Raw genomic sequence first — 191305 nt, forward strand, 5'->3', positions numbered from 1 at the left:
GGATCACCCCGGCCGTGCTCGACGAGCTGAAGCTCAACATGGAGGCCGAACTCGACTACCGGGCCGAGGCGGCGACGCAGAGCGAGATCGCGCACCTCTACCGCGACCACCCGTTCATCTTCGTTCCGTCGGCCGTGCCCGAGTTGTCGACCACCCGGGTGCTGGTGAGCGAGTTCGTCGAGGGTGCCGGTTTCGACGAGATGCGCACGTTGCCCGACGCCGAGCGCAACCGGATCGGCGAGATCGTCTACCGCTTCTACGTGGGTTCGCTGTTCACGTTCAACGAGTTCTGCGGCGACCCGCATCCGGGCAATGTGCTGCTCGCGCCCGACGGCCGGGTGGCGTTCCTCGATTTCGGCCTGTTCAACCGGATGGACCCGAAACTGGTGCACTTCGAGAAACTGTGCCTGCGCGCGGCCGCCGAGGAGCGTTCGGAAGACCTGCGCCAGTTGATGATCGATCGCGGCGTGATCGACTCGCCCGACGAGATCGGCGCCGAGGAGTGTCTCGAATACGTGCTCGCCGCCTCCGAGTGGTGTCTTGTCGACGAGGTCCTCACCATCACCCCGGAGCTGGCCAGCGGCGCGTTCCTGCTCGCCGTCGACCCGAGGGCCAGCGAGTTCACCGGGATGAAGCAGCAGAATCTGCCGCCCGAGCACCTTTTCTCCCGCCGCGCCGACTTCCTCACCTTCGGCATGCTCGGCCAGCTCGACGCGACCAACAACTGGCATTCGATCGCCCGCGAATGGCTCTACGACGAGCCGCCGGTCACCGAATTGGGCATCGCCCATCATGATTGGCTGCGCACCCACCCACCGAAACCGGTGAAGAAGACGCGCCCCCGCAAGGCAACCACCCGATGAAAGGCTCCTCCGTGCCGCAAGACCGCGAGTTCGACCTGATCCTGTTCGGCGCCACGGGCTTCGTCGGCAAGCTCACCGCCGAGTACCTGCTCACCGCCGCCCCCGCCACCGCGAAGATCGCGCTGGCGGGCCGTTCGCGCGACAAGCTCGCCGCCGTGCGCGAGGAACTCGGCCCCGCCGCCGCGTCGTGGGATCTGGTGGTCGCCGATTCGACCGACGCGGCCTCGCTCGCGGCGATGGCCGAGCGCACCAAGGTCGTGGTCACCACGGTCGGCCCGTACCTGCGCTACGGTCTGCCGCTGCTCGGCGCGTGCGCCGCGGCGGGCACCCATTACGCCGACCTCACCGGTGAACCGCTGTTCATCCACGACGCGATCGAGCAGTTCGAGCAGACCGCCGTCGACTCGGGCGCCAAGATCGTGAACTCCTGTGGTTACGACTCGATTCCGTCGGACCTGAGCGTGTACGAGATCTACCGCGCCTCCGTCGCCGACAACACCGGCGAGCTGGAGGACACCACGCTGGTCGCCTACCTCAAGGGTGGGATGAGTGGCGGGACCATCGACTCCGGGCGCGCCATGATGGAGGACATCGCCGCCGATTCCGGGCGCGCGAAGATCCTGGCGCACCCGTACTCGCTGAGCCCCGATCGCAGCATGGATCCCGATGTCGGCAGGCAGACCGACCAGGCCCTGGCCCGCGCCGACAGCATCGATCCGAGCCTGCACGGCTGGGTCACCACGTTCATCATGGCCTCGCACAACACCAAGGTGGTACGCCGCAGCAACGGCCTGCTCGGCTGGCCCTACGGCAAGCAGTTCCGCTACCGCGAGGTGATGAACGCGGGTACCTCGGCCACCGCACCGCTGGTCGCGGCGGGTATCGCGGGCGGCATCGTGGCCGGGATGACCTCGGGCGCGGTGCTGTCGCGGGTGTCGCTCGGCCGCAAACTGCTCGACCGTATCCTGCCCAAGCCCGGCACCGGCCCGGACGAAAAGGCCCGCCGCAGCGGCTGGTTCACCATGAAGGCCTTCGCCCGCACCAGTTCCGGCGCCAAGTACCAGGCGACGTTCTCCGGCACCGGCGACCCCGGCTACCAGGCCACCGCCGTGCTGCTCGGCCAAAGTGGTCTGTGCCTGGCGTTCGACGAATTGCCCGAGCGCGCGGGCATTCTCACCCCCGCGTCGGCCATGGGCGAGGCGCTCACCGAGCGGCTGCGCGCGGCGGGCATGACCATCGAGGTCGCACGGCAGTGAACCTGGCCCGCAAAGCCATGAACGCGCCCGCGCTCGCGGCGATCTACGAGCACGCCTGGCGTCCCACCCTGTTCTACCTGGCCAGCGGCCGCACCACGGGCGACGACCGTCGCGACGCGGTGCGCTCGCTGCGCCTGGGCGGACCTGAGAAGGTGCTCGATCTGGCCTGCGGCCCCGGCAATTTCACGCGTTACCTGAGCGAACACCTCAGCGGCGACGGCTTCGTCACCGGTCTGGACTACTCCGCGCCGATGCTGGCACGCGCCGCCGCCGACAACGCGGGACCGCGCGTCGGCTACGTGCGCGGCGACGCCCGCACCCTGCCCTTCGCCGACGAAACCTTCGATGCCGTCTGCTGTTTCGGTGCCCTCTACCTGATCCCCGACCCGATCGCCGCCGCTCGCGAGATGATCCGCGTCCTCGCGCCGGGCGGTCGCATCGCCATCACCACCAGTTACCGCGACGACAACCTCTTCGGCAAGGCAAGCACCCTGGCCGCGGGCGTGAGCGGTCTTCGCCTGTTCGACCGCGACACCTTCCCCACCCTGTTCGCCACCTCCGGGCTCACCGAAATCACCCAGCGCGTGCACCGTTTCATGCAATACGTCGAGGCGACCCGCCCCGCCTGAGCCGACACGCGGTAGCCCGGCGGTAGCCTGCCGGGCATGGACACGCTGAATTCGGTGATCGTCGACATCAACAACGTGTTCTGGAACTGGTTGCTGATCCCACTGGTGATCGTGGCCGGGGTGTACTTCACCGCGCGCACCGGCATCGTGCAGTTGCGGTTCCTGCCGGAGATGTTCCGGGTGGTCGCCGAGAAGGGCACCCCCGCCGCGGATGGCAAGCGGTCGGTGTCGGCGTTCGGCGCGTTCAGCATCTCGGCGGCGGCGCGGGTCGGCACCGGCAATATCGCGGGCGTCGCGACCGCCATCAGTGTCGGCGGGCCGGGCGCGGTGTTCTGGATGTGGGCGATGGCCACCCTCGGTGCCGCCTCGGCATTCGTGGAATCCACGCTGGCCCAGCTCTACAAGCGACCCGAACACGAACCCGGCACATTCCGTGGCGGCCCGGCCTACTACATGCAGCACGGTCTCGGCCGGCGCTGGCAGGGCCTGATCTTCGCGGTGGTCATCACGGTGACCTTCGGTTTCGTCTTCAACGCCGTGCAGGCCAACACCATCGTCGCCACCAGTCGCGCCTCGCTCGCGGTGATCGACGGCGACTGGTTCGCGCCGCTGGTCGGGCTGGCACTGGTCGGGCTGCTCGGCCTGGTGATCTTCGGTGGGGTGCGCCGCATCAGCCGCATCACCGAGGTGCTGGTCCCGGTGATGGCCATGGTGTATCTGCTGCTCGGCATCGCCGTGGTCGCGCTGAATCTCGACGACCTGCCACGGGTGTTCGCCGATATCGTCGGCGGGGCGTTCGGATTGCGGGAGGTGGTCGGCGGCGGTATCGGTATGGCCATCACCCAGGGCATCCGGCGCGGCATGTTCTCCAACGAGGCCGGTCTCGGTTCCTCCCCGAATGCCGCTGCGGCAGCGGATGTCTCGCATCCGGTGAAGCAGGGTCTCGTGCAGTCGCTCGGCGTCTACTTCGACACGCTGCTCGTCTGCTCCATCACCGCGTTCATCATCCTGACCAGTGACCCGGATCTGTCCGAGCGGCACAGCGCCGACCTCACCCAGACCGCGCTGCACACCACCCTCGGCAGCTGGGCCGGGCACGTGCTCACCGCGGTGGTGTTCATGCTCGCGTTCAGCTCGATGATCGGGAACTTCTACTACGGCCGCGCCAATATCGAGTTCATCACCGACCATCCGCGCCTGCTCACCGTGTTCCGGGTGCTGGTGCTGGTCGCGGTGTTCGGTGGCGCGCTCGGCTCGGTGGCGCTGATCTGGAACCTGGCCGACGTGTTCATGGGCGTGATGGCCCTGGTCAACCTCACCGCGATCCTGCCGCTGGGCGCGGTGGCGTTCCGGCTGCTCGCCGACTACCGCGCCCAGCGCCGCGCCGGTAAGGACCCGGTGTACGTGCACCGGGCCGAGATCGCCGACCCCGCCGGGGTGGCGTGCTGGCAGACGCGCCGCGACTAGTGGTAGGCATGCCTGATGGCGAAACTGTGGACCGAGCCCGTCACCACCGCCCTGCGCGCCGACGGGCTGCGCGTCGCCGATATCGACACCTCGGCGACGCCCGGTTTCCTCGGCGGCAAGCAGCTGGGCAAGTCGATGTTGCCCGAACGCGGCGAGGTGCTGTCGGTGTTGCAGGAGAAGTTGTTCGCGCACGGACGCACCGGTGGTAACCGCCGGGTGCTGCTGATCCTGCAGGGCATGGACACCGCCGGTAAGGGCGGCATCGTGCGGCACGTGATCGGTTCGGTCGACCCGCAGGGCGTCGACCACGCCTCCTTCGGGGTGCCGACCGAGGAGGAGCGGGCGCACGATTTCCTGTGGCGCATCCGCAAGCGCCTGCCCACTGCCGGCCAGCTCGGCGTCTTCGACCGCTCCCACTACGAGGACGTGCTGGTGGTTCGGGTACACGGCCTGGTACCGCAGTCGGAATGGGAGCAGCGCTACGACCTGATCAACGCGTTCGAGAAAGAGGTCGCCGACTCCGGGACGACCATCGTCAAGGTCGCCATGTTCGTCTCCCTCGACGAGCAGAAGCGCAGGCTGCGCGCCCGCCTGGAACGGCCGGACAAGTACTGGAAGTTCAACCCGGCCGACATCACCGAACGCGCCTTCTGGCCCGAATACCAGAAGGCCTACCAGGCCGTTCTCGATCGCACGAATACCGATTACGCTCCGTGGTACGTGCTGCCAGCCGATCAGAAATGGTATTCGCGGCTGGCTGTCACCGAACTACTGATCGACGCGCTCACCGGCCTGAACTTGGACTGGCCCGGCGCGAATTTCGACGTGGCCGAACAGCTGCGCCTGCTCGATCAGTCCTGACCCTGTCTTTGAACAAACTCTCAGGTTCGGCCCGCATGATGTCGTGGAGCAGACGAGCGAAAGGCGTGTGACAACGGTGAGCACGGGCAGCAAGAATCCGCTTGCGGCGGCGGAGGCCGCCGACAAGAAGCGCAAGCTGGCGATCCAGGTCGGTGTCGCAGCGGTGTTGGTGGCGCTGGTCGCGGCGATCGGTATCGGTATCGCGATGAACCGATCCGATTCCGACACCAGTACCGGCAGCGGTACCACGGGGGCCGAGGGACTGCCAACGCTGCCCGCGACCGTCGGCACGGTCACCCCGTCGGGCAGCGTGCTGATCGGCAACCCCGACGCCAAAGTGAAGGTGCGCGTCGTCGCCGACCTGCAGTGCCCGGCCTGCAAGCAGTTCGAGACCGCCAACGGCCTCGCCCTGGCCAAGGCCGCGGCCGACGGCACCGCGTCGGTCGAGTACCAGATCATCTCCTTCCTGGACAAGGCCTCGACGAACCAGTACTCCTCGCGCGCGGGCAACGCCGCCTACTGCGTGGCCCGCTCGGACGCGAACAAATTCCCGAACTGGCTGCAGCTGATGTTCCACCGTCAGCCCGCCGAGGGCGGCGCCGGCCTGAGCAACGAACAGCTCGTGGCCATCGCGAACGAGACCGGGTACACCGATCCGGCCGTGGCCACCTGCATCAACGACAAGGCCATGGCCGACCCGCTCGCCAAGACGACCCAGACCCTGCTGACCAGCGGGCTCAAGGGCACACCGTCGATCTTCGTCGACGGCGAGCTGATCGAGAGCAACGCCGTCTACACCGAAGACGGCCTGGCGTCCGTGATCGCCGACGCGGCCAAGTGATCACCGCGTCGGCTCGCTCGGCCTGGCTGCTGCTGATCGCGGGGCTGGCCGGGTGGCTGGCGTCGTGCACGCTCACCGTCGAACGGTTCAAGCTGTTCACCGATCCCACCTACATGGCCTCGTGCAATTTCGACTCGGTGCTGTCGTGCGGGTCGATCATGCAGACCCAGCAGGCCGCCGTATTCGGCTTCCCGAACCCGATCATCGGCATCGTCGGGTTCTCGGTGGTGGTGACCCTCGGCGTGCTCTCGGTGATCGGGGTGGGTTTCCCGCGCTGGATCTGGGGTTCGCTCTGGGTCGGCACGGTCCTCGGCGTCGCCGCGATCTGCTGGCTGATCTTCCAGAGCCTGTACCGCATCAACGCGCTGTGCCCGTATTGCATGGTGGTGTGGGTGGCGGTGCCGGTGCTGTTCGCGGTGGCCACCCAGGAGACCTGGGGTGGCTCGCGCGGGCCGATGGGAATCCTGGCCGAGTGGCGTTGGACGCTCGTCGTCGTGTTCTACGCCGTGGTGCTGCTGCTGATGTTCCTGAAGTTCCAGGACTACTGGCTGAGCAAGGTCTAGTTGGGCGTGCCCTCGGCGAGCACCACGTCGACGACGCGGATGCTGCCGTCGGGCGCGGTGACGTCGAGGCGCACCACATCACCGGGTTTGCGCCTGCTGATGGCCGCGCTCAGCGCCCGCGCGGTGGTGATCGACTCGCCGTCGACGGCGGTGACGACGTCACCGTCGGTGATCCCGGCGGCGCGGGCCGGTTGCCCGAAGAAGGCCCAGTCGACCCGCGCGCCCGCCGGTTTCGCGTCGACGATCTGCACGCCGAGGGTGGCGGTCGGCCCGATGTGCACGGTATCGGTCGGCGTGCCCGAGCGGATCTGGGCGACGATCCGCATGGCCGTGTCGATGGGCACCGCGTAACCGTGCGCGGGTTTGGGCTGGCGGTCCTGCGTGCCGCGATCACCGGAGGCCGCGGTGATGACGCCGACCACCGCGCCCGTGCCATCGGCCAGCGCCCCACCGGACTGCCCACCCACCACCGGTGCCGCGATCTCCACCATCCCGCGCAACGATTTGCGGCTCAGGTCCGCGGAGTTCATCGCGACGATGCTGGCGTCCAGGTCGGTGATCGGCCCGGCCACCGAGGTCTGCTCACCACCGTCGCCGCCCGCGTCGCCGATGGCGAGCAGATCCTGACGTAATCGCAGCCCGGCCGAGGAACCGATCCGCGCGGTCGGCAAGCCGGCGGCGCCTGCCAGCGCCAGCAGGGCGACGTCGGCGCTCGAGTCGTAACCGAGCACGGTGGCCGGGTAGCGCAGCCCGGTCCCCACGTCGGTGATCGACACATCCTCGGCGCCCTTGATGACGTGGTGGCTGGTGAGGATCTGCCCGTCGCCGGTGAGCACGATGCCCGACCCGGCGGCCGCGGTTCCGAACCGGCTCGCGTCGACCGAGATATTGACCAGCGCGGGCTGCACCTGCGCGGCGACCAGGCCCGGATCCAGCGGCACGGGCGCGGGCGTCGCCGCGACGAATTCCTGCGGCGCGGCCCGCTCGAACCCCAGCTCACCGCGATATCCGAGGACACCGCCGAGGGCGAGCAGCGCGACGACCAGCGCCATGAGCACCCGTGATCCACGTTGCACGCGCACGTCCTCTCTCGCGGGCCGACCCTTTCCATTGTCACCCGGCTCGGGTCCGGCTTGATCGACATCCGCCACCCGGCGGTTGGCAAACCTCGTATGCAGCGGTAGGCATATACCCATGAGCACCGCTGCCGCCTATGCCCTGCCGTCCGCCGACGGTTCCTTCGAGAAGGTCGCGATCGAACGCCGTGCGCTCGGACCCGACGATGTCGCGATCGACATCAAATTCGCGGGCATCTGCCACTCCGACATCCACACCGCCCGCGACGAATGGGGTGGTGCGCGGTACCCCTGCGTGCCGGGGCACGAGATCGCGGGCATCGTCAGCGCGGTCGGGTCGTCGGTGCGCAAGTACCAGGTGGGCGACCGCGTAGGGGTGGGCTGTCTGGTGAATTCGTGCGGCAAGTGCGCACCGTGCCTGGCCGGTGAGGAACAGTACTGCGCCAAGGGCGCCACCTGGACCTACAACAACCCCGTCCCCGAGGACATCCAGCCCGGCGGCTACACCATGGGCGGGTACTCCACCCACATCGTCGTCGACGAGAAGTTCGTCGTCGGCATTCCCGAGGGCATCGGCCTCGACGTCGCCGCACCGCTGCTGTGCGCGGGCATCACCCTGTACTCGCCGTTACGCCACTGGGGCGCGGGCCCCGGCAAGAAGGTCGCGATCATCGGCATGGGCGGGCTCGGGCACGTCGGGGTGAAGATCGCCGCCGCGCTCGGCGCCGAGGTGACGGTGTTGAGTCAGTCGCTGCGCAAACGCGACGACGGCCTGCGCATGGGAGCGACCAACTACTACGCCACCAGCGACAAGGAGACCTTCCGCAGGCTGCGCGGCGAGTTCGACCTCATCATCAACACCGTCTCGGCCGATCTACCCATCGACAACTACCTGCGGCTGCTCGCCCTCGACGGCACCCTGGTGATCCTCGGCCTGCCCGAGAAGCCGATGAGCGTCACCGGCCGCAATCTGGCCGGCTTCCGGCGCTCCCTGTCGGGTTCGATGATCGGCGGTCTCGCGCAGACCCAGGAGATGCTGAATTTCTGTGCCGCGCACGGCATCGGCGCCGAGATCGAGCTCATCTCCGCCGACGACATCGATTCCGCCTACGACCGGGTCGTCGCCAGCGATGTGCAGTACCGCTTCGTGATCGACACCGCGTCCATCTGAGCCGGTCCGGCGCCCACCGCCGGGTACCGTGACGTCGTGGCCGACGACGATACGCGCCCGGACACACCGACCGCGGTGGGCGCCATGCCGATCACCTGGACGGTGCGGACCCCGCCCAGCTGGTTCCCGCGCGCCCTGCTCTACACCGCCCTGGCCCTCGTCATCCTGATCGCGGGCTTCTGGGTGCTCGGCAAACTGCAGGGCCTGCTGACCATCCTGCTGGTGTCGCTGTTCCTGGCCTTCGCCATCGAACCGGCGGTGAATTGGCTTGCCCGGCACGGCATTCCGCGTGGCGCCGGCACCGGTGCGGTGTTCCTCGTCCTACTGGTGGTGATGGTCGCGTTCTTCGGGACGCTCGGCGCCCTGCTCATCGACCAGGTCACCATGCTCGTGCAGGACGCACCCGGCTACATCCAGGACGTGGTCGACTGGATCAACCGCACCTTCGACCAGAACCTGTCCGGCGCCGACCTCACCAAATACGCCACCGAGTGGAGCTCGACCATCGAGGGCTATCTCGTGGGTCTGGCCGGAAACGTCTGGGGCATCGGCACAGTCGCGATCGGTGCGCTGTTCCAGCTGCTCGGGGTGCTGCTGTTCACGTTCTATTTCGCCGCCGACGGTCCGCGCTTCCGCACCTGGGTGTGTTCGCTGCTCCCGCCGCGCCAGCAGAAACATGTGTTGCGCGCCTGGGATATCGCGGTGGAGAAGACCGGCGGCTACATCTACTCGCGCGCGCTGCTCGCGCTGTGCTCGGCGATCGCACACTATGTGGCGCTGCGGGTGTTCGATGTGCCGTCGGCGTTCGCGCTGGCGCTGTGGGTGGGTGTGGTCTCGCAGTTCATCCCGACCGTCGGTACCTATCTCGCCGGTGCCCTTCCGGTGCTGGTAGCCCTGGTGCACGACCCGATCACCGCGCTGTGGATCCTGCTGTTCATCGTGGCGTACCAGCAGTTCGAGAACTATGTGCTGCAGCCACGGATCACCGCGACTACCCTCGATATGCATCCGGCGGTGGCGTTCGGGGCGGTGATCGCGGGTGCGGCGCTGCTCGGCCCGACCGGTGCGCTGCTCGCCATCCCGGTCACCGCGACGCTGCAAGGTTTCGCCGGGGCCTACGTCCGGCGGTATCGGGTGACCGAGGAGGCCGGGCCACCGCCGAAGCAGAAGCGCCGGTGGTTGTCCAGGTCCCGGACGAAGACACCCGTCGAGCCCGACCGAACCGTCGACGAATAGGCCCGCACCATGGCGATTCTGTTGTCTGTGGTCTCCATGCTGTCCACCCTGTTCGGTGGTTTCGTCGCCATGCGCATCGGCGACCGCAAGCACCTGGTCCTCGGTCTCGCGGCCGGGGTGATGCTCGGCCTGGTCGCCTTCGACCTGATCCCCGAGGCCCTCGAGCAGTCACCCGACGAGGCGTTCGGTGTGCCGGTGGCGCTGATCGCGGCGGTTGTCGGGTTCATGAGCCTGCACATCATCGAACGCGCGGTCGCCATCCACACCGGCCACGAGGACGAATTCGGTTCGCACCACCACGGTTTCGAATCGATCGGCCTGCTCGCCGCGATGGGCCTGATCTTCCACAGCACCCTCGACGGTTTCGGCATCGGCATCGGCTACCAGGCGGGCGCCACCGTCGGCCTGTCGGTAGCCATCGCGGTCATCTGCCACGACTTCGCCGACGGCTTCAACACCTTCACCATCCCCACCCTCTACGGCCACGCCCGCAAACGCGCCATCACCCTCCTGGCCCTCGACGCCCTGGCCCCGGTAGTAGGCGCCATCCTCGGCACCCTCATCCACGTCCCCGAACAATGGATCGGCCTCTACCTCGGCTACTTCGCCGGCTTCCTCCTCTACCTCGCCACCGCCGACATCCTCCCCGAAGCCCACGCCGAACACCCCTCCCGCCTGACCCTCTTCCTCACCCTTCTCGGTCTCGGCGCCATGTTCGTGGTGTCGGCAATGAGCCACTGACTCGAGCTAGAGTTGTTCGCGGGTGCGACGGGCCCGCTCGAGCACGTCCGTTTCGGTCGGTGGACTCGGCGGGTGATGACTCAAACACATTGGCGTGGCAAGCTTTCGGAACGCCTTACCCCCGGTGGCTCCGTAGAACTGCCCCGCGTCCAGGTGGCCGATGTCGTCAAGGTCCCCGCCCCAGGAGGCCGCAATACCTCTGGCTGCTTGGATCTGGACGCCCGTGACGAGCTTGCCGAAGAACTGGGTTGCCGTATTGCCGACCACCTTGTTGTGCAATCCTTTCGGCGCTTGCGTGGCATACGCGATGCCGAGACCGTACTTGCGAGCCTGAGCGGCGAGGGTCAGGGTGCTGGCGGTGGCTGGAGTGTCCTTGCCTGCAGGCGCGTATTCCTGCGCTTCGTCGAGTACGAGCAACCCGCCGAGCGGACGCTCACGGGCCGGGTTGGTTTTGAAGAAGGTGAACAAGGCCACCTGAAGCTGGCTCACGAAGGTGGCCCGCTGTACCGCACCAGGGAGCCCGATGCAGCTGATCACCGAGACCCGGGCCTTCTTGCCCGGCTCCGGGGCGAGTAGTACTCCTGGGTCGAGCGGTTCACCTTCACCGCCGAACAGCGGATCATTGATCATGGAAACCTGTAGACCATCCGCCATTTCGACTGCGAGCGGCCGGGCATTGCGTACCTTGCTTACACCGTTGGGCAGATCGGCGAGAAGCGTGACAAGGCCGGACAATTTCGTCTCACCAGTGCCGGCGAAGTGCAGCAGCGTCTCCCGGAGCACCGCCCGCGCCCGATCGAACTTGGCGCCCTTGATGCCGGTGCGCGTGATCAAGTTGCCCACCGCCATTTCCACCGCAGTCCACAGTTCGTCGGGATCGTCACGGACCGCAGCGAAATCGGGAAGCGGATTCAACACCAGCGGGCGGCCGACCTGCCGGCCCGGCGTCCACACGACCACGTCGGTGTCGGCCAGATACTGTGCGGCCCTATCCGCGTCACCCGGACGCCAGGCCGATGGCGGCTGCTGCCAGGCATCACCGAGGCGGGACAGGTCGTTGTTCACATCGATCACGATCGACGAAACCCCATGCAGCGCCAACTCTTCGACGAGCCGTCGCAACAGCACAGTTTTGCCGGAGCCGCTGCCTGCGAACAGGGCCACGTGCTTGCGCAGCATGTCCACTGGCACTCGGAATTCGATGTCATCGGTAAGGCCGTAACCGAGCACCACTGTCGGTGTGGTCTGCGAACCGTTGCCGCCGATCGCCGGATGCCGGCTCACAGATGCATTCGCAGCCGCGGCCCCATTCACAGTCGCGGCTGTAATCGGTGCGGCGGCGTTCGGAGCGGTTACCGCATTCGGAGCTGTGGACGCAATCGCGGGCGCGAGCACATTCGCGGGAGTGGGAGCAGGCATCAATTTCACTGCAGGCGGGGGCAACTCGCCGAAGACCCGACGGAACAGCTGAGTACTACCGGCAGGCTCACGCAGCGCCAGCCACACATCGAACCCCGGCTTCGGCTCGGCGATCATTTCTCGGAGTGCGGTGAAGGTCCGCAGATCGTCGTGGGTGATGGCCAGCGTAGAACCGTTCGCGGCACGCAGATCATCCAGCATCTCGAGGGTTCTCGGCCCGTTCGAGAAGGCCGTGTTCCGTAGAATCGTCAGGTGACGCTTGTCGTTGGCCTCCTCGATGCCGGATTCGATCACCGCCGAGCGCATTCGCGATAGCACCGCCACAGGATGCGGGTGCGCGATCGCCCGGAAGCTCCAGTGCTCCTGTTCCTCGAGAACCGGGTCGATAGTGCGGCGCAGGCGCGCGTGCACAGCGCGGCCGGTGGAGGTCGCGTCGTCGATTTTCAAGTCGTCACGTTCGGGGCGTTCGAGTACGAAGCACCGCAGAGCGGCGTTGAACAGACCTACCATGACCTCGTTTTCTCTGGCAGGGTCGAGCGGGGAGGTGATATCGGCGGCGGCACGCAGAGTAGCGAACTGTACGTCGAACGGCGCCGGATCGAGTTGTGCTGCAAGGTCTTTCATATTTCCGCTTGCACCGATCGCACCGAAATCCTCGAGTTCGTGAATCTCACCGCTGACGAGGCACTCCTGTATATGCTCGGCGACCAGTTGTAGCAATCTGCGGGGGGTGTACCTGGCCACCTCGGGTGCCTCGAAGGCCTTGGTGGCGATCGGCCAGGTGGGGTAGGGCGGGACGAAGTCGACCTCGTCGTACTGTGCGGCCAGGTGCGCGGCCACCACGGCCGCGGCCACCTCGGCGCCAGGCAGCGCTGTTTCCAGGTCGACCACTGTGAACCGGTCTGCCGAGGAGCTGAGCCCTTCTCTCTGCAACCGGTGCCAGGTCGAGGGGATGCAGGCGACGGTGATGATCGTCCGCACCGTCTCCTCCCGCAGCTTCATCAAACTGTCCGCGTGATTTGCTGCCCGCGCGCCGCCGCCGGTCGCCGACTCCGCCAGCACGGCATCGATCTGGTCGAGTGCCACCACCACCGGTCCAGACGCCGCGAACAGCCGGATGAGATCGTGAAAAATCAGCTGCGCGTTGCGTTCTCCGCGGCGGAACCCCCACTTCAGGGCGATGTCGGGGTCGAGTTGCTCGCGCAATACGAGGAAGCTGTCGGCGATATCGCGCAGGTCTCCGTCGGCCCGGAACAGCACGAGTGCGCGCAGCGTATCTCTGCATTCGTAGCCCAGTTGTGGTTCGCGAGCGTTCAAGTCGCGCAGGAATTGCTTGATGTCTTCGGGTTTGGGGAGCATAGGTCCCGCGATGCGGGCCACGCGTTCGGCATCGCAACCGGCCCGCTTGGCCAGGGTGACCAGCAGCCGCCGTAACTGGCCGTTGTCGGCGTCGGTGAGCCGGTTGATCACCCCGTGTACCGCGCCGTCCCAGAACGATGCGCCATCAATCAACTTGGGCATGAAGAAGAATCCGCCGCGCGCCTGCACAGACTCGCGAATCCAGCCCAGCAGATGGGTTTTCCCGACGCCGGGATCGCCCCGGAGGATGAACCCCGTCGGCGCGGTGTCCGGCCGATCCTCGGCCACCTCGATCGCCCTGGCGATCTGGGCCGAGGCTCGGCGGTGCAGGTCTTCGACGTGATAGGTCTGGGGCCGCCAGATCGAATCGGGGACGAGTGCGGTGCTGAACTGTACCCGCGCAAGTGCGCGCCGCTGCTGCTCGTTCAACGCCCCGCCTCGACGGTGAGCAGATGGCGCGCGGTGCCGCCCAGGGTTACCGCGGCCGCGTGGTCGTCGTCGGTCAAGGTTTTGCGGTCGGCCTCGGCGCGCACGTGCACGCCGTCATGGTCGGCGAGGGTGATCACCGCGACCGCGAAGTCCGAGGGCGGGATATGCGGCAACCGGCCGCGCAGCTCGGCCAGGCGAACCTGGTCCGGCTTGCCCTTGGTGATCTCGGCGTATTTCCGCAGGATCTGACCCGGCACATCCGGCTGGAAGATGTCGCTGAGCACCTGGCCACTGGACACGAGGTGCCGGTGCAGCCCGGCCAGGACCACATACAGGGCCCCGCCGAAGGACCCCGATTTGGCTGGCCGGGGACGGGTGAATTCCTCGATGCACCACTTGGCGCCGCGCTCGGTGAGTTCGTGCACGAAGCCGCGACCGACCCGTTCGCTGACGACCAGCCCCAGTTTGTTGAGCTTGAGCCGAGGCTTGCCGTCCAGCGTCACCCCGGCCACCGCGAATAGCTCGGCGTTCGTGAGCTCGCGCGCTTCGGCCATCAGCGCCAGCAAAGCGGCGCATTCCCTGGGGCTCATCTGATCAGACACTGTTCGATCCGTTCTCTCACGATCCGTCGCCCTCTACGACAGCGAATCCGTTTTCGGACACCTCTAGGTCACGTTTGCCGTCGTAGCTGCCGGTGGCACGTACCTGGGCGCCGGAACTGTGCGCGGCCAGCGCCACCGCATACTCGTCCGCGTTGCGTAGGCGCACGGTGATGCGGCGCTGCCGCCCGGTGCTGGTATCGCCCACCCAGAGCAGACCGCGCACAATGGCTTTCGGACCCCCGTCGTTGTCCAGTCCGACGACTGCCCCTTCGACCGTCGAGAGAGGCGTCTCACCGGAGGACAACTCGAGCATGTCGAGACCGCCGTGCAACTCGCGCCGCTCGGAGTGCGATGGAGGCAGATCGACGGCTGTATCGCGCAGCTCCGGGAGCCGGGACACTGCTGAGTGCGTGAACTCGACCGCGACATCGGGCCGCGGGACCTGTCGTGACCAATGGAAGCTCAACTCGAACTGCGTCGGGTTCCGATCAGCCGACCCGAGCGCACCGAATGCCTCGATGGTTTCGTAGCGGATCTCACGCACCAACCCGAAAGCCATATCTGAGTCCAAACTCGCCACTTCCCCGACGAGGGCAGCCACATCGAGCAGACGGACCGCAGAACTGCGACCTAGCCGTGAACCTGGGCCGCCGCTGAGAAAGATGTCGAAACCGAATGGGCCGTCACGTGGCATCAACCTAGTTGCCGCGAGCAGCTGACTCACCGCCTCGCCGCGCAGTGTTCGAGTCGAGATCTCTCTTACCGCAGCCTGATTCGCACAGGCCGTCAGCAATGATCGCAACGCGGTCAATGCGGCGGCACCCATGTCGAGCGAGAACTCGTCGCCCGCGCGATAACCGATCACATCCACACCGCCGGAGACGATATCGCGCGCCACTATCTCCATGGTGCGTTGCTCGGCATCGGCGACACACCGCACCAGCGCCCGCATCCGCGCCTCGAAGTCGGCCACTTCGGCCCCGGGCACCAGCACGTCGAATTCACCGTGTGACCAGACGTGCCCGTTGCGCCAATCCTCGCGAGGTTGCCAGCCCTGGGCCTGGAGATATCCGATCACGTCTGCGCGCCGGAGCATGGCCGCCATGGCTCTCAACGCGGCGATCCAGCGACGAGCGCGCGCAGCGCCGGGACATCGAGGATATTGCTGAGCGGGATATGAACCGACACTTTGCGTTTAGCGTCGTCGGCAGGGAAACGGGTGCGGTCGCGCAGCGAGAGAAAGTACCCGCAGTGCCGCAGCAGCAGCGCCCCCGTGACCGTGTCCGCGAACTGGGTCGCGACAGCGGGCACATGCACCGCGAAAAGGTAACGAGGAATGGCGAAGTCGGACCCCGCGAGCTGGTTGAACTGAGTGTGACTCAGCCCGGGAAACACCAGCTGCCCCTGCCGGTATCGCGGGCGCGACACGGTCTTTATCTGGACCTCGATCTGCGGCGAGATCCCGAACCGTGTGCGCCCCGGCTGCTTGATACAAAGGTCGACACCGTCGACGTCCACATCGTCGGTAGACCACACCAGCCCCGCCGCCGAAGCCAGCACCCGCACGTAGTCGTGCCCGAATTTCCCCTGATGATGATTGGGATCGAGCACCGCGCCCCTCCTGGCCCCCACCCGACACTATCGAGAGCGAACTGTAGCCTGTGCCGACGAGACACGCTGAGGTTCAGCATTTTTCACGCCGACGGTCGGCATGTCACGGTACGGGCGCACCGGGATCCGGCGCGCCCGTGGAGTGCCCTGCCTATTCCGTGGCGGAGGCGGCCACCTCTGCTTCGGCTGCCAGTGCCCGCCGGCGCACCCGCCGGGCCGCAGCTACCATATTGCGCAGCGACGGATCCAGCTGCCAGTAGTGGCGGGTTTTCAGACCACCGTCTGGGTTGGCCCACAACCGTTGTGGGGTAACCGCTTTGGCTGCCTGGGTGAGGAGTTCGTCGAGTTCGTCGATGTCGGGGATGCGGGCCGAGCGGCTTTCGTAGACGCCGGGGCCGACGCCGTGGCTGAGGCCGTGGCCGGTGGCGGCGTCCTCGGTGAGGGCCTGCATGACCCATTCGATCGAGCGGGTCGCGACGATCGCGGTGACGTCGGCGTCGAGTTGTTCGATCGCGTCCACCACCTCGGTGCGGCCGGAATAGCCGATGTGGGTGTGGATCTGGGTGTCGGGGCGCACGCCGGAGGTGGCGAGTTTGAACGCGCCGACCGCCCAGCGCAGGTACTCTTCGCGACCCTGTGGGCGCGCGGGGAGCAGCTCTCGGATGGCCGGTTCGTCGACCTGGATGATGGCGATGCCCGCCTTCTCCAGATCCACCACCTCGTCGCGGATCGCCAGCGCCACCTGGTCGGCCGTCTCGTAGAGCGGCTGATCCTGGCGGACGAACGAGCGCGCCAGCATGGTGACCGGCCCGGTGACCATGCCCTTCACCGGCTTGTCGGTGAGCGACTGGGCGTAGGTTGTCCAGTCCACCGACATGGGCGCGGGCCGGGCCACGTCGCCGTAGATGATCGGCGGCCGCACGCAGCGCGAACCGTAGACCTGCACCCAGCCGAAGCGGGTGGTCGCCATGCCGTCGAGCTGTTCGGCGAAGAACTGGATCATGTCGTTGCGTTCGTGCTCACCGTGGACGAACACGTCGAGACCGATGTCCTCCTGCAACCGGATCGTCGCCTCGATCTCGGCTTCGACCTGCTTGCGGTAGTCCTGCTCGGACAACCGGCCCGCGGCGACTTCGTGACGCGCCTGCCGCAACCGGCTGCTCTGCGGGAACGACCCGAGCGTGGTGGCCGGGACCAAGGGCAGGTTCAGGCGTTCCTGCTGGGCGGCGGCCCGCTCGGCATAGGGCACCCGTTCGCGCATGTCCGGCGTGATCGCGTACACCCGCTGCCGCACGGCGTGCTTCTGCTTGAAGTGCACCGAGGTGGGCCGCTTACGCCACTTCTCCGACGGGCCCTCGGTGAGCGCCTTCGCCAGCGAGACGACCTCGCCGACCTTCTGTTTCGCGAAGGCGAGCCGGTCGGCGACATTGCCCTCGATGTCGTATTCGGCGAGCACGTCGTAGGGCACGTGCAGCAGGGTGGTGCCGGTCGACACCACCAGATCGGGGCACACCTCGGCGAGGGAGTTCAGGTAGTTCAGCGTCACGTAACGATCGGCGCGCCACACATTGGTGCCGCTGATGACGCCGGCGTAGATCCGCTTGCGGCGGATGCCGGGGATCTCGGCGAGCTCCTCGGGCGTCATCCGGTAGGACGCCAGGTCCAGCCCGATGGCCTCCACATTGCTGGCCGCCAGGATTCGCAGCGCCTCACCGAAGTCGCCGTACTGGCCGGTGACCAGGATGCGCGGGCGCAGCGGCGCCTTCGACAACCGCTGATACGTCTTCTCGAACGCCGCGAGCGCCGCGTCGGACTGCTCCCCCGTGAAACACGGTTCGTCGAGCTGCACACAGGTCGACCCGCGCTTGGCGAGCAGTTCGAACAGTTCCTCGTAGAACGGCAGCAGCTTGTCGAGCAGGCTCAGCGTGTCGAACTCCGCTTCGCCGGGCACCTGCCCCGCCTTGGACAGCAGCAGCAACGACACCGGCCCGAGCACCACCGGGCGCAGTTCGATCCCGCGCGCCATCGCCCGGTCCCACTCGTCGAGCAGGGCCTCGGGGTGCAGCGAGAACGTGGAGTCGGCGTCGAGTTCGGGCTGCCGGTAGTGGTAGTTGGTGCCGAAGAAGCGCACCAGCTCCAGCGGCGGCAGATCCGGGTTACCCCGCGCCATCAGGAAGTAGAAGTCCAGCGGATGCAGGCCCTCCTGATGCGGCTTGAACCGCGACGGCACCGCACCGAACAGCAGCGCGTTGTCGAGGATGTGGTCGTAGAAGGAGAAGGTGTTGCCCGGCACCTGGGTGAGCCCGGTGGCGGCCAGCTCGTCGAACTGACGCTCCTGGATGTCCCGGCCTACCGCGAGCAGCTCCTCCCGCTCGAGCGACCCACGCCAGTACGACTCCAGCGCGCGCTTGAGTTCCCGGTGCGGACCGATCCGCGGATATCCGAGAACGCTCGACCCGAATCCATCGGTGACGTTGACCATGAACGGGACATCCCTTTCCATCACCTGCGTGGTCGCCCGGCAACCGGGCGCCGCGCAATTACTGCGCTCGACGAGTAGCCGGTTCGCGCGTGCACGAACGGCCTACAGCAGCTTAAGCCGAGCGGTCGGCAGTGTGCCGTTCCCCCTGCAAACACCCCCGGAAACACCGACGGCCACCTTCGTCTCGTCGGGGAGGAAGGCGGCCGTCGGTGCGTGGAACCTAGTTTCCGTACTGGTAGAAACCGGCGCCGGTCTTCTTACCGAGCAAACCGGCTTCCACCATGCGCATGAGCAGCGGCGGCGCGGAGTACAGCGGCTCCTTGAACTCGGCGTACATCGAGTCCGCGATCGACTTCACCGTGTCGAGCCCGACGAGGTCGGTCAGCGCCAGCGGCCCCATCGGATGCGCACACCCGAGCACCATGGCCTTGTCGACGTCTTCCTTGGTGGCGAACCCCGACTCGACCATGCGGATGGCCGAGAGCAGGTACGGAACCAGCAGCGCGTTGACGACGAACCCGGACCGGTCGGCCGACCGGACGACCTGCTTGCCGAGGATGTCGGCGGCGAACGCCTCGGCCCGCTTGGCAACAGGCTCACTGGTCTTGAGCGTGGTGACCAGCTCCACCAGCGGCAGCACCGGCACCGGGTTGAAGAAGTGCAGACCGACCACGCGCTCGGGATTGGCGGTGGCGACGGCGATCTTCATGATCGGGATGGAGGAGGTGTTGGAGGCGAGCACGGCGTCGGGGTCGGTGACGACCTTGTCCAGCTCGCTGAAGATGGCCGTCTTGACCTCTTCGTTCTCGACAACGGCCTCGACGACCAGCTGACGGTCGGCGAAGTCACTGAGGTCGGAGGTGAAGCGCAACCGCCAGGCGGCCTGCTCGCGCTCGCGCTCGGTGATCTTGCCGCTGCTGACGCCACGATCGAGCGAACGCAGGATGCGCGCACGACCGGCGGCGGCCAGTTCACGGGTGGTTTCGTAGACGAGGACGTCGACGTGCGCGCGTGCGCACACTTCCGCGATACCCGCGCCCATCTGTCCGGCGCCGATAATGCCGACGCGCTGAATCTTGTCGCTCACGGTCCCGCTCCTGGGGTAGTTGGCGGCTGGCGCCGCGGATTTCGGCCCGGTTCGGGTCACAGACCTCCGCGGTTCGCGACCCACGATATAGGGATGCCCTCCCCTGCCGGGGCTGATCGGCAGGGGAGGGCGTACACCCCTACTGGTGTAGAGGAAATCCGTTGCTAGTCAAAGCAACTCAGTGGAACTGACCCTCTTCGGTCGAGCCCTTGAGGGCTGCGGTCGAGGTGTTGGGGTCAACGGTGGTGGCGATGGTGTCGAAGTAGCCGGCACCGACCTCACGCTGGTGCTTGATGGCGGTGAAGCCACGCTCGGCGGCGGCCTTGAACTCGCGCTCCTGCAGGTCGACGAACGCGGTCATGCCCTCGCGAGCGTAGCCGTGCGCCAGGTCGAACATGCCGTAGTTGAGCGAGTGGAAGCCGGCCAGGGTGATGAACTGGAACTTGAAGCCCATCGCGCCGAGCTCACGCTGGAACTTCGCGATGGTCGCGTCGTCCAGGTGCGCCTTCCAGTTGAACGAAGGCGAGCAGTTGTAGGCCAGCAGCTGGTCCGGGAACTCGCTGCGAACCGACTCGGCGAACTTGCGCGCGACCTCGAGGTCCGGCACGCCGGTCTCCATCCAGATGAGGTCGGCGTAGGGGGCGTAGGCCTTGGCACGCGCGATGCAGGGCTCGATGCCGTTCTTCACACCGAAGAAGCCCTCGGCGGTACGGGTGCCGTCCAGGAACTCGCGGTCGCGCTCGTCCACATCGGAGGTGATGAGGGTGGCGGCCTCGGCGTCGGTGCGGGCGATGATCACCGACGGCACGTCGGCCACATCTGCTGCGAGGCGCGCAGACGTCAGTGTACGGATGTGCTGCTGGGTGGGGATCAGCACCTTGCCACCGAGGTGGCCGCACTTCTTCTCCGAGGCGAGCTGGTCTTCCCAGTGCACGCCCGCGGCGCCGGCCGCGATCATGGCCTTCTGCAGCTCGTAGGCGTTCAGGGCGCCACCGAAGCCGGCCTCGGCGTCGGCGACGATCGGGGCCAGCCAGTTCTTGACCGAGGTGTCACCCTCGACCTTGGCGATCTCGTCGGCGCGCAGCAGCGCGTTGTTGATGCGACGGACCACCGAGGGGACCGAGTTCGCCGGGTACAGCGACTGGTCGGGGTAGGTGTGGCCGGACAGGTTCGCGTCACCGGCGACCTGCCAACCCGACAGGTAGATGGCCTTCAGGCCGGCGCGAACCTGCTGCACGGCCTGGTTGCCGGTGAGGGCGCCGAGGGAGTTGATGTAGTCCTCGTTGTTCACGAGGTCCCACAGGATCTCCGAACCACGACGCGCGAGGGTGTGCTCCTCGACGACAGTGCCCTGCAGCTTGGAAACCTGCTCGGCGGTGTAGTTGCGGGTAATGCCCTTCCAGCGCGGGTTGGTGTCCCAATCCTGCTGGATTTCCGCAGCGGTCTTCGGGGTGCCGGCAGTCGACATCTCTGACTCCACTTCCTCGGTGTGGTCGGTGCTCCGCGCTGTCCGGCCGTTCAAACAACCGGCGGCTGAACGCTTTCGGTTGCACGGGTCGTACTGCTGAAGCAATTTGCAGGCTTGCTAGGACTAGCTAGGGCCTGAGGGGTGTACTTCCAAACAATGGCATACCCGGAAATAGCCGTCTACCTGTTGGTTGTGTGAATCTCAGCTAGGTTTGCCGCCGCTGTTGCTAACTTTGCGAAATTTGCCCTGTGATTGCAAGCACTGCGGCTACCGATGGGTAGTGCTGACCAGGAGTTTTAGCATAACGCCCGTACTGTTAGCGATCTTCGGTCGGGTGGGTGCCGATGCTCTCGAGCCTTCCAGGCTGTGAGTCGTTTCACACACCACGCCGGGCGTCGATCATGTGCGTGTCGTCACTCCGCAACGCCCGCCCGGCGTGTCACCCCTGTGGCGCACGGGGCAGAATCGGACTGTCCGACGAAGGGAAGAGGGACCGTGCGCAAGTCGAGGATGCTGACGATCGCGGCGATGGCCGCGCTGACCGTGCTGCCGGTCGTTCCGGCGCACGCCGGACCCACCGGCGGGCAGGTTGTCTCGGTAGAGGCCCTGTCGGCCGCGGCGACACTGCCGGGTTCGGCCCGCGCCGAGCGGTTGATCTACCGCTCGACCACCGCGGGCGACCAGCCGACCACCACCGGTGCCGCCGTGTACTTCCCGCCGGGCGAAGCGCCCGCGGGCGGCTGGCCGGTGATTGCCTGGGCCCACGGCACCGTCGGGCTCGGCGACGACTGCGCCTACAGCGTGGCCGGTCCGGCCGCCGTCGAACGCGACTGGGCTTACCTCGGCACCTGGCTGAAGCAGGGCTACGCCGTCGTCGCGGCCGACTACGCCGGTCTCGGCGGTCCGGGCGAGCACCCGTATCTGAACGGCGTCGTGGAGGCGCGCAATGTGGTCGACGCCGTGCGCGCCGCGACCGCGCAATACCCGTCGCTGTCGAACAAGTGGGCCGTGGTCGGCCAGTCGCAGGGCGGCGGCGCCGCGGTGTTCACCGCCCGCTACGCCACCGAGTTCGGCGGCCCCGAACTCGACTACCGCGGTGCCGTCGGCACGGGCGTGCCCGCCTACATCGAGGACGTCATCGGCCTCGTCGGCCCGGGTGTGCCCCCGATCGCCCTGAGCTCGCACCTGACCGCCTACGTCCTGTACATCCTCAGCGGCCTGCGCACCACCTACCCCGACCTCGACATCGACGGTCTGCTCACCGACACCGGCCGCACCTGGCTCGAGCGCGCCCAGACCGCCTGCATCGGCCCCCTCGGCGACGAACTCGCCGCCGCCAAGCCGTCGGTGGGAAGCATGTTCGCCCGCCCGCTGTCGTCCATCCCGAACCTGCGCGGCCTGCTCGGCGAGTACATGGGCCTGCCCGAATCCGGCTACGACCGCCCGCTGCTGCTGGCTCAGGGCCTGCGCGACACCGACGTGGTCACCCCCGCGACCCTGCGCTACTTCGCGGTGCTCGAGGCCAACCGCCAGCCGGTGACCACCCGCACCTACCCCACCGACCACGACGGCACGGTCAACGCCTCACTGGTCGACTCGCTCCCGTTCGTCCGGGACCTGTTCGCCTGATCCGGCCGGATGCGTCGTTCGCCAGTGCTCGGCAATGTCGATGCGGCGCGTGATCCACACGTCCTCGTGGCATTGCACGTGGTCGAGGAAGCGTTCCAGGGCCGCGGTGCGGGCGGGTCGGCCCGCGATGCGGCAGTGCAGGCCGATCGAGAGCATCTTCGGGCTGCCCTCGGTCCCTTCGCGGTACAGCACGTCGAAGGCGTCGCGCAGGTGGGCGTAGAACTCCTCGCCGGTGGCGAAGCCGGCGGGCGAGCAGTAGCGCATGTCGTTGGTGTCGAGGGTGTACGGGACCACGAGGTGCTGCTGCCCGCGCACCGTGGTCCAGTAGGGCAGGTCGTCGGCGTAGGAGTCGGCGTCGTAGACGAAACCGCCGTGCTCGACGACCAATTCGCGGGTGTTGGGTGAGTCGCGGCCGGTGTACCAGCCGCGTGGCGGCTCACCGGTGAGGTCGGTGAGGATGCGCACGGCCTCGGCCATGTCGGCGCGTTCGGTCTCGCGATCCACGAGCTGATACGACTGCCAGCGCAGACCGTGACACGCTATTTCGTGGCCGAGCTCCAGAAAAGCCGCGACCGCTTCGGGATTGCGTTGCATCGCGCGGGCGACCGCGAAAACGGTGAGCGGGATACCGCGCCGTTCGAAGGCGCGCAGTATCCGCCACAGGCCGGCGCGTGAACCGTATTCGTAGAGCGATTCCATGCTCATGTGCCGGTTCGGGAAGGCTTCGGCCGGTGTCATCTCGGACAGGAAGGTTTCCGAATGCGGTGATCCGTCGAGGACGTTGTTCTCCCCGCCCTCTTCGTAATTCAGCACGAATTGCACCGCGATCCGGGCTCCGCCGGGCCATTTCGGGTCCGGCGGAGTGGGACCGTAGCCGATGAAGTCGCGTGGCCCGGTCATGCGGACAGCTCGCCGTAGAGCCGCAGGCGCGCCAGGCCGCCGTCGGGATAGATGTCGAGGCGAACCTCTTCGACCGACGCACCGGCGGGCGTGAGGGCGAACCGGTGGCGGGTGTCGGGGAGCAGGTCGGTGCGCGGCATGATCTCGACTTCGGTTCCGTCGCTGGTGAAGCCGGTGAGGGAGGCGGCACCGGGGCTGTTGCCGAGGAAGCAGGAGGTGTCGATCTCGGCGAGCCGGATGGCGCCGGGGCCCGCGAGTTTGATACGCACCCAGTCGTTTCCGTCGTCGCGGCGCCGCGCGGTTTCCCAGCCGTCGCCCATGACGCGCGCCTGGCCGGGGTAGAGCAGTTGGTTGGGTGAGCTGTAGAAGCGGTTGGAGCAGTCCAGGACCAGGGCGCCGTTCTCGAGGGCGGCCAGGTCGAGTGGGCCGAGGCCGAGCAGGGCCGGGTCGGGCCTGCCCTCGCCGTGGACCCGCAACCGGGCGACGCCGCCGTCGGGGTGCATGGTGAGTTTGACGTGGGTCCACCGGTTTTCGTCGTCGACGGTGAACGGGGTCCGGCAGTCGCCCGCGACCTTCACGCGGTCGAGCAGCGGCACCCAGTCGGTGCGTTCGGCGATCTGCTCGGCGGTGGGGTAACCGTCGATCGCCAGCGCCGAGACCGACACCTCGGGCGGATAGTTGCCCGTGAACCAGGCGGTGTCCACCACGATGCCGCGGATCACGCCCGGCACGCCGAGGCGGACGATGGCCGCGTCGTCACCGGGCTTGCCGCGGTGGCGGCGGGTTTCCCAACCGTCGTAGATCTGCCCTTTGTGCCCGAATGTCGCGGGCCGGTATTCGGCCGGGCCGGGGTTGACGAGGTTTTCCTTCTCGGCGAAGAACTCGTCGTTCGCCCAGATCACCGACCCGCCGAGCGGCCGGACCGCCAGGTCGGGCAGGTGGGTGAAGTCGTCTGTCATCGGGTCTCCCGTGCTTCGGTACTTTCTCGGCTCGACCACCGGCGGGTCATCAGGTCGACGAGTGTCTGCTCGGTGAGTTCCGGTGCACGGGCGAGCAACTCGTCATCGCTGACGGCACCGCAGCGCAGGGCACGCACCACCGTGGTCGACAGGGCTTCGGCGGTGGCCGGCTCGTCGACCACACCTTCCTGGCCGCGACCGAGGTAGGCCTGTAGGCGTGGGACGGCCACATCGGTGGCGGTACGGAAGAAGTTGTGGGTGGCCAGCCAGCGGGTGACCAGGTGGCCGGGATGCATGTCCCAGCCCTGGTAGTAGCCGCGGCGCAGGGCACGTTCCACCAGGCGGTAGTGGTTGGTGAAAGCGAATTCGGGGTCGCTGCCCGGCACTATCTGGGTGGAGCCGTCGCAGATCCACACGCCGGTCTGGGCGGCGGCGACCTGCATCACCGTTTTGGCGTGGTCCGCGGCCGGATGGTCGAGCGCCTGGTCGGTGGCGGCGATTCCACAGGCGGCGGTGTAGTCGTAGGTGCCGAAATGCAGTGCACTGCAGCGATTGTCGGACATAGCGAGCATGCGGGCGATGGGGGCCGTGCCGTCGGGCGCGATGATCGCCTGCGGGCTTTCGATCTGCAGTTCGAAGCGCAAAGTGTGGTCGGGAAGTCCGTGGGCGCGTTCGATGCCGGAGCAGATGTCGACAATGGCCGAGACCTGTTCGGCCGCCCGGATTTTCGGAACGGTGAAGAGGAACCCGGGTAATACGTCGGCGACGCCGTCGAGCACCAATTCCAGTGTTCGCAGCGCTCGCCTGCGTTCGTCCTTGGCCAGCCCCTTGATCCGGATCCCGAACGAACCGGGTGCGCCCGGCTTTTCGGCCATCAATGCCAAGGTCTTTCCCGCTGCTGTCGCGGCGGCGTCTTCCACATCGTCGGCGCGGAAACCGTATCCGTCCTCGAAATCTATCCGCAGGTCCTGCACCGGTCGAGCGGACAGGCCGACCCGGACCGCGGGAAGGGAATCGGTGGTGTCGAGACCGGCGAGGAAGCCTGCATGGCGGTCCAGCAGTTCCAGCGCGGTGGCACCCCATTCCACCGGGGTGTCTGCGGTAGCACGGTCGGCGGGGACATACACCGTGTGCACCGGTTGCATCCGCGGCCCCTGGCCGGGATAGCGCAGCCGCAGCTCCGCGTCGACGGAATCGAGGACTGCGTCGACGCGTGCCCGGATGTGTTCGGGCAGTCGGGTATTCACTCGGCCGTTCCTTTCCTCGCGAGCCGCCAGATCCGGTCGGCGGTCATCGGCAATCGGTCGGGTCTGACATCGATGGCGTCGCGGATCGCGTTCGCCAGGGCCGGGGCAACCGGGTTGTAGGGTGACTCACTCATCGATTTGGCACCGAGCGGGCCGAGCGCGTCACTGGTTTCGGCGAAATACACCTCCGTGCGTGGCAGGTCCGCGAATTGCGGTACGTGGTAGTGCCGCAGGGTGCGGGTGGTCACCACACCCGCGTCGGTGCGCATGTCCTCGTAGAGCGCGGTCCCGATGGCCTGCGCGACACCACCTTCCACCTGACCGCGCAACTGCACCGGGTTCAGCACGGTGCCCGCGTCGGCCACCTGGATCGACTGGAGAATCCGCACCTCACCCGTCACGGGACGCACGGCTACCCGGAACGCGTGCACGTTGAAACTCACCGAACGCGGTGTGCCCGAATGGGTCCCATGGGCTATGAGGTCTCCGTCGGCGAGGAGTTGTGCGGCGGTGACGAGTTCGTCCCCGCAGCGCACACCACCCGCCTCCAGCACGCAATCCCGTTCGGGATGGCCGCTCACCTTGGCCGCGCGCGCCAGCATCATCGCGTGCAGTTCCAGTGCGGCGGCATAGGACGCCTTGCCCGCGACCATGGTGCCGGTCGAACCGAAAGCGCCGGTGTCGTGCCCGATCAGGTCGGTGTCGGATTGGCGGATCACGATCCGGTCGGCGGATGTCGCCAGGGCTGTCGCGGCGAGCTGGGCGTGGACGGTTGTGGTTCCATTACCGAATTCCGCTGTGCCCACGTTTATCTCGTAGCGCCCGTCGACGAGCAGGCGCGCCGTCGCGTCGGCGTGATGGCCGCGTGGTGGAACGGTCGCGATCATCGCCACGGCCATTCCTTCTCCCACCCGCCAGTCCGGGCCGGGCGCTTTGGCACCGTTGCCGCGATGCAGCGCTCGCTGGGCGGTGTCGAGGCACTGATCCAGGCCGTAACTGCCGAAGGTGAGGTCGCTTTCGTCGACTTCGGCGCCGGTGAACCGGTCGCCTGGAACGACCACATTGCGCCTGCGGAAATCGAACGGGTCGATGCCGATTCGGCGGGCCAGTTCGTCGATGGCGGATTCCACGCCGAAGATCACCTGACCGAGCCCGTAACCACGGAAGGCGCCGGAGGGAATGTTGTTGGTGTACACCGCTTGCGCGTCGACCTTCTTGTTCGGGCACCGGTAGACGGCCACCGATTCGCCGACGGAATGGAACAGCACACCCGCACTGTGGTTCCCGTAGGCACCCGCGTCGGCGAGCACGTCGACCGACAATGCGGTGAGCAGCCCATTCCTGTCGGCGGCGGCAGTGACCTCCACCCGCATCGGGTGACGGCAAGTGGCAGAGGTGAATTCGTCGGTCCGCGTGAATTCGTATTGCACCGGATGCCCGGTGCGCAGGACGGCGAGCGCGATGAGGTCTTCGACCAGCATTTCCTGTTTGGCGCCGAACCCGCCGCCCACCCGAGCCGCGAATACCCGCACCCGGTCACGGTCGAGGCGGAACAGGTGGCACAGTTCGTCGCGAACCAGGAACGGGACCTGGGTGCTGGTGCGTAGTACCAGCCTGCCTTTGTCGTCGAGCCAGCCGATTCCGCCGTGCGTTTCCAGGTGCACGTGCTGCACGCGCGGCGAATGCCAGACACCACGGACAACATGCGCCGCTTCTTCGATACCACGATCGAAATCACCGACACCACCGTGTATTTCCGCGATCACGTTGCGTTGCGGGTCGGCGATACGCGCGGTATCCGGCTTGTCCCCATGCAATTTCGGCGCCTCGTCTCCGAGCGCCTCCGCCGGCTCGAACACAGCGGGCAGAACCTCGTACTCCACCCGCAACGCCCGCACCCCCGCCCGCGCCGCATCGAGAGTCTCCCCCACCACCGCCGCGACGCGCTGCCCGACGAAACGCACCGTGCGATCGAGGACGAAGGTGTCGTCGGGATCGTCCTCCCGGAATTCGTGCCGTGCCGTGGAAAACGCCACCCCCGGCGCGTCTGCCGCCGTCAGCACCGCCCGGACGCCGGGCACGGCCGCCGCCTCCGCGATGTCTATCGACACCACCCGCGCATGCGCGTGCGGGCTGCTCAACACGGCGATATGCCAAGGCGCCACCCCCGGCCCCCGCTCGTCCCCCACCCCGACATCGAACGTGAAAGCCTCGCCGCCCCGCACCACCCGCTCCCCAGCGGGCGCTCCGAAACCCTTTCCGACCTGCCCCGGCCCGAACTCCTCGCCCCGCACCCGCTCTGCGACCGCGCTCACCTCGCGGCGCGCCACCGCAGGACCCTCCCCCGCGGACGCCGTCGTCACACCTTCGGCACTCCGCCGATGCCCATCGTGCGGGCGCAGGGAGGAGGCATCGGCAGGTACTCCAACTCGTGCCTCCATACCGGGGGGCTGTTCAAGGGGGGCATCGCCAGGCACTCCGACTCGTGCTTCCACACCGGGAGGCGGTTCAGGGGTGGCCTCACGAGTTGTGCACAGTGGTGCACACGCGGTGAGGGCGTCGGTAATGGCGCGGTAACCCGTGCAGCGGCACAGGTTTCCTTTCATCAACTCCGCGCGCTCATCCTCGGTGATTTCCGAATCGGTGCGGTTGCGGAGTAATCCGGTGGCGGTGACGACCATTCCGGCGGTGCAGTAGCCGCATTGGAACGCGGCATTGTCGACAAAACTGCGCTGCACAGTATTCGGTCCGGCTTCGCCGGCGAGACCGGCGGCGGTGGTGACGGTTCTGTCAGCGGCGCGGTGGGCGGGGATGAGGCAGGAGTGGACCGGGGCGCCGTCGAGCAGGACCGAGCAGGCCCCGCAGTCGCCGGAATCGCAGCCCTTCTTCACCGCGAGAGTGCCCTGCTCCCGCAGGAGGGTCCGCAGGCACTGGCCCGGCCTGGGCGCCGTTTCGACGACGCGGCCGTCGACTTCTAGCCGCACGGTCCACCTCCCTCGTACCGAATCGCTGGCTCGGGGACGCCATCGACGCTTGTCGCCGGGTTCACGACCGACCCTCCGCCAGTTCTGCGGCAACCTCGGTCCCCAGCAGGTGGGTGACGTGCCTGCGCCAGTCCGGTGCGCCGTGTGGATCGTCGAACCAGATGTTCGGTGGGATCTCGGCGAGCGCGGAGGTCAGCTCGTCCACGCTCGGCGGTCCGTCGAAATCCAGGACGACAGGTCGGGTCGTCGCCGCCGTGATCGTCAGAGCGCAGTCATCCGCTGTCCGCCTGCCCATCACAACGGAACCGGAACGCCCGAGCGGAGCCAACGCGATCTTCCGAAAGCTGGTGTGCGCGTGAAGGTTACGCAGCGGAACGACAAAGGAGCGGATCACCGATCCCGGCGGCAACACATTCATTCCAGGACCGGTTACGAAGTCTCGCAACGCGATTCGCTGTTCACCACCACCATGCGGCCACACCACCGCGTCGGCGTCGAGGGCGACCAGCGCACCGAGTACGGCACCGGCGGGCAGGGAAAGGCATACGTTTCCGCCGACCGTGGCCGTGCGCCAGATCTTGTGCGAGGCGAGCAGAGCGCGGCACGCCTGCGCGAACAACTCCGTCCCTGGCCAATCCGGCCGCAGGGTCTTCGACCCGAGTTCACGACCGGGACGCGCACCGGCGAATTCGGCGAGCGTGCAGGTCGCGGCGATTTCCAGGCCCTCGCTGGTCTCTACGAGCGACGGCCAGCCCAACGTGGTGATGTCGATCAGCCGGTCGAGGTGATCGTGGGGTTCGGAGTAGAGGAAGGTCCCGCCGGCCAGCACCGCGCTCCCCGCACCGACCTGCGCCAAATCGGCGCGCCGGCGAGCGAGCACCACCTCCCGCACGGTATCCAGATCCACTTCCACCTCGCTTACCTCACCAGCCACACTAGGGGCGGCGAGTTGCCACGATGTTGCGCGACACCCACTCGAGATTGCGCCGCGGTAAACCCGATATCCACCCTCCAGTGTGCCCCTCCAGCCGCGTTCCGTACCTGGTCACCCCGATCACCACGCCGTGGTGGCGGCATCGGCCGAGTAGGTCCCGCCACCACAGCGTGGTGATCTTGATCGGGTGTACCGGGGGTCAGGCTCCTGCGAGGAGAGTGGCCTGGGCCTGGGCGACATCGGCGCCGACGGCCGCTTCGTCGACCGTGGTGACCACACCGTCGCGGACCACCTCGCGACCGTTCACGAACAGGGCCGCCAGTGGCGGTGCGGAGCCGAGGATCAGGGCGACGACCGGGTCTTCGATGCCCGCGTGGGCGGGGGTGTCGAGGCGCCAGAGGGCGAGGTCGGCGAGCTTTCCGGGTTGGATCGAGCCGATGTCGTCGGCCCGGCCGAGGACACGGGCACCGCCCATGGTGGCGAGTTCGAGTGCCCCACGCACCGTCATGGCCTGCGGGCCGCCGACGGCTCGGGCGTAGAGGAGGGCGTTGCGTGGCTCCTCGATCAGCGAGCTCGACTCGTTGCTGGCCGCGCCGTCGACGCCGAGCCCGACCGGGATACCCGCCGCGACCAGGTCGGCGGTGCGGGCGATGCCCGCGCCGAGGCGGCCGTTGGAAGTCGGGCAGTGGGCGATGCCGGTGCCGGTGCGAGCCATCGCCGAGATCGCGTGGTCGTCGAGGTGCACGCCGTGGGCGTACCAGACGTCGTCGCCTAGCCAGCCGAGCCGTTCCATGTACTCGGTGGGCGTGCAGTCGAAGTTCTCGCGGCAGAAGTCCAGCTCGTCGACGGTTTCGGCGAGGTGGGTGTGCAACCGCACCCCGGCCGAGCGCGCCAGGGCGGCCGATTCGCGCATCAGGTCGGCGGTCACCGAGAACGGGGAACAGGGGGCGAGGCCGATGCGCACCATGGCGTCGGGCGAGGGGTCGTGCCACTGCTCGATCGCGGTGGTGCTCGCGGCGAGGATGTCATCGATGGACTCGACCACATCGTCGGGCGGGAGCCCACCCTTGCTCTGCCCGAGGTCCATCGACCCGCGCGTGGGGTGGAAGCGCAACCCCACCTCGGCGGCGGCCGCGATCTCGGCGGCGAGCAGGTCACCACCACCGTGCGGGAACAGGTAGTGGTGGTCGGCGGACGTGGTGCACCCGGTACGGGCCAGCGACACCAGCGCGCCGGTCGCGGCCACCCGCACCGACTTCTCGTCGATCCGCGCCCACACCGGGTACAGGGTTTTCAGCCATTCGAACAGGGTGCTGTCGGCGGCGAGCCCACGGGTGATCCACTGGTAGAGATGGTGGTGGGTGTTCACCAATCCTGGCGTGAGCAAGCAACCCCGCCCGTCGATCCGCGCGGTCTCCGCCCCGAACGCCGGCGCCCTGCCTTCCCCGAGCGCTTCGATCCTGTTGCCACGCACCGAGACCCACCCGCGCCGATACTCGGTCCCGGACGCATCGACAGTGACGACCGCACACCCGTCGACCACCAGATCCGGCGCGCTCACCGCGACCACCTCGCCCCACTACACATCGCATGCGCGACCGTCCCGGGACCCGCCGCGCCGTCGACGGCGACCACACCCGGCCCGCTCATGCCGACCACGCCGTTCCGGCATCGGGTGCGTCCGCACGCTGCAAGGTCGCGTGAATCGAACCGTAGGGGCGGTCGGCGGCCCAGAACACTTCACCCTTGTTCTCGATATCGAAGCGGTCGAGGTCGTAGTCGAAGTGGTGTTTGTTCGGGGCCGAGAGTCGAATCTCGGCCAGCACCGGGAAACGCTCCAGCACAGCGCTTCCCATCGCGTAGAGGGTCTGCTGCAGTGCGCGGGAATAGGTGGTGGCGAACAGTTCCAGCAGGGTGGCGCGAATCCCGGCGAACACCTCGTCCCAGTCGATGCCGTCGATTTCGCCGAATCGCCAGTGCACGTCGAGGGAAGTGGCCAGGACGCGATCGTTCGTAGGCGCCAATGTGGTGTATTCGTCGACGAGGAAGTCGGCAAATTCCGAACCGGTCGACTTGAGCAGCACGAGATCCTTGATTCCGCCGATCAGCCAGGTTCCGGCATCGGCGGCCGTCACGGCGACGGTGCGCACCTCAGGCCCCTGTCGCACCCAGGTGTGATCGTGTTCGGCACCATTGATCGAAACCCGCTGCCAGCCATACGATTCGACATCCACGCGAGCACTGCTCACCGGCTCGACGGTCTCGTGGAAATGCCTCGCCAACGCGATCGCGTAATCCTCGACGGTGTCGAGACCGACCTTCTTCGCGAAGGCGAACGCCGTGTTCTTCTGCGTATCGGTCGGCAACACCTGCCGCTGATCGCCCTCGGTATAGGCCGCCTCGAAGTCGCCCCGCAGTGTGGTCGTGACATTCACATCGCGGATCTCGTGGCGCGCGTTCTCCTTGTAGAACCGCACCACCCGGTTCTCGGCCTTGCCGTATCGGTTGTCGGTCAACATGATCGGGCCTGTCAGTGCCACGGCTCAACTCCCTCGGTAGGTCGAATAGGCGAACGGCGAAAGCAGCAGCGGCACATGCAGATGCGCTTGCTCGCCGACGGTGAAAGCGATACAGACCTCCGGGTAGAACGTCTCGACGCCCTGAGCCGCGAAGTAACTGCCGGTATCGAAGTACAACTGGTATTCGCCCGGATTAAGCCCGGCGGCAAGCTCTTTCACTCGCCCGTCGGCATCGGTCAATGCCTCGGTGAGCCGCAACTCACCACGCATCAACCACACGGCGACCCCCTCGGCGGGGACTCCGCGTACGGCATCGAGCACATGCGTGCTCAGCCCGGTCATGACGCCACCAGCTGTGTCAGGCGCAGCCGATTGATCTTCGCCAATTCGTCTCGCATAACCCGCCTTTCGGTCGTCGGATCGTTGTCCAGTCGCGCCCGCAGTACGGCGAGCAGTTCCTCGCCGCTACGGCCTGCCGCGCACACCAGGTAGATGTGCCCGAACTTTTCCTCGTAGGCCCGGTTGCCCTCGGCCAACCGGGCCCGCACGTCGTCGCCGGAGACACCGGACTGTTCGTGCGCGGCCGCGCCGGTGGCGCGCTCACCGATGCGTGGATGCCCGGCGAGCGCGGCGTCGATATCGGCCTCGTCGAGCGCGTCGAGGGCCGCGTCGGCGGCATCGAGCAACGACACCGCGTTGACATAGGGCCGGGCGGCCGCGATGGCCCTCGCCCAGCGCGGCGACGAGCAACAGGCAAGCAATGCCTGCTCAGCGGCGTCGGCGGGCAACGAGTTGAAGCCCGCGAGTCCGATCGCTTCCCTAGTCATCGATCCAGCATCTCCCCAATACCGGCGGCCCGCCACTCGAGCCGACCGCCGACGTACCCGTGTCGTCGCCCGCGCGCTCCCCGGCCGTAATCGACCGGCAACATTGCGCCATTACCTTCACCTGCATGCCCCGGATCGAAGCGCTCACGCACGACTCGTGCGCGGGCATCGTCCTCGCGGCGGGCGCCGGAACCCGCTACGGCAAACCCAAGGCACTCGCCGAAAACGGCGCCTGGCTCACTGCCGCGATCACCGCCTTGCGCGACGGCGGCTGCGACCCGGTGATCGTGCTGCTCGGCGCCACCGGCCCCGACCCGGCGGCGCTGAACCTGCCACCCGGCACTCGGTGGCACTGGGTCGCCGACTGGGCCACCGGGCTATCGGCGACGGTGCGCGCGGGGTTGGCCGAGGCGGCGCGGGCGGGTACCCGATATGTGGCCTTCCGCCCCGTCGACACTCCCGATATCGGTGCCGAAGTGGTGGCCCGAGTGCTCGCCGCGGCCCGCGCGAGCGAGAGTGGATTGGCTCGTAGTGTGTTCCACGACACTCCGGGTCATCCAGTTGTGATAGAGAACAAGCACTGGGAAGCCATTTACGCTGCCGCCGTTGGGGATGCGGGTGCAGGTTCCTATTTGGGTACCCGACAGGATATGGTGTGCGTCACGTGCGACGACTTGGCGACAGGGACCGATCGCGATTTCCCGGAAGTCGGCGCACGGTGATCGGAGATTTGAGATATGCGCGATATCGTCGATGACCTTCTGCGAGTGTGGCATTCGGGCGCTACCGGTGGCCTGGCAACGGTAGTCCGCACGATCGGAACGAGCGCTCTGCCGATCGGATCGGCAATGCTGGTCACCCCTAATGGCGGCGTCTTCGGATCCATCGCATCGGGCAGGCTGGAAGAAACCGTGTACGAGGCGGCGATGGAAGCCGCGCGCACCGGCATCCGGCAACTACGCCGCTACAGCATGCTCACCGGGCTGGAATCGTCCTCCGACGACGGCACCCTCGTCGACATTTTCGTCGAACCGTTCTCCTGCCGCGATTTCCCCGAATTCCCCACCGTCGCCGCCGACATTCAGGCCCATCGCCGGGTCACCGTGTTCACCGTGGTGTGGAACCAGGATCCCGATGTCATCGGCCAGCACCTGATCACCGACCGTAAACACGCCACCGAGCTGGTCGCCCTGCCCGAGTCGGACCTGTTCGTCGCCTCCTACTGCCCGCCGCCGCGCCTGCTCATCTTCGGCGCCAACGCCTACGCCGCCACCCTGTCCGCCCAGGCGCGGATGATCGGCTACCGGGTGAGCATCTGTGATTCGCGCCCCGAGTTCGCCGACCCGGCGTCGTTCCCCGGCGCCGAGGTGGTCGTCGACTGGCCGCACCGCTACCTGAACACGCTGTCCGCCGCAGGCGAAATCGACAGCAGCACAGGCATCGTCGTGCTCGCCAACGAGCCGCGCTTCGAGATTCCCCTGCTCACCGTGGCCCTTCGCCTGCCCGAACTCGGCTACCTCGCGGCCCTCGGCACCCCCGCCGATCAGGCCCGTCGCCTCGACGATCTGCGCGCGGGCGGCTTCGACGAGCCAACCCTGTCCCGGCTGCACGTCCCCGCCGGACTGGAAGCGGGCCCACGCACCCCCGCCGAAACCGCCGTCTTCATCACCGCCGACTTCCTCGCCTCGCGCGCAGGCCTGCGCCTGGCCGCCCACCGAGACTTCGGCAACTCCACCTCGGTGGGCATGGCTATATAGATTGCGGCCGGCGATCTATTTGAGGGAGGGGTTCTCCGCGTAGATCTCGCGGAGGATCGACAGGTCGAAGAGCTGGTCTGCCTTGATGTCGATCTCGGCGGTGCGCAGGGCGGCGATGTTCTGTTCGATCAGGGCGTCGGACATGGTGAGCAGGCCGTCGGTGCGGGTGGCGGCCGAGACGACCAAATCGTTCTGGGCGGTGGCCTCCTTGATCTGCTCGTCGAGGGAGAGCTCGAGGTCCTTGCCGTAGACCTCGACCGCCAGGCGGGCCGACTCGGCGGGGTCGGCGACGGCATCCTTCCAGCCCTTGATCTGGGCGGTGAGGAAGGCTTTGAGCTTGTCGCGTTCGTTGTCGATGGTCGACTGGGCGACGGTCAGGGTCTCGGCCACCAGCGGTAGGCCGAAGTCGGCGAAGAGGAAGTGGTCGTTGGCAAAACCCTTGGCGGCCAAGGTGATCGGCTCGTTGGTCACGTAGCTCACCCAGCCGTCCACCTCGCCGTTGGCCAGTGGGGTCGGGTCGAACTGGGCGGGCACTACGGTCACCTCGCCGGGGGCGATGCCGTTGGCGGCCAGCAAGGCGCTGAAGATCAGCTGGTTGGTGTCCTGCACACCGATCTTGCGGCCCTTCATCTCGGCCGGGGATTTGATCGGTTTACCCGCCGCGCTGACGATCGCGAAGGGGTTCTTCTGGTAAGTCGCGCCGACGATCTTGGCGGGCAAACCCTCCAGCACGGCGGGCGCGGTGGTCTGCGGTGCGGACAGCCCGATCCACACCTTCCCGGTGTCGAGACCGGCCTCGACGGAGGTACTCGCCGCACCACCCGCGATGAGATCTACCGTTCCGAATCCCGCTTCCTTGAAATACCCGCGCGAATCGGCGAAATACTCGCCCGCGAATTCGATGTTCTTGATCCAGGACAACTGCACCGCGACCTTGCCGTATTTCGAGCCGTCGTCGGTGGAACCGGAAGTCGCCGAACCGCCCCCGCATGCGGCGAGCACGCTCGCACCGCCGATTGCGGCGCCGGTGAGCGCGGAAAAGCGGAGGAAACTACGGCGGTCGATACTGTTCATACGCAGACGCTAGATTCGCCGCGTTTCGTTTTCTTTGCCGCCAGGTTCCGCGACTATTCTTTCCGCCTTACCCCGAATCGGGCGAGCACCAGGTTCTCGATCACCCCGACCAGCGCGTACAGCAGCACCGACACCACGGTGACGACCACGATCGACGCCCACAGCCGGTTGTACTGGAACATCGGAATGGCACGAACCAGAGCGGCACCCAAACCTGTTCCGCTGCCGAGCCATTCACCGAGCAGCGCACCGATGAGGGCGCCGGGCACCGATACTCGCGCGGCGGTGAAGATCGACGGCAGCGCGGCGGGCACCGCGACAATCCGCAGCCCGGTCCACCGCGAGCCGCCGTATACCCTCACCAATTCCATTGCCTGCCTCGGTGCTTCACGCAGGCCGGTCATGATCATCACCAGCGCGGGGAAGAACACGACGATGGCCGTCAGCACCGTCACGCCCGTCGTCCCGCGGCCGAACACCAGCACCACGATGGGGCTCAGTGCCACCAACGGCACCGACCGCAGCAGCATCGCCACCGGCATGAAGGTCTGTCGCACAGCCGAATACAGCACGAACAGCGCCGCGACTCCCATCGCACCGACCATGCCGACGGTGAACCCGACCGCGGCGTCGGCCAGGGTGATCGCGAGATCGTCGAGGATCGCCTGCCGGGCCGCCGGCGCACCCGGCGAGGTGACCAGGTAGGCCCAGATGTCCGAGGGCGTCTTGCCGACCCGCGGGCCGATCTGCGGGAACGCCCGAAGGAACAACGTCCAGATCACGAGCAGCAGAAGCAGCGAGGTGACCAGCGGGAACAGGAACCGCCCGAGTCCGCGCAGCGCCGTCATCGTTTCTCCTCCGCACTCGTCCACGGTGCGACCACCCGGGCCAGCAGCGCGATCAGCACATAGCCGAGCCCGGCCAGAGCCGCCGCGGCCAAGGCCATCCCCCAGGTGCGCGGCACGTTGTAGGCGGTCTGCGCCGCGGTGAGCGCCACCCCGATCCCGCTGTCCACGCCGCCGAGGTACTCACCGATGATCGCGCCGAGCACCGCCGACGGCGCCGCGATCTTCAACGCGGCGAACGTATTCGGCAGTGCCGCAACGACTTGCACGCGATAGAGCTGCTGCCATCGACCGCCGCCGTAGGCGCGCACCAGGTCCAGGCTCGCCAGGTCGGCCGAGCGCAACCCGCTCACCGCGCCGACCATCGTGGTGAAGAAGCAGTACATGGCGGCCAGGAACACCGTCGGCGTGCGCCCGCCGAACACCACGAGGATGATCGGACCGAGCGCGACCAGCGGCGTGCAGTAACTCAGAATGGCGAGCTGGGTGGCCAGCGGTTCGACGCGCGGCACCAGCATGATCGCCACCGCGATGCCGATCGCGAGGGCGTTGCCCCAGAGGAAGCCGCGCAGCGCACCACCCGCGGTGACCTGGAAGTTCGGCCCGTACAACGCCCACCCGTCCGACCACATGGTGGAGAGCACCTGCCACGGCGTCGGCACCGTTCCCCCCGCGACGCCCGCGGCGGCGAGCACCCACCAGCACACGATCAACGCCGTCACACCGAGCGCCCCGGCGAATCGCGCACCACCGATCAACAGGCGCCCACCCAGCGCCGAGCGCACGCCGGTAACCGAGGTCGTCATGCCACGCCCGCCCGCCCGAACAGCAGCTCCGAGAGGTAGTCGTGCAGCTTGTGGAATTCGGGCGTGCGCATCATCTCCGGCGTGCGTGGCCGCGGTAGGTCGATCTCGACCAGTTCGAGCACCCGTCCCGGTCGCGGGCTCAGCACCGCGACCACATCGGACAGGAACACCGCCTCGCCGATGCCGTGGGTCACCATCAGCGTCGTCGCGGGCTTCTCGGTCCAGATCCGCAGCAGTTCCAGGTTCAGCCGCTGTCGGGTCATGTCGTCCAGCGCGCCGAACGGTTCGTCGAGCAGCAGCACCGATGGTTCGACCACCAGCGCCCGCGCGATGGATACCCGCTGACGCATCCCACCCGACAACTGCGCGGGCTTGGCCTTCTCGAACCCCTCCAGCCCGACCAGCGCGACCAGTTCCGCGATCCGCTCCCGGTCCACGGGCAGCCCCGCCACCTGCAAGGGCAGCGCGATATTCGACACGACACTGCGCCACGGCAGCAGCGCCGAATCCTGGAACGCGATCCCAAGCTCGTGTGAACCACGCAACTGCGCCGGAGTGTGCCCGTTGATCCGCGCGATACCCGCGCTCGGTTCGTCGAGGCCGGCCAGGATCCGCAGCACGGTCGACTTCCCGCAGCCCGACGGCCCGAGCAACGACAGGAACGCGCCGTCGGCGGTGTGCAGGTCGACCGAATCCAAGGCGTGCACGGTGTCGCGCCCCACCCGGAACGACTTGGATAATCCGCTGACCTCTATACCCATGGCGTCACCCTAAGAGCGCCCGGTTTCCCCGATATTTCCGATTCACCGGCGGTTATTGCGCGACCGTTAAGTCCACAGATTGGGACTCGTAACAGTTTCACTCTCGGGGAGGACATAAGATACCGGAGGATCTGACAGCCTCGTCGCCACCGGGCGTATACCCGGTGCGCGGGGACCAACTGCGATGACGGCGCCGACACGGCCCGTGGACTGGAACCGACTGTTCGATGAAACTTTCTGCACTACGAAATGTCGCCGCGCTGCGCACGACGGCCGTGGCCCTGACCGCCGCCATGTCGGTGGCGGCGCTCGCCGGTGGCGCCTCGGCCGAGCCGGAGAAGGCATCCTCGGTGACCTCGGTCGTCAAGGAAGGACGCACCTGGCACCTGAAGGTGTACTCGGCGGCGATGAAGAAAGACATCACCATCGACGTGCAGCGCCCCGTCGACGAGTCGCAGCCCGCGCCCAACTTCTACATGCTCAACGGCCTCGACGCCGGTGAGGGCACCGCGAGCTGGGCCGCGCAGACCAACGCGCTCGGATTCCTCGCCGACAAGCAGGTCAATGTCATCCAGCCCATCGGTGGTCGCGGCAGCTACTACACCGACTGGAAGCAGGAAGACCCCAAGCTGGGTCTGAACAAGTGGAAGACCTTCTTCACCGAAGAGCTCCCGCCGCTGCTCGACAGCACTCTCAACTCGACCGGCCTGAACGCGCTGGCCGGCCTGTCCACCTCCGGCACCTCGGTGCTGCAGCTGGCCGAGGCCAAGCCGGGCCTGTTCAAGTCGGTGGCCGCCTACAGCGGTTGCGCGCAGATCGCCGACCCGCTGGGCAAGCAGGCCGTCAAGTTCTCGGTGGAGACCTGGGCGGGCGGCAAGACCGCCAACATGTACGGCGCCGACAACGATCCGGCCTGGGTGGAGAACGACCCGGTCATCAACGCCGAGAAGCTGCGTGGCACCAACCTCTACATCTCCAGCGGTAGCGGCATGCCGTCCAACGCCGATGTCGAGTACTACCTCAGCAACGCGCCCGGCCCGATGGGTGCGATCAACCTCGGCCTCGGTGTCGGCATCGAGGCGGCGACCAACGCCTGCAGCCAGAACCTGAAGGCCAAGCTGGATTCGCTGAACATCCCGGCGACCTACCAGTTCACCCCGATGGGCACCCACTACTGGCCCTACTGGGAGCAGGCGCTGCACGATTCGTGGCCGCTGCTCGCCCAGGGTATGGGTATCTGATTCGCGGTAAGCATCGAAACGGGAGGCGTCTTTCGGGCGCCTCCCGTTCTCGTTTCTCAGGCCGTGCGCGCGGGCAGGCCGGAACGGATGAAGTAGGCGATCTGGTCGCAGATCTCGTCGACCGAGATCGCGTCGCCCGGCACGGTGGCGTGCACCATTTCCTGGGCAAGCGAGGTGACCGCGCCGATCAGCGCGAGGGTGAACAGGTGAAAACTGCGCGAGGGCGCCTCACCGCGTTCGGCGGCGCGTTGCGCCTCGCGGGTGAGCAGCGCCGAAATCGAACGCCGCTGCGCGCGCCGCCATTCCTCCACCGCCGGGCTCACCCCGACGATCTCCACATAGAAAACCCGTGCGGCCCGCCGGTCCCGGCAGGTCACCGAGAGAAACGCACGGAAACTCTCCACGACGCGCACCACGAGCGGCTGTTCACGGGTGCGGTCGAGGGCTTCGTCGAGTCGTTGCAGCGCGGCGGAATTGAGCCGGTCGACCAGCGCGATCAGCAGCGCTTCGCGGCTGCCGATGTCTTCGTAGAAACTGCGCGTCGACACATTCGCAGTGGCACACAATCGTTCGATGGAGGTCGACGAATAACCACGGGTTCCGAACAATTCCAGCGCCGCGTCGGTCAAACGGCTCCGGCGTAGGGCAATTCGCTGCTCGCGCGACAATCCACCATAACTTCGACCACTCTCGACTTCTGCCGCACGCCGTACCACCCGTGCATGCTAGCGCGCGAACGGCACGAATCCGGTGGAATCGTCAGCCACCAATTCTATTGGCACACCGCGAATTACTCGGAGTCGTCGATCGGTTCGGCCAACGGCCAACCACCGGCCGCCAGGTGCGAAGCCACCCGCGACACGTCCTCGGCGGCGGGCTGCTGTTTCGCGAAATCGGCGACAGCCGCCGCGATCTCGGCATGGCTGATGGATTCGCGGTTCGGATTGGCCGCGATCAGCTGTTCGCCGATGGCCACCACCTCGTAATCGGTGAGGTTGCGGTGCAGCACCGCGAACAGCGCGACATAGTCCGATTGCGGAATGCCCTGCGGGTAGCCGGCGCGCAGCCAGCCGAGTACCCGCGACATCAGGCCGGGCCGTACCGGTGGGGTGGGTGACGAGTCGGTCATTGGTCCTCGCTCAGGATTGTCCGAACAGGTGGATGCCGAACTGGTGCGCGATGAAAGCCTTTGCCGTGAACAGGATTCCGCAGATCACCAGCACGACGATGAGAACGACGCAGATCAGTGCGCCCGCCAGGGCGAGATGGTTGCGCCGTACCCGCCCGTCGGCGTCGACGGTTTCGCCGTTGGCCCACCAGCGCACCGCGAACGCGAAGACGGCGGGCACGCCCGCGCCGAGGACGAGTGCGGCGATCAGCACATCCCACAGTTCACGCAGATTCAGCCAGAGTGTGTGCATCCCGGTGTCCTCCTATTCCGGCCGCGGGTGGTCGGGTTCGGCCGAGGTCCATTCCTCGTTGACGTTGTGGTGGTCGACCGGGTCGCGGCGCGAGCGCAGGTAGATCGCCAGCGCTCCGAAGACCAGTATCGCGAACACCACGAGCACTCCGGCCAGCCCGCCGATCAGATGCGCCACCAGCCAGCAGATCGCACCGACCACGCCCGCCGCGGGCAGAGTGAGCATCCATGCGACAACCATGCGGCCCATCACCCCCCAGCGCACCTCGGCGCCCTTACCGATGCCGGTGCCGAGGATGGCGCCGGTCGCGGTCTGCGTGGTCGACAGCGGCAGCCCGAAGTGCGCGGAGGTGAGGATGATCGCCGCCGAGGTGGATTCGGCCGCGAGGCCCTGCGGCGACTCGATCTCGACGAGGCCCTTGCCGAGGGTCCGGATGATGCGCCACCCGCCGAGGTAGGTGCCCAGCGCGATGGCGAAGGCACAGGAGGCCATCACCCACAGCGGCATGTGGTCATCGGCGTCGATCGAGCCGTAGGCCACCAGCGCGAGGAAGATGACGCCCATCGTCTTCTGCGCGTCGTTGGTGCCGTGGGCGAGCGAGACCAGCGACGCCGACCCGATCTGGCCCCACCGGAAGCCCTCGTCGGTCTTGTCCCGGCTCACCCCACGGGTGATGCGGTACACCAGGTAGGTGCCGATCGCGGCGACCAGCGCGGCGACCACCGGCGCGAGCACCGCGGGCAGCACGATCTTCACCAGCACGCCCTCGGTACCCGACACCCAGATGACACCGCTCCAGCCGAGCGCGGCGAGCGTGGCGCCGATCAGCCCGCCGAACAGGGCGTGCGAGGAACTCGACGGCAGACCGAGCAACCAGGTGAACAGATTCCACAGGATGCCGCCGACGAGCCCCGCGAACACGATCACCAGCAGATCCTGGCCCTGCACCTCGTCGAGCCGCACGATTCCCTTGGCGACGGTCGCGGCGACGGCCACCGAGAGGAACGCGCCGATCAGGTTCAGCGCACCCGAGATCGCCACGGCCGTCTTCGGCTTCAACGCACCGGTGGCGATGGAGGTCGCCATGGCGTTGGCCGTGTCGTGGAAACCGTTGGTGAAGTCGAAGACGAGAGCTGTGACGATGACGATCAACAGGACCACAAGTTCGGCGCTCACCCGAACAGTGTGTCGTATGGCCGTCACGGATTGCCGCAGTGTTGCCCCGAAAGTCGTGGCGGGTCAGCGTCCGCCCAGCGCACGCACGGTTTCGATGGTGTCCGCCTGGGCGGGTTCCTTGTCCGGGCGGTATCGAAGCACCCGGGCGAAACGCAAGGCGACGCCGCCGGGGTACCGGGTGCTGGTCTGCACGCCGTCGAGCGCGATCTCGACCACCAGGTCCGGGCGCAGGTACACCGTCTGGGCGTCGCGGTGGGTGGCGTGCCGGGGGAATTCCTCGGTCTGCCAGCGCAGCAGTTCGTCGGTCAGGCCCTTGAAGGTCTTGCCGACCATCACCGGTTCGCCGGTGTCCGGATCGAGCGCGGCCAGGTGCAGGTTCGACAGGAATCCGGTGCGGCGGCCGTAACCCCATTCGGCACCGATGACCAGCAGGTCGAGGGTGTGCGCGGGTTTGACCTTCTGCCAGGCCTTGCCGCGCCTGCCCGCCGCGTACGGCGCTTCGAGCGACTTGACCATCACGCCCTCGTTGCCGACGGCGAGCGCGTCGTCGTAGCACTCGGCGGCCGCCTCGGCGTCGGGCGCGACCAGTGCCGGGATGGCGTGTGATCCGGCCACCCGGTCCAGTGCCCGGCGGCGCACCCGCAGGGGTTCGTCGAGCAGGTCTTCGCCGTCCAGGTGCAGGCAGTCGAAGAAGTACGGGTGCAGCAGCAGTTCGCGCGTGTCGCCGATGGTGGCGAAGCGGCTCATCGTCTCCTGGAACGGGCGCGGGCGACCGGCGTCGGTGAGCGCGAGGGTCTCGCCGTCGAGCACCACGCTCGTGCAGTCCAGGCCACGAACCAGTTCGACCAGTTCGGGAACGCCCGCGGTGATGTCGCGCAGGGTGCGGGTGAACACCCACACCTGCTCCCCCGCCCGGTGCACCTGGATGCGGGCGCCGTCGAGTTTGTGTTCGACGCTCACCTGCGGGCCGAGTTCGGCCAGCGCCTCGTCCAGCGAGCCGCCGGGAGAGGCGAGCATCGGCGCGACCGGCCTGCCGACCTCGAGCCGGAACTCCCGCAGCGCGTCCTCGCCGCCGGTGATCGCGGCGACCGCGGTGGCGGGCAGGTTCCCGGACAGCATGTGCGCGCGGCGGATCACGTCGACACCGATGCCGGTGGATCGGGCCAGGCCCTCCACCACCTGCGCGGTGAGCGCACCCTGGCGCAGTTCGCCGGTGAGCAGCCGGATCAGGAAAGACTGTTCCTCTTCGGTCGCGGCTGTGAAAAGCTCGGTGAGTATTTCGCGGCGGCTGTTGGTGGAACTCACGCCCTTCAGCCGGGTGAAGTAGTCGTCGACCTGTTCGACCGTGAGTCGGTTCCGATCGCTCGCCGCCGCGCCCAGCCCGGTGACCGTTCGCCACCCCACGCCGATCCGGCCCTGGGTGAGTTCACCCGACAACCAGGCGACCACAGTGCCGATCTCCGCCGGGCCCGCGGCCGAGAGCAACGCGGCGAGGGCGGCGGTCTTCTCCTTGCGCGACCGGGTGGCCCGAACCTGCTCCGAGGTCGCGACGACATCGCTGAACAGCACCGTTCGACCGTAGCGTGCCGGTGTGACACATCGCTCAGCACACGCTGCTAAGAACCGGTTGGCAACCCTGCGAAACCGCCCATAAACTGGACATATGGCCAAAACCTATGTCGGTGCGCGGCTGCGCCAGCTGCGTACCGAGCGTGGGCTGAGCCAGGTGACGCTGGCCCAGAAACTGGAGATCTCGGCCAGCTACCTCAACCAGATCGAGCACGATGTGCGGCCGCTGACGGTCCCGGTGCTCACCCGCATCAACGAGGTCTTCGGCGTCGATCCGACCTTCTTCTCCGCCCAGGACGACACCCGGCTCATCGCCGAACTCCAGGAAGTCGTGATGGATGCCGAGCTGGGCATCGAGGCCGACACCAAGGAGATCGCCGACATGGTGTCGGCGCACCCGTCGATGGCGCGGGCCCTGGTCGCCATGCACAACAGGTACCGCAACACCAGCGCCCAGCTGGCCGCCGCCACCGAGGACCGTTTCGCCGACGGCTCCGGCAGTGCCGCGATCAGCAAACCGCACGAGGAAGTGCGCGACTACTTCTATCAGCGCCAGAACTACATCCACGAGCTGGACACCGCCGCAGAGGATCTCACCGCCCGCATCCGCTTCCACGGCGGCGAGGTGAGCACCGAAATCGCCCGGCTGCTTCGCTCGCACGGTGTGCGGATCAGCGAGCGCATCGACCTCGGCGAGGGCGTGCTGCACACCTACGACCCGCAGACCAAGCAGCTCGAGATCTCCCCGCACCTGTCCGGCGGGCAGCGCACCTTCAAATTGGCCGCCGAACTTGCCTACCTGGAATGCGGCGGCCTGCTCGAAAAGCTGGTCGAGGAGGGCAATTTCGCCTCCGACGCGTCACGCAAGCTGGCCATGCTCGGCCTCGCCAACTACTTCGCCGCGGCAACCGTGTTGCCCTACACCCACTTTCACGAAGTGGCCGAGGACTTCCGGTACGACATCGAACGGTTGTCGGCGTTCTTCTCGCAGAGTTACGAAACCATCTGCCACCGCCTGTCCACCCTGCAACGCCCGTCGCTGCGCGGTGTGCCGTTCTCCTTCGTCCGAGTGGACCGCGCGGGCAACATGTCGAAACGCCAGTCCGCCACGGGTTTCCACTTCTCCGCCAGCGGCGGCACCTGCCCGCTGTGGAACGTCTACGAGACCTTCGCCTACCCGGGCAAGATCATGACCCAGATCGCCCAGATGCCCGACGGCCGCAAATACCTCTGGGTCGCGCGCACCGTGGAACGCCGCGCCACCCGCTACGGCCAGCCGAGCAAGACCTTCGCCATCGGCCTCGGCTGCGAACTCCGCCACGCCTCCCGCGTCGTCTACGCCGACGGCATCGACCTCGGCGAGGCCACCGCCACCCCCATCGGCGCGGGCTGCCGAGTCTGCGTCCGCTCCAACTGCCCCCAACGCGCCTTCCCCCCACTGGGCAAGTCCCTCGACATCAGCGAACACCGCAGCTCCGTCTCCCCCTACCTCATCAAGTAGCGCTCAGAAGGCTTCTTCCGGGATGGCCATGATGTCGGTGTCGAGGGTCGCCAGGACGGAGCGGGTTGCGGTGAGTTCGGGAAGGACGTTCTTGGCGAAGAAGGAGGCTACGGCTACTTTGCCCTGGTAGAAGGGGCGGTCCTTGGCGGAGGATTCGCCGGTGAGGGCGGCGGCGGCGATTTCGGCCTGGGCGAGCAGGCGCCAGCCGATGAGCAGGTCGCCGACGGCCATCAGGAAGCGGACCGAGCCCAGGCCGACCTTGTAGAGCTCGGCCGGGTCCTGTTGGCCGGCCATGGCGTAGCCGGTGAGGGTGGCGGCCATGGCGGCGACGTCGGACTGGGCGGTGCGCAGCAGGGCGCGTTCGGTGGCGAAGCGGCCGGAATCGTTGGCCAGGAACGCGGTGATCTGGGCGTTGAGGTGGCCCATCGCGGCGCCGCCATCGCGAATGATCTTGCGGAAGAAGAAGTCCTGGGCCTGGATGGCGGTGGTGCCCTCGTACAGCGAGTCGATCTTCGCGTCGCGAATGTACTGCTCGATCGGATAGTCCTGCAGATACCCGGACCCGCCGAAGGTCTGCAGCGATTCGGTGAGCAGCTGATACGCCCGCTCGGACCCGACACCCTTGACGATCGGCAGCAGCAGATCGTCGATCCGGTGCGCCATCTCCGGGTCGGCACCCGAAACCAGCTGCGCCACATCCACATTCTGATGCGCGGCCGTGTAGAGGTACACCGCCCGCAACCCCTCCGCGTACGCCTTCTGCATGGCCAGCGACCGGCGCACATCGGGATGGTGGGTGATGGTCACGCGCGGCGCCGTCTTGTCGGTCATCTGCGTGAGATCCGCGCCCTGCACCCGCGTCTTGGCGTATTCGAGCGCGTTGAGATACCCGGTCGACAACGTGCCCGACGACTTCACCCCGACGGTCATGCGCGCGTTCTCGATCACCTTGAACATCTGCGCGATCCCGTTGTGCACCTCACCGACCAGCCACCCCCTGGCGGGCACACCGGTGGCACCGAAGGTGAGTTCGCAGGTGGGCGAGGATTTGATACCCATCTTGTGCTCGAGCCCGGTGACGTACACGCCGTTGCGGTCACCGATCTCCATGGTGTCGGGGTCGAAGAGGAACTTCGGCACATAGAACAGCGACAGTCCCTTGGTACCCGGTCCCGCGCCTTCGGGCCGGGCCAGCACCAGGTGGAAGATGTTCTCGGCCGCCTCGCCCACATCGCCACCGGAGATGAACCGCTTCACCCCTTCGATATGCCACGACCCGTCGGGCTGCGGGATGGCCTTGGTGCGGCCCGCGCCGACGTCGGAGCCCGCGTCCGGTTCGGTGAGCACCATCGTGCCCTGCCAGCCGCGCTCGAAACCCCCACGCGCCCAGCGCTTCTGCTCCTCGGTACCGATCTCGTAGAGCACCGAGCCCATGAGTGGGCCCATGTTGAAGAAGCTGGCCGAGGGGTTGGCGCAGATGATGAGCTCGTTGATGGCCCACAGCAGCACGTTGGGCGCGGGCGTGCCGTCCATACCCTCGGGCATGCCGAGCCGGTACCACTGCGCCTCGTGCACGGCGGCCACGGTCTTGCGCAGCGGCTCGGGCACGGTGATGTCGAAGGTGTCGGGGTTGTAGGTGACCGGGTTGCGGTCGGCCTCGGCGAAGGTCTCCGCGATCGGCCCCTCGGCCAGCCTGCGCACCTCGTCGAGGATGTGACGCACCGTGTCGGAGTCCAGGTCGCCGTAGGCGCCGGTGTCGAGGAGTTTGTCGAGCCCGAGTACCTCGAAGAGATTGAATTCGATGTCACGCACGTTGGCCTTGTAGTGCCCCACTGGGCTCCTCCTCGACTGACCACCCCGCGGCCCGAGCGCCGCGAGATTCCGGCTGTTCGACGTCGTACGAATCGCCAGCGTGCCGCACGGGCGCGTGGCTACGCAACCGTAGCCACGCCGTAGCTCCCCGCCGAACAATTCACACGGACGAAACAGACGAAACGGGCACGTGATCGGGAGATATTCCGCTGCAACATGTTCCATCTACTGTTCCGCTCACGAATACAGCCGCTGTATACAACCCGGTGTACAGCCAGGCAGCGGTGTGTTCGTTGTGGCGCGCGTGCGCCGCCGTTACACCTGATGAGGAGAACGCCCCATGTCTGATTCCCGTGTGCTCAGGGCACTGGCCGTCCCCACGGCGGTAGCCCTGGCCGGCCTGTTGCTCACCGGCTGCGGCGCCCGCGACGACGCCTCGACCGGTTCCACCGCGGCGTCCTGCGTCGACACAACCAAAGACACCATCAAGGTCGGTTCGCTGCACTCGCTCTCGGGCACGATGGCGATTTCCGAAGTCACCGTTGCCAATTCGACCAAGCTGGCGGTCGACCAGATCAACGCGGCGGGCGGGGTGCTCGGCAAGAAGATCGAGATCGTCCCCGAGGACGGCGCCTCCGACCCGAAGACCTTCGCCGAGAAGGCCGAGAAACTCATCAGCTCCGACTGTGTCGCCGCGGTGTTCGGCGGCTGGACCTCGTCGAGCCGCAAGGCCATGAAGCCCAAGTTCGAGAGCCTGAACTCGCTGCTCTACTACCCGGTGCAGTACGAGGGTCTGGAAGATTCCAAGAACATCTTCTACACCGGCGCCACCACCAATCAGCAGATCGTCCCGGCCCTGGACTACCTGAAGCAGAAGGGCATCACCTCCCTCTACCTGGTCGGTTCGGACTACGTCTTCCCGCAGACCGCCAACCGCGAGATCAGGGCCTACGCCGCCGCCAACGGCATCGAGATCAAGGGCGAGGACTACACCCCGCTCGGTTCCACCGACTTCTCCACCATCGTCAACAAGGTGCGCACCGCCAAGGCGGGCGCGGTGTTCAACACCCTCAACGGCGACTCCAACGTGGCGTTCTTCCGTGAGTACTCCAACGCGGGCCTGAAGGCCGCCGAGATGCCGGTGGTCTCGGTGTCGATCGCCGAGGAAGAGGTCGTGGGTATCGGCGCGGATCGCCTCGCCGGCCAGCTGACCGCCTGGAACTACTACCAGACCGTCGATTCCCCGGCGAACAAGAAGTTCGTCGCCGACTACAAGGCCGCCTTCGGCGCCGACAAGCCCACCTCCGATCCGATGGAAGCCGCGTACGCCTCGGTGTTCCTGTGGAAGAACACGGTGGAGAAGGCGAAGTCGTTCGCGGTGGCCGACATCCAGGCCGCGGCCGACGGCGTGAGCTTCGAGGCGCCCGAGGGCACCGTCACCATCGACGGCTCCAACCACCACGTCACCAAGGTCGCCCGCATCGGTGAGATCCGCCCCGACGGCCTGATCTACACGGTGTGGGACTCCGGCAAGGCGATCACGCCCGACCCGTACCTGAAGTCCTACGAGTGGGCCAAGGGCCTGAAGTAAGTCGCCCGGCAGGTGTGGGGCGCGCCGCGCCCCACACCGTTTCTCTAGGAGTCCACCACCATGGACGTGCTGATCGGCCAGCTCTTCACAGGGTTGAGCCTGGGATCCATTCTTCTGCTCGCCGCGCTCGGTTTGTCGCTGACCTTCGGTCAGATGGGCGTCATCAATATGGCACACGGCGAGTTCATCATGGCCGGCTGCTACACCACTTATGTTGTGCAGCAGGTCTTCTCCTCGGCCGGTGTGTCGCTGGCCGTCTCGCTGCTCGCCGGTTTCCTGATCGGTGGCCTGCTCGGTGCCGTCCTGGAAATGGGGCTCATCCGCTACATGTACGACCGCCCGCTCGACACCCTGCTCGTCACCTTCGGTGTCGGCCTGGTGTTGCAACAGGCCGCGCGTGACATCTTCGGCGCGCCCGCCAAGAACGTGCTGGTGCCCGAATGGCTCAGTGGCGGAATCACCATCGCCGGTGCGGTGGTGCCCAAGACACGCATTTTCATTCTCGTGCTCGCGATCGTCGCGGTGACCGCGCTGGCCGCCGTCCTCAAGACGACCCCGATGGGCCGCCGCATCCGCGCGGTCGTGCAGAACCGTGGTCTCGCCGAAACCAGCGGTATATCCAGCAGATTCACCGATATCAGCACGTTCTTCATCGGCTCGGGCCTGGCGGGTGTGGCCGGTGTCGCGCTCACGCTCATCGGTTCGACCAGCCCGACCATCGGGCAGAGCTATCTGATCGACGCCTTCCTCGTGGTGGTGATCGGTGGGCTCGGGCAGGTCAAGGGCACGGTGATCGCGGCGTTCGCGCTCGGTCTGCTCAACTCCTTCATCGAATACTCCACCACCGCGTCGATTGCGAAGGTGATCGTGTTCGTGCTGATCGTCATCTTCCTGCAGGTCCGCCCGCAGGGTCTGTTCACCGTGCGGACGAGGAGCCTGGCATGAACGCACTGACTGAACGCCTACGCGCCTATCCCCGGCTCACCCCGCTGGCCGGGTTCGCGGTCGCGGCGATAATCCTGTTCGCCGTCGCCCCGGCGGTGCTGAGCGACTTCCGGCTGAACCTGCTCGCCAAGTTCCTCTGCTTCGCCATCGTGGCCGCGGGCATCGGCTTGGCTTGGGGCCGTGGCGGGATGCTCACCCTCGGCCAGGGTGTGTTCTTCGGTATCGGCGCCTACATCATGGCCATGCACATGCAGCTCGCCGACGCCGCGCGCCTGGGCAACGAGGTGCCCGAGTTCATGGAGATCTCCGGAATCAGCGAACTGCCGGGTTTCTGGCAGCCGTTCGAATCCGCGTCGGTCGCGATCCTGGCCATCCTCGTGCTGCCCGCGCTGGTCGCGGCTGTGCTCGGGTACGGCGTGTTCAAGCGGCGAGTGCGCGGTGCGTACTTCGCCATTCTGAGCCAGGCGCTCGCGGCGGCGCTGGCGATTCTGCTGACCGGTCAGCAGGCCATCGGCGGCTTCACCGGGCTGTCGGACTTCCGGGCGTTCTTCGGGTTCCGTCTCTCGGACCCGGCCAACCGGCAGATGCTGTTCTTCATCGCGGCGGGCACGCTGCTCGTGGTGGTCGCGCTGATCCGTCAGCTCAACCGCAGCCGCTACGGCGAGCTGCTGATCGCGGTGCGTGACGCCGAGGAGCGGGTGCGCTTCCTCGGGTACGATCCCGCGAATATCAAGATCGTCGCGTACGTGGTCGCGGCGTTCCTCGCCGGTATCGCCGGTGCGCTGTTCACGCCGATCGTCGGCATCATCTCGCCCGCCGATATCGGTGTTGTCCCGTCGATCGCGTTCCTGATCGGGGTCGCCATCGGTGGCCGCACCACCCTGCTCGGTCCGGTACTCGGCGCGATCGGTGTCGCCTGGGCGCAGACCTCGCTGTCGGAGTCGTTCCCGTCGGGCTGGACCTACCTGCAGGGCGTGCTGTTCATCGTGGTCGTCGGGTTCATCCCCGCCGGTCTCGCCGGACTGTGGCCGATGGTCAAGGGATGGCGCGCGAGCCGCGAACCGGAAACACCCGCCGTGGTCACCGAGGAGAAGGTGCTGGCCCGATGACTTCACACGAACCCAAGCCCGGCGGCAATGCGGGCATGAACAGCGACTACCTCGAAATCCGTGGTCTCTCGGTGAGTTTCGACGGTTTCAAGGCGGTCACCGACGTGGACTTGACGGTGCTGCAGGGCGACCTGCGGTTCCTCATCGGTCCCAACGGTGCGGGCAAGACGACGCTGATCGACGCCATCACCGGCTTGGTCCCGGCCACCGGGTCGGCGCAGAAGTCGGGTATCGAACTGCTCGGCAAGAAGGTGCACCAGATCGCCCGGCTCGGTGTGGGGCGCACCTTCCAGACGGCGAGTGTGTTCGAGCAGCTCACGGTGCTGCAGAACCTCGACATCGCGGCAGGTGCGGGCCGCTCGGCGCTGTCGCTGCTGCGTGCGCGCAAATCCGTGCTGCCCGCCATCGAAGAGGCCTTGGAGACAACGGGTCTCACCGCACTGCGCGACAAGCCGGCCGGTGTGCTCGCGCACGGGCAGAAGCAGTGGCTCGAGATCGGCATGCTGCTGGTGCAGAACGCCTCGGTGCTGCTGCTCGACGAACCCGTCGCGGGCATGAGCGCCGAGGAACGCGAGGAGACCGGAAACCTGTTGCGCCGCATCGGCGGTGACCGTGTGGTCCTGGTCGTGGAGCACGACATGGACTTCATGCGGTCCTTCGCCACCTCGGTGACGGTGCTCGCGGGCGGCAAGGTGCTCAGCGAGGGCAGCGTGGAACAGGTGCAGGCCGACCCACGCGTGCAGGAGGTCTACCTCGGCACCGCGGCCATGGCAACCACAGACAAGGAAGCCGCCGATGCTTGAACTAGACGAGGTCCGGTCGGGATACGGGCGCACCGAAGTGGTCCACGGCGTGAGCCTGACCGTCCCCGACGACAGCGTGGTCGCGATCATGGGCCACAACGGCGCGGGCAAGACCACCCTGCTGCGCACCGCCGTCGGACTGCTGCCGACCAAGTCGGGCACCATCACCTTCGACGGCGAGAAGATCAGCAAGCTCTCGCCGTCGCAACGGGTGAAGCGGGGCATCGCCTATGTTCCGCAGGGTCAGCAGAGTTTTCCCCAGCTGTCCACAGCCGAGAACCTGCAAGTGGTGGCCGATGGTCGCAAGCGCGGCAAAGCGCTGATCGACGAATCGCTGGATCTGTTCCCCGCCCTGCGCGAGCTGCTCACCCGCAAGGCGGGCTTGCTCTCGGGTGGTCAGCGACAGCAACTCGCCATCGCCCGCGCCCTCATCACCGAACCGAAACTGCTCATCCTCGACGAGCCGACCGAGGGCATCCAGCCCTCGGTCGTCGCCGAGATCGAGCGGACCATCATCGAATTGACGCAGCGCGGCGGGCTGAGCGTGCTGCTGGTGGAGCAACACATCGGTTTCGCGTTGCAGGCCGCCCAGCAGTACTACGTACTGCACTCGGGGCACGTCGGTTCCACCGGACCGGGCGGAGCGGGCGCGGAATCGGCTGTGCGCGCGGCGATGGCGATCTGAACGCAGGTCGCGTCATGGGCAGGGGTGGGCGGGTTTCGCTGGCCGAGCGCGTGTACGAATCGCTGCGTGACGACCTGGCGACCGGTCGGCTCGCACCGGCCGAACGGTTGCGCGCCGAACGGCTGGCCCGGCGCTACGGCGTCTCGCGCACGCCGGTGCGCGAGGCGCTGGCCCGGTTGCAGGCCGACGGGCTGGTGCAGCGTCATCCGGAGGGGCTGTACCTGTACCGGCCACGGCTGGCGGAACTCGACGAGTTGTTCGAGTTGCGAATGGTACTGGAGACACGCGGTTTTCAACGTTTGGTGCTTGGTTCGGCGGCGGCCCCGGCCGGACACGATCTGGCCGCCGTTCGCACGGAACTTACGCGCTGGCAGGAATTCAGGGACACGCCGCCTCGCCCGGGCCCCGAGTTGGTCGCCGCCGATGAGCGGTTCCACATCGAACTGCTTCGGGCAGCGGGCAATTCGGCCCTGGCCGAAGCGCTGAGTGCCGTCTACATCCGGGTGCGCCCGGTGCGCACGATGGATGTGCCGACCGCCGATCGGGTCGCGGCGATGACCACCGAGCACATCGCCATCGCCGAGCACGTGCTGGCCGGACGCCGCGAGCATGCCATGCACACCCTCGTCACCCACATCTCCGCATCCTGCGTGCATGTGCGGGCGCGGGCCGAGCAGGCTATCGCCTTCACGAAACTCGGTGGGACTGTGCGTGATTGATCGCGATGTCGATGCCAGCCGGGCAGGTCGTAGCTCGGCCCGAGCCACGATGGTGCGGCGGCGTCGGATGGGAGTCAGCAGTCGGACTGGAACGGCCAGCAGTGCGCGGGACGATGGGTGACAGTGACCGGGGCGGGGGTGGTCGACTCGGTGATGTCGGAGACCGTTCGTGGAGACGGTGAGTCGGTGAGCAGAGCGAGGATCACCATCACCAGCACGATCAGCATGCCGAGCACAGCCAGTCCGAACACGATCAAACCTGCCAGTTTGCCCTCCTTGGCCGGTTCGGTCGGCGGGGCGGGCGGTTCGACACGGCGGGGGCGTGGGGCGCGCGGTGCCGGGTCGGGGCGTTTGGCCGGGAAGCCGTCGTCGGTGAGTTCGGTACGGGTGGGGGCGAGGTCGGCCAGGCCGAGGGCGGCGCAGGTGTTGAGCACCCGCTCGACGGTCCATTCGCGCGGGCCGACCGAGAAGTTCTCCAGGTAGACGCGTAGTTCGTGCGCGTCGACGGTGTTGGCGACCAGCACGTCGAGGCCCGGACGTAAGGCGGTGCGCGCCGGTCGAACCACCACACCCCGGTACGGCACGAGCACCACCGCGCCGCACACATGCCTGCTCTCCTGCAGCGCGTGTTCCAGCGCCACCCGCACCGCGTGCACACCGTGTTCGAGCCGGTCGGTCAGCCCGCTCGACGGTCCGGCCTCCAACTCCAGCGGACTGTCACTGATCGTCCACGCCCCCGTGCGCGACATGGCGAGCAACCCGCTCTGCCGTCGCCGGAATCCCAACACGTCGAACACCGTGATCCCCCGTGGCGTCACCACCACCGCGTCCAGGCGCCGATCCCCCACCTGTGGGTCGATCAGGGCGAGCCCCGGGCTCGAATAGGCGCTCAGGCATTCGACGAACTCCCGCTCGGCGCCGGTGAGTTCCGCGCCCGGCCTGATCCGAACCAGCATTGCGATGTTCCCCTACCACTGCTGCGACCTCACCGCCGCTGCGCGCTGCGGTACCCAAATCATGACGCGCAACTGTTCCGAAAACCACTGGAAACCAAAGAAAAACCGACTCGCCACCGTGCGCGCGTACCGCCGAGTACGCTGTCGATTCCGACGGAACCGAGCGATAAGACGAGGTGGACGACGATGGCCGCAACGCCCCTACCACGCATTTCCCCCGGCCGGTTGGGTGAACTCGGACCGATCAACTGGGTTGTCTGGCAGGTACTTTCTCGCGCGGCTGGCACGGCGGACGCCCACCTTTTCAGCACACTCGGTCGCACGCGTGGACTGTTCCGGGGTTGGCTGCATTTCTCCGGCAAGCTCATGCCCGGTGGGCGATTGCCGCGCGCGGAGGCCGAATTGGTGATTCTGCGGGTGGCGCATCTGCGCGACTGCGGTTACGAGGCCGACCATCATCGCAGGCTCGGGCGCAAGGCCGGACTCACGGCGGTCGAGGTGGACCGGGTGGCGGCGGGGCCGGAGGCGGAGGGGTGGACGCCGCGTCAGCGGGCGCTGCTCACCGCGACCGACCGGCTGGTGACCACCCGCGATATCGACGACGCTGCGTGGGCGGAGCTGGCCGCGCACTACGACGAGCGGTTGCTCATCGAGATCGTGTTGCTCGTCAACCAGTACGAGGGCCTGGCGTCGACCATCACCACGCTGCGGATCGAACGCGACACCTTCAAGGTGTGATCCAGCTCATAGAGCGGTTGGTGGTCATTCTTCGCAGACTAAAAGCGTACAAAGTACGGAGTAACGTCATCGAGGAGAGTTCATGCAGATCACCGCTTCCGCCGTCTCGCTCAATGTGGACGACCCGCAGGCGTCGGCCCAGTTCCTCATCGACCACCTCGGTTTCACCGAGAACATGGCCGCCGACGGGTTCGTCAGTGTCGGGCGGCCCGACGCGGGCATGGACGTCATCTACCTGCGCACCGGCTTGAAGTCGTTCAAGCCGGCGCGGATCGCGGGTAGTGCGGGCGAGGGCGTGCTCGTGGTCTTCGTGGTCGACGACATCGACAGCGAATACGAGCGATTGCGCGGCGCGGGCGTCCCGATCGAGACGCCCATCGAAACCGAGGAATGGGGCGAGCGCTACTTCCAGATGACCGACCCCAACGGGGTGGTCATCCAGCTCGTGCAGTGGGTGTGATCAGCGGCGCGCGACCCGCAACGCGGCCACGATCAGCGGAATCTGCAGCGGCAACCGCGCGATCACCCCGGCCTTGAAAGCGGGCGACGACTTGGGATTGCCCAGCACGTCGACGGTCATCTGCACATTGGCGGGGAAGACGGCGACGAACAGGCCCGCGGCCAGCCACCCGCCGAAACGCCTGGTCCTCGGCACCGCCAGCGCCGTCGCCACCCCGAGCTCGGCGACCCCGGAGCCATAGGTGTAGGCCCGGGGTTCGCCGGGCAACTGCTTGGGAACGATGCCGTCGAACAGCTTCGGCGCGACGAAATGCAGGACACCGACCACGAACAACAAACCGCTCAGGTAGGTGTGCGCGCGTCGACGGGGAGTTTCATGAGCCACGCTCCGCACTGTAGCGGTGCGGACCGGGGTCGTCACCGGGCACTTGGGTGGGCCCACCTTCTAAACGGTCCCCGTCGGCACTCAGATTGCCGGACGGGGTCCGCTCAGGATCCGGTCGAAGCCGACGGAACCTCCGAGACCGGGGGCTCAGGCGGGCGCGAGGACCGAAGCTGCCGGGGTGGCCGGGCGGCCGAGGAGCTTGGTGAGGTCGCCGGTGCGCACCTCGAGGAAGCCCTTGGCGATGCCCGCGTCCGAGTCGGCGAGGACCGTGGCGAACTGCTCGTCCACGCCCGCGGCGTGCAGTGTGGCCGCGTATTCGCTGGTCGCCAGGTTCTCGTAGCGCACCGTCGCGCCGGTGGCGGCACCGATCGCGGCGGCCAGGTCGGGGCCGGACATGGCCTCGTCGCCACCCAGCTCGTAGACGCGGCCCGCGTGCCCGTCGCCGGTGAGGACACGTGCGGCCGCCTCGGCGTAGTCGGCCCGGGCCGCACCCGAGACGCGACCCTCGCCCATCGCGCCGTGCAGCACGCCGGTCTGCGCGGCGAGAGCCGCGGCCTGGCGGTAGTTCTCCCAGTACCAGCTGTTGCGCAGCAGCACCGTCGGCACCGACGCACCCGCGAGCACCTCTTCGGTGCCGCGATGTTCGGCGGCCAGGATCATCGGGTTCACCTCGGCCTGCGGAATGCTCGTGTAGGCCAGCAGCTCGACGCCCGCGCGTTCGGCCGCTCGAATCACAGTGGTGTGCTGGGCGACTCGCGCGCCGAACTCGTTGCCCGAGATGAGCAGCAACCGGTCGACACCGACCAACGCGGCATCGAGTGCCGCCGCGTCGTCATAGGACGCCCGGCGTACTTCGACATCGAGATCGGCCACCTTCGACGGATCCCGCACGATCGCCACCGGCCGCTCACCCGCCGCCACCAACGCCTCGACGACGAGCCTGCCCAGCTGTCCACTCGCTCCGGCCACCGCAACAGTCATGACTTCCTCCGAACTGATCGACATGTACTAACTATTAGTAAGCACTATGCATTTAGTAGGCGCTGTCGTCAAGGAGGGTAAGATCACGGGTATGAGTGAGCAGCACCTCGACGACGATCAGACGCTGGAAGCCGACGTCTTCGCGCGCGACTGCGCCTCCAGGTCGGTGCTGCAGAACGTCGCGAGCCGGTGGGGTGTGCTCGCCCTGGTGGCGCTGCGGGAGGGCCCGTTCCGGTTCAGTGCGCTACGCAGGCGGGTCGACGGGGTGAGCGAGCGCATGCTGTCGCAGACCCTGCAGGCCCTCGAGCGCGACGGCATGGTGCACCGCGAAGTGCTCGAGGCCATTCCGCCGCGGGTGGAATACACCCTCACCGAGCTGGGCGCACAGGTGGCCGACCGGCTGCACGCGCTGATCGAGGTCCTCGAGACCAATATCGACACGGTGCGGGCGGCACGCTCCGGCTACCGCGGCAACGGCTAGTTCTTCGCCAGCAGTTCGGAGACGGTGGCGAACCGGTATCCCTGTGCGCGCAAGCCGGTGACGATGCCCGGCAGGGCAGCCGCCGATTCGGTGCCGTGCATGACGTGCAGCAGCACGATGGAGCCGGGCCGGGTCTGTTCGAGGGTCGTGGTGAGCACGGTGTCACGGTCGACGCCGCCCGCGGAATCGGGTTCGACATCCCAGGTCACCGTGGTGCGGTCGTGGTCGGCGAGGTATTTCGGCAGCCCGTAGAGCTTCTTGCCGTAGGGCGGGCGGAAGGTGATCGGTCCCTGATAGCCGGTGCGGCGGATCTCGGTGTCGGTGCGTTCGATTTCGTCACGCACGGTGTCGCCCGAAACCAGCACCATGCGGCGATGGGTGTAGGTGTGATTGCCGATTTCGTGCCCCGCCGCCGCGATCGCCTGCCCCCATTCGGGGCGCGCGGCGAGATCGTCACCGACGAGATAGAACGTGGCGGGCACCTGCAATTCGGCCAGCGTGCGCAGGATTTCCGGCGTGCGTTCGGTCGGTCCGTCGTCGAAGGTGAGCGCGACGACCTTGTCCTGGGTTTCGACGCGGTTCACGAGTTCGCCGGTGAGCTGGTAGGTGCGCGAATTCATCAGCACATAAAGACCCGCCACCACCGCGACCACAACGACAAGCACCGCGGCCGCACCCGTCAACCATTTCCGCACCGCCCTTCCGCGCATTTTGGCCCGACTGGAGGACGGGGCGGATGGGGTCGGCGGCCGACGGAAACTCACCGGGTCAGGTTAGCCCGTACCCGGTGAGTTGCCCATGTTCGTGCGTTGGTCAGGGGATTACTTGCGTGATGTCGCCGGGGTTCAAGTAGTCGAAGAAGCGGTGGGCACCGTCTTCGGTCATGCGGACGCAACCGTGGGACTTCGAGGTGACCGGGCCGACGTGGAATGCCATGTCACCGTTGAAGAATGTCGCCCACCGCATCGGTGCGTCGTGCATGGTGCTCCAGTGGAATTCCCGCTTGAAGGAAATGCGGGTCACCGCGGGCGGAGTTTCGAAGCCCGCCATTCCGTGCGAGATCGGTGTCGGCCCGAAGACCACCCGCCCGTTGTCGACCAGCCATGCCTCGTTCGTCGACAGCCGCATGCACGCCCTCGCCTCGACCACCGGGCAGGGCGACGCCGTCGGAATCACGGAGGGGACACCCGGAATATCGGGTCCACCAGGGAAAAGAGGTTCCGCCGCTGCGGGAGCCACGGCAACCGATCCAGCCGCCGCGACCAGAGCCGCCACACGTGCCATCCATCCGAGAATGCGCTTGCTCATGGGTTCTCAGTTGCCTCTCAACCGTGCCCGCCACCCGCGAGTCGACCGGGGCGAGGGGACCATCTCATGGAACACGAACAGTTCGAACACGAGCCAGGAACAACCACCAGAAGGTGCTAACGCATCATCGACCACAAAAGAAGATTCACCAAATCAAACTCCGCGATTTGGCCGAAAAGAAATAGAAACCCGGTAGTTCCGGGCATGAGCGAGGGGCGGCCGCTGCGCGAACCGCCCCTCGGTATCTGCTACTCAGAAGTTGATCATGTGGCCGGCGAGGCCATGGATCGCTTCCTGCAACGCCTCACTGAGCGTCGGGTGGGTGTGCACGTTGCGGGCCAGCTCGTTGACCGTGAGGTCCCACTTCTGGGCCAGCGTGAGCTCCGGCAGCAGCTCGGACACATCGGGGCCGATGAGATGGCCACCGATGAGTTCGCCGTGGGTGTTGTCCGCGATCAGCTTCACGAAACCCGTCGGATCGCCGAGGCCGTGCGCCTTGCCGTTGGCGGTGAACGGGAAGGTAGCCACCTTCACGTCGTAGCCTTCGTCGCGGGCCTGCTGCTCGGTGAGGCCGAAACTGGCGACCTGCGGCTGGCAGAAGGTGGCGCGCGGCATCATCCGGTAGTCGCCCAGCGGCATCGTCTCGGCGCCGCCGATGGTCTCGGCCGCGACCACGCCCTGCGCCTCGGCCACGTGGGCCAGCTGCAGCTTGGCGGTGACGTCACCGATGGCGTAGATGTGCGGCACGTTGGTGCGCATGTAGTCGTCGATCGCGATGGCGCCGCGGTCGGTGAGCTGCACGCCGGTGGTCCCGAGGCCGTAGCCCTCCACGCGCGGCGCGAAGCCGACGGCCTGCAGCACCTTGTCGACGGTGACGGTCTCAACGTTGCCGGACTTGTTGTCCTTGATCTGGACGGTGACCTTGGACCCGTCGTCGTCGATCGACTGCACGGCCGCACCGGTGGTGATGGTGATGCCGAGCTTCTTGTACTGCTTGGTGATCTCCTTGGACACGTCGACGTCCTCGTTGGGCAGGGCCCGATCGAGGAATTCGACGATCCGCACGTCGACGCCGTAGTTCTTCAGGACGTAGGCGAACTCCATGCCGATGGCGCCCGCGCCGACGATGAGGATCGAACCCGGCAGGTCGCGGGTGAGGATCTGCTCCTCGTAGGTGACCACGTTGTCCGACAGCTGGGTGCCGGGCAGCAGCTTGGTCGTGGTGCCGGTGGCGATGATGACGTTGTCGAAGCTGATCGACTCGTTGCCGCCCTTGGTGAGGGCGACGTCGAGGGAGTTCGGGCCGGTGAAGGTGCCGAGACCGTCGAACTCGTCGATCTTGTTCTTCTTCATCAGGAAGTGCACGCCCTTGACGCGACCGTCGGCCACCTTGCGGCTGCGGTCGAAGGCGGCGCCGAAGTCGAAGCTGACCTCACCGGAGATGCCGAAGGTCTTGGCTTCCTTGTGGAAAATGTGGGCCAGTTCGGCGTTGCGCAGCAGTGCCTTGGACGGGATGCAGCCCACGTTCAGGCACACGCCACCCCAGTATTTCTGCTCGACAATCGCTGTTCGCAGGCCGAGTTGAGCGGCACGGATCGCGGCGACATATCCGCCGGGACCAGCGCCGAGAACGACGACATCGTAGTGGGAAGTCACGTCACCGAGCCTAACTCTGTTTCGGGGAGTTCACCCACCCGTCCCCCACTTCGCCTGAGATGCGCTCGCCCGACCTCGACCGAGGCGGACCGAACGGTACTGTCGGCGGGGTGAGCGGCGCGGGATCAGGGGGCCGAGCGGAGATCGGCAGCCGGGTCGACGGCACCGTTTCGGTCCATCTGGTGCGTCTGCTGGTTCAGTCGGCGCGGCGGTTCGGGGTGGCCGAGGAACAGCTGGCGCGCGTACCGGGCACCGACGACATGGTGCTGCGTGGTGAGCTGAACCGGCTGCCGATGAGTTCGCTGCTCAGGTTGTGGGAGTTGATCGCGCGGCCAGGCGCGGGCGTCGCGGTAGCCGAGGCCGCACCGCTCGGCACCTTGAACACCTGGGACTACCTGGTGACAACCGGCGCGACACTGGCGGATTCCTTGCGCGCCGCCCAGCCGTACCACCGTCTGGTCACCGCGGCCGCCGAGGGTTTCGATCTGTCCGGCGAGGCCGATCTCACCATCGGCTATCGCACGTCGGCGAGCGACCCGACGGTCGCGTCGACGGTCAACGAGTACGTGCTGGCTTACTACCTGCGCCGCGCCCGCGAGGCGACCGGCCGCCCACTGGTTCCGACGAAGGTGACCTTCGGGCATCCGGCGCCACCGGACTACCACCACCTGATCGACGTATTCGGCACGCGAACCATCGAATTCGGTGCCGAGGCCGACTCGATCACGTTCCGCGCCGACGATGCCAACGCCCCGCTCCCCCGCGCCGACCCGATGCTCGCCGACCTGATGCGCAGCCACGCCGACCTCGTCCTCGCGTCCGCACGCACCGTCGCCGACCCCCTCGACGCGTTCCGCATCGCCCTCGCCTCCGCCCTCGACGCCGCCGACCCCACCCTCGCCCGCGTCGCGAAGGCCCTGGCCATGAGCGAACGCTCCCTGCAACGCCACCTCGCCGAACAGGGCACCACTTGGCGCGAGGAACTGGACCGCCTGCGCTACGAGCGCGCGAAAACCCTGCTCGCCCAGGGCCTCACCACCTCAACCATCGCGCGCCATTTGGCCTTCACCGACGACCGTGCCCTCCGCAAGGCCTTCCACCGCTGGACCGGAACCCCGCCCACCCTCGCGCGCTGACGCCCCCGGCCGCAACGTCTTCCCGATCTCGTCGGCGAGCAAAAAGCCGGCCAGACCGTGTGCGTGCTTCTCCCGGCGCACGAGGGAAATGATGTTGAGGCTGAAGGCGTCTCGGACTTGACGGAAGAGCAACCGCCCATCGCGGAGTTCTTCGGCGATGTCGAATTCGCTGAGGAAGGCGATGGCGTCTCCGGACATGGCGAGCCGCTTCATCGTTTCGATGGAATTGGTGTGGAAGGCCGGCTGGATATCGAGTCCCGCATTGGTGAAGGCTTCGGCGACGATGCCGTGGATCACCATGGACCGGTCGGCGAAGATCAGCGGAAACGGCGTGCATTGGGCGAGCGGAACGGTGTCCATCGGTGCGAGCGGATGATGCGGTGAGACAACAACTCCCAGCCGGGTGTTCATCTGCCAGCAGACTTCCAGCTGGGCCGAGGCCGGGATATTGAAGCCGAGGCCGAGGTCGGCTTCGCTGTTCTCGATGGCCCCCACGATGTCGAGGGTCGACATGGTGCGGATCGAGATCCGGATCTGCGGATGCCGAGCCCGGAAGCTCGCGGCGGCGGTGGCGACGACGCTGCTGGCCAGACCCGTCATGGTGGCGATGACCACCTCGCCGCTGCCGAGGGCGCGCAGGTCCCGGATATCGGCGACCGTTTCCCGGTATTGGCGCAGCGTCTGCCGGATATGGGCGACCAGCGCCTCGCCGGCCGGGGTGAGGCGCATACCGCGAGGCAACCGCTCGAACAGCGGCTGTTCCAGCTCCGCCTCGAGCAGCAGGATCTGCCGGTTGATCGCCGAGGGCGCGACATGCAGCCGGGCGCCTGCCGCACGAATCGACCCGAGCCGAGCCACCTCGTCGATGTAGTGCAGCAATCGTGAATGGAGCATCACGCACCTCCTCGGCAGAGTGTACGAGAATTGAGTACACCTCGTGCGAAAACGAATGCTTGTGGGCAACAGTGCCGGTCGCGTCCAATCAATACAGGCACACATATCGAGATGAGGACGCCGATGCCCCAATCGAATTCGACAACCGACTCCTTCGCCGGATCCGCCGCGGTCGCCGATCAGGAAAACCATGTCCGGACGATTTTCGACATCCTGGAGGGCAGGCGGGAAGCCGACCTGCTGCTCCACAATCTGCACATACTCGACGTACACAGCGAAACCGTTTATCCCGGTTCCCTGCTGGTGCACGGCGAACGCATCATCGCGCTGAATCCCGACGACACCATTCGGTACCGCGAATCCTTCGACGGTGGTGGGCTTTACGCGATTCCCGGACTGATCGATGTGCATCTGCACTTCGAGTCCCAGCTCGCACATCCGGCGGCGTTCGGCGAGGCGATCGTGCCGAGCGGAACCACGACGGTTTTCGGGGAGACGCTCGACTTCGCCAGTGCGGCCGGCAAGGAGGCCGTCGACGCGGCACGGGCACTGTTCGCCGACCACGACAAGCTCCCGTACCGGCTCTACGCGTTCGCACCGGGGAAGAAGACCCCACCGGAAGTCACCGAGGCGATGCTGGAGATGGATCCGGTCATCGGCCTGGGTGAACTCGCCCACCTGTCGTATATGACCGGCAATGCCGAGGACTTCCGCAAGTCCGCACTCGGCCGGGCCAACGCGGGATTCGTGAACTGCCACTGGGGCGTGACGGCGCTGTCGGACACCCTGCTGAATTACATGCCCGCCATCGGCGTCGACAACAACCACGATGTGTGGAACGAAGACGATATCGAGAAGAGCATCCGCTACGGCCTGAACACCCAGATCAAATTCGGGGTCGGCAGTCCAGAGGTGATTCGAACCATGTTGCGCGCCATCGTCAAACGGCGCTGGCCCGCCGAGAATTTCCAGCTCTGCGCCGACAATATCTCGGTGGACCGGGTGTTGCGGCAGGGCCATATCGACTGGGTGATCTCGCTGGCCGTCGAAATGGGGATGCCGCCGATTCAGGCGATCAAGATGGGCACCCTGTATGCCGCGCGCTCCTTCCACAAGGATCGCGATCTCGGTTCGCTGAGTCCGGGACGGTTCGCCGACATCGTGCTCACCGACAGCCTTTCGCGCATCAATCCGCGCTATGTCTTCAAGGGCGGCAAGCTGATGGCGAAGGACCGCCGGCTGCTCGATCCGGTCCGCATCGACTATTCGGTGCTGGCCAAACAACCGCGTCCCGGTCTCGACGACCTGCGTCCCGAGCAGCTCGACCTCACACCGCTCGAGGTCTCCGACGACGGCACGCGGGCGAAAGTCCTGCTCTTCGACGTCTACGGGCGCGGGCACCTCAAGTTCGCCCAGGAAGTCTGGGTTCCCGTGCGCGACGGTTCGATCGTGCCCGAGCACGAGGGTGCGCGGCTCAACCGGATCTCCGTCGTGCAGCGCTATGCCAACGGGGAGCGGCACATCGTGAACGGTTTGTTCAAAGGCGTCTCGATCGAGGGCGGCGCGGTCGCCACGTTCTGGCCCGCACCGAAGGCCTATTTCGTGGTCGTCGGTACCGACAGCACCGAGATGTGCGGCAGCCTCGGACACCTGGACGGTCTCGTCGGCGGTTGCGTCGTCACCGAGGGCGGCGCGGTGAAAGCCGTTCTGCCACTCGAGTTCTACGGCGTGATGGCCGATATGGATCTCGCCGAACTCGTCGAAGCCACCCGCACGATCGACAACGCCTTGGCCGTTCTGGGCAACAAGAACGAAGGTGAACCGGTGGTCAACAAACTGCTGACGCTGTTCATTTCGCTCGACCGCTTCGGCTTCATGAAATAGCCTCGGCTACCGCAGAGCAAGGGATCCACCGTTATGCAACACGACAAAGACGCGGCAGTCATCGACAACGGGAACAAGGTGCGCCGCTGGATCACCTACGTGGCCGGGATATACATCCTCACCCTCGGTCTCAGCCTGGCCATCAGGGCAGCGATCGGCATTTCCCCGCAGAGCAGCCTCACCCGCACCATGACGCTGGTCTTCACACCGCTGAGTCAGGGCAATTACAACCTCATCCTCGAAGTCATCATGCTCGTGCTGACCTTCCTGGTCCGCCCGAAGGCCTTCAAGGCGAGCTATCTGCTCTCGATGATCCCGGCGCTGGTCCTGGCCCTGCTCCTCGATCTCAATCTGTGGCTCACCGAATGGATCCATCTCGAGCCGTACACGGCCAACCTGGTCCTGCTGGTCTTCGCCGATGCGATGCTGGCGCTCGGTCTGTTCCTGATGATCCGCGCGAATCTGATCCTGATGCCGATCGATCTGTTCGTGAACACCATCCAGCAGATGACCGGCCGGAAATGGGGCAATATCAAGACGGTCTTCGACTGCACCCTGCTCGCGCTTTCGGCGGGCATCGGGCTCGTGTTCCTCGGCGCACCGCATTTCATTCGCGAAGGGACGATCATCAACGCGATTCTCGTGGGGCAATACGTGAAGGGATACTTCTTCCTGTACGAGAAGTTCGCGGCGCGAAAGCGGCCCGCGCAGTTCGTGCCCGCGCCCGTGACCGACTAGCCCGAATCGCCACCGCCCGGTCCTGTCGCGCAGGGGCCGGGCAGTGGTCGTTCAGCGGCGGACCTTGTAGCTCAGATGGGTGGCGCGGCGGCCCGGGACGACGACCGGGTCGTCGAGCAGCAGGTGACCTTTCGCGAGCTTCCCGAAGTAGGAGACGCCCTCGCCGAACAGCACCGGCACGAGGCTCACGCACACCTCATCGACCAGGCCGAGGTCGAGGGCCTGCTGGATGATTGTCGAGCTGGCGATGGTGACGTTCTTGTCGCCCGCGATCCGCTTGGCCTCGGTGACGGCGGCGGCCACATCGCCGACGAATGTGGTGTTCGGCCAGCGCTGCGCGGCATCCTCCGGGGCGTGATGGGTGACGACGACAACGGGCGCGCCCACCGGGTGCTTGTCGCCCCAACCGTTGGTCATGTCGAACAGACGGCGGCCCGCGATGAGGGCGCCCGTGTTGTCGATCCACTCGTGCAGCACCTGTGCGCCCGCCTCGTCGACCTGCAGCGACCGCTCGCTGCTCGCGCTCGGCACGGTCACCTCACCGCCCTCGTACCACTCGAACAGTTCGCCGATCCCGTCGTCGGGGTCGGCGACGAATCCGTCCAGCGACATCGTCATATGCGTGAATACTTTGCCCATGCTCGCGCCTCCTGGCGAAACGGTTGTCATCGATATAGACGCACCGTGCGCACGGAACTCATCGGTGCCAAATCCTTTCGCTCGCCCGGTGTGGCGACCATGGCACGCGGCCTGTCGGGCCCTGGCGCGTAAGGACCGGGTGGTGGCGTGTGCGGACCTGGGAACGGCGACCGGACCGCCATAACGTGGTCTTCACCGGTCAGAAAACACCGGCTGACCTCGAAAGAAGGCTAGATCATGACCATTCCGACGCATACCCGCGAAATCCACCTCGCCGCCCGCCCGAACGGTGCACCGGTCGCCACCGATTTCGCCCTCGTGGAGCGGGAGCTGCCCGAACTCGCCGACGGCCAGATCCTGGTGCGCAACACCTGGATGTCGGTCGACCCGTACATGCGCGGCCGGATGGACGACAAGCCGTCCTACATCGCGCCGTTCGAAATCGGTGCGGCACTGGAAGGTTCGGCGATCGGTGAGGTGATCGCGTCGAAAGCGGATATCGCGGTCGGCACCACGGTGACGCACTTCGCCGGATGGCGCGAACACTCCGTCATCGATGCGGCATCGGCCACTCCCGTCGACCCCGAACTCGCTGCGCCACAGCACTTCCTGGGCGCTCTCGGCACCACCGGCCTCACCGCCTACGCCGCCCTGACCGAGGTGGCGAAGGTGGAGCCGGGCGACACGGTGTTCATCTCGGCGGCCGCGGGCGCGGTCGGCAGTGTGGCGGGCCAGATCGCCAAGGCCCTCGGTGCCAAACGGGTGATCGGTTCCGCGGGCGGCCCGGTCAAGACGCGAAAGGTGCTCGAGGAGTTCGGTTTCGACGCGGCGATCGACTACCGCGCCGGTGACCTCGCCGGACAGCTCGCCGAAGCCGCACCGGACGGCATCGACGTGTACCTCGACAGCGTGGGTGGTGAACACCTGAAGGTCGCGATCGAGGCCCTCAACCAGCACGGCCGCATCGCCCTGGTCGGCGCCATCAGCGGCTACAACGGCGCGACCACCCATTCCACCCCCGACCTCTACCTCGCGGCAACCAAGGAACTCACCCTGCGCGGCATGCTCGTGACCAGCTACCTCCCCCTCTTCGCCGACTACATCCCGAAGGCCGCCACCTGGCTCGCCGACGGCACCCTCCACACCGCCGAAACCACCTACGAGGGCCTCGACCAGGCCCCCGCCGCCCTCCTCGGCGTCCTCACCGGCGCCAACACCGGCAAAATGCTCGTCCGTCTCACGTGAGGACCAAGATCACCACGCTCTAGTGGCGGCATCGGCCGAGTGCCGTCCGCCACCAGAGCGTGGCGATCGACTGTCCACGTCAGCGCCAGACCTGGGTGGCTACGCGGGTGAAGTCCGCGAAGAAGGCGCCGGGCGGCTCGAGGTTTGTCGGGTTCCCCGACCGGCTATATCGTGCTGCGAGACGTCGGACGGGGAGGGGAAATGGCCGGATACTTCCAGGTGCATATCGACGTGCACGCGAGCACGGTGCAGTCACTGAAGAGCTCCGAACAAGTACTCGGTGATGCACTGAAAGCATTGCAGAGCCAGGGCGACGGCGATATCGGCACCACCGGCCTGAACGACGCCGCCGCGAATCTTCAGCGCAGCTGGGAATTCGGCATCGAACGAAACATCGAGGCCGCGATCACCACGGCGAGCCTCGAATTCGTAGCCTCCTCGACGACCCCGAGTCTCGACCTGTGAACCGGCCACCCGCCGTGGACGTTCCACCGCCGCCCGGACCGGCTCGGAAGTTTCCACCGACCAGGCGAGGGTTGCGCCACAACTGGTGGATTCGGTGGCCGTTGCTACTCACCGCACTGGCCAGCGGACCACTGACCGTCGTATTGATCAACGAAGGTATGGATGCGGCGGCCTTGGTCGGGCAGTACTTCATCATCGGGACGATGTTCGGTGGGTGCTTCGTGTGGATCAATCGACGCCGCCGCAAGGCCCTGCGGCACCCGTGGACTGTGTGGCGGATCCGGTACCTGTCCGGTACCCGCTACGAGTGGGTGGACCTGCTCGGCCCGCACGGCGAAACAGTGAGCACCCTCCTGCTCAGCACGTGGGCGTGGGATCGGGGCAAACTGGTCAACCACGGCACTAGCGAGATCTGGTTCGCCGGTGATCCGGCCAAGTATGGAGTCGTGTCCCGTCCGGGCGGACGAGATATGCGCTACGCGTATGTATCCCGCATCTACAAGCCCCCACGCTTGACCTTTCGTGAACCCGCTACACCGCCCGTCCCTGGCGGGGGTCGACACTCCACAGACTGACCGCGGACTCCGCACGACTCGGCGGACGTGGTGGTGGGTTGTGTTCGAGCGTTCGGCGCCCGGGTCGCCACGCTCGGCGACGATGCCGGTCAGCGCCAGACCTGGGTGGCTACGCGGGTGAAGTTGCCGCTGAAGAGGGCGGCGCGTTCGGTGGGGGTGAAGCCACGGTCGGTGAGGAGGTCGTCGAGGCTGGGGATGCCGGGGGTTTCGCCGAGGAGGTCTTCGGGTGGGGTCCACTGCAAGGGGCCCCAGGCGGTGTAGTCCGCGGAGAAGGCGGCGGGGTTCTCGTGAATCTCGGCGTTGAACTGGTCGCCGTCGAAGGAGTAGTCGGAGCCGATGCCGATGTGATCGATGCCGACCAGGTCGACGCCGTAGCGGATGTGGTCTGCCATGGCGGCGAGGCGTTCGGCCCGCGCTTCGGGGGCGTTCTCACCGAGGAAGATGCCGACACCGTTGATGCCGATCACCCCGCCCGTCGCGGCACAGGCGCGCGCCTGGTCGGCGGTGATATTGCGCGGATGTGCCCACAGGGCGGCGAAATTGGAGTGGGAGTAGATCATGGGGGCGGCGGTGTGGGTGGCCAGGTCGAGGCCGGTGCGGCGGGAGCAGTGCGAGCCGTCGACGAACATGCCGACCTCGTTGAGCTTGCGCACCAGGTCTTTTCCGTACGCGGTGAGGCCGGTGTCGACAGTGTCGAGGCAGCCGCAGCCTGCCGCGTTGGCGTGGTTGTAGGTGGGCAGCAGGGAGCGCACGCCGAGTTCGTAGAAGAGCGCGACGTTGTCGAGGTCACCGTCGAGCGGTGCGGAATCCTCCAGGTCGAAGGCCAGTGAAATCACCTCGGGGGCACCGATATCACTCACCCGATCGACCAGCCGGAACCGTGGGTCGGCGGCGGCCTGCTCACGGAACAACCGCAGCAGGGCGAGCGAGTCGGCCTTGGTCTCCCCCGAGTACCCGACATTCACCGACAGATACGACCCGAGCGGGTAGCGCGCCAGATCCGCGACCCGCGCCGTCGGCAACAACGGCAGACAGCAATGCTGCTCCCAGAGCATGGACACACCTCCCCATCGTTATCCGTGACCTGCGATCCTACGTTTCGCAACGCTATCGGCACCGGACCGACGCTAACGCGATGTCTGATTCGTCCGATTAATCAATACTGCGTCCCCCTGCCCGAAGGCGGTGCGACATGCGTCGCTTCCTCGTCCTGCTCGCTTGTCTCGCGGCGGCTGTCGGCCTGTCGACACTGCCCGCCGCGGCGACCCCCTCCTACTGCGGACTCGCGTGGGGCTCGCTGGACAAGTCGAGTCCGAACTACTCGTCGGGTGTCGTGCGCGATGTGCGCGCGGGCCGACACGATTGCTACGACCGTCTCGTTATCGACCTCAGCGGACCGCAGGCCGGTTACCGGGTGGGCTACGTCGGCACCGTCACCCAGGACGGCTCCGGGGCGGGCGTCCCGCTGCGCGGCGGTGCGTTCCTACAGGTCACCGTGCTGGCACCCGCACACGACGACGCGGGCGCGAGCACCTACCTGCCGGGTAGCCGCAGCGACCTGGTGAACGTGAACGGCTACCAGACCTTCCGTCAGGTCGCCTGGGCCGGCTCGTTCGAGGGCCAGACCACCCTCGGGCTCGGCGTGCGCGCCCGGCTGCCGTTCCGGGTGTTCACCCTCGAAGGTCCGGCACGCGTGGTGATAGACGTCGCGCACTATTGGTGAGTCACGTCGGCAACAATGTGGGGATGAGCGGCGTTGAGCAGAATGTGACCGATCCCTACCTCTGGCTCGAAGACGTGACCGCCGAACCGGCGCTGGACTGGGCCCGTGCCCGCAACGAGGTGGTCGCGGACCGATTCGCGAACACCGAACGGTTCGCCGACCTCGAGCAGCGCATCCTCGCGATGCTCGACGACGACACCAAGATCGCCTATCCCGCGCGGCGCGGACCGTGGCTGTACAACTTCTGGCGCGACGCCGAGCATCCGCGCGGGCTGTGGCGGCGGACGACGTTCGAGTCGTATGCCACCGAGAATCCCGAGTGGGATGTGCTGATCGATGTCGACGCGCTCGCCGAGGCCGATGGGGAGAACTGGGTGTGGGGTGGGGCCGCGGTGCTTCGGCCGTCGCAGGAACGCGCCATCATCCACCTGTCGCGGGGTGGTGCCGATGCCACGGTCGAACGCGAATTCGACATGACCACACGAGAATTCGTCGCCCCCGAGGACGGCGGGTTCTTCCTGCCCGAGGCCAAGTCACGGGTCGGCTGGATCGACGCCGACACCGTATACGTGGGGACGGATTTCGGACCGGGGTCACTCACCGATTCGGGCTACCCCCGCGTCGCGAAGCGCTGGCGGCGTGGCACCGAACTAGCCGCCGCCGAAACGGTTTTCGAGGGCAAGCCGAGTGATGTGTCGATCGGCGCCGGATACGACAGGCACCCCGGTTACGAACGGCACTATCTGCATCGATCGACGGACTTCTTCAATTCCGAGGTCTCCCTGCTCATCGACGGCGAATGGCGGCTGGTGGAAACGCCGACCGACGCCGACGTCGACTGGTACCGCGACTGGCTGCTGGTGCGGTTGAAGACCGAGTGGGCCCCCGCCGACACCACCTTCCCGGCGGGCAGCTTGCTGGTCACCGATATCAATGACTTCCTCGCGGGTGAAAGGCAATTCGAGGTACTGTTCGCCCCCGATCCGCACACCTCGCTGGAATCGTGGGGGTGGACCGAGAACCACCTGATCCTCACCACCCTGCGCGATGTGCAGACCGGCCTGCGCGTCCTCACCCCCGGCCCCGACGGGTGGGCGAGCGCGGACCTCTCCGACACCCCCGCGATGTCGAGCACGTCGGTGAGCAATCTCGACCCACTCGAGGGCGGCGACGAATTCATGCTCACCACAACCGGTTTCACCACACCCACCACCCTGCTGAGCACCGCTGTCGGCGAGACGACCACCCTGCTGAAGCAAGCCCCTACCTACTTCGACGCCACCGGCATCGAGGCGGAGCAGTTCTTCGCCACCTCCGATGACGGAACAGCCGTGCCCTACTTCGTGATCCGCCACCGCGACCGCAGGGGCACGCCCGGCCCGACCATCATGGACGGCTACGGCGGATTCGAAATCTCGCGGACCCCGGCGTATCTGGGCGCGGCCGGAATGGGCTGGCTGGAGCAGGGCGGCACCTTCGTGATGGCCAATATCCGCGGCGGCGGCGAGTACGGGCCCGAATGGCACACGGCCGCACTGAAAGAGCACCGGGACCGTGCCTTCGAGGACTTCGCCGCAGTCGCCCGGGACCTGGTTGACCGCGGGATCACCACCCCGGACCGGCTCGGCGCCAAGGGCGGCAGCAACGGCGGTCTGCTGATGGGCGTGATGCTCACCCGCTACCCGGAGCTGTTCGGCGCCATCGTGTGCCAGGTGCCACTGCTGGACATGAAGCGCTACCACCTGCTGCTGGCAGGCGCCTCCTGGATCGCGGAGTACGGCGACCCGGACAAGCCCGAGGAGTGGGCGTTCATCAGTGAGTACTCGCCGTATCAGAACACCGACCCCGGCAAGCAGTACCCGCCGATCCTGCTCGCCACCTCCACCCGCGACGACCGGGTCCACCCTGGTCACGCGCGAAAGATGGCCGCACTGCTGGAATCCCAGGACCGCACCGTCTGGTACTACGAGAACATCGAGGGCGGGCACGGTGGCGCGGCCGACAACAAGCAGTCGGCGTACCTGTCGGCGCTGGTGTACGAGTTCTTCACGCAGATGCTGATGGAGGGTCGCGGGCGCTAGATAGGTACTATGGTTGTCGTAGGTTCGAGCGGAAGGAGTGCATCGTGGCCGATGCCGATGGTCATCCCGATATCGAGGAGTTCGACCTGTCGACCGTGCTCGCCGCTCTCGCCGACGACAACCGGCGCAGCGTGATCGCCCAGCTCTACGCCGAGCCCGAGGGCGCCGAACAGTTCTGCAGCGTGTTCGGGATGCCCTGGGCGCCGTCCACCCGCACCCATCATTTCCGGGTGCTGCGCAAGGCCGGGCTGATCTGGCAGCGCGATGTGGGCAACGGCCGGATGACGAAGCTGCGGCGCGACGACATGGAAACCGCGTTTCCGGGTCTGCTCGCCGCGATCCTCGCAGCCGACCGCGTCCGCCATCCGGCCGCCCCGGCTACCAGCTGACCGGCAGCGACACCGGCCGGTGCACGAGAACCCCTGTCTCCCAGACTATCTCGTGTTCCGACACGGCCAGCCGGAGAGTGGGGAACTCGGTGACGAGCCGCCGGATCACCTCGACGATCTCCATCCGGGCCAGTGCCGCACCCATGCAGTGATGCATGCCGTACCCGAATTGCAGGTGCCGCTTCCCGTCGCGGCCGAGGTCGAGCACCGACGGGTCCGGGTACACGTCGGGGTCGCGGTTGGCCGAGTGTGCGTCGGCGTACACGATGTCCCCGGGGTGCAGCACGCCCTGTGACAGCGTGATCTCCCTGGTGGTGACCCGGGGGAAGGTGGAGATGCGCCCCAGTGGCAGCAGTCGCAGGAATTCCTCGATCGCCGTGGGGATGGTGTCGGGGTTGCGCACCAGGTGGTCCCACAGTTCGGGCCGGGCCAGGGCCACGTAGGCGATCTTGGTGATGACGGACAGGATGTTCTGATCGCCGCCGACGATCGAGCCGAGCAGGATCGCCGCGTACTCGGCGTCGGTGACCGGGGGTGAGACCGAGTCGCGGGCGTCGAGCAGGTCGAGGATGAGGCCCGGTTCGAGGTCGCGGCGCCGGGCGACCAAATCTTCGATGTAGTGGTAGAGGGTCCAGAAGTCGGCGAGCAGGGCGGGCACGTCGGTGTCGTGGGCCAGCTGCATCTGCCGCGAGAGGTGCCGGAAGTAGGCGATGTCGGTGGTCGGGATGCCGAGGTAGTCCACGTTCACGCCGATGGTCACCGGGTCGAGCAGCGTCTGCACGAGATCGGCCGTGCCACCGGCATTCCGGGCCCGCAATTCCGCGACGGTTCCGTCGAGGACACGCTGCACAGCGGGTGCGCGGCGGGCGATCGTCGCGGCACTGTAGGCCGAGGCGACGAAACCCTTGAGCCTGCCGTGCCCGGGGTGATCGAGGTTGAGCAGCATCTCCGTCGGCATGATCGTCGGCAGGAAGGTCGGCCCGTCCTCGACGTTGGTCTCCGCGCGGGCGAAGCTGAGGTCGGTGAGCACCGCGTGCACGTCGCGGTAGCTGGTCAGGTGGACGACAGTGTGGCCGCTGGGCAGCACGACCTGCGGTAACCCGCCGCGCGAGCGCTCGGCCACCGGCTCGATCATGGTCGGTGGACTGATGTTCGCGATGCCGTCGAGATCGATCCGGACGGCGTCGATGGCGTGTGTCATGAGGTGACTCCTTCCGGGCGCGCCTGTCGGCGGACCACGATGATGGCGAGGGTGAGGGCGACGAGCAGAGCGATGAGCACGCCGACGGTGGTGGTGAACGCGGTGCGGTAGACGTCGGGGTGACCGAACTGGCCCGCGGCGGTGTCGTGCGCGGCGGCTCCGCTGAGCTGCCTGCCGACCACCGCGGACAGCACGATCGCGTAGCCCGCGACGAACACGGCCTCGCTCCCGATGCGGAAGAAGTTCAGGACACCGGCCGCCGTCCCACCGCGTTCGGGGGGAACGACCGACAGCGCGTGCCCGTCGACGAGACCGATGGGCAGCCCGAAACCGAGGCCGAGCAGCACCATCGGGACGACGATCCACAGCACCGAGCGGCCCTCGTCCAACGCGAGCACGCCGATATTGCCGAGAATCAGCGCCGCGAGGCTGAGGTAGACGACCCGGCCGATGGTGAGGGCGGGGAACCGGGTGACCAGATGACCGATGGCCACCGGCGCGATGAACACGGGAATGGTCATCGCGAGCATCAGCAGCCCGGACGTCCCGGGCGAGAGGTCGGTGATGCCGCTCAGCGCCGAGGGCAGGTAGGTGAGCAGGGTGACGAAACCGATCGACCCGGCCACCGGAACCAGGCACATCGCCAGGAATTCGCGGTTGCGCAGGAGTCCGAGGTCCAGGATCGGGCCGTGTTCGGCGGTGCCGGGTTCGGCGGCGGGTAGCAGGCGCGTCCCGAGGCCCGCGGCCGCGAGGATCACCGCGTGCACCACGAACACTCCGCGCCAATCGACCACCGCGATGAGCAGGCCGGAGATGGTGGGCCCGAGGGCGAGGCCGAGCCCGTTGACCGTCCCGAAGATGGCGAACGCCTTTGTGCGGCGCGCACCTTCGTAAGCACTGGACAGCAGTGCGGTGGAGCCGGTGAGGATGGCCGCCGCACCGACGCCGGCGATCACCCGGGCGAGGTCGAGCACGATCAGCGCGGGCGCGACGACGCTGCCGACACTGCCGACGACCACCAGCGCGGTGCCGATGCCGAAGGTGCGGCGGTGCCCGATTCGGTCGCTGACCGCACCCCACAGCAGGGTGGTGAGCGCGAAGGCGATGTTGAACCCGTTGACAACCCATTGCAGCGCAGTGGGATTCGAGCCGAGATCACGGGAGATGAGCGGTAGCGCGATGGCGGTGCCCGCGATCGCCATCGGGGTGACGAACTGCGCGGCCAGGACCACGGGCAGCGTGGCGGAACTGGGTGGAGCTTGGGTTTCGGTTGCGGTCGACATGGATCTCCCTCGGTGGGCTCCGGTACGCGAATTAGGTACTACCCGATCGGTAGGTACGATGATATTAGTAGCTACGACAGTTCTCGTACAACCGGAAGTCGCGGACGCGGCTTACCCGCCCCAGGAGCAGCCGATGAGCACCGAACCGCACGCGATCGAGACCGATGTCCTGGTGGTCGGCGGCGGTCCGGTGGGCATGCTCGTCGCCGCGGAGCTGGCATTGCAGCAGGTCGACGTGGTTGTCGTGGAGTCGCGCACGGAGCTCGACCTGCGTCCGCGCGCCGGGACCGTGCACGCCCGCACACTGTCGCTGCTGGCCCGGCGCGGGTACATCCCGTCGGTCCCGCCCGAGGCCATCGCCCGGAATCCGGTCGGCGTGCATCGCAGCCCCTTCCAGTTCGCGGCGCAACCGGTGCTCACGCTCAGCGCGCCGAGCGTGGAGCCCGCGCCGATCGCGGGAATCCCGCAGGCCCGGCTTGAGGCGGCGTTCGAGGATCGAGCGCTGTCGCTGGGCGCCCGAATCCTGCGGGGGCACAGCGTTATCCGGTTGGATGCCGGAGACCATGCGGTCACGGCTCAGGTCGCCGCACATCTCGGCGAACGAGCGGCAGCCGCGGGCGGCAGCGCCCGGACCACGACCGAAAGCAACGCGCGGCGTGATGTGCACGAGGGCAGCGCCGGGGACGTCGGGATGCGGATTCGGGCGAAGTACGTGGTGGGAGCGGACGGCGCACGCAGTCTTGTCGCACGCACGGGGAACTTCCCCGCCGAGGTGTACCCGGCGACGATGAATGCCATTGCCGGACTCGCGGTTTCGGATGCGCCCGGCGAGATCCCGCCGGGCTGGAACTCGACACCGACCGGCTGGACCATGCACAACCCGAACCCCGGCGGCCAGGCGCGCATCATCGCGATGGACTTCAGCGGTCCCCTCGAGCACCGCCCCGAACCGACCGAAGCCGAGTACCGGGAACGCCTCGCCTACGTGCTGGGTGCAGAGCCCGCGCTGAGCCGGGTCAGCCACCTCACCCGGTTCAGCGACCACGGCCGCTACCGCACCAGCATGTGGGACGGGCGGTTGCTGCTGGCAGGCGACGCCGCCCACAGCCACTATCCGCTCGGCGGACAAGGACTCAACTCCGGGATGCAGGACGCCTTCGCCCTCGGCTGGCGGCTCGCCCGCGTCCTCACCGGACGCGAGCGACCCACCGTCCTGGCCGACTACTCCCGCGAACGCGTCGCCCACGCCGCCGCGATCGTCGGCAACACCGTGCTGCAATCCCGGATGATGGATCCCGCGAACCCGCAAGTCCGCGACGCCGTGCTGGCCATGCTCGCCGTGCCCGCTGTGCACGACGGGATCGCCCACCTCATCAGCGGCCAGTTCCAGCCCGGATTCCAGCACGACCTCGTCCTCACCGAAAACGACGGGCGGGTGAGCACTCTCGCGGAACTGCTGCAGGCAGGCCGGTTCGTCGCGATCCGGCCCGACGAACACACCCCCATCCCCGATGCGCCCGACGATGCACTGGTCATCACCACCAAGGTGACTCCGGATCAACCTTGGACCTCGGCGGTGATCCGACCCGACGGCTACCTCGCGGCCGCCCTGTGAGCGGCGCGTCGGGGCGCAGCCGACCGGTCCGAACGCGCCATGTGTGTCATCCCGCCGGAACAACCCCCCACCTGGGCCGATAGCGTCTTTGTCGCTCACGCGCACGATCGGATCGAGGGCCGAGGTGGTGGCGGTCCGGCGGGGTTGCGGTGGCATCATCGGAACTCGCGTAAGGCCGTACGCACGTCGGCGATGGCTTGGTCGGCGTCGCGGTACTGCACAGCGGTCCACCCGGCTTCCCTTGCCGCCGCGCAGTTTTCGGCGAGGTCGTCGACGAGCAGGCTGTCCTGCGGCGAGACACCGGCGGTCTCCGCGGCGAGGGCGAAGATCTCAGGGTCGGGTTTGCGGAAGCCGACCTTGCACGAATCGATCAGGACGCTGAGGTGGTCGTCGAGGTCGATCATGGTGCGCCAGTAGGGCTCCCATTCGACGACGTTGTTGCTCAGCACGCCGACGCGGACTCCGTCGCCCGCCAGCTCGATGGCGAAATCGCGGACGGCGTGGTTCACCTCGTGCCCGGCGAACCACTGCCTGCCGAAATCCGGTTCACTGCGCGACAAGTCGAGCTCGGGTGCCTTGGCCCGGAGCACCGCGTGCAGCTTCGCCACCCAGGTGCGTTCGTCGAGCAGGGCCAGTTCGATCGGGGCAAGGGGTGCCAGCCCGTACTGGGCGCCCACCTCGGCGATCGCGTATTTGAACAGGTCGACGGGGATGCCCGCCACCTGTTCGTAGCGCTGGAACAGCTCGTCGAGCGGTGGGGAGAGCACGCCGCCGAAATCGAACCAGACGAACGGCGCGCTCACTGGACCATCGTCCTGATGTCGGCGGGACGGAACCGCAGTTCCACGTCACCGGCGGCGATCACATCGGCGCCCTGGGTGAGGCTGACGCGGGCGCGGGCGCCGTCGGTGTCACCGGTGACGGTGGCGCGGGCGATCGTATCCCGTTCGAATTCCCCGAATTTGGTGAATTCGATGCCGAGCCGGTGCATCACCATGCGGCTGGTGTCCAGGCCGAGAACGGCGTTGGCGGCCGCCATCGCCACTTGCCGGGCCGCCTCGAACTGCAGCATGCCGGGCACATGGTCGAGGGCGTGGTCGAACAGCGACGGATGGTCGGTGTCGATGATGGTGAGCGCGGTCAGCTCTTCCCCGGTGAGCACCGGGTTGGCGAGGATGGCGTTGCGCGGGTTGTGCCTGCCCACCGAGCCCGGGCGCATCCGGGCGACCGGCGGCTGGGGCGGAATGCTCGGCGCGGCGGGCAGGCCGAGCGATTCGCGCCCACGCACGCGGATCCGGTTCCACACCGGCGCGGGCATCCACTGGTAGACCATGATCTCCCTGGCCGCCTCGTGGCCCTCGATCTCGGCGACCATTTCCAGGGTGAGCCCGATGACCTGGTCGTCGCGTCGTTTGTCGGCGATCACGCGCGCCTCGATGACGCAGTGTCCGGGGCACTGGCCGATGCGCAGGGTGTCGGCGTCGGAGATGGTGAAATCGGCGGACCCGAAGATGAATTTCTCCGAGCGGGCGACGCCGATGAACGAATGCGCGTAATAGATGGCGACCTGCCGGAACACCTCGATCAGCAGCAGCGGGTCATAGGTGGTGGCGGTGCCGCGATGATCGCTGAAATAGGAATGGTTGCGCGGTAGCTGGGCGGCGAATATCGCGCCGTCCGGGGTGGGTTGGGCGTCGGTGAGGAATACCTCGGCGATGGATTCGCGGTGCACGAGTCCGCGCGGGATATTGCGGTCGAAGGTGAGGGTGGGGGTGGCGACGGTCATGATCGAGCCTTCCGGGAGGAGGATGCTGGTCAGCGGACGGCGATGTCGTAGGCCCAGCCGTTGACGCTGTTGCGAGGGGCATCGAACAGCGAGGTCGGGTTGTGCACGGTCGCGTCGGCGGCGACGCTGTTGCGGTCGGTGTAGAGGGGGATCGCGACGGCATTGTCGAGAAGGTGGGCGGTGATGCGGTTGAACAGTTGTTTGCGCTGTTCGCGATCGGTGGCTTTGGTCGCGTCGACGAGCCACCGGTCCACCTGCGGGTCGGCCAGTTTCGAGCCGCCGACGATGGAGCCGATGGTGATGCCGTCGATCTGTCCGTATTTCAGGTCGGGAGTGGTCGACCCGTAGGCGCGGTTGAACTGCAGTGACAGGTCGAGGCCGCCGACCTGACGGGGGAAGGCCTCGTAGTCGTTGCGGGCCAGCAGGTCGTAGATCTGGGCATTGTCGACGAATTGCAGTTCCACCTGAATGCCGAGGTTCTGGCGCAATTCGGCCTGCCAGGCCTTCAGGAAATCGTCCTCGGGGTAGGTGGGGTTCGTGGCGACCAGCCGAACGGTCAACCGCTTGCCGGTGCTGTCGGTGCGGTAACCCTCGGCATCGGCGTCGGTCCAACCGGCTTCCGCGAGAAGCGCTTTCGCGGCGTCCAGGTCGGGGCCGCTCTTGTTCTCGAACTTCGGGTCGTAGTAGGCGCTGTCCGGAGAGATGAGGCTCCACGCGCGCTGCTGGGTGTCCTTGGTGAGGCTCTTGGTGACAGCGGCGATGTCGACACCCTTGGCGATGGCGCGACGCACGCGCACATCGGTGGTGGCGCCGTGGGTGAGGTTGAGCATGATGACCCACGGCGAGGCGGCCGAACCGATCTGCTCGTACTGGAATCCGCCGACACCGTCGAACAAGCCGATATCGGTGGCCTTCACGGTGCCGATGGCGTTCACCTCACCACTGCGCAGCAGTCCGGCGCGGGTGGCGGCCTCGGGGATGAACTTCACGACCAGTTCGTCGACGTAGGCGGCCCCCTGGTGTTTCGCGGTGGCGGGAGCCCAGTTGTAGGCGGGGTTCTTCCGGTAACGCAGTTCCTGACCCTGCACCACTTTGTCGAGCACGAACGGGCCGGAACCGACGAAGCCCGCACCGCTGGTCAGCGCCTGTTTGTCGGCCTTCAGACTGCTCGGGGCGACGATGGCGCCGCTGAGTCCGCCGAGGGTGGACAGGAAGTCGGCGCGCGGGGTGCTCAGGGTGATGCGCACCTTGTACGGGTCGAGCACGTCTACCGCGCTCACACTGGAGTACTGCAACAGACCGAGGACCGTCCAGGACGGGTAGTCGGGGTTGCGCAAGGCGTCGATATTCGCCTTCACCGCCGCGGCGTCGAACTTTTCGCCGTTGTGGAAGGTGACGTCCTTGCGCAGGGCGAATTCGTAGACCAGGCCGTCCGGCGAGATGGTCCATTCGGTGGCCAGCCAGGGGTGGAACTGTTCGTCACGGTCCTCGGCGATCAGGCTGTCGAAGCTGTTGCGCAGCACCTGGGAGGCGTCGAAGGCCGCGCCGTAGTGCGGGCTGAGGCCGCGCGACGGATAGGCGGGCAAGGCGATGGTGAAGGTGCCGCCTGCCTGCGGCGGGGTGGTCGGGCCACCACCGCCGCCGCCGGGTTCGGGGTCGGCGGCGCAGGCGCTCGCGGCCAGCGCGGTGGCCAGCAGCAGCGCGGTGAACAGTCGGGTGAGGCGATTACGCACGCGAGGAGCTTTCTGTGGGAGCCGGGACCGCCAGTCGCGGGACGGCATCGAGCAGGGCTTGGGTGTAGGGCGAGGACGGGTGGTGGAATACGTCGTCGGCCGTGCCTGATTCGACGACCACGCCGTGATTCAGGACGAGCACGCGGTGACAGATCTGCCGGATGACGGCCAGATCGTGCGAGATGAATACGATCGCCACGTCTTCGGTGGCGGCGAGTTCGGCGACGAGGTCGAGGATTTGGGCCTGCACCGAGATGTCGAGCGCCGACACCGGTTCGTCACAGACGATCAGGCGCGGGCGGTCACCGAGCGCGCGGGCGATATTGACCCGCTGACGTTGCCCGCCGGACAGTTCGCGTGGGTGGCGATCGATGGTGTCGGCGGGCAGGTGCACGGCGTCGAGTAAGCGCAGCACCTCGGCTCGACGTTCGGCGCGCGGCACCCGCAGCGCGACACTCTCGGCGATGATCTCGCCGACCCGGTAGCGCGGGTCGAAGGAACCGACCGAGTCCTGCGCGACCAGTCCCAGCTCACCCGGCTTGCGGGTCTTGCGCGTCAAAGGCTCGGTACCGAAACGCATTTCGCCGCAGTCTGGCTCGATCAGCCCCGTGACGATCTTGGCCACGGTCGACTTACCCGACCCGGATTCACCCACCACGCCGAGCACTTCGCCCGCACCGACTTCGAAGGAGACATCGGAGATCGCCCGAACTCCCCGGTACGACTTCGTGAGCCCCGCCGCGGTGAAAACCGGCTCGGTGGCCCGCGCACGGGCACTGCCGTGCGGTACGGCCGCGAGCAGCGCGCGGGTGTACTCGTGCCGGGGTCGCTCGATGACCTCGCGGGTGGGCCCCGCCTCGACGACCTCGCCTGCCCGCATCACCAGGACGCGATCCGCGATCGAGGCGACGACGGCCAGGTCGTGGCTGACCAGGATCATGGCCCGACCACCCGCGACCTGTTCGGCCAGCAGCTCGAGCACCTGCTTCTGGACCGTCACGTCGAGGGCGGTGGTCGGTTCGTCGGCGATGATCACGTCCGGGCCCGCCGCGAGCGCCGACGCGATCAGTGCGCGCTGACGTTGTCCACCGGAGAGTTGAAACGGCCGCTGCCGCTTGCGGACCTGCGGGTCGGCGATGCCGACGGAACGCAGCAGTCCGTCGATGCGGTCGTTGCGCTCGTTGCGCGGGACCGCGCTCAGCGACTCACCGATCTCGTCGGCGATGGTGCGCAACGGATCCAGCGCGACCAGGGCGTCCTGGAACACCAAACTGACCCGGGCGCCGCGTATTCCACGCCACTGCCGTTCGGAGAGGTCGAGGGCCGAGGCGCCGAAGAGGTCGAGCCGGTCGGCGCTGACCCGGCCACCCGCGAGACCGACGAGACTGCGGGTGGTCACCGACTTTCCGGACCCGGATTCACCGACGATGGCCAGGATTTCGCCGCGGCGCAGCTCGAGATCGACGCCGCGCACCTCCGCACGCCCGTCGAATTCGACGCGCAGGTTCCGGACCTGGATCAGGGTGTCGGTCACAGCTGCGCCCTTCGCTCGAAACGGTGGCCGGCGTAGCGGCCGAGGACGGTCGTCGCCAGGACGACGACGGTGACGGCGGCACCGGGGAAGACCACCGACCACCAGGCGATCCGCAGATCACCGTGCGCTTCGGCCAGCATCGAACCCCATTCCGGCACGGGCGGTTTCGGGCCGAAGCCGAGGAAGCTCAGCGCGGCGGCGCCGAGAATGCTCGTGCCGAGCCCGAGGGTGACCACCACCGGCAGCGAGCGCAGCGCGTTGGGCAGGATGTGACGGACCACGATCCGCGCACGCGACCGCGTGAGCAGTCCCGCCTGCGCCACGAACTCGCTGCCACGCACCGCCCGGGTCTCGGCCCGCATCACCCGCGCGAACCGAGGGGCGGCGGCGATACCGATCGCGAGGATGAGGTTGGCGGCGCCGGTACCGGTGAATGTGATGAGCACCAGGGCGAGCAGGATCTCCGGAAACGCCCCGAGCAGGTCGAACGCCCGCGACGCGACAGCATCGACGAGCCGATTACCGATACCGGCGATCAATCCGAGCGTCACCCCGATGGCCACCGCCAACACCGTCGCGGTCACCCCGATGAACAGTGACAGCCGAGCGCCGTGCACGACGCGGGTGAGCACGTCACGGCCGAGCTGGTCGGTGCCGAACGGGTGCGCAAGGGAAGGTGATTCGTGGGCGGCGAGCAGATCGGTGTGCAGTGGGTCGCTGCCCGACAGCAAGTCCGGTGCGAGTGCGGCGATGGCGGCCGACGCGAGCACAGCGGCCGAAACAGTCACGCCGAACGGCCATTTCGAGGCGACTGCGACCAACCGATGCAGGGCATGCACCTTTCCGCGCGTCTCCTTCTGGCCCACCGAAGTCCGCGACTTCGATGTCGACCCGTTGGTGGATCGCTCGGAGACGCCTCGAGGCACGTCGGCTGCCTCGACCGCGCTGTCCTGCGCATCGAACGGACCACCGGCGGTCGGGGCGACGCCGCCGGTCGGGACAGGTACCTTCGCGGCTTTCAGTTGGGTGGATGCGGTGTCGGTCATGCGGTCGGCTCCTGGAGACGGGGGTCGATCCACAGGTAGGCGAGGTCTACGAGGACCGTGACGGTGAGGTAGATGGCGGCGGTGAGCAGGGCGACGCCGAGGACTACCGGCACATCCGAATGGGTGACGGCGGCGATGGTCTCCCGGCCGATACCGGCCCGCCCGAAGACCTCCTCGATCACGACCGTCCCGGTGAGCAGCCCGCTCACCGCCCAGCCCGCCAGCGTTGCGGCGGGAATCAGCGAATGCCGCAGCCCGTGCCGCAGCCGCAACTGCGTGGCGCTGATCCCGCGCGACCGGGCGGTGAGGGCGAACGGCTGTTCCAGCGCGCGCTCGATCCCCTCCCGCATCACCTGCGCGAGCACAGCGGCGATCGGCAGAGCCAGGGTGACGGCGGGCAGGATCAGCCGCTGGAATTCGTTGCCTGCAGTAACCGGAAGAACTTTCAGCGTGAACGCGAACACCCAGATCAGCACCAGACCGGTCCAGAACGGGGGCGCCGAGGCGACGATCACCTCCAGCGTCGCGGTCGCCCGGCTGAACACATCACGCCGACCTGCGGTGAGCACGGCGAGCAACGGCGCGAGCACCACCGCGATCAGGAGCGCGAACCCGGCGAGCTGCGCACTGGTCACCAACTGCTCGCCGAACAGGATGTCGGCCACGGGTTCACCGCGCACATACGAATAGCCGAGATCACCGTGCAACAACCGGCCCAGATGCAGGCCGTACTGCGCGATCAGCGGACGATCCAGCCCCCAGTCCCGCTCGATCCGCTCCCGCAGGGCCGGATCACTGGACTCGCCCATGATGGCGGTCACCGGATCACCCGGTGCGGCATGCACCGCCAGGAACGCCAAAGTGACTGCTGCCCACATCATTCCGGCGGCCGACAGGAACACCCCGGCTATGCGCCGAGCCACGATCTGCGATCTGTTCGCCGGGCCGCGGTTCTTACGCGAGGTGAAAACCGCACGTCTTTGCGCGGCGGCCCCGTTGGTCGGCATCGCATCCTGGCGATTCGACGTGGAATCCGGAGAACTCGGCACGACCCGCATCGACTCTGTTCCGGACCCGGTGGTGCCCGCTGCCTGTGGGGCTGCGACTACCGGTGCTGCCGTCGCATCCTCGGGGGCGCGAGGTGTCACCGTCTGTGAAACCGTGTTTCCCCGCAATGAATCGGTGTTCGATGGTGTCGTCATGAGGTCAGCTCCCCGGCGTCGGCAGGGTTGTGCACCGGGGCACCGACGAGGCTGCCCCATTCGGTCCAAGAGCCGTCGTAGACGCGGATGCGGTGGTCACCGAGGAGGTCGGTGAAGACCAACCAGCCGAGTGCGGCTCGGTGGGAGAGCCGGCAGTAGGCGATGATGTCGTCGGCGTCGGCGATGCCGAGTTCGGCTATGCGCGCCGTGATTTCGTCGGTCGGCCGGAGCAGGCCCGCGGGGTCGAGCAGGTCTTGGGCGGGCAGGTTCAACGCTCCGGGGACGTGCCCGTGCCGCTCGGCGCCGTGGTCGACCGGCTCCGACGACGGTGAAACACGGAGTCCCGCAAACTCTTCGGGAGAGCGCAGGTCCAGCAGCACGGTTGGCGAGTCGATCGCGGCGCGAACCTGCTCCCTGCCCACGACCACCTCGGCGAACCGCGGCGACGCCAGGGGAAGCGGTGTGCGCGAAACGTCGGCCGTTCGAGAAGCATTTTCCTCGCTCGCAACGTCCAGCGCCCACCGCTGACCGGCGGCATCGGCACCCACTCGGTTGCCGCTACCAGCGCCGACAGACCGATAAAGGCCGATCACCGGCCCGTCGTGCGGCCACGCGGCAGTGCCTCCATCGAGGTAGCGCAGGTCGCCTTCGATCCCGACGGCGGTGGCGACCCAGAGTGCGTAAGCCGCGAATTGCGGTGGGTCCCCGGCGAAGACGAGCGGGGCGTCGGCGTGGGCGCCTAGTGAGTGAAGACGGTCGGCCAGCTCGCGGGCGGTAGGGAACTCTCGACGGGACCGGTCCCAGAGGAGGTCTTTCCAGTAGACCGAGCGGGCACCGGGGATGGAGGCAGGCCCGCGAGCATTGGTCACCTCGATGACGACGGCGTCCGCGCGGCGATCCCGCACCCACTGCACGTCGACGATCCGGCTCGTCATGGCCGACCTCCCATCTCCCGGGTTCCGACGACCCGGCGGGAGAAACATAAGTCGGCCAAACACCCACGGGAACACAAAAAGTCAGGCGGACTCCAAATATGTGTTCATACCCTCGGACTACATATTCTCGGCCGGTCGAACACACCGAAATCGGCGAAAGGATCCCGATGCCCGGCGACCGTGCCGCCCACCTCGTCTCCGCGGCCGACCTGCGCGACGCCCCGCCCGCGCGGCTCGTGCTGCTCGACGTCCGCACGGCCGGGGAGCGCGCGAACTACCAGCGCGAACACCTCCCCGGCGCACAGTTCGCCGATGTCGACGCCGATCTGTCCGGTACCCCGACCGCCGACTCCGGCGCCCGCCCCTTACCCGACGCGGAGGCCCTCACCGAAGCACTGCGCCGCTGGGGAATTCACGACGACAGCACGGTGGTGGTCTACGACGACGCCCGCTCGGTGGCCGCCGCCCGCGCCTGGTGGGTGTTGCGCTGGGCCGGCCTGACCGACGTCCGCATCCTCGACGGTGGACGACGCGCCTGGCAGGCAGCGGGCGGCCGGCTCACCTCGGATCGGCCCGAGGAGCCGCCACGCACGGGTGACGACCAGACCGACACTCGCGGGAACGATGACGCCCACGAACCCGACACGTCCGGGACGTTTGACGCACCAAGTCCATCCGGCACGTCTGATGCATCAGATGCATCCGGCACACCCGTCAGGTCAGGTCACTCGGACACTGTCATCGCACGGTCAGGGTCGCTACCAACGGTCGAAACCTCCACTGTCGCCCGACTTCCCAGTTGCGGCATACTCCTCGACGCGCGTCCCCCGACCCATTTTCACGGCGGGGGCGAGTATCCGGGCCATATCCCCGGCGCCATCAGCGCCCCGGTCTTCGACGACTTCGACGACGAGGGACTGCTTCTCGACGAGGCAACGCTGCGCGCCCGCTACCACCGCCTCGGTGTCGACGCCGGAACCCCGGCTGCCAGCTATTGCGGCAGTGCGATGGCAGCGGCTCTACAGGTGTTCGTGTTGGCGACGCTCGGCATCGAGATCGCCCTCTATCCCGGCTCCCTGTCGCAGTGGGTCGCCGATCCCGCCCGTCCGCTCGCAACGGAACCCTCTGTCGCCCTGACGAATTTCTAGGATCCCTCATGCCGAGACATGTCATTCTCAACGCGAATCTCATTCCCGGCGGCGCCATCGGCAGCCCGTGGCGGCGCGCACCGGAACCAGCGGCCCATTTCATCGAGATCGAGCACTACCTCGACGTGGCGCGCACCGCCGAGCGCGGCCTCCTCGACGCGGTGTTCCTCGCCGATTCCCCCGATATCCAGGCCAAGGACTGGACCGCGCCGAGCCGCCTGCTCGAACCGTTCGTCGCCCATGCCGTGCTCGCCGCGCACACCAGCCACATCGGGGTGATCGTCACCGCCACGACCTCCTACAACGATCCCTACAACCTGGCCCGTTCGTTCGCCGCGCTCTCGTCGGTGTCGGGCGGGCGGGTCGGCTGGAATTTCGTGGTCACCGGTGGCGACAACGCGGCCCGCAACTACTCCCTCGACCAAGCGCTGCCGAAGGCCGAAAGGTATGCCAGGGCCGCCGAATTCCTCGAGGTGGTGACGGCACTGTGGGATTCGGTTCCGGCCAGTGCGCTCGTGGGCGACAAGGCGACCGGACATTACCTCGATCCCCAGGTGGTCCGTCCGATCGAGCATGTGGGCAAGTTCTTCCGGGTGGCCGGCCCGTTGAAAGCCCCGCCGCTGGGCCACGGCAAGCCGGTGCTGATCCAGGCGGGCGCGTCGAGCCACGGCGTCGAGCTCGGCGCCAGGACCGCCGACGCGATCTACTCCGCACACGTCGACCCCGTGTCCGCCGCCGCGCGCCGAACCGAACTGCGACAGCACGCCGCAGCAGCCGGTCGCGACCCGGACAGCGTGAAGCTACTGCCGGGCCTGATCATCGTTCTCGCCGACACCGAAACCGCCGCGCAGCAGCGTGAACGAGACCTCATCGACCTGATCCCCGACGAAGTGCAGCTGACCAATCTGGCCGATCGTCTCGGCCTCTCCCCCGACGACCTCGACCTGAGCGCCCCGTTTCCCTGGTACAAGATCCCCGACGAGAACAGCGACGCGGGTTCCCGCGGACAACGCGCGGTGCTGCTCGACAACGTGCGCGCGTCCGGCGCCGACACTCGCGGCGCGGCACGGCTTCTCGCCTCCGGCAGCGTGCACGCGAAGGTCGTCGGCACACCGGAGCAGGCAGCCGACTTCATCACCGAGTGGTTCACCCGGGGAGCGAGCGACGGGTTCAACATCATGCTCGACGAATTACCCAGCGGGCTCGATCTTTTCGTCGACCAGGTGGTGCCGATCCTGCAATCGCGCGGGCTCTTTCGCACGGAGTACGAAACCACCACGTTGAGAGGGCATTACGGTCTGTGAATCGCGCACTGTTCGTACAATTGCGGAGTGGGCCACCGGCTGCCGAGGTCTATCGGCGGACCATCGAGATCACGGTGCGCGCCGAACAACTCGGTTTCGGCACCGTCTGGTTCGCCGCCCGGCACTTCGAGGCGCATCACGCGGCGCTACCGTCGGTTTTCCCGTTCGTGGCCGCCGCAGCTCAGCACACGCGGCACATCCGGCTCGGAACCGGCGTGGTGACAGTGCCTTTCGAGCATCCCGTGCGACTGGCCGAAGACGCGGCGGTCACCGACGCGCTCAGCGATGGACGCCTCGAACTCGGGCTCGGAAAAGGCCTGGGTTTCGGACATTCGGCCACCAGCTACGCGGGCTTCGGCGTGTCCGACGCGGAACGGGAGACGATCTACACCCAGCGAGTAGGCGAGATACACCGGATCCTCGAAAGCGGCCGGGTCGGCGACGAGGTCGCCCTCTACCCACCGCCCGGTGGCCTCCGCTCGCGCATCTGGCAGTCGACCGGAAACATCGACACGGCTCGCCGAATCGCCCGAGCAGGTGATGGCCTGCTGCCACACGGTAATTCGCAGGCTCGAGCCGGCGGAAGTGTCACCGAACTGGTCGACGCCTATCTGGCCGAGTGCCGGACGACGCCGCGAATCGGGGTGAGTGTGGCAGTACTCCCCGGTGACAGCGAACGTGATTCCCTCGCGCTCCTCGAAACCGATATCGCGCAGAGTCCGCGCTATTACTCCGAGCCGGTCGATCTACCGAAATACTTGGTAGACAACAGGATCAGTATCGGCAATGTCGACCAGATCGCCTCCCGACTCGCAGAGGATCCAGACCGGCCCGCCGCCACCGACGTGCTCTACTACGTCCCGCTCGCCGTCCACCACCCCCGCTACCTCGACGTGCTGGCACGCGTCGCGACCCTGTCATCGAGCGAGACGTTCACGACAGCCTGAGACGGGGCGATCCGTGAGCCCTCGGTGTCGCGATCGTGCGTGATCGGTGCTTGTTGTCCCGCCGGTCCTCCCGTGCCAGCCCCTGCATGCCGCCGCGGGACTGCATGACGGCGGATTTTCAGGCCGTCCGCGCGCCCATCTGCACAGGTCAGTCGAGGAATTCGCGGTGGGTCGATGCCGCCGCGTCCGCCAGCAGCGCTGCCAGTTCGGCGAGCCGTCGCGGGTCGTCGGGCAGTTGGGGAACGGCCACCCGGATAGCAGCGCGCGCCGCCCCGACATGCGATCGTGCCGCCGATCCGACGACGACCCCATGCCGTGCGCACCGCAGCAACGCACCCTGTTCGTCGGCCACCTCGACCCACACCACCAGGCTGTTCGTCCCGGCCTCGGCCGCCACGCCGTGTTTCCGCAGGGCGGCGACCAAACCCGCACGCCGGGCCGCGTAACGCTCACGGGCGGTGTCGATCAGGGCAGCCGTCCCGGGATCACCGATCAAGTGCGCCAAGGCGTTCTGCAGGATGCGGCTGTTCGCGGCGATCCCGTGCACCCTGGCCCGAATGGCGCGCTCGACCAGTTCGGCACTGCCACCGATCACGCAGGTGCGGATATCCATGCCGAAAGCCTTGCAGTAGCTGCGCACTCGTACACAGCGCTCGGGGTACCAGCTCCCCAGGGAGGGCGCCTGCGCCACGGCGAGCGGTCCCACTGCGTCGTCCTCGACGATCCACGGCTCCACCTCCGCCGCCGCGAACACCTCGGCCAGTTCCCCGGCCCGATTCGGCGAGAGCACACCGCCGGTCGCGTACGCGCCTTCGGGCTGCAACACCACCACCGCCGGATTCCGGCGCAATGCCTCGGCCAGCGAATCCGGCAGCGCCCCTTGCTGGTCGGCGGCGATCCCGATCACCCGATACCCGACCTCGGTGAGCGTATCCAGGAAACCCGGCATCACCGGTTCCTCCACCGCGACGAGCGCGCCGTCCGGGGCCGCCGCGTCCACGGCGAGAAACAAACCCTCCGAGCCGCCACCCGCCGCGACGAACGCCTCGGCGGGGAAGGGCCAGCCGTCACATACCGCCGTGCGCAAACGGTCGGTGATGTAGTCGCGGCCGGGGCGGTTCAGGTCGTCGGTGTGCAGCCCGGCGAGCATCGCGGGCGCCAGGTCGGGCTGCAGGGCGTAGTCGGGGCTGCCCGTGAGCAGATCACGCTCGGCGAGCGGGCGCCCCAGCGGGACTCCCCCGGCCGCGGCCACCACGGTGCCGCCCCGGCGATTGGTGGCGATGAGCCCCTCTTTGCGCAGCTCACCCCAGGCGGCGACGACCGTACGGGTACTCAGACCGCAGTGCTGGGCCAGTTCCCGGATGGTCGGCAACCGGATCCCCTCGGCGAGGGAACCGTCGCGGATGAGCCGCGCCGTCACCGCCCGCACCGATTCGGATGTGTGCGAGGCGTCGGCCGCCAGCGCACGCACGAGCACCGCCGAACCCGGGTCGGTCACCGATTCTCCATTCGTCGCATTTGGACCAGTATGACGAATATATGTATTCAGCGAACCGGTTTTGTTCCCGCGCGATTCGATCGTCTGTGTCCGCGTCTCAGCGGTCGCGCAGCCACTTCTCGACGGCGTCGACGGTCGAGTCCGGGTTGGTGATCCAGCCGTTGTGGCCCAGCGGTTCCGGCTCGAACCGGCGGGTGATCTCGGCGGCGGGCATCTTGCTCAGCAGATGGTCGGCGGAGGTCTGCGGGGTCATCTCGTCGCCCTCGATGGTGATCGACAGCACCGGGAACTTCAGCCGCGCGACGCGTTCCTCGTAATCGATATCGGCGCCGACCGGAACGAAGCGGCCGGTCCGGGCCAGGCGGGCCCAGTCCGACATGAGCACCTTGGACTGGCGGCCGTATGCCCGTTTGCCCAGCATGTCACCCGGCCAGAAGCCGGCGAGATTCGACGCGACCGCCACCGCGGCCGTACCGACGAGCATCCCCGGGCCGAGCACGCCCCGGTAGCCACGGTAATACGGTGTGCCGGAGGCGACCAGGATCAGTCCGCCGAGCCTGCCGCGCACCCGGGCCGCGTACAGCACCGACAGCTGGCCGCCCATGCTGTGCCCGAGCAGGTACGGGGTGCTGCTGGGGAAACGGTGACGCACCACCTGCAGCATCGCCGGAAAATCCACGGCGACCAATTCGTGGTAACCGTAGGTACTTTCGGCACCGGGACGATGAGTACTACCGCCCTGACCACGCAATTCGCCGATGGCCACATCGAATCCGCGCCCGGCCAGCTGGTGGGCGAAGTATTCGTAGAACTCACCGGGCACGGCGAGGCCGGGCACGATCACGACCACCGGACGCGGGGCGTCGGGGGTCACCGGATGGCGGTGCGGCCCGCGCGCCGGAATCAGCCGCACGGGCAGGGTGGTGCCGTCGGGCACCTGGATCGGGACGGTCTCGACCCGCGCCATCAAGCCCCGACCGCGCCGAGAATCACCCGGCTCAGCACCTGGATCACATCGTCGAGCGGCGGACGCGGATCGGCACCGCTCCAGCCGTCGACCACATAGTTCACCGCGCCGATGATGGCGAGCACCCGCAATTCGTAGTCGCCCGGGGGGATTTCGCCGTGCATGGCCGCATCCTCGGCGGCGCCTGCCAGCAGCGAACCCCACACCCGGCGTAGCTCGAGGCGGAACTTCTCGACCTTGGGTCCGGCGCCGACCACCTCGACCAGCGCCACCCGCGCCTTGCGCGGATCGGTGCCGATGGTCTCGACGTAAGCGCGCACGGCCGCGTCGATCTGGTCGATCGCGCTGGCGTCGCTCTTCGCCGCGAGGGCGGTAGCCACCGCCTCGCGGGATTCGCGGTCGATCTGCTCGTACAGCTCGAGTAGCAGCGATTCGCGGCCGGTGAACTCCTCGTAGAACTGCCGCGACGACAGTCCGGCGTCCTTACAGATGGCACCGACCGAACTGTTGGCGTACCCGTCGCGCGCGAAGACCGTCAGGCCTGACTCCAGAAAACGCGCACGCCGCTGGCGTTGCCGGTCCTCTACGGGCTGCCCGGCATACATTCGTCCCGTATTCGCATCCTGTGACATTGTCGCTGACAATACCGAAGGGCCCGATCCCCTCGTCATGGATCGGGCCCAACGGCAGCCCTTCCGGCTTACCGCGCGTTAGCCGGAAGTTTGCTTCAGATGCGCTCAGTTACCGGAGGTCTGGGCCGAACCGGTGCTCATCGAGCTGGTGAGCAGACTCATCAGCAGGGCGAGGATGCCGCCGTCGCCGCTGCTGCCGGAGTTGGACTCGGTGATGTTGTAAAGCATGGTGCACTCCAAGTTGACACTCTGTGACCTTCTGTCACTGGCGATTTGCCGTCTGGGACGATACCGAAGGCGAATGTGAATAGGAGGTGTTTTAAAGGAATTTCCCCCACTTTTCTGTGAGAACCCACAAGCCCCCGAAAACCAGGGCGGCAGACAACTCGTCGACCGGGCTCGAACCGGCGTCCACGCGGTGTGGGCTGTCGCGGCAAAATCCGACTGTGGGCGGAGGGCTCAGACGGGTGGCGACCTTATGCTCGGTGTGACCGTACGTCACGCACACCCCGGAGGCACCGTTGCCGAACAATCTCGAAGCAAGTATCGACATCGCCGCATCGCCGGAGAAGGTCTGGTCGATTCTCGCGGACCTGAACCGGATGTCGGAGTTCAGCCCGACCACGGTCAAGATGCTGGCGATCGGTGGGGTTCGCGAAGGGGCGCGCACCATCAACTTCAACCGCGACGGCTGGAAGGTCTGGCCGACCAGCTCGCGCATCGTGCGGTTCGTCCCCAACACCGCGCTGGCGTTCCGGATGAACGAGAACCACACCGTGTGGAGCTACGAGCTCGCGCCGACCGCCGCGGGCACCCGCCTCGTCGAGCGACGCACCCTCGACCCCAAGGGAATTCCCGGCTGGATGGGCCCGGTGATCAAGCTCGCCGGCGGCGAGGAGAAGTTCGAGGCCGATCTCGTCTCGGGCATGCACGAGACGCTGCGCAAGATCAAGGCCGCGGCCGAACGCTGACCCGCTCGACCAGAAGAGCCCGCCGGATCCCTCCGGCGGGCTCTTCGCGTTTGCTACGGAAGATCCTGGCGGACTTCCTCGAAAGCCTGTGCCGTGCGGGTCAGCAGTGCGGTCAGCGTGGCGAACTCCTCGGCGGTGAAGTGGGCGGCCGCGGCGCGTTCCACCGCGATCGCGCGCGCGTCGGCCGCCTCGGTGACCTCTCGGCCCGCCTCGGTCAGCCGCGTCTCGAGGACGTTCCGGTGCCACTCGTGCGGTGAGCGTTCGACCAGGCCACGGTCGACCAGATTGGTCAGGACGGTGTTCATCGTCGGCGGCGTCACCCCTGCCAGCCGGGCAAGAGCGGCAGCGGAGATGCCGGGGTTCTCGGCGAGGTACATCAGTGCGCTGAACTGCGGAACCGTCAGCCCGGCCGGTTTGAGCGCGGCTGTTTTCGCCGCGATCATGGCTTGCTCGGCACGCTTGAGAAACGTGCCCAGCCTCTCGGTCGAGGGCATGGACGTCATGGCTGCATGGTATCCGCCCATTTCGAAGTATCACCCTTGACGATCATTAGAACTCTAATCTAAATTTCTGCTCGTTCTATGATGTGTTGTATTACATGAACGAGAGGCATAATCATGATCAGGACCCTCGCGATGGCCGCCACTTGCCTCGCGCTCACCGCCTGCGGTACCGACGATCCGGCCCCGTCACCGGTCCTGAGCACCGCATATGGACTGCCGGGCGCGGCTGTCTACCCCGAGGGCATCGCGCTCGATCCACGCACCGGAACCAGCTATGTCGGCTCCTACGCCGACGGCACCGTCTTCCGCGCGGGAGCGGACGCGGCGACGGCCGAGGTGTTCCTCCCAGCAGGCGCCGACGGCCGTAAGACAACCAACGGACTACGGGTGGACCGCGACGGCAGGCTGTGGGTGATCGACTCGACCGCGGGAGTCATGGTGTACGACACCGGTTCTCGCGCCCTGCTCGCCCGGTTCGACGTCCCGGACGACCGTCCGCGCTTCGTCAACGACCTCGCCTTCGGCGCCGACGGCAGCGCCTACCTCACCGACAGCATCCGCAATGTCGTCTACCGCGCCACCCTCGCGAACGCCACGGAAGGCCGGGGCGAGCTCACCGTCGCCGCCGACCTCGCACCGGTCCTCGGACCACGCGACCCGAAGACCTTCGAGCTCAACGGGATCGTCGCCGACGAGGCGGGCACCTACCTGCTCGTCGTCGCGATGTCGGCGGGCGAGCTGTACCGGATCGACCTCACCGGCGCCGAGCCGATCCGCGAGGTGACACTGACCGGCGGCACCGTACGCAACGGCGACGGCCTGGAACTGCGCGGCGACACGCTGTGGGTGGTGCACAACACCGACAACACCATCAGCCGCTGGACCGTCACCGACCGCGGCGGCGCGGCCACGCGGGAACGCGAATTCCACGATCCGGCACTGAGCATCCCCACCACGATGGTGCACTCCGGGGACCGGGCGCTGATCGTGTCGTCGCAATTCGACAAGGGCGGACCGATGGGCAACGACGAGAAGCCGGGGCCGTTCGTGGTGTCAGCGATCGACGGGTTCTGACCGCACGAATTCCTCCAGCACAGTGACGAATTCGTCGGGCTGTTCGACCTGTGGGGAATGCCCGGCGTGCTCGACCAGATGCGTGCGCGCCCCGGCGGCGGCGAACCGGGCGAGGGTGGCGGTGGCGTCGTAGAGATGATCGTGGCGACCGTGCACGGCGAGCACCGGTACATCCAGCGCCGCCACCCTGGCATCGAGCGGCCGGGCGGCGAAGTCGTCGGCGCGGGCACCGACGGCATAGGCCAGTCCCGTCGGCGCCGCCGACCGGAAGTCGCGCACGACCGCCTCCGCGAGACCGGGCACCGACGCGTAGCGGAACCGCGGCGCGAACAACGTCCGATTACCTTGGCGGATCACGAAACCCGGCGTCCACCGTTGCGCGAGCCGCACCGACCACGGGCGGACCACCCACCGGGCGAACCCCGGAATCCGCGCGGCCGTGTAGTCCGGGCTCTGCCCGACCACCACGGCCCGTGTCACACGGGGCAGCGTTGCCAGCTCGAGGGCGATCTCCGCGCCGAACGAATGGCCGACCACCGTCACATCGGACAGGTCTAGCTCCGCGAGCAGGGCCGCGATGGGCGCCGATCTGGCCGGGGCGGCGAAATCCGCCGGCGCGGGGCGAAGGTCCACCCGGATCACCCGGAAACGGGGAGTCAGCCGCTCGGCGGCCGCGCCGAACCAGTCGACCGAACCCGGGATCCCGTGCACGCACACGATCGCCGGGCCCGCGCCTTCGTCGAGAAACTCCACCACTCGAGCCTAGCGCGGCCATTCGATAGCGTATGGCTGTGAAGTCACCCTCCGCTCGCAGGCTCAGTGCCGACGACTGGGTCGCCGCCGCGATCGTCGCCCTCGGCGAGAACGGTCTGGCCGGTGTGGCCGTCGAGCCGCTCGCCAAACATCTCGGCGCCACCAAGGGCAGCTTCTACTGGCATTTCAAGGACCGCCCGGCCCTCGTCGACGCCGTCCTCGCGCATTGGGAACGCGAGGGCACCGACGCGGTGATCGCCGCGCTGGACAAGCTCGCCGACCCGGCGCAGCGGCTACGGGTGCTGTTCACCGATGTCATCGACTACGCCACCGAGGGCCGTGAGGAACTGGCGTTGCTGGCCGCCATCGACCAGCCCGCGGTCGCCGCTGCCATGCGACGGGTCGCGGCGCGGCGGATCGAGTACGTGGCCGCGCAATTGCGACTGCTCGGAGTGGCCGCGGAGCAGGCGGATACGCGCGCGGCGGTGGCCGTCGGTATCTATCACGGGATCAATCAGCTGGCGCGGGTGTCGCCTGAAAGCTTGCCCGCCACCAGCGAATTGGTCGATTCGATTCTCGAACGGCTGGTGTAATCAGTCGAGGCCGAGCTTGACGAAAGTCCAGTAGAGCAGCCGGGCGCGCAGCGGCCATCGGTACGGTGCGGGCGTGGCGCCGACGGCGGTTTCGGCGTTGTCCAGCAGTTCCTCGAGCAAGGCGTCGTGCAGTGGTCGGATGGCGAGGTGCCAGCCCAGGAATCCGGATACGCCTCGGGTTTCGGCCGAGATCACATGGCGCAGGGCGCTTGACGTGCCTTTGCCGATCACCTCGAAGGTGTGGGTGCCCTCGAGCATGAAACCGGGCGTGAAGGTGAACTCGACGAATTCACCTGGGCGGTAGGCGGTGCAGGTGTAGAGAGTGGAACCGTGGCCGCCTGTCGCGCCTTCGGCCAGTGGGCCGTCCAGCTCCAGCGGTGGCCATTTCTCGGTGGGCCACAACGGGTTTCCCGCAATCGCCACTTTGTCGAGCAGTTCGCCGACCTGTGCGGCCGGTGCCTGAATTGTTCGCTCGTGAATGTTGCGGATCATTCATCCAACCTCTCAGCGGTGCCCCCTGCGCAAACCATACGCATGCGTATGGAGCGTGTCCAGGCCGGTCGTAGGCGGATTCCGAGCGCCCCACAGGTGGCGTTATCTGCGCCGGTCGAATACGCTTCGCCGCGGATGAAACGCCTCATGGAGGGACAAGTGATCACTCCGAACAGGCCGGAGACCGTAGCCGAGGCTCGCCACCCCGTGCCGCTGACCCAGCTGATACACCTCATGGCGGAGTACCAGCAGCTCGGTGCGCACCGCGACACCTTCCTGGCCACTCCGGCCGACGACACCTTCGTGCGCGGATGCGGCATCGTCGCGGGCTGCATCGCGTTCATCGGGGTGATCTGCCTGATCGTCGGCGCGTGGCCCGGTGCCGTCGCGCTGCTCATGATCGCGGCGGTCCCGGTGATGCTCGCCTTCCGGCGCGGAATCATCAACCGGCAGAACCGCGCCGCCCGCATCGACCTGTTCGAATACGGGGTCACGGTGTACCACTCGGGTCAGCGCGTCGCCGGATTCCGGTGGGACACCACCGAGGTGCGGCAGGAGGAAATCCCCTTCCACGACACGGTTCCCGTCGTCTACCGACTCGAACTCACCGGTCCCGCGGGCCGCGCCGAAATCGATGAAGAGGGATTCGCCCGCGCCCGCGAATGGGCACGCGCCATCCAATCCGCCGTCACCGCAACCCAACTCCCCCTCGCCGTCGCCGCCATCGACAACGGCGGAACCGTGAACTTCGGCGACCTCGGCCTCTCCCTCGACGCCCTCACCTACAAGGGCGAACCCTTCCCCTGGACCAACATCCAACTCATCGACGCCCGCAGCGGCCACATCCGCCTCAAAGTCGCAGGCATGTGGATGTCCCTGGCCCCCGTCAACACCATCCCCAACTTCTACATCTTCAACGAACTAGCCGAACGCCTCCGCCTGACGCCTGTCGGCTGATCAGCGAAAGGCACTGCGAGCACTACCTTCGCCGATCCGTCTGTTTTGGATGACCCGTGCCGGCATGGGTGATCCACAACGTCTGCCGCTCGTCATCGACGGCGTACCAGATCCGGCCCCCGCCCGTGACCTCGAATTGCCACTGTTCGCAGACCACTCCGTCGACCTTCACCCGACTCAGGTCGTACTTGAGCGGGTGCTGGCGAGATGGATCGTCGCGACAACGCGGGTCGGAGGTGATCGCCACCCAAGCCCGGTCGGCGCTGGACGGCGCCTGACTCACCAGCTGTCCCCAGCCCTTGGCTGCCCTCAGGTCGACCACACGAACGACCCACCCTGTCGGACGCCGGATCTCGTCGCCACGCCGCAGCGGTTCAGGCATCGGCATCACCCGGTCGATGCACTACCGCCGAGTCCTCGGTGTCGAACGGACCCTGGAGACGCCGGGCAAGCTCCGGGTCGGAATAGATCTCGGCCGTCGATTGCCATTCCTTCAGCGCCCGGGAAAAGGGGAGTAAGAGCCCTGTTTCGGCGCCCGCCAACAGGTTGTCGAGGAGTTCGCGGACGCATTCGGGACGGGCTTCTGCGGGTAGCCAGGTCAGCCAGGGAAGCTCTTCGGCGAAGACCTCTTCCGCGAGCGAACGATTCGCCTTCGCGATTATTGCCAGGGAGCGCGCAGCGAGGCCGAGTCCTTTCACCATTGCTTCGAATCGCTCCGAGCGCATCAACACCAGGTTCTCGGCGTCCCGGCGCTCCAGGATCACGTCCGCGTCGGCCAGAGCAGGGAATACGCTGGTCTGCTTGTTGATCAGCGTGGAGAACGGAAAGGTGCGGGTAGCCATACCCCCAAGAGTACACACCAAGTTCGAAACTAGTTCAGTAGTTATGAGGTGTCCGGGTGATACACAGACGAAGGCCGGTCCACCGTGTGGTGGACCGGCCTTCGAGCCTTGCGAGGATCAGCTGATCAGGGGATCAGAAGTCCATGCCGCCCATGCCGCCGGTGGGGTCGGCCGCGGGGGCCGCCTTTTCCGGCTTGTCGGCGACGACGGCCTCGGTGGTGAGGAACAGGGCCGCGATGGAGGCCGCGTTCTGCAGGGCCGAACGGGTGACCTTGACCGGGTCGGCGACGCCGGCGGCCAGCAGGTCCTCGTACTCGCCGGAGTCGGCGTTCAGGCCGGAACCCGCGGGCAGGTTCGAGACCTTCTCGGCGACCACGCCGGGCTCGAGGCCGGCGTTGAAGGCGATCTGCTTCAGCGGGGCCGACAGCGCGACGCGCACGATGTTGGCACCGGTGGCTTCGTCACCGGTCAGCTTCAGGTCGTCCAGTGCGGGCGCCGACTGCAGCAGGGCCACGCCACCACCGGCGACGATGCCCTCTTCGACGGCGGCCTTGGCGTTGCGCACGGCATCTTCGATGCGGTGCTTGCGCTCCTTGAGCTCGACCTCGGTGGCGGCACCGGCCTTGATCACCGCGACGCCGCCGGCCAGCTTGGCCAGACGTTCCTGCAGCTTCTCACGGTCGTAGTCCGAGTCCGAGTTCTCGATCTCGGTGCGGATCTGCGCCACGCGGCCCTTGATGGCCTCCGCGTCGCCCGCGCCCTCGACGATGGTGGTCTCGTCCTTGGTGACGACGACCTTGCGCGCCTGGCCGAGCAGCTCGAGACCGGCGGTCTCCAGCGACAGGCCGACCTCTTCGCTGATGACCTCGCCACCGGTGAGGATGGCGATGTCGGCCAGCTGGGCCTTACGACGGTCACCGAAGCCGGGCGCCTTGACGGCGACGGACTTGAAGGTGCCACGGATCTTGTTCACGACCAGGGTCGACAGGGCCTCGCCCTCGACGTCCTCGGCGATGATCAGCAGCGGCTTGCCGGCCTGGATGACCTTCTCCAGCAGCGGCAGCAGGTCCTTGACGGTCGAGATCTTCGACGACACGAGCAGGATGTACGGGTCCTCGAGGACCGCTTCCTGACGCTCGGGGTCGGTGACGAAGTAACCGGAGATGTAGCCCTTGTCGAAGCGCATACCCTCGGTGAGCTCCAGCTGGAGCCCGAAGGTGTTGCTCTCCTCGACGGTGATGACACCTTCCTTGCCGACCTTGTCCATCGCCTCGGCGATGAGCTGGCCGATGGCCGGGTCACCGGCGGAGATACCCGCGGTGGCGGCGATCTGCTCCTTGGTGTCGATCTCCTTGGCGGAGTCGAGCAGCTTGGCGGTGACGGCCTCGACGGCCTTCTCGATGCCGCGCTTCAGGCCCAGCGGGTTCGCGCCGGCCGCGACGTTGCGCAGACCTTCACGCACGAGCGCCTGGGCGAGCACGGTAGCGGTGGTCGTACCGTCGCCGGCGACGTCGTCCGTCTTCTTGGCGACTTCCTTGACCAGCTCGGCGCCGATCTTCTCGTACGGGTCCTCGAGGTCGATCTCCTTGGCGATGGACACACCATCGTTGGTGATCGTGGGGGCGCCCCACTTCTTCTCGAGCACGACGTTGCGACCCTTCGGGCCCAGCGTCACCTTGACAGCGTCGGCGAGGGCGTTCAGACCCCGCTCGAGACCGCGACGGGCCTCTTCGTCGTACGCAATTGTCTTGGCCATTGCGTTGAGATCCTCCACATGTCTATGGCTGACACACGAGACGACCACAGGTTGGATCGTCCCCAAGTACGCTGGCCAGGTGCGGTGCCCGCGACGGACGACCGAGGGTGTCGATGGAACCCGATCTCACCGTCCCGACCTGGCACTCAACAGACGTGAGTGCCAAGGCCATTTTTAGCACTCGAGTGACGAGAGTGCAAGGTCGCCTCCGGCACGAACCGCCGCGCCGGAGGCGACGGGATCAGGATTCTTCCTGCGCGGCGAGGAACTGGCTCAGCAGTTCGACGAGTTCGGCTTCTACAACAGCCTTGTCCAGGCCGAGGTCACTGAGCACACCCGAGCCGTTCTCGTGCTCGAGCAGCGCGAGCAGGATGTGCTCGGTGCCGATGTAGTTGTGGCCGAGGCGAAGTGCCTCGCGAAACGTCAGTTCCAGCACCTTCTTGGTTTCCCCGTCGAACGGGATGAGCGCGGGCACCTCGTCGGCGGCACCGGGTAGCCCCGCGGTGGCCGCCGCGCGAACAGCGTCGAGTTCGACCCCCCTGGCCTCGATTTCCTTGGCCGCGAGACCTTCTCGCTGACCGATCAGGGCCAGGATCAGATGGCCGAGAGTGATCTGGTCGTTGTTCGCCGCCCGCGCCGACTCCTGCGCATCGACGACGACCTGCCGCGCACGCGGGGTGAACTTCGCGAACCCGGCCTGCGGGTCCATGGCGGCGGCGTCGCCGGGCTGCTTGGGGACGAACCGCTTCTGCGCGGCCTGCTTGCTGACGCCCATGCTGGCGCCGATCTCGGTCCAGGAGGCGCCGGAGCGGCGAGCCTGGTCGACGAAGTGGCCGATGAGGTGGTCGGCGACCTCGCCCATGTGATCGCCGACGACGACGGCGTCGGTGAGCTGTTCGAGGACGTTGTCGGGGCGGGCCTTCTTGATGCCGTCGATCAGATCGTCGAGGCGGATGTTCGGTGTGCTCATGCGTCAACTCTAAGTTGACGACATCGACTTCGTCAACCTCTGGTTGACGATCCGTTGATGGCAGAGTGGGCGGTATGGGGAGAATTTCGGGGTGGTTCCTGCGGGTCGCAGGAATAGTGGTGACCGCGTGTTGCCTGATCGCGGCGGGACGTTTCCTGCTGCCACAGCCAGGAGCCGGGGAAATACCGGGCTCCACGGAACGGCAATTGTCGTTTCTGCGCGCGGCCCTGGACGACGGCGCCGATACGGCAGCGCAGCAACAGTTTCCGGAGGGGCATCTGTTCTCCAATGCGCTCTACGGACTGGCCTGGGTGCAGGCTGCGCACGCCGAGCCCGGACTGCGTTCGCAGGCCGTGCGCGAATCGCGGTGGGCGCTGGCGCGACTGGAGTCCGAGGAGGGGCGGGCGGTGTTCAGTCCGCAATTGCAGCCCGCCTACGGGATCTTCTGGGCGGGGTGGACGAACTGGTTACGCGGGGCGATCCTGTCGCTCGACTCGTCCGACTCCGCTCAGATTCAACGATTTTCCGAGCACAGCCAGGAGATCGCGGAGGCGTTCGCGGCATCCGACACTCCGTTTCTGCAGGCCTATCGAGGGCAGGCGTGGCCGGTGGACTCCACGGTCGCGATCGCCTCACTTCGGCTGCACGACAAGCTGTTCGGTGCGCGCCATTCGGCGGTGATCGAGCGGTGGCTGGATCAGGCCCGATCACGCCTCGACCCTTCCACAGGCCTGCTCCCCCACCAGGTTTCCGCTGTGGACGGCTCGATGAGCACGGGCTCGAGGGCGACCTCCCAGGCGGTGATTCATCGGTTCCTGCCGGAGATCGATCCGGAATTCGCGCGAGCACAGTACTCGCTGTTCCGCAACCGATTCCTCTCGCACCCTGGCGGTTTCGGGCCCGCGATACGCGAATATCCACACGGCGTGGACGGCAGCGGTGATGTGGACTCGGGGCCTTTGATCGCGGGCATCAGCCTGTCGGCCACGGTGGTTGCCCAGGGCGCCGCCCGCGTCAACGGGGACGACGCCCTGGCTCGAGCCCTCGCCGCCGAAGGCGAACTACTCGGCCTACCGATCGACCTGCCCAGCTCGAAACGTTATGCGTTCGGCCTGGTCCCGATCGGTGACGCCTTCGTCGCCTGGTCGTCCACCGCCCGACCCATCGTCACCGAACCACCCTCCGCCACTTACGAATTGCGCTGGTGGTGGCGCCTGCCGTGGCTCGCGCTACTGACCCTGATCGCCCTCGCCCCGTGGGCCTGGCGGATCACCGCCGTGGCGCGAAGTGCCGTGCGCGCCGACTCCCGAGCCGGCAGGACCTCAGCGTCGAGCATCTGACATGGCGATGGTTGCGGCTGTCAGCGCAGGCCGACCGCCATTCCGGCACCGCGCACGATCAGTTCCTTCACCACCGCACCGGTGCGGCCCCGGATCACGCGCGCTCCGGGAGTGTCGTCGGCATTGAGCACCTGGATGACGGCATCGCGGCGGCCGAGACTGAGGCATTGGAGCTGGTAGCGGAAGTTCATCGGCTCCGGCTCGACACCCTTGGCACGGGCGACAATTGCCCGGGCCACGTAACCACCTGCGGGAATAGCCGTGGCACAAGCCATTCGGAGCGGACGATCGCCCGGCCCTGCGATCAGTGCCGCATCGCCGGCGGCGTAGATGTCGGGGTGGGAGATAGAGCGCAGGGTCACGTCGGTCCGGATGCGGCCGTGCTCGTCGACCGCGAGGCCGGCGCTCCGGGCCAGATCGGGAACGGTGAAACCCGCTGTCCAGACCACTGATTCGGCTTCGATGACGGTGCCGTCGGCGAGCCGCACACCCGTGGGCAGCACCTCGACGACCTTCGCCGACGACCGGATCTCCACCCCGAGCCGGGTGAGCGTGGCGCGAATGCTCTCGACGGCCCGCGCCGACAGCCAGGCGCCCGGCTCGTCGGCGCCGAGCAGCGTCACCGCCGAATAGCGTTGCGATTCGGCGAGTTCCGCCGCCAGTTCGATGCCCGTCGACCCGGAGCCGACCACAACGACCCGCCCCTCGGGCAGGGCACGCACATCCTCGGGCGTCGCGACAGACCGCGCGTATTCGGCCACGCCCGGCGCGCCCGACCGATCGGCCGCGCTACCGAGCGCGTAGACCAACGTGTCGTATGCGAGTGACCATTCACCGATGTTCGAGGCTTGCCGACGACCAGCGCCTTCCGGCGCGCCGTCGCCCGACCACTGATCGGACCGGCGAGCCTGCCCCGCCGAGGTGCCGCGGTCGAGCAGCCCCCCTGGTGAGCCGGCAAGCTCCTCGAGGTGAACCTGCTTGGTCACCGGGTCGAGACCCGAGATTCTCGCCTGAACGAACTCTGCCCCCTTGCGCTCCAACAACTTCCGCAGCTCCCAGCGCTTGATTCGCTGCCCCGCCGCCTCCTGGTGCAACCGCACACGCTCGACGAACTCGGCGCGGGAATCGACCACGGTGATCCTCGTGTCACGCGATGTGCGGGCCAGACGGCGGGCCGCCGCGAGACCCGCGTACCCCGCGCCGAGAACGACGATCCGATGCTGACCGGTCATGGTGTGGCTCCTCTCGATGTGCCGACACCCTCCAGACCGGGCAGCCCCCGTTTTCCTGACAGGTCGCGCCGGTGATCCGGCTCACACCGCGAATCGGTCCAGTTTGTCCGGGTTCACCACGATGAGCACCTCGTCGACCAGGCCCGCGTCGTCGATCTCGAAGAACATGACAGAACTGGCCTGCACGCCGTCGGCCCGCACGATCAACGCCAGCTCGCCGTTCACCTCGTCGAAGGCGAAAGTCGTTGCCGGGGTGAGGAACTTGGTGAGCCCGACGAGGTAACGCGACACCTGGTCGGCGCCGGTGACCGGGCGGCGGGCGGCGGTCACCTTGCCGCCGCCGTCGGCCATGCTCACCACATCGGCGGCGAGCATGGCGCGCAGACCGGCGACATCACCGGTGGCGGCGGCCGACATGAATCGCTCGAACAGGGCACGCACCTGCTCGTTCGGCGCCGGGTAGCGCCGCTTCCCGCCGCGCACCCGGGTGGTTGCCCGGTGCAGGATCTGCTGCGAGTTGGCCTCGGTGAGGTCGAGCATCGCCGCGATCTCGGCGTGCGGGTAGCCGAACGCCTCGCGAAGCACGAACACCGCACGCTCCACCGGGTTGAGCCGTTCCATCGCGGTGAGCAGCGCCAGCGATACCGATTCGCGTTCCTCGACGGTTTCCAGCGGACCGAATTCCCCCGAAGGCACCGGCTCGGGCAACCACGGGCCGACGTAGGTTTCGCGCCGGGCACGCGCCGACACCAGCTCGGTGCGGCACAGATTCACAGTGACGGTGGTGAGCCAAGCTTCGGGATTGTCGATGGCGGACCGGTCGGCGGCGGCCCAGCGCAGGTAGGCCTCCTGCACCACGTCCTCGGCGTCACTCGCGGCACCGAACATGCGGTAGGCCAGCGCGAACAACCTCGGCCGATGCCGCGAGAACACGGCAATATCGGCGGCTGGCGCCGCCCGGTTTTCGGCCCTGTGAGCCTCGAATCCGAGGGGCGATACTGCGCCTTCGGCGTTCCGTCTCGCCCCTCGGATCCGAGGCGGCCGAAAACCAGGGTTGTCGGCTTCCATGACGGAACCTCCAGTCTGCGGAGCGAGATACCTGTTCAGCCGTCGTCGCGCGGACGACGTAACCGCAACCGCGCCGACCCGCGAATCGCCGGACGACGGATCTGCGGCATCCGCCGCTGCGCGCGCCGCTGGGCCCGCCGCTCGGCGGGTTTGTGCTGCCAGGTCTCCGGTCGCGCCGCCACCCAGCGCGCCGAGCGCCAGGCGAAGGGGATGTGACCGAGGTACAGCGCGACGAGGATCAGCAGCAGCACGATCGGGTAGGTCACCAGCAGCGCGGCCGCGACGGCGACGAGCACCAGCAGACCGGCGGCGGCCTGCGGTGCCACCGACACCGACTTCATGGCGAGCGTCGGGATGGTGCTCACACACAGCAGCGCGGCGAAGGTGGTCCACACGGCGACGAAGGTGAAGCTGTCCCACCAGCCGTCGCCGAACTGCACCTTCAGCGCGATCGGGACCAGCGCGATCAGGGCGCCCGCGGGCGCGGGCACACCGGTGAAGTACTCACGTGCCCAGTTCGGGCGGGAATCGTCGTCGAGCAGGGTGTTGAACCTGGCCAGGCGAAGCACCAGGCTCACCGCGTACATCAGGGCGATGATCCAGCCCGCGCTGTACCCGTCGAGGAGCGTGACGTAGAGGACGAGCGCGGGCGCGACGCCGAAGGAAATGGCGTCGGAGAGCGAGTCGAGTTCGGCGCCCATCTTGGAGGTGGCGTCGAGCATGCGCGCCAAGCGGCCGTCGAGGGTGTCGAGCACGGCGGCGGCACCGACCATGGCCAGCGCGATGCCGAGTTCACCGTCGAGCCCGAACTTCACCGCCGACAACCCCGAGCACAGCGCGAGGATGGTGACGATGCTCGGCAGCAACCGGACCGAACGCGGCCGACGGCGGCGAGCCGAATGCGCCTGTTCGATCATCCCAGCACAGCCAGCACGGTTTCGGCTCCGATCGTGCGCTGACCGGGGGTCACCAGCAGTTCGGTGCCCGCCGGGAAGTAGGTGTCCACACGGGAACCGAAACGGATGAGTCCGTAGGTGTCACCGATGGTGAGCTGATCGCCGACGCGAGCGTCGCAGACGATGCGGCGCGCGAGCAGCCCCGCGATCTGCACGACCACGACCTGCTTGCCCTCGGCCGTCTCGATGAGCATGCTGTTGCGCTCGTTGGCGTCGGAGGCCTCGGCCAGGTCGGCGGAGAGGAATTTGCCCGGCTGGTGCAGCACCTCGCGCACCGTGCCGGACACGGGCACGCGCTGCACGTGCACGTCGAGCACGGACAGGAAGATGCTCACCCGCGGCAACGGCTGCTCACCCAGGCCGAGCTCGGCGGGCGGCACAGCTGTGTCGACGAGGGCGATCTCGCCGTCGGCAGGTGCGACGACGATGCCCGCGCGGTTGGGCGGCACCCGGTGCGGGTGCCGGAAGAAGGCTGCGCAGGCCGCCGCGGCGGCTAAACCGGCCCGCCGAACCCACTTGTTGCGTCCGCCGACGACCGCCACCGCCAGCGGCGCCGCCACGAACGGCAGGCCTGCGGGGTGCAGCGGAGGTACAGCGGCCCGGACCAGGTCGACGACATGGCCGACGCCGGTGGTCTCGGGCGTGCCGGGCGGGGTGGGGCGGCGTGCCACGGGCTCCCTCTTTCGTGTGATGACAACAGCGATCACACCTTACGGGAAGCCCGTCGCCCGCAGTGGCCGTCAGTGCACTGATCTGCGCCCGGTGAAGAGTCCGACCAGGAACAACAGCAGGCAGGCACCGGCCAGACAGGTGATGAAGCTGAAGATCCAGCCCGCGCCCTCGACGTCGACGCCGAACAGCTTCAGGATGAAGCCGCCGAGCAGACCGCCGACGATACCGACGACGATGTTGAGCAGGATGCCCTGCTGGGCGTCGGTCTTCATGAACTTGCTGGCTATCCATCCGGCGAGTCCGCCGATGATGATCCAACCAATGATCCCGAGTCCGAGCATTGTGTACCTCGTTCCCTCGAAGGGTCGGCTAGCTATCGCCTCGTCTCACAGTTATACCCCTCGCCTCTTGTGACAATCGACACTCTTCGGACAGATTTTCGCGCTAATATGAGGACGCCTCATGTCTACGCGTTCACATGTTGTCCACGTAGGGGTCACGGGCGATGAGGGACAGATTTCGATGCTTCAGGTACACCCAGCGGTGCAACCCGCAGGTTGCCAGGTACAGAGGAGATACGCATGGCTGCTCGAATCGCCCAGACGACTGGCGCGGAGCACACCGCGATCCTCGGGCTGGGCGTGTACCGCCCCGCCCGGGTGGTCACCAACGACGAGGTCGCGGGCCCGATCAACTCGAGCGACGAGTGGATCCAGACCCGATCCGGCATCAAGACCCGCCGCTTCGCCTCGGACTCCGAGACCGTGCAGTCCATGAGCGTTGCCGCCGCGCGTGACGCGATGGCCGCCGCGGGTGTCGCCGCCGATCAGGTCGACTGCGTCATCGTCGCGACGTCCACCCACCTGCTGCTCACCCCGGCCATCGGGCCGCGCATCGCCACCGACCTGGACATGACCGGCGCCGCCGCCTTCGACATCTCCGCGGGCTGTGCCGGTTTCTGCCACGCCGTCGGCATGGCCTCGGACCTCGTGCGCGCGGGCACCTCCCAGCACGTGCTGGTGATCGGCGTCGAAAAGCTCACCGACACCATCGATTTCATTGACCGTTCCACCGCCTTCCTGTTCGCCGACGGCGCCGGCGCGGTGATCGTCGGGCCCGCGCCGGAGCAGGGCATCGGCCCGACGGTGTGGGGTTCGGACGGCACCCAGCACCACGCCATCCGCCAGAGCAAGGACTGGATGGAGTTCTTCGCCGAGATCGAGGAGAAGGGCGTCGAGGCGGTGCGGCCCTACCTCACGATGGAGGGCACGGCGGTGTTCCGCTGGGCGGCGCACTCGCTGGAGAAGGTGTGCCGGGAGGCGATCGATCGCGCGGGCCTGACCACCGACGAACTCGACGCGATGATCCCGCACCAGGCCAACGGCCGCATCATCGAGATCATGGCCCGGGTGCTGAAGCTGCCGGAGAGCTGCGCGCTGGCCAACGACATCGAGGAAGCGGGCAACACCTCGGCAGCCTCGATCCCGCTGGCCATGGAGGCGTTACTGCGCAAGGGCGAATCGAAGCCGGGCGACACGGCCCTGCTCATCGCCTTCGGCGCCGGGTTGTCCTATGCCGCACAGGTGATCACCATGCCCGCCTGGAAGTCCTGACTCGGCAAATCCCACCACGACGGCGGTGACCTGCACCGAAGCAGGTCACCGACCGGCCCTTCGGCCGTGTCCACCCCGTCCCGCTTGCACCGACTCGGACATGCTGGCAAACTCTTCGCTAATCGAAGTAGCTGATCGAAGAGGCTCAGCCGCCCGGCATACCCGTCGTCGACCCCGAGGTGATCGGCCGTGAAACTGCGCTCACTCCTGCCACGCAGGCACATCAACGAGGTTCCGCTGCTCCCCACCATCGAGCCGGACGACAGCTTCGCCCTGCGCAGCGCCTTCACCCGCCGCAAACGCGACGAACGCCTCGAACGCCTGCTCACCCCGAGCGAGCTCGACTTGGTACTGCAGCGCCAGCTCTGATTCCGCGCACGGGGGATACTTGCGGGGTGAGCAATCCCGCCATGACCAAACCGGCCATTCTGAGCGTCGACGACGATCCCGGCGTTTCGCGGGCGGTGGTGCGCGACCTGCGCCGCCGCTTCGGCGCCGACTACCGCATTCTGCGCGCCGAATCGGGTCCGCAGGCCCTCGAGGCCCTGCGTGAGATGAAGCTGCGCGGTCAGCCGGTGGCCGTGCTGATCGCCGACTACCGCATGCCGGGTATGGACGGCATCGAATTCCTCGAGCAGGCGATGGACCTGCATCCCTACGCACGCCGCGTATTGCTCACCGCCTACGCCGACACCGATGCGGCGATCAACGCGATCAACGTCGTCGACCTCGACCACTACCTGCTCAAGCCGTGGGATCCGCCGGAGGAGAAGCTGTATCCGGTGATCGACGGCCTCCTCGACGCCTGGCGCAGTGCCGAACAGCGGCCCGTCTACGAGACCAAGGTGGTCGGTGACCGCTGGTCGCCGCGATCCTCACAGGTGCGAGAGTTCCTGGCGCGCAACCAGTTGCCGTACCGCTGGTACCCGCGCGACGAACCCGAGGGCGCCCGGCTGCTCGAGGCGGCGGGTGCCGACCCGCAGTCGTGTCCGGTGGTCATCACCCAGGCGGGCGAGGCATTGATCCAGCCGACCGACAGCGAACTCGCCGAAAGCTGCGGTCTCACCGTGCAAGCCAGCGACGAGTTCTACGACCTGATCGTCGTCGGCGGTGGTCCGGCCGGGCTCGGCGCCGCCGTCTACGGCGCGTCCGAGGGTTTGCGCACCGTGCTGGTGGAACGCACCGCGACCGGTGGGCAGGCCGGGCAGAGCTCACGCATCGAGAACTATCTCGGTTTCCCCGACGGGCTTTCGGGCGCGCAACTGGCCGACCGCGCACGCAGGCAGGCCGCGAAGTTCGGTGCCGAGATCGTCACCACCCGCGAGGTCGTCGGCCTGGAGGTGAACGGTTCGGCACGGACTGTGCGCTTCGCCGACGGCGGATCACTGTGCGCGCACACGGTTCTCATCGCCACCGGCGTGGACTACCGACGTCATCCGGCGCCGGGTGTCGACGAATTCACCGGGCGCGGCGTGTATTACGGCTCGGCGATGACCGAGGCCACCGAATGCGCCGAGCAAGAGGTGTACATCGTCGGTGGCGCGAACTCCGCCGGGCAGGCCGCGGTGTTCCTGTCGCGGCACGCGCGTGGCGTGCACCTGGTGGTGCGTGGCGACTCGCTGGAGAAGTCGATGTCGCACTACCTGATTCAGCAGATCGCGCAGATCCCGAACATCACCGTGCACACCGAAACCGAGGTGGCCGGCGCCGACGGCGACCAGCACCTGGAACGGATCATCCTGCGCGACAACCGCAACGGCACCGAGGACAAGGTCGACGCGCAACGATTGTTCCTGTTCATCGGCGCCGCACCGCAGACCGGCTGGCTCGACGGTGTCGTCGCCCGCGACGACGCCGGCTACGTGCTGGCGGGCCCCGACCTGCTCGTCGACGGCGCGCGCCCGGCAGGCTGGGAGCTGCCGCGACCACCGCACCACCTCGAAACCAGCGTGCCCGGGGTGTTCGTGGCCGGTGACGTGCACGCCGAGTCGGCCAAGCGGGTCGCCTCGGCGGTCGGCGAAGGCGCCATGGCCGTGATGTTCGTGCACCGGTACCTGTCGTAGGAGGCGTGATGTCGGTCTGTGATCCCGAAGAACTGCGAACTCTGTTCCTGTTCGAAAAGCTCGACGACGCACAGCTTTCCGAGCTGTGCGCGGCCGGTCGCATCGAATACGTCGACCCGGGGCCGGTGTTCCTCGAGGGCCAACCCGCGACCTGCTTCTACGTGCTCATCGACGGCGAGGTGAAGCTGACCAAGCTCTCGGGCGGGGTGGAGGTGGAAACCAACCGCACCGACCAGCGCGGTGTGTACGCGGGCGCGTGGACGGCGTACCTGGGCGACAAGGCCGAGCCGAACTACAACGGGTCGATGTATGTGCTGCGCCGGTCCCGGTTCCTTGTGCTCGACGCGGCCGACTTCTCCCGGATGATGCACGCGTGGTTCCCGATGGCGGTGCACCTGCTCGAGGGCGCGTTCTTCGGTGGGCGGCGGTCCAATCAGCGCATCGCCGAGCGTGAGCGGCTCGTCGCGCTCGGTTCGCTGTCGGCGGGGCTCACCCACGAGCTCAACAATCCCGCCGCCGCTGCCGTGCGGGCCACCGCCGGGTTGCGTGAGCGGGTGGCCGGAATGCGGCACAAGCTCAAGATGATGGCCGAGGGCAAGTTCCCCACCGAGGCCCTCGTGCACCTGGTGGAGCTGCAGGAACAGGCCGCCGAGCAGGTGGCCAAGGCGCCGGATCTGTCGCCGCTCGAGGCGGCCGACCGCGAGGACGCCCTCGCCGACTGGTTCACCGACGAGGGCATCGCCGACGGCTGGAACCTGGCGCCCACCTTCGTGCAGGCCGGTCTCGACGTCGACTGGCTCGAAGGGGTGAAGGCGACCCTGCAGGCCTGCCATGCCGACGTGTTCGAGGGCGCGGTGCGCTGGCTGAACTACACCATCGAGACCGAGCTGCTGCTGAACGAGATCGTCGACTCCACCGGCCGCATCTCCACTCTCGTCGGCGCGGCCAAGCAGTACTCACAGATGGACCGGGCGCCGTACCAGGTCGTCGACCTGCACGAACTGCTCGATTCCACCCTGGTGATGCTCAACCGCAAGCTCGGTGACGGTGTGCGGGTGGTCAAGGACTACGACCGCGCCCTCCCGCCGGTGCCGTGCTTCGCCGCCGAACTCAACCAGGTGTGGACGAATCTGATCGACAACGCGGTCTACGCGATGGGCGGCGAGGGCACCCTCACCGTGCGCACCTATCGTGAGAACGATTGTGTGGCAGTCGAAATCGGCGATACGGGTCCCGGTATTCCCGAGGAGTCGCGCAACCGCATCTTCGAACCGTTCTTCACGACCAAACCGGTCGGTGAGGGCACCGGTCTCGGCCTGGACATCTCGTTCCGCATCGTGGTGAACAAGCACGACGGTGACATCCGCGTCGATTCCGTTCCCGGCGACACGCGGTTCACCGTGCGCCTGCCCCTGCAACCCGCACAGCAGGCACCCGCCGGGTCGTAGGGTTCCAAGCACGCCGAGAACCCCCGCGGCGCCAGCCGCCTGGAAACGGAGGTCAGCGAATGCCAGAAGGAATCGATCCAACGGTGCCGCCCAGTGGGCCGGGGTGTGCCGAGTGCACCGAGGCCGGTGGCTGGTGGGTGCACCTGCGCCGGTGCGCGCAGTGCGGGCACATCGGCTGCTGTGACAGCTCCCCCAGCCAGCACGCCACCCGGCACTACGGCAGCACCGGTCACCCGTTCATGCAGAGCTACGAGCCCGGCGAGGACTGGTTCTGGAACTTCGCGACCAACGAGATGTACGAGGGCGGACCCGAACTCGCGGCGCCGACCAGTCATCCCTCTGATCAGCCCGCCCCCGGTCCGGCGGGCCGGGTTCCCGAGAACTGGCAGTCACTGATCCACTGAGGTCAGGGCGTCATCCCGGCGGCCTCGGCCACCGTCTTGTCTGCATTGCCCGGTGCCAGGCACACCAGTTTGGCGGTGCCGAGCGCTACGTTCGGGCTGCCCTCGAACGGGCCGCCGGGGTTGTCGGCCAGGATCTGCTCGATGACCCGCGTCTGCGCGTCGTTGTCGAGTGACTTGAATTCCGAGCAGGTGACCTGCGAACCGCTCGCGGCCGCCTTGGACGTGGTCGTGGCCGGTGCGGTGGTGCTCGCGGGCGTGCCCTTGCGCAGGCCGGAGGCGTCGGTGGCTTCGTCGGCGGAACCGCAGCCTGCCAGGATCAGGGTGAGTGCCCCGGCAGTCGCGACGACGGAAGAGATTCGGTTCATCTGCTGGTTTCCCCGGTGGATCGCGGCGCCGGCACGTCCGGCGCGTCGGGTGCAGCGTACAGACTCCGACCTTGGGATGAGCCAATCGATCGCTGATCGTCCACAGCGCTCGGTCCGGGCAGCGGGCAGAATGGCACGGTGGCTGAACTTTCGCTGACCGCTCGTCTCAATCCCTCGGCCGCCGACGCCCGTCGCGGGGTGGTTCGTCTGCATCCGGAGACGCTCACGGCGCTCGGCCTGCGGGAATGGGACGGTATCGCGCTGATCGGCGCGCGGCGCACGGCCGCGGTGGTGGCCAAGGCGCCCGCGGGCAACCCGCCCGGCGTCGCGCTGCTCGACGACGTGACCCTGTCGAATGTCGGGCTGCGGGAGAACGCGGCGGTGACCGTCGCCCCGGTGACGGTGTTCGGCGCCAAACAGATCTCGCTGAGCGGTTCGGCGCAGGCGATGGCGAGCATTCCCGCCGCGACGCTGCGCCAGGCCCTGCTCGGCAAGGTGGTGACCGTCGGCGACACGGTGTCGCTGCTGCCACGCGATCTCGGTCCCGATATCAGCTCAGCGGCGACCACTCAGGCGCTGGCGCGCACATTCGGGATCGCCTGGACCACCGAGCTGCTCACGGTCACCGCGATCGACCCGCGGCCGGGTCCGGTGAGTGTGCAACCGAATTCGGCGGTCGGCTGGGGCAGCGGCGCGGCGGCGGTGCAGCACGCGCTGGAGCGCGACGGTAGCGCCATCGACACCCCGCTCGAGGCACCGGCGGTGACTGCGGTCAGCGAGCCGGTGCCGGTGGAGGATCTGGCGGGCGTGCAGAGCCAGGCTGCCAAGCTCGCCGAATGGCTGAGTCTGGCGCTCGACGAACCGGAACTGCTGAAAGTCCTCGGCGCACCGGCACATCTGGGCGTGCTCATCACCGGTCCGGCGGGCGTGGGCAAGGCGACCCTCGCCGAAGCGGTCGCCGCGCCACGCCGGGTTGTCGTGCTCGACGGGCCGAGCGTCGGGGCGAGCGAGAGCGGCGCGCGGTTGCGTGAGGTCGCCGCGGCGGTCGCCGATATCGCCACCGACAAGGGCGGGGTGCTGATCGTCACCGATATCGACGCGCTGCTGCCGGTGGAGGCGGAACCTGTCGCCACTCTCATCCTCGACCAGTTGCGAGCCGCCGTCCGCGCGCCACGCGTCGCGCTGCTGGCCACCACCGCGCATCCGGCACAGGTGGATTCACGGCTGCGGGCACCCGATCTGTGCGACCGCGAGCTGGCCCTGCCGCTGCCGACCGCACTCGTGCGCCGCGCGCTACTGGAACAGCTGCTGCGCAAGGTGCCGTCGGGCAAGCTCGATCTCGACGTGATCGCCTCGCGCACACCGGGTTTCGTCGTCGCTGACCTGGCTGCGGTGTGCCGGGAGGCAGCAGTGCGCGCTGCGGGTCGGGCCAGCCGGGAACAGGCCGACCCCGAACTCACCCAGGACGACCTCATCGGCGCGCTCGACGTCATCCGGCCGCTGTCCCGTTCCGGCACCGAGGAATTGGCCATCGGCTCCCTCGATCTCGACGACGTCGGCGACATGGTGGAAACCAAACAGGCACTCACCGAAGCTGTGCTGTGGCCGCTGCGCCACCCCGACTCGTTCGCCCGGCTCGGCATCGAGCCGCCGCGCGGCGTGCTGCTCTACGGGCCGCCCGGTTGCGGCAAAACCTTCCTGGTCCGTGCCTTGGCCGGGACCGGACAGCTCAGCGTTCACGCGGTGAAAGGTGCTGAGCTGATGGACAAGTGGGTCGGTTCGTCGGAGCGCGCGGTGCGCGAACTGTTCCAGCGGGCCCGCGATTCGGCGCCGTCGCTGATCTTCCTCGACGAGGTCGACGCGCTCGCCCCACGCCGGGGACAGAGCAGCGATTCGGGAGTGTCGGACCGGGTGGTCGCCGCCCTGCTCACCGAACTCGACGGGGTGGAGCCGCTGCGCGATGTGGTGGTGCTCGGGGCGACCAACCGGCCCGAACTCATCGACCCGGCTCTGCTGCGCCCGGGCAGGCTGGAACGGCTGGTGTTCGTCCCGCCGCCCGATGCGGCCGCGCGCCTCGACATCCTGCGCACCGCCGGTCGCTCGGTGCCGCTGGCCGACGACGTCGACCTGGCCGCCCTCGCCGGCGACCTCGACGGCTACTCCGCGGCCGACTGCGCCGCCCTGCTGCGCGAGGCCGCCCTCACGGCGCTGCGCCGCGACATGGCCGCCGCCGATGTCACCGCCGAGGACGTGGCGACCGCCCGCCGCACCGTACGTCCCTCGCTCGACCCCGCACAGGTCGAATCGTTGCGGGAGTACGCGCGCAACCGGGGATGAACCGCCCCCGGGGGCTGATTTCCCAGGTGGTGCGTGTTTCGCCGGTATCGTCGGAACCGTGCCCAGGATCGGTGATGGTCTGGATGCGGTGACAGCGTTCGCGGGTGCCGCGGTCGCGGGCATGGCGCTGTTCCTGCCGTTCACGTTCCGCACCACCGCCGCCTCGGCGCTCGATTCGCCGTACCGGGTCACCAGCCTGGTCAACAGCGTCCCCCGGGCCGCCGCGCTCGGGCTCATCGTCGCCGTGGTCGTCGCGGTGCTCGTCCGCCCGCTCACCCGGCCGGGGCTGGTGTGGCTCACCGCCACCTGCGCGACGGCGGCACTGGCCGTGAACTACTACATCGGCACCCTGATGACCTCGGCCGATGTGCTGACCACCCAGAACTACATCGACAGCATCTGCGGCGGCGCGGCCTACGGCGCGCTCGGGATCTGCTCGTTGCGGATGCGCTGGCCCGCGGTCGGTTTCGCGGTCGGAACGATCGTGGTGTTCGTGTACGGCGAGGTGGTCGCGATCTTCACCTCGAATTCGACCCAGGCCGACAAGTCCGCGCACAGCCCCACCTGGCTGGTGCTGTTCGCCCTGGTCCTGCTCGCGGTGAACACCGCACGGCACCAGCACGGCGTCATCCTCGGCGCCCCGCCCCGGCTGGCCGCCGACCTGCCGATCTCCCCGATCATCGCGACCACCCTGCTCGCACTGACCCTGCTGCTCACCACCGAATGGCTCTCGGGCGAATTCGACGGACGACGCGCCAGCACCGCACAGGTGGGTCTCGCGGTGGTCCTCACCGTCACCGCGGCCTTCGTCACCGCCCTGCTGCTGCCCGATCGTGACGGCGCCGCCGTGCTGCTCGCGGTCAGCCTGGCCGCCGTGGCCGATTCGCTCGGTGACGCGCCGAGCCTCGGCTGGAACCTGCTTGTCGTGATCGCGGTGGTCGTGATCACCGTGCTGGCCGGGCTGGCGCGGCCGTCGCCGTGGCCGGTGCTGCTCGGTGCGGCCGCGATCGCGGTCTTCTCGCTGTTCACCGACAATTTCGGCTGGACTGTCACCTGGATGATCGGCACCGGGTTGCTCGCCGCCGTCGCCGGGTACGGCTTCGCCTCGGTGCGGGTGAGTTATCTGCCGAGCGCGGTACTGGCCCTCGGGGCGCTGTATCTACCGTCGATCCTGTGGGCCATCCCCACCCGCCTGCGCAACTGGCCCGCGGGCGGGGTGAACGCCGACGACCAGGTCCCCGGGTTCACGGCGCTGGCCATCACGATCGGCGCCGCGGTCGCGCTGGCGCTGTTCTATTGGATCAGGCCCGCCGAACCGGCACCCAGGTCATAGCCACACCGGTGCCGACATGGCCGACGCGACAGCCTCGGTGCCGACGCGCATCGTCTCCGCGCCCGTAGGATCGGGGCTCGCCACACGCTAGGAGACCCGGAGGCGCGGTTGCTCGCTGTCCTGCTCGCTCACGCAATGGCCGCGCTCGCGGCCCCGCTGTGCGTGCGAGCACTGGGCCGCAACGCTTTCTACCTGCTGGCGCTGGTTCCGCTCGGCAGCCTCGGGTGGGTGATCGCGCACTGGGGCGTCACCGTCACCAGCCGGGTGCGGTGGGCGCCGCAGATCTCGATGGACATCGACCTGCGCTTCGATTCACTCGCCGCCGTGATGTGTGTGCTCGTCCTCGGCATCGGCGCGCTGATCCTGGCCTATTGCGGGCGCTATTTCGACCGTGACGAGGCGCGGCTCGGGATATTCGCGGCCGAGCTGGTCGGCTTCTCCGGTGCCATGTTCGGCCTGGTGACCAGCGACAACATGCTGTTGCTCTACGTGTTCTGGGAAATCACCACGGTGCTGTCGTTCCTGCTTGTCGGCCACTACGCCGAGCAGGCCGCGAGTCGCCGCGCCGCGATCCAGGCGCTGCTGGTCACGGCGGCGGGTGGGCTGGCGATGCTGGTCGGCATCGTCATCCTCGGATTGCGCTACGACAGTTTCCTGCTGTCGGACGTGCTGGCCCGCGACTCTCCACCCGGCGGGATCGCGGTGTCGGTGGCGGTGGTGCTCGTGCTCGTCGGCGCGCTGAGCAAGTCGGCGATCGTGCCACTGCACTTCTGGTTGCCCGGTGCGATGGCCGCGCCGACTCCCGTGAGCGCGTATCTACACGCCGCCGCGATGGTGAAAGCGGGCATCTACCTGGTCGCCCGCCTGGCACCCGCCCTTTCCCAGACCCCACCGTGGCATGCGCTCGTGCTGCCGCTGGGGATCGCGTCGATGCTGCTGGCCGGCTGGCGGGCCATGCAGGTGCACGACCTGAAACTGGTACTGGCGTTCGGCACGGTGAGCCAGCTCGGACTGCTCATCACCATGATGGCCATCGGCACCCCGGATGCCGCGCTCGCCGGGCTGGCGCTGCTGGTAGCGCACGGCTTGTTCAAGGCGTGCCTGTTCATGGTGGTCGGCATCATCGATCACGGCACGGGGACTCGCGATCTGCGCCGGTTGTCGGGGCTCGGGCGGCGCGCGCCGGTGCTGTGCGCGGTGGCGGCGACCGCGGCGATCAGCATGGCGGGGTTGCCGCCGATGCTCGGGTTCGTCGGCAAGGAATCCGCCTTGAGCGCGGTGTGGGCGGCGCAGGTGTTCAGCCCGCTGGTGCGGGTGCTGCTGCTGATCGGTATCGCCGTCGGCTCGGCCCTCACCGTGGCCTACAGCGCGCGGTTCCTGTGGGCCGCGTTCGGCACGAGCCCCGGCGTCACGACAACCTGGCACGCGCCGGGACCGCTGCTGGTCGGCCCGCCTGCCGTGCTCGCGGTGGCCGGGCTGGCGGGCGGGTTCGGCGCCGGGGTCGTCGACGAGTGGCTGAGCCCGTACGCGAAGACCCTGCCGGGCGTCCTCGACGGGGCGCTCGCGCTGTGGCACGGCTTCACGCCCGCCCTCGCGCTCACCGCCGTCATCGTGCTGGTCGGTTTCGCATTGTTCTTGGTGCGCAACAGGATTCACGAACCTGCGCGCCCGCGACTCGGCAATGCCGATCGGGGTTACGACGCCGCGCTGCGAGCGATGGACCGGCTCTCGCTTCGCCTCACCGGCACAGTGCAGTCCGGTTCGCTGCCCGTCAGCCAGGCCTTCATCCTCTGCACGCTCATCGTGCTGCCCGCCGTGATGCTCGCGACCGGCACCCGCACGGGCATCACCCTGCACCTGTGGGATTCACCGTTGCAGGCGGTGATCGGCGCGATCATGATCGCCATGGCCCTCGCGGCGACGGTGCTGCGCAACAGGTTGGCCAGTGTGCTCGTGGTCGGTGTCACCGGATACGGCTGCGGCGTGATCTTCGCGCTGCACGGCGCACCGGACCTCGCGCTGACCCAATTCCTGGTCGAGACACTGACTCTGGTGATCTTCGTGCTGGTATTGCGCGGATTCCCGGCCGAGATCGCCGACGGCTATGCCGCCGCGTTCAAGGTCCGTCGCGCGCTGCTCGCCATCGCGGTCGGCGTCACCGTGACGGTACTCGCCGCGTTCGCCTCCGCCGCCCGGCACAGCGAACCGATCTGGCGCACCATCCCCGACGCCGCCTACCGGGTGGGTGGCGGCAAGAACGCGGTGAACGTGCTGCTCGTCGACATCCGCGCCTGGGACACCCTCGGCGAGATCTCGGTCCTCGTCGTCGCCGCCACCGGCGTGGCCTCGCTGGTGTTCCGCAGCCGCCGCTTCGGCAGCGCCCCCCGCGCCGCCGACGCACCGAACTACAACCCCGACGCGGTGAGCTGGCTGCCCGCCGCCCGGCTGCTCGACCGGCGCGAACGGTCGATGGTCCTGCAGATCACCACCCGGCTGCTGTTCCCGACCATCATGGTCCTGTCGGTGTACTTCTTCTTCTCCGGCCACAACGCGCCCGGCGGCGGCTTCGCCGGTGGCCTGCTCGCCGGGCTCGCCCTCACCCTGCGCTACCTGGCGGGAGGGCGCTACGAACTCGGCGAGGCCCTGCCGGTCGACGCCGGACACCTCCTCGGCGCGGGCCTGATCCTCGCCGCCGGGACGGCCACCACCTCGCTGCTGCTCGGGGCCCCACCGCTGTCCTCGGCGATCATCGAAATCACCGTGCCGGTGCTCGGCCACATCAAACTCGTCACCGCCATGTTCTTCGATCTCGGCGTGTACCTGGTGATCGTCGGCCTCACCCTCGACGTCCTGCGCAGCCTCGGCGCCCGCTTGGACAAGGAGATCTCATGAGCGCCAATCTCGTCATGCTGCTCACGATCGGCGCGCTCACCGCCTGCGGGGTGTATCTGGTGCTCGAGCGGGTGGTGTCGAAGATGCTGCTGGGGATCATCCTGCTCGGCAACGCGGTGAACCTGCTGATCCTCACTGTCGGCGGCGGGCCGGACGGTAACCCACCGGTGCTGTCCGGCTCGGACACCTCGCCCGACGGTATGGCCGATCCACTGGCCCAGGCGATGGTGCTCACCGCCATCGTCATCACGATGGGTTTGGCCGCGTTCGTGCTCGCCCTCGCCTACCGCGCCTACCGGCTGACCACCACCGAAGACGTCCGCAACGACCCCGAGGACACCCAGGTCGCGGCCCGGCGCGAGAGCGAGGACCCGGCCGAATGACCCTCTCCCCGCAGTTGCTTCCCGACCTCGCCGCGCTGCCGGTGCTCGTCCCGCTGCTCGCCGCCGCGGTCACCCTGATCTTCGGGCGCCGACCGCGCGTCCAGCGGCTGGTGTCGATGGTCGCGCTGTCGGGTGTGCTCGTCATCAGCGCGCTGCTGCTGTACCTCGCCGACCGCGACGGCACGACGGCGGTGCAGGTGGGTGGCTGGCCGACCCCGATCGGGATCACCCTCGTCGTCGACCGGCTCAGCGCGGCGATGCTGCTGGTCTCGGCGTTCGTCCTGCTCCTCGTGTCGATCTACGGTGCGGGGCAGAACATCTCCGACGGCGACGAGAACCAGCCCACCTCCATCTACCGGCCCACCTACCTGGTGCTCACGGCCGGTGTGTCGATGGCGTTCCTGGCCGGCGACCTGTTCAACCTGTTCGTCGGGTTCGAGCTGCTGCTCGCCGCCTCGTTCGTGCTGCTCACCGTCGGCGCCACCGAGGAACGCATCCGCACCGGCATCGCGTACGTGATGGTGTCGATGGTGTCGTCGATGATCTTCCTGATCGGCATCGGCCTCACCTACGCGGCCACCGGCACCCTGAACCTCGCGCAACTGGCCGTCCGGCTCGAGGCGACACCGCAGGGGGTGCGCACGGCCTGCTACGCCGTGCTGCTCGTGGCGTTCGGGATCAAGGCGGCGGTGTTCCCGCTGTCGAGTTGGCTGCCCGACTCCTACCCCACCGCGCCCGCGCCGGTGACCGCCGTGTTCGCGGGCCTGCTCACCAAGGTCGGTGTGTACGCGATCATCCGGACGCACACGCTGTGGTTCCCGGACGGTGCGTTCGACGACATCCTGCTGGTGTGCGGACTGGCGACCATGCTCGTCGGCATTCTCGGCGCGATCGCCCAGACCGATATCCGGCGTCTGCTGTCGTTCACCCTCGTGAGCCACATCGGGTACATGATTTTCGGTATCGGGCTGGCCGGGTCGGCCGGGCTCACCGGCGCGGTGTTCTATGTGGCCCACCACATTCTGGTGCAGACGGCGCTGTTCCTCGCCGTCGGCCTGATCGAGCGCCAGGCCGGGTCGGTGTCGCTGCGCCGCCTCGGTGGGCTCGCCTCGGCGAGTCCGCTACTCGGGCTGCTGTTTCTGATACCGGCGCTGAATCTCGGTGGTATTCCGCCGTTCTCGGGCTTCATCGGCAAGGTGACCCTGCTCGAGGCGGGCGCGGCCGACGGCAGCGTGCTGGCCTGGGTACTGGTCGCCGGTTCGGTGATCACCAGCCTGCTCACGCTCTACGCGGTGGCGCGCGTCTGGGGCAAAGCGTTCTGGCGTCCACGCGAAGAAGCACCCGAGGGTCATCTCAGCGCCGCGAAACCGCCCACCCTGGTGGAGGATTCGACCGACGTGCAATACGAGGACCGCACCGACCCCGGCCGCATGCCCGCGCTGATGGTGCTCGCCACCGCCGGGCTGATCACCGCGGGCCTCGCGCTCACCGTGTTCGCCGGGCCCGTACTCGGTATCGCCGAACGCGCCGCGGCTGATCTGAACGACCCGTCGGTATATATCCAATCCGTCCTCGGTGGACAGGAGCCGCGATGACAGTTTTGCGCCGGCTCGTGAACCGGCAGAACGTCTTACGACTCGGCGTCCTCGCCTGGCTGACCGCCGTGTGGGTGGCCCTGTGGGGCGACCTCAGCGCGGCCAATGTGCTCGCCGGTGGAGTGGTCGCGCTGATCGTCGTGTTCGCGCTTCCGCTGCCACGGATCCCGGTGACCGGCCGGTTCCACCCGCTGTCCTTCCTCGAATTGATCGCCGCGGCAACCTATTACGCACTCGAGTCGAGCGTGCAGGTGGCCTGGTTCGCACTGCGGCCCGCGGGCCCGCCGGTGTCGGGTGTGCTGCGCGTGGCCCTCGGCATCCAGTCGGATCTGGTGCTGGTGATCTGTACCGATCTGCTCAATCTCATTCCCGGCACCATGGTGCTCGAGATCGACCGTCAGCGCTGCGTGGTGTACGTCCACGTGCTCGATGTGGGCAGCGACAAGGCGGTCGACGACTTCTACCGCACCACCCGCCGCCTGGAACGTCTCATCATCGACGCCTTCGAACGACGAGGCGAGCGGCATCACGGACCGGAGGTTCAGGTATGACCGTCGTCGCTGTCATCGCGGCGGTGCTGCTGTCGTTCGCCGCCATCTGTACCGCCTACCGCGTCCTCGCCGGACCGAGCACCCTCGACCGGGTGGTCGGGATCGACTCGCTGATGGCCATCGCCGCGTCCGGGCTCGCGGTGTGGGCGGCCTACAGCAACGACACCACCGTCATTCCGGCGATCGTCGCGCTGGCCCTCGTCGGTTTCCTCGGCTCGGCCGCGGTGACGCGCTTTCGCGTGCGGGACGACCGATGAGCGGCTGGGAGTGGGTGTCGGCGCCGCTGATCGTGCTCGGCTGTGTCCTCGCGTGCACCGCGGCACTGGGGATCGTGCGCTTCCCCGACACCCTCACCCGGATGCACGCGGCGACCAAACCGCAGGTGATCGGCCTGATCATGGTTCTCATCGGCACCGGGATCGACCTGCGCGGCGACGCGAATGTGTGGATGCTCGTGCTCACCGCGCTGTTCACGATCATCACCGCACCGGTGGTCGCGCATCTGCTCGGGCGCACCGCCTACCGCGAGCAACGACACCGCGACGGCCTGTTGCGCGTCAACGAACTCGGCGACGAGGTTGACTGACTACACCCGAACCGCGGCCGGTGCCCGGTCGGGCGCGGCGGCGAACCAGGTGAGATGGAATGCCACGGCGACCGCCGCGAGCAGCCCGATCACGATGGCGCCGGCCAGCACCGGGTACTGCGCCATCTCGACCGCCAGGTAGCGGTAACCGAGCAGCAGACCACCGAACACGGCCGATCCGAGGGCGACCAAGCGGATCCGCGCCGCGTCCCAGCCTCGCTCGGGTTCGCGCAGCGCCGATTCGACGGTCAGGCACAGCGCCACACCCGCCACCAGATCCACGCCGTAGTGGTAACCGAACCCGAGCGTCGCCGCGACCGTCGCGGCCAGCCAGAACGCCCCGCCCCACCGCAACCACGCGGGGGCGCGGCTGCCGTCGACATCGCGACGCGTGTGGATGAACAGCGACAGCGCCCAGGCGGTGTGCATCGAGGGCATGCAGTTGCGCGGGGTGAACTCGTCGAACGGCAGCGGTGCCGGGCTCTGCCCGATCGGCGGCAGCGCCGAGGGCCAGAAGTTGCCGAGCTGGAAGCCGTTACCGTCGGCGCCGAAGGCGAACATCGGGCCGACCACGGGGAACAGCACATAGAACAGCGGCCCGACCAACCCGAGCACCAGGAACGTGCGAACCAGATAGTGCCCCGGCCAGATTCCCGTGGTGACCACGCGGCGCAACTGCCACACCGCGACAACGATCGCCGCCACCGGCAGCTCGATGTAGACCCAGTGCAGCACCGCGTACACCTCGGGACCGAGGACCTCGAGCACCCGGCCGACCACCCACGACGGGTCGCCGAGCGCGTGATCGGCGAGCAGCAGGTATTCGTCGAGCACCGTCGGGTGAACCGCCGAGGTGACGTGCAACCACACGTCGCCGACCTTCGTCGCCAGGATGAGCAAGGCACCCAGTGCCGCGGCCTTCAGCGCGTCGGTACGTTCGCGTCCCTGCCAGCGCACCGCCGCGATGATCGCGAGGGCGGTGAGCACGATGGTCGGCCCGTTGCCGACGGTGAACGGTTTACCGTCGAGCAGCCGCAGCGCGACGAACACCGCGTCGATCCCGATCGCGGCACTCACCGCGAACACCCGCCTGCGCGCCGACACCCCGACCAGCGCGAGGACGAGACCGGCCCACGGAACCGACATCGACTTGGGCGTGCCGACATAGTCGCGCGCCAAGCTGGCGAGTGGTCCTTCGAAGCCGCTGATCGACGCCGCGATCTGCAGGCCGATCAGCAGCAGCAGGACCGCCGACACCGCAACCGCGGCGAGCGTCCTCGGTTCGCGCAGACGGGAACCGAGGGTGGCACCCCCCGCGGCAGCACGCGGATGTTCGACAAGCATCCACCCATCGTAAACGGCGGGTTAACGCCACCGGGCTGGGTAGTTGAACGCTACTGATCGAGCTCGCGTACCAGTGAGTCGACCACCGCGACAAGATCACCCTGGGACTGCGCGGCAACCCGGCGTTGACGCTGGTAGGAGGCACCGTGGCGGGGAATCTCGGCCACGGCGGCGAGCTCGTCGGCGCAGCCGAGACGGCGTGCGGTCGGCTCCAACCGGGTGAGCAGGTCCATCAGGTCGTCTGTGACCAAACGCTCATTACTCGCGTCGTCGACGACCACGATGGCATCGAGTCCGTAGCGCGCGGCCCGCCATTTGTTCTCCTGCACATGCCAGGGCGGCAGGGTCGGCAGCTGTTCGCCGTCGTCGAGCCTGCGTTCCAGATCGACGACCAGGCAGTGGATCAGCGCGGCCAGCGAGGCGAGTTCGGCGCGGCTGGACAGCCCGTCGCACACCCGGATCTCGATGGTGCCCCACTTGGGCGCGGGCCGGATGTCCCAGTGCATGCCGCCGAGTTGTTCGAACACACCGGTTTTCATCTGGTCGTGCACGAAACCCTCGAACTGGCGCCAGTTCTCGAACTGGAACGGCAGTCCGGCGGTGGGCAACTGCTGGAACATCAGCGCGCGGTTGCTGGCGTAGCCGGTGTCGTCGCCGGACCACATCGGCGAGGACGCCGAGAGCGCGAGCAGATGCGGATACGACAGCAGCAGCGAGTTCAGGATGGGAAAGACCTTGTCGCGGTGCGAGATTCCCACGTGCACGTGCACACCCCAGATGAGCATCTGACGGCCCCACCACTGGGTGCGCTCGATCAGCTCGTCGTAATGCGGTGAGCGCGTGAGCTGCTGGGCCGACCACTGGGCGAACGGATGCGTGCCCGCGCAGAACAGGTCGACGCCGAGCGGGTCGGCCGCGCGCCGCACGGCGTCCATAGTGGTGCGCAGGTCCTCGACCGCGCCGCCGACGGTCTCGTGCACACCGGTGACCAATTCCACCGTGTTGCGCAGCAATTCCTTGGTGACCTGCTGCGTCCCGTCGTGGGCGCGCAGGTCGCCGACGGCGTCGAACACCGCCGAGGCGGTATTGGACAGATCGCGCGTGACCTTGTCGACGAGCGCGATCTCCCATTCGATGCCGATTGTCGGCCGGGGCGAACCGCGAAACGGCACCGGCTGAATTGCCCCGGCCATCAGCGGGTCTCGCTAACCGACGACGCCGCAGGCCACTCGGGCACCCGCGTCACCGGTGGACAGGGTGGTCTCGTCCGGGCCGGTGCCGCCTTCCCGGGTGTAGCGCGGCGGGATGTTGCCGAAGTTGTCGGCACCCGCGTGCACGATCAGGGCCTTGCCCTTGATGTTGTCCAGGGTGACGCTGTCGGTGCGGGTGACCAGCTTCGCCGAGCCGTCGGCACCGACCTGCAGGGAGGTGAGGTCACCGCTGGCCGGGTGCGCGGTGGCCCCGCCGACCTGCAGATGCCCACCGGCCGAGGTGAAGTCGCCCTCGCAGGTGCCGTTCTGGTGGAAGTGCAGGCCGTGGAAGCCGGGGGTCAGGCCGTGCGCCTCGACGGTGACGACCAGGTGGTTGCCCTCGGCGACGATGGTCGCGGTGCCGACACCGGCGCCCGCGCTGTTCTTCAGCTCGGCCTTCAGACCGCCGGTCGAGGCGCCGTGGTCGTCGCCGTGCGCGCCGGGTTCGCCGGAGGCAGAGGGAGCCGGATGGCCGGTGCCGTGGTCCTCGCCACCGCCCGCGGGGGCGGACGAGCCGGTCCACACCGGCGGCGTGGTGCCCTTGACGTCACTCGACTCCTGGCTGTTGGTGCAGGCGGCGAGCCCGAACGCGGCGACCGCGACAACCGGGGTCACAATGCGCCAGGACGGGCGACGAGTGGACGACGTGGCCATCAGGGGACTCCTTATCGGACTGGGGCAGTACCGCTGAAGATGATGCCACAGCGCGAACACGCCCTGCGGCACCGCGTGCCGTGCCGGCTCAGCGTCCTGTCAGGACGACGACGACACCGGGCGTGGCGTCGGCGGTCTTCGGGGCAACGGTTCCGCCGACCTGCGCGGCGATCTCGGCGGCCGCGGCCTCTTCGCCCGGTGCGGTGCCGTAGTACACCGTGGTCGTCGTGAGGTTCGAACCGCTGTAGTTGCCGGTGCTCACATTGGTCCAGCCCGCCGCGCCGAGTTCGCTCGCGGTGCGCGCGGCCAAGCCCGCGACGAGGCTGTTGTTCAGGACGCGGACGGGGATGTCCTTGTCGCTCGTCGCCGCGGCCTGCGTGGTGGTCGTTGTCGTGGTCGTCGGCGCGACGGTGGTTGTCGTCGTCGGGGCGGCGGCCGCGCTGGTGGTGGTCGGGGCGGCCGTGGTCGCCGGGGCCTGCGCCACCGCGCTCGAGGTGGTGGTCTCGGTCTGCTCGACCGGATCGGCCGCCTCGGCACCGGAATTCGACAACGACATCGCACCCAGACCGGCGAAGACGATGGCCAGCGCGATCAACACCATCGCCAGCGCGCGCAGCGGTGGGCCGCCGGGGGTGGGATTCGGGTTGCTCACCCGCGCAACCCTAGTCGCATCGGCCGCGATGTCGCTCGCATCTCAGACCTGGAACCCGAGTTTGCGGGCGGCGCGGGCCTTCTGCCTGCTCGCGCGCAACCGGCGCAGTCGCTTGACCAGCATCGGGTCGGCCGCGAGTGCTTCTTCCTTGTCGACGACGGCATTGAGCACCTGGTAGTACCTGGTGGCCGACATCGAGAACAGTTCGCGGATCGCGTCTTCCTTGGCGCCCGCGTACTTCCACCATTTGCGTTCGAAGTCGAGGATGTCGAGTTCACGCCGACTGAGACCGGAGCCATCGTCGGCCGAATCCTGGGGGATGTGCCGAGCCGCTGCGCCGTCCATCTTGCTCCCTCGCCGAGTATCACGAGATGAAAATGACGCTTGCACGTCGCGGATCATTCAACCATGAGCCCGCCCGATCCTTCGACCGCTGCCCCGGCGTGTTGACTGCGGGCCAGTAGGAGTGTCGCGGCGCACAGGGGCCGCCGCTCGCGCGGGCGATCCTGCGGCGATAATGGCCACCATGGCAATTCTCCCGATCGTGATCGTCGGTGACCCCGTTCTCCACACCGCTACCGCCCCGGTGACGGAGACCCCGGCGGAGCTGGCCGGGCTGATCGCGGACATGTACGAAACGCTCGAGGCCTCCAAGGGTGTCGGCCTCGCGGCCAACCAGGTCGGGGTCGGCAAGCGGCTGTTCGTCTACGACTGCCCCGATTTCGACGCCGAGGGCAACCAGATCCGCCGCAAGGGCGCCGTCGTCAACCCGGTGCTCGAGACCTCCGAGATCCCGGAGACCATGCCCGATCCCGACGACGACGAAGAGGGCTGCCTGTCGGTGCCCGGTGAGCAGTTCCCCACCGGCCGCGCCGACTGGGCGCGCGTCACGGGCACCGACGAGCACGGCGAACCGGTCGACATCGAGGGCACGGGGTTCTTCGCGCGCATGCTGCAGCACGAGGTGGGCCACCTCGACGGCTTCCTCTACGTCGACGTGCTGATCGGCCGCAACGCCCGCGCCGCCAAGAAGGCGATCAAGCGAAACGGTTGGGGCAAGCCGGGTTTGAGCTGGGTCCCGGGCACTGTGCCCGACCCCTTCGGCAATGACTGATACATGGCGGCTGGCGCCGCGGGTTGTCGGCCTGTTCCCTCGATCTTCCCTCCCTCCGGGCACTTCTTCGTCGCACCCTCCGGTCAGTCCAGATCGAGGCGGCCGACAACCATGACGGACATCCCCATAGGCAAGCGGGTGGTGATGCGGTATCAGCTGCCGGCGGGTTATCCACAACCGCTCACCGATGTGATCGGCGAGCTGGTGTCGATGACGCCCCCGTCGGTGCGCACCGCCGAGGGCGAGGTGGTTTCGGTCGCAGCGGATCGGGTCGTCGCGCTGAAGGCGTTGGGGCCGAGGCCGATTCGGACCAAGGAGATCCGGTCGCTGGAGACGGCGGCGGCAGGCGGCTGGCCCGGTGTCGAGCACACGTGGATCGACGGCTGGCTGGTCCGCGCGGGCAACGGATACACCGGCCGGGCGAATTCGGCTGTGCCGCTCGGTGAGTCGGGCGTGCCCGCCACCTTGTCGATCGAGACGATGCACCGGATCGCCGACTGGTACACCGCGCGCGGTCTGCCGCTGCTGCTGCAACTACCCGACCGGCTCGCCCCGGTTCCGCCCGGCTGGAACAGCTGGAGCGAGACCGTGGTGCTCGGCCTGGACATCTCGAACTTCGTGCTGCCCCAGGGCCCTTCGATGGTTCGCATCGCCGCGCAACCGGACGAGGGCTGGTTGCGCACCCACCGCTACCGCGGCGAGATCCCGCTCGACCCGGCCGTTCGCGAACCCGACCGTGACGTGCTCACCTCCGTCCTCGACGGCACCGTCGGCTTCGCCACCCTCGGTGTGCCCGAAGCCCTCGCCATCGGGCGCGGCGCGGTGACCACGGCGCCGGACGGCCGGCGCTGGGTCGGCCTCACCTGCGTCGCCGTGGCCGCCGCGCACCGCCGCAACGGCCTGGCCACCCTGGTCTGCGCCGAGCTGATCCGCTGGGGCGCCGACCAGGGCGCCACCCACGCCTACGTCCAGGTCGAAGTCGGCAACGCCACCGCACTGGCCCTCTACCGCGAACTCGGCTTCATCGAACACCACAGCTACCGCTACGCCGCGCCGCAGGGATAACCCCCGGTAACCTCGGTAGATACCCCCGGAAAGGACCTCGCACGTGCGTCTGGCCACCTGGAATGTGAACTCGATCCGCTCCCGCGTCGACCGGGCAATAGCGTTGCTCGACCGCCACGACATCGACGTGCTCGCGCTGCAGGAAACCAAGTGCCGCGACGATCAGTTCCCGTTCGAGCAGTTCGAGGCGGCCGGGTACGAGGTGGCCCATATCGGGCTCAATCAGTGGAACGGTGTGGCCATCGTGTCGCGGGTCGGGCTCGACGACGTGGAGGTGGCGTTCCCCGATCAGCCCGGTTTCGACAAGAACGCGGGCGACTCGCTGCTCGACTCGCCGGTGGTCGAGTCGCGGGCGATCGGCGCGACCTGCGGCGGGGTGCGGGTGTGGAGCCTCTACGTCCCCAACGGCCGCTCGCTCGGCGACCCGCACTACGCCTACAAACTCGAATGGCTCTCGACGCTGCGCGCCGATGCCGCCCGCTGGCTCACCGAGGACCCCTCGGCCCAGATCGCCCTGGTCGGCGACTGGAATATCGCGCCCACCGACGACGACGTGTGGAATCCGAAGCTCTTCGAGGGCAAGACCCACACCTCCGCACCCGAGCGCGCCGCCTTCCAGGCGATGCTCGACACCGGCTTCCGTGACGTGATGCGCCCGTTCGCGCCCGGCCCCGGCGTCTACACCTATTGGGACTACACCCAGCTGCGTTTTCCCCGCAAGGAGGGCATGCGCATCGACTTCGTGCTGGCCTCCCCCGCCCTCGCCGACCGCACCAAGGACGCCTTCGTCGACCGCGAGGAACGCAAGGGCAAGGGCGCCAGCGACCACGCTCCCGTGATCGCCGAGTTCACCGACTGAGACCTATCCACAGCGGTACCGTGGGGTCAGGAATATCCGACCCGCGGGAGGTTGTGCATGTTCTACCGGTGTGTTGGGGCGGTGCCGCCCAAGCGGCACACGCAGCATCGCGATGAGCGGGGCAACCTCTACTACGAGGAGCTCATGGGCGAGGAGGGGTTCTCCGGCGACTCCTCGCTGCTCTATCACCGGGGCCTGCCACCCGCCATCGTCGACTCGACGGTGTGGGAGCTGGGCGACCAGTCGCTCACACCGAATCATCCACTGCGCCATCGTCATCTGCGGTTGCCCGACCTGTTCCCCGGCGACACACCCGCCGCGACAGATCCGGTGACGGGCCGGCGGCTGCTGCTGGCGAATGCCGATGTGCGGATCTCGTATGTGGTCTCCGAGGCGGCGTCGCCGCTGTACCGCAATGCCATCGGCGACGAACTGGTGTACGTGGAATCCGGTGCGGCGGTGGTGGAGAGCGTGTTCGGCACGGTGCCGGTGCACCAGGGCGACCAGCTGCTCATGCCGCGAGCGACGACGCACCGCTGGCTGCCGACGGGTGGAGCACCCTTGCGCGCGTATGTGATCGAGGCGTCGAGCCACATCACCCCGCCCAAGCGGTACCTGTCGAAATTCGGTCAGCTGCTGGAGAACTCACCGTACTGCGAGCGGGATCTGCACGGACCGACCACACCGTTGCTCGCCGAGGGCACCGATGTGGAGGTGCTGGTCAAGCATCGCGCCGGAGCGGAGGTGATCGGTACCAGGTTGACCTATGCCACTCATCCTTTCGATGTAGTCGGCTGGGACGGGTGCCTGTATCCGTTCACTTTCAACATCGCCGATTTCGAGCCGATCACCGGGCGGGTGCATCAGCCACCGCCGGTGCATCAAGCCTTCGAGGGTGCCAATTTCGTGATCTGCAATTTCGTGCCGCGCAAGGTGGATTACCACCCGCTCTCGATTCCGGTGCCCTATTACCACTCGAATGTGGACTCCGACGAAATCATGTTCTATTGCGGCGGAAACTACGGGGCGCGCAAGGGTTCCGGGATCGCGCAGGGTTCGGTGTCGGTGCATCCCGGCGGCTACGCGCACGGCCCACAACCCGGCGCCTACGAGCGCAGTATCGGTGCGGAATTCTTCGACGAGCTGGCGGTGATGGTGGATACCTTCCGGCCGTTGCAGCTCGGTGAAGGCGCGCTGGCCTGCGAGGATCCCGGATACGCGTGGACCTGGTCGGGGCGTGGGCCGCGGTGAGCGGGCGGTTGCTTCGCGTCGAGGTGGCGCCGGACTCGCTGTTCGGGCCGGAGAATATGCCGTACGGGGTGTTCGCCCCGCCGGGTGAATCCTTCCGGGTCGGTGTGCGTCTCGGCGATATGGTCCTGGATCTCGCCGCACTGCTGGGTGATCCGGTCTTCGCTCGCCCCGATCTCAATGCCTTTCTCGCCACCGGGCCCGCTCGGTGGGGCGCTGTTCGTGCGCGGCTGCGTGAATTGGCCGACACCGCTTTGCCTGTCGAGGTGGTGCATCCTGTGCGTTCGGTGCGGATGGCATTGCCGGTGACGATCGGCGATTACGTCGACTTCTACGCGAGCATCGACCACGCGACGAATCTGGGCAGGCTGTTCCGGCCCGACAGTGAACCGTTGCTGCCGAATTGGCGTCATCTGCCGGTGGGATATCACGGGCGGGCGGGCACCGTCGTGGTTTCCGGAACCCCCGTGATCCGTCCACAGGGGCAACGCCGGACTGATTCGGGTGCACCGGAATTCGGACCGTCACAGCGGCTCGATATCGAGGCGGAATTGGGGTTCGTGGTCGGCACCGGGTCGACGCTCGGCGTTCCTGTGGGTGTCGACGATTTCGCCGCGCACGTCTTCGGGGTCGCCCTGGTGAACGACTGGTCCGCGCGCGATATCCAGGCCTGGGAGTACCAGCCGCTCGGACCGTTCCTCGGGAAGTCCTTCGCGACTTCGCTGTCGGCATGGGTCACCCCGTTGGCCGCGTTGGAACAGGCGCGGGTGCCGCTGCCGACCCAGGAACCGGAACCGTTGCCGTACCTGCGTGGGACTGCCGACCACGGGCTCGATATCGACCTGGCGGTGTCGTGGAACGGGCACGTCGTCAGCCGACCGCCGTACGCGCGGATGTACTGGTCACCGGCGCAGATGCTGGCCCACCTCACCGCCAACGGCGCTTCGATCCGTCCCGGCGATCTCTACGCCTCCGGCACCATCTCCGGTCCGGAACCGACCCAGCGCGGCTCGTTCATCGAATTGTCCTGGGGTGGAACAGAACCCATCACGGTGGGCGAGGAAACCCGCACGTTCCTCACCGACGGCGACGACGTGACGATCACCGCGACGGCACCGGGCACCGCGGGCAGGCGTATCGGTCTCGGCGAGGTCAGCGGTCGGATCTTGTCGGCGCGCAGCGCCCCCTGAAGTGAGGTCTGCCGCCACTGGACGCTCGGCCGCTAGTTTTCCGACATGAAATCACTTGTCGCCGCAGCCGCGGGAATTGCCATCGCCGGTCTCGTTCAGGTTTCGACGGCCGCGCCGGCCGCCGCCGAGATCTGCACCGCACCGGGCGCCCACCTCTGCCCGCCGAAGTCCGGCTCGGCCGACGCCCTCGACACGCTGCTCGTCGCACTGCCCGTCTGGCTCGGCAGCGCGGGTACGAACCCGTAGCCTCCACCCAGGGGCGGAGATCATAACGGGCGTCCTTCCACCCTGAGGTGGTATCGGTCGGAATTCTTGCCACGATACGGTGACGACTCGATACTTCGAACTAAAGGGTGCCGAGGATGTTGACGAGAATCGCCCGTATCGCTGTCGGCAGACCGCGACTGATTGTCGCGGTCGCGCTGCTGCTGATGATCCTGTGCGGCGCGATCGGCGCCACCGTGCACTCGAACATGAAATCGGGCGGATTCGTCACCGAAGATCTCGATTCGGTGCAGGCCAGTCAGTATCTGAGCGAGCACTTCCCCGGTAGCGAACCGAACTACGTCCTGTTGGTCACCGACCCGGTGTCGGTCGACTCCCCCGACGCCCGCGCCGCCGCCGATGCTGCCGTGGCCGCGCTGCGCACCTATCCCGAGGTCAGCGGGGTGCAGTCGTACTGGACCTCGCGTCCCGACCTGAAGCAGGCGCTGCGCAGCAAGGACGGCAACCGCGCGCTCATCCTCGCCAGTATCGAGGGCGACGACGCCGAACTGCCGGACCGGGCGGGCAAGATCACCAAGGCATTGGCGGACAACGAGGGGCCGGTGACCATCGAGGCGGGTGGTCTGGCCGCCACGTTCTCCGATATCAACACCCAGATCAGCAAGGACCTGATCCTGGCCGAGGCCATCGCCATCCCCATCACGGGCCTGTTGCTGGCGCTGGTGTTCGGCAGTCTCGTCGCGGCCGCGTTGCCGGTGGTCATCGGTCTGTTCGCGATCGCAGCCGCGCTCGGGATTCTGCGGGTGCTCACCGCCGTCACCGATGTGTCGATCTTCGCGCTGAACATGACCACCGCCCTCGGTCTGGCGCTGGCCATCGACTACAGCCTGTTCATCGTGAGCCGCTACCGCGAGGAACTCACCGGCGGATCCACACCCACCGAGGCGGTGATCCGGTCGATCCGGACAGCCGGGCGGACCGTGGTGTATTCGGCACTGGTTGTCGCGCTGTCACTGTCGGCGCTGCTGGTGTTCCCGCAGTACTTCTTCAAATCCTTCGCCTACGCCGGTATCGCGGTGGTCGCTGCGGCCACGGCCGCCGCCGTCATCGTGCTGCCCGCACTGCTCATGCTGGTCGGCCACCGCATCGACGCCGGCGACCTGCGCACACCGCTGCGCAAACTGTTCCGGCTGGCGCCGCGCGAGGAGAAGCAGCCGCGGCAGACCTTCTGGTACCGCCTGGTCACCGCCGTGATGAAGCGGCCGCTGCCGATCGCGCTGGCCACCACCGCGTTCCTGCTGCTGCTCGGATCACCGTTCCTGGGCGTGCAGTTCGGCTACCCCGACGACCGCTCGCTGCCCACCGACGTCGCCAGCCGTGAAGTCGGCGACGTACTGCGCACTGAATTCGATGCCGACATGGCGTCGAGCGCGACCATCGTGCTGCGCGAATTCCGGGGCGGTGCGGTCGAGCTGGACGCGTACGCACGCGAGCTGTCCAAGGTGCCCGACGTACCGGCGGTGCTGAGCAGCGCGGCCGTGTACCGCAACGGCCTGCGGGTGGCGGCGGGTGTGCCGGAGATGTCTGACCCGTCGGCGGGTGCGTACCTGTCGGTCGCCACCCGGCTCGACCCCTACTCCGACGCGGGCCGCGACCAGCTCGACACGCTGCGTGCGGTGCCCGCGCCTACCGACGCGCTCGTCACCGGTCCCGCCGCGCTGAACCAGGATTCCGTGGAAGCCATCACCGGCAAACTGCCGCTGGCCGGTGCCCTGATCGCGATCACCACGCTGGTGCTGTTGTTCCTGTTCACCGGCAGCGTCGTGCTCCCGGTGAAGGCGCTCGTGCTCAATATCCTGTCGCTGGCGGCCACCTTCGGCGCGATGGTGTGGATCTTCCAGGACGGGCACCTGTCCGGGCTGCTCGGTTTCCAGGCCACCGGCACCCTGAACCTGGCCATGCCCATCCTCATGTTCAGCCTGGCCTTCGGCGCGTCCATGGACTACGAGGTGTTCCTGCTCTCCCGCATCCGCGAGGAATGGCTGGCCGGGCCCAAGACCACCGAGGGCAATACCGAGGCGGTCGCGATGGGTGTGGCCCGCACCGGGCGCATCTTCACCGCCGCCGCGCTGCTGATGAGCATCGTGTTCCTCGGCGTCGCCACCTCCGGTGTGTCGATGATGAAGCTGTTCGGGCTCGGCTGCGCGCTCGCCGTCATCAGCGACGCGACGGTCATCCGCGGACTGCTCGCCCCCGCCCTCATGCGGATGATGGGCACCTGGAACTGGTGGGCACCCAAGCCACTCGCGAAGCTGCACAACAGGTTCGGTCTACACGAGGCCGACGACGACCTCCCGGCCGCACATCCGACACTCGAGAAGACCTCCGCATAACCCCGATCGCCCGGCGGGTCGCCCCGCCCGGCGGGTATCGTCGGCGGCGGAGAATTCCACATCAACACGGGGGCTCGCACCAGCGGGCTGAGAGGACGGCTAGCCCTTTTTCCGGGCGATCAGGGCCGTCGACCGTATGAACCTGACCGGGTAATGCCGGCGTAGGGAGGACTGTTCATGGGCACAGCCACGTCGTCGAACGGCAACACCGCCGGAGTCGACACCGTCACCACCGGACCCATCCAGGGCAGCGTCAAACACTACAAAGAGGTCGACGGCCTGCGCATTCCCGTGCGCCGGATCAACCTCACCAACGGAGACCACTTCGACGTCTACGACACCTCGGGGCCCTACACCGACGACAACGCGGTGATCGACCTCGAGGCCGGTCTGCCGAAGCTGCGCGACGAATGGGCCAAGCCGCAGATCGATGGCCCGCCCACCCAGCTGCACTGGGCTCGCCAGGGCGTCGTCACCGACGAGATGCGCTTCATCGCCGCCCGCGAAGGCGTCTCGGCCGAACTCGTGCGCGAGGAAGTCGCCGCCGGGCGCGCGGTGATCCCGGCCAACCACAACCACCCCGAACTCGAACCGACCATCATCGGCAAGAAGTTCCTGGTGAAGATCAACGCCAATATCGGCAACTCGGCGGTGTCGTCGTCGATCGCCGAGGAGGTGGAGAAGATGGTGTGGGCCTCGCGGTGGGGCGCCGACACCATTATGGACCTGTCCACCGGCAAAAACATCCACGAGACCCGCGAGTGGATCCTGCGCAATTCGCCGGTCCCGATCGGCACGGTGCCGATCTACCAGGCGCTGGAGAAGGTGAACGGCGACCCGACCAAGCTCACCTGGGAGCTGTACCGCGACACCGTGATCGAGCAGTGCGAGCAGGGTGTGGACTACATGACCGTGCACGCGGGCGTGCTGCTGCGCTACATCCCGCTCACGGCCAAGCGCGTCACCGGCATCGTCTCGCGCGGCGGATCCATCATGGCCGCGTGGTGTCTGGCCCATCACCAGGAATCGTTCCTGTACACGCACTTCCGGGAACTGTGCGAGATCCTCGCGAAGTACGACGTCACCTTCTCCCTCGGTGACGGCCTGCGCCCCGGCTCCATCGCCGACGCCAACGACGAGGCCCAGTTCGCCGAACTGCGCACCCTCGGCGAACTCACCAAGATCGCGAAATCCTATGGCGTGCAGGTGATGATCGAAGGCCCCGGCCACGTGCCGATGCACAAGATCGTGGAGAACGTCCGCCTCGAAGAAGAACTCTGCGAAGAGGCTCCGTTCTACACCCTCGGCCCGCTGGCCACCGATATCGCGCCCGCCTACGACCACATCACCTCGGCCATCGGCGCCGCGATCATCGCCCAGGCGGGCACCGCCATGCTCTGCTACGTCACCCCCAAGGAGCACCTGGGTCTGCCCAACCGCGACGACGTGAAGGTCGGCGTGATCACCTACAAGATCGCCGCCCACGCCGCCGACCTCGCCAAGGGCCACCCCCACGCCCAGGACCGCGACAACGAATTGTCCAAGGCCCGTTTCGAATTCCGCTGGCACGACCAGTTCGCGCTCTCCCTCGACCCGGACACCGCCCGCGAATACCACGACGAAACCCTGCCCGCCGAACCCGCCAAGACCGCCCACTTCTGCTCCATGTGCGGCCCGAAGTTCTGCTCCATGCGCATCTCCGCCGACGTCCGCGAATACGCCGAAAAACAAGGCCTCACCGACGTCGCCGCCATCGAAGCGGGCATGGCCGAGAAGTCGGCCGAGTTCGCCGACCACGGCAACCAGGTGTACCTGCCGGTCGTCTCCTGACCGCAGCAACCAGCCCCCGAAATTCACCCCAGGATTTCGGGGGCTGTTGCTACTCCCCGCGATCCGTAGGGTGCTGTCATGTCCACCCGAACCAAACGCGTCATCGCCGGGGCCGCCGCAGCCGCCACCCTTTCCCTCGCCGCACCGATCGGCTCGGCCCATGCGGCCACACCGGTCGCCGGATCGACCGATATCGGCTGCACCTCCACCGACATCAACCCCTGCCCCATCCGCCCCCTCCTCGACTTGCTCACTCTGGTGACCAGCGGCTCCGCATAGGAGGCCCTACCCGAAGCCCGCTCCGCGTCGTCGCCCTCGGATCCGAAGACGAATCGTGGGGTCGGCTGGCGGGGGCCGGGCAGGTACGGTCGGACAGGTGACCGATGCCTTCTATGTTCCCGATGCGGCGGACCCGAATCGCTTCGACTCGACCGAGCTGACCAGGGGTCCTTGGTCGCCGGATGCGCAGCATGCGGGGCCGCCGTCGGCGCTGTTGGGCCATGTCATCGAGCGGTGCGAGCCGCGTGACGGGTTTCAGGTGGGGCGGGTGGCGGTGGAGATTCTCGGGCCGGTGCCGTTGGCGCCGTTGACGGTGCGGGCCGAGGTGGTGCGGTCGGGGCGCAGTGTGGAGTTGATCGAGGCGACGTTGTCGGCGGAGCGGGGGCCGGTGATGCGGGCGGTGGCGTGGCGGTTGAAGCTGTCGGAGCCGCCGCTGGATCTGCCGCCGGAGTTCCTGCCGAGCGGCACGAGGCCGCTGCCTGCCGACGCGCAGCCGGGGACGTTCCCGTCGAATCAGCGGGTCGGGTTCCACACCGGAATCGAATACCGTTTCAGCACAGGATCATTCGCGGCCCCGGGCCCTGCCGTTTGCTGGATCAAATTGAAGTATCCGATCGTCGCGGGCACCACCCCGAGTCCGCTGGAACGCGCCCTGGCTGCCGCTGATTCCGGCAATGGGGTGAGCGCGGTGCTCGACTGGTCCAAGTACCTGTTCATCAACACCGACCTCACCGTCACCCTGCATCGCCAGCCGGTCGGCGAGTGGGTGTGCCTGGACGCGGTGACCCACCCGCAACCGCACGGCATCGGCCTCGCGGAATCGGCGCTGTTCGACGAGACGGGCCCGATCGGTCGCAGCACCCAGACCCTGTTGATCGCACCACGCGGATAGGACACTTTCGGCAGCGCGCAGCCGCTTGGCCCACGCGTTGACATCCGGTGCGGACATCCGGTCGCATCCGGTGCCGACCCACCCCGCACGCCGCGACGTGCCCACATCACGCCGCTCGCTGCGGACGTGCCGCAAGGGCTTCGTCAGACCACGGAAAAGCCCTGGGGCAGGGTCGTTCTGCCGGTCAATGCCGACAGCACCGGTACCCCGTCGCCGAGGTGGACCGCGGTTCGCGCCGCCAGCACAATGGCCTCGGTGAGCACCTCCTCGGGTAGCTCGCAGGGCAGGCCGGTCGCGGCGGCGATGTCGAGACTGTGCACGGCCAGCTCGAAGGTCCGGGTCGGCAGGTAGGTGTAGAGCCGCATGCCGAGCCCACCGATGACGGTGATCAACCGATCTTCGGCGCCGGTGACAGCGGCGGTCGCGGCGGCGGCCAGGGCGTCGATCGCCGCGGCGGGGTCGTCGCCGAGTTCGGCCGCCGCGTCGCGTCCGCGCCGCACGATCGCCTCGCTACCCGCCCGCGCCGCATAGGCTTTCGCCATGGCGTAGTACTCCTGCGGGCTCGCCACGTCCTCGACCTCGGCGGGCTGCTCGAGATAGGCGGTGACGGTGGTGAGCGAGCGGGAGGTGTGACCGACCAGCGATCGCAGATCCCACTCACCCAATCCCGGCCCCGCCCAGCTGTCGGCGGGGATCTTCCTGACTAGGGCGGCAAAGCTCGCCGCCGCGCTCACAAAGGTTTCGGCCGGATGCTCGTGCACAGCATCGAACGTACCGGCCACACGGTGATCAGCGCAGGGCGTCGAGGTTTACCAGTTCGGCGTTGCCGTGCTTGATCAGTTCGGATTCGCCGGTGCTCGTGCGACGGAACGGGTCACCCTTTCCGGTCGTGAGCAGGCCGTGGAGGCTGGTGGTGATGTACGCGCCCCAGGCATTCGCGCACACCTCGTAGCATTCGACCTGCGGCGCCAAACCCACGTGGGTGAAACGGATTTCGGTGCCGGCGCGGGTTTCGGTGATGTCGAAGACGACGTCGGTGTTCTCCCATTCGGCGGTGTCGGAGATGAAGGCGAGGTGGGAGTCGGTGACGTGCCAGACCAGGCGCTTGCCGGGAATCGATTCGGTGGTGGTCATGGTGCAGCGGTGGATGCCGGGAACCTCGAAACGGTAGCTGTCGCCGACCGTTCCCGAGGTGCCCTCGACGGTCTCCGACCACCACGACCACACGTCGTTGATGGCGGCGAAGGCTTCCGCCGGGGTCTTGTGCACGGTGATCGTCGCGGTGAAGTCGCTCATGGCTTTTTCCTATGCTCGGCTCAGCCGTCGAGGTGGCGGCGGAGCGCGTCGAGTGGACCGTCCCAGTCACGGGACAGGGCGGCCAGGAACTGCTGGGCCACCCGCATGGGGGCGGAATCGAGGCGGTAGCGCACGCGACGCCGTTCACCGGGTTCCGCGATCACCAAGCCCGCGTCCGCAAGCAGGGCAAGGTGTTTGGCGATCGCCTGCCGGGTAATGGGCAGGCGATCGGCGAGGTCGGTCGCGGTGGCCGGACCGTCGGCGGCCAGCGCGGCTAGGACCGCGCGACGGCTCGGATCGGCCAGCGCGACGAAGACCCGTTCGGCGGTTGCCTCGGTCTCAGGCCGCATCGAGGTACTCGACGAGCTCACCCAGCTCGCTCTTCCAGCCACCGATATTGCCCTCGAAGGCCTCCTTGTGCGCGGCTTCCGGCAGCTGCGCGAAGCCGGATTCGACCACGGTGAGCCGGGTGCCCGCACCGGTCGGTTCGAGCCGGAATTCGACGTAGGTGCGGCGCGGGTCGTCGTCGGGCAGCCCGTTGATGGGCCAGGTGTAACCGAAGACGGTCGGCTCCTCGACCCGCTCCACGCGCATGTCGGCGGCGAAGCCTTCATTCCAGGTCATCCGCATGTCGCCGCCCGGGCGCAGGTCGATCTCGGCGGTATTGCCGAACCAGCTCGCGAGCCCCTCGGCGGTGGTGATCGCCGCCCATACCTTGGCGGGCGGGTGGGCGAGGTCTACGGTTCGCACGATCTGATCGGGAAATCCCATGGCGCTTCCTCCTGTGTCGCAACCGATTGGTTGCTACTCACAGTATGGCAACCGATCGGTTGCGTCAAGGGTCAGTGTCCACCGCTCACGCGAAAGCCCTTCGGCACCAGCCAGACGGCACCGACCGTCACCACGGCCACGACGGCGGCCGACAGATACGACGTGGTGGTGAGGGCGGAATCGAAGGCGTGGGTGGCGGCGCCGAGCAGCTCGGTGCGCGCGGGTTCCGGCAGGTCCGAGGCGACTTCGGCGGCACCGCCCACCGAACCGCTCGCCTGCTCCACCCGGTCGGGCGGAACGGGCAGATGGGTCATGTGCTCGGTGAAGAGCCTGGCGTGCAGGCTGCCGAGCAGCGCCACCCCGAAACCGACACCGACCTCGTAGTTGGTCTCCTCGACCGCACCCGCCTGACCCGCCCGGTCGGCGGGAACGGCACCGACGAGCACGGCGGCGGCCGCGGTGACGGCCATCCCGTCACCTAGCCCGAAGGAGACGAGCACCAGCGCCACCACCGGATACGACGTCGGTTCCGGGCTCACCGCGAGCAGCAGGAAGCCGAGCGCGACCGCACCCAGGCCGACGCCGAGCACCACGCGGACCCCGAATTTCTCCATCAGCATCGGCGTGAGCAACGACGCCGTGAGCAGGGTGAGGGCGGCGGGCAGCATCCGGATACCCGCCTGCGACGGGCTGTAGCCGTGCACGTACTGCAACCACAGCGAGATCAGGAACATGGCGGCGCCGATGGCCATCATGGCGAGCAGGGTCGCCACGGCGGCCGCGGTGAACGCGCCGTTGCGGAACAGGCGCACGTCCAGCAGCGGATCGGCCGACCGCAGCTGGCGGCGGGCGAACCAGGCCAGCGCGCCGACACCGATCAGCAGCATCGCCCAATCCACGAGTGTCGCTTCGCCTTTGGCCAGATGTTTGATGCCCCACGCCAGGCAGACGATGCCCGCGACGGACAGCACCGCCGAGAACCAATCGAGCCGACCAGCCTGCGGGGTCCGGTATTCCGGCAGCACCCACAACCCGACGACCACCGTCACCAGCACCACCGGCACGTTCAGCCAGAACGCCGACGACCAGCCGAAATGCTCGACCAGGAAACCGCCGAAGATCGGGCCGACCGTCGCACCCACCCCGGCGACGGCCGCCCAGATCCCGATGGCCGTGTTGCGCTCGCGCACGTCGGTGAAGATGTTGCGGATCAGCGACAACGTCGAGGGCATCACCATCGCGCCACCGATACCGAGCAGCACCCGCCCGACGATCAGCTGCGCCGCACTACCCGCGGTGGCCGCGATCACCGAAGCGACACCGAACAGCAGAAACCCGCTGATGAACAACAACTTCCGCCCCCACCGGTCCCCCAGCGCACCGGTGGTGATGAGCAACCCGCCCAGCACGAGGCCGTAGATATCGATGATCCACAACTGCTCGAGCGGCCCGACGTGCAGATCGTCGATCAACGACGGCAACGCCACATTGAGAATCGTGGCATCCATCGCCACCAACAGCAGGCTGGCGCACAGCACCCCGAGCATCACCCAGCGCACCGACCCGTAGGTCTTCGTCTGCTCGTCCACCTGTCACCATCCTGGTCGTGATCGGTTTCCGTGGCGCTCGACCGCCCAGGTCAACGTAACCGCTCGGCGCCGGTTCCCCGGGGAAGCGCCACACCAGGTGAATGCGAAAACGGCGCCTGCGACCCGGAGGATCGCAGGCGCCGTCAGGGGGCCGTCTCAGGACTTGTCGAACCTGGTGTCGACGTAGGAGCCGAAGTCGACCTTGCCTGGAATGGCCTTGGCGTCGGTGAAGGCGTCGGCGATCTCCTGTTCGGAGGCGATCACCTGGTCGGTGAGCTGGATCGGTTGCTTGATCGAGCGGGTCCAGGTGGTGCGGGAGGCGTCGACGCTGATCTGGGTGAGTTCGGCGTACTTCGCCGACCAGGTGTCGAGGTTGTCCGAGGACCACTTGGTCGCGGCCGCGTAGCGCCGGAAGAAGTCGGCGAGCGCGGCCGACTTGCCAGGGTCGGCGAGGGTCTTGTTGCCCGCGGCCCAGAAGTTGTAACCGTTGGCGGCCTGGTCGGCGGTGGCGATGGACTTGGCGCCGATCTCCTTCTCGGCGATGGCGGTGTAGGGGTCCCAGGTGGCCCAGGCATCGACATCGCCCCTGGTGAGAGCCGTGTAGCCGTCACCGGGCGAGAGGTAGACCGGTTCGACATCGCCGAGCGACAAGCCCGCCTTCTTCAGTTGCAGCAGCAGGTTGGCGTTGGCCGAACTGCCCTTGTAGACGGCGACCTTCTTGCCCTTCAGCGCCGCGACCGAAGCGATCGGTGAGTCCTTGCCGACCAGGATCGCATCGCCCTTGCCGGTGGCCGAGAGCGCGCCGACGATCTTGATATCGGCATCGGCGGCCGCACCGAAGATGACCGGGGTGTTGCCGGTCTGGGCGATATCGATGCCGCCCGCGCTGGCCGCCTCGACCAGCGGCAGGCCTGCGGTGAAGGTGGAGAACTCGATCTTGTAGGGCAGGTTTTCCAGCTGACCCGACGCCTTCAGCAGCACCTCGATCGAGATCGCTTTCTGGTCACCGACTTTCAGCGTCACCGTGCTCAGGTCGACCGGCCCCGTCGGCGCGGCTTCGGTGGCCGCGTTGTCGCCGCAAGCGCTCAGCGAGAGCGCGGTGACGACAGCGAGGGCCGCGCCTATAAGGCCACGAGTCGGAATGAGTTTCACGGGAACACCTTTCGTGCTTTCAGGAAAAGGCCGGCACATCGAGCCGAACTCGGCGCGGAGCGGCCGGATCAGTGCGTCACGCCTAGCAGCGCGAGCAGCCGGGCGGCGTATTCGGAGACCTCCGGTGCCGCGGTGGTGCGCGGGCGCGGGAGGTCGATGGGGACATCGGCGGCGATCCGGCCGTCGTCGAGGACGAGCACCCTGTCGGCGAGGGTGATCGCCTCCAGCACGTCGTGGGTCACCAGCAGCACGCCGAAGGCGCGCTCGGCGTGCAGGCCGAGCAGCAGGTTGTGCATGGTCAACCGGGTGAGTGCGTCGAGGGCGCCGAACGGTTCGTCGAGCAGTAGCAGGGTCGGTTCGGCGACCAAAGCCCGTGCCAGCGCGGCACGTTGGGCTTCGCCGCCGGACAGCGTCAGCGGCCAGGCATCAGCACGGGCGGCCAGGCCGACCTCGGCGAGCGCGTCGCGCGCCGCTAGTTCGTCGGTCCGGCGGTTCCGCGGTGTGGGTCGCCCGAGGGCGACATTGCGCACCACCGGCTGCCACGGGATCAGGCGGGGTTCCTGGAAGACGATCGTCGGCCTGCCGTCGACGAATACCTCACCGGCACTGGGCGAATCGAGCCCGCCGAGAATTCGCAGCAGGGTCGATTTGCCCGAACCGCTGCGCCCGACGAGCGCGACGATCTCGCTTGCGCCGATCTCGAGGTCGATTCCGTCGAGGACGGTGCGTTCACCGAATCGTTTGCCGAGTCCGGTTATTCGTGCGGCCGCAGTTGTGCGCGGGGTGATGGTGGTGGCGGTCATCGGGTGGCCTCGCAATCGAACGGAGAAGAGGAGCGGTCGGCGCGGTTGTCTCGCGGCAGCTGTGCCGACGACGGAATCGGCGCGAGAGGCGCTTCGCGGCAGCTGTGCCCGGCAGTGACGCGCGTCGCTGACCGCGCGGCGGGAGGGGCTCACACATCAACGCACCGCCGGTCGCCATCGCAGCGCGCGCCGCTCGGCCAACCGCACCAGCGAATCCGTGAGCAGACCGAGCAGGCTGTAGACCACCAACCCGAACACCACGATGTCGGTGCGCAGGAATTCGCGGGCATTGTTGACGACGAAGCCGAGCCCCGCGCTCGCATTGATCTGTTCGGCGACGATGAGCGAAAGCCAAGCGATGCCGAGACTTTGACGCGCACCGACCAGGATCTGCGGCAGCGCACCCGGCAGCACAAGCAGCCGCAACCGCTCACCGAGGCCGAGACGAAGGGCGGTCCCGAGTTCGAGCAGCTTCGGGTCGAGCTGGCGGATGCCGGAGTAGGTGTTGAGGTAGAGCGGGAAGAACACACCGAGCGCGATCAGATAGACCTTCGGTTCCTCGCCGATACCGAACCAGATGATGAACAGCGGGATCAGGCCGAACAGTGGGATGGTGCGGATCATCTGCAACGGCGGGTCGAGTGCGTACTCACCGATCTTGCTGAGCCCGGCCAGCACACCGAACGCCAGCGCGAGCACCGCGCCGAGCGCGAAACCGTAGAGCGCGCGCTGACCCGACACCAGCAGCGCGTCACCGAGCTGGCCGGACCGATAGATCTCGAGGCCCGCCTCGAACACCGCCGAGGGGGCGGGCAGTTTCTTGGCCGGAATCCAGCCGCTGGTGCTGCCGATCTGCCACAGCAACAGCAGTGCCAGCGGCGAGACCGCGCGCAGCAGGCCGGGTCGGCGATACAGCGGCCGGTCCACGGGTGCGGTGCGCGATGCAGACAACATGGATGCATGGTGCCCCGCGCCCGCCGCGCCACGACAGGGTTGCGATCAGCTCGAGGATTACCCCGCGCGGCTGGAAATCTGCTGCACACCCCACCCGTTGCCGTCGGGATCGCTGAAGAACACGAAGCCGACATTGTCGAGTGGGTGCGGTGTGGGCGACGGATTCACGCCGAGCACCTGCACGTCGGTGACCTCGACACCGCGGGCCACCAGTTCGGCGCGCGCCTGCTCGATGTCAGGGACCACCAGCTGCAAGCCCTTCAACGAACCCGGCGTCATCTGTGGAACCGCGCCCTTGCCGACCACGATCGAGCAGCCGGAGCCGGGCGGGGTGAGCTGGACGATGCGCACCTCGTCGGAGATCACCGTGTCGTGGTCGACATTGAATCCGAGCTTGTTCGCGTAGAAATCCTTGGCCCGGTCGATATCCGACACGGGAACGACCACTACTTCCAGAGTCCAGTTCACGACGCACCTTCCACGGTTGGTCTGCCGACTCGCAACGCCGCTCAGTGTGCCACCAGCTCAGGCTTTCCGCTCCCAACGCCAAGCGAATTCCCCCGGCGCGGGTGGTGGACCGGGCAGCTCACCCTCGGCACGCAGGCCGTCGATCAGCAGGGCGAGGACACGGTGGCGAAGTTCGGCGGTGCGCACCTGGCCGGGCATGGTGATCGCGGCACATGCCTCGAGGATCAGGCCGATGTCCAGTGCGCTCACATCGGCGCGCAGCCGACCGGTGGCGTGGGCGCGGCGGACCAGTTCCTCGGTGACCTCGCCGGAGTGCAGCACGTCGGGCAGCATCGCGTCGTCGGGGGTGAAGGTGCCGGCCAGCCGCACGGTGAGCGAGTGCACGTCGGCGTCGACCACCCGCTCGAGGAAACCGACGAATCCGCGCCAGCCGTCGGAATCCTCCAGTGCGGCACCGGCTTCCGCGTTGTAGCGCCGTAACCCCTCGTGACACAGCGTGCGTAGCAGCACCTCCTTGCTCGGATAGCGGCGGTAGAGGGCGCTGATGCCGACGCCCGCGCGTTCGGCGACCGCGGCGATCGGCGCGGTCGGGTCGTCGAGGAACACCGCGCGGGCGGCGTCGAGGATCAGTCCGTCATTGCGCGCGGCCTGCGCCTTACGACCGGGCAAGCGGGGCTGAGCTGGGGTTTCGTTCTGCTTCGGCATGAATATCAGCCTACCACTTGAAACGGAATGATCCGTTCTGTTAAGGTTGTAACAGAACGAAGCATTCCGTTTCAAGAAGAGGATCCGACATGACCGTCACGCCCTTCCGCATCGATGTTCCCCAGGCCCGGCTCGACGATCTCGCCGCCCGGCTGCGCAACGCGCTCTACCCGGACGAGCTGCCCGGCGTGGGCGATGCCTACGGCGTTCCCGGCGACCGGGTCCGCGCCCTGGCGAAGTACTGGCTCGAGGAATTCGACTGGCGCACAGTGGAAGCCGAACTCAACGCCTACCCGCAGTTCACCACCGAGATCGACGGCGAGAACATCCACTTCCTGCACATCCGTTCCTCGCGCGCCGATGCGACGCCGGTGATCCTCACCCACGGCTGGCCGGGCTCGATCCTGGAATACGTGGATGTGATCACGCCGCTCACCGAGCCCGAATCCGCCGAGGATCCGGCGTTCCACCTGGTCATCCCGTCACTGCCGGGGTTCGGGTTCTCCGGGCCCACCCGCAGCACCGGCTGGAATCGCTACCGCACCGCCCGCGCGTGGGCCGAGCTGATGACGCGCCTGGGTTACGAGCGTTACGGCGCCATCGGCAACGACGGCGGTTCGATGGTCTCCCCTGAGATCGGGCGGATCGCGCCGGAGCAGGTGATCGGCGTGCACGTCACCCAGTTGTTCTCCTTCCCGTCCGGCGACCCGGCCGAGTTCGAGGGCATGTCGGAGGCGGATATGGCAGCGCTGCAACACCTGCAGTGGTTCCACGAGAACAAGATGGCGTTCAACACCCTGCACAGCCAGCAGCCACAGACGCTGGCCTACGCGCTGGCCGATTCACCGATCGGCCTGCTCGGCTGGAACGCGCAGCTGTTCGGTGAATCGATCGACGCGCGGTTCGTGATCGCGAATGTGGCGCTGTACTGGCTCACCGGCACCTCCGGTTCGTCGCTGCGGTTCTACTACGAGGACGCGCACGCCGCCGAGCACCCGACCACACCGACCACCGTGCCGACCGGATTGGCCATGTTCGCCGGCGATTTCCAGTCTATCCGGCGCTTCGCCGAACGCGACCACAGCAATATCGTCAGCTGGAATTCCTACGACGTGCGCACCGGCGCGGGCGGGGCCAACGATGCGGCCGGGCACTACGCCGCGCACGAGGCACCGGAGGTGCTGGTGGGCGATATCCGGCAGTTCTTCGCCGGCCTGTCCTGAGTCCCGGTGCCCCGGCCCACGCTCCCCTCATCGGTGCGTGGGCCGAAGCCCATTCGAATCATGCACCAGCGCACCGACATGTGCGTAACGAAGTCGACGATCAGTGGTGTTCGTGCAGGTCGCCCCAGGCGGGGAACGGGTCGTCGTAGGTCGCCCACACGGCCGCGCCCGCGGCGAACTCCGCGTCGGTGAGCAGGGCGGCGGTCAGTTCGCGCCGCACCGCCGCCGCGTCGAGCCGCACGCCGATGAATACGATCTCCTGTCCGGCGGGCACTTCGAGCGCCGACCACCACGCGCCCGGTTCGAAGGTGAGGTTGGGTCCGGCCTGCGACCAGATCGCGGCCAGCTCGGGGCGGCTGGCGATCCAGCAGAAACCTTTGCTGCGGAGCATGCCGCGCAGGGTGGTCAGCGCGTCGGCCAGGCGTTGCGGATGAAAGGGGCGGTCGGCGGTGAAGGTGAGACTGCTGATGCCGTATTCCTCGGTCTCGGGTGTGTGCCCGCCTGCCAATTCCTCTGCCCAGCCGTCTGTTTCGGCGGCGACCACCGGGTTGTAGCGTCCCGTGGACAGCACCTCGCCCAGGTCGACGACACCCTTCTCGGTGCGCAGGATGTGGGCGCGCGGATTGAGCCTGCGCACGGTGGCCTCGACCGTCGCGGCGGCATTCGCACTGACGAGGTCGGTCTTGTTCACCAGCAGTACATCGGCGAACTCCACCTGATCCACGAGCAGGTCGGCGATGGTCCGCGAATCACCCTCGCCTGCTTCGAGTTCACGCTCGGCCAGGGCTTGGCCGCGCACCAGTTCGGCGAGGAAGGTCGAGGCGTCGACGACGGTGACCATGGTGTCGAGGCGGGCCACATCGCCGAGGCGGAATCCGTCCTCGAATTCCCAGTCGAAGGTGGCGGCCACCGGCATCGGCTCGGAGATGCCGGTCGACTCGATCACCAACTGGTCGAAGCGGCCCTCGCGGGCGAGCCGGGCGACGGCTTCGATCAGGTCCTCGCGCAGCGTACAGCAGATGCAGCCGTTGGTGAGCTCGACGAGTTTCTCCTCGGTCCGATCGAGGTGACCCTGACCCGCGACGAGCGCGGCGTCGATGTTCACCTCGCTCATGTCGTTGACGATCACCGCGACCCGGCGGCCTTCGCGGTTGGCGAGGATGTGATTGAGCAGGGTGGTCTTGCCCGCGCCGAGAAAGCCGGACAGGACGGTGACGGGCAGGCGGGCGGGCGAATCGGTAGTGGTCACCAGTTAATGATAATGGTTTTCAATTGCTGTAACCGGTTGGGTCCAGGAAATCGGACAGGCGGTCGTAGGGTTGGGGCGTGAAGATGTTGCCGCTCGCCCCCGATGGCCAAACTCCTGTTCGCGCGCTCACCATCGCGGGCACCGACTCCGGCGGCGGCGCGGGCATCCAGGCCGATTCGCGGACCATGGCCATGTGCGGGGTGCACGCCTGTGTCGCCGTCGCGGCGGTGACGGTGCAGAACACGGTGGGCGTCAGCGGTTTTCACGAGATCCCGCCGCAGATCGTGGCCGATCAGGTGCGGGTGGTCGTGCGCGATATCGGGATCGGCGCCGCCAAGACCGGGATGCTCGCGTCCACCGCCATCATCGAATCGGTGGCGGCGGTGTGCCGGGAGGTCGGGATCGGGCGCCAGGGAACGGTGCCGCTGGTCGTCGACCCGGTCGCGGCGTCGATGCACGGCGACCCGCTGCTGCACGCCTCGGCGCTCGACGCCGTGCGCACCACGCTCATCCCGCTCGCCACCGTCGTCACGCCGAATCTCGACGAGGTGCGCCTCATCACCGGCATCGAGGTGGTCGACGACCCGACCGCCCGCAAGGCCGCCGAAGCCCTACATGCCCTCGGCGCGCAGTGGGCCATCGTGAAGGGCGGACACCTGCGCACATCGGAGACCAGCACGGACCTGCTCTTCGACGGCGACACCTTCCAGGAATTCAGCGCACCGCGCATCGCCACCGGCAACGATCACGGCGGTGGCGACACCTTGGCCGCGGCCATCGCGAGCGCGCTCGCCCACGGGTACTCGGTGCCCGATGCGGTGGCCTTCGCCAAGGAGTGGACCTATCGGTGCCTGGCCGCGTCCTACGACCTTGGCGCTGGTCACGGGCCTGTGTCGCCGTTATGGAGACTCCGCACAGATCGCTAGCGTGGCAATCGAAACTTGTCGGTGGGCGGGTCCATACTGAGGTCATCGCACCCCCACCGGCTCCAACGACGTAGTCGGCGAGAACAACGAAGTTCGTGCCGGGCGCGAGTTCAGTCAGTCACGAATGCGTCGCGCAGCGGTTCGGCCGGATCGATCCGGACGCCGTTGAACCGGGCGTGAGCTTGGGCGAGGGCCGAGATGCTCTCGGCCAGATAGTCGATGAACCGCTCCACGGGCATCGCCGACACCTCGCGCTGGTTGGCGCCGAGCCACCAGTCCGTCGCCGAGGCGACCGCCCCGAAAATCGAATAGCTCACCAATTCGATGCCCGCCACGTCGACCGACTCGTCCGGCAGCAACCCGGCGATGAATTCGGCGGCGCGCCTGGCCGATTGGCGGGCGGCGGCCAAGGCCCGCTCGGTTTCACGGGCCTGCTGGCTGAAATGACTGTGCAAGATGAACCGGAAGACATTCGGGTGCTCCGACACCACCGCCACGTACTCTGCGGCCGCGCGACGCACCAGTTCGGCTGCCGAGTCGTGGGTGAGGTCGATCCCGCCGAGCAGCCGCTCCCAGAGCATTTCGCGCACCCGGTCGACGATCGCGTTGTAGAGATCGGTCTTGTCCTCGAAGTGCCGGTACAGCTTGGGCTTGGCGGCGCCCGCCTCCTTGGCGATGTCGCCCATGCTCACATCCGGGCCGTGCGCGTCGAGGGCCCGGAAGGCCGCTTCGACGAATTCGATCCGCACCTGGACGCGGTGGGCCCGCCAGCGTTCGGTGCGCGCGTCCACACGCCGGGCTGGGACCTCGTCGGCCTTCCGATGCACGCGCGTCACACTGGCAGTATCGCTGGCCACGCGGCGCGACACGCTGCCACCCCTGAATTTTTGCCGTACCGGCAAGGAAGTTTGCCAGCAAACGGCATCGGTGTGCACCATCGAGAACATCCGATCAGACCCGCACCATCAGGAGCTTCGATGACCGAGACCACCCCGACCGCCGAACAGTTCTGGGAAGACTTCTACCGGGAGCGCGACCAGATCTGGACCGGCAACGCCAACGCCACCCTCGTCCGCGAAGCCGCCGATCTCACCCCCGGCACCGCGCTCGACCTGGGCTGCGGCGAGGGCGGCGACGCCATCTGGCTGGCCACCCGCGGCTGGCAGGTCACGGCGGTCGACGTGTCGGCCACCGCCATGGCACGCGGCGCGCAGCACGCGGCCGATGCGGGCGTCAGCATCGAGTGGCAGCGCCACGACCTGATGGAAACCTTCCCCGAGGGCACCTTCGATCTGGTCTCCGCGCAGTTCCTGCATTCCCCTGTGGAACGCCCCGACGAACGCGCCCGCATCCTGCGCCGAGCGGCCGAAGCCGTGGCACCCGGCGGTTCGCTGATCGTCGGCGGGCACGCGGGCTGGCCGACCTGGGCCGCCGACAATCCGCCGCACGCCGTCCACTTCCCCACCATCGACGAGGTGATCGAGCAGCTCGACCTCGCTCCCGGCCGGTGGCAGGTGGAAACGGCCGATTTCGTCACCACGCCGTCGACCAGCCCCGATGGTGTCGCTGGCGAGCGGTCCGACAGCGTTGTCCGCGTGCGCCGTCTCGCGTAGCTGCGCCGCCTCGCATGGCTGTGCTGCCTCACCTGGCTGCACTGCCTCGCCTGGCCGCACTGCCTCGCCTGGCCGCACTGCCTCGCCTGGCCGCACTGCCTCGCCTGGCCGCACTGCCTCGCCTAGCTGCACTGCCTCGCCTGGCCGCACTGCCTCGCCTGGCCGCACTGCCTCGCCTGGCCGCACTGCTCGCCTAGCTGCACTGCCTCGCCTGGCTGCACTGCTCGCCTAGCTGCACTGCTCGCGTAGCTACACTGCCTCGCCTAGCTAGCCTGTTAACGGAGTCGAGGGTGCCGCGTGGGTGCCACCCAGCAGCGGTCGACCACCGAGGCGACGGCCCACAGGGGTTCAGTGGGCCAGGTTGAGGGCGTTGTGCAGAGTCGCGGCCCACTGGTCGACGATTTGTTTGCGGCGCGCCGAGTCGTCGGTGAGGACGTCGGCGAGGCCGAGACCGCGGGCCAGGTCGAGGGTGGCCTGCACGAGGTGGTGGGTGACCGGGTCGGAATCGTCGACGCCGAGCGCTTCCACGGCGCGGCGGTGCGCGATGCGGCCGAAGCGGGCCTCGAGCGGGACGATGCGTTCGCGCAGGGCCGGGTCGGCGGCCGCGTGCGTCCACACCTGCAGCGCGGCCTTGAAGAACGGTGTCGTATAGGACTCGATGAGCGCCGAGACCACGGCGCGGGTGCGGCCGATGCCCTGCGCGACCTCGCGCACCGTTTCGGCTTCGGTCTTGGCCTGGTCCATCCGGAACTCAAACATGTACTCGAGTGCGGCCGTGATCAGGTCTTCCCTGGTCGGGAAGTGGTGCTGCGCGGCGCCCCGCGACACTCCCGCCCGCTCGGCGACCACCGACACCGTCGCGGCGGCCCAGCCCATCTCGGCCAAGCAGTCGATGGTCGCCTCGAGCAGCCGCTGCCGGGTGACCCGGCTGCGGTCCTGCTTGGGTTCGTGGGGTGTCGCCATGGGCTTATTGTGCCCAGCTCGGCGGGCGCTTCTGGAAGAAGGCCGTCATACCCTCGATCACCTCCGGGGTGCCGAAGAACCCCGCCGAGCGCTGCGCGAGCTCCTCCACCCGGGCGTCGAAGTCGGCGAGCAGCGTCGCGTTGACGAGCTTCTTCGACTCCGCCAACCCCTGCGGTGACCCCTTCCGCAGTTGTCCACACAGGCGTTTCACCTCGGCCGACGGGTCGTCGGCCGCGATGGTGACCAACCCGATCTCCCGCGCCGTCGCCGCGTCGAACTTCTCCCCCGTGAGGAAGTAGCGACTGGCCGACCGCTGGTCCATGCGCGGAACCAGCGTGAGCGAAATCATGAACGGCGCCATCCCGATCCGCACCTCGGTGAGCGCGAAACTACTGCCCGGCCCCGCGACGACGAGATCGCAGGCACCGATGATGCCCATACCTCCGGCCCGCACATTCCCGTCGATCTGCGCGATCACCGGCTTGGGCGAGGTGAGAATTCCGCGCAGCACGTCGATCATCACCCGCGTCCGCTGGTCGGCGGCCACCGCCGGATCGACGGTACTCGCCTCCTTGAGATCGGCCCCCGCACAGAACGTGTCCCCCGTATGGGTGAGCACGATCCCGCGCACAGCCGCATCCCCCGCCGCCCGATCGAACCCCTCGAGCAGCTCACGAACCAGCTTCGAGGACAAAGCATTCCGGTTGTGCGGAGAATCGAAGGTCAGCGTGGCGAACCCATCGACCACCTCATAACGCACATAAGGCGCATCAGCCGATCCACTCATCGAAACAACTCCCGTTCAGTCGCAGTAAGTCCGCCATGACCGCACTCCCAACCCCGCACGACCCGACCTCAAGGAGGGTCCGCCGCGAAGCGGCGGGGTCTCTTCAAACACAAAACAATCAGTAGGACCGCGGCAGCCCCAACGAGTGCTGAGCCACGAAGTTCAGGATCATCTCGCGACTGACCGGCGCGATCCGCATGATCCGAGCCGCCTGCAGCATCGCCGACAGCCCGACCTCCTTGGTCAAACCCGAACCGCCGTGAGTCTGGATCGCCTGATCCAGCGCCTTGATGCTGGCCTCGGCGGCCGCGTACTTGGCCATGTTGGCCGCCTCGGCAGCCCCGAACTCGTCACCCGCGTCGTAGAGCGTCGCGGCCTTCTGCATCATCAGCTTGGCCAGCTCCAGCTCGATCTTGATCTGCGCCAGCGGATGCGAAATGCCCTGGTGCGCACCGATCGGCGTCTTCCAGACGGTGCGCTCCTTGGCGTACTCCACCGCGCGGTCGATGGCGTAGCGGCCAAGGCCGATGGCCATGGCCGAGCCCATGATGCGCTCGGGGTTCAGCCCGGCGAACAGCTGCGCCAGCGCCGCGTCCTCGGAGCCGACGAGGGCGTCGGCGGGCAGGCGCACGTCGTCGAAGAACAGCGTGAACTGGTTGTCCGGCTCGATGACGTCCATCTCCTGGACGTTCTTCACCAGGCCGGGCGCGTCGACCGGGACGATGAACAGCGCGGGCTTGAGCTTGCCGGTCTTGTGGTCCTCGGTGCGCGAGACCACCAGGATCGCCTCGGCCTGATCGACACCGGAGATGAAGATCTTGCGGCCGTTGAGGATCCAGTCGTCACCGTCGCGGCGGGCGGTGGTGGTGATCTGGTGCGAGTTGGAGCCGGCGTCGGGCTCGGTGATCGCGAAGACCATCTTCGACGAACCGTCGGCCAGCTTGGGCAGCCAGGTCTGCTTCTGCGCGTCGGTGCCGTACTTGGTGATGATGGTGCCGCAGATGGCCGGGGACACCACCATCAGCAGCAGGCCCGCGCCCTGCGCCGAGAGCTCCTCCTGCACCAGCGCCAGCTCGTACATGCCCGCGCCACCGCCGCCGTACTCCTCGGGCAGGTTCACGCCGAGGAAGCCGAGCTTGCCCGCTTCGTCCCACAGTTCGCTGAGCGGCTCGTTCTTGCGCGAGAGCGGCAGCACGTAGTCGCGGTAGTTGTACTTGGTCGCCAGCGAGGCGACCGCCGCGCGCAGCGCCTTCTGCTCTTCGGTTTCGTGGAAGCTCATGCCTGCTCCTGCTCTTCTTCCTCGACGACGGCGAGGACGGTTCCGACCTCGACCTGCTGGCCGACGGTCACGTTCAACGCACTGAGCACGCCGGTGGCCGGCGCGACGATGGTGTGCTCCATCTTCATGGCTTCCAGCCACAGGATCGGCTGGCCCTGCTCGACGTGATCGCCCTCGGCGGCGCCGAGGCGGATCACGCTGCCCGGCATGGGCGCGAGCAGCGAACCCGCGGCGACCTGCTCGGACGGGTCGGTGAAGCGCGGCAGCCTGCGCACCGCCACCGGGCCGAGCGGCGAGTCGACCGCCACCAGGTCGTCGTAGCGGGCGATCTCGAACTGACGGCGCACCGGCCCACGGTCACCCGGCACGGCGAGCACGACCCGGTTCGGCGTCGCCGAGATCAGTTCCAGACCGTCGTGGCCCTCGACCGTCACGGCGCCGGACCGGTCGAACCGGTAGCGCACCTCGTGTGTGCCGCTGGTGCGGCTCTCGTAGGACTTGCGCTGCGGCTCCGACGCCAGGTTGCGCCAGCCGCTGGGCGCCAGCCTGCCGAAGCGGTTGGCGGCGTGGTTGGCGGCCGAATCCGCGAGGGCGGCGGCGACGATGGAGAGCGCCTCGTCGGCCTCCGACGCCAGCGGCGCCGACAGCGCGGCCAGATCGTGGGTGGCGAAGAAGGCGGTGTCGGTGTCACCGGCGAGGAACGCGGGGTGCCGCAGCACGCGCACGAGCAGGTCGCGGTTGGTGACCAGGCCGTGCAGCTTGGCGCGCTGGAGCGCGGTGGCGAGCAGATGCGCTGCCTCGGCGCGGGTTTCGGCGTAGGAGATGACCTTGGCCAGCATCGGGTCGTAGTGCACGCCGACGACCGAGCCGTCGACGACACCGGTGTCGAGGCGGACACCCGGCTGCTCGAGTACGGTGAATTCCCCTGCGGTGAAGGGGATCTCGATCTTGTGCACGGGACCGCTCTGCGGCTGCCAGTCGTGCGCGGGATCCTCGGCGTAGAGCCGGACCTCGATCGAGTGGCCGCGCTGGGCGGGCTGGGTCGCGGGCAGCGGGAGACCGGAGGCCACCTGCAGCTGTAGGCGGACCAGGTCCAGGCCGGTGGTCTGCTCGGTGACCGGATGTTCCACCTGCAGACGGGTGTTCATCTCCAGGAAGAAGAAGTCACCCTTCTCGTCGGCGAGGAACTCGACGGTGCCCGCACCCTCGTATCCGATCGCCTCGGCGGCCAGCCGTGCCGCCTCGAACAGGCGATCACGCATGCCGTCGATCTTCTCGACCAGCGGCGAAGGAGCCTCTTCGACAACCTTCTGGTGACGACGCTGGATCGAGCACTCACGCTCACCGACGGCCCAGGTCTTGCCGAAAGTATCGGACATGACCTGGACTTCGATGTGACGGCCGGTCTCGAGGTAGCGCTCGCAGAACACCGTCGGATCGCCGAACGCGGATTCTGCCTCGCGCTGGGCCGCGGCGATCTGGTCTCGCAGATCGCCCAGCTCACGCACCACGCGCATACCGCGACCACCACCACCGGCGGAGGCCTTGATGAGCACCGGCAGGTGCGCCTCGGTGACCTCGGCGGGATCGAGCTCGGCGAGGACGGGGACACCGGCGGCGTCCATCATCTTCTTCGACTCGACCTTCGAGCCCATCTGCTCGATGGCCGCGACCGGCGGACCGATCCACACCAGACCGGCGTCGAGCACCGAACGCGCGAATTCGGCGTTCTCGGAAAGGAATCCGTAGCCGGGATGGATGGCGTCGGCACCGGCCGACAGCGCGGCCTCGATGATCAGCTCACCGCGCAGGTAGGTCTCGGCGGGGGTGTTGCCGGGCAGCCGGACCGCGGCGTCGGCCTCGGCTACGTGCGGGGCCGCGGCGTCGGCATCGGAGTACACCGCGGTGGTGCCGATACCCATCCGACGGCAGGTGGCGAACACGCGGCGCGCGATCTCACCACGATTGGCGACAAGAACATTCGTAATGGCCATGTTGTCGCGCCTCACATTCGGAAGACGCCGAAGCCCTCGGCGCCCTTGATCGGTGCCGTGTGGATGGCCGACAGAGCCATCCCCAGCACGGTGCGGGTGTCACGGGGGTCGATGATGCCGTCGTCGAAGAGCCTGCCCGACAGGAACATCGGCATCGCCTCGGCCTCGATCTGTGCCTCGACCATGGCGGCGAGACCGGCGGCGGCCTCCTCGTCGAACGGCAGGCCCTTGGCCTCGGCCGCACCGCGCTGCACGATGGTGAGCACGCCGCCCAGCTGCGCGCCGCCCATCACGGCCGACTTCGCGCTCGGCCAGGCGAACAGGAAGCGCGGGTTGAACGCGCGGCCACACATGCCGTAGTGCCCGGCGCCGTAGGACGCGCCGATCAGCAGCGAGATGTGCGGGACCTTCGAGTTGGCCACCGCGTTGATCATCATCGCGCCGTGCTTGATGATGCCGCCGTGCTCGTAGTCCTTGCCGACCATGTAGCCGGTGGTGTTGTGCAGGAACAGCAGTGGCGTGTTCTTCTTGTTCGCCAGCTGGATGAACTGGGTGGCCTTCTGCGATTCTTCGGAGAACAGCACACCGCGCGCGTTGGCCAGGATGCCGATCGGGAAGCCGTTGATCTCGGCCCAGCCGGTGACCAGGCTGGAACCGTAGAGCGGCTTGAACTCGTCGAAGTCGGAGCCGTCGACGACGCGGGCGATCACCTCGCGCGGATCGAACGGGATCTTCAGGTCCGAGGGCACGATGCCGAGCAGTTCCTCGGGATCGTAGAGCGGCGAGATGACCTCCGCACGTGGCTCGGGGCCCTGCTTCTTCCAGTTCAGCCTGCGCACGATGCCGCGGCCGATGCGGATGGCGTCCTGCTCGTCGGCGGCCATGTAGTCGGCCAGACCCGAAGTGCGGGCGTGCATCTCCGCGCCGCCGAGGGTCTCGTCGTCGGAGTCCTCACCGGTGGCCATCTTCACCAGCGGCGGCCCGGCCAGGAAGACCTTCGCGCCCTCCTTGACCATCACCACGTAGTCGGACATGCCGGGGATGTAGGCGCCACCGGCGGTGGAGTTGCCGAAAACCAGGGAGATGGTGGGGATTCCGGCGGCCGAGGCCTGGGTGAGGTCGCGGAACATCGCACCGCCCGGGATGAAGACTTCCTTCTGCGTGGGCAGATCGGCGCCGCCGGACTCGACCAGCGAGATCACCGGCAGGCGGTTCTCCTTGACGATGTCGTTGATGCGCAACGTCTTGCGCAGCGTCCACGGGTTGGACGTGCCACCGCGCACCGTCGGATCGGGCGCGACGATCATGCACTCGACGCCCTCCACGATGCCGATACCGGCGATCGTCGACGCGCCGACGTGGAAGTCGCTACCCCAGGCCGCCAGCGGGCACAGCTCCAGGAACGGCGAGTCCTCGTCGAGCAGCAGTTCGATGCGCTCGCGCGCGGTGAGCTTGCCGCGCTTGTGATGCCGGGCCACCTTCTCGGGGCCGCCGCCGGCGATCGCCTTGGCGAATTCGGCCTCGACCTCGGTGAGCTTGGTCGCCATCGCCTCCGCGGCGGCGGTGTACTCCGGCGACGCGGTGTCGAGGGTGGAACGGAAGGTCGTCACGACTGGTACCCCAATACTTTCGACGCCAGCATGGTCAGGATCTCGTTGGTGCCGCCACCGATGCCGATGATGCGGATGTCGCGGTAGATGCGCTCCACCTCGGACTCGCGCATGTAGCCCATCCCGCCGTGCAGCTGAACGGCCTGGTTGGCGACCCATTCGACGGTCTCGACGGCGGTGTTCTTGGCGAAGCAGACCTCCGCGATGAGGCCCTGCTCGCCGTTCTCCACCCGCTCCACCAGCGAGCGGGTGTACACGCGGGCGGTGTCGACGCGGCGGGCCATCTCGGTGAGCGTCATCTGCACCGACTGGCGGCTGATCAGCGGGCGGCCGAAGGTCTCCCGGTTACGGCACCACTCGAGGGTGAGGTCGAGGGCGCGCTGGGCCATCGAGTACGCCTGCACAGCCAGGCCGACCCGCTCGCTCACGAACGCGCTCGCGATCTGCGCGAAACCGGAGTTCTCCGCGCCGACCAGATTGGTCGCGGGCACCCGCACATCGGTGAACGACAGCTCACCGGTGTCCGAGGCCAGCCAGCCCATCTTCTCCAGCTTGCGGGTGACCTCGAAGCCCGGTGTGTCGGTGGGCACGATGATCAGCGAAACACCGGCCGCGCCCGGCCCACCCGTGCGCACGGCGGTGACGATGAAGTCGGCGCGGCAGGCCGAGGTGATGAAGGTCTTGGCGCCGTTGATGATGTAGTCGTCGCCGTCACGCACCGCCGAGGTGGTGAGGTGGCCGACATCGGAGCCGCCGCCGGGTTCGGTGATGGCGAGGGAGCCGATCAGGTCACCGGCCAGGGTGGGCTTCACCCAGCGGTCGATCTGCTCCTGGTTGCCCGAGGCGATGATGTGCGGCAACGAGATTCCGCAGGTGAACAGCGATGCCCAGGTGCCGCCGGAGGCACCCGCGTAGTGGAACTCCTCACCCACGATGACGCCGTCGATGGGCGAACCGCCCTCGCCACCGGCGAATTCGGGGTACTCGATGCCGAGCAGACCGAGTTCGCCCGCCTTCTTGTGCAGCTCACGTGGCAGGGCGCCCTCGCGCTCCCAGGAGTCCAGGTCGGGCAGGATTTCGCGCTCGACGAACCCGCGCACGGTGGCGCGCAGCTCTTTTCGTTCCGGCGTGTCCCATACAGATGTCATGCGAGCAGCTCCGTCGGCATGTCGATGTGGCGAGAGCGCAGCCATTCGCCGAGCCCCTTGGCCTGCGGGTCGAAACGCGCCTGGTAGGCGACGCCCTTGCCGAGCAGGCCGGTGATGATGAAGTTGATCGCCCGCAGGTTGGGCAGCACGTGCCGGGTGACGTCGAGTTCGGCTGTCTCGGGCAGCAATTCGCGCAGCTTCTCCACGGTGAGGGTGTGCACGAGCCAGCGCCACTGCTCGTCGGTGCGCACCCAGACGCCGATATTGGCGTCACCGCCCTTGTCGCCGCTGCGGGCCAGCGCGATGCTGCCGAGCGGGGCACGACGGGTCTCGGTGGGCGGCAGCGGTTCGGGCAGCTCGGGTTCCGGAAGTGGCTCGAGCGCACGGGTTTCCGTCGCAGGTGCGATGTCGACGCGGGTGCCGTCGGCGAGGACCGCTACGTGGGGTACTTCGTGCGCGTCGACGTAGCCGGGGGTGAAGACCCCGTAGGGCGAGCCATTGCCGGGCAGGGCGGTAAAGGTGCAACCCGGGTAACTGGCGAGCGCCAATTCCACAGCGACACTGGAGAAGCCGCGCCCGACCTTGTTCGGATCGGGGTCGCGCACCACGCAGCGGAGGATGGCGCTGGCCTGCTCCTCGGTGTCGGCGTCGGGACGGTCCAGGCGGGCCAGGGTCCAGCTGATCTCGGCGGGCTTCACCGGCAGCCACGATTCGAGCTGCCGCTGCGCCAGCTCGGCCTTCGCCTCGATCTCCAGGCCGGTGAGGATGAACGCCATCTCGTTCCGGAAGCCGCCGAGAGTGTTGAGCGAGACCTTGAGCTGGGGCGGCGGGGCCTCACCGGTGACACCGCTGATGAGAACGCGGTCCGGACCCTCCTGGCTCAGGGCGATGCTGTCCAAGCGGGTGGTCACATCGGGTCCGGCGTAGCGCGCGCTCTGGATCTCGTACATGAGCTGCGCTTCGACCGTGTCGACGGTGACCGCGCCACCCGTGCCCGCGTGCTTGGTGATGACACTGGACCCGTCGCGACGGATCTCGGCGATCGGGAAACCCGGGCGGCCGAGATCACCGAGTTCGGTGAAGAAGGCGAAGTTGCCGCCGGTGGCCTGCGTGCTGCACTCGATCACATGGCCCGCCACCACGGCACCCGCGAGTGCGTCGTACTCGGTTCGGCCCCAACCGAAGTGGGCCGCCGCCGGGCCGACGATCACCGAGGCGTCGGTGACCCGGCCGGTGACGACGATGTCGGCGCCGGAGTTCAGGCACTCCACGATGCCCCATGCGCCGAGGTAGGCGTTGGCCGTGAGCGGCTGACCGAGGCCGAGTTCGCCCGCCCGGGCGACGAGGTCGTCGCCTTCGACGTGCGCGATCTTGGCATCGAGACCGAGGTCGGCGGCGACCTTGCGCAGCCGCTCGGCCAGCCCGGCCGGATTCAGGCCGCCCGCGTTGGTGACGATCTGGACGTTGCGCTCCAGCGCCAGACCGAGACACTCCTCGATCTGCTTGACGAAGGTCTTGGCGTAACCGAGGCTCGGGTCCTTCATCCGGTCGCGGCCGAGGATCAGCATGGTGAGTTCGGCGAGATAGTCGCCGGTGAGCACGTCGAGATCGCCGCCCTCGAGCATTTCGCGCATAGCGCTGAGCCGGTCACCGTAGAAACCGGAGCAATTACCGATCCGGATCACGTCCGGGTCAGCGGAGAGTGCACTCATGGCACCCAGGATCACATCGGTCCCGTAAAAAAGCAAGCATGCGTGCTTGTTAACTGCGGGCAATTCACCAGGCAAGATGGTGAGCATGTCTGCGGTCCTGCTCTTCGCCCTCGCCGGTTTCCTGCTCGGCGGCGCCTACACCACCTGGAAGAACAATCGCGCGATGTCCATCGCCCTGATCGCCGCGGCCGCCCTCGCCGCCACCGGCGCTTTCCTCTGGCTCTGACCGCCGTCAGGCGGGGGTCAGTTTGAAGATCTTTACGTCCTCGGGGACGCCGTTGAGGGGGGCTGCCCAGAAGTTGCGGCGGTAGAGCTTGGCGGTGACGCCGAGGTCGGTGAGGGTTTCCGGGCGCAGGGCGGCCATGGTGGTGCTGGAGATCATGGTGTTGCCGTTGCCGCCTGCCTCCATCATGCGGGCGGCGATGTTCACGTCGACGCCGAGCCAATCGCCACCGATCTCGCGTGGGGACCCGGTGTGCAGACCGACGCGCATGCGCGGTTTGTAGCCCTGTACCTCCACGTCCTCGAGGTTGCGGCGGGCCGCGAGGGCGGCGCGCACCGCGCGGTCGGGCGAGGAGAACACGGCCATCAGGCCGTCGCCCATGCGTTTGACCACCTGGCCGCCGCGCTCGGCGATCGGCGGTTCGATGGCCTTGGCCACCTTGCGCAACAGATCGAGGGTGCGTTCGTCGCCCGCGGCGAGCGCCCAGCTGGAGAAGCCGACCAGGTCGGTGAACACGATCGTCACCTCCTCGGTGCCCCGGCCACGCCCCACACGCTCGAGGGCGGCCTGCCACACCTGCAGGGCGCCGAAACCGATCTCGCGTGCCGCCGTCGGCGCGCCACCGGCGATCCGGTCGGCGACCCTGGCCACCGCCCGCGCCCCACCCGGCCCGGACACCGACAGCGGATCGCCGAACGCCGGGTCGCCCGGCAGCTGCTGACGGGCCTTGCGCAATGCGCCGATCACATCGGCACGACGGTTGGCGGCTTGCAGTTTCGACGAGATCTGCACGCGACGACGACCGTTGCGGGCACCGGACTCCTCGGAACCGGCATCGACGGTCGGCTCCAACGGGATGAACACCTCGGCGTCAGCGTCACGCTGTCGCGGATCCGGCGCGCCAGAAGGCGTTTCACTCACGGCCTGAGCCTACAGTCCCGCCTCCCCGAAAATTAAGGCCAGACTTGGGTACGGGGTGAATTGCGTCGGCGGCCAGACGGTGTCGGGGGTTGCGGTAGCCCGTGCCCGGTGAGTTACCCATGTGCTTGCGAGATATGTGGGGATACGCAAAAACCCCCGGCGTCCGGGCAGCGGACGCCGGGGGTTCCGGGGAGGACCTCCCGACAAGGTCGCCCCCCACGCGGCCCGGGCTTGTTGCGAGGGCAGCCCGGGCAGGACCAGGGTTATGCGTCGCGGCGGTTCACTACCACCAGGGCGCCGGCGAAGACGATGACGCAGAACGCGGCGAAGTAGGCCAGGCTGCCCCACACTCCCCAGTGCCAGTTGCCCGAGACCTCCTCGACCGACAGGAAGCGGTTCACGTTGGCGAAGGGCAGGAACGGGTTGACCGCGCGGCCGAAGCTGCCGAACGCGCCGAGCAGGCTCTCGATGAGCAGCGGCCACAGCACGATCAGCGAGATGGCGGCCGCGGACTGTCGAACCAGCACACCCACACCGACTGCCAGCAACACGCTCAGGAAGGCGTAGATCGGGATGCCGTAGATGGCGCGCCAGTTGCCGTCGAGCACGAGCATCGGGGCATCGTCACCGACGATCGCCTTGGCCACCACGAAGGCCGCCAGCGCGAGCACGCCCGTCAGCACCGCCGCGTACACGCCGACCAGACCGGCCTTGGACACGATCACCTTCGACCGGTTGGGCACCGCGAGGAAGCTCGTCCGGATCACCCCGAAGCGGTATTCGCTGGTCACCGTGAGCGCGGCCATGATCATCAGCACCATCACGCCGAAGCCCGTCACGCCCGATGTCGCCAGGCTCGGGGTGAGCATCGGCGGGCCCTCGCCCGGCTCGGTCGCCTGGGAGGTGTCGACGCTGGTGATGACGGCCATCAGCGCCGCGAGGCCGATGCCGAGCAGCACCACCACCGCCGAGCACCACCACGGCGACCGGGTCGAGGTGAGTTTGATTCGTTCCGCAGCGAGCACGCCCATCAGAGCGCACCTCCCATCACCTGATCGATTCCCCCGCCGTGGTATTCCACGGCGCCGCCGGTCATCCGCATGAACGCCTCCTCGAGGGAGGCCTGCTGCGGTGCCAGCTCGTAAAGCGTGACGCCGTTGGTTCCGGCGACCTTGCCGACCTCGTCGCTGGTCACCCCGGTGACGACCAGCGCGGCGTCGCCGTCCTCACGCACGGTCATGCCGTGCGAGGTGAGCAGGCTGCGCAGCTGGTCCAGTTGCGGACTCCGCACGCGCACCGACTGTTCGGACGCGCGTTCGATGAACTCCTTGGTCGTGGTGTCGGCGATGAGTTTGCCGCGACCGATGACGATCAGATGGTCGGCGGTCTGCGCCATCTCGGAGAGCAGGTGGCTCGAGACCAGCACCGTGCGGCCCTCGGCGGCAAGGCGCTGCATGAACCGGCGGATCCACAGGATGCCCTCGGGGTCGAGACCGTTGACCGGCTCGTCGAACAGCAGCACCTTCGGATCACCCAGCAACGCGCCGGCAAGGCCGAGCCGCTGTGACATACCGAGCGAGAAGCCGCCTGCGTTCTTACCCGCCACCTCGGACAGGCCGACCAGCCGCAGCACCTCCTCGACGCGGTCCTTGGGCAGGTCGTTGGACGCGGCCAGCCACTGCAGGTGCGCGCGCGCCGACCGGTTGGGATGTACCCATTTGGCGTCGAGCAGCGCACCCACCTGGGTGAGTGGCCGCTCGAGCTCCTGGTACAGCTTGCCGCCGATCAACGCGGTGCCCGCGGTGGGTTTGTCCAACCCGAGGATCATCCGCATCGTCGTCGATTTACCCGCACCGTTGGGTCCCAGGAACCCGGTCACCTGTCCAGGCTGGACGGTGAACGAGAGATCCTGTACCGCGACGGTCTGGCCGAATTTCTTGGTCAGGCCCCTCAGCTCGATCATGCGTCCAGCATGCCCCAGCAAACCCGGCGCGCGCGTCGGCTGGAAGTCGCGAGTCGGGTCATCCTCGAGGATGACCCGAACCCTTAGCGGGCTGGGGAAGAAGCCTGAGCCCAGAAACGCTTCGGGATGCGGCCCGCCTGCCGAGCCAGGTAGCCCCCGCGCACGGCCGCGGCCATCGCCGACGCCATCAGCTCGGGTTCGCGGGCCCGGGTGACGGCGGTGGCGAGCAGGACGGCCGAGCAGCCGAGTTCCATGGCGAGCGCGGCATCGCTGGCCGTGCCGATGCCCGCGTCGAGGATCACCGGCACGCCCGCGCCCGCCACGATCATCTCGATGTTGTGCGGATTGCCGATGCCCAGGCCGGTACCGATCGGTGAGCCGAGCGGCATCACGGCGGCGCAACCCGCGCCTTCGAGGCGGCGGGCCAGCGTCGGGTCGTCGGTGGTGTAGGGCAGCACGACGAAACCGTCGTCGACTAGCTTCTCGGCGGCGTCGAGCAGTTCGAACGGGTCCGGTAGCAGCGTGCGCTCGTCGGCGACGACCTCGAGCTTCACCCAGTTCGTCTCCAGCGCCTCGCGCGCGAGCTGGGCGGTGAGCACAGCCTCGGCGGCGGTGCGGCAGCCCGCCGTGTTCGGCAGCAGGGTGATGTCCAGGCGTTTCAGCAGGTCGAGCACGCCGGTGCCGCCGACCGCGTCGACGCGGCGCATGGCGACCGTGGTGAGTTCGGTGCCCGAGGCGATCAGGGCCTGCTCGAGCACGGCGAGGTTCTCGGCGCCACCGGTGCCCATGATGAGCCGCGAACCGAACTCCTTGTCCGCGATCCGCAACGGTGCGAGGTCAGCCACCCTGCACCGCCGTGAGCACCTCGATGGTCCAGCCGCGCCCGACCGGTTCGTCCCAGCGCGACTTCGGGAACACCGCACCGTCGACCGCCAATGCCACACCCTGACAGGGCAATTCGAGCCGGTTGAGCAGTTCGCGGACGCTGAGCGGCTCGGCGAACTCGTGGTCGGCACCGTTGACGGTGACGCCGATCGGGATGGTCATCGGGTTCCTCCTCGAGACAGCACGGATGCTGGAAAACGTTGCGGTGCGGCCAGTTCCGCGACCGGCGTGGTGACACCGTCGAGCAGACCGGGGACGAGGGCCGCGGTGAGCGCGAGGGTGAGCATGCCGTTGCGGCCGTGTCCGGTGGCCGCGAATACCCGGTCGTCGAGTGGACCGAGCAGCGGCAGGTTGTCGGGGGTGGCGGGGCGGGAACCGGCAGCGGCCTCGGCCAGCTCGTATTCGCCGATGCCGGGCAGGATGGCTTCGGCGTCGGCGATCAGGTCGCGCACCCCGCCGACGGTGACGGTCGTGTCGAGCCCTGCCTCGTATTGGGTTGCGCCGAGGACGATTCCGTCCGCCCTTGGCACCAGGTACACCGGCCTGCCGTGCACGCGCGCCCGGATCACGCGGGTCGGCGGTGGGCTCACGCCCGGCCTGCGGCGCAACCGCAGGATCTCCCCCTTCACCGGGCGCACCGGCAGACCGGGCCACAGCTCGGCGGACCGTGCGCCCGCCGCGAGGACGACCCGATCGTGCGGCAGATCGTCCAGTGCGGCAACGGATTCCGCGCGGATCTCGACGCCCGAAGCGGCACAGGCAGCGTGCAGTGCGCGCAGGACGCGGCGATTGTCGACGGCCGGTTCCGTCCTGGCGTGCAGGCCCGCGCGGACGGTGCGGGCCAGCGCCGGTTCCAGCGCGCGGACGCCGGCGCGGTCGAGGACAGGGAGATCGTGGCCGAAACCGGCGAGCCAGTCCGCGACGGTGCGCAGGTCCTGGGCGTCGGCGGCGTCGAGAGCGACGGTGAGGGTCTCGTCGGCGACGAAGACGGACTCGCCCGTGATCGCGCGCAGTTGCTCGGCGAAGGACGGCCAGGCGGCCAGGGCTGCGGCGCCGAATTCCAGCACGCGGTCCTCACCGGGCCAGCCTTCCGACAGCGGGGCGAGCATCCCGCCCGCGACAAAGGACGCACCGGTTCCGGGAGCCGGGTCGAACACGGTGACGGTCCAGCCCGCCTCGGTGGCCCGCCATGCGACGGCGAGTCCGACGGCACCGCCGCCGACAACCGCCAGTGTCCGCATCAACGCCTCCGTGTCCAGTTGCGGCTGGCGCCGCAGGTTTCGCCTGTTGCCGTGTCCTTCGCCGCGCGGCCCTGGGCCGTGACCGGCGCTGTGAGTTCTCGTACTGTCGCCGCGACGTTGCGGACGGCGCCGCGGGCCGGGCGGCCCAGATCGAGGCGGCCGAGAACCGGGGCCACCGCTGGTCGAACATCGAGGGTTTCGACGACGGGCTCGGTGGGATTGCCGCGAGTCCACCGTGTCGAGGGTTTCGACGTTCGCGGTTCCACGGTAGCGCGACTACCGTCGACACTGTGCAGCCCTCCCACCCGAACCGTTCCGTCCCGCCAAGGGAACGCCTCTCCTCGGCCCTGCTGTATCTGTGCACCGACGCACGCCGGGAGAAGGGCGATCTGGCCAGGTTCGTCGATGCCGCGCTGGCCGGTGGCGTCGACATCGTGCAGTTGCGTGACAAAGGGTCGCCGGGCGAGGCCGAGTTCGGGCCGCTCGAGGCGAAGGCCGAACTCGGTGCGCTCGCCGAGATCAAGGCGGCCACCCGGCGGCACGGCGCGCTGCTCGCGGTGAACGATCGCGCCGATATCGCCCTCGCCGCCGGCGCCGACGTGCTTCATCTGGGCCAAGGCGATCTCCCGCCCGCCTACGCGCGCCGCATCCTCGGCCCCGACGTGGTGATCGGCCGCTCCACCCACAACCGCAACCAGGCCGGTCTCGCCGCGATCGACGGCCACCTCGACTACTTCTGCACCGGTCCCATCTGGACCACCCCGACCAAACCGGGCAGGCAAGCCGCGGGCGTCGACCTGATCCGCACCACCGCCGACTCCCACCCGACGCTCCCCTGGTTCGCGATCGGCGGCATCGACACCGAGCGCCTCCCGGAAGTCCTCGAAGCCGGAGCCCGCCGCGTGGTCGTCGTCCGCGCGATCACCGAAGCCGCCGACCCCGAAGCCGCCGCCCGCGAACTCAAATCGGCCCTCCTAGCCGCCTCTTGAACCTGGACGCTTGATCACCACGCTCTGGTGGCGGCATCGGCCGAGAGGCTCCCGCCACCAGAGCGTGGTGATCCACTGACCAGGTCGCGATTGCCTGCCGCAGGTGGCCCCTGGCGGCGGCTGAATCCAGCTGCGACGTGCCGCGGACGCTCATGGCGGCGACGTTCGGAGTTCATGCGTGCGGCCCGGTGGGTTCGGACGGCACGAGGGGTTTCAGGACAGAAGGTCGGCTCGGGTGACGGTGGGGCCGGTGGTCGGGTGGTCGAGGAGGATTTCGGCGCCGGGGCCGGTGACCGTGGTGTGCAGCCAGTAGAAGCCGTGGCCGGACAGGTCGACCGTGCGGGGTAAGGCGGGGGCGAGGTCGGGGGTGACATCGACGACGCGCAGGGGGACGGCGCGCAGGCCGACCCAGGCGGCGGCGAAACCGGGGTGCAGCGGGAGGGCGGTGACGTCGTCTTCGGGGACCCAGGCCAGTTCGGTGCTCTCCTGGTTGGGGACGGTCGGCAGCGTGCTCGCCGCGTCGGCGACGACGGTCGTGTAGGTCCAGCCGCTCGGCGCGGTCATGGTGAGGCGTTCGGCGCGCACGCGCACGGCGTCGGCGCTGATCCCGGCCTCTTCCTCGGCTTCGCGGACCGCCGCGTGCCGGGCGGTCTCGTGGGAATCGCGGGCTCCGCCGGGCAGCGCCCACGTGCCGCCCTGATGACTCCACGCGGCCCGATGCTGCAGCAGCACCGCCGAGCCACCACCGGGCAGCGGTGCGCGCAGCAGCAGACCCGCCGCACCGAACTTGCCCCAGTGCCGGACGCCACCCGGGCTGTCCGCCCACCCGTCTCCGTCACCGCGCATCCAATACCCTCTCCCTAGCAGCCGTGCAGCAACCGCCACGGGGGTGTCTGAGGGGCTGCGGCACCGGTACGACCACAATAAACTCCGCACCAGGACGGGTGCGCGGACAGGACGGGGAGGTGAGCGATGGTCGAACCGGGAAACCGCGAGGCGGCGACCGAGGTCGCGGCTGTCCGAACCGGCCCGTCACCGCAGGTGGAAGCGGGTAACGGCCCGCAAGCCACGACGCGGCGGATGCCCTCGCGCAGGCAGGTGCTCGTCGCCGATCGACCGCCCGCACCCGATGTGAAAGCCTTGCGCGCGCAGTTCCAGCCCGCCCGTCTGCGGGGGTTCGCGCGGTCGACGCCGGGCCGATTGCTCGCCGCCGGACTGGTGCTGATGCTGCTCTGCGTAGCCGCGGGCATGGTGACTTCGACGACCGTGAGCGAGCGCAAGCAAGCTTTGGGCGTCCTGCTCGACGACACCGAACCCGATGCGCATTCGGCCAACCACCTCTACACCTCGCTCTCGATCGCCGACGCCGCCGCGGGCCGCGCCTTCATCGCTGGTGGCGTCGAGCCCGAGGAGGTGCGCGACCGCTACACCCAGGCCATCGGCGAGGCGGCCGCCGAGCTGGTCACCCAGGCCGGTCACATCTCCGCCGAGGAGGCGGCCGACCCGGCGGGCACCGACCGACGCCTGCGCACGGGCATCGCGACCGGCCTGCCCGTGTACACCGGGCTGATCGAGACCGCGCGGGCCAACAACCGCAACGGTTTCCCGGTGGGCGCGGCGTATCTGAGCGAGGCCTCCCACCAGATGCAGACCACCCTGCTGCCGATGGCCGAGGAACTCGAAGACCACCGCTTCGACGCGGTGACCGCCGCCCAGCACCGGCACGTGCAGCCGCCGTGGGTCGCGATCGGGCTGCTCGTGCTCACGCTCGCCGCGCTCGTCTACGTGCAGATGGAGTTGGCGCGCCGCTCGCGGCGGGTTTTCAACATGGGCCTGCTGATCGGTACCGCGATGGTGGCGCTCACCCTGCTGTGGACGGTGGCGGCCGGGTCGGTGTCGGCGGTGGCGATGATCCGCTGCCGCGACGAGGGCGCGGTGCCCGCCGCCCGGCTGGCCGAGAGCCGGATCCTGGTGCAGCAGGCAAGGGCCGCCGAAATGGTCAAACTGGTGCGCCGCGACGCCACCGGCGACTACGACCGCACGTTCGACGCCAACGCCGCCCGGCTCGCCGAACTCCTCGACGGTTACCCGTCCGGCGCACCGGCCGCCGACGAGGTGACCGACGCGCGCGCCGCGCTTGCTCGCTGGCAGTCGGCGCATCAGCGGATGAACGACACCCTCCAGCGTGGTGATTTCGTCGGCGCCGCCGCCGTGGCGACCGGGCCGAGCGCCGCCGATTCGACCGCCCAGGTCGACGCCCTGGAACGCGCACTCGACGACGCCCGGACAGCCACGCGAGACCGGTTGCGCGACAAAGTGTCCCAGGCCACCGATGTGCTCTCGTTCCTGGCTCCCGGCGCCCTGGTGCTCGGCATCGCCGCCGCCGTCTGTGTGGCGCTCGGGCTCTGGCCCCGGCTGCGGGAGTACCGGTGAGGCGGGGGCGCGCCGTCGCGGCGCTGCTGCTGGTCGCGCTGCTCGGCGGTTGTTCCGGCAACAGCACACCGGCACCCGACGAACACACGGTGTATTCCGAACCGCCGTTGCCCGCCAAGGCGATTCCCATCGGAACCGACACCCCGCTGCCGCCACGCACCGGCGCGCAGTGCGGCGATCCGACCGCGAGCCTGCGCCCGAGCACCGCCGACGGTCCGACGATCGCGGCCATTCGCGCGCGCGGCAGGCTGGTCGTCGGGCTGGACGCGGGCAGCAATCTGTTCAGCTTCCGCGACCCGGTGACCGGGCGCATCGTCGGCTTCGACGCCGATATCGCCCGCGAGATCGCCCGCGACCTGCTCGGCAATCCGGACCTGATCGAATACCGAAGTCTGGCTTCGGAAGAGCGGGAGAAGGCGCTGCAGGAGCACACCGTCGACCTGGTGGCCAAGACGATGACGATCACCTGTGAACGGCGCGAGCGGGTGGCGTTCTCGACGGTGTATCTGCGCGCCGATCAGCGGGTGCTGGCGATGAAGAATTCCGGGATCAACGGCCTCGCCGATCTGGCGGGCAAGCGCGTATGCGTGGTACGCGGGACGACCTCGCTGGACCACATCCGCCGCGATCAGCCCGCCGCGACCATCCTCACGGTCCCCACCTGGGCGGACTGCCTCGTCGTCCTGCAGCAACGCCAGGTCGACGCGGTGAGTACCGACGACGCCATCCTCGCCGGTCTCGCCGCCCAGGACCCCTACACCGAGGTGGTCGGTGACAGCATCAGCGCCGAGCCCTACGGCATCGGCATCCCCAAGGGCGACGACGACCTGGTCCGCTTCGTCAACGCCACCCTCGACCGCATCCGCACCGACGGCACCTGGACCCGCATCCACCGCCGCTGGCTGTCCACGCTCGGCGAAGCGACACCACCTGCCCCGAAGTACCAGGACTGATCGCGATGAGTACAACGCCACCGAAAGGCGCACCGGGCCACGGCGACCCGGACGATCAGTCACCCACCGGCGACGCGGCGCCCGAACTCGCCCCGCGCCCCGAGCCCACCAGCCTCACCCAACGCCCGAAACCCGGCACACTCCCCGGCGGCTGGACGCTGCCACCCTCCACCGAGGACGACGAAACCAAACCCCTCCCGAAACTTCCCCTCGGACAACCCCGTCCGAGCCCCACCGGCACGACCCCGGGTCCGCACGCAGCCGCACCCCAGGCGAGCCCGAACATCGCATCCGACCCGCATCACGAGGCGCCGGGAGCTGTTGTCGCGCAGTCGGCTTCGACGCGTGCAGGTTCCGAAGCAACGCCACCCCACCGACCTACCCCGGAATCGGCAGCGACCGAGTTGAGTCATCGGCCTGTCGAGCCGGAGCCGTCCGAAACTCAGGCCGCCTCTGGGCCGGTGGAGCCGGAATGGCCGGCCACGCAGGCAAGTACACGCCGCGAGCCCGCATCGAACAGCCCCGCCGAGCACCCGATAGGCGACGAACCTCCCGCGACTCAGGCGTCGACAAGGTCGCCCATGGGCAACCTTTCGGATACGCAGGCCGCACAGCAAACCGACCAGTTCAGCGCCGCCGAGCTGGGCGCCTATGCGGCTACCCAGGCGGCGGCACGCACTCCGATTCCCACGGAGTCTGCGGCGGCTAGGCAGGCAGCGGAACGCGCTGCCGAGCCCGGGGTTGCGGCTGCTGGGTCAGGGTCTGCGGCGGCTAGGCAGGCAGCAGAACGTATTGCCCCGCCTGCCGAGTCCGGGGCTGCGGCGGCTACCCAGGCGGCGGCACGCACTCCGATTCCCACCGAGCCTGCGGCGGCTAGGCAGGCAGCCGAACGCACTGCCCCGCCCGCCGAGTCCGGGGCTGCGGCTGCCACCCAGGCAGCCGAACGCACTGCCCCGCCCGCCGAGTCCGGGGCTGCGGCTGCTACGCAAGCGGCCGAACGCCCTACCGCGGCTGCCCAGTCGGGGGCTGCGGCCGCCACTCAGGCGGCGGAGCGTGCTGCTGTTCCTGCGGACACGGAGTCCGGGGCGACGGTGCGGTCGGGGCGGAGTGTGCGGACGGCGCGGTCTCGGCCGACGCGGCGGTTGGGGGCCGGGTTGGTGCCGATCCCGACCGTGACGCCGGCTGATCCACGGGATGCGGTGCTCACCGATCCCGTGGTGTCGGAGGGGCGGCGGTTCTGCTGGCGGTGTGGGGATCCGGTGGGGCGGTCGACGCCGGCGCGGGCCGCGTCGAGCAGTGGCGAGTGCCAGACCTGTGGTGCCGCTTATGATTTCCGGCCGTCGCTGCACGAGGGCGATATGGTGGGCGGGCAGTACGAGATCCAGGGTTGCCTCGCGCACGGCGGGCTCGGCTGGATCTACCTGGCGATCGACCGCAATGTCAGCGACCGGTGGGTGGTGCTCAAGGGTTTGCTGCACGCGGGCGACGCCGAAGCGCAGGCCGTGGCGGTGGCCGAACGGCAGTTCCTGGCCGAGGTGGCGCATCCGAGCATCGTCAAGATCCACAACTTCGTCGAACACACCGCCGGTGACGGGTCGAGTATCGGCTACATCGTCATGGAGTACGTGGGCGGAAAGTCGTTGCGCGACATCCTCGATGCCCGCCCGCACGGTGAACGGATGCCGGTGGCCGAAGCCATCGCCTATGTGCTCGAGGTGCTGCCCGCGCTCGAACACCTGCATTCGATCGGGCTCACCTACAACGACCTCAAGCCCGACAATGTGATGGTCACCGAGGACCAGGTGAAACTCATCGACCTCGGCGCCGTGGCAACGATCGAAGCCTACGGAAACCTGTACGGCACCAAAGGTTTCCAGGCGCCTGAGATCGCCAGGACCGGACCGACACCAGCCTCCGATGTGTACACGGTCGGCCGCACTCTCGCCGCCCTCACCCTGCACCTGCCGAGCGAGCACGGCCGCTACCTCGACGGGCTCCCCGAGCCCGCCGCCGAACCCGTGCTCGCCCGCTACGAGTTCTTCCACCGTTTCCTGCTCACCGCCACCGACCCCGATCCGGACCGGCGCTTCCCTTCGGCGCGTGCGATGTCGGCACAGCTGGCCGGGGTTCTGCGCGAGATTCTCGCCCAGGACACCGACACCGAACATCCCCAGCTGTCCACAGTGTTCAGTCCACAGCGCACCAGTTTCGGCACCGAGGAACTCATCAGCCAGACCGATGCCTATCTCGACGGCGTCGGCCGCTCTCCGCTGATGGACTCGGGCGAAGTGGTCGCGGCCCTGCCGATTCCGCTGATCGACCCGGCGGACCCGGCCGCTCCCCTGCTGGCCGCCACCGCCAATCCCGAGCCCGAGCGCGTCCTGGAAGCCCTGCACGACGCCCGCGAACGCGCCGAGGCCGACCCGGACAACGCACCGGAAACCCTGGCGAACGAACTCCTCTTCGCCGAGGCCCGCGCCCGGCTGGAGCTCGGCGAATCGGCCGCCGTGCTGCATCTGCTCGAGCGGGTGCCGAACGATACTGATTGGCGCGCGGACTGGTTCGCCGGTCAGGCGCATCTGCTGGAGCTCGACTACGAGGCCGCGTTCGACTCGTTCGAGGCGGTTCTTCGCGTGCTCCCCGGTGAGATCGCCCCCAAGCTGGCACTCGCCGCGACGGCGGAACTCATTCTGCAACACTGGGTTTCCCCGGAACCCGAACAGTGGCGCGCTTTCGCGGAACGCTATTACGACACCGTATGGCGTACCGACCGCGCCGTGGTGAGCGCCGCCTTCGGCCTGGCCAGGCAGCTGGCCGTGGCGGGCCGGGTGGGTGAGGCCGTGCACGCCCTCGACGACGTTCCGGCCGCATCGCGCCACTTCACCACCGCCCAGACGACGGCGATCCTGTTGCTGCTCACCAGCGCTCCCGTCGCCGACCTGGACGAGCAGGTGCTGCGCCTGGCCGCGTCCCGCGCCCAGTCCGTGCCGCCCGGCGAACACCGCGCCACCCTCATGCGCACCCTGGTGCAGGGCACCGCCCTGGCCTGGCTCCAGGCGGGCAATTCACCGAAACGCAAGGACGCCAAGCTGTTCGGTCGCCCGTTCGACGAACGTGACCTGCGCGACGGCACCGAAACCGGCCTGCGCGCCCTGGCCCGCAACGCCGCCGATCGCACCCACCGCTACGCGCTGATCGACCTGGCCAACTCGCTACGCGCCAAGACCTGGTTCTGATCTTCGGCGGTCGGTCTCTTCGCGGGCCGGAACGCCCGAGCCGACCACCGCAGGCCCACGAAGGCCGTGTCAGCCACGAATAGCCGTACGCGCACATCGCACTACACCCCGCGGCCGACGGAGCCGGCCAAACGGCTCGTCGGTGCCGGACCCCGGTCGTTACGCGACCGGGGTCTTCAGGCGGTCAAGCTGTGGGCGGCCCGGGCGATGGCGAGTTCTTCGTTGGTGGGGACCACCAAGACCTCGACCGGGGAGAATTCCGGCGAGATGCGGCGGACTCCTGGCGTCCGGGTTTCGTTGCGGCCCGGATCGACCTCGATACCCAGGCCCGACAGCCCGGCGAGGGTGTCCGCGCGCACGTTCGCGGCGTTCTCGCCGACACCCGCGGTGAAGACGATGACATCCACCGAGCCGAGCTCCACCAGGTACGCGCCAAGGTAGCGGCGCAGGCGGTGGATGTAGACGTCATAAGCCAGTTTCGCTGCGGCGTCTCCCTTTTCGACCAGCTCGCCCAGCTCCCGGAAGTCGTTGACCCCCGACAGCCCCTTGAGCCCGGAATCGCGGTTGAGCAGCTGCTCCACCTGCGCGAGATCCAGATCGGCCACGCGCACCAGGTGCGGCACGATGCCGGGATCGAGGTCGCCGGGGCGAGTGCCCATCACCAGGCCCTCGAGCGGTGTCATCCCCATGGTCGTGTCCACCGCGACGCCACCCCGGATGGCCGACGCGGACGCACCGTTGCCCAGGTGGAAGACGATCTGGTTCAGCTCCGTGTAGTCGCGACCGAGGAACTCGGCGGCCTTCTCCGACACGTACTGATGCGAGGTGCCGTGGAACCCGTACTTGCGAATGCCGTGCGCTGCGGCGACTTTCGCGTCGATCGCGTAGGTCTTGGCGGCATCGGGCAGCCCGTGGAAGAACGCGGTGTCGAAAACGGCGACCTGGGGAATGCCGGGCAGCAACTCCCGTGTCGACTCGATACCGACGGCATTGGCCGGGTTGTGCAGCGGCGCTAGCTCAGACAGGTCCCGGATGGTGGTGAGCACGTCGTCGGTGACGATCGTCGGCTCCCAGAACACCTCGCCGCCGTGCACCACCCGGTGCCCGACCGCCCCGACACCGACGGTGGTCAGGTCGATGCCGGTCTCCTGGAACATCTCGAAGGCCTGCCGCAGCCCGTCACGATGATCGGCGATCGGCCCCTCGTGCACCAGTTTTCGCCCACCGCACTGGTGCACGATGCGCCCACCGTGCGCCTCACCGATCTTCTCGGCCAGCCCGGAGGCGACCACCTCACCCGAATCCGCGTGCAGCAGCTGGTATTTGATCGACGACGACCCGGAGTTCAGCACCAGGACCAGGTCACTCACTTCGCGTCTCCCTGCGCTTGAATGGCGGTGATCGCCACGGTATTGACGATGTCGGCCACCAGGGCGCCGCGCGACAGATCGTTGACCGGCTTGCGCAGACCCTGCAGCACCGGCCCGATGGCGACGGCACCGGCGCTGCGCTGCACCGCCTTGTAGGTGTTGTTGCCGGTGTTGAGGTCGGGGAAGACGAAAACCGTTGCCTTGCCCGCGACATCGGAGTCGGGCATCTTCGCGCTCGCCACCGCGGGCTCGATCGCCGCGTCGTACTGGATCGGCCCCTCGACCGGCAGTTCCGGTGCGCGCTCACGCACGAATTCGGTTGCGGCACGAACCTTGTCGACATCGGCACCAGTTCCCGAGGCACCCGTCGAGTACGACAGCATCGCCACCCGTGGCTCGATCCCGAACCGGGCCGCCGTCGCCGCCGAGGACACCGCGATATCGGCCAACTGCTCGGAGGTGGGGTCAGGCACGACGGCGCAGTCGCCGTAGGCGAGCACCCGGTCGGCCAAACACATCAGGAACACACTCGACACCGTGGAGACGCCGGGGGTGGTCTTGATGATCTCGAACGACGGCCGGATGGTGTGCGCCGTGGTGTGCGCGGCGCCGGAGACCATGCCGTCGGCGATTCCCTTGTAGACCATCATGGTGCCGAAATACGAGATGTCGGCCATGGTTTCGCGGGCCCGCTCCAGCGTCATGCCCTTGTGTTTGCGCAATTCGGTGTACTCGGCGGCGAATTCGTCGAGATAGCCGGAGGTGCGCGGGTCGAGTACTTGGGCGGCGGCGATGTCGACACCGAGTTCCGCGGCGCGGGAACGCACGGCGGCCTCGTCGCCGAGGATCGTCAGGTCGGCGATCTTGCGCTGTAGAACCCGACCCGCGGCGCGCAGGATGCGGTCGTCGTCGCCTTCGGGCAGCACGATGCGTTTGCGATCTGAGCGGGCACGCTCGATCAGGCGGTACTCGAACATCTGCGGGGTGACCACCGTCGACGACGGCACCTGGATGCGTTCGAGCAGGGCCGACGCGTCGACGCGCTGTTCCATCAGCGCGAGCGCGGTGTCGACCTTGAGCGGGCTGCCCGCCCACATGCGGCCACGGGTGCGGTGCACCGCGCTGGCGGTGTCGTATGTGCCGAGTTCGGTGGTAAGGATCGGCAGCTTGGGCTGCAGACCCTCCATCAGCCGTGCGATGGCCGGGTGCGGGCGGATGCCACCGTTCATGATGACTCCGGCCAGCGACGGAAAGCCCGCCGCCTCATGGGCATTCATCACGCCGAGCAGCACGTCGGAGCGGTCGCCGGGGGCGATCACGACCACGCCGTCGGAGAGCCGTTCGAGGATGTGCTCGGCCGTCATGCCGCCGACCATGATGCGCAGCGCCTCACGCTGCAGCAATTCCGGGTCGCCGCTGTAGATTTCGCCGTCGATGGCCTCGCACAGTTCACCCATGGTCGGCGCCATCAGCAGCGGCACCTCCGGCAGCCCCCACGACGGCACGTCGAAATCGGCCAGGGCGGCACAGATCCCGTCCATCCCGTCGGGATCGCAGCGGTTGGCGATCACCGCGACCAGTTGCGCGTGCTCGCCGGCGAGTTCGCTCTCACAGAGCTCTACGAGCTGCTTCACCTCGGCGGGTGTGCGTTCGGCGCCGCGCACCACGAGCAGCACCGGGGCGCCGAGGTTCACGGCGATGCGGGCGTTGTAGCGCAGTTCGCTGGGGCTGGCCACATCGGTGTAGTCGCTGCCGACGATCACCACCGCGTCGCACGCCTTGGCCACATCGTGGAACCGCATCACGATCTCGCTGATGGCGGCGTCGGGATCGCGGTGCACGTCCTCGTAGCTCACGCCGACGGCCTGCTCGTAGCTGATGTCGGCGGTGCTGTGCTCGAGCAGCAGCTCGAGGATGTAGTCGGGTGCGGTGGCCGAGCGGGTGATCGGCCGGAACACGCCGACCCGCGCCGTCGTGGCGCACAACATCTGCAGGACACCGAGGGCGACCGTTGACTTTCCGGTGTCGCCCTCGGGCGAGGCGATGTACACGGTGGACGGCGCTGGTTCGACCATGCCCGCGAGCTTAGTTAATCGGCGGCGATCCGGGGGTTCGGTGTGGCGCGATCCTCGCGGTTACAGTCGGCCCATGACACCGCAGTTCCCGGATCGACTCTGGGGTTCACGCACGAACCTGCTCTCCCGCGCCGCCAACCGTTTCGCCGCGACAAAGCCGGGTTCCCTGCTGATCCGCACCCTGACCCCACTCGACCGGGCCGTGCTCGAACGCACCGACGCCAAGTACACCGTGCTCGGCCCGATCGGCGCCCCGGTGATCCTGCTGACCACCATCGGCCGCAAATCCGGGCAGCCGCGCACCCAGCCGCTGCTCTACGTCCACGACGGCGACACCCTCTACGTGGTCGGCTCCAACTTCGGCCAGGCCAAACACCCCGCCTGGACCGTCAACCTCCTCGCGAACCCGCAAGCCACCGTCGCCATCGCGGGCGAACGCATTCCGGTGACGGCCACCCTCGTCCCCGACGCGGACAAAGAGGCCATCTTCGCCCGCTTCGTCGAGATCACCGGCGCCTACGCCGCCTACCGCGACCGCACCACCCGCGACCTGCGCATCTTCGCCCTCCGCCGGGCCTGACCCGGACGCTCGAGCTCAGCCCAGGGCGCGCAGGCGGGGGGCCAGATCGCGCTTGAAGAGGTCGAGGAAGCGGAGCTGGTCGTGGCCGGGAGCGTGGAAGACCAGGTGGTTGAGGCCCGCGTCGAGGTAGGGCTTGATCTGGGCGACGGCCTCGTCGGGGTCGCTGGCGACGATCCAGCGCTTGGCGACCTGTTCGATGGGCAGCGCGTCGGCGGCGGCTTCCATTTCGATCGGGTCGGTGATGTCGTGCTTCTGTTCGGGGGTCAACGACAGCGGTGCCCAGAAACGCGTGTTCTCCAGGGCGAGATCGGGATCGGTGTCGTAGGAGATCTTGATCTCGATCATCTTGTCGATCGCCGACAGGTCGCGTTCGGCCTTGGCCGCGCCCTCGGCGACGGCGGGCAGCAGCTTCTCGGTGTAGAGGTCCATGCCCTTGCCGGAGGTGCAGATGAAACCATCACCCGCGCGGCCCGCGTACCGGGCGACCACCGGGCCACCGGCCGCGATGTAGACGGGGATGCCGTCCTTGGGCACGTCGTAGATCGAGGCGCCGACGGTGTGGTAGTACTCGCCGTCGAAATCGACCCGGTCGCCGAGCCACAGTTCGCGCATCAGTCGCACGGCCTCACGCAGCCGGGCGAAACGCTCCTTGAAGTCGGGCCATTCGCCCTTGTACCCGGTGGCGATCTCGTTGAGCGCCTCGCCGGTACCGACACCGAGCATCACCCGGCCCGGGTACAGGCAGCCGAAAGTGGCGAAAGCCTGCGCGATCACCGCCGGGTTGTAGCGGAAGGTCGGGGTGAGCACCGAGGTGCCGAGCATGATGCGCTCGGTGCGCTCGCCCGCGGCCGCGAGCCAGGCCAGCGAGAACGGTGCGTGTCCGCCGTTGTGCCGCCACGGCTGGAAGTGGTCGCTCACGGTGGCGCTGTCGAGGCCGTGCTGTTCGGCGGCCACCGCCAACTCGACCAGCTCTCGTGGTCCGAACTGCTCCGCCGACGCCTTGTACCCGAGCTTGAGATCGACCATTCCAGCCACTCCTATTCCTCCGCTGACCGCTGCTTCCTCGACACTAGCGTGCGGCCCGCGATCCGCACCGTCGCCGTTTCGTCTCCCACTGCGCCCGGTTTTAGCGGATGATTAGCTGGTGACCGCCAAGGATGACCAGATCTTGTCGTATCTGACCGATATGGACGGCGTGCTGGTGCACGAGGATCAGCTGATCCCCGGTGCCGACGAGTTCCTCGCCGAGCTGCGCGAGAACGAGATCCCGTTCCTCGTGCTGACCAACAATTCGATCCGGACCCCGCGCGATCTGCAGGCCCGGCTGCGCCACACCGGCCTCGACATCCCGGAGGAGTCGATCTGGACCTCGGCGCTGGCGACGGCGACCTTCCTCGACGACCAGCGCCCCAACGGCACCGCGTACGTGGTCGGCGAATCGGGGCTCACCACGGCGCTGCACGAGATCGGCTACGTGCTCACCGACAGCGACCCCGACTACGTGGTGCTCGGCGAGACCCGCACCTACTCGTTCGAGGCCATCACCACCGCGATCCGCCTGGTCGACCGTGGTGCGAAGTTCATCGCCACCAACCCCGACGCCACCGGCCCCTCCCGCGACGGCGTGCTGCCCGCCACGGGTTCGGTCGCCGCCCTGATCACCCGGGCCACCGGCAAGGACCCCTACTACGTCGGCAAACCGAACCCGTTGATGATGCGTTCGGCACTGCGGCGCATCGGCGCGCACTCCCAGTCGACGGTGATGATCGGCGACCGGATGGACACCGATGTGATCGCGGGTCTCGAGGCGGGCATGCGGACGGTCCTGGTCACCTCGGGTATCTCCACCAAGTCTTCGGTCGAGAAGTACCCCTTCCGGCCGACGCTTGTCGTGGATTCGATCGCCGACCTGCTCAATCGCACCCGGACCCCGTTCGTGGAACTCTGACGGGCCCGACGCCCTGGCCGCCTGCACGCGGGCGATCTCAACCGACGCTGTTCTCGTCACCCGCGACGATGATGTCGATCGCCGCCGACAACCGGGTGAGAGTCTCGACGGTCGCGGCGAATTCGGCTGGGCCGAGTGCGTCGGCGAGGCGACGGGCCAACACCTCGTGCTGCGGGTCGATGCGACGGATGGCCGCCACGCCCGCCTCGGTGATCGCGACCAGCTTGGCCCGTTTGTGCGCTGGGTTCGGCCGGTATTCGCACAGCCCCTTGCCGACCAGGATGTCGGCCACCCGCTGCACGCTCTGCCGGGTGATGCCGATGGCGCGGGCGATTCCGGCGACCGGCAGTGGTTGATGTTCCACCGCCGCCATCACCTGCCACCACGCCACCGAGATTCCGGCAGGCGCTGCCAATTCGTCACCGAGGGTGAGCAATTGACCGTTGAGCCGGTAGACGGTGAGCGCGGCCGCGTCGAGTAGCTGCTGTTCGTCGTTCAATCTGCTTGTCCGCCTGCGTTTTCGGCAAGAGCGAAGTAGCCGGTGGGGTCCTTCTGCCCGAACAGCTGGTACCAGGCGTCGAGTACCTGCGGCTCGAAGAGATCGAGGCGGACGAAGATCTCACGCGCGAACTCGAACGGGGACATGGCGTCGGCGGTGATGAGGTCGCCGTCGGTCACCGCCGATTCGTCGACATAGTGCTCGGCGCCGGAATAGCCGCTGGAGGCCAGGTATTCGGCGGCGTTGCTGGTGTGCGGGCGGTCGTCGAGCAAGCCTTCCTTGGCGAGTCCGAGGGTGGCGCCGCAGATCGCCGCGACCGGTACACCCGCCGCGAGGAATTCCCGCGCCTTGCGGGCGAAGGGAGCCAGGTCGTCGCCCGCGTCCCACAGGTCGGCGCCGGGCAGAATCAGCATCGCGCTGTCGGCGGGGTCGATGTCGGCCAGGGCCAGGTCGGGGGTCACCCGCATGCGGCCGGCGGTGGTGACGGGCGCGGTCGTGAGCCCGACCGTCGCCACCTCGAAGCGGCCCGGCTCGCGATGCCAGGAGTCGTCGGCGATATTGACCGTCGCCGCGCCGACTTCCCAGTCCGAAAGAGTGTCGTACACAGCCACGTGAACTGTCTTTTTGGTCATGACAGCATCCTGTCATTATTGACAGGATGCTGTCAATAAGAATTTTGTTACCCGCTTACAGGCGCCCCTCCGTAGGCTGACGCACAACCGGTGCGAGACAAGGGAGTTCGCCACGATGACCGACCCGGTGCAGGGGCTGACCGGCACCATCACCTCACCGATCCGCGCCGCGGGCGCACTCGGCGAAGTGCTCGTCGCCATTCGCGGCGGCACCGAGCTGTATCTCGCGCGCGCCGACGAACCGATCGAGGCGGGCGCGACCGTGCTCATCGTCGCGGTCAATCCGGGCAGGCTCGTCGACGTCGTGCCCTGGATACCGCTCACACCGCAACTGCCGCAAGACAACTGAAAGCAAGGGAGGCTCAGATGCTGGGCTATCACGTTCCTGATCCCGACGAGGCCATGCTGGTCAGTGGCGCCAAGGTCAAGGACAACGCGCCGTTCAAGGTGATCATCGGTCGCGGCACCTGGGTGATTCCGCTGTTCCGCAAGGTCAGCTACCTGTCGCTGGCCATGTTCGAATCCGAGATCCGCGAGCGCTGCGTCACCAAGCAGGCCATCCAGCTCGACGTGCGCGCGGTGATCGCGTTCAAGGTGGCCAACGACACCCAGTCGATCGTCAATGCGGCACAACGCTTCCTGTCCGAGCAGGAGAAGGAGATGTCGGTGCTCACCGGCCGGATCTTCTCCGGTCACCTGCGCTCGATCGTCGGCTCGATGACCGTCGAGGAGATCATCCGCGAACGCCAGAAGCTGGCAGACGAGGTGCTGATCGCCTCCAAGGTGGAGATGAGCAATATCGGCCTGTGGGTCGATTCGTTCCAGATCCAGTCGATCGACGACGGCAACCTCGGCTATATCGAGGCCCTCGCCGCCCCGCACAACGCGGCCGTGCAGCGCGACGCCCAGATCGCCCAGGCCCAGGCCGCCCAGCGCGCCGCCGAGGCCGAACAGGAATCGCTGCGCCGCCGCGCCGAATACGAACGCGAGACCTCCCTGCTCAAGGCGCAGTACCAGCGCGACATCGACAAGGCCAATGCTGAAGCGGCACAGGCGGGCCCGCTCGCCGACGCCGTCGCACGGCAGGAAGTCCTCACCGCGCAGGCCGAACAGGCACGCAAGAACGCCGAACTGCGCGAGCAGGAACTTCAGGCCGAAGTCGTGAAACCCGCTCTCGCCGAAGCGGAACGGGTCCGCATCCTCGCCGAGGCCGAAGCCGACCGCACCCGCATCCAGGCCGAGGCCGCCGCCTCCAACAACCGAATCGCCCTGGACCAGTTGCTGATCGAGCAGCTTCCCGAGATCGTCCGCCAAGCCTCCAACGGCCTCGCCAACGCCAACCTCACCGTCCTCAACGGACCCGACGGCGTGAGCGAACTGGTCAACGGCATGGTCGGCCAGGGCCTGACGGTCTTCAACTCCCTGCAGAAGGCCCTGTCCAACGGCGAGGTCGACAAGGTTCACGACTCGTAGACATTAGTAGACAAACCCGCGTACGCTGGGCGTTATGAAGTCCATCAGCGTCGGCGAGCTTCGCCAGAATCCGTCCGCCATGGTCGCCGACGTCGAATCGGGCGAGGTCTACGAGCTGACCCGGCACAACCATCGGGTGGGCTTCATCGTGCCTGCGGTCTCCTCGACGCAGATCATTCCGCGCAAGGTCGCTGGACGCGCCAACACCCGCGCGATCCGGCGTCACGAACTCCGAACGGCCGACTCGATCGACGAGTTGCTCGACTCGGAGAAGGGCGAGTGGTGAGGTACTTCTACCTCGATACCTCGGTCGCCATGCGGATCATCCTCGGACACTCGGCCGAAGCTGCTGAGTGGTTCGACCGCACCACCGGCAGCGAGATCGACCGAGTCGTCTCGTCGCGATTGCTACGCACCGAAATCACCCGCGTGTTGCGCCGTGAAGGATTGCCCGTGCTCGACCGGGACCAGATCATCGATCACATCGACATCATCCCGGTCGATCACGCTGTCCTCAACGAGGCCGAGGCCATCATTTCCCACATCCGAACCCTGGATGCCATCCATCTGGCCTCCGCACTACGCAGCGGCTTGGACGACCTCACCATCGTGACCCACGACAAGAACATGGCCACGGTGGCCGAGCAGCTCGGTTTCGCGGTGTACGACCCCGTTCGTTGAACTGGAGCTAGCTGAGGGCGTGGTCGAGGTCGCCCAGGAGGTCTTCGATGTCTTCCAGGCCTACCGAGATGCGGACCACGCCGTCGGACAGGCCGATGGAGGCGCGGCCTTCCGGGCCCATGGCTCGGTGGGTGGTGGTTGCCGGGTGGGTGATCATCGTTTTGGCGTCGCCGAGGTTGTTGGAGATGTCGATGATGCGTAGGCGGTTGAGGACCTCGAAGGCGCGCTTCTTGCCGTCGTCGCCGTGCAGGGCGAAGGTGACGACGGTGCCGCCGCCCGACATCTGCTCCTGCGCCAAGGCGTGCTGCGGATGGGATTGCAGGAACGGGTATTTCACCCATTCGACAGACTTGTTCGCCTCCAGGAATTCGGCGACCTTCAGCGCCGATTCGGTGGATTGACGCACGCGCAGCGGCATCGTCTCCAAGCCCTTGAGCAGGGTCCAGGCGTTGAACGGGCTCAGGGCCGGACCGGTATGGCGCATCAGGGTTTTCACCGGGCCATCGATGTAGTCCTTGGCGCCGAGGATGGCGCCGCCGAGGACGCGACCCTGGCCGTCGATGTGCTTGGTGCCGGAGTAGACGACCACGTCGGCGCCGAGTTCGAACCCGCGCTGCAACAGCGGGGTGGCGAAGACGTTGTCCAGCACCACTTTCGCGCCCGCGGCGTGGGCCAGTTCGGTGACCTTGCGGACGTCGACGAGGGTCTGCATCGGGTTGGCCGGGGTCTCGAAGAACACGGCCTGGGTGGGCACCGACAGGGCCTGCTCCCACTGGTCGAGGTCGTCGCCGTCGACGAAGACGGTCTCGATGCCCCAGCGCGGCAGGATCTCGTTGCACACCACGAAGCAGGAACCGAACAGGCTGCGCGCGGCGACGAGCCGGTCGCCGGCCTTCAGCAGCGCGCCGAGCGCGGTGAAGACCGCCGACATGCCCGAGGCGGTCGCGAACGCGGCCTCGGCGCCGTCGAGCAGGCGGATGCGCTCCTCGAACATGGCCACCGTCGGGTTGCCGAAGCGGGAGTAGACGAAGTGTTCGACATCGCCGGTGAACGCGGCCTCGGCGGCCTCGGCGTTCTCGTAGACGAAGCCGGAAGTCAGGTACAGCGCCTCGGACGTCTCGTCGAATCCGGAACGGCGCAGGCCACCGCGCACGCCGAGGGTGGCGGGGCCGACCCCTTCCGGCAGCGGCTTGTCGAAGGAACCACCGGTGATCATGCGAGTCTCCTTATGCCTGGCGCCACGGCAGGCCGACGGCGCGCCAGCCGGTGCTGCCGCGCTGCCCGAACGCGTCGAGGCCGCCCTCGAAACCGTCGAGCACGTTGTAGGACGGGGTGATCCCCGCCGCGGTGGCCACCGTCGCCGCGTGCGCCGAGCGCTGACCCGAGCGACACAGGAACACCACGGGCGCGTCGGCCGGGCGATCGGCGAGGACCTGTTCGAGCTGCTCACCGAAGCGCGGGTTGCGCGCGCCGGTGCCGTCGACCCATTCGATGAAGTGCGCGGGGCGCTCGATGGAGCTGGTGTCGGGGATGCCGATGTGGGCCCACTCGCCTTCGGTGCGCACGTCGACCAGCACCGCGTCGGGGTGCTCGGTCAGGATTTCCCACGCCTTCTCAGGGGTGATGTCGCCGGCGTAACTCATGTCGATCCTCCTGCGTGAATCCGCTCTTGCCGAGGCGGGGAGTCCGCGCACGGCCAGGTCGTCACCCGGAGCACCCCACCGCGGAGGAGGGTTGCCGACCAGCGAGCCGGGGCTTGACGCTGGTACTCATGACCTTGCGATCTGAGATTGCCCCGGCACTGGTCACCGTGTCAAACCCCTCAGGGCGTGCACACCAGCCAGGCGCCGTCGACCCGGGTGAGGTTCCAGGTGCTCGACGTCGACTGCCCGCCCACCGAAACGGTGGCGTCGATCTTGGCCCGGTTGCCGTTGACGGTGGCGTTGGAAAAGCCCTTCTTGTCGATCGTCGCCGCTGATTCCGGGCCGCCGAGCCGTTCGGTGAGACCCGATTTCGCCTCGTCGAACCCGGGGCACGCCACCCCGGGCGGCGGACGCTGATCGGTGCGCGAGCGCGCGTCGATATAGTTGGTGACGGCGGCCGCGAGCCGATCGGCCTCTGTGACATTTTTCTCAGCGGGCGCGAGGAGCCCGCCGACGACGATGCTGATGAGCACCACGACCGCGATCACCGCGGCCGCGACGAACGGCACGATGGACCGCTTGTCGGTCTGATCGACCTCGATGGGCTGATCGTCCGAGCCTGTTTGCTCCTCGCTCATGTGGTAATCCTGACAGACCCGGGCCGGGCAGCTACACCGCGCGCCGGGTTGCCGCAACACCGCAGCTAGAATCGCGTTGATTACGGCCTGCCGCCGACGAGGACGGCAGCGGCCGGTAGCCGGTTTCCGACTTAGCCTAAGCTAAGTTGACGCCGTCACATCGTTTCTCGACCAAAGGGTGCGCGTAGACAATGACCGAACAGACAGCGACTCGCCCGCTTCGCATCGCGATCGTGGGTGCGGGACCGGCCGGTATCTACGCCGCCGACGCCTTGATGAAGTCCGACGCCGAGGTCAGCATCGACCTCTACGAGCGCATGCCCGCGCCCTTCGGCCTCATCCGCTACGGCGTCGCGCCCGACCACCCGCGCATCAAGGGCATCATCACCGCCCTGCACAAGGTGCTCGACAAGGATCAGGTGCGTCTACTCGGCAACATCGACTACGGCACCGACATCACCCTCGACGATCTGCGTCAGTTCTACGACGCGGTGATCTTCTCCACCGGTGCCAACGCCGACCGCGCGCTGCCGATCCCCGGCATCGACCTCGACGGTTCCTACGGCGCCGCCGACTTCGTCTCCTGGTACGACGGGCACCCCGACGTGCCGCGTTCGTGGCCGCTGGACGCCGAGAAGGTCGCCGTGCTCGGTGTCGGCAACGTGGCACTGGACGTGGCGCGCGTGCTCGCCAAGACCGGCGACGAACTGCTGCCCACCGAGATCCCGCCGAACGTCTACAAGGGGCTCAAGGAGAACAAAGCCGTCGAGGTGCACGTCTTCGGGCGTCGCGGTCCCGCGCAGGCCAAGTTCACCCCCCTCGAGCTGCGTGAACTCGACCACTCGCCGACCATCGAGGTGATCGTCGACCCCGAGGACATCGACTACGACGAGGGTTCCGAGGCCGCGCGCCGCAACTCCAAGCAGGTCGACATGGTCGCCAACACCCTCGAGCAGTGGGCCATCCGCGACCAGGGCAACCGCCCGCACAAGCTGTTCCTGCACTTCTTCGAGTCGCCCGCCGAGATCGTCGGCGACGAGAACGGCCGGGTCGTCGGTCTCAAGACCGAGCGCACCCAGCTCGACGGCACCGGCAACGTCAAGGGCACCGGCGAGTTCAAGCAGTGGGACGTGCAGGCCGTCTACCGCGCCGTCGGCTACCTGTCGCAGAACATCAACCAGCTGCCGTTCGACGATCAGGCGGGCACCGTGCCCAACGAGGCCGGTCGCGTGATCGCCGACGAGAGCGCCGAAGGCAACGCCCGCTTCATGCCCGCCACCTACGTCACCGGCTGGATCAAGCGCGGCCCCGTCGGCCTCATCGGCCACACCAAGGGCGACGCCAACGAGACCATCGCCTGCCTGCTCGACGACGCGAAGAACTTCACCCCCGCGCCGAAGCCCGAGCTGGACGCGGTCACCGAGTTCCTCGAGGGCAAGGGCATCCCGTTCACCACCTGGGCCGGCTGGTACCGCCTCGACGCCCACGAGCGCGCCCTCGGCGAGCCCGAGGGCCGCGAGCGCGTCAAGGTCGTGGAGCGAGAAGACATGCTCCGCGCCAGCGAGCCCCACAAGGCCTGACAGCGATGACAAGGCCGGTGGACGCGAGAGCAGAACCCTCGCCCACCGGCCTTTTCCGCGCGTACCCGCCTGTTTTCTCGGTCGAAGTCGGCCGATCCGCCTAGCTCGAGGCATCCTGTACACGTGTTCGACGCGCATGTTCACATCATCGATCCGCGGTATCCGCTGATCGAGAACGAGGGCTACCTGCCGGAGCCCTACACGATCGCGGACTATCGAAAGCGGATGGCGCACTTCGATGTTCGCGGTGGAGCCGTTGTCAGCGCATCGTTCCAAGGCACCGATCAGACGTACCTGAAGGCCGCCCTGAGCGAGCTGGGCCCCGAGTGGGTCGGCGTCACCCGGCTGGACCTGGATGCCGGTGACGAGGAGATTCTCGATCTGGACCGGGCGGGCGTACGGGCGATCCGGTTCAACCTCAAACGCGCCGCCGCCGACATCACCCAGATGACCTTGCAGGCCCTGCGCGCCCACGAACTGGCCGGATGGCACGTGGAGCTCTACATCGACGGGCAGATGCTCGCATCGTTGCAGCCGGTGATCTCCAAACTTCCCGCGCTGTCCATCGATCACCTCGGCATGTCCGCCGAGGGACTGCCGTATCTGCTGGATCTGGTCGATCGCGGTGCGAGGGTGAAGGCCACCGGGTTCGGCCGGGTCGACATGGACGTGGCCGAAACGCTGCGCCGCATCCACACCGTGAACCCCCGCGCGTTGATGTTCGGCTCCGATCTGCCGGGCACCCGGGCGGGCCGCCCGTTCGAGGACGGCGATATCGACCTGATCTGCCAGGTGGTCGGCGCCGACATGCACGCCGTACTCGAGGACAACGCCCGCGAGTGCTACCGCCTGCCACCGGTACGCAGGCCCGAGACCGAACAGGTTGCGGCCCAGGACAACCCGACCCTGCCGATCCCCCGATCGGCACTGCCCGGCGCGGGCGACGACAAGACCCGCCCGCTCCCGATCATCGAAAGACCCTGAGCCTCAGACGAACAGCGCCCCGGCGAGCCACACTCCCGACGCGACCAGTGCGCCGAACAGCTCCACGAGCATCGACAGGCCGACACCCTTGAGCGCGTGCATTGTTGCGGGCCAGGCGGTTTCATGCGTCTTCAACCGCTGCAATTCCGCCACGTACACGCCGAGCACGAACCCGATGAACAACCCGACGACGGGGATCACGAAGAAGCCGACGATGCCGAAGACGGCGCCGACGAGCAACGCCCGATTCGACACGCCCGCCTCGCGCATCCGGCGCCCCGGCCAGGTGTATTTCACGACGCCCGACAGGATCAGCGCCACCGAGGCGATGGCGAACACCGTCCAGGCGCCCGCACCGCCGGTGAGGAACGCCCACACCGCGACGGCCGCGAAAATCAGGATCACCCCGGGCAGGATGGGCACGATCACGCCGATGATGCCGACCAGAATGACGAGGCCGACGAGGACCTCACCCCATACGCTCACTGCCGGGTTCCTCCCATATCGCGCCGAGTCGCGCCGGGCGAATTCTCCCGCATGGTCTACCGGTGCCGCCACCCCGGCGCTATTGTCGGATTGTCAATACCGTTCGACGACGAATGAGGTCACCACGTGAGCACCACCGGTCAGGGCCCCCTCGCGGGCATCAAGGTCATCGAGTTGGCCGGGATCGGCCCGGGCCCGCACGCCGCCCTGCTACTGGCCGATCTCGGCGCCGACGTGGTGCGGGTGCAGCGGCCCAGGCAGCTGCCCGGCTTCCTCGAGCGCCCGCAGTGGCGTGGCCGCACCATCGTCGAGGCCGACCTCAAGAAGCCCGAGGACGTCGCCAAGGTGCTCGACCTGGTCGAAAAGGCCGACGTGCTGCTCGAGGGCTTCCGGCCTGGCGTCACCGAGCGGATGGGCCTCGGCCCCGACGACGCGCTCGCGCGCAACCCGCGCCTGATCTACGGCCGGATGACCGGATGGGGTCAGTACGGTCCGATGGCCGACCGCGCGGGCCACGACATCAACTACATCTCGCTCACCGGCGTGCTCAACGCCATCGGGCGCAAGGGTGAGCGGCCGGTGCCGCCGCTGAACATGGTCGGCGACTTCGGTGGCGGCTCGATGTTCCTGGTGACGGGTGTGCTCGCCGCGCTCGTCGAGCGTGCGACCTCGGGCAAGGGGCAGGTGATCGATGCGGCGATGGTCGATGGGGCACTTGCCCTCTCGCACTTCGTGTGGGGCATGCGCGGCGTCGGCCTGTGGTCCGACGAGCGCGGTGAGAACCTGCTCGACACCGGGATGGCGTTCTACGACACCTACGAAACCGCCGACGGCAAGTACATGGCGGTCGGCGCGATCGAACCGCAGTTCTACGAGCAGCTGCTCGCCGGTCTCGGCATCGACCCGGAGGGCCTGCCGCAGCAGCTCGACCCGGACGGCCAGGAGCAGCTGCGCAAGCTGTTCACCGAGAAGTTCAAGAGCAAGACCCGCGACGAGTGGACCGCCATTTTCGAGGGCACCGATGCCTGCACCACCCCGGTGCTCACCTTCACCGAGGCCACGCAGAACGAGCACATCCGCGCGCGAGAAGGGCTGATCGAGATCGAGGACGTGGCGCAGCACGCGCCCGCGCCGCGGTTCTCGCGCACCCAGGGCGGCACCCCGACACCCCCGCCGAGCGCGGCGACGCCGATCGAGGACGTCTGGGCTCAGTAGCAGGTGAGCGGCTGGAGTGGGTCGGCGGCGCGCGGCGTGAGCGCGGTGTAGGCGGCGGCGATCGACTTCACGGCCAGCCGCAGGTCGGCTTCGGGATGCGTGAACGGCAGTCGGATGAACCGTTCGAACGCACCCTGCACGCCGAAACGTGGTCCGGCGGCGAGCAATACACCGTGGTTGGGTGCGGTGGCGGCCAGTGCGGTCGACACCGGACTCGGCAGCTGCGCCCATACCGACATGCCACCCGCGCCGGGCGCTATGTGCCAGTCGGGCAGCTCCTCGGCCACGGCCGCGAGCAGGGTGGCACGCTGGGCGCGCAGCTGGGCGCGGCGCCGGTCGAGGATGGGTTCGGCGTTCTCCAGCAGGTGGACGGTGGCCAGCTGGTCCATGACCGGGGTGCCGAGGTCGACGGTGGCGCGGATGCCGAGCAGCTTGGTGATGAGCGCCTGATTGGTGCGCACCCAGCCCACGCGCAGGCCGCCCCAGAACGACTTGGACGCCGAACCGATGGTGATGATCTCCGAGCCCTTCGCGAAAGCCGCGACGGGCGGCGGCATGTCGTCGTCGGAGAGGTTGAGGTCGCGCATCGACTCGTCGACGACGATGGTCATTCTTGTGTCGCGGGCGATGGCGGCCAGTTCGGCGCGGCCGTCGGCGTCGAGCAGCAGGCCGGTGGGGTTGTTGAAGTCCGGCACGAGGTAGGCCAGGGTGGCCGCCGTCTGCCGGGCGGTACTGCGCAGCCCTTCCAGATCCCAACCGGCACTGGGAAATTCGGGTCGCAGCGGCACCGGGATGGGGCGCGCACCGACATCGCGGATCGCCTCGATCGCGTTCGGATAGGACGGATGGTCGATCAGGACGCGGGCGGCCGGTGAGGTGAGCACGTTGAGCAGCAGCCGAAGTCCGTGTTGCGCACCGAGAGTCACCAGGATCTGGTCGGGTTCGGTGGGCAGGCCGCGCGCGGTGTAGCGGCGGGCCAGGGCTTCACGCAGCGCGAGCACACCGACCGGGTCCATGCCGTGGGTGCCGAGGTAGGCCGGAATGCCTTGCAGTGCCACCGAATACGCGTCGTGCAGTTCCGGCGGTGCGGACATGGCGGCGTAGGTCATGTCGATGGTCGGCAGCTCCGGCTGCGCCATCAGCGCCATGATGCCGCGTGCCGGGCGGGCACCGTCGTGCTGGATGCTCGGCGGCAACGCGACCGTGCTGCGCGAGCCCTGACGGCTGATGAGGTAGCCGTGCTCGCGCAGCAGCGAGTAGGTGGAGGTGATAGTGGTGCGACTGACGCCGAGGGTGGCCGCCAGATCACGCTCGCTCGGCAGCGCGACGCCGAGCGGGGCGCGACCGTCGTGGATCAGCAGCCGGATGGCCTCGGCCAGCGCCAGGTAGGCGGGCCGGTGGGGGCGGCGCTCGTCGCCGTCGGTCTCGGGGTCACGCCACCGGCCGAGGTCGCGGGCCAGGCCCGCCGCGCCGATCACTCTTGTCGCCATAAAGTCCAGTATTCCGTGAGTGGCTATTTTTTGACAAGGCCAGTGGGCGGATTCTTGGGATATGACCACCTTCCTCGCTCTCGCCGTTGCCCTCGCCGTGGGCTATGCCGTCTATCATTTCGCCCCCAAGGAGGGGGAACTGCCGTTCTGGCCGTTCCAGGAATCACCCCATGACCGGGCCTTCGGCACCTACGATGACCAGCGCCAATACCGCGATCTCGAAGCCCTTCGCAGCCGCGGTCATGACGAACCAGTCCAGTCGCCGGAAACTGGACTGGATTCGAAGCCTGATAGTGGCCGACTCGCCGCGTGAGCGGTGGGTCGGGCCGAAACCTGTCACCGGGGCGGCGCACACTGTGCTCATGAGTTCCGGAGCTGACTCGACACGGACCGGCACCGTGGTCGCGGCCCTCTTCGACACCGCCATCGGGCTGTGCGCGATCGCCTGGCGCGACGACACCGTCGTCCGGTTCGCGCTGCCCGAGGCCAGCGAGGAGCAGACGCTGGCCCACATCACCCGGCCTTTCGGCGGGCAACCGGTGACCGAAGGTGAGCCCGGCCCCGCGATCGTCGCGGCGATCGCCGGCATCCGGGCCCACCTCGCGGGTACGGTCGACGCGCTGCGCTGGATCGAGGTGGACCTGCCCGGCGTGCCCGAATTCCACCGCGCCGTCTACGCGGTGACCCGCGAGATCGACCCGGGCCGCACCCTCAGCTACGGCGACATCGCCATCCGGATCGGGGCACCCGGCTCCGCCCAAGCCGTCGGACAAGCCCTCGGCCGCAACCCGATCCCCCTCATCATCCCCTGCCATCGCGTACTCGCCGCCGACCACGCGCTGCACGGATTCTCCGCACCCGGCGGCATCGGCACCAAGGCGCGCCTGCTCGAGATCGAGCGCACACCGGGCTTCGGTGAACCCATGCTGTTCTGAGCGATGAATCGGGTGGGCCCGGACCGTCTGTTCCGAGGAGCCGGAGGACGGGCGCGCAGGGTCGCGTACCGTCGCACTGCGGTGGTCAGCTATCGAGAGGGAACATCATGCAGACAGTCACGTCGGCCGACGGCACAACGATCGCTTACGACCGGGTCGGCGACGGGACCGCGGGGACGGTCATCCTGATCGGCGGGGCCTTCAGCTTCCGCAAGTTCAAGACCATGACCGAACTCGCGCAGACGCTCGCCGACGACTACGACCTGACCGTGCTCAACTACGACCGGCGCGGGCGCGGTGACAGCACCGACTCCCCCGGTGTGTACGACGTGGCCAACGAGATCGCCGACATCGCCGCGCTCGTCGAGGCGGCGGGCGGGAAGGCCGCGCTGTTCGGGTGGTCGTCGGGCGCGGCGCTCGCCCTGCTCGCGGCGCGTGAGATCCCCGGCGTCACCGAGGTGGTCTCGTTCGAACCGCCCTTCGTGGTCGATGCGAAACATCATGTGCCGCCGAAGGACCTGGAAACGAAGCTGCATCCGTTGATCGCGGAAGGCAAGCGCGACAAGACAGTTCGCTACTACATGACCAAGGCGATGGGGATGCCCGCGCTGATGGTCGCCGTGATGCGGGTGACGCCGTTCTGGAAACAGCTTGCGGCCACGTCGAATTCGACGGCGCACGACTGGGCCGTGATGAAGCCCTATATGCGCGGGCAGAAGCTCGACGCGGCCGAATGGAGCGGTATCTCCGTTCCGGTCCTCGTCCTCGCGGGCGAACGCACCGCACCCCTGCTCACCAAGGGCGCGAAGGCGGCTGCCGAGGTGGTGCCGAACGCCGAGTTCGCCGAACTCCCCGGCGTGAGCCACAACCCGAAGATCTCCGTCCTCGCCCCCGCCATCGGCGAATTCCTCACGCGCGCGCAGTGATCAAACGGTCTCGTTGCCGGTAGCCGACACCACGATCGCCGCCTTGTCGACGCTCACCCCGCGCGTCAGGGCGGCGGCGGGTGGTCGCGGAAGAACTGGCAGGGATCGCCGGCGAGGTAGCCGTCCATGCAGGCGAAGTAGGTCTGTACGCAGGCGTTGCTGACGCACCCGGCTGTGTACAGCATTCCCCGGATGCGCTCGTTGCGCTGCTGGGACGGGGCCAGGGTCTCGGCGGGTGGCAGGGCGGTGGTGGACAGCACCGGTGACGCGCTCGGCGCCGGTGCGGGCGCCTCAGGCGTCGAACACGCGGTGAGCACACCAACCGCGAGTACCCCCGCCACCATCATTGTGCGCACCATCAGCCACCTCCATCCGAACCATTCCCGACGCTACTCCCGCCGGCGGCGAGCACCACAGGTGCGCCGGAGAACGGGCACCTGGCCACAGCTCTCCGCCGACCCACAGCAGGCGCCGCCGACCTGAACTCGGAGGGTTGATCACCACGCTCTGGTGGCGTTCAGCTCTCGGGCGATGCCGCAACCAGAGCGTAGTGATCGACTGTCCAGGTCGCGACGGGGGTGCTGAGCCGGTACGCGAGGGCGGTGTCCGCTGTAGAAGATCACGAAGGGCGGCGCTGGAGGTCAGAGGCTGGCGCCGCTGCAGAGGACGCCGACGGCGCTTCGGCCTTCCGTGCCCAACGGCCGGCGTGGGCCAATGGTGCGTCAGATGGTGGCACCGTAGCTGCTGCCCGCGATGCCGCCTGCGACCGCACCGGCGGCCGCGGCGGGAATGCCGAGGACTGCGGCGCCTGCGGCCGCGCCGACGCCCGCCCCGATCGCTGCGCCCGCACCGGTGGACGCGGCGGTGGCGGCAGCAGCCGTGCCGAGCGCGACCACGGCGCCGATACCTCCGGTGGGGACCGCCGACGCGGCGGCGATGATCGCGCCCGCGGTGCCGGTGGTGACAGCGCCGACCACGAAGCCGGCGCCCGCACCGACAGCGGCACCGGCGAGTCCGCCACCGACCGCGCCGACGGCGGCCGCCGGGACACCGGCGAGGGCGGCACCCGCGAGGGCACCGCCGACGGTCGCGGCGGCGATCTTGTCCGAGCGGCTGGGGTTGATGCCGATGGAGCGGCCCTGGGTGGCGATGGCCGCTTCGACATCGGCGGCGGTGGTGTTCACACCGTCGAGGATTTCGGCCGGAAGTTCCTCCGGAGCCGGGGCGGTGAAGTCACCCACGCGCAGAGTGCGCGGCGGCGGCGCGATCGGGGCGACGGGCTCGACCGGTTCAGGGAGGTGCAGTTCCTCGATCACGACGGGCGGCGCAGGCGTGGTGTATTCGGGCACCGGCCGCGTTTCCTGCGGTTCAGGCGCCAGATAGGCCAGCGAATCAGGTCCCTCGAAATCCCCGAGACTGGAACGCCCCTCCTCGCCCGGCATGTTCACTCCCGGCTGCTCCGGCACCTCATCGGTCACACCCGGCTGCGGCACAGCGAGCGCGACACCCGCACAGGCCACCGCGACCGCCATCGGCAACACACCCGCGACCGCCCGAGCGCTCATCCGCCCCGTCGATCCCCACACACCAGCACACCGACGGACCACGTCGAACACCCACTCACACGCTAGAAGAAACCGGCACGTCCCCGCGCGCCGCAGCGACCATAGCGTTAGCCGCAGGGATGCTCAAATCGATAGCTACACCACATAACCACCCACACGGCACCACTCGAGCCCGCCGCCGCACTCCCCGACCACCCGGCGCCACCCGAGTCCGTC

The 191305-nt window shown here is 67.9% G+C and carries 190 protein-coding genes, 1 pseudogene and 1 riboswitch (1 of these 192 running past the window's edge); of the genes and pseudogenes, 86 read left to right on the top strand and 105 right to left on the bottom strand.

What is annotated here, in order from left to right:
* The 7 genes from NCO8_RS21575 to NCO8_RS21605 all read left to right on the top strand — a co-directional run.
* Positions 1–863, top strand: partial view of an ABC1 kinase family protein gene (locus NCO8_RS21575; RefSeq protein ID WP_067642108.1) — the 3' portion only. 556 nt of this gene lie to the left of the window's left edge; only the last 863 of its 1419 coding nucleotides appear in the window; the start codon falls outside the window, past its left edge; its stop codon occupies positions 861–863.
* On the top strand, positions 860–2119 hold the full coding sequence (locus tag NCO8_RS21580; RefSeq protein ID WP_067641945.1) for a saccharopine dehydrogenase family protein: 1260 nt from the start codon (positions 860–862) through the stop codon (positions 2117–2119). Before NCO8_RS21575 ends, NCO8_RS21580 begins: the two co-directional genes overlap by 4 nt.
* Positions 2116–2748, top strand: a complete 633-nt coding sequence (locus tag NCO8_RS21585) for a class I SAM-dependent methyltransferase (protein ID WP_067484801.1) — start codon at positions 2116–2118, stop codon at positions 2746–2748. Before NCO8_RS21580 ends, NCO8_RS21585 begins: the two co-directional genes overlap by 4 nt.
* 36 nt (positions 2749–2784) lie before the next feature.
* Positions 2785–4215, top strand: a complete 1431-nt coding sequence (locus tag NCO8_RS21590) for an alanine/glycine:cation symporter family protein (RefSeq protein ID WP_067641946.1) — start codon at positions 2785–2787, stop codon at positions 4213–4215.
* A gap of 15 nt (positions 4216–4230) precedes the next feature.
* Positions 4231–5076, top strand: coding sequence for a polyphosphate kinase 2 family protein (locus NCO8_RS21595; RefSeq protein WP_067641947.1), 846 nt, complete (start codon positions 4231–4233; stop codon positions 5074–5076).
* Positions 5077–5152: 76 nt separating this feature from the next.
* Positions 5153–5917: a DsbA family protein gene (locus NCO8_RS21600; protein ID WP_245655450.1), complete on the top strand. Its 765-nt coding sequence runs from the start codon at positions 5153–5155 to the stop codon at positions 5915–5917.
* On the top strand, positions 5914–6480 hold the full coding sequence (locus NCO8_RS21605; RefSeq protein WP_067484793.1) for a vitamin K epoxide reductase family protein: 567 nt from the start codon (positions 5914–5916) through the stop codon (positions 6478–6480). Before NCO8_RS21600 ends, NCO8_RS21605 begins: the two co-directional genes overlap by 4 nt.
* On the opposite strand, the gene NCO8_RS21610 is transcribed toward NCO8_RS21605, so the two are convergent.
* Entirely contained in the window at positions 6477–7556 is a 1080-nt protein-coding gene (locus tag NCO8_RS21610; protein ID WP_245655451.1) for a S1C family serine protease, read from the bottom strand. The two genes, NCO8_RS21605 and NCO8_RS21610, sit on opposite strands and share 4 nt — an antisense overlap.
* A gap of 118 nt (positions 7557–7674) precedes the next feature.
* Here NCO8_RS21610 and NCO8_RS21615 point away from each other — a divergent pair, with 118 nt between their 5' ends.
* Genes NCO8_RS21615 through NCO8_RS21625 form a run of 3 tightly spaced genes read left to right on the top strand, consistent with a single transcriptional unit; the run spans position 7675 to position 10704 of the window.
* Positions 7675–8727, top strand: coding sequence for an NAD(P)-dependent alcohol dehydrogenase (locus NCO8_RS21615; RefSeq protein ID WP_067641948.1), 1053 nt, complete (start codon positions 7675–7677; stop codon positions 8725–8727).
* A 36-nt stretch (positions 8728–8763) separates the two neighbouring features.
* On the top strand, positions 8764–9963 hold the full coding sequence (locus tag NCO8_RS21620; RefSeq protein ID WP_245655452.1) for an AI-2E family transporter: 1200 nt from the start codon (positions 8764–8766) through the stop codon (positions 9961–9963).
* A 9-nt stretch (positions 9964–9972) separates the two neighbouring features.
* A complete protein-coding gene (locus NCO8_RS21625) occupies positions 9973–10704 on the top strand; it encodes a ZIP family metal transporter (RefSeq protein ID WP_067641949.1) in 732 nt (243 codons plus the stop codon).
* Positions 10705–10710: 6 nt separating this feature from the next.
* Here the strand turns inward: NCO8_RS21625 and NCO8_RS21630 are convergent, their stop codons facing one another.
* The 7 genes from NCO8_RS21630 to aceA all read right to left on the bottom strand — a co-directional run bounded on the left by NCO8_RS21630 (position 10711) and on the right by aceA (position 21161).
* Positions 10711–13911, bottom strand: coding sequence for an ATP-binding protein (locus NCO8_RS21630; RefSeq protein ID WP_067641950.1), 3201 nt, complete (start codon positions 13909–13911; stop codon positions 10711–10713).
* The gene (locus NCO8_RS21635; protein WP_067641951.1) at positions 13908–14501 is read right to left on the bottom strand and encodes a hypothetical protein; all 594 of its coding nucleotides are present in this window, start codon (positions 14499–14501) and stop codon (positions 13908–13910) included. Before NCO8_RS21635 ends, NCO8_RS21630 begins: the two co-directional genes overlap by 4 nt.
* 28 nt (positions 14502–14529) lie before the next feature.
* On the bottom strand, positions 14530–15618 hold the full coding sequence (locus NCO8_RS21640) for a hypothetical protein (protein WP_067641952.1): 1089 nt from the start codon (positions 15616–15618) through the stop codon (positions 14530–14532).
* Positions 15619–15623: 5 nt separating this feature from the next.
* Positions 15624–16124, bottom strand: a complete 501-nt coding sequence (locus NCO8_RS21645; protein ID WP_067641953.1) for a DUF4365 domain-containing protein — start codon at positions 16122–16124, stop codon at positions 15624–15626.
* 151 nt (positions 16125–16275) lie between these two features.
* Positions 16276–18606: a 5-methyltetrahydropteroyltriglutamate--homocysteine S-methyltransferase gene (metE, locus tag NCO8_RS21650; RefSeq protein ID WP_067642112.1), complete on the bottom strand. Its 2331-nt coding sequence runs from the start codon at positions 18604–18606 to the stop codon at positions 16276–16278.
* Between the two features lie 220 nt (positions 18607–18826).
* Complete coding sequence (locus tag NCO8_RS21655; protein ID WP_084457380.1) at positions 18827–19693, bottom strand: 3-hydroxybutyryl-CoA dehydrogenase; 867 nt, start codon at positions 19691–19693, stop codon at positions 18827–18829.
* Positions 19694–19871: 178 nt separating this feature from the next.
* The gene (gene aceA / locus NCO8_RS21660; protein WP_067484780.1) at positions 19872–21161 is read right to left on the bottom strand and encodes an isocitrate lyase; all 1290 of its coding nucleotides are present in this window, start codon (positions 21159–21161) and stop codon (positions 19872–19874) included.
* A 528-nt stretch (positions 21162–21689) separates the two neighbouring features.
* Between aceA and NCO8_RS21665 the strand changes: the two genes are divergently transcribed.
* On the top strand, positions 21690–22790 hold the full coding sequence (locus NCO8_RS21665; RefSeq protein WP_376739937.1) for an alpha/beta hydrolase: 1101 nt from the start codon (positions 21690–21692) through the stop codon (positions 22788–22790).
* Here NCO8_RS21665 and puuE read toward each other — a convergent pair.
* The 9 genes from puuE to uraD all read right to left on the bottom strand — a co-directional run bounded on the left by puuE (position 22746) and on the right by uraD (position 33160).
* Positions 22746–23690 carry an allantoinase PuuE gene (gene puuE, locus NCO8_RS21670; RefSeq protein ID WP_067641955.1) on the bottom strand — a complete coding sequence of 315 codons (945 nt, stop codon included), beginning with the start codon at positions 23688–23690 and terminating at the stop codon, positions 22746–22748. The genes NCO8_RS21665 and puuE overlap by 45 nt on opposite strands.
* The gene (alc, locus tag NCO8_RS21675) at positions 23687–24649 is read right to left on the bottom strand and encodes an allantoicase (protein ID WP_067641956.1); all 963 of its coding nucleotides are present in this window, start codon (positions 24647–24649) and stop codon (positions 23687–23689) included. Before alc ends, puuE begins: the two co-directional genes overlap by 4 nt.
* A complete protein-coding gene (locus NCO8_RS21680) occupies positions 24646–25896 on the bottom strand; it encodes a DUF6986 family protein (protein WP_084457352.1) in 1251 nt (416 codons plus the stop codon). Before NCO8_RS21680 ends, alc begins: the two co-directional genes overlap by 4 nt.
* Positions 25893–28880 carry a molybdopterin-dependent oxidoreductase gene (locus NCO8_RS21685; protein ID WP_067641958.1) on the bottom strand — a complete coding sequence of 996 codons (2988 nt, stop codon included), beginning with the start codon at positions 28878–28880 and terminating at the stop codon, positions 25893–25895. The genes NCO8_RS21680 and NCO8_RS21685 overlap by 4 nt, the downstream gene beginning before the upstream one ends.
* A 61-nt stretch (positions 28881–28941) precedes the next feature.
* Positions 28942–29793 carry an FAD binding domain-containing protein gene (locus NCO8_RS21690; RefSeq protein ID WP_439951690.1) on the bottom strand — a complete coding sequence of 284 codons (852 nt, stop codon included), beginning with the start codon at positions 29791–29793 and terminating at the stop codon, positions 28942–28944.
* A gap of 220 nt (positions 29794–30013) precedes the next feature.
* Complete coding sequence (locus tag NCO8_RS21695; RefSeq protein WP_084457353.1) at positions 30014–31384, bottom strand: 8-oxoguanine deaminase; 1371 nt, start codon at positions 31382–31384, stop codon at positions 30014–30016.
* Between the two features lie 76 nt (positions 31385–31460).
* Positions 31461–32333: a factor-independent urate hydroxylase gene (gene pucL, locus NCO8_RS21700; protein ID WP_067642116.1), complete on the bottom strand. Its 873-nt coding sequence runs from the start codon at positions 32331–32333 to the stop codon at positions 31461–31463.
* A 24-nt stretch (positions 32334–32357) separates the two neighbouring features.
* Positions 32358–32675 carry a hydroxyisourate hydrolase gene (uraH, locus tag NCO8_RS21705; protein WP_067484762.1) on the bottom strand — a complete coding sequence of 106 codons (318 nt, stop codon included), beginning with the start codon at positions 32673–32675 and terminating at the stop codon, positions 32358–32360.
* Positions 32672–33160: a 2-oxo-4-hydroxy-4-carboxy-5-ureidoimidazoline decarboxylase gene (uraD, locus tag NCO8_RS21710; RefSeq protein ID WP_067641959.1), complete on the bottom strand. Its 489-nt coding sequence runs from the start codon at positions 33158–33160 to the stop codon at positions 32672–32674. The genes uraH and uraD overlap by 4 nt, the downstream gene beginning before the upstream one ends.
* Positions 33161–33285: 125 nt before the next feature.
* On the opposite strand from uraD, the gene NCO8_RS21715 reads away from it, so the two are divergent.
* Entirely contained in the window at positions 33286–33882 is a 597-nt protein-coding gene (locus tag NCO8_RS21715) for a nucleotidyltransferase family protein (RefSeq protein WP_067641960.1), read from the top strand.
* Between the two features lie 15 nt (positions 33883–33897).
* The gene (locus tag NCO8_RS21720; protein ID WP_067641961.1) at positions 33898–34917 is read left to right on the top strand and encodes an XdhC family protein; all 1020 of its coding nucleotides are present in this window, start codon (positions 33898–33900) and stop codon (positions 34915–34917) included.
* Positions 34918–34932: 15 nt separating this feature from the next.
* Here the strand turns inward: NCO8_RS21720 and NCO8_RS21725 are convergent, their stop codons facing one another.
* Genes NCO8_RS21725 through NCO8_RS21740 form a run of 4 tightly spaced genes read right to left on the bottom strand, consistent with a single transcriptional unit; the run spans position 34933 to position 38403 of the window.
* Positions 34933–35991 carry an ABC transporter substrate-binding protein gene (locus NCO8_RS21725; RefSeq protein WP_067641962.1) on the bottom strand — a complete coding sequence of 353 codons (1059 nt, stop codon included), beginning with the start codon at positions 35989–35991 and terminating at the stop codon, positions 34933–34935.
* A gap of 53 nt (positions 35992–36044) precedes the next feature.
* Positions 36045–36839: an ABC transporter permease gene (locus tag NCO8_RS21730; RefSeq protein ID WP_067641963.1), complete on the bottom strand. Its 795-nt coding sequence runs from the start codon at positions 36837–36839 to the stop codon at positions 36045–36047.
* Positions 36836–37642: an ABC transporter permease gene (locus tag NCO8_RS21735; RefSeq protein WP_084457354.1), complete on the bottom strand. Its 807-nt coding sequence runs from the start codon at positions 37640–37642 to the stop codon at positions 36836–36838. Before NCO8_RS21735 ends, NCO8_RS21730 begins: the two co-directional genes overlap by 4 nt.
* Complete coding sequence (locus tag NCO8_RS21740; protein ID WP_067641964.1) at positions 37639–38403, bottom strand: ABC transporter ATP-binding protein; 765 nt, start codon at positions 38401–38403, stop codon at positions 37639–37641. Before NCO8_RS21740 ends, NCO8_RS21735 begins: the two co-directional genes overlap by 4 nt.
* A gap of 227 nt (positions 38404–38630) precedes the next feature.
* Here NCO8_RS21740 and NCO8_RS21745 point away from each other — a divergent pair, with 227 nt between their 5' ends.
* Positions 38631–39644, top strand: coding sequence for an alpha/beta hydrolase (locus tag NCO8_RS21745; RefSeq protein WP_067641965.1), 1014 nt, complete (start codon positions 38631–38633; stop codon positions 39642–39644).
* Positions 39645–39700: 56 nt separating this feature from the next.
* Here NCO8_RS21745 and NCO8_RS21750 read toward each other — a convergent pair whose 3' ends face one another.
* The 5 genes from NCO8_RS21750 to NCO8_RS21770 form a co-directional block, all read right to left on the bottom strand.
* The gene (locus NCO8_RS21750) at positions 39701–40360 is read right to left on the bottom strand and encodes a TetR/AcrR family transcriptional regulator (RefSeq protein ID WP_067484741.1); all 660 of its coding nucleotides are present in this window, start codon (positions 40358–40360) and stop codon (positions 39701–39703) included.
* Positions 40361–40434: 74 nt separating this feature from the next.
* Complete coding sequence (locus tag NCO8_RS21755) at positions 40435–40773, bottom strand: DUF3349 domain-containing protein (protein ID WP_067641966.1); 339 nt, start codon at positions 40771–40773, stop codon at positions 40435–40437.
* A 10-nt stretch (positions 40774–40783) separates the two neighbouring features.
* Positions 40784–41065 (bottom strand): hypothetical protein, encoded by a 282-nt coding sequence (locus NCO8_RS21760; protein ID WP_067641967.1) that lies wholly within the window; start codon positions 41063–41065, stop codon positions 40784–40786.
* A 12-nt stretch (positions 41066–41077) separates the two neighbouring features.
* Complete coding sequence (locus NCO8_RS21765; RefSeq protein ID WP_067641968.1) at positions 41078–42241, bottom strand: inorganic phosphate transporter; 1164 nt, start codon at positions 42239–42241, stop codon at positions 41078–41080.
* A gap of 63 nt (positions 42242–42304) precedes the next feature.
* Entirely contained in the window at positions 42305–43810 is a 1506-nt protein-coding gene (locus NCO8_RS21770) for an ATP-dependent DNA ligase (protein WP_067641969.1), read from the bottom strand.
* A gap of 94 nt (positions 43811–43904) precedes the next feature.
* On the opposite strand from NCO8_RS21770, the gene ramB reads away from it, so the two are divergent.
* Complete coding sequence (gene ramB / locus NCO8_RS21775; RefSeq protein ID WP_067641970.1) at positions 43905–45311, top strand: acetate metabolism transcriptional regulator RamB; 1407 nt, start codon at positions 43905–43907, stop codon at positions 45309–45311.
* A 3-nt stretch (positions 45312–45314) separates the two neighbouring features.
* Here the strand turns inward: ramB and NCO8_RS21780 are convergent, their stop codons facing one another.
* Entirely contained in the window at positions 45315–47144 is a 1830-nt protein-coding gene (locus NCO8_RS21780; RefSeq protein ID WP_067641971.1) for an acyl-CoA dehydrogenase, read from the bottom strand.
* 319 nt (positions 47145–47463) lie between these two features.
* Here NCO8_RS21780 and urtA point away from each other — a divergent pair, with 319 nt between their 5' ends.
* Genes urtA through NCO8_RS21810 form a run of 6 tightly spaced genes read left to right on the top strand, consistent with a single transcriptional unit; the run spans position 47464 to position 52975 of the window.
* Positions 47464–48714, top strand: coding sequence for an urea ABC transporter substrate-binding protein (gene urtA, locus NCO8_RS21785; RefSeq protein WP_067641972.1), 1251 nt, complete (start codon positions 47464–47466; stop codon positions 48712–48714).
* Positions 48715–48774: 60 nt separating this feature from the next.
* Positions 48775–49659 (top strand): urea ABC transporter permease subunit UrtB, encoded by an 885-nt coding sequence (urtB, locus tag NCO8_RS21790; RefSeq protein WP_067641973.1) that lies wholly within the window; start codon positions 48775–48777, stop codon positions 49657–49659.
* Positions 49656–50768, top strand: coding sequence for an urea ABC transporter permease subunit UrtC (gene urtC, locus NCO8_RS21795; RefSeq protein ID WP_067641974.1), 1113 nt, complete (start codon positions 49656–49658; stop codon positions 50766–50768). Before urtB ends, urtC begins: the two co-directional genes overlap by 4 nt.
* Entirely contained in the window at positions 50765–51571 is an 807-nt protein-coding gene (urtD, locus tag NCO8_RS21800) for an urea ABC transporter ATP-binding protein UrtD (protein ID WP_067484707.1), read from the top strand. Before urtC ends, urtD begins: the two co-directional genes overlap by 4 nt.
* Positions 51564–52256, top strand: a complete 693-nt coding sequence (gene urtE, locus NCO8_RS21805; protein WP_067641975.1) for an urea ABC transporter ATP-binding subunit UrtE — start codon at positions 51564–51566, stop codon at positions 52254–52256. The genes urtD and urtE overlap by 8 nt, the downstream gene beginning before the upstream one ends.
* Before the next feature lie 14 nt (positions 52257–52270).
* On the top strand, positions 52271–52975 hold the full coding sequence (locus NCO8_RS21810) for a GntR family transcriptional regulator (protein WP_067641976.1): 705 nt from the start codon (positions 52271–52273) through the stop codon (positions 52973–52975).
* 74 nt (positions 52976–53049) lie between these two features.
* On the opposite strand, the gene NCO8_RS21815 is transcribed toward NCO8_RS21810, so the two are convergent.
* Positions 53050–53931 carry a hypothetical protein gene (locus NCO8_RS21815; RefSeq protein WP_067641977.1) on the bottom strand — a complete coding sequence of 294 codons (882 nt, stop codon included), beginning with the start codon at positions 53929–53931 and terminating at the stop codon, positions 53050–53052.
* A gap of 186 nt (positions 53932–54117) precedes the next feature.
* On the opposite strand from NCO8_RS21815, the gene NCO8_RS21820 reads away from it, so the two are divergent.
* On the top strand, positions 54118–54669 hold the full coding sequence (locus tag NCO8_RS21820) for a carboxymuconolactone decarboxylase family protein (RefSeq protein ID WP_067641978.1): 552 nt from the start codon (positions 54118–54120) through the stop codon (positions 54667–54669).
* 82 nt (positions 54670–54751) lie between these two features.
* Positions 54752–55129 (top strand): VOC family protein, encoded by a 378-nt coding sequence (locus NCO8_RS21825; protein WP_067641979.1) that lies wholly within the window; start codon positions 54752–54754, stop codon positions 55127–55129.
* Here the strand turns inward: NCO8_RS21825 and NCO8_RS21830 are convergent, their stop codons facing one another.
* A complete protein-coding gene (locus NCO8_RS21830; protein ID WP_067485815.1) occupies positions 55130–55522 on the bottom strand; it encodes a DoxX-related protein in 393 nt (130 codons plus the stop codon). It abuts the gene before it with no gap.
* Positions 55523–55660: 138 nt separating this feature from the next.
* Positions 55661–56494: an NmrA family NAD(P)-binding protein gene (locus tag NCO8_RS21835; protein ID WP_067641980.1), complete on the bottom strand. Its 834-nt coding sequence runs from the start codon at positions 56492–56494 to the stop codon at positions 55661–55663.
* Positions 56495–56585: 91 nt separating this feature from the next.
* On the opposite strand from NCO8_RS21835, the gene NCO8_RS21840 reads away from it, so the two are divergent.
* Entirely contained in the window at positions 56586–56975 is a 390-nt protein-coding gene (locus NCO8_RS21840) for a winged helix-turn-helix transcriptional regulator (protein ID WP_067641981.1), read from the top strand.
* Here NCO8_RS21840 and NCO8_RS21845 read toward each other — a convergent pair.
* From NCO8_RS21845 to lpdA, 3 genes are all read right to left on the bottom strand, one after another.
* A complete protein-coding gene (locus NCO8_RS21845; RefSeq protein ID WP_245655453.1) occupies positions 56972–57670 on the bottom strand; it encodes a polysaccharide deacetylase family protein in 699 nt (232 codons plus the stop codon). The genes NCO8_RS21840 and NCO8_RS21845 overlap by 4 nt on opposite strands.
* A gap of 118 nt (positions 57671–57788) precedes the next feature.
* Positions 57789–58103, bottom strand: coding sequence for a L,D-transpeptidase (locus NCO8_RS21850; protein ID WP_225278427.1), 315 nt, complete (start codon positions 58101–58103; stop codon positions 57789–57791).
* Between the two features lie 432 nt (positions 58104–58535).
* The gene (gene lpdA, locus NCO8_RS21855; protein WP_067641984.1) at positions 58536–59939 is read right to left on the bottom strand and encodes a dihydrolipoyl dehydrogenase; all 1404 of its coding nucleotides are present in this window, start codon (positions 59937–59939) and stop codon (positions 58536–58538) included.
* Positions 59940–60049: 110 nt separating this feature from the next.
* Between lpdA and NCO8_RS21860 the strand changes: the two genes are divergently transcribed.
* Entirely contained in the window at positions 60050–61075 is a 1026-nt protein-coding gene (locus tag NCO8_RS21860; protein WP_067642118.1) for an AraC family transcriptional regulator, read from the top strand.
* Here NCO8_RS21860 and NCO8_RS21865 read toward each other — a convergent pair.
* The gene (locus NCO8_RS21865) at positions 60980–61969 is read right to left on the bottom strand and encodes a LysR family transcriptional regulator (protein ID WP_084457358.1); all 990 of its coding nucleotides are present in this window, start codon (positions 61967–61969) and stop codon (positions 60980–60982) included. The genes NCO8_RS21860 and NCO8_RS21865 overlap by 96 nt on opposite strands.
* Before the next feature lie 123 nt (positions 61970–62092).
* On the opposite strand from NCO8_RS21865, the gene NCO8_RS21870 reads away from it, so the two are divergent.
* Together NCO8_RS21870 and NCO8_RS21875 are read left to right on the top strand one after the other, a co-directional pair.
* Positions 62093–63853 (top strand): adenine deaminase C-terminal domain-containing protein, encoded by a 1761-nt coding sequence (locus tag NCO8_RS21870; RefSeq protein WP_157105029.1) that lies wholly within the window; start codon positions 62093–62095, stop codon positions 63851–63853.
* A 33-nt stretch (positions 63854–63886) separates the two neighbouring features.
* Positions 63887–64591, top strand: coding sequence for a YczE/YyaS/YitT family protein (locus tag NCO8_RS21875; protein ID WP_067641986.1), 705 nt, complete (start codon positions 63887–63889; stop codon positions 64589–64591).
* A 51-nt stretch (positions 64592–64642) separates the two neighbouring features.
* Here NCO8_RS21875 and NCO8_RS21880 read toward each other — a convergent pair whose 3' ends face one another.
* A complete protein-coding gene (locus tag NCO8_RS21880; RefSeq protein WP_067641987.1) occupies positions 64643–65230 on the bottom strand; it encodes a dihydrofolate reductase family protein in 588 nt (195 codons plus the stop codon).
* A 237-nt stretch (positions 65231–65467) separates the two neighbouring features.
* On the opposite strand from NCO8_RS21880, the gene NCO8_RS21885 reads away from it, so the two are divergent.
* The 3 genes from NCO8_RS21885 (at position 65468) to NCO8_RS21895 (ending at position 67515) form a co-directional block, all read left to right on the top strand.
* Positions 65468–66475: an NADP-dependent oxidoreductase gene (locus NCO8_RS21885; RefSeq protein ID WP_067641988.1), complete on the top strand. Its 1008-nt coding sequence runs from the start codon at positions 65468–65470 to the stop codon at positions 66473–66475.
* Between the two features lie 201 nt (positions 66476–66676).
* Positions 66677–66940, top strand: coding sequence for a hypothetical protein (locus NCO8_RS21890; protein WP_067641989.1), 264 nt, complete (start codon positions 66677–66679; stop codon positions 66938–66940).
* Positions 66941–67011: 71 nt separating this feature from the next.
* On the top strand, positions 67012–67515 hold the full coding sequence (locus NCO8_RS21895; RefSeq protein ID WP_067641990.1) for a hypothetical protein: 504 nt from the start codon (positions 67012–67014) through the stop codon (positions 67513–67515).
* Between the two features lie 89 nt (positions 67516–67604).
* Here the strand turns inward: NCO8_RS21895 and NCO8_RS21900 are convergent, their stop codons facing one another.
* Positions 67605–68570: a dipeptidase gene (locus NCO8_RS21900; protein ID WP_084457359.1), complete on the bottom strand. Its 966-nt coding sequence runs from the start codon at positions 68568–68570 to the stop codon at positions 67605–67607.
* A gap of 137 nt (positions 68571–68707) precedes the next feature.
* Here NCO8_RS21900 and NCO8_RS21905 point away from each other — a divergent pair, with 137 nt between their 5' ends.
* Genes NCO8_RS21905 through NCO8_RS21915 form a run of 3 tightly spaced genes read left to right on the top strand, consistent with a single transcriptional unit; the run spans position 68708 to position 71708 of the window.
* Positions 68708–69238, top strand: coding sequence for an AMIN-like domain-containing (lipo)protein (locus NCO8_RS21905; RefSeq protein ID WP_067641992.1), 531 nt, complete (start codon positions 68708–68710; stop codon positions 69236–69238).
* 23 nt (positions 69239–69261) lie between these two features.
* Entirely contained in the window at positions 69262–71319 is a 2058-nt protein-coding gene (locus NCO8_RS21910; protein ID WP_067641993.1) for a prolyl oligopeptidase family serine peptidase, read from the top strand.
* Between the two features lie 44 nt (positions 71320–71363).
* Positions 71364–71708, top strand: coding sequence for an ArsR/SmtB family transcription factor (locus tag NCO8_RS21915; protein WP_067641994.1), 345 nt, complete (start codon positions 71364–71366; stop codon positions 71706–71708).
* Here NCO8_RS21915 and NCO8_RS21920 read toward each other — a convergent pair.
* Positions 71698–72909, bottom strand: a complete 1212-nt coding sequence (locus NCO8_RS21920; RefSeq protein ID WP_067641995.1) for a cytochrome P450 — start codon at positions 72907–72909, stop codon at positions 71698–71700. The two genes, NCO8_RS21915 and NCO8_RS21920, sit on opposite strands and share 11 nt — an antisense overlap.
* Positions 72906–74192 (bottom strand): MFS transporter, encoded by a 1287-nt coding sequence (locus NCO8_RS21925; protein WP_067641996.1) that lies wholly within the window; start codon positions 74190–74192, stop codon positions 72906–72908. Before NCO8_RS21925 ends, NCO8_RS21920 begins: the two co-directional genes overlap by 4 nt.
* Before the next feature lie 133 nt (positions 74193–74325).
* On the opposite strand from NCO8_RS21925, the gene NCO8_RS21930 reads away from it, so the two are divergent.
* Positions 74326–75807 carry an FAD-dependent monooxygenase gene (locus NCO8_RS21930; RefSeq protein ID WP_067641997.1) on the top strand — a complete coding sequence of 494 codons (1482 nt, stop codon included), beginning with the start codon at positions 74326–74328 and terminating at the stop codon, positions 75805–75807.
* A gap of 155 nt (positions 75808–75962) precedes the next feature.
* Here NCO8_RS21930 and NCO8_RS21935 read toward each other — a convergent pair whose 3' ends face one another.
* From NCO8_RS21935 to NCO8_RS21965, 7 genes are all read right to left on the bottom strand, one after another.
* Positions 75963–76610, bottom strand: coding sequence for an HAD family hydrolase (locus NCO8_RS21935; RefSeq protein ID WP_067641998.1), 648 nt, complete (start codon positions 76608–76610; stop codon positions 75963–75965).
* On the bottom strand, positions 76607–77593 hold the full coding sequence (locus tag NCO8_RS21940) for an AfsA-related hotdog domain-containing protein (RefSeq protein WP_067641999.1): 987 nt from the start codon (positions 77591–77593) through the stop codon (positions 76607–76609). Before NCO8_RS21940 ends, NCO8_RS21935 begins: the two co-directional genes overlap by 4 nt.
* Positions 77594–77622: 29 nt before the next feature.
* Positions 77623–79326, bottom strand: coding sequence for an ABC transporter substrate-binding protein (locus NCO8_RS21945; RefSeq protein WP_067642000.1), 1704 nt, complete (start codon positions 79324–79326; stop codon positions 77623–77625).
* Positions 79319–80860 (bottom strand): ATP-binding cassette domain-containing protein, encoded by a 1542-nt coding sequence (locus tag NCO8_RS21950; RefSeq protein WP_067642001.1) that lies wholly within the window; start codon positions 80858–80860, stop codon positions 79319–79321. The genes NCO8_RS21945 and NCO8_RS21950 overlap by 8 nt, the downstream gene beginning before the upstream one ends.
* Positions 80857–81906: an ABC transporter permease gene (locus tag NCO8_RS21955; protein ID WP_157105030.1), complete on the bottom strand. Its 1050-nt coding sequence runs from the start codon at positions 81904–81906 to the stop codon at positions 80857–80859. The genes NCO8_RS21950 and NCO8_RS21955 overlap by 4 nt, the downstream gene beginning before the upstream one ends.
* Positions 81903–82913: an ABC transporter permease gene (locus NCO8_RS21960; RefSeq protein ID WP_084457362.1), complete on the bottom strand. Its 1011-nt coding sequence runs from the start codon at positions 82911–82913 to the stop codon at positions 81903–81905. The genes NCO8_RS21955 and NCO8_RS21960 overlap by 4 nt, the downstream gene beginning before the upstream one ends.
* Positions 82914–83104: 191 nt before the next feature.
* The gene (locus NCO8_RS21965; RefSeq protein WP_067642002.1) at positions 83105–84043 is read right to left on the bottom strand and encodes a sulfurtransferase; all 939 of its coding nucleotides are present in this window, start codon (positions 84041–84043) and stop codon (positions 83105–83107) included.
* A 167-nt stretch (positions 84044–84210) separates the two neighbouring features.
* On the opposite strand from NCO8_RS21965, the gene NCO8_RS21970 reads away from it, so the two are divergent.
* Genes NCO8_RS21970 through NCO8_RS21980 form a run of 3 tightly spaced genes read left to right on the top strand, consistent with a single transcriptional unit; the run spans position 84211 to position 87442 of the window.
* Positions 84211–85191 carry a sulfurtransferase gene (locus NCO8_RS21970; RefSeq protein WP_067642003.1) on the top strand — a complete coding sequence of 327 codons (981 nt, stop codon included), beginning with the start codon at positions 84211–84213 and terminating at the stop codon, positions 85189–85191.
* An 8-nt stretch (positions 85192–85199) separates the two neighbouring features.
* Entirely contained in the window at positions 85200–86495 is a 1296-nt protein-coding gene (locus tag NCO8_RS21975) for an NtaA/DmoA family FMN-dependent monooxygenase (RefSeq protein ID WP_067642004.1), read from the top strand.
* Between the two features lie 20 nt (positions 86496–86515).
* Entirely contained in the window at positions 86516–87442 is a 927-nt protein-coding gene (locus NCO8_RS21980) for an LLM class flavin-dependent oxidoreductase (RefSeq protein ID WP_167353320.1), read from the top strand.
* A 148-nt stretch (positions 87443–87590) separates the two neighbouring features.
* Here NCO8_RS21980 and NCO8_RS21985 read toward each other — a convergent pair whose 3' ends face one another.
* From NCO8_RS21985 to NCO8_RS32790, 4 genes are all read right to left on the bottom strand, one after another.
* A complete protein-coding gene (locus NCO8_RS21985) occupies positions 87591–88940 on the bottom strand; it encodes an aminotransferase class I/II-fold pyridoxal phosphate-dependent enzyme (RefSeq protein WP_067642006.1) in 1350 nt (449 codons plus the stop codon).
* Between the two features lie 97 nt (positions 88941–89037).
* The gene (locus tag NCO8_RS21990) at positions 89038–89907 is read right to left on the bottom strand and encodes an alpha/beta hydrolase family protein (RefSeq protein WP_067642007.1); all 870 of its coding nucleotides are present in this window, start codon (positions 89905–89907) and stop codon (positions 89038–89040) included.
* Positions 89907–90539, bottom strand: coding sequence for a TetR/AcrR family transcriptional regulator (locus NCO8_RS21995; protein ID WP_243749766.1), 633 nt, complete (start codon positions 90537–90539; stop codon positions 89907–89909). Before NCO8_RS21995 ends, NCO8_RS21990 begins: the two co-directional genes overlap by 1 nt.
* A gap of 105 nt (positions 90540–90644) precedes the next feature.
* The gene (locus tag NCO8_RS32790; protein WP_255283991.1) at positions 90645–90767 is read right to left on the bottom strand and encodes a hypothetical protein; all 123 of its coding nucleotides are present in this window, start codon (positions 90765–90767) and stop codon (positions 90645–90647) included.
* Positions 90768–91060: 293 nt separating this feature from the next.
* Between NCO8_RS32790 and NCO8_RS22000 the strand changes: the two genes are divergently transcribed.
* Complete coding sequence (locus tag NCO8_RS22000) at positions 91061–91510, top strand: SRPBCC family protein (RefSeq protein WP_067484645.1); 450 nt, start codon at positions 91061–91063, stop codon at positions 91508–91510.
* Between the two features lie 53 nt (positions 91511–91563).
* On the opposite strand, the gene NCO8_RS22005 is transcribed toward NCO8_RS22000, so the two are convergent.
* Positions 91564–92013 carry a MarR family winged helix-turn-helix transcriptional regulator gene (locus NCO8_RS22005; RefSeq protein WP_133733863.1) on the bottom strand — a complete coding sequence of 150 codons (450 nt, stop codon included), beginning with the start codon at positions 92011–92013 and terminating at the stop codon, positions 91564–91566.
* A 114-nt stretch (positions 92014–92127) separates the two neighbouring features.
* On the opposite strand from NCO8_RS22005, the gene NCO8_RS22010 reads away from it, so the two are divergent.
* Positions 92128–93087, top strand: coding sequence for an SMP-30/gluconolactonase/LRE family protein (locus NCO8_RS22010; RefSeq protein ID WP_084457365.1), 960 nt, complete (start codon positions 92128–92130; stop codon positions 93085–93087).
* Here NCO8_RS22010 and NCO8_RS22015 read toward each other — a convergent pair.
* Positions 93067–93840 (bottom strand): alpha/beta fold hydrolase, encoded by a 774-nt coding sequence (locus NCO8_RS22015; RefSeq protein ID WP_167353321.1) that lies wholly within the window; start codon positions 93838–93840, stop codon positions 93067–93069. The two genes, NCO8_RS22010 and NCO8_RS22015, sit on opposite strands and share 21 nt — an antisense overlap.
* Before the next feature lie 38 nt (positions 93841–93878).
* Here NCO8_RS22015 and NCO8_RS22020 point away from each other — a divergent pair, with 38 nt between their 5' ends.
* The gene (locus tag NCO8_RS22020) at positions 93879–94433 is read left to right on the top strand and encodes a TetR/AcrR family transcriptional regulator (RefSeq protein ID WP_210740168.1); all 555 of its coding nucleotides are present in this window, start codon (positions 93879–93881) and stop codon (positions 94431–94433) included.
* Here NCO8_RS22020 and NCO8_RS22025 read toward each other — a convergent pair whose 3' ends face one another.
* Positions 94434–94925, bottom strand: a complete 492-nt coding sequence (locus tag NCO8_RS22025; RefSeq protein ID WP_067642010.1) for a hypothetical protein — start codon at positions 94923–94925, stop codon at positions 94434–94436.
* Between the two features lie 159 nt (positions 94926–95084).
* On the opposite strand from NCO8_RS22025, the gene NCO8_RS22030 reads away from it, so the two are divergent.
* Positions 95085–95882, top strand: coding sequence for a DUF6585 family protein (locus NCO8_RS22030; RefSeq protein ID WP_245655454.1), 798 nt, complete (start codon positions 95085–95087; stop codon positions 95880–95882).
* A 22-nt stretch (positions 95883–95904) separates the two neighbouring features.
* Here the strand turns inward: NCO8_RS22030 and NCO8_RS22035 are convergent, their stop codons facing one another.
* The 4 genes from NCO8_RS22035 to NCO8_RS22050 all read right to left on the bottom strand — a co-directional run bounded on the left by NCO8_RS22035 (position 95905) and on the right by NCO8_RS22050 (position 99450).
* A complete protein-coding gene (locus NCO8_RS22035; RefSeq protein WP_157105032.1) occupies positions 95905–96204 on the bottom strand; it encodes a hypothetical protein in 300 nt (99 codons plus the stop codon).
* 52 nt (positions 96205–96256) lie between these two features.
* Positions 96257–96724, bottom strand: a complete 468-nt coding sequence (locus tag NCO8_RS22040) for a hypothetical protein (protein ID WP_067642011.1) — start codon at positions 96722–96724, stop codon at positions 96257–96259.
* Positions 96725–96857: 133 nt separating this feature from the next.
* Positions 96858–98480, bottom strand: coding sequence for a chaperonin GroEL (gene groL / locus NCO8_RS22045; protein ID WP_067485808.1), 1623 nt, complete (start codon positions 98478–98480; stop codon positions 96858–96860).
* A 241-nt stretch (positions 98481–98721) separates the two neighbouring features.
* Positions 98722–99450, bottom strand: coding sequence for a Clp protease N-terminal domain-containing protein (locus NCO8_RS22050; RefSeq protein ID WP_067642012.1), 729 nt, complete (start codon positions 99448–99450; stop codon positions 98722–98724).
* Between the two features lie 119 nt (positions 99451–99569).
* Here NCO8_RS22050 and NCO8_RS22055 point away from each other — a divergent pair, with 119 nt between their 5' ends.
* Entirely contained in the window at positions 99570–100790 is a 1221-nt protein-coding gene (locus NCO8_RS22055; RefSeq protein WP_157105033.1) for a hypothetical protein, read from the top strand.
* Positions 100791–100810: 20 nt separating this feature from the next.
* Here the strand turns inward: NCO8_RS22055 and NCO8_RS22060 are convergent, their stop codons facing one another.
* The 5 genes from NCO8_RS22060 to NCO8_RS22080 form a co-directional block, all read right to left on the bottom strand.
* The gene (locus tag NCO8_RS22060) at positions 100811–102022 is read right to left on the bottom strand and encodes an NAD(P)/FAD-dependent oxidoreductase (RefSeq protein ID WP_067642014.1); all 1212 of its coding nucleotides are present in this window, start codon (positions 102020–102022) and stop codon (positions 100811–100813) included.
* 81 nt (positions 102023–102103) lie between these two features.
* Positions 102104–102955: an RNA polymerase sigma-70 factor gene (locus NCO8_RS22065; protein WP_245655455.1), complete on the bottom strand. Its 852-nt coding sequence runs from the start codon at positions 102953–102955 to the stop codon at positions 102104–102106.
* A gap of 170 nt (positions 102956–103125) precedes the next feature.
* On the bottom strand, positions 103126–104007 hold the full coding sequence (locus NCO8_RS22070; RefSeq protein ID WP_067642015.1) for a CDP-alcohol phosphatidyltransferase family protein: 882 nt from the start codon (positions 104005–104007) through the stop codon (positions 103126–103128).
* Entirely contained in the window at positions 104004–104717 is a 714-nt protein-coding gene (locus tag NCO8_RS22075; protein WP_067484619.1) for a phosphatidylserine decarboxylase, read from the bottom strand. Before NCO8_RS22075 ends, NCO8_RS22070 begins: the two co-directional genes overlap by 4 nt.
* Positions 104718–104786: 69 nt before the next feature.
* Positions 104787–105059: a GlsB/YeaQ/YmgE family stress response membrane protein gene (locus NCO8_RS22080; protein WP_067642016.1), complete on the bottom strand. Its 273-nt coding sequence runs from the start codon at positions 105057–105059 to the stop codon at positions 104787–104789.
* A gap of 240 nt (positions 105060–105299) precedes the next feature.
* On the opposite strand from NCO8_RS22080, the gene NCO8_RS22085 reads away from it, so the two are divergent.
* The 5 genes from NCO8_RS22085 to NCO8_RS22105 all read left to right on the top strand — a co-directional run bounded on the left by NCO8_RS22085 (position 105300) and on the right by NCO8_RS22105 (position 110246).
* A complete protein-coding gene (locus NCO8_RS22085) occupies positions 105300–106331 on the top strand; it encodes a beta-ketoacyl-ACP synthase III (RefSeq protein WP_067642017.1) in 1032 nt (343 codons plus the stop codon).
* A gap of 189 nt (positions 106332–106520) precedes the next feature.
* Positions 106521–106700: a hypothetical protein gene (locus tag NCO8_RS22090; RefSeq protein WP_067642018.1), complete on the top strand. Its 180-nt coding sequence runs from the start codon at positions 106521–106523 to the stop codon at positions 106698–106700.
* Positions 106701–106726: 26 nt separating this feature from the next.
* Entirely contained in the window at positions 106727–108394 is a 1668-nt protein-coding gene (locus tag NCO8_RS22095; protein ID WP_067642019.1) for an NAD(P)/FAD-dependent oxidoreductase, read from the top strand.
* An 8-nt stretch (positions 108395–108402) separates the two neighbouring features.
* On the top strand, positions 108403–109842 hold the full coding sequence (locus NCO8_RS22100) for an ATP-binding protein (RefSeq protein WP_067484605.1): 1440 nt from the start codon (positions 108403–108405) through the stop codon (positions 109840–109842).
* Between the two features lie 59 nt (positions 109843–109901).
* On the top strand, positions 109902–110246 hold the full coding sequence (locus tag NCO8_RS22105; protein ID WP_067642020.1) for a UBP-type zinc finger domain-containing protein: 345 nt from the start codon (positions 109902–109904) through the stop codon (positions 110244–110246).
* A 2-nt stretch (positions 110247–110248) separates the two neighbouring features.
* Here the strand turns inward: NCO8_RS22105 and NCO8_RS22110 are convergent, their stop codons facing one another.
* A complete protein-coding gene (locus NCO8_RS22110) occupies positions 110249–110611 on the bottom strand; it encodes a hypothetical protein (protein WP_067484587.1) in 363 nt (120 codons plus the stop codon).
* Positions 110612–110749: 138 nt separating this feature from the next.
* Here NCO8_RS22110 and NCO8_RS22115 point away from each other — a divergent pair, with 138 nt between their 5' ends.
* The 8 genes from NCO8_RS22115 to mnhG all read left to right on the top strand — a co-directional run bounded on the left by NCO8_RS22115 (position 110750) and on the right by mnhG (position 120288).
* Complete coding sequence (locus tag NCO8_RS22115) at positions 110750–112948, top strand: AAA family ATPase (RefSeq protein ID WP_067642021.1); 2199 nt, start codon at positions 110750–110752, stop codon at positions 112946–112948.
* Between the two features lie 58 nt (positions 112949–113006).
* Entirely contained in the window at positions 113007–114281 is a 1275-nt protein-coding gene (locus NCO8_RS22120) for a hypothetical protein (RefSeq protein WP_157105034.1), read from the top strand.
* Between the two features lie 108 nt (positions 114282–114389).
* A complete protein-coding gene (locus NCO8_RS22125) occupies positions 114390–117173 on the top strand; it encodes a Na+/H+ antiporter subunit A (protein WP_067642023.1) in 2784 nt (927 codons plus the stop codon).
* Positions 117170–117556: a Na(+)/H(+) antiporter subunit C gene (locus NCO8_RS22130; RefSeq protein WP_067484576.1), complete on the top strand. Its 387-nt coding sequence runs from the start codon at positions 117170–117172 to the stop codon at positions 117554–117556. The genes NCO8_RS22125 and NCO8_RS22130 overlap by 4 nt, the downstream gene beginning before the upstream one ends.
* A complete protein-coding gene (locus NCO8_RS22135) occupies positions 117553–119151 on the top strand; it encodes a Na+/H+ antiporter subunit D (RefSeq protein ID WP_067642024.1) in 1599 nt (532 codons plus the stop codon). Before NCO8_RS22130 ends, NCO8_RS22135 begins: the two co-directional genes overlap by 4 nt.
* Before the next feature lie 17 nt (positions 119152–119168).
* The gene (locus tag NCO8_RS22140) at positions 119169–119702 is read left to right on the top strand and encodes a Na+/H+ antiporter subunit E (protein WP_084457384.1); all 534 of its coding nucleotides are present in this window, start codon (positions 119169–119171) and stop codon (positions 119700–119702) included.
* Positions 119699–119959: a monovalent cation/H+ antiporter complex subunit F gene (locus tag NCO8_RS22145; protein ID WP_067484569.1), complete on the top strand. Its 261-nt coding sequence runs from the start codon at positions 119699–119701 to the stop codon at positions 119957–119959. The genes NCO8_RS22140 and NCO8_RS22145 overlap by 4 nt, the downstream gene beginning before the upstream one ends.
* Complete coding sequence (gene mnhG, locus NCO8_RS22150; protein WP_067484566.1) at positions 119956–120288, top strand: monovalent cation/H(+) antiporter subunit G; 333 nt, start codon at positions 119956–119958, stop codon at positions 120286–120288. Before NCO8_RS22145 ends, mnhG begins: the two co-directional genes overlap by 4 nt.
* Here mnhG and NCO8_RS22155 read toward each other — a convergent pair whose 3' ends face one another.
* From NCO8_RS22155 to napA, 5 genes are all read right to left on the bottom strand, one after another.
* Positions 120289–121632: a phosphatase PAP2 family protein gene (locus NCO8_RS22155; RefSeq protein ID WP_067642026.1), complete on the bottom strand. Its 1344-nt coding sequence runs from the start codon at positions 121630–121632 to the stop codon at positions 120289–120291. It abuts the gene before it with no gap.
* A gap of 50 nt (positions 121633–121682) precedes the next feature.
* Positions 121683–122825 carry a glutamate--cysteine ligase gene (locus NCO8_RS22160; RefSeq protein ID WP_067642027.1) on the bottom strand — a complete coding sequence of 381 codons (1143 nt, stop codon included), beginning with the start codon at positions 122823–122825 and terminating at the stop codon, positions 121683–121685.
* Between the two features lie 12 nt (positions 122826–122837).
* Positions 122838–123536, bottom strand: coding sequence for a superoxide dismutase[Cu-Zn] (sodC, locus tag NCO8_RS22165; RefSeq protein WP_067642028.1), 699 nt, complete (start codon positions 123534–123536; stop codon positions 122838–122840).
* A gap of 88 nt (positions 123537–123624) precedes the next feature.
* A complete protein-coding gene (locus tag NCO8_RS22170; RefSeq protein WP_067484555.1) occupies positions 123625–124188 on the bottom strand; it encodes a LytR C-terminal domain-containing protein in 564 nt (187 codons plus the stop codon).
* Between the two features lie 42 nt (positions 124189–124230).
* Positions 124231–124533 (bottom strand): nucleoid-associated protein NapA, encoded by a 303-nt coding sequence (gene napA, locus NCO8_RS22175; protein ID WP_067484553.1) that lies wholly within the window; start codon positions 124531–124533, stop codon positions 124231–124233.
* A 181-nt stretch (positions 124534–124714) separates the two neighbouring features.
* Here napA and NCO8_RS22180 point away from each other — a divergent pair, with 181 nt between their 5' ends.
* The 10 genes from NCO8_RS22180 (at position 124715) to NCO8_RS22225 (ending at position 135283) form a co-directional block, all read left to right on the top strand.
* Positions 124715–125302 (top strand): peptide deformylase, encoded by a 588-nt coding sequence (locus tag NCO8_RS22180; RefSeq protein ID WP_067485806.1) that lies wholly within the window; start codon positions 124715–124717, stop codon positions 125300–125302.
* Between the two features lie 111 nt (positions 125303–125413).
* Positions 125414–126367, top strand: coding sequence for an N-acetylglutamate synthase, CG3035 family (locus NCO8_RS22185; protein WP_067642029.1), 954 nt, complete (start codon positions 125414–125416; stop codon positions 126365–126367).
* 43 nt (positions 126368–126410) lie between these two features.
* Positions 126411–127226: an exodeoxyribonuclease III gene (locus NCO8_RS22190; RefSeq protein WP_067642030.1), complete on the top strand. Its 816-nt coding sequence runs from the start codon at positions 126411–126413 to the stop codon at positions 127224–127226.
* A 57-nt stretch (positions 127227–127283) separates the two neighbouring features.
* Positions 127284–128477 (top strand): homogentisate 1,2-dioxygenase, encoded by a 1194-nt coding sequence (locus NCO8_RS22195; RefSeq protein WP_067642031.1) that lies wholly within the window; start codon positions 127284–127286, stop codon positions 128475–128477.
* A gap of 8 nt (positions 128478–128485) precedes the next feature.
* Positions 128486–129664: a fumarylacetoacetase gene (gene fahA / locus NCO8_RS22200; RefSeq protein WP_157105044.1), complete on the top strand. Its 1179-nt coding sequence runs from the start codon at positions 128486–128488 to the stop codon at positions 129662–129664.
* Between the two features lie 45 nt (positions 129665–129709).
* Positions 129710–129910, top strand: coding sequence for a hypothetical protein (locus tag NCO8_RS22205; protein ID WP_067642032.1), 201 nt, complete (start codon positions 129710–129712; stop codon positions 129908–129910).
* 116 nt (positions 129911–130026) lie between these two features.
* Positions 130027–132282, top strand: a complete 2256-nt coding sequence (locus NCO8_RS22210; RefSeq protein ID WP_067642033.1) for an MMPL family transporter — start codon at positions 130027–130029, stop codon at positions 132280–132282.
* Between the two features lie 177 nt (positions 132283–132459).
* On the top strand, positions 132460–134112 hold the full coding sequence (thiC, locus tag NCO8_RS22215) for a phosphomethylpyrimidine synthase ThiC (RefSeq protein WP_067642126.1): 1653 nt from the start codon (positions 132460–132462) through the stop codon (positions 134110–134112).
* A 78-nt stretch (positions 134113–134190) separates the two neighbouring features.
* Positions 134191–134391 (top strand): hypothetical protein, encoded by a 201-nt coding sequence (locus NCO8_RS22220; protein ID WP_067642034.1) that lies wholly within the window; start codon positions 134191–134193, stop codon positions 134389–134391.
* 97 nt (positions 134392–134488) lie between these two features.
* Positions 134489–135283 (top strand): thioesterase family protein, encoded by a 795-nt coding sequence (locus NCO8_RS22225; RefSeq protein WP_067642035.1) that lies wholly within the window; start codon positions 134489–134491, stop codon positions 135281–135283.
* Between the two features lie 143 nt (positions 135284–135426).
* Here NCO8_RS22225 and NCO8_RS22230 read toward each other — a convergent pair whose 3' ends face one another.
* The 10 genes from NCO8_RS22230 to NCO8_RS22275 form a co-directional block, all read right to left on the bottom strand.
* Positions 135427–136044: a maleylpyruvate isomerase family mycothiol-dependent enzyme gene (locus NCO8_RS22230; RefSeq protein WP_067642127.1), complete on the bottom strand. Its 618-nt coding sequence runs from the start codon at positions 136042–136044 to the stop codon at positions 135427–135429.
* 28 nt (positions 136045–136072) lie between these two features.
* Positions 136073–136579: an SRPBCC family protein gene (locus NCO8_RS22235; RefSeq protein ID WP_067642036.1), complete on the bottom strand. Its 507-nt coding sequence runs from the start codon at positions 136577–136579 to the stop codon at positions 136073–136075.
* Positions 136580–136599: 20 nt separating this feature from the next.
* Positions 136600–136929, bottom strand: a complete 330-nt coding sequence (locus NCO8_RS22240) for an ArsR/SmtB family transcription factor (RefSeq protein ID WP_067484519.1) — start codon at positions 136927–136929, stop codon at positions 136600–136602.
* Complete coding sequence (locus tag NCO8_RS22245) at positions 136919–137350, bottom strand: SRPBCC domain-containing protein (protein WP_067642037.1); 432 nt, start codon at positions 137348–137350, stop codon at positions 136919–136921. Before NCO8_RS22245 ends, NCO8_RS22240 begins: the two co-directional genes overlap by 11 nt.
* A gap of 71 nt (positions 137351–137421) precedes the next feature.
* The gene (locus NCO8_RS22250; RefSeq protein ID WP_245655456.1) at positions 137422–138939 is read right to left on the bottom strand and encodes an MFS transporter; all 1518 of its coding nucleotides are present in this window, start codon (positions 138937–138939) and stop codon (positions 137422–137424) included.
* 156 nt (positions 138940–139095) lie between these two features.
* A complete protein-coding gene (locus tag NCO8_RS22255) occupies positions 139096–140091 on the bottom strand; it encodes an ABC transporter substrate-binding protein (protein WP_376739933.1) in 996 nt (331 codons plus the stop codon).
* A 68-nt stretch (positions 140092–140159) separates the two neighbouring features.
* Complete coding sequence (locus NCO8_RS22260; protein ID WP_067642039.1) at positions 140160–140894, bottom strand: ABC transporter ATP-binding protein; 735 nt, start codon at positions 140892–140894, stop codon at positions 140160–140162.
* 156 nt (positions 140895–141050) lie between these two features.
* A complete protein-coding gene (locus NCO8_RS22265) occupies positions 141051–141848 on the bottom strand; it encodes an ABC transporter permease (RefSeq protein ID WP_067642040.1) in 798 nt (265 codons plus the stop codon).
* A gap of 57 nt (positions 141849–141905) precedes the next feature.
* Complete coding sequence (locus tag NCO8_RS22270; protein ID WP_067642041.1) at positions 141906–142316, bottom strand: VOC family protein; 411 nt, start codon at positions 142314–142316, stop codon at positions 141906–141908.
* Positions 142317–142373: 57 nt separating this feature from the next.
* The gene (locus NCO8_RS22275; RefSeq protein WP_067642042.1) at positions 142374–143021 is read right to left on the bottom strand and encodes a TetR/AcrR family transcriptional regulator; all 648 of its coding nucleotides are present in this window, start codon (positions 143019–143021) and stop codon (positions 142374–142376) included.
* A gap of 89 nt (positions 143022–143110) precedes the next feature.
* Between NCO8_RS22275 and NCO8_RS22280 the strand changes: the two genes are divergently transcribed.
* Positions 143111–144244, top strand: coding sequence for an epoxide hydrolase family protein (locus NCO8_RS22280; protein ID WP_067642043.1), 1134 nt, complete (start codon positions 143111–143113; stop codon positions 144242–144244).
* Between the two features lie 100 nt (positions 144245–144344).
* On the opposite strand, the gene NCO8_RS22285 is transcribed toward NCO8_RS22280, so the two are convergent.
* Entirely contained in the window at positions 144345–145493 is a 1149-nt protein-coding gene (locus tag NCO8_RS22285; protein WP_067642044.1) for a GTP-binding protein, read from the bottom strand.
* Positions 145494–145570: 77 nt separating this feature from the next.
* Between NCO8_RS22285 and thiD the strand changes: the two genes are divergently transcribed.
* Complete coding sequence (thiD, locus tag NCO8_RS22290; protein WP_067642045.1) at positions 145571–146419, top strand: bifunctional hydroxymethylpyrimidine kinase/phosphomethylpyrimidine kinase; 849 nt, start codon at positions 145571–145573, stop codon at positions 146417–146419.
* Positions 146420–146529: 110 nt separating this feature from the next.
* Here thiD and NCO8_RS22295 read toward each other — a convergent pair whose 3' ends face one another.
* On the bottom strand, positions 146530–147255 hold the full coding sequence (locus NCO8_RS22295; RefSeq protein WP_084457387.1) for a TetR/AcrR family transcriptional regulator: 726 nt from the start codon (positions 147253–147255) through the stop codon (positions 146530–146532).
* Positions 147256–147396: 141 nt separating this feature from the next.
* Between NCO8_RS22295 and NCO8_RS22300 the strand changes: the two genes are divergently transcribed.
* Together NCO8_RS22300 and NCO8_RS31505 are read left to right on the top strand one after the other, a co-directional pair.
* On the top strand, positions 147397–148032 hold the full coding sequence (locus tag NCO8_RS22300) for a class I SAM-dependent methyltransferase (RefSeq protein WP_067642046.1): 636 nt from the start codon (positions 147397–147399) through the stop codon (positions 148030–148032).
* A gap of 14 nt (positions 148033–148046) precedes the next feature.
* A complete protein-coding gene (locus NCO8_RS31505) occupies positions 148047–148229 on the top strand; it encodes a hypothetical protein (RefSeq protein ID WP_157105035.1) in 183 nt (60 codons plus the stop codon).
* Between the two features lie 151 nt (positions 148230–148380).
* On the opposite strand, the gene NCO8_RS22305 is transcribed toward NCO8_RS31505, so the two are convergent.
* The 7 genes from NCO8_RS22305 to NCO8_RS22335 all read right to left on the bottom strand — a co-directional run bounded on the left by NCO8_RS22305 (position 148381) and on the right by NCO8_RS22335 (position 157525).
* A complete protein-coding gene (locus NCO8_RS22305; RefSeq protein ID WP_067484489.1) occupies positions 148381–148995 on the bottom strand; it encodes a TetR/AcrR family transcriptional regulator in 615 nt (204 codons plus the stop codon).
* 4 nt (positions 148996–148999) lie between these two features.
* On the bottom strand, positions 149000–149782 hold the full coding sequence (locus tag NCO8_RS22310) for an enoyl-CoA hydratase family protein (RefSeq protein WP_067642047.1): 783 nt from the start codon (positions 149780–149782) through the stop codon (positions 149000–149002).
* A gap of 118 nt (positions 149783–149900) precedes the next feature.
* Entirely contained in the window at positions 149901–151061 is a 1161-nt protein-coding gene (locus NCO8_RS22315; protein WP_067642048.1) for an acyl-CoA dehydrogenase family protein, read from the bottom strand.
* Positions 151058–153055: an acetyl/propionyl/methylcrotonyl-CoA carboxylase subunit alpha gene (locus NCO8_RS22320; RefSeq protein WP_067642130.1), complete on the bottom strand. Its 1998-nt coding sequence runs from the start codon at positions 153053–153055 to the stop codon at positions 151058–151060. Before NCO8_RS22320 ends, NCO8_RS22315 begins: the two co-directional genes overlap by 4 nt.
* Before the next feature lie 11 nt (positions 153056–153066).
* The gene (locus NCO8_RS22325; protein ID WP_067642049.1) at positions 153067–154665 is read right to left on the bottom strand and encodes an acyl-CoA carboxylase subunit beta; all 1599 of its coding nucleotides are present in this window, start codon (positions 154663–154665) and stop codon (positions 153067–153069) included.
* Positions 154662–155813 (bottom strand): acyl-CoA dehydrogenase family protein, encoded by a 1152-nt coding sequence (locus tag NCO8_RS22330; protein WP_067642050.1) that lies wholly within the window; start codon positions 155811–155813, stop codon positions 154662–154664. Before NCO8_RS22330 ends, NCO8_RS22325 begins: the two co-directional genes overlap by 4 nt.
* Positions 155810–157525 (bottom strand): acyclic terpene utilization AtuA family protein, encoded by a 1716-nt coding sequence (locus NCO8_RS22335; RefSeq protein WP_067642131.1) that lies wholly within the window; start codon positions 157523–157525, stop codon positions 155810–155812. The genes NCO8_RS22330 and NCO8_RS22335 overlap by 4 nt, the downstream gene beginning before the upstream one ends.
* An 85-nt stretch (positions 157526–157610) precedes the next feature.
* Between NCO8_RS22335 and NCO8_RS31895 the strand changes: the two genes are divergently transcribed.
* Complete coding sequence (locus NCO8_RS31895; protein WP_167352399.1) at positions 157611–157751, top strand: CG2302 family histidine operon protein; 141 nt, start codon at positions 157611–157613, stop codon at positions 157749–157751.
* Between the two features lie 6 nt (positions 157752–157757).
* On the opposite strand, the gene NCO8_RS22340 is transcribed toward NCO8_RS31895, so the two are convergent.
* The 6 genes from NCO8_RS22340 to thiO all read right to left on the bottom strand — a co-directional run bounded on the left by NCO8_RS22340 (position 157758) and on the right by thiO (position 162758).
* Positions 157758–158612 carry an adenylate/guanylate cyclase domain-containing protein gene (locus NCO8_RS22340; protein WP_376739936.1) on the bottom strand — a complete coding sequence of 285 codons (855 nt, stop codon included), beginning with the start codon at positions 158610–158612 and terminating at the stop codon, positions 157758–157760.
* Positions 158613–158932: 320 nt separating this feature from the next.
* Entirely contained in the window at positions 158933–159700 is a 768-nt protein-coding gene (locus tag NCO8_RS22345) for an ABC-2 transporter permease family protein (protein ID WP_067484474.1), read from the bottom strand.
* The gene (locus NCO8_RS22350) at positions 159700–160632 is read right to left on the bottom strand and encodes an ABC transporter ATP-binding protein (protein ID WP_067642051.1); all 933 of its coding nucleotides are present in this window, start codon (positions 160630–160632) and stop codon (positions 159700–159702) included. Before NCO8_RS22350 ends, NCO8_RS22345 begins: the two co-directional genes overlap by 1 nt.
* A gap of 83 nt (positions 160633–160715) precedes the next feature.
* Positions 160716–161420 (bottom strand): thiazole synthase, encoded by a 705-nt coding sequence (locus NCO8_RS22355; protein ID WP_210740245.1) that lies wholly within the window; start codon positions 161418–161420, stop codon positions 160716–160718.
* A 49-nt stretch (positions 161421–161469) separates the two neighbouring features.
* The gene (gene thiS / locus NCO8_RS22360) at positions 161470–161679 is read right to left on the bottom strand and encodes a sulfur carrier protein ThiS (RefSeq protein ID WP_067642053.1); all 210 of its coding nucleotides are present in this window, start codon (positions 161677–161679) and stop codon (positions 161470–161472) included.
* Positions 161676–162758, bottom strand: coding sequence for a glycine oxidase ThiO (gene thiO / locus NCO8_RS22365; RefSeq protein WP_084457368.1), 1083 nt, complete (start codon positions 162756–162758; stop codon positions 161676–161678). Before thiO ends, thiS begins: the two co-directional genes overlap by 4 nt.
* 290 nt (positions 162759–163048) lie before the next feature.
* On the opposite strand from thiO, the gene thiE reads away from it, so the two are divergent.
* Positions 163049–163747: a thiamine phosphate synthase gene (gene thiE / locus NCO8_RS22370; protein ID WP_067484460.1), complete on the top strand. Its 699-nt coding sequence runs from the start codon at positions 163049–163051 to the stop codon at positions 163745–163747.
* A gap of 213 nt (positions 163748–163960) precedes the next feature.
* Here thiE and NCO8_RS22375 read toward each other — a convergent pair whose 3' ends face one another.
* On the bottom strand, positions 163961–164593 hold the full coding sequence (locus NCO8_RS22375) for an NUDIX domain-containing protein (RefSeq protein WP_067642054.1): 633 nt from the start codon (positions 164591–164593) through the stop codon (positions 163961–163963).
* Positions 164594–164719: 126 nt separating this feature from the next.
* Between NCO8_RS22375 and NCO8_RS22380 the strand changes: the two genes are divergently transcribed.
* From NCO8_RS22380 to NCO8_RS22390, 3 genes are all read left to right on the top strand, one after another.
* Positions 164720–166180 (top strand): GlnX family signal transduction membrane protein, encoded by a 1461-nt coding sequence (locus NCO8_RS22380; protein WP_067642055.1) that lies wholly within the window; start codon positions 164720–164722, stop codon positions 166178–166180.
* Positions 166177–167133, top strand: coding sequence for a glutamate ABC transporter substrate-binding protein (locus tag NCO8_RS22385; protein WP_067642056.1), 957 nt, complete (start codon positions 166177–166179; stop codon positions 167131–167133). The genes NCO8_RS22380 and NCO8_RS22385 overlap by 4 nt, the downstream gene beginning before the upstream one ends.
* A gap of 581 nt (positions 167134–167714) precedes the next feature.
* Positions 167715–170369 carry a serine/threonine-protein kinase gene (locus NCO8_RS22390; RefSeq protein WP_210740166.1) on the top strand — a complete coding sequence of 885 codons (2655 nt, stop codon included), beginning with the start codon at positions 167715–167717 and terminating at the stop codon, positions 170367–170369.
* 176 nt (positions 170370–170545) lie between these two features.
* On the opposite strand, the gene NCO8_RS22395 is transcribed toward NCO8_RS22390, so the two are convergent.
* Positions 170546–171739: an acetate kinase gene (locus NCO8_RS22395; protein ID WP_067642057.1), complete on the bottom strand. Its 1194-nt coding sequence runs from the start codon at positions 171737–171739 to the stop codon at positions 170546–170548.
* Positions 171736–173814: a phosphate acetyltransferase gene (gene pta / locus NCO8_RS22400; RefSeq protein ID WP_067642058.1), complete on the bottom strand. Its 2079-nt coding sequence runs from the start codon at positions 173812–173814 to the stop codon at positions 171736–171738. Before pta ends, NCO8_RS22395 begins: the two co-directional genes overlap by 4 nt.
* 73 nt (positions 173815–173887) lie before the next feature.
* On the opposite strand from pta, the gene NCO8_RS22405 reads away from it, so the two are divergent.
* On the top strand, positions 173888–174394 hold the full coding sequence (locus tag NCO8_RS22405; RefSeq protein WP_067484435.1) for a nitroreductase/quinone reductase family protein: 507 nt from the start codon (positions 173888–173890) through the stop codon (positions 174392–174394).
* 15 nt (positions 174395–174409) lie between these two features.
* Here NCO8_RS22405 and fgd read toward each other — a convergent pair whose 3' ends face one another.
* Positions 174410–175420, bottom strand: a complete 1011-nt coding sequence (gene fgd / locus NCO8_RS22410) for a glucose-6-phosphate dehydrogenase (coenzyme-F420) (RefSeq protein ID WP_067642059.1) — start codon at positions 175418–175420, stop codon at positions 174410–174412.
* 118 nt (positions 175421–175538) lie between these two features.
* Here fgd and NCO8_RS22415 point away from each other — a divergent pair, with 118 nt between their 5' ends.
* Positions 175539–176342 carry an HAD-IIA family hydrolase gene (locus NCO8_RS22415; protein WP_067484430.1) on the top strand — a complete coding sequence of 268 codons (804 nt, stop codon included), beginning with the start codon at positions 175539–175541 and terminating at the stop codon, positions 176340–176342.
* A 37-nt stretch (positions 176343–176379) separates the two neighbouring features.
* On the opposite strand, the gene NCO8_RS22420 is transcribed toward NCO8_RS22415, so the two are convergent.
* Complete coding sequence (locus NCO8_RS22420; protein WP_067642060.1) at positions 176380–176841, bottom strand: MarR family winged helix-turn-helix transcriptional regulator; 462 nt, start codon at positions 176839–176841, stop codon at positions 176380–176382.
* On the bottom strand, positions 176838–177473 hold the full coding sequence (locus tag NCO8_RS22425; protein WP_084457370.1) for a DJ-1/PfpI family protein: 636 nt from the start codon (positions 177471–177473) through the stop codon (positions 176838–176840). Before NCO8_RS22425 ends, NCO8_RS22420 begins: the two co-directional genes overlap by 4 nt.
* Before the next feature lie 115 nt (positions 177474–177588).
* Here NCO8_RS22425 and NCO8_RS22430 point away from each other — a divergent pair, with 115 nt between their 5' ends.
* The 4 genes and pseudogenes from NCO8_RS22430 (at position 177589) to NCO8_RS22445 (ending at position 179627) form a co-directional block, all read left to right on the top strand.
* Entirely contained in the window at positions 177589–177822 is a 234-nt protein-coding gene (locus NCO8_RS22430) for an NfeD C-terminal domain-containing protein (RefSeq protein WP_067642061.1), read from the top strand.
* 17 nt (positions 177823–177839) lie between these two features.
* Complete coding sequence (locus NCO8_RS22435; protein WP_067484422.1) at positions 177840–178946, top strand: SPFH domain-containing protein; 1107 nt, start codon at positions 177840–177842, stop codon at positions 178944–178946.
* 34 nt (positions 178947–178980) lie between these two features.
* A pseudogene (locus NCO8_RS32915) lies at positions 178981–179133 on the top strand (type II toxin-antitoxin system Phd/YefM family antitoxin); the annotation flags it as partial.
* A gap of 95 nt (positions 179134–179228) precedes the next feature.
* Positions 179229–179627, top strand: coding sequence for a PIN domain-containing protein (locus tag NCO8_RS22445; protein WP_084457390.1), 399 nt, complete (start codon positions 179229–179231; stop codon positions 179625–179627).
* A gap of 7 nt (positions 179628–179634) precedes the next feature.
* On the opposite strand, the gene NCO8_RS22450 is transcribed toward NCO8_RS22445, so the two are convergent.
* From NCO8_RS22450 to NCO8_RS22460, 3 genes are all read right to left on the bottom strand, one after another.
* Complete coding sequence (locus NCO8_RS22450; RefSeq protein ID WP_067642063.1) at positions 179635–180843, bottom strand: O-succinylhomoserine sulfhydrylase; 1209 nt, start codon at positions 180841–180843, stop codon at positions 179635–179637.
* A gap of 10 nt (positions 180844–180853) precedes the next feature.
* The gene (locus NCO8_RS22455; RefSeq protein WP_067642064.1) at positions 180854–181270 is read right to left on the bottom strand and encodes a rhodanese-like domain-containing protein; all 417 of its coding nucleotides are present in this window, start codon (positions 181268–181270) and stop codon (positions 180854–180856) included.
* A gap of 17 nt (positions 181271–181287) precedes the next feature.
* Positions 181288–181404: riboswitch (SAM riboswitch) on the bottom strand.
* Between the two features lie 45 nt (positions 181405–181449).
* A complete protein-coding gene (locus tag NCO8_RS22460) occupies positions 181450–181908 on the bottom strand; it encodes an Rv0361 family membrane protein (protein WP_067484407.1) in 459 nt (152 codons plus the stop codon).
* A 191-nt stretch (positions 181909–182099) separates the two neighbouring features.
* Here NCO8_RS22460 and NCO8_RS22465 point away from each other — a divergent pair, with 191 nt between their 5' ends.
* Positions 182100–183488, top strand: coding sequence for an FAD-dependent oxidoreductase (locus tag NCO8_RS22465; protein ID WP_067484405.1), 1389 nt, complete (start codon positions 182100–182102; stop codon positions 183486–183488).
* A gap of 123 nt (positions 183489–183611) precedes the next feature.
* Positions 183612–184472, top strand: coding sequence for an amidohydrolase family protein (locus NCO8_RS22470; RefSeq protein WP_067642065.1), 861 nt, complete (start codon positions 183612–183614; stop codon positions 184470–184472).
* A 3-nt stretch (positions 184473–184475) separates the two neighbouring features.
* Here NCO8_RS22470 and NCO8_RS22475 read toward each other — a convergent pair whose 3' ends face one another.
* A complete protein-coding gene (locus NCO8_RS22475; RefSeq protein WP_067642066.1) occupies positions 184476–184958 on the bottom strand; it encodes a DUF456 domain-containing protein in 483 nt (160 codons plus the stop codon).
* Between the two features lie 126 nt (positions 184959–185084).
* Between NCO8_RS22475 and NCO8_RS22480 the strand changes: the two genes are divergently transcribed.
* The gene (locus tag NCO8_RS22480) at positions 185085–186173 is read left to right on the top strand and encodes a CaiB/BaiF CoA transferase family protein (protein WP_067642067.1); all 1089 of its coding nucleotides are present in this window, start codon (positions 185085–185087) and stop codon (positions 186171–186173) included.
* Here the strand turns inward: NCO8_RS22480 and yczR are convergent.
* Positions 186167–187663 carry a MocR-like transcription factor YczR gene (gene yczR / locus NCO8_RS22485; RefSeq protein ID WP_067642068.1) on the bottom strand — a complete coding sequence of 499 codons (1497 nt, stop codon included), beginning with the start codon at positions 187661–187663 and terminating at the stop codon, positions 186167–186169. The two genes, NCO8_RS22480 and yczR, sit on opposite strands and share 7 nt — an antisense overlap.
* Positions 187664–187724: 61 nt before the next feature.
* On the opposite strand from yczR, the gene NCO8_RS22490 reads away from it, so the two are divergent.
* From NCO8_RS22490 to NCO8_RS22500, 3 genes are all read left to right on the top strand, one after another.
* Complete coding sequence (locus NCO8_RS22490) at positions 187725–187976, top strand: hypothetical protein (protein WP_067642069.1); 252 nt, start codon at positions 187725–187727, stop codon at positions 187974–187976.
* A gap of 49 nt (positions 187977–188025) precedes the next feature.
* Positions 188026–188598 (top strand): methylated-DNA--[protein]-cysteine S-methyltransferase, encoded by a 573-nt coding sequence (locus NCO8_RS22495; RefSeq protein WP_067484403.1) that lies wholly within the window; start codon positions 188026–188028, stop codon positions 188596–188598.
* 107 nt (positions 188599–188705) lie between these two features.
* Entirely contained in the window at positions 188706–189524 is an 819-nt protein-coding gene (locus NCO8_RS22500; RefSeq protein ID WP_067642070.1) for an alpha/beta fold hydrolase, read from the top strand.
* Positions 189525–189589: 65 nt separating this feature from the next.
* On the opposite strand, the gene NCO8_RS22505 is transcribed toward NCO8_RS22500, so the two are convergent.
* Entirely contained in the window at positions 189590–189883 is a 294-nt protein-coding gene (locus NCO8_RS22505) for a hypothetical protein (protein ID WP_067642071.1), read from the bottom strand.
* Positions 189884–190246: 363 nt separating this feature from the next.
* The gene (locus NCO8_RS22510) at positions 190247–191089 is read right to left on the bottom strand and encodes a hypothetical protein (protein WP_245655457.1); all 843 of its coding nucleotides are present in this window, start codon (positions 191087–191089) and stop codon (positions 190247–190249) included.
* Positions 191090–191305: the final 216 nt, after the last annotated feature.

Origin of the sequence: Nocardia coubleae NBRC 108252 (genome assembly GCF_001612805.1) — a bacterium.
Classification (GTDB): domain Bacteria; phylum Actinomycetota; class Actinomycetes; order Mycobacteriales; family Mycobacteriaceae; genus Nocardia; species Nocardia coubleae.

Bases quoted from the DNA above. Each gene is read 5' to 3' on its own strand.
- urtD (WP_067484707.1), top strand. From the start codon at position 50,765: ATGACTTCACACGAACCCAAGCCCGGCGGCAATGCGGGCATGAACAGC.
- NCO8_RS22260 (WP_067642039.1), bottom strand. From the start codon at position 140,894: ATGACCGCCACCACCATCACCCCGCGCACAACTGCGGCCGCACGAATA.
- NCO8_RS22465 (WP_067484405.1), top strand. From the start codon at position 182,100: ATGACCGAACAGACAGCGACTCGCCCGCTTCGCATCGCGATCGTGGGT.
- NCO8_RS22070 (WP_067642015.1), bottom strand. From the start codon at position 104,007: ATGATCGAACAGGCGCATTCGGCTCGCCGCCGTCGGCCGCGTTCGGTC.
- ramB (WP_067641970.1), top strand. From the start codon at position 43,905: ATGGCCAAAACCTATGTCGGTGCGCGGCTGCGCCAGCTGCGTACCGAG.
- NCO8_RS21970 (WP_067642003.1), top strand. From the start codon at position 84,211: ATGCCCGGCGACCGTGCCGCCCACCTCGTCTCCGCGGCCGACCTGCGC.
- NCO8_RS22145 (WP_067484569.1), top strand. From the start codon at position 119,699: ATGACCGTCGTCGCTGTCATCGCGGCGGTGCTGCTGTCGTTCGCCGCC.
- NCO8_RS21930 (WP_067641997.1), top strand. From the start codon at position 74,326: ATGAGCACCGAACCGCACGCGATCGAGACCGATGTCCTGGTGGTCGGC.
- urtB (WP_067641973.1), top strand. From the start codon at position 48,775: ATGGACGTGCTGATCGGCCAGCTCTTCACAGGGTTGAGCCTGGGATCC.
- NCO8_RS21760 (WP_067641967.1), bottom strand. From the start codon at position 41,065: ATGCACACACTCTGGCTGAATCTGCGTGAACTGTGGGATGTGCTGATC.
- NCO8_RS21735 (WP_084457354.1), bottom strand. From the start codon at position 37,642: ATGACGACCTCGGTTACCGGCGTGCGCTCGGCGCTGGGTGGGCGCCTG.
- NCO8_RS22500 (WP_067642070.1), top strand. From the start codon at position 188,706: ATGCAGACAGTCACGTCGGCCGACGGCACAACGATCGCTTACGACCGG.
- NCO8_RS22350 (WP_067642051.1), bottom strand. From the start codon at position 160,632: ATGATCGAGCTGAGGGGCCTGACCAAGAAATTCGGCCAGACCGTCGCG.
- thiS (WP_067642053.1), bottom strand. From the start codon at position 161,679: ATGACCATCCCGATCGGCGTCACCGTCAACGGTGCCGACCACGAGTTC.
- NCO8_RS22050 (WP_067642012.1), bottom strand. From the start codon at position 99,450: ATGAGCACACCGAACATCCGCCTCGACGATCTGATCGACGGCATCAAG.
- napA (WP_067484553.1), bottom strand. From the start codon at position 124,533: ATGGACGGCGCAGCGGCTCGGCACATCCCCCAGGATTCGGCCGACGAT.
- NCO8_RS21865 (WP_084457358.1), bottom strand. From the start codon at position 61,969: ATGCTCCATTCACGATTGCTGCACTACATCGACGAGGTGGCTCGGCTC.
- uraD (WP_067641959.1), bottom strand. From the start codon at position 33,160: ATGACTAGGGAAGCGATCGGACTCGCGGGCTTCAACTCGTTGCCCGCC.
- NCO8_RS22025 (WP_067642010.1), bottom strand. From the start codon at position 94,925: ATGATCCGCAACATTCACGAGCGAACAATTCAGGCACCGGCCGCACAG.
- NCO8_RS21815 (WP_067641977.1), bottom strand. From the start codon at position 53,931: ATGCTGGTTCGGATCAGGCCGGGCGCGGAACTCACCGGCGCCGAGCGG.
- NCO8_RS22315 (WP_067642048.1), bottom strand. From the start codon at position 151,061: ATGAGCTTCCACGAAACCGAAGAGCAGAAGGCGCTGCGCGCGGCGGTC.
- NCO8_RS21965 (WP_067642002.1), bottom strand. From the start codon at position 84,043: ATGACGAGCCGGATCGTCGACGTGCAGTGGGTGCGGGATCGCCGCGCG.
- mnhG (WP_067484566.1), top strand. From the start codon at position 119,956: ATGAGCGGCTGGGAGTGGGTGTCGGCGCCGCTGATCGTGCTCGGCTGT.
- NCO8_RS21900 (WP_084457359.1), bottom strand. From the start codon at position 68,570: ATGCTCTGGGAGCAGCATTGCTGTCTGCCGTTGTTGCCGACGGCGCGG.
- NCO8_RS22110 (WP_067484587.1), bottom strand. From the start codon at position 110,611: ATGAACCGAATCTCTTCCGTCGTCGCGACTGCCGGGGCACTCACCCTG.
- thiO (WP_084457368.1), bottom strand. From the start codon at position 162,758: ATGCGGACACTGGCGGTTGTCGGCGGCGGTGCCGTCGGACTCGCCGTC.
- NCO8_RS21755 (WP_067641966.1), bottom strand. From the start codon at position 40,773: ATGACCGACTCGTCACCCACCCCACCGGTACGGCCCGGCCTGATGTCG.
- NCO8_RS22300 (WP_067642046.1), top strand. From the start codon at position 147,397: ATGACCGAGACCACCCCGACCGCCGAACAGTTCTGGGAAGACTTCTAC.
- NCO8_RS22335 (WP_067642131.1), bottom strand. From the start codon at position 157,525: ATGAGTGCACTCTCCGCTGACCCGGACGTGATCCGGATCGGTAATTGC.
- NCO8_RS21635 (WP_067641951.1), bottom strand. From the start codon at position 14,501: ATGAGCCCCAGGGAATGCGCCGCTTTGCTGGCGCTGATGGCCGAAGCG.
- NCO8_RS22430 (WP_067642061.1), top strand. From the start codon at position 177,589: ATGACCGACCCGGTGCAGGGGCTGACCGGCACCATCACCTCACCGATC.
- NCO8_RS22085 (WP_067642017.1), top strand. From the start codon at position 105,300: ATGGCTGCTCGAATCGCCCAGACGACTGGCGCGGAGCACACCGCGATC.
- NCO8_RS22455 (WP_067642064.1), bottom strand. From the start codon at position 181,270: ATGAGTTACGCCGGCGACATCACCCCTGAGAAGGCGTGGGAAATCCTG.
- NCO8_RS21640 (WP_067641952.1), bottom strand. From the start codon at position 15,618: ATGGCGGCCATGCTCCGGCGCGCAGACGTGATCGGATATCTCCAGGCC.
- NCO8_RS31895 (WP_167352399.1), top strand. From the start codon at position 157,611: ATGTCTGCGGTCCTGCTCTTCGCCCTCGCCGGTTTCCTGCTCGGCGGC.
- NCO8_RS22275 (WP_067642042.1), bottom strand. From the start codon at position 143,021: ATGCCGAAGCAGAACGAAACCCCAGCTCAGCCCCGCTTGCCCGGTCGT.
- NCO8_RS22040 (WP_067642011.1), bottom strand. From the start codon at position 96,724: ATGGCTACCCGCACCTTTCCGTTCTCCACGCTGATCAACAAGCAGACC.
- NCO8_RS21725 (WP_067641962.1), bottom strand. From the start codon at position 35,991: ATGAACAGTATCGACCGCCGTAGTTTCCTCCGCTTTTCCGCGCTCACC.
- NCO8_RS22390 (WP_210740166.1), top strand. From the start codon at position 167,715: ATGGGCAACCTTTCGGATACGCAGGCCGCACAGCAAACCGACCAGTTC.
- NCO8_RS22490 (WP_067642069.1), top strand. From the start codon at position 187,725: ATGACCACCTTCCTCGCTCTCGCCGTTGCCCTCGCCGTGGGCTATGCC.
- pucL (WP_067642116.1), bottom strand. From the start codon at position 32,333: ATGTTGACCGACAACCGATACGGCAAGGCCGAGAACCGGGTGGTGCGG.
- NCO8_RS22435 (WP_067484422.1), top strand. From the start codon at position 177,840: ATGCTGGGCTATCACGTTCCTGATCCCGACGAGGCCATGCTGGTCAGT.
- NCO8_RS21920 (WP_067641995.1), bottom strand. From the start codon at position 72,909: ATGACACACGCCATCGACGCCGTCCGGATCGATCTCGACGGCATCGCG.
- NCO8_RS21590 (WP_067641946.1), top strand. From the start codon at position 2,785: ATGGACACGCTGAATTCGGTGATCGTCGACATCAACAACGTGTTCTGG.
- NCO8_RS22505 (WP_067642071.1), bottom strand. From the start codon at position 189,883: ATGGTGCGCACAATGATGGTGGCGGGGGTACTCGCGGTTGGTGTGCTC.
- NCO8_RS21835 (WP_067641980.1), bottom strand. From the start codon at position 56,494: ATGACTGTTGCGGTGGCCGGAGCGAGTGGACAGCTGGGCAGGCTCGTC.
- NCO8_RS22180 (WP_067485806.1), top strand. From the start codon at position 124,715: ATGGCAATTCTCCCGATCGTGATCGTCGGTGACCCCGTTCTCCACACC.
- NCO8_RS22265 (WP_067642040.1), bottom strand. From the start codon at position 141,848: ATGTTGTCTGCATCGCGCACCGCACCCGTGGACCGGCCGCTGTATCGC.
- NCO8_RS22080 (WP_067642016.1), bottom strand. From the start codon at position 105,059: ATGCTCGGACTCGGGATCATTGGTTGGATCATCATCGGCGGACTCGCC.
- NCO8_RS21720 (WP_067641961.1), top strand. From the start codon at position 33,898: ATGCGCGATATCGTCGATGACCTTCTGCGAGTGTGGCATTCGGGCGCT.
- NCO8_RS22100 (WP_067484605.1), top strand. From the start codon at position 108,403: ATGTCGGTCTGTGATCCCGAAGAACTGCGAACTCTGTTCCTGTTCGAA.
- puuE (WP_067641955.1), bottom strand. From the start codon at position 23,690: ATGACCGGGCCACGCGACTTCATCGGCTACGGTCCCACTCCGCCGGAC.
- NCO8_RS21955 (WP_157105030.1), bottom strand. From the start codon at position 81,906: ATGACCGACACCGCATCCACCCAACTGAAAGCCGCGAAGGTACCTGTC.
- groL (WP_067485808.1), bottom strand. From the start codon at position 98,480: ATGGCCAAGACAATTGCGTACGACGAAGAGGCCCGTCGCGGTCTCGAG.
- NCO8_RS22205 (WP_067642032.1), top strand. From the start codon at position 129,710: ATGAAATCACTTGTCGCCGCAGCCGCGGGAATTGCCATCGCCGGTCTC.
- aceA (WP_067484780.1), bottom strand. From the start codon at position 21,161: ATGTCGACTGCCGGCACCCCGAAGACCGCTGCGGAAATCCAGCAGGAT.
- NCO8_RS22405 (WP_067484435.1), top strand. From the start codon at position 173,888: ATGACACCGCAGTTCCCGGATCGACTCTGGGGTTCACGCACGAACCTG.
- NCO8_RS22510 (WP_245655457.1), bottom strand. From the start codon at position 191,089: ATGAGCGCTCGGGCGGTCGCGGGTGTGTTGCCGATGGCGGTCGCGGTG.
- NCO8_RS22105 (WP_067642020.1), top strand. From the start codon at position 109,902: ATGCCAGAAGGAATCGATCCAACGGTGCCGCCCAGTGGGCCGGGGTGT.
- NCO8_RS21615 (WP_067641948.1), top strand. From the start codon at position 7,675: ATGAGCACCGCTGCCGCCTATGCCCTGCCGTCCGCCGACGGTTCCTTC.
- urtA (WP_067641972.1), top strand. From the start codon at position 47,464: ATGTCTGATTCCCGTGTGCTCAGGGCACTGGCCGTCCCCACGGCGGTA.
- NCO8_RS22235 (WP_067642036.1), bottom strand. From the start codon at position 136,579: ATGAGCGACTTCACCGCGACGATCACCGTGCACAAGACCCCGGCGGAA.
- NCO8_RS21745 (WP_067641965.1), top strand. From the start codon at position 38,631: ATGAAACTTTCTGCACTACGAAATGTCGCCGCGCTGCGCACGACGGCC.
- NCO8_RS22060 (WP_067642014.1), bottom strand. From the start codon at position 102,022: ATGACCGGTCAGCATCGGATCGTCGTTCTCGGCGCGGGGTACGCGGGT.
- NCO8_RS22330 (WP_067642050.1), bottom strand. From the start codon at position 155,813: ATGACATCTGTATGGGACACGCCGGAACGAAAAGAGCTGCGCGCCACC.
- urtE (WP_067641975.1), top strand. From the start codon at position 51,564: ATGCTTGAACTAGACGAGGTCCGGTCGGGATACGGGCGCACCGAAGTG.
- NCO8_RS22195 (WP_067642031.1), top strand. From the start codon at position 127,284: ATGTTCTACCGGTGTGTTGGGGCGGTGCCGCCCAAGCGGCACACGCAG.
- NCO8_RS21975 (WP_067642004.1), top strand. From the start codon at position 85,200: ATGCCGAGACATGTCATTCTCAACGCGAATCTCATTCCCGGCGGCGCC.
- NCO8_RS22220 (WP_067642034.1), top strand. From the start codon at position 134,191: ATGTCCACCCGAACCAAACGCGTCATCGCCGGGGCCGCCGCAGCCGCC.
- NCO8_RS21595 (WP_067641947.1), top strand. From the start codon at position 4,231: ATGGCGAAACTGTGGACCGAGCCCGTCACCACCGCCCTGCGCGCCGAC.
- NCO8_RS22355 (WP_210740245.1), bottom strand. From the start codon at position 161,420: ATGGGCACCGGTGGCGCCGAGAACCTCGCCGTGCTCGAGCAGGCCCTG.
- alc (WP_067641956.1), bottom strand. From the start codon at position 24,649: ATGACAGACGACTTCACCCACCTGCCCGACCTGGCGGTCCGGCCGCTC.
- NCO8_RS22310 (WP_067642047.1), bottom strand. From the start codon at position 149,782: ATGAGTGGATCGGCTGATGCGCCTTATGTGCGTTATGAGGTGGTCGAT.
- sodC (WP_067642028.1), bottom strand. From the start codon at position 123,536: ATGGCCACGTCGTCCACTCGTCGCCCGTCCTGGCGCATTGTGACCCCG.
- NCO8_RS21995 (WP_243749766.1), bottom strand. From the start codon at position 90,539: ATGTCACAGGATGCGAATACGGGACGAATGTATGCCGGGCAGCCCGTA.
- NCO8_RS22245 (WP_067642037.1), bottom strand. From the start codon at position 137,350: ATGGGATTTCCCGATCAGATCGTGCGAACCGTAGACCTCGCCCACCCG.
- NCO8_RS22460 (WP_067484407.1), bottom strand. From the start codon at position 181,908: ATGAGCGAGGAGCAAACAGGCTCGGACGATCAGCCCATCGAGGTCGAT.
- pta (WP_067642058.1), bottom strand. From the start codon at position 173,814: ATGGTCGAACCAGCGCCGTCCACCGTGTACATCGCCTCGCCCGAGGGC.
- thiC (WP_067642126.1), top strand. From the start codon at position 132,460: ATGGGCACAGCCACGTCGTCGAACGGCAACACCGCCGGAGTCGACACC.
- NCO8_RS21870 (WP_157105029.1), top strand. From the start codon at position 62,093: ATGCCCCAATCGAATTCGACAACCGACTCCTTCGCCGGATCCGCCGCG.
- NCO8_RS21990 (WP_067642007.1), bottom strand. From the start codon at position 89,907: ATGGCGCGGGTCGAGACCGTCCCGATCCAGGTGCCCGACGGCACCACC.
- NCO8_RS32790 (WP_255283991.1), bottom strand. From the start codon at position 90,767: ATGCTTTACAACATCACCGAGTCCAACTCCGGCAGCAGCGGCGACGGC.
- NCO8_RS22345 (WP_067484474.1), bottom strand. From the start codon at position 159,700: ATGGGCGTGCTCGCTGCGGAACGAATCAAACTCACCTCGACCCGGTCG.
- NCO8_RS21840 (WP_067641981.1), top strand. From the start codon at position 56,586: ATGAGTGAGCAGCACCTCGACGACGATCAGACGCTGGAAGCCGACGTC.
- NCO8_RS21740 (WP_067641964.1), bottom strand. From the start codon at position 38,403: ATGGGTATAGAGGTCAGCGGATTATCCAAGTCGTTCCGGGTGGGGCGC.
- NCO8_RS22210 (WP_067642033.1), top strand. From the start codon at position 130,027: ATGTTGACGAGAATCGCCCGTATCGCTGTCGGCAGACCGCGACTGATT.
- NCO8_RS21715 (WP_067641960.1), top strand. From the start codon at position 33,286: ATGCCCCGGATCGAAGCGCTCACGCACGACTCGTGCGCGGGCATCGTC.
- NCO8_RS22130 (WP_067484576.1), top strand. From the start codon at position 117,170: ATGAGCGCCAATCTCGTCATGCTGCTCACGATCGGCGCGCTCACCGCC.
- NCO8_RS22240 (WP_067484519.1), bottom strand. From the start codon at position 136,929: ATGCGGCCTGAGACCGAGGCAACCGCCGAACGGGTCTTCGTCGCGCTG.
- NCO8_RS21580 (WP_067641945.1), top strand. From the start codon at position 860: ATGAAAGGCTCCTCCGTGCCGCAAGACCGCGAGTTCGACCTGATCCTG.
- NCO8_RS22380 (WP_067642055.1), top strand. From the start codon at position 164,720: ATGGTCGAACCGGGAAACCGCGAGGCGGCGACCGAGGTCGCGGCTGTC.
- NCO8_RS22280 (WP_067642043.1), top strand. From the start codon at position 143,111: ATGACCGTCACGCCCTTCCGCATCGATGTTCCCCAGGCCCGGCTCGAC.
- NCO8_RS21810 (WP_067641976.1), top strand. From the start codon at position 52,271: ATGGGCAGGGGTGGGCGGGTTTCGCTGGCCGAGCGCGTGTACGAATCG.
- NCO8_RS21885 (WP_067641988.1), top strand. From the start codon at position 65,468: ATGACCATTCCGACGCATACCCGCGAAATCCACCTCGCCGCCCGCCCG.
- NCO8_RS22450 (WP_067642063.1), bottom strand. From the start codon at position 180,843: ATGATCACCGGTGGTTCCTTCGACAAGCCGCTGCCGGAAGGGGTCGGC.
- NCO8_RS21625 (WP_067641949.1), top strand. From the start codon at position 9,973: ATGGCGATTCTGTTGTCTGTGGTCTCCATGCTGTCCACCCTGTTCGGT.
- uraH (WP_067484762.1), bottom strand. From the start codon at position 32,675: ATGACCGGGCTGAGCACGCATGTGCTCGATGCCGTACGCGGAGTCCCC.
- NCO8_RS22010 (WP_084457365.1), top strand. From the start codon at position 92,128: ATGATCAGGACCCTCGCGATGGCCGCCACTTGCCTCGCGCTCACCGCC.
- NCO8_RS21880 (WP_067641987.1), bottom strand. From the start codon at position 65,230: ATGGGCAAAGTATTCACGCATATGACGATGTCGCTGGACGGATTCGTC.
- NCO8_RS22305 (WP_067484489.1), bottom strand. From the start codon at position 148,995: ATGGCGACACCCCACGAACCCAAGCAGGACCGCAGCCGGGTCACCCGG.
- NCO8_RS22005 (WP_133733863.1), bottom strand. From the start codon at position 92,013: ATGACGTCCATGCCCTCGACCGAGAGGCTGGGCACGTTTCTCAAGCGT.
- NCO8_RS21960 (WP_084457362.1), bottom strand. From the start codon at position 82,913: ATGCCGACCAACGGGGCCGCCGCGCAAAGACGTGCGGTTTTCACCTCG.
- NCO8_RS21925 (WP_067641996.1), bottom strand. From the start codon at position 74,192: ATGTCGACCGCAACCGAAACCCAAGCTCCACCCAGTTCCGCCACGCTG.
- urtC (WP_067641974.1), top strand. From the start codon at position 49,656: ATGAACGCACTGACTGAACGCCTACGCGCCTATCCCCGGCTCACCCCG.
- NCO8_RS21910 (WP_067641993.1), top strand. From the start codon at position 69,262: ATGAGCGGCGTTGAGCAGAATGTGACCGATCCCTACCTCTGGCTCGAA.
- NCO8_RS21905 (WP_067641992.1), top strand. From the start codon at position 68,708: ATGCGTCGCTTCCTCGTCCTGCTCGCTTGTCTCGCGGCGGCTGTCGGC.
- NCO8_RS21665 (WP_376739937.1), top strand. From the start codon at position 21,690: ATGGCCGCGCTGACCGTGCTGCCGGTCGTTCCGGCGCACGCCGGACCC.
- NCO8_RS22135 (WP_067642024.1), top strand. From the start codon at position 117,553: ATGACCCTCTCCCCGCAGTTGCTTCCCGACCTCGCCGCGCTGCCGGTG.
- NCO8_RS22425 (WP_084457370.1), bottom strand. From the start codon at position 177,473: ATGACCAAAAAGACAGTTCACGTGGCTGTGTACGACACTCTTTCGGAC.
- NCO8_RS22375 (WP_067642054.1), bottom strand. From the start codon at position 164,593: ATGCGCGGTGACGGAGACGGGTGGGCGGACAGCCCGGGTGGCGTCCGG.
- NCO8_RS22185 (WP_067642029.1), top strand. From the start codon at position 125,414: ATGACGGACATCCCCATAGGCAAGCGGGTGGTGATGCGGTATCAGCTG.
- NCO8_RS21850 (WP_225278427.1), bottom strand. From the start codon at position 58,103: ATGCGGCTGTCGACGAACGAGGCATGGCTGGTCGACAACGGGCGGGTG.
- yczR (WP_067642068.1), bottom strand. From the start codon at position 187,663: ATGGCGACAAGAGTGATCGGCGCGGCGGGCCTGGCCCGCGACCTCGGC.
- NCO8_RS21890 (WP_067641989.1), top strand. From the start codon at position 66,677: ATGGCCGGATACTTCCAGGTGCATATCGACGTGCACGCGAGCACGGTG.
- metE (WP_067642112.1), bottom strand. From the start codon at position 18,606: ATGGTCAACGTCACCGATGGATTCGGGTCGAGCGTTCTCGGATATCCG.
- fgd (WP_067642059.1), bottom strand. From the start codon at position 175,420: ATGGTCGATCTCAAGCTCGGGTACAAGGCGTCGGCGGAGCAGTTCGGA.
- NCO8_RS22160 (WP_067642027.1), bottom strand. From the start codon at position 122,825: ATGGCCGGGGCAATTCAGCCGGTGCCGTTTCGCGGTTCGCCCCGGCCG.
- NCO8_RS22495 (WP_067484403.1), top strand. From the start codon at position 188,026: ATGAGTTCCGGAGCTGACTCGACACGGACCGGCACCGTGGTCGCGGCC.
- NCO8_RS21825 (WP_067641979.1), top strand. From the start codon at position 54,752: ATGCAGATCACCGCTTCCGCCGTCTCGCTCAATGTGGACGACCCGCAG.
- NCO8_RS21730 (WP_067641963.1), bottom strand. From the start codon at position 36,839: ATGACGGCGCTGCGCGGACTCGGGCGGTTCCTGTTCCCGCTGGTCACC.
- NCO8_RS22155 (WP_067642026.1), bottom strand. From the start codon at position 121,632: ATGCTTGTCGAACATCCGCGTGCTGCCGCGGGGGGTGCCACCCTCGGT.
- NCO8_RS21820 (WP_067641978.1), top strand. From the start codon at position 54,118: ATGGCCGCAACGCCCCTACCACGCATTTCCCCCGGCCGGTTGGGTGAA.
- NCO8_RS22320 (WP_067642130.1), bottom strand. From the start codon at position 153,055: ATGGCCATTACGAATGTTCTTGTCGCCAATCGTGGTGAGATCGCGCGC.
- NCO8_RS21940 (WP_067641999.1), bottom strand. From the start codon at position 77,593: ATGACCGTCGCCACCCCCACCCTCACCTTCGACCGCAATATCCCGCGC.
- NCO8_RS31505 (WP_157105035.1), top strand. From the start codon at position 148,047: ATGGCTGTGCTGCCTCACCTGGCTGCACTGCCTCGCCTGGCCGCACTG.
- NCO8_RS21875 (WP_067641986.1), top strand. From the start codon at position 63,887: ATGCAACACGACAAAGACGCGGCAGTCATCGACAACGGGAACAAGGTG.